At 55.9% G+C, this 225299-nt stretch carries 228 protein-coding genes, 6 tRNA genes, 4 pseudogenes and 1 riboswitch (2 of these 239 cut by a window edge); of the genes and pseudogenes, 88 read left to right on the top strand and 150 right to left on the bottom strand.

Translation table 11 applies throughout. The features are described 5' to 3' along the window. From ACQY4Z_RS22025 to ACQY4Z_RS22015, 3 genes are all read right to left on the bottom strand, one after another. On the bottom strand, nt 1-664 hold the 5' portion of the coding sequence (locus ACQY4Z_RS22025) for a DnaJ domain-containing protein (protein WP_428524854.1). It extends 41 nt beyond the left edge of the window; the window shows 664 of its 705 coding nt (coding positions 1-664); the start codon lies at nt 662-664; its stop codon lies off the left edge, out of view. Further along, nucleotides 661-1401, bottom strand: a complete 741-nt coding sequence (locus tag ACQY4Z_RS22020) for a VWA domain-containing protein (RefSeq protein WP_428524852.1) — start codon at nt 1399-1401, stop codon at nt 661-663. Before ACQY4Z_RS22020 ends, ACQY4Z_RS22025 begins: the two co-directional genes overlap by 4 nt. Nucleotides 1402-1499: 98 nt before the next feature. Beyond that, nucleotides 1500-1934 carry a DUF1489 family protein gene (locus ACQY4Z_RS22015; protein ID WP_428524850.1) on the bottom strand — a complete coding sequence of 145 codons (435 nt, stop codon included), beginning with the start codon at nt 1932-1934 and terminating at the stop codon, nt 1500-1502. A gap of 121 nt (nt 1935-2055) precedes the next feature. On the opposite strand from ACQY4Z_RS22015, the gene ACQY4Z_RS22010 reads away from it, so the two are divergent. Beyond that, a complete protein-coding gene (locus ACQY4Z_RS22010; RefSeq protein WP_428524848.1) occupies nt 2056-2940 on the top strand; it encodes an SDR family oxidoreductase in 885 nt (294 codons plus the stop codon). Nucleotides 2941-3024: 84 nt separating this feature from the next. Further along, complete coding sequence (locus ACQY4Z_RS22005) at nt 3025-3570, top strand: hypothetical protein (RefSeq protein ID WP_428524846.1); 546 nt, start codon at nt 3025-3027, stop codon at nt 3568-3570. A 100-nt stretch (nt 3571-3670) separates the two neighbouring features. Here ACQY4Z_RS22005 and ACQY4Z_RS22000 read toward each other — a convergent pair whose 3' ends face one another. After that, complete coding sequence (locus ACQY4Z_RS22000; RefSeq protein WP_286189900.1) at nt 3671-3793, bottom strand: hypothetical protein; 123 nt, start codon at nt 3791-3793, stop codon at nt 3671-3673. A gap of 420 nt (nt 3794-4213) precedes the next feature. Here ACQY4Z_RS22000 and ACQY4Z_RS21995 point away from each other — a divergent pair, with 420 nt between their 5' ends. Beyond that, nucleotides 4214-4969, top strand: a complete 756-nt coding sequence (locus ACQY4Z_RS21995; RefSeq protein WP_428524844.1) for a DUF599 domain-containing protein — start codon at nt 4214-4216, stop codon at nt 4967-4969. On the opposite strand, the gene ACQY4Z_RS21990 is transcribed toward ACQY4Z_RS21995, so the two are convergent. The 3 genes from ACQY4Z_RS21990 to ACQY4Z_RS21980 all read right to left on the bottom strand — a co-directional run bounded on the left by ACQY4Z_RS21990 (nt 4855) and on the right by ACQY4Z_RS21980 (nt 7837). Next, a complete protein-coding gene (locus ACQY4Z_RS21990) occupies nt 4855-6102 on the bottom strand; it encodes an adenylate/guanylate cyclase domain-containing protein (RefSeq protein WP_428524842.1) in 1248 nt (415 codons plus the stop codon). The two genes, ACQY4Z_RS21995 and ACQY4Z_RS21990, sit on opposite strands and share 115 nt — an antisense overlap. A 91-nt stretch (nt 6103-6193) precedes the next feature. Further along, a complete protein-coding gene (locus ACQY4Z_RS21985) occupies nt 6194-7000 on the bottom strand; it encodes a YdcF family protein (protein WP_428524840.1) in 807 nt (268 codons plus the stop codon). Between the two features lie 9 nt (nt 7001-7009). Then, on the bottom strand, nt 7010-7837 hold the full coding sequence (locus ACQY4Z_RS21980) for an aldo/keto reductase (protein ID WP_428524838.1): 828 nt from the start codon (nt 7835-7837) through the stop codon (nt 7010-7012). A gap of 107 nt (nt 7838-7944) precedes the next feature. On the opposite strand from ACQY4Z_RS21980, the gene ACQY4Z_RS21975 reads away from it, so the two are divergent. Continuing rightward, complete coding sequence (locus tag ACQY4Z_RS21975) at nt 7945-8349, top strand: Clp protease ClpP (RefSeq protein WP_428524836.1); 405 nt, start codon at nt 7945-7947, stop codon at nt 8347-8349. A 63-nt stretch (nt 8350-8412) separates the two neighbouring features. Here ACQY4Z_RS21975 and ACQY4Z_RS21970 read toward each other — a convergent pair whose 3' ends face one another. The 8 genes from ACQY4Z_RS21970 to speB form a co-directional block, all read right to left on the bottom strand. After that, the gene (locus ACQY4Z_RS21970; RefSeq protein WP_428524834.1) at nt 8413-9027 is read right to left on the bottom strand and encodes an ATP-dependent Clp protease proteolytic subunit; all 615 of its coding nucleotides are present in this window, start codon (nt 9025-9027) and stop codon (nt 8413-8415) included. A gap of 189 nt (nt 9028-9216) precedes the next feature. Beyond that, nucleotides 9217-10065 (bottom strand): adenylate/guanylate cyclase domain-containing protein, encoded by an 849-nt coding sequence (locus ACQY4Z_RS21965; RefSeq protein ID WP_428524832.1) that lies wholly within the window; start codon nt 10063-10065, stop codon nt 9217-9219. Between the two features lie 147 nt (nt 10066-10212). Continuing rightward, nucleotides 10213-10617, bottom strand: a complete 405-nt coding sequence (locus ACQY4Z_RS21960; RefSeq protein ID WP_428529638.1) for an ACT domain-containing protein — start codon at nt 10615-10617, stop codon at nt 10213-10215. Between the two features lie 30 nt (nt 10618-10647). Next, nucleotides 10648-11082, bottom strand: coding sequence for a hypothetical protein (locus tag ACQY4Z_RS21955; protein ID WP_428524830.1), 435 nt, complete (start codon nt 11080-11082; stop codon nt 10648-10650). A 35-nt stretch (nt 11083-11117) separates the two neighbouring features. Continuing rightward, nucleotides 11118-12905 (bottom strand): TRAP transporter permease, encoded by a 1788-nt coding sequence (locus ACQY4Z_RS21950; RefSeq protein WP_428524828.1) that lies wholly within the window; start codon nt 12903-12905, stop codon nt 11118-11120. 62 nt (nt 12906-12967) lie between these two features. Then, nucleotides 12968-13924, bottom strand: a complete 957-nt coding sequence (locus tag ACQY4Z_RS21945) for a TAXI family TRAP transporter solute-binding subunit (RefSeq protein WP_428524826.1) — start codon at nt 13922-13924, stop codon at nt 12968-12970. A 170-nt stretch (nt 13925-14094) separates the two neighbouring features. Continuing rightward, the gene (locus ACQY4Z_RS21940; RefSeq protein WP_428524824.1) at nt 14095-14481 is read right to left on the bottom strand and encodes a cupin domain-containing protein; all 387 of its coding nucleotides are present in this window, start codon (nt 14479-14481) and stop codon (nt 14095-14097) included. Further along, nucleotides 14478-15455, bottom strand: coding sequence for an agmatinase (gene speB / locus ACQY4Z_RS21935; RefSeq protein ID WP_428524822.1), 978 nt, complete (start codon nt 15453-15455; stop codon nt 14478-14480). Before speB ends, ACQY4Z_RS21940 begins: the two co-directional genes overlap by 4 nt. Nucleotides 15456-15514: 59 nt before the next feature. Between speB and ACQY4Z_RS21930 the strand changes: the two genes are divergently transcribed. Continuing rightward, nucleotides 15515-15922, top strand: coding sequence for a DMT family transporter (locus ACQY4Z_RS21930; protein WP_428524820.1), 408 nt, complete (start codon nt 15515-15517; stop codon nt 15920-15922). Between the two features lie 38 nt (nt 15923-15960). Here the strand turns inward: ACQY4Z_RS21930 and ACQY4Z_RS21925 are convergent, their stop codons facing one another. Further along, complete coding sequence (locus tag ACQY4Z_RS21925; protein ID WP_428524818.1) at nt 15961-16650, bottom strand: SDR family NAD(P)-dependent oxidoreductase; 690 nt, start codon at nt 16648-16650, stop codon at nt 15961-15963. 175 nt (nt 16651-16825) lie between these two features. On the opposite strand from ACQY4Z_RS21925, the gene ACQY4Z_RS21920 reads away from it, so the two are divergent. Then, entirely contained in the window at nt 16826-17725 is a 900-nt protein-coding gene (locus ACQY4Z_RS21920; RefSeq protein WP_428524816.1) for a hypothetical protein, read from the top strand. A gap of 142 nt (nt 17726-17867) precedes the next feature. Here ACQY4Z_RS21920 and ACQY4Z_RS21915 read toward each other — a convergent pair whose 3' ends face one another. From ACQY4Z_RS21915 to ACQY4Z_RS21855, 13 genes are all read right to left on the bottom strand, one after another. Further along, nucleotides 17868-18374 carry a hypothetical protein gene (locus ACQY4Z_RS21915; RefSeq protein ID WP_428524814.1) on the bottom strand — a complete coding sequence of 169 codons (507 nt, stop codon included), beginning with the start codon at nt 18372-18374 and terminating at the stop codon, nt 17868-17870. 152 nt (nt 18375-18526) lie between these two features. Further along, nucleotides 18527-19021, bottom strand: a complete 495-nt coding sequence (locus ACQY4Z_RS21910) for an SET domain-containing protein (RefSeq protein WP_428524812.1) — start codon at nt 19019-19021, stop codon at nt 18527-18529. A gap of 54 nt (nt 19022-19075) precedes the next feature. Then, complete coding sequence (locus tag ACQY4Z_RS21905; RefSeq protein ID WP_428524810.1) at nt 19076-20314, bottom strand: RNA polymerase sigma factor; 1239 nt, start codon at nt 20312-20314, stop codon at nt 19076-19078. A gap of 31 nt (nt 20315-20345) precedes the next feature. Next, nucleotides 20346-20705 carry a YciI family protein gene (locus ACQY4Z_RS21900; protein WP_428524808.1) on the bottom strand — a complete coding sequence of 120 codons (360 nt, stop codon included), beginning with the start codon at nt 20703-20705 and terminating at the stop codon, nt 20346-20348. A gap of 280 nt (nt 20706-20985) precedes the next feature. Beyond that, nucleotides 20986-22803: an SLC13 family permease gene (locus ACQY4Z_RS21895; protein WP_428524806.1), complete on the bottom strand. Its 1818-nt coding sequence runs from the start codon at nt 22801-22803 to the stop codon at nt 20986-20988. A gap of 181 nt (nt 22804-22984) precedes the next feature. Continuing rightward, complete coding sequence (locus tag ACQY4Z_RS21890; protein WP_428524804.1) at nt 22985-24157, bottom strand: isovaleryl-CoA dehydrogenase; 1173 nt, start codon at nt 24155-24157, stop codon at nt 22985-22987. Continuing rightward, nucleotides 24154-24612: an N-acetyltransferase family protein gene (locus ACQY4Z_RS21885; RefSeq protein ID WP_428524802.1), complete on the bottom strand. Its 459-nt coding sequence runs from the start codon at nt 24610-24612 to the stop codon at nt 24154-24156. The genes ACQY4Z_RS21890 and ACQY4Z_RS21885 overlap by 4 nt, the downstream gene beginning before the upstream one ends. A 2-nt stretch (nt 24613-24614) precedes the next feature. Next, nucleotides 24615-25058 carry a PaaI family thioesterase gene (locus ACQY4Z_RS21880; protein ID WP_428524800.1) on the bottom strand — a complete coding sequence of 148 codons (444 nt, stop codon included), beginning with the start codon at nt 25056-25058 and terminating at the stop codon, nt 24615-24617. Between the two features lie 2 nt (nt 25059-25060). Then, nucleotides 25061-25459: a MerR family transcriptional regulator gene (locus ACQY4Z_RS21875; RefSeq protein ID WP_428524798.1), complete on the bottom strand. Its 399-nt coding sequence runs from the start codon at nt 25457-25459 to the stop codon at nt 25061-25063. Nucleotides 25460-25538: 79 nt separating this feature from the next. After that, the gene (locus ACQY4Z_RS21870) at nt 25539-26249 is read right to left on the bottom strand and encodes a glycoside hydrolase family 25 protein (RefSeq protein WP_428524796.1); all 711 of its coding nucleotides are present in this window, start codon (nt 26247-26249) and stop codon (nt 25539-25541) included. Nucleotides 26250-26304: 55 nt separating this feature from the next. Further along, nucleotides 26305-26733, bottom strand: a complete 429-nt coding sequence (locus ACQY4Z_RS21865) for a VOC family protein (protein WP_428524794.1) — start codon at nt 26731-26733, stop codon at nt 26305-26307. 69 nt (nt 26734-26802) lie between these two features. Next, nucleotides 26803-27096, bottom strand: coding sequence for a YciI family protein (locus ACQY4Z_RS21860; RefSeq protein ID WP_428524792.1), 294 nt, complete (start codon nt 27094-27096; stop codon nt 26803-26805). A 56-nt stretch (nt 27097-27152) separates the two neighbouring features. Continuing rightward, a complete protein-coding gene (locus tag ACQY4Z_RS21855) occupies nt 27153-27578 on the bottom strand; it encodes an organic hydroperoxide resistance protein (RefSeq protein WP_428524790.1) in 426 nt (141 codons plus the stop codon). Between the two features lie 145 nt (nt 27579-27723). On the opposite strand from ACQY4Z_RS21855, the gene ACQY4Z_RS21850 reads away from it, so the two are divergent. After that, a complete protein-coding gene (locus tag ACQY4Z_RS21850; RefSeq protein WP_428524788.1) occupies nt 27724-28464 on the top strand; it encodes a MarR family winged helix-turn-helix transcriptional regulator in 741 nt (246 codons plus the stop codon). An 18-nt stretch (nt 28465-28482) separates the two neighbouring features. Here the strand turns inward: ACQY4Z_RS21850 and mgtE (ACQY4Z_RS21845) are convergent, their stop codons facing one another. From mgtE (ACQY4Z_RS21845) to ACQY4Z_RS21830, 4 genes are all read right to left on the bottom strand, one after another. Beyond that, nucleotides 28483-29898 carry a magnesium transporter gene (gene mgtE, locus ACQY4Z_RS21845; RefSeq protein ID WP_428524786.1) on the bottom strand — a complete coding sequence of 472 codons (1416 nt, stop codon included), beginning with the start codon at nt 29896-29898 and terminating at the stop codon, nt 28483-28485. Between the two features lie 548 nt (nt 29899-30446). Further along, entirely contained in the window at nt 30447-33701 is a 3255-nt protein-coding gene (locus ACQY4Z_RS21840; RefSeq protein WP_428524784.1) for an EAL domain-containing protein, read from the bottom strand. 384 nt (nt 33702-34085) lie between these two features. Then, nucleotides 34086-34526: a DUF1499 domain-containing protein gene (locus ACQY4Z_RS21835; protein WP_428529636.1), complete on the bottom strand. Its 441-nt coding sequence runs from the start codon at nt 34524-34526 to the stop codon at nt 34086-34088. Nucleotides 34527-34873: 347 nt separating this feature from the next. Further along, complete coding sequence (locus tag ACQY4Z_RS21830; protein WP_428524782.1) at nt 34874-35860, bottom strand: zinc-dependent alcohol dehydrogenase family protein; 987 nt, start codon at nt 35858-35860, stop codon at nt 34874-34876. A gap of 261 nt (nt 35861-36121) precedes the next feature. On the opposite strand from ACQY4Z_RS21830, the gene ACQY4Z_RS21825 reads away from it, so the two are divergent. Both ACQY4Z_RS21825 and ACQY4Z_RS21820 read left to right on the top strand, forming a co-directional pair. Next, nucleotides 36122-36703: an SOUL family heme-binding protein gene (locus ACQY4Z_RS21825; RefSeq protein WP_428524780.1), complete on the top strand. Its 582-nt coding sequence runs from the start codon at nt 36122-36124 to the stop codon at nt 36701-36703. Beyond that, nucleotides 36690-36974 carry a TIGR03643 family protein gene (locus tag ACQY4Z_RS21820; protein ID WP_428524779.1) on the top strand — a complete coding sequence of 95 codons (285 nt, stop codon included), beginning with the start codon at nt 36690-36692 and terminating at the stop codon, nt 36972-36974. Before ACQY4Z_RS21825 ends, ACQY4Z_RS21820 begins: the two co-directional genes overlap by 14 nt. A gap of 27 nt (nt 36975-37001) precedes the next feature. Here the strand turns inward: ACQY4Z_RS21820 and ACQY4Z_RS21815 are convergent, their stop codons facing one another. Beyond that, complete coding sequence (locus ACQY4Z_RS21815) at nt 37002-37562, bottom strand: hemerythrin domain-containing protein (protein ID WP_428524777.1); 561 nt, start codon at nt 37560-37562, stop codon at nt 37002-37004. A 237-nt stretch (nt 37563-37799) separates the two neighbouring features. Between ACQY4Z_RS21815 and ACQY4Z_RS21810 the strand changes: the two genes are divergently transcribed. From ACQY4Z_RS21810 to ACQY4Z_RS21790, 5 genes are all read left to right on the top strand, one after another. Continuing rightward, nucleotides 37800-38558: a dienelactone hydrolase family protein gene (locus ACQY4Z_RS21810; protein WP_428524775.1), complete on the top strand. Its 759-nt coding sequence runs from the start codon at nt 37800-37802 to the stop codon at nt 38556-38558. A 170-nt stretch (nt 38559-38728) separates the two neighbouring features. Further along, the gene (locus ACQY4Z_RS21805; protein ID WP_428524773.1) at nt 38729-39454 is read left to right on the top strand and encodes a formylglycine-generating enzyme family protein; all 726 of its coding nucleotides are present in this window, start codon (nt 38729-38731) and stop codon (nt 39452-39454) included. A gap of 81 nt (nt 39455-39535) precedes the next feature. After that, nucleotides 39536-40300 carry a DUF3750 domain-containing protein gene (locus tag ACQY4Z_RS21800; RefSeq protein WP_428524771.1) on the top strand — a complete coding sequence of 255 codons (765 nt, stop codon included), beginning with the start codon at nt 39536-39538 and terminating at the stop codon, nt 40298-40300. 192 nt (nt 40301-40492) lie between these two features. Next, nucleotides 40493-41143 (top strand): NAD(P)-dependent oxidoreductase, encoded by a 651-nt coding sequence (locus tag ACQY4Z_RS21795; RefSeq protein WP_428524769.1) that lies wholly within the window; start codon nt 40493-40495, stop codon nt 41141-41143. A gap of 622 nt (nt 41144-41765) precedes the next feature. Continuing rightward, entirely contained in the window at nt 41766-42053 is a 288-nt protein-coding gene (locus tag ACQY4Z_RS21790; RefSeq protein ID WP_428524767.1) for a hypothetical protein, read from the top strand. A 527-nt stretch (nt 42054-42580) separates the two neighbouring features. Here the strand turns inward: ACQY4Z_RS21790 and ACQY4Z_RS21785 are convergent. The 5 genes from ACQY4Z_RS21785 to ACQY4Z_RS21765 all read right to left on the bottom strand — a co-directional run bounded on the left by ACQY4Z_RS21785 (nt 42581) and on the right by ACQY4Z_RS21765 (nt 48894). Beyond that, nucleotides 42581-43021 (bottom strand): hypothetical protein, encoded by a 441-nt coding sequence (locus tag ACQY4Z_RS21785; RefSeq protein ID WP_428524765.1) that lies wholly within the window; start codon nt 43019-43021, stop codon nt 42581-42583. 138 nt (nt 43022-43159) lie between these two features. Beyond that, nucleotides 43160-46981 (bottom strand): putative Ig domain-containing protein, encoded by a 3822-nt coding sequence (locus ACQY4Z_RS21780; protein ID WP_428529634.1) that lies wholly within the window; start codon nt 46979-46981, stop codon nt 43160-43162. A gap of 140 nt (nt 46982-47121) precedes the next feature. Next, nucleotides 47122-47616, bottom strand: coding sequence for a hypothetical protein (locus tag ACQY4Z_RS21775; RefSeq protein ID WP_428524763.1), 495 nt, complete (start codon nt 47614-47616; stop codon nt 47122-47124). A gap of 650 nt (nt 47617-48266) precedes the next feature. Further along, nucleotides 48267-48644: a hypothetical protein gene (locus tag ACQY4Z_RS21770; protein WP_428524761.1), complete on the bottom strand. Its 378-nt coding sequence runs from the start codon at nt 48642-48644 to the stop codon at nt 48267-48269. Between the two features lie 43 nt (nt 48645-48687). Beyond that, nucleotides 48688-48894, bottom strand: a complete 207-nt coding sequence (locus tag ACQY4Z_RS21765; RefSeq protein ID WP_428524759.1) for a hypothetical protein — start codon at nt 48892-48894, stop codon at nt 48688-48690. A 293-nt stretch (nt 48895-49187) separates the two neighbouring features. On the opposite strand from ACQY4Z_RS21765, the gene ACQY4Z_RS21760 reads away from it, so the two are divergent. After that, nucleotides 49188-51230: an integrin alpha gene (locus tag ACQY4Z_RS21760; protein ID WP_428524757.1), complete on the top strand. Its 2043-nt coding sequence runs from the start codon at nt 49188-49190 to the stop codon at nt 51228-51230. A 204-nt stretch (nt 51231-51434) separates the two neighbouring features. Here ACQY4Z_RS21760 and ACQY4Z_RS21755 read toward each other — a convergent pair whose 3' ends face one another. Continuing rightward, nucleotides 51435-51827 carry a hypothetical protein gene (locus ACQY4Z_RS21755; protein ID WP_428524755.1) on the bottom strand — a complete coding sequence of 131 codons (393 nt, stop codon included), beginning with the start codon at nt 51825-51827 and terminating at the stop codon, nt 51435-51437. Between the two features lie 174 nt (nt 51828-52001). On the opposite strand from ACQY4Z_RS21755, the gene ACQY4Z_RS21750 reads away from it, so the two are divergent. Beyond that, nucleotides 52002-52199: a hypothetical protein gene (locus ACQY4Z_RS21750; protein ID WP_428524753.1), complete on the top strand. Its 198-nt coding sequence runs from the start codon at nt 52002-52004 to the stop codon at nt 52197-52199. 561 nt (nt 52200-52760) lie between these two features. Next, on the top strand, nt 52761-53282 hold the full coding sequence (locus ACQY4Z_RS21745; RefSeq protein WP_428524751.1) for a hypothetical protein: 522 nt from the start codon (nt 52761-52763) through the stop codon (nt 53280-53282). A 98-nt stretch (nt 53283-53380) separates the two neighbouring features. Here the strand turns inward: ACQY4Z_RS21745 and ACQY4Z_RS21740 are convergent, their stop codons facing one another. From ACQY4Z_RS21740 to ACQY4Z_RS21730, 3 genes are all read right to left on the bottom strand, one after another. Further along, on the bottom strand, nt 53381-53623 hold the full coding sequence (locus tag ACQY4Z_RS21740; RefSeq protein WP_428524749.1) for a hypothetical protein: 243 nt from the start codon (nt 53621-53623) through the stop codon (nt 53381-53383). A gap of 13 nt (nt 53624-53636) precedes the next feature. Next, nucleotides 53637-53873, bottom strand: a complete 237-nt coding sequence (locus tag ACQY4Z_RS21735) for a hypothetical protein (protein ID WP_428524747.1) — start codon at nt 53871-53873, stop codon at nt 53637-53639. Nucleotides 53874-54110: 237 nt separating this feature from the next. Further along, a complete protein-coding gene (locus ACQY4Z_RS21730) occupies nt 54111-54416 on the bottom strand; it encodes a hypothetical protein (RefSeq protein WP_428524745.1) in 306 nt (101 codons plus the stop codon). A 755-nt stretch (nt 54417-55171) separates the two neighbouring features. On the opposite strand from ACQY4Z_RS21730, the gene ACQY4Z_RS21725 reads away from it, so the two are divergent. After that, nucleotides 55172-59293: a hypothetical protein gene (locus ACQY4Z_RS21725; protein WP_428524743.1), complete on the top strand. Its 4122-nt coding sequence runs from the start codon at nt 55172-55174 to the stop codon at nt 59291-59293. Between the two features lie 157 nt (nt 59294-59450). On the opposite strand, the gene ACQY4Z_RS21720 is transcribed toward ACQY4Z_RS21725, so the two are convergent. The 3 genes from ACQY4Z_RS21720 to ACQY4Z_RS21710 form a co-directional block, all read right to left on the bottom strand. Next, complete coding sequence (locus ACQY4Z_RS21720; protein ID WP_428524741.1) at nt 59451-59630, bottom strand: hypothetical protein; 180 nt, start codon at nt 59628-59630, stop codon at nt 59451-59453. Between the two features lie 124 nt (nt 59631-59754). Continuing rightward, a tRNA-Leu gene (locus ACQY4Z_RS21715) sits at nt 59755-59841 on the bottom strand. Between the two features lie 120 nt (nt 59842-59961). Then, a complete protein-coding gene (locus ACQY4Z_RS21710) occupies nt 59962-60228 on the bottom strand; it encodes a FliM/FliN family flagellar motor switch protein (RefSeq protein WP_008192565.1) in 267 nt (88 codons plus the stop codon). 96 nt (nt 60229-60324) lie between these two features. Here ACQY4Z_RS21710 and lipB point away from each other — a divergent pair, with 96 nt between their 5' ends. The 4 genes from lipB to ACQY4Z_RS21690 all read left to right on the top strand — a co-directional run bounded on the left by lipB (nt 60325) and on the right by ACQY4Z_RS21690 (nt 67669). Further along, nucleotides 60325-61032 carry a lipoyl(octanoyl) transferase LipB gene (lipB, locus tag ACQY4Z_RS21705; protein WP_428524739.1) on the top strand — a complete coding sequence of 236 codons (708 nt, stop codon included), beginning with the start codon at nt 60325-60327 and terminating at the stop codon, nt 61030-61032. 211 nt (nt 61033-61243) lie between these two features. Then, nucleotides 61244-63202 (top strand): methyl-accepting chemotaxis protein, encoded by a 1959-nt coding sequence (locus ACQY4Z_RS21700; protein ID WP_428524737.1) that lies wholly within the window; start codon nt 61244-61246, stop codon nt 63200-63202. A 201-nt stretch (nt 63203-63403) separates the two neighbouring features. Further along, complete coding sequence (locus ACQY4Z_RS21695) at nt 63404-64543, top strand: efflux RND transporter periplasmic adaptor subunit (protein WP_428524735.1); 1140 nt, start codon at nt 63404-63406, stop codon at nt 64541-64543. A 6-nt stretch (nt 64544-64549) separates the two neighbouring features. Beyond that, a complete protein-coding gene (locus ACQY4Z_RS21690) occupies nt 64550-67669 on the top strand; it encodes an efflux RND transporter permease subunit (RefSeq protein ID WP_428524732.1) in 3120 nt (1039 codons plus the stop codon). Between the two features lie 18 nt (nt 67670-67687). Here the strand turns inward: ACQY4Z_RS21690 and ACQY4Z_RS21685 are convergent, their stop codons facing one another. From ACQY4Z_RS21685 to ACQY4Z_RS21670, 4 genes are all read right to left on the bottom strand, one after another. Then, a complete protein-coding gene (locus tag ACQY4Z_RS21685; protein ID WP_428524730.1) occupies nt 67688-68581 on the bottom strand; it encodes an NAD-dependent epimerase/dehydratase family protein in 894 nt (297 codons plus the stop codon). 12 nt (nt 68582-68593) lie between these two features. Next, the gene (locus ACQY4Z_RS21680) at nt 68594-69448 is read right to left on the bottom strand and encodes a glycosyltransferase (protein WP_428524728.1); all 855 of its coding nucleotides are present in this window, start codon (nt 69446-69448) and stop codon (nt 68594-68596) included. Between the two features lie 7 nt (nt 69449-69455). Further along, nucleotides 69456-70676, bottom strand: coding sequence for an NAD-dependent epimerase/dehydratase family protein (locus ACQY4Z_RS21675; RefSeq protein ID WP_428524726.1), 1221 nt, complete (start codon nt 70674-70676; stop codon nt 69456-69458). Between the two features lie 152 nt (nt 70677-70828). Then, nucleotides 70829-71116: an acylphosphatase gene (locus ACQY4Z_RS21670; RefSeq protein WP_428524724.1), complete on the bottom strand. Its 288-nt coding sequence runs from the start codon at nt 71114-71116 to the stop codon at nt 70829-70831. Between the two features lie 208 nt (nt 71117-71324). Between ACQY4Z_RS21670 and ACQY4Z_RS21665 the strand changes: the two genes are divergently transcribed. Further along, on the top strand, nt 71325-71597 hold the full coding sequence (locus ACQY4Z_RS21665; RefSeq protein ID WP_428524722.1) for a hypothetical protein: 273 nt from the start codon (nt 71325-71327) through the stop codon (nt 71595-71597). Nucleotides 71598-71618: 21 nt separating this feature from the next. Here ACQY4Z_RS21665 and ACQY4Z_RS21660 read toward each other — a convergent pair whose 3' ends face one another. Together ACQY4Z_RS21660 and ACQY4Z_RS21655 are read right to left on the bottom strand one after the other, a co-directional pair. Beyond that, a complete protein-coding gene (locus ACQY4Z_RS21660) occupies nt 71619-72551 on the bottom strand; it encodes a DMT family transporter (protein ID WP_428524720.1) in 933 nt (310 codons plus the stop codon). Nucleotides 72552-72606: 55 nt separating this feature from the next. After that, a riboswitch (FMN riboswitch) is annotated at nt 72607-72758 on the bottom strand. A 125-nt stretch (nt 72759-72883) separates the two neighbouring features. Beyond that, entirely contained in the window at nt 72884-74896 is a 2013-nt protein-coding gene (locus tag ACQY4Z_RS21655) for an acetyl-CoA carboxylase biotin carboxylase subunit (RefSeq protein WP_428524718.1), read from the bottom strand. Nucleotides 74897-75119: 223 nt separating this feature from the next. Between ACQY4Z_RS21655 and ACQY4Z_RS21650 the strand changes: the two genes are divergently transcribed. The 4 genes from ACQY4Z_RS21650 (at nt 75120) to ACQY4Z_RS21635 (ending at nt 78589) form a co-directional block, all read left to right on the top strand. Next, nucleotides 75120-75593 (top strand): hypothetical protein, encoded by a 474-nt coding sequence (locus ACQY4Z_RS21650; RefSeq protein ID WP_428524716.1) that lies wholly within the window; start codon nt 75120-75122, stop codon nt 75591-75593. Nucleotides 75594-75778: 185 nt separating this feature from the next. Beyond that, a complete protein-coding gene (locus ACQY4Z_RS21645; RefSeq protein ID WP_428524714.1) occupies nt 75779-76189 on the top strand; it encodes a hypothetical protein in 411 nt (136 codons plus the stop codon). Between the two features lie 121 nt (nt 76190-76310). Beyond that, a complete protein-coding gene (locus ACQY4Z_RS21640; protein WP_428524712.1) occupies nt 76311-76610 on the top strand; it encodes a hypothetical protein in 300 nt (99 codons plus the stop codon). Between the two features lie 290 nt (nt 76611-76900). Continuing rightward, on the top strand, nt 76901-78589 hold the full coding sequence (locus tag ACQY4Z_RS21635) for a BCCT family transporter (protein ID WP_428524710.1): 1689 nt from the start codon (nt 76901-76903) through the stop codon (nt 78587-78589). Between the two features lie 127 nt (nt 78590-78716). Here the strand turns inward: ACQY4Z_RS21635 and ACQY4Z_RS21630 are convergent, their stop codons facing one another. Then, a complete protein-coding gene (locus ACQY4Z_RS21630) occupies nt 78717-80249 on the bottom strand; it encodes an acyl-CoA carboxylase subunit beta (protein WP_209178371.1) in 1533 nt (510 codons plus the stop codon). A 255-nt stretch (nt 80250-80504) separates the two neighbouring features. Between ACQY4Z_RS21630 and ACQY4Z_RS21625 the strand changes: the two genes are divergently transcribed. From ACQY4Z_RS21625 to ACQY4Z_RS21600, 6 genes are all read left to right on the top strand, one after another. Further along, on the top strand, nt 80505-81929 hold the full coding sequence (locus ACQY4Z_RS21625) for a circularly permuted type 2 ATP-grasp protein (RefSeq protein ID WP_428524708.1): 1425 nt from the start codon (nt 80505-80507) through the stop codon (nt 81927-81929). 6 nt (nt 81930-81935) lie between these two features. Next, the gene (locus ACQY4Z_RS21620) at nt 81936-82886 is read left to right on the top strand and encodes an alpha-E domain-containing protein (RefSeq protein WP_428524706.1); all 951 of its coding nucleotides are present in this window, start codon (nt 81936-81938) and stop codon (nt 82884-82886) included. Nucleotides 82887-82915: 29 nt separating this feature from the next. Further along, nucleotides 82916-83734: a transglutaminase family protein gene (locus ACQY4Z_RS21615; protein ID WP_428524704.1), complete on the top strand. Its 819-nt coding sequence runs from the start codon at nt 82916-82918 to the stop codon at nt 83732-83734. Between the two features lie 85 nt (nt 83735-83819). Beyond that, nucleotides 83820-84551, top strand: a complete 732-nt coding sequence (locus ACQY4Z_RS21610; protein WP_428524702.1) for a peptidase — start codon at nt 83820-83822, stop codon at nt 84549-84551. An 86-nt stretch (nt 84552-84637) separates the two neighbouring features. Beyond that, nucleotides 84638-86065: a magnesium transporter gene (gene mgtE, locus ACQY4Z_RS21605; RefSeq protein WP_428524700.1), complete on the top strand. Its 1428-nt coding sequence runs from the start codon at nt 84638-84640 to the stop codon at nt 86063-86065. Nucleotides 86066-86345: 280 nt separating this feature from the next. Further along, entirely contained in the window at nt 86346-86579 is a 234-nt protein-coding gene (locus ACQY4Z_RS21600) for a GIY-YIG nuclease family protein (RefSeq protein WP_428524698.1), read from the top strand. Nucleotides 86580-86650: 71 nt separating this feature from the next. Here ACQY4Z_RS21600 and ACQY4Z_RS21595 read toward each other — a convergent pair whose 3' ends face one another. Next, nucleotides 86651-87424, bottom strand: coding sequence for an ATP12 family chaperone protein (locus ACQY4Z_RS21595; protein WP_428524696.1), 774 nt, complete (start codon nt 87422-87424; stop codon nt 86651-86653). After that, on the bottom strand, nt 87424-88104 hold the full coding sequence (locus ACQY4Z_RS21590) for an HAD-IA family hydrolase (protein WP_428524694.1): 681 nt from the start codon (nt 88102-88104) through the stop codon (nt 87424-87426). The genes ACQY4Z_RS21595 and ACQY4Z_RS21590 overlap by 1 nt, the downstream gene beginning before the upstream one ends. Before the next feature lie 398 nt (nt 88105-88502). On the opposite strand from ACQY4Z_RS21590, the gene ACQY4Z_RS21585 reads away from it, so the two are divergent. Then, complete coding sequence (locus ACQY4Z_RS21585) at nt 88503-89804, top strand: tlde1 domain-containing protein (protein ID WP_428524692.1); 1302 nt, start codon at nt 88503-88505, stop codon at nt 89802-89804. A gap of 73 nt (nt 89805-89877) precedes the next feature. After that, complete coding sequence (locus tag ACQY4Z_RS21580; RefSeq protein WP_008192193.1) at nt 89878-90048, top strand: hypothetical protein; 171 nt, start codon at nt 89878-89880, stop codon at nt 90046-90048. Here the strand turns inward: ACQY4Z_RS21580 and ACQY4Z_RS21575 are convergent. The 4 genes from ACQY4Z_RS21575 to ACQY4Z_RS21560 form a co-directional block, all read right to left on the bottom strand. Then, nucleotides 90036-90662: an inositol monophosphatase family protein gene (locus ACQY4Z_RS21575; RefSeq protein WP_428529630.1), complete on the bottom strand. Its 627-nt coding sequence runs from the start codon at nt 90660-90662 to the stop codon at nt 90036-90038. The genes ACQY4Z_RS21580 and ACQY4Z_RS21575 overlap by 13 nt on opposite strands. A 193-nt stretch (nt 90663-90855) precedes the next feature. Next, nucleotides 90856-91878 carry an RluA family pseudouridine synthase gene (locus tag ACQY4Z_RS21570; protein ID WP_428524690.1) on the bottom strand — a complete coding sequence of 341 codons (1023 nt, stop codon included), beginning with the start codon at nt 91876-91878 and terminating at the stop codon, nt 90856-90858. A 147-nt stretch (nt 91879-92025) separates the two neighbouring features. Further along, entirely contained in the window at nt 92026-92409 is a 384-nt protein-coding gene (gene crcB / locus ACQY4Z_RS21565) for a fluoride efflux transporter CrcB (protein WP_428524688.1), read from the bottom strand. Between the two features lie 124 nt (nt 92410-92533). Continuing rightward, complete coding sequence (locus tag ACQY4Z_RS21560) at nt 92534-94924, bottom strand: patatin-like protein (protein WP_428524686.1); 2391 nt, start codon at nt 94922-94924, stop codon at nt 92534-92536. Nucleotides 94925-95364: 440 nt separating this feature from the next. Here ACQY4Z_RS21560 and ACQY4Z_RS21555 point away from each other — a divergent pair. After that, nucleotides 95365-96219, top strand: a pseudogene (locus tag ACQY4Z_RS21555) (adenylate/guanylate cyclase domain-containing protein); the annotation flags it as partial. 5 nt (nt 96220-96224) lie between these two features. On the opposite strand, the gene ACQY4Z_RS21550 reads toward ACQY4Z_RS21555, so the two are convergent. The 35 genes and pseudogenes from ACQY4Z_RS21550 to ACQY4Z_RS21380 form a co-directional block, all read right to left on the bottom strand. Further along, complete coding sequence (locus ACQY4Z_RS21550; protein ID WP_428524684.1) at nt 96225-97529, bottom strand: replication-associated recombination protein A; 1305 nt, start codon at nt 97527-97529, stop codon at nt 96225-96227. A 13-nt stretch (nt 97530-97542) separates the two neighbouring features. Then, entirely contained in the window at nt 97543-99000 is a 1458-nt protein-coding gene (locus ACQY4Z_RS21545) for a DegQ family serine endoprotease (protein ID WP_428524682.1), read from the bottom strand. Nucleotides 99001-99132: 132 nt separating this feature from the next. Beyond that, nucleotides 99133-101313, bottom strand: coding sequence for a methyl-accepting chemotaxis protein (locus tag ACQY4Z_RS21540; RefSeq protein WP_428524680.1), 2181 nt, complete (start codon nt 101311-101313; stop codon nt 99133-99135). A gap of 167 nt (nt 101314-101480) precedes the next feature. Continuing rightward, nucleotides 101481-101906 carry a 50S ribosomal protein L17 gene (gene rplQ / locus ACQY4Z_RS21535; RefSeq protein ID WP_428524678.1) on the bottom strand — a complete coding sequence of 142 codons (426 nt, stop codon included), beginning with the start codon at nt 101904-101906 and terminating at the stop codon, nt 101481-101483. Between the two features lie 82 nt (nt 101907-101988). Beyond that, nucleotides 101989-103011, bottom strand: a complete 1023-nt coding sequence (locus ACQY4Z_RS21530) for a DNA-directed RNA polymerase subunit alpha (protein WP_008190287.1) — start codon at nt 103009-103011, stop codon at nt 101989-101991. A gap of 92 nt (nt 103012-103103) precedes the next feature. Beyond that, the gene (gene rpsK / locus ACQY4Z_RS21525; RefSeq protein ID WP_006936427.1) at nt 103104-103493 is read right to left on the bottom strand and encodes a 30S ribosomal protein S11; all 390 of its coding nucleotides are present in this window, start codon (nt 103491-103493) and stop codon (nt 103104-103106) included. A gap of 70 nt (nt 103494-103563) precedes the next feature. Further along, complete coding sequence (gene rpsM / locus ACQY4Z_RS21520) at nt 103564-103932, bottom strand: 30S ribosomal protein S13 (RefSeq protein WP_133946869.1); 369 nt, start codon at nt 103930-103932, stop codon at nt 103564-103566. Between the two features lie 180 nt (nt 103933-104112). After that, complete coding sequence (locus ACQY4Z_RS21515; protein ID WP_133946868.1) at nt 104113-104709, bottom strand: adenylate kinase; 597 nt, start codon at nt 104707-104709, stop codon at nt 104113-104115. Further along, nucleotides 104706-106037: a preprotein translocase subunit SecY gene (secY, locus tag ACQY4Z_RS21510; RefSeq protein WP_008193531.1), complete on the bottom strand. Its 1332-nt coding sequence runs from the start codon at nt 106035-106037 to the stop codon at nt 104706-104708. Before secY ends, ACQY4Z_RS21515 begins: the two co-directional genes overlap by 4 nt. Before the next feature lie 49 nt (nt 106038-106086). Further along, on the bottom strand, nt 106087-106554 hold the full coding sequence (gene rplO, locus ACQY4Z_RS21505; RefSeq protein ID WP_008192103.1) for a 50S ribosomal protein L15: 468 nt from the start codon (nt 106552-106554) through the stop codon (nt 106087-106089). 22 nt (nt 106555-106576) lie between these two features. Further along, entirely contained in the window at nt 106577-106771 is a 195-nt protein-coding gene (gene rpmD, locus ACQY4Z_RS21500; RefSeq protein WP_133946866.1) for a 50S ribosomal protein L30, read from the bottom strand. Between the two features lie 41 nt (nt 106772-106812). Further along, entirely contained in the window at nt 106813-107379 is a 567-nt protein-coding gene (gene rpsE / locus ACQY4Z_RS21495) for a 30S ribosomal protein S5 (RefSeq protein ID WP_008195825.1), read from the bottom strand. 41 nt (nt 107380-107420) lie between these two features. After that, nucleotides 107421-107783 carry a 50S ribosomal protein L18 gene (gene rplR, locus ACQY4Z_RS21490; RefSeq protein WP_133946865.1) on the bottom strand — a complete coding sequence of 121 codons (363 nt, stop codon included), beginning with the start codon at nt 107781-107783 and terminating at the stop codon, nt 107421-107423. 12 nt (nt 107784-107795) lie between these two features. Then, the gene (rplF, locus tag ACQY4Z_RS21485) at nt 107796-108329 is read right to left on the bottom strand and encodes a 50S ribosomal protein L6 (protein WP_409688770.1); all 534 of its coding nucleotides are present in this window, start codon (nt 108327-108329) and stop codon (nt 107796-107798) included. A 41-nt stretch (nt 108330-108370) separates the two neighbouring features. Next, on the bottom strand, nt 108371-108769 hold the full coding sequence (gene rpsH, locus ACQY4Z_RS21480; protein WP_006936438.1) for a 30S ribosomal protein S8: 399 nt from the start codon (nt 108767-108769) through the stop codon (nt 108371-108373). A 12-nt stretch (nt 108770-108781) separates the two neighbouring features. Further along, nucleotides 108782-109087: a 30S ribosomal protein S14 gene (rpsN, locus tag ACQY4Z_RS21475; RefSeq protein ID WP_141186220.1), complete on the bottom strand. Its 306-nt coding sequence runs from the start codon at nt 109085-109087 to the stop codon at nt 108782-108784. 21 nt (nt 109088-109108) lie between these two features. Next, entirely contained in the window at nt 109109-109666 is a 558-nt protein-coding gene (gene rplE / locus ACQY4Z_RS21470; protein WP_133946863.1) for a 50S ribosomal protein L5, read from the bottom strand. Beyond that, nucleotides 109659-109976, bottom strand: a complete 318-nt coding sequence (gene rplX, locus ACQY4Z_RS21465; protein ID WP_428524671.1) for a 50S ribosomal protein L24 — start codon at nt 109974-109976, stop codon at nt 109659-109661. The genes rplE and rplX overlap by 8 nt, the downstream gene beginning before the upstream one ends. Further along, the gene (rplN, locus tag ACQY4Z_RS21460; protein WP_008191626.1) at nt 109976-110344 is read right to left on the bottom strand and encodes a 50S ribosomal protein L14; all 369 of its coding nucleotides are present in this window, start codon (nt 110342-110344) and stop codon (nt 109976-109978) included. The genes rplX and rplN overlap by 1 nt, the downstream gene beginning before the upstream one ends. 70 nt (nt 110345-110414) lie before the next feature. Continuing rightward, nucleotides 110415-110648 (bottom strand): 30S ribosomal protein S17, encoded by a 234-nt coding sequence (gene rpsQ, locus ACQY4Z_RS21455; RefSeq protein WP_008195414.1) that lies wholly within the window; start codon nt 110646-110648, stop codon nt 110415-110417. A 12-nt stretch (nt 110649-110660) separates the two neighbouring features. Next, nucleotides 110661-110861, bottom strand: a complete 201-nt coding sequence (gene rpmC / locus ACQY4Z_RS21450; RefSeq protein WP_133946861.1) for a 50S ribosomal protein L29 — start codon at nt 110859-110861, stop codon at nt 110661-110663. Nucleotides 110862-110882: 21 nt separating this feature from the next. Further along, nucleotides 110883-111296, bottom strand: a complete 414-nt coding sequence (gene rplP, locus ACQY4Z_RS21445) for a 50S ribosomal protein L16 (RefSeq protein ID WP_133946860.1) — start codon at nt 111294-111296, stop codon at nt 110883-110885. A gap of 47 nt (nt 111297-111343) precedes the next feature. Next, nucleotides 111344-112072 (bottom strand): 30S ribosomal protein S3, encoded by a 729-nt coding sequence (rpsC, locus tag ACQY4Z_RS21440; RefSeq protein ID WP_040450745.1) that lies wholly within the window; start codon nt 112070-112072, stop codon nt 111344-111346. Then, a complete protein-coding gene (gene rplV, locus ACQY4Z_RS21435) occupies nt 112072-112452 on the bottom strand; it encodes a 50S ribosomal protein L22 (protein ID WP_008197234.1) in 381 nt (126 codons plus the stop codon). Before rplV ends, rpsC begins: the two co-directional genes overlap by 1 nt. Before the next feature lie 2 nt (nt 112453-112454). Beyond that, a complete protein-coding gene (gene rpsS / locus ACQY4Z_RS21430) occupies nt 112455-112733 on the bottom strand; it encodes a 30S ribosomal protein S19 (protein ID WP_133946859.1) in 279 nt (92 codons plus the stop codon). An 11-nt stretch (nt 112734-112744) separates the two neighbouring features. Next, entirely contained in the window at nt 112745-113578 is an 834-nt protein-coding gene (gene rplB, locus ACQY4Z_RS21425) for a 50S ribosomal protein L2 (RefSeq protein WP_428524666.1), read from the bottom strand. 18 nt (nt 113579-113596) lie between these two features. Then, on the bottom strand, nt 113597-113890 hold the full coding sequence (locus ACQY4Z_RS21420) for a 50S ribosomal protein L23 (RefSeq protein WP_008196252.1): 294 nt from the start codon (nt 113888-113890) through the stop codon (nt 113597-113599). Beyond that, on the bottom strand, nt 113887-114507 hold the full coding sequence (rplD, locus tag ACQY4Z_RS21415) for a 50S ribosomal protein L4 (protein ID WP_428524664.1): 621 nt from the start codon (nt 114505-114507) through the stop codon (nt 113887-113889). Before rplD ends, ACQY4Z_RS21420 begins: the two co-directional genes overlap by 4 nt. Continuing rightward, on the bottom strand, nt 114507-115217 hold the full coding sequence (gene rplC, locus ACQY4Z_RS21410; protein WP_306148348.1) for a 50S ribosomal protein L3: 711 nt from the start codon (nt 115215-115217) through the stop codon (nt 114507-114509). The genes rplD and rplC overlap by 1 nt, the downstream gene beginning before the upstream one ends. 23 nt (nt 115218-115240) lie before the next feature. After that, entirely contained in the window at nt 115241-115549 is a 309-nt protein-coding gene (gene rpsJ, locus ACQY4Z_RS21405; RefSeq protein WP_006936455.1) for a 30S ribosomal protein S10, read from the bottom strand. A gap of 72 nt (nt 115550-115621) precedes the next feature. After that, on the bottom strand, nt 115622-116812 hold the full coding sequence (gene tuf / locus ACQY4Z_RS21400; RefSeq protein ID WP_428524660.1) for an elongation factor Tu: 1191 nt from the start codon (nt 116810-116812) through the stop codon (nt 115622-115624). 47 nt (nt 116813-116859) lie between these two features. Next, nucleotides 116860-118935: an elongation factor G gene (fusA, locus tag ACQY4Z_RS21395; protein ID WP_428524658.1), complete on the bottom strand. Its 2076-nt coding sequence runs from the start codon at nt 118933-118935 to the stop codon at nt 116860-116862. 24 nt (nt 118936-118959) lie between these two features. After that, nucleotides 118960-119430: a 30S ribosomal protein S7 gene (rpsG, locus tag ACQY4Z_RS21390; RefSeq protein WP_428524656.1), complete on the bottom strand. Its 471-nt coding sequence runs from the start codon at nt 119428-119430 to the stop codon at nt 118960-118962. Nucleotides 119431-119442: 12 nt separating this feature from the next. Then, nucleotides 119443-119813, bottom strand: a pseudogene (gene rpsL, locus ACQY4Z_RS21385) (30S ribosomal protein S12). Nucleotides 119814-120400: 587 nt separating this feature from the next. Next, nucleotides 120401-120910, bottom strand: a complete 510-nt coding sequence (locus ACQY4Z_RS21380; RefSeq protein ID WP_428524654.1) for a lactoylglutathione lyase family protein — start codon at nt 120908-120910, stop codon at nt 120401-120403. A 103-nt stretch (nt 120911-121013) separates the two neighbouring features. On the opposite strand from ACQY4Z_RS21380, the pseudogene ACQY4Z_RS21375 reads away from it, so the two are divergent. Both ACQY4Z_RS21375 and ACQY4Z_RS21370 read left to right on the top strand, forming a co-directional pair. Next, nucleotides 121014-121139 (top strand): annotated as a pseudogene (locus tag ACQY4Z_RS21375) (LysR family transcriptional regulator); the annotation flags it as partial. Between the two features lie 69 nt (nt 121140-121208). Beyond that, nucleotides 121209-121913: a substrate-binding domain-containing protein gene (locus tag ACQY4Z_RS21370; RefSeq protein WP_428529627.1), complete on the top strand. Its 705-nt coding sequence runs from the start codon at nt 121209-121211 to the stop codon at nt 121911-121913. Nucleotides 121914-121995: 82 nt separating this feature from the next. Here ACQY4Z_RS21370 and ACQY4Z_RS21365 read toward each other — a convergent pair whose 3' ends face one another. The 14 genes from ACQY4Z_RS21365 to ACQY4Z_RS21300 all read right to left on the bottom strand — a co-directional run bounded on the left by ACQY4Z_RS21365 (nt 121996) and on the right by ACQY4Z_RS21300 (nt 138114). Further along, entirely contained in the window at nt 121996-123678 is a 1683-nt protein-coding gene (locus ACQY4Z_RS21365; RefSeq protein ID WP_428524652.1) for a cache domain-containing protein, read from the bottom strand. Between the two features lie 186 nt (nt 123679-123864). Further along, nucleotides 123865-124158, bottom strand: coding sequence for a transcriptional regulator (locus ACQY4Z_RS21360; RefSeq protein ID WP_209173845.1), 294 nt, complete (start codon nt 124156-124158; stop codon nt 123865-123867). 80 nt (nt 124159-124238) lie between these two features. After that, nucleotides 124239-128438, bottom strand: coding sequence for a DNA-directed RNA polymerase subunit beta' (gene rpoC / locus ACQY4Z_RS21355; protein WP_428524650.1), 4200 nt, complete (start codon nt 128436-128438; stop codon nt 124239-124241). 90 nt (nt 128439-128528) lie between these two features. Next, nucleotides 128529-132668: a DNA-directed RNA polymerase subunit beta gene (gene rpoB / locus ACQY4Z_RS21350; RefSeq protein WP_428524648.1), complete on the bottom strand. Its 4140-nt coding sequence runs from the start codon at nt 132666-132668 to the stop codon at nt 128529-128531. Nucleotides 132669-132947: 279 nt separating this feature from the next. Beyond that, the gene (gene rplL / locus ACQY4Z_RS21345; protein WP_428524646.1) at nt 132948-133322 is read right to left on the bottom strand and encodes a 50S ribosomal protein L7/L12; all 375 of its coding nucleotides are present in this window, start codon (nt 133320-133322) and stop codon (nt 132948-132950) included. A gap of 59 nt (nt 133323-133381) precedes the next feature. Continuing rightward, nucleotides 133382-133900 (bottom strand): 50S ribosomal protein L10, encoded by a 519-nt coding sequence (rplJ, locus tag ACQY4Z_RS21340; RefSeq protein ID WP_428524644.1) that lies wholly within the window; start codon nt 133898-133900, stop codon nt 133382-133384. A gap of 318 nt (nt 133901-134218) precedes the next feature. Continuing rightward, the gene (gene rplA, locus ACQY4Z_RS21335) at nt 134219-134917 is read right to left on the bottom strand and encodes a 50S ribosomal protein L1 (RefSeq protein WP_133946847.1); all 699 of its coding nucleotides are present in this window, start codon (nt 134915-134917) and stop codon (nt 134219-134221) included. Between the two features lie 4 nt (nt 134918-134921). After that, a complete protein-coding gene (gene rplK / locus ACQY4Z_RS21330; protein WP_133946846.1) occupies nt 134922-135350 on the bottom strand; it encodes a 50S ribosomal protein L11 in 429 nt (142 codons plus the stop codon). A gap of 161 nt (nt 135351-135511) precedes the next feature. Further along, nucleotides 135512-136042 (bottom strand): transcription termination/antitermination protein NusG, encoded by a 531-nt coding sequence (gene nusG / locus ACQY4Z_RS21325; RefSeq protein ID WP_133946845.1) that lies wholly within the window; start codon nt 136040-136042, stop codon nt 135512-135514. A 50-nt stretch (nt 136043-136092) separates the two neighbouring features. Continuing rightward, on the bottom strand, nt 136093-136290 hold the full coding sequence (gene secE, locus ACQY4Z_RS21320; RefSeq protein ID WP_040450750.1) for a preprotein translocase subunit SecE: 198 nt from the start codon (nt 136288-136290) through the stop codon (nt 136093-136095). Nucleotides 136291-136394: 104 nt separating this feature from the next. Continuing rightward, a tRNA-Trp gene (locus ACQY4Z_RS21315) sits at nt 136395-136470 on the bottom strand. 109 nt (nt 136471-136579) lie between these two features. Continuing rightward, nucleotides 136580-137770, bottom strand: coding sequence for an elongation factor Tu (tuf, locus tag ACQY4Z_RS21310; RefSeq protein WP_428524641.1), 1191 nt, complete (start codon nt 137768-137770; stop codon nt 136580-136582). Nucleotides 137771-137935: 165 nt separating this feature from the next. After that, a tRNA-Gly gene (locus ACQY4Z_RS21305) sits at nt 137936-138009 on the bottom strand. Between the two features lie 20 nt (nt 138010-138029). Next, nucleotides 138030-138114: transfer RNA gene (locus ACQY4Z_RS21300), tRNA-Tyr, on the bottom strand. A gap of 402 nt (nt 138115-138516) precedes the next feature. Here ACQY4Z_RS21300 and ACQY4Z_RS21295 point away from each other — a divergent pair. The 4 genes from ACQY4Z_RS21295 to ACQY4Z_RS21280 all read left to right on the top strand — a co-directional run bounded on the left by ACQY4Z_RS21295 (nt 138517) and on the right by ACQY4Z_RS21280 (nt 141160). Beyond that, a complete protein-coding gene (locus tag ACQY4Z_RS21295; protein WP_428524639.1) occupies nt 138517-139158 on the top strand; it encodes a glutathione S-transferase family protein in 642 nt (213 codons plus the stop codon). Nucleotides 139159-139247: 89 nt separating this feature from the next. Continuing rightward, a complete protein-coding gene (locus ACQY4Z_RS21290) occupies nt 139248-139748 on the top strand; it encodes a MarR family winged helix-turn-helix transcriptional regulator (RefSeq protein WP_428524637.1) in 501 nt (166 codons plus the stop codon). A gap of 39 nt (nt 139749-139787) precedes the next feature. Continuing rightward, entirely contained in the window at nt 139788-140312 is a 525-nt protein-coding gene (locus tag ACQY4Z_RS21285) for a PaaI family thioesterase (RefSeq protein ID WP_428524635.1), read from the top strand. 20 nt (nt 140313-140332) lie between these two features. Next, nucleotides 140333-141160 carry a TrmH family RNA methyltransferase gene (locus tag ACQY4Z_RS21280; protein WP_428524633.1) on the top strand — a complete coding sequence of 276 codons (828 nt, stop codon included), beginning with the start codon at nt 140333-140335 and terminating at the stop codon, nt 141158-141160. On the opposite strand, the gene ACQY4Z_RS21275 is transcribed toward ACQY4Z_RS21280, so the two are convergent. Beyond that, nucleotides 141157-141471, bottom strand: a complete 315-nt coding sequence (locus tag ACQY4Z_RS21275) for an antibiotic biosynthesis monooxygenase family protein (protein ID WP_428524631.1) — start codon at nt 141469-141471, stop codon at nt 141157-141159. The genes ACQY4Z_RS21280 and ACQY4Z_RS21275 overlap by 4 nt on opposite strands. A 435-nt stretch (nt 141472-141906) precedes the next feature. On the opposite strand from ACQY4Z_RS21275, the gene ACQY4Z_RS21270 reads away from it, so the two are divergent. Both ACQY4Z_RS21270 and ACQY4Z_RS21265 read left to right on the top strand, forming a co-directional pair. After that, a tRNA-Thr gene (locus ACQY4Z_RS21270) sits at nt 141907-141982 on the top strand. 238 nt (nt 141983-142220) lie between these two features. Further along, nucleotides 142221-142781, top strand: coding sequence for a class I SAM-dependent methyltransferase (locus tag ACQY4Z_RS21265; protein ID WP_428524629.1), 561 nt, complete (start codon nt 142221-142223; stop codon nt 142779-142781). 38 nt (nt 142782-142819) lie between these two features. Here the strand turns inward: ACQY4Z_RS21265 and ACQY4Z_RS21260 are convergent. The 3 genes and pseudogenes from ACQY4Z_RS21260 to ACQY4Z_RS21250 form a co-directional block, all read right to left on the bottom strand. Further along, nucleotides 142820-142978, bottom strand: a pseudogene (locus ACQY4Z_RS21260) (L,D-transpeptidase); the annotation flags it as partial. A 106-nt stretch (nt 142979-143084) separates the two neighbouring features. Continuing rightward, entirely contained in the window at nt 143085-144578 is a 1494-nt protein-coding gene (locus ACQY4Z_RS21255) for a P-loop ATPase, Sll1717 family (RefSeq protein ID WP_428524627.1), read from the bottom strand. A 329-nt stretch (nt 144579-144907) separates the two neighbouring features. Next, nucleotides 144908-145570 (bottom strand): L,D-transpeptidase, encoded by a 663-nt coding sequence (locus ACQY4Z_RS21250; RefSeq protein ID WP_428524625.1) that lies wholly within the window; start codon nt 145568-145570, stop codon nt 144908-144910. Between the two features lie 288 nt (nt 145571-145858). On the opposite strand from ACQY4Z_RS21250, the gene ACQY4Z_RS21245 reads away from it, so the two are divergent. The 8 genes from ACQY4Z_RS21245 to ACQY4Z_RS21210 all read left to right on the top strand — a co-directional run bounded on the left by ACQY4Z_RS21245 (nt 145859) and on the right by ACQY4Z_RS21210 (nt 153597). Next, nucleotides 145859-146488, top strand: coding sequence for a glutathione S-transferase family protein (locus ACQY4Z_RS21245; protein ID WP_428524623.1), 630 nt, complete (start codon nt 145859-145861; stop codon nt 146486-146488). A gap of 10 nt (nt 146489-146498) precedes the next feature. Further along, the gene (locus ACQY4Z_RS21240) at nt 146499-147392 is read left to right on the top strand and encodes a LysR family transcriptional regulator (protein ID WP_428524621.1); all 894 of its coding nucleotides are present in this window, start codon (nt 146499-146501) and stop codon (nt 147390-147392) included. Nucleotides 147393-147581: 189 nt separating this feature from the next. Further along, the gene (locus ACQY4Z_RS21235; RefSeq protein WP_428524619.1) at nt 147582-148769 is read left to right on the top strand and encodes a 2-aminoethylphosphonate--pyruvate transaminase; all 1188 of its coding nucleotides are present in this window, start codon (nt 147582-147584) and stop codon (nt 148767-148769) included. Nucleotides 148770-148791: 22 nt separating this feature from the next. After that, nucleotides 148792-149574 (top strand): phosphonoacetaldehyde hydrolase, encoded by a 783-nt coding sequence (gene phnX, locus ACQY4Z_RS21230; protein ID WP_428524617.1) that lies wholly within the window; start codon nt 148792-148794, stop codon nt 149572-149574. Further along, entirely contained in the window at nt 149571-151073 is a 1503-nt protein-coding gene (locus ACQY4Z_RS21225) for a sulfatase-like hydrolase/transferase (protein ID WP_428524615.1), read from the top strand. The genes phnX and ACQY4Z_RS21225 overlap by 4 nt, the downstream gene beginning before the upstream one ends. 93 nt (nt 151074-151166) lie before the next feature. Next, entirely contained in the window at nt 151167-151985 is an 819-nt protein-coding gene (locus tag ACQY4Z_RS21220) for a trypsin-like serine peptidase (RefSeq protein ID WP_428524613.1), read from the top strand. Nucleotides 151986-152139: 154 nt separating this feature from the next. After that, nucleotides 152140-152952, top strand: a complete 813-nt coding sequence (locus ACQY4Z_RS21215) for an NAD kinase (protein WP_428524611.1) — start codon at nt 152140-152142, stop codon at nt 152950-152952. Between the two features lie 117 nt (nt 152953-153069). After that, on the top strand, nt 153070-153597 hold the full coding sequence (locus ACQY4Z_RS21210; protein WP_428524609.1) for an Hpt domain-containing protein: 528 nt from the start codon (nt 153070-153072) through the stop codon (nt 153595-153597). 92 nt (nt 153598-153689) lie between these two features. On the opposite strand, the gene ACQY4Z_RS21205 is transcribed toward ACQY4Z_RS21210, so the two are convergent. From ACQY4Z_RS21205 to ACQY4Z_RS21190, 4 genes are all read right to left on the bottom strand, one after another. Continuing rightward, the gene (locus ACQY4Z_RS21205) at nt 153690-154850 is read right to left on the bottom strand and encodes a DUF2336 domain-containing protein (RefSeq protein ID WP_428524607.1); all 1161 of its coding nucleotides are present in this window, start codon (nt 154848-154850) and stop codon (nt 153690-153692) included. Between the two features lie 109 nt (nt 154851-154959). Beyond that, entirely contained in the window at nt 154960-156369 is a 1410-nt protein-coding gene (locus ACQY4Z_RS21200) for a transglycosylase SLT domain-containing protein (protein ID WP_428524605.1), read from the bottom strand. A 318-nt stretch (nt 156370-156687) separates the two neighbouring features. After that, nucleotides 156688-157290: a flavin reductase family protein gene (locus ACQY4Z_RS21195; RefSeq protein WP_133946802.1), complete on the bottom strand. Its 603-nt coding sequence runs from the start codon at nt 157288-157290 to the stop codon at nt 156688-156690. Between the two features lie 2 nt (nt 157291-157292). Next, the gene (locus ACQY4Z_RS21190) at nt 157293-157889 is read right to left on the bottom strand and encodes a nitroreductase family protein (RefSeq protein WP_428524603.1); all 597 of its coding nucleotides are present in this window, start codon (nt 157887-157889) and stop codon (nt 157293-157295) included. 180 nt (nt 157890-158069) lie between these two features. On the opposite strand from ACQY4Z_RS21190, the gene ACQY4Z_RS21185 reads away from it, so the two are divergent. Beyond that, nucleotides 158070-159164, top strand: a complete 1095-nt coding sequence (locus ACQY4Z_RS21185) for a hypothetical protein (RefSeq protein ID WP_428524601.1) — start codon at nt 158070-158072, stop codon at nt 159162-159164. A 49-nt stretch (nt 159165-159213) separates the two neighbouring features. On the opposite strand, the gene ACQY4Z_RS21180 is transcribed toward ACQY4Z_RS21185, so the two are convergent. The 4 genes from ACQY4Z_RS21180 to ACQY4Z_RS21165 all read right to left on the bottom strand — a co-directional run bounded on the left by ACQY4Z_RS21180 (nt 159214) and on the right by ACQY4Z_RS21165 (nt 163706). Beyond that, nucleotides 159214-160056, bottom strand: coding sequence for a lysophospholipid acyltransferase family protein (locus ACQY4Z_RS21180; protein ID WP_428524599.1), 843 nt, complete (start codon nt 160054-160056; stop codon nt 159214-159216). 170 nt (nt 160057-160226) lie between these two features. Beyond that, nucleotides 160227-162209: a threonine--tRNA ligase gene (thrS, locus tag ACQY4Z_RS21175; RefSeq protein WP_428524597.1), complete on the bottom strand. Its 1983-nt coding sequence runs from the start codon at nt 162207-162209 to the stop codon at nt 160227-160229. 156 nt (nt 162210-162365) lie between these two features. Then, nucleotides 162366-163079, bottom strand: a complete 714-nt coding sequence (locus ACQY4Z_RS21170) for a substrate-binding periplasmic protein (RefSeq protein WP_428524595.1) — start codon at nt 163077-163079, stop codon at nt 162366-162368. A gap of 192 nt (nt 163080-163271) precedes the next feature. Then, nucleotides 163272-163706 carry an Lrp/AsnC family transcriptional regulator gene (locus ACQY4Z_RS21165; protein ID WP_428529626.1) on the bottom strand — a complete coding sequence of 145 codons (435 nt, stop codon included), beginning with the start codon at nt 163704-163706 and terminating at the stop codon, nt 163272-163274. A gap of 134 nt (nt 163707-163840) precedes the next feature. Between ACQY4Z_RS21165 and ACQY4Z_RS21160 the strand changes: the two genes are divergently transcribed. Then, entirely contained in the window at nt 163841-164740 is a 900-nt protein-coding gene (locus ACQY4Z_RS21160; RefSeq protein WP_428524593.1) for a DMT family transporter, read from the top strand. A gap of 9 nt (nt 164741-164749) precedes the next feature. On the opposite strand, the gene ACQY4Z_RS21155 is transcribed toward ACQY4Z_RS21160, so the two are convergent. The 3 genes from ACQY4Z_RS21155 to ACQY4Z_RS21145 all read right to left on the bottom strand — a co-directional run bounded on the left by ACQY4Z_RS21155 (nt 164750) and on the right by ACQY4Z_RS21145 (nt 167476). After that, the gene (locus tag ACQY4Z_RS21155) at nt 164750-166531 is read right to left on the bottom strand and encodes a B12-binding domain-containing radical SAM protein (RefSeq protein WP_428524591.1); all 1782 of its coding nucleotides are present in this window, start codon (nt 166529-166531) and stop codon (nt 164750-164752) included. A 96-nt stretch (nt 166532-166627) separates the two neighbouring features. Continuing rightward, nucleotides 166628-166978 (bottom strand): membrane protein insertion efficiency factor YidD, encoded by a 351-nt coding sequence (gene yidD, locus ACQY4Z_RS21150; protein ID WP_428524589.1) that lies wholly within the window; start codon nt 166976-166978, stop codon nt 166628-166630. Nucleotides 166979-167023: 45 nt separating this feature from the next. Beyond that, a complete protein-coding gene (locus ACQY4Z_RS21145; protein ID WP_428524587.1) occupies nt 167024-167476 on the bottom strand; it encodes an iron-sulfur cluster assembly scaffold protein in 453 nt (150 codons plus the stop codon). A gap of 287 nt (nt 167477-167763) precedes the next feature. On the opposite strand from ACQY4Z_RS21145, the gene folE reads away from it, so the two are divergent. Together folE and hisI are read left to right on the top strand one after the other, a co-directional pair. After that, nucleotides 167764-168390, top strand: coding sequence for a GTP cyclohydrolase I FolE (folE, locus tag ACQY4Z_RS21140; RefSeq protein WP_055671275.1), 627 nt, complete (start codon nt 167764-167766; stop codon nt 168388-168390). Nucleotides 168391-168441: 51 nt separating this feature from the next. Continuing rightward, the gene (hisI, locus tag ACQY4Z_RS21135; RefSeq protein WP_428524585.1) at nt 168442-168897 is read left to right on the top strand and encodes a phosphoribosyl-AMP cyclohydrolase; all 456 of its coding nucleotides are present in this window, start codon (nt 168442-168444) and stop codon (nt 168895-168897) included. 62 nt (nt 168898-168959) lie between these two features. Here the strand turns inward: hisI and ACQY4Z_RS21130 are convergent, their stop codons facing one another. Together ACQY4Z_RS21130 and ACQY4Z_RS21125 are read right to left on the bottom strand one after the other, a co-directional pair. After that, nucleotides 168960-169391, bottom strand: coding sequence for a CBS domain-containing protein (locus ACQY4Z_RS21130; protein WP_428524583.1), 432 nt, complete (start codon nt 169389-169391; stop codon nt 168960-168962). 103 nt (nt 169392-169494) lie between these two features. Then, on the bottom strand, nt 169495-170277 hold the full coding sequence (locus tag ACQY4Z_RS21125) for a rhomboid family intramembrane serine protease (RefSeq protein WP_428524581.1): 783 nt from the start codon (nt 170275-170277) through the stop codon (nt 169495-169497). Between the two features lie 545 nt (nt 170278-170822). Here ACQY4Z_RS21125 and ACQY4Z_RS21120 point away from each other — a divergent pair. From ACQY4Z_RS21120 to ACQY4Z_RS21110, 3 genes are all read left to right on the top strand, one after another. After that, the gene (locus tag ACQY4Z_RS21120) at nt 170823-171491 is read left to right on the top strand and encodes a PAS domain-containing protein (RefSeq protein WP_428524579.1); all 669 of its coding nucleotides are present in this window, start codon (nt 170823-170825) and stop codon (nt 171489-171491) included. A gap of 157 nt (nt 171492-171648) precedes the next feature. Continuing rightward, nucleotides 171649-172287, top strand: a complete 639-nt coding sequence (locus ACQY4Z_RS21115) for a PilZ domain-containing protein (protein WP_428524577.1) — start codon at nt 171649-171651, stop codon at nt 172285-172287. 541 nt (nt 172288-172828) lie between these two features. Then, nucleotides 172829-173443: a transglutaminase-like cysteine peptidase gene (locus tag ACQY4Z_RS21110; protein WP_428524575.1), complete on the top strand. Its 615-nt coding sequence runs from the start codon at nt 172829-172831 to the stop codon at nt 173441-173443. 198 nt (nt 173444-173641) lie between these two features. Here the strand turns inward: ACQY4Z_RS21110 and ACQY4Z_RS21105 are convergent, their stop codons facing one another. Further along, on the bottom strand, nt 173642-174169 hold the full coding sequence (locus ACQY4Z_RS21105; protein WP_428524573.1) for a gamma carbonic anhydrase family protein: 528 nt from the start codon (nt 174167-174169) through the stop codon (nt 173642-173644). A 3-nt stretch (nt 174170-174172) separates the two neighbouring features. Further along, nucleotides 174173-174496 carry a DUF6949 family protein gene (locus ACQY4Z_RS21100; protein WP_428524571.1) on the bottom strand — a complete coding sequence of 108 codons (324 nt, stop codon included), beginning with the start codon at nt 174494-174496 and terminating at the stop codon, nt 174173-174175. Nucleotides 174497-174883: 387 nt separating this feature from the next. Between ACQY4Z_RS21100 and ACQY4Z_RS21095 the strand changes: the two genes are divergently transcribed. After that, nucleotides 174884-175417, top strand: coding sequence for a hypothetical protein (locus tag ACQY4Z_RS21095; RefSeq protein ID WP_428524569.1), 534 nt, complete (start codon nt 174884-174886; stop codon nt 175415-175417). Nucleotides 175418-175475: 58 nt separating this feature from the next. Here ACQY4Z_RS21095 and ACQY4Z_RS21090 read toward each other — a convergent pair whose 3' ends face one another. Together ACQY4Z_RS21090 and cysE are read right to left on the bottom strand one after the other, a co-directional pair. Then, entirely contained in the window at nt 175476-175691 is a 216-nt protein-coding gene (locus ACQY4Z_RS21090; protein WP_008189983.1) for a DUF3126 family protein, read from the bottom strand. A 120-nt stretch (nt 175692-175811) separates the two neighbouring features. After that, on the bottom strand, nt 175812-176630 hold the full coding sequence (gene cysE, locus ACQY4Z_RS21085) for a serine O-acetyltransferase (RefSeq protein ID WP_050775975.1): 819 nt from the start codon (nt 176628-176630) through the stop codon (nt 175812-175814). A 166-nt stretch (nt 176631-176796) separates the two neighbouring features. Between cysE and ACQY4Z_RS21080 the strand changes: the two genes are divergently transcribed. Continuing rightward, entirely contained in the window at nt 176797-177612 is an 816-nt protein-coding gene (locus ACQY4Z_RS21080; protein WP_428524566.1) for an enoyl-CoA hydratase-related protein, read from the top strand. Nucleotides 177613-177741: 129 nt separating this feature from the next. On the opposite strand, the gene ACQY4Z_RS21075 is transcribed toward ACQY4Z_RS21080, so the two are convergent. Both ACQY4Z_RS21075 and ACQY4Z_RS21070 read right to left on the bottom strand, forming a co-directional pair. Beyond that, nucleotides 177742-178626: an alpha/beta fold hydrolase gene (locus ACQY4Z_RS21075; RefSeq protein ID WP_428524564.1), complete on the bottom strand. Its 885-nt coding sequence runs from the start codon at nt 178624-178626 to the stop codon at nt 177742-177744. A 44-nt stretch (nt 178627-178670) separates the two neighbouring features. After that, nucleotides 178671-179426 (bottom strand): alpha/beta fold hydrolase, encoded by a 756-nt coding sequence (locus tag ACQY4Z_RS21070; protein ID WP_428524562.1) that lies wholly within the window; start codon nt 179424-179426, stop codon nt 178671-178673. Between the two features lie 209 nt (nt 179427-179635). Here ACQY4Z_RS21070 and ACQY4Z_RS21065 point away from each other — a divergent pair, with 209 nt between their 5' ends. The 5 genes from ACQY4Z_RS21065 to ACQY4Z_RS21045 all read left to right on the top strand — a co-directional run bounded on the left by ACQY4Z_RS21065 (nt 179636) and on the right by ACQY4Z_RS21045 (nt 183296). Further along, complete coding sequence (locus ACQY4Z_RS21065; protein WP_040452254.1) at nt 179636-179881, top strand: zinc-finger domain-containing protein; 246 nt, start codon at nt 179636-179638, stop codon at nt 179879-179881. A 25-nt stretch (nt 179882-179906) separates the two neighbouring features. Further along, nucleotides 179907-181121 (top strand): FAD-dependent monooxygenase, encoded by a 1215-nt coding sequence (locus ACQY4Z_RS21060; RefSeq protein ID WP_428524560.1) that lies wholly within the window; start codon nt 179907-179909, stop codon nt 181119-181121. Nucleotides 181122-181231: 110 nt separating this feature from the next. Continuing rightward, nucleotides 181232-181975: a competence/damage-inducible protein A gene (locus ACQY4Z_RS21055; RefSeq protein WP_428524558.1), complete on the top strand. Its 744-nt coding sequence runs from the start codon at nt 181232-181234 to the stop codon at nt 181973-181975. A 15-nt stretch (nt 181976-181990) separates the two neighbouring features. Further along, a complete protein-coding gene (gene gpt, locus ACQY4Z_RS21050; protein WP_428524556.1) occupies nt 181991-182500 on the top strand; it encodes a xanthine phosphoribosyltransferase in 510 nt (169 codons plus the stop codon). A 136-nt stretch (nt 182501-182636) separates the two neighbouring features. Then, a complete protein-coding gene (locus ACQY4Z_RS21045; protein ID WP_428524554.1) occupies nt 182637-183296 on the top strand; it encodes a L,D-transpeptidase in 660 nt (219 codons plus the stop codon). A gap of 22 nt (nt 183297-183318) precedes the next feature. On the opposite strand, the gene sfsA is transcribed toward ACQY4Z_RS21045, so the two are convergent. Further along, nucleotides 183319-184023 (bottom strand): DNA/RNA nuclease SfsA, encoded by a 705-nt coding sequence (gene sfsA / locus ACQY4Z_RS21040; protein ID WP_428524552.1) that lies wholly within the window; start codon nt 184021-184023, stop codon nt 183319-183321. A gap of 40 nt (nt 184024-184063) precedes the next feature. Then, nucleotides 184064-185488, bottom strand: a complete 1425-nt coding sequence (locus tag ACQY4Z_RS21035) for a TrkH family potassium uptake protein (protein ID WP_008192452.1) — start codon at nt 185486-185488, stop codon at nt 184064-184066. A 334-nt stretch (nt 185489-185822) separates the two neighbouring features. Between ACQY4Z_RS21035 and ACQY4Z_RS21030 the strand changes: the two genes are divergently transcribed. After that, nucleotides 185823-187982, top strand: coding sequence for an EAL domain-containing protein (locus tag ACQY4Z_RS21030; RefSeq protein ID WP_428524550.1), 2160 nt, complete (start codon nt 185823-185825; stop codon nt 187980-187982). A 59-nt stretch (nt 187983-188041) separates the two neighbouring features. Here ACQY4Z_RS21030 and ACQY4Z_RS21025 read toward each other — a convergent pair whose 3' ends face one another. Beyond that, nucleotides 188042-188803 (bottom strand): substrate-binding periplasmic protein, encoded by a 762-nt coding sequence (locus ACQY4Z_RS21025; RefSeq protein ID WP_428524548.1) that lies wholly within the window; start codon nt 188801-188803, stop codon nt 188042-188044. 445 nt (nt 188804-189248) lie between these two features. Further along, nucleotides 189249-189983 (bottom strand): GGDEF domain-containing protein, encoded by a 735-nt coding sequence (locus tag ACQY4Z_RS21020; RefSeq protein WP_428524546.1) that lies wholly within the window; start codon nt 189981-189983, stop codon nt 189249-189251. Between the two features lie 379 nt (nt 189984-190362). On the opposite strand from ACQY4Z_RS21020, the gene ACQY4Z_RS21015 reads away from it, so the two are divergent. Beyond that, nucleotides 190363-191202, top strand: a complete 840-nt coding sequence (locus tag ACQY4Z_RS21015) for a class I SAM-dependent methyltransferase (protein WP_428524544.1) — start codon at nt 190363-190365, stop codon at nt 191200-191202. 316 nt (nt 191203-191518) lie between these two features. Here ACQY4Z_RS21015 and ACQY4Z_RS21010 read toward each other — a convergent pair. Beyond that, a tRNA-Leu gene (locus ACQY4Z_RS21010) sits at nt 191519-191604 on the bottom strand. Nucleotides 191605-191811: 207 nt separating this feature from the next. On the opposite strand from ACQY4Z_RS21010, the gene map reads away from it, so the two are divergent. The 3 genes from map (at nt 191812) to ACQY4Z_RS20995 (ending at nt 195818) form a co-directional block, all read left to right on the top strand. Continuing rightward, nucleotides 191812-192642, top strand: a complete 831-nt coding sequence (gene map, locus ACQY4Z_RS21005; RefSeq protein WP_428524542.1) for a type I methionyl aminopeptidase — start codon at nt 191812-191814, stop codon at nt 192640-192642. Between the two features lie 8 nt (nt 192643-192650). Then, nucleotides 192651-193364 carry a RadC family protein gene (gene radC, locus ACQY4Z_RS21000; protein WP_133946770.1) on the top strand — a complete coding sequence of 238 codons (714 nt, stop codon included), beginning with the start codon at nt 192651-192653 and terminating at the stop codon, nt 193362-193364. 174 nt (nt 193365-193538) lie between these two features. Next, complete coding sequence (locus ACQY4Z_RS20995) at nt 193539-195818, top strand: EAL domain-containing protein (RefSeq protein WP_428524540.1); 2280 nt, start codon at nt 193539-193541, stop codon at nt 195816-195818. Between the two features lie 12 nt (nt 195819-195830). Here ACQY4Z_RS20995 and meaB read toward each other — a convergent pair whose 3' ends face one another. Continuing rightward, a complete protein-coding gene (meaB, locus tag ACQY4Z_RS20990; RefSeq protein WP_428524538.1) occupies nt 195831-196781 on the bottom strand; it encodes a methylmalonyl Co-A mutase-associated GTPase MeaB in 951 nt (316 codons plus the stop codon). Nucleotides 196782-196823: 42 nt separating this feature from the next. Next, nucleotides 196824-199496, bottom strand: coding sequence for a pyruvate, phosphate dikinase (gene ppdK / locus ACQY4Z_RS20985; RefSeq protein ID WP_428524536.1), 2673 nt, complete (start codon nt 199494-199496; stop codon nt 196824-196826). A 281-nt stretch (nt 199497-199777) separates the two neighbouring features. On the opposite strand from ppdK, the gene ACQY4Z_RS20980 reads away from it, so the two are divergent. Continuing rightward, nucleotides 199778-201571, top strand: coding sequence for a tetratricopeptide repeat protein (locus tag ACQY4Z_RS20980; protein WP_133946766.1), 1794 nt, complete (start codon nt 199778-199780; stop codon nt 201569-201571). A gap of 11 nt (nt 201572-201582) precedes the next feature. After that, entirely contained in the window at nt 201583-202464 is an 882-nt protein-coding gene (locus ACQY4Z_RS20975) for a 4-(cytidine 5'-diphospho)-2-C-methyl-D-erythritol kinase (protein WP_428524534.1), read from the top strand. Nucleotides 202465-202539: 75 nt separating this feature from the next. Here ACQY4Z_RS20975 and ACQY4Z_RS20970 read toward each other — a convergent pair whose 3' ends face one another. Next, nucleotides 202540-203556: a polyprenyl synthetase family protein gene (locus ACQY4Z_RS20970; protein ID WP_428524532.1), complete on the bottom strand. Its 1017-nt coding sequence runs from the start codon at nt 203554-203556 to the stop codon at nt 202540-202542. 177 nt (nt 203557-203733) lie between these two features. On the opposite strand from ACQY4Z_RS20970, the gene ACQY4Z_RS20965 reads away from it, so the two are divergent. Together ACQY4Z_RS20965 and ACQY4Z_RS20960 are read left to right on the top strand one after the other, a co-directional pair. Next, nucleotides 203734-203964 (top strand): DUF2007 domain-containing protein, encoded by a 231-nt coding sequence (locus ACQY4Z_RS20965; RefSeq protein WP_133946763.1) that lies wholly within the window; start codon nt 203734-203736, stop codon nt 203962-203964. An 8-nt stretch (nt 203965-203972) separates the two neighbouring features. Then, nucleotides 203973-204788, top strand: coding sequence for a tRNA1(Val) (adenine(37)-N6)-methyltransferase (locus ACQY4Z_RS20960; RefSeq protein WP_428524530.1), 816 nt, complete (start codon nt 203973-203975; stop codon nt 204786-204788). A gap of 11 nt (nt 204789-204799) precedes the next feature. On the opposite strand, the gene ACQY4Z_RS20955 is transcribed toward ACQY4Z_RS20960, so the two are convergent. From ACQY4Z_RS20955 to ACQY4Z_RS20945, 3 genes are all read right to left on the bottom strand, one after another. Next, complete coding sequence (locus ACQY4Z_RS20955; RefSeq protein ID WP_055671297.1) at nt 204800-205072, bottom strand: usg protein; 273 nt, start codon at nt 205070-205072, stop codon at nt 204800-204802. A gap of 148 nt (nt 205073-205220) precedes the next feature. Continuing rightward, nucleotides 205221-205523 (bottom strand): c-type cytochrome, encoded by a 303-nt coding sequence (locus ACQY4Z_RS20950; RefSeq protein ID WP_428524527.1) that lies wholly within the window; start codon nt 205521-205523, stop codon nt 205221-205223. Nucleotides 205524-205635: 112 nt separating this feature from the next. Further along, nucleotides 205636-206052: a rhodanese-like domain-containing protein gene (locus ACQY4Z_RS20945; protein WP_428524525.1), complete on the bottom strand. Its 417-nt coding sequence runs from the start codon at nt 206050-206052 to the stop codon at nt 205636-205638. Nucleotides 206053-206142: 90 nt separating this feature from the next. Between ACQY4Z_RS20945 and ftrA the strand changes: the two genes are divergently transcribed. Genes ftrA through ACQY4Z_RS20930 form a run of 3 tightly spaced genes read left to right on the top strand, consistent with a single transcriptional unit; the run spans nt 206143 to nt 209374 of the window. Further along, nucleotides 206143-207153, top strand: coding sequence for a transcriptional regulator FtrA (gene ftrA, locus ACQY4Z_RS20940; protein WP_428524523.1), 1011 nt, complete (start codon nt 206143-206145; stop codon nt 207151-207153). A gap of 58 nt (nt 207154-207211) precedes the next feature. Then, nucleotides 207212-208150, top strand: coding sequence for an AAA family ATPase (locus tag ACQY4Z_RS20935; protein ID WP_428524521.1), 939 nt, complete (start codon nt 207212-207214; stop codon nt 208148-208150). 18 nt (nt 208151-208168) lie between these two features. Next, a complete protein-coding gene (locus ACQY4Z_RS20930; RefSeq protein WP_428524519.1) occupies nt 208169-209374 on the top strand; it encodes a vWA domain-containing protein in 1206 nt (401 codons plus the stop codon). Between the two features lie 129 nt (nt 209375-209503). On the opposite strand, the gene ACQY4Z_RS20925 is transcribed toward ACQY4Z_RS20930, so the two are convergent. The 3 genes from ACQY4Z_RS20925 to ACQY4Z_RS20915 all read right to left on the bottom strand — a co-directional run bounded on the left by ACQY4Z_RS20925 (nt 209504) and on the right by ACQY4Z_RS20915 (nt 211206). Further along, nucleotides 209504-210223: an LrgB family protein gene (locus tag ACQY4Z_RS20925; protein ID WP_133946756.1), complete on the bottom strand. Its 720-nt coding sequence runs from the start codon at nt 210221-210223 to the stop codon at nt 209504-209506. Beyond that, the gene (locus ACQY4Z_RS20920) at nt 210223-210585 is read right to left on the bottom strand and encodes a CidA/LrgA family protein (protein WP_428524517.1); all 363 of its coding nucleotides are present in this window, start codon (nt 210583-210585) and stop codon (nt 210223-210225) included. Before ACQY4Z_RS20920 ends, ACQY4Z_RS20925 begins: the two co-directional genes overlap by 1 nt. Before the next feature lie 108 nt (nt 210586-210693). After that, a complete protein-coding gene (locus ACQY4Z_RS20915; protein WP_428524515.1) occupies nt 210694-211206 on the bottom strand; it encodes a L,D-transpeptidase in 513 nt (170 codons plus the stop codon). Nucleotides 211207-211376: 170 nt separating this feature from the next. On the opposite strand from ACQY4Z_RS20915, the gene ACQY4Z_RS20910 reads away from it, so the two are divergent. Continuing rightward, nucleotides 211377-212009 (top strand): YceI family protein, encoded by a 633-nt coding sequence (locus ACQY4Z_RS20910; RefSeq protein WP_428524513.1) that lies wholly within the window; start codon nt 211377-211379, stop codon nt 212007-212009. On the opposite strand, the gene ACQY4Z_RS20905 is transcribed toward ACQY4Z_RS20910, so the two are convergent. After that, complete coding sequence (locus ACQY4Z_RS20905; protein WP_428524511.1) at nt 212006-213109, bottom strand: branched-chain amino acid ABC transporter substrate-binding protein; 1104 nt, start codon at nt 213107-213109, stop codon at nt 212006-212008. The genes ACQY4Z_RS20910 and ACQY4Z_RS20905 overlap by 4 nt on opposite strands. Nucleotides 213110-213278: 169 nt before the next feature. Between ACQY4Z_RS20905 and ACQY4Z_RS20900 the strand changes: the two genes are divergently transcribed. The 4 genes from ACQY4Z_RS20900 (at nt 213279) to ACQY4Z_RS20885 (ending at nt 217052) form a co-directional block, all read left to right on the top strand. Next, a complete protein-coding gene (locus ACQY4Z_RS20900; RefSeq protein ID WP_428524509.1) occupies nt 213279-213806 on the top strand; it encodes a flavin reductase in 528 nt (175 codons plus the stop codon). Between the two features lie 59 nt (nt 213807-213865). Further along, entirely contained in the window at nt 213866-214870 is a 1005-nt protein-coding gene (locus tag ACQY4Z_RS20895; RefSeq protein WP_428524507.1) for a P1 family peptidase, read from the top strand. An 81-nt stretch (nt 214871-214951) separates the two neighbouring features. Next, nucleotides 214952-215497 (top strand): DUF3833 family protein, encoded by a 546-nt coding sequence (locus tag ACQY4Z_RS20890; RefSeq protein WP_428524505.1) that lies wholly within the window; start codon nt 214952-214954, stop codon nt 215495-215497. An 82-nt stretch (nt 215498-215579) separates the two neighbouring features. Continuing rightward, nucleotides 215580-217052: a transglycosylase SLT domain-containing protein gene (locus ACQY4Z_RS20885; RefSeq protein ID WP_428524503.1), complete on the top strand. Its 1473-nt coding sequence runs from the start codon at nt 215580-215582 to the stop codon at nt 217050-217052. Between the two features lie 281 nt (nt 217053-217333). On the opposite strand, the gene ACQY4Z_RS20880 is transcribed toward ACQY4Z_RS20885, so the two are convergent. Beyond that, complete coding sequence (locus tag ACQY4Z_RS20880) at nt 217334-217915, bottom strand: NAD(P)H-dependent oxidoreductase (protein WP_428524501.1); 582 nt, start codon at nt 217913-217915, stop codon at nt 217334-217336. A gap of 126 nt (nt 217916-218041) precedes the next feature. Between ACQY4Z_RS20880 and ACQY4Z_RS20875 the strand changes: the two genes are divergently transcribed. Continuing rightward, nucleotides 218042-218677, top strand: coding sequence for a TetR/AcrR family transcriptional regulator (locus ACQY4Z_RS20875; RefSeq protein WP_428524499.1), 636 nt, complete (start codon nt 218042-218044; stop codon nt 218675-218677). Nucleotides 218678-218683: 6 nt separating this feature from the next. On the opposite strand, the gene ACQY4Z_RS20870 is transcribed toward ACQY4Z_RS20875, so the two are convergent. Further along, entirely contained in the window at nt 218684-219172 is a 489-nt protein-coding gene (locus tag ACQY4Z_RS20870) for a YcgN family cysteine cluster protein (protein WP_209173941.1), read from the bottom strand. 308 nt (nt 219173-219480) lie between these two features. Here ACQY4Z_RS20870 and ACQY4Z_RS20865 point away from each other — a divergent pair, with 308 nt between their 5' ends. Genes ACQY4Z_RS20865 through ACQY4Z_RS20855 form a run of 3 tightly spaced genes read left to right on the top strand, consistent with a single transcriptional unit; the run spans nt 219481 to nt 222820 of the window. After that, complete coding sequence (locus ACQY4Z_RS20865; protein ID WP_428529623.1) at nt 219481-221580, top strand: transglycosylase domain-containing protein; 2100 nt, start codon at nt 219481-219483, stop codon at nt 221578-221580. Nucleotides 221581-221591: 11 nt separating this feature from the next. Next, nucleotides 221592-222263 carry a DUF1214 domain-containing protein gene (locus ACQY4Z_RS20860; RefSeq protein WP_428524497.1) on the top strand — a complete coding sequence of 224 codons (672 nt, stop codon included), beginning with the start codon at nt 221592-221594 and terminating at the stop codon, nt 222261-222263. Beyond that, a complete protein-coding gene (locus ACQY4Z_RS20855) occupies nt 222260-222820 on the top strand; it encodes a DUF1254 domain-containing protein (RefSeq protein WP_428524495.1) in 561 nt (186 codons plus the stop codon). The genes ACQY4Z_RS20860 and ACQY4Z_RS20855 overlap by 4 nt, the downstream gene beginning before the upstream one ends. A 72-nt stretch (nt 222821-222892) precedes the next feature. Here ACQY4Z_RS20855 and ACQY4Z_RS20850 read toward each other — a convergent pair whose 3' ends face one another. Together ACQY4Z_RS20850 and ACQY4Z_RS20845 are read right to left on the bottom strand one after the other, a co-directional pair. Further along, a complete protein-coding gene (locus ACQY4Z_RS20850) occupies nt 222893-223762 on the bottom strand; it encodes a hypothetical protein (RefSeq protein ID WP_428524493.1) in 870 nt (289 codons plus the stop codon). Between the two features lie 62 nt (nt 223763-223824). Next, nucleotides 223825-224034, bottom strand: coding sequence for a hypothetical protein (locus tag ACQY4Z_RS20845; protein ID WP_428524491.1), 210 nt, complete (start codon nt 224032-224034; stop codon nt 223825-223827). A gap of 278 nt (nt 224035-224312) precedes the next feature. On the opposite strand from ACQY4Z_RS20845, the gene ACQY4Z_RS20840 reads away from it, so the two are divergent. Beyond that, nucleotides 224313-225299, top strand: partial view of a DUF2336 domain-containing protein gene (locus tag ACQY4Z_RS20840; protein WP_428524489.1) — the 5' portion only. It continues 105 nt past the right edge of the window; 987 of the gene's 1092 nt are visible here — the first part of the coding sequence; its start codon is at nt 224313-224315; its stop codon lies off the right edge, out of view.

Raw genomic sequence — 225299 nt, 5'->3', positions numbered from 1 at the left:
TCGCCGCGAGGAAACCGGAGCCTCCTTGGTCGGGATGGACCCGCATCATAAGCCTGCGGTGCGCGGCTCGGATTTCCGCGTCCCCGGCATCGGGCGAAAGCCCCAGGATCTGGTAGGCCTCCTCATCTGTCATGGGGCCCGAGCTCGACGCGCCTCTCTCCCGATCTGTGGCATCCGCCTCGAAGTCTTCACGCCAACCGGCAAGCCTGCGGTCGAGATAAGCTTCGACTAACTTCAGGCTTTGATCGTCCTGATGAGCTTCCTGCCAAAAGGTCTGCAGCTCATCATCTGCCAGGTCATCCAGCCGACGGCCCTGAAAACTGCCGGCGAGGACCGTTCCCGATAAAGCACCCGTGTCATGGTCCAATTCCATTTCGACCATGGCAGACCGCACCTGAGACTGCTGCCCGGCAGTCTTTTGAGGATTGTAGCCCGACAAGTTCCGCAGTCCTGCCAACCCAAGCAGTGACAGCCCAAACCCAAACGCCGGGATTGCCAGGGCAAACCGGCCAGTCACCGCAAACACGCCCGCAAGAATCATCAAGAAAATGCCGCCATAGGTGCGGATAGACTGCGCGAGCCTGGCCGGGTTGGCCTGAACGAACTGCCGCATCATGGCAATGAAAACGACAAGCAGCACAAGGCCGAGAAGCAAATAGATCATGATGACGGCTTGAGTTGCTCCAACAACAATCGGGCGCCCTGCCCGCCTTTCTTTTCAAATGCAGTCAGCGCCTTGTGGCCGCCGCTGGCGAACACAGCAACCGCCTTCAAGAGCTCGGAGAGTTGACGCGCAGCACCGGCATCAAACGGACAGTAAGCTCCGTTCGTCAAGCGGGCGATTTCGCGAAACGCGCTCTCAGCAACCGGATCCCGGCCTTCTTGAAAAAGGAACATCGGCACACCCAGAAGGCCGAGCTGCCCCGCCTTGTCGCATAAGGTGTCGACGTTTTCTTCCATGCAGTCGCCGACATAAACAACCGCCGCAATTTTCTCTTTTTCTGCCGCGCTGATCGCAGCTGAAAGCACTTTACGGATCTGCGTGTGACCGCCTTGGCAGGTAATCCGGCTCATCACTCCGGCCAGTTCATGACCAGTTTCAAACCAACGCGAGGCTCTGCACTCGCCAAAACCGCGGAAGTAAACCAGTTTGATCTTCAGGCTGCCAATCGAAGCCGCTTCCTGAAACATCTCGCCCTGCAGCTGGCAAGCCGTGTCCCAGGTGGGTTGCCGACTCATTGTTGCATCGAGCGCGAAGATCAGCCGGCCGGAGGTACCCGGGGCTGGCCGCGGCGCTGACTTCACCTTGTCGAGAAAAGCGGACACATCAGCTTCAGTCGAACGGACAGTCTGATCCTGCCGTTTCGCCGGAGTGTTCATGCTGTCCCGTGTGTTTGCCAAGTTTGAGTGTCCCTTGTCCTGCCGTTCACATCACGAACTTGGTTGTTGAGACCGTCTACGTCAACGATTTTACCGCAATTGCCGCAGGCGGTTTGCGATCAAATGAGACAGAGTTCGGTAAGATCCCGCCGCATCCCATCCGGCATGTTCTGAACATCTCCCCCGGCCCGGATATCCTTGGGTGCATCTTCGGCCTTTAGATAGCGCCACCCTTGGAACGGCCGTTTCGGTTGATACTGTGTGAGGATCAACCGCGGTTCCAAGACCAGGTCGCAGCGCTTCACACCGGCGTCGTCCGTGAAGGGCCGGATATCCAAGAGATGCTGACGTGCCTGGATTTTTCCCTTGATGACCCAATAGAGGGACCCGCCATCCAGCAGCTCCTCACGCCGGGTCGGCACCATACGTGTGGTATGGGTGGTGTGCGCGCCAAGCCCGGCCGCCCGCGCCTGCTCGACGCGAAAGTCGATCCAAGCCTGAAGGCTCTCGACGCTATCGGCCCCCACACAGAGTTTCACAAGATGCAAGGTCATGAAACTGACCTATCAGTTAACAAAGCAAGGTCAAGAGAGCGACTGCCTGCAGCGGTGGATAGTGATTATAACAAACGCTCTCGCTCTTGCGCTTGAAGCGGCAAACCGGTCATTTCATAGAATGGATGTATTCGTTACAGGTGGCACGGGCGGGATCGGCTCGGCAGTGATCAAACAGCTCGTCGAGGAGGGCTGCCAGATCATCGGTCTTTCCAGGTCAGATCAATCTTCGGAAAAACTGCGCCACCTCGGCGCCTCGGCTTACCCCGGCGATCTGCGGGATCCCAGCACCTGGGTTGAGCGGGCAACGGCTTGCGATGCCGTCGTGCATATCGGAGCAACATTCTCGCCCGACATGGGCAGGGTTGACCGGATCGCCATGCTGGAGATGAAAAAAGCGGCTCGACATCGCAAACAACCGCTCAAGGTTGTTTATACCGGTGGGATTTGGCTGTACCCGCCCTGCAAGGGGGGAGATATGCTCAGTGAGAAGACCCCGTTTTCACCTCTGCCGGCTTTTCGCTTCATGAGCGAGAGCATCAAGACCCTCTCGACAGGGACAGATCTTGCCCTCTCGGTGATCCACCCTGCCCTCGTGTGCGGACCAGATTTTGGTCCGATCGCAGAGATGACGGCCGCCCTGAAAGCGAGCGGCCGCTTCGAAACAAGGGCTTCCACCGATACGTCATGGCCACTGGTCGAAGTTTCCGACCTTGCCCGGCTTTATGCGCTTGTACTCCGTCAGACCCGGTTCCGCATGTCCGTCATTGGAAGTGGTATTGGCGGTGTCTCCGTAGATCATCTGGCAAGCCATATCTCAGCGCGACATGGCAAGCCTCTGGAAATCATCACACAGCCCTCCCCGGAGGGTATTGATCCCGATCAGGACTGGGCGGCCGGTTACGCGCTTTCCCAATCGGCAGACAACACACACGCAAAACGGCTTCTTTCCTGGTCTCCGGAACACTCCACGATTGAAGATCTTGTGGTCACGCTCTCCAGGTAACTATGACCTCACAATGCGCGCGAAGACTTTATCAATATCCGTCCGGTAGCCTTCGGGGATCACTAACGGACCGGATGATCGACTTTGCGGCTTTTCCTCTCGCTCGTCCTGATTTGGATGCTCTCAGGTACTGTTCTGGCAGATACCACACAGCCGCTTGGGAAGTTTCATGTCATCGACACGGCCGGCTTTGTTGAGCGGGACGGCAACCGTGCGCCACTCACGTCCGATCTTGAGACAGGCGAACTGACGCTTCAAAGAAATGCGTCGGGCAATCTGGTTTTGACGGTCAATGAAACGGAAATCGAGCTTTTCGAAGTTGAGAACGGGCTCGCTGGTCTCAGTTGGAATGCAGGCAACACGTCCTTGCTGGATGCCAGGGACATTCTGGATCTGAGCCCTCACACGTCGCCAGAGCAAGTGCGTGCCTGGGGAGCGAATGTCGCATGGCCTGGTCAGGGCCAGGTCCAGCTCGTGCTTTTGCCGTTGCGCGAAAATGCTTACAGCGGCTTTTTGATCAGTCATCCCGGAAACAGCACCGTGGTGCGCCAGATGGAGCTCCGGAAAATTCTCGGACCGCCAAACCGCCCGGCACAAAAACCGACTGTCCCGGCACCCGTCTTGAATTGAACGCTTCAGAACTCGGGGATTTCACCGCCTGTTCGGACTGCCAGAAAGCAAAAAAGCCGCAGCGATCGCTCCGGCTTTTGTGTTTCGTGCGCCCTCAGGCTTATTTGGCGATGGCGACGGCTTGTTGGGCGTTGTCAACGTCGTTGAACAAAAGAACCATGGCGAGTGCGATGCCAACGGCACCTACTGTCCAGAGTGTTACGCTCCAACAAGATTTCTGCACGTTTTCGTCCATAAAATCCCTATATCGTTTTCAGCCGCTGCAAGCCGCTTCCGGCTGCAAATGTGGCGCGAGTGAGGCGAGGTGGTAAACGATCCCTTACCTGTTCGCAAGTGCAAAAATCCGGCATCAGTTCTGCAATTTTCACATTGCCGGATTTTCTTTTTATTTTTAGATGTTTAGTGGCACGTGAGGAGTTGCACATATGTTCATCAGGTTGCCGTAAACGTAAGACCCTGGCCCAAATTAAGTCCGATTCCATTGGCGCAGTGACACCAGATTTGCGGTTCTCTCTTCGCTCTCCCCCCTTATCACCACCACAGTTGCCTCTGGATTTTCTTCAGCAGCGCTTATGCTGGGCGGAGGTTCCCGATAAGATGCACAGGCTCCGCCACTATCGCTCTCCAAACCTCACGGACTTACATGCACGCCCTCTCTCAACTCGATTATGCCGCCGCCGGTCTGTTTCTGGTCGCCTGGCTCGGTTTCAACCTGCTGATTGATCTGGGCCCGCTGCGCAAGAAAACCTTGTCCTTTGCCATGGAAACGCAGCGGCGGAACTGGATGCTGACCATGGCAACCCGAGAGGTGCGCATCATGGACACCGCAATCCTGTCGGGACTCCAGCAAGGTACTGCCTTCTTTGCATCAACAGCCCTGCTGGCCATCGGTGGCAGCTTTGCCCTTCTGGATGCGACCGATCGCATTCTTCAAGTCGCTGGCGACCTCTCTATCCCGGTTTCGGACAGCCGGGCTCTCTGGGAGATCAAGGTGCTGGGGTTGATGCTGATTTTCGCTTACAGCTTCTTCAAGTTTGGCTGGGCCTATCGGCTTTTCAACTACGCCAGCATCGTCATGGGGGCTGTTCCGGAACGCAGCCAGGGCGATCCGGACGCCATTCGTGAAATTGCCGGAAAAGCGGGCGAGCTCAATGTTCTGGCAGGCCGCCACTTTAATAGAGGCCAGAGGGCGCTCTTCTTCGCCATTGGCTTTCTGGGATGGTTTGCCGGCCCGATCGCCTTCGCGATCCTGACCGTCGCCGTGTTTTTGGTGCTCCTGCGCCGTCAGTTTTCTTCCAAAGCCCGCGCGACCGTAATGTCCGGGCATTTGTCGAACGTTTCTCCAGACGTCAAATTGGGAGAATACACCGACACCGGATCATCAAACCCCTTCACGTGATAACTGCCAAACAGTCCTGAACGGCAGCCCATGAGGCCCGCAACATTGTCGGACACGAGCACCTCGCGGCCCAGGTCCTTGGCCAGTTCCGCAATGCGCGCGGCGAGATTGACGGCTGGCCCGACAACCGTGAAATCAAGACGCGTTTCGCTGCCGACATTGCCATAAAAGACATCGCCGGCATGCAAGGCGATCCCGACGCTCATGTCCGGTGTCACCATGCAGGTTTTCTGCTGATTAATCTCTCCGATCTTCTTCAGCGTGTCCCGTGCAGCCAACAAGGCATTATACGCAGCTGACTTTGCTTCCTCTTCCGTCTCATATGGGAAGATGGCCATCACCTCGTCGCCGATGAACTTCAGCACCTCACCGCCGTGAGCCTCAACGGCTTCGGTCATCGCACCGAAGTATTTGTTGAGGAACAGAACGAGTTTATCGGCAGGCAGACTGTTGGACAGACGGGTAAACCCGCGGATGTCGGCAAAGCTGATCACGGCTTTGATCCACTCGCCCTCACCGCGCCGCGTGGTTCCATCCAGAACCTTCAGGCCAGCGCGCGGACCGACATAAGTATCGAGCACCGTTTCAGCAGTGCGACGCAGCGTTTTGAGTTCGCACACCAAGGCCAACGGCCGCATGATCGAATCGAAAACACTCAGATTCGCGCCAGAAAAACCTCTGGGGGCCTTCGTCGCGAAGGTCGCAACCTTCACAGAGCCATCGGAGAAAGGCATCGGCAGAGCGATGTAATCGGTGTAGCCTTCTTCACGGAGTTCCTGGCAAACCGGAAAATCATCGTCGGTGCCGGCACAGTTTGCGATGTCGACCCGAACCGGTTGTTTTGTTTCATGAACACGCTTGATAGGGCTGCTTTCGTAGTTTGCATCGGCGTCTTCGCCAGGCACATAGCGGCGCAGCTCACGTGTGCCTTCGCTGTCCCAGATCGAGCCTTCCGCCCGGACGTTCGGATGAACGATCCAGATACCAGTTGTCGCACGATCAACCGGCACGCCACCCGCCCGCAGCCGCTGCGCAAGTTCACTAACGATTTCAAGAGTGCCGTCCAGCTGAGGTGCGTCGCTATAAAGCCATTGCACCACATCTGCCGCGACAAGCGGCGCTTCGAGGACCATCTGCCCGCCCTTACTTTTCAAATGAGATAGACCTCATGTGGGTCTCTTAACCGGAGAATAAAAGTGGTGTTTTGCAAAAACTTTAAACTGGTTAAAGAATCATCGGGCCTGGAAACAAGGCACTGCTTCGGCCGGTCAGCCAATAAACCGCCAAGCCGATCCACTCCCGAACACCAATGTCAACGCGCCGCAATCCCTTGGACGCACCATCAAACCCAAGCCCCCAATCCGCGCCACCGCGGGTTCGGTAGTCAACAGGATAGGCCGTCACACCGGTCCATCCGGCAGCTTCAAAAACACCCATGGACCGCGGCATATGGTACGCCGAGGTCACCAAAAGCCAGGTCTGTCCCGGCTTTGGATCGACCAGCTTTTTCGTGAGAACAGCGTTCTCCCAGGTATTGCGGGATTCATCTTCCAAAATGATGCGTTCTGAAGCGATTCCAAAATCGTCAAACAGGCGCGACGCCCCTTCGGATTCCGTCGCCTGGCCCGTGATGATTGTTCCTTGTCCCCCGGTGTGAATGATCAAGGCCTCAGGCAACTGCTTGGCAAGCCGGGCAGCAATCGTCAGCCGTTCCCCGGAAACGGTCAAAGCCGTCTCACCACGCGCTCCTGTGACCACCGTATCGACCGCACCGCCCAGAATGATAACGCCGTCGTAAGATCCGAGCTCTCCCGGTCTGGAAAACCTGTCTTCCAAAGGCTGGATCAACAAGTTTGCTGCCGGGGAAAACCCGCAGATGACGAGGCCAATTGCGCCAATCCAAATAAACCGCCGTCCCCACTTTTGAAGCCGTTTCCTCATCGACATCACCAAGCCGAACACGACCAGCGCGATCAGGAAGTTGGACGGCTGAATGAAAAAGGCGGCAATCTTGGAAAGATAGAAGAACATCTACTTAAATCACTCCGGATCCCAGACCGGCCCCCAGGCGGCGTTGATCAGCCGGCCCCCAGGACTGCCCAAGGCGGAAATTTGAGCCATCTCGCCGCTGTCCAACTCGAAATCGAAAATGTCGATATTGGCTTTTAGCCGATCCGGATTGCGGCTCTTCGGAATGGCGATGACATTCGGCTGCTGCACGTGCCATCGCAATGCGATCTGAACCGGCGACTTGCCGTACTTCTCAGCCAAATCGCGGAACAAGCCTTCTTGGTCCACCCGTCCTTTGACGATTGGACAATAGGCCGTCAGTGACATTCCAAGGTCTTGCGTCGTGCGCAAGAGGGTCCGTTGGCTCAAGAAAGGATGATACTCAACCTGATTGGTCACCAGCTGGCCCCCAGCAAGGTCTTGTGCCTCCCGCAACAAGTCTGACGGAAAATTGGACACACCGATCGACCTTGCGAGGCCGCGGGTCTTGGCCTCCACCAGGGCGCCGATGGTTTCCGCGAGCGGTATATCGGGATTCGGCCAATGAACGAGCAAAAGGTCGACATAATCGGTTTGAAGCTTACGGAGACTTGTCTCTGCCGACATTTTGAAGGCATCGGTGGACAGTTGATCCCACCAGACTTTGGTGGTCAGGAAGAGGTCTGACCGGTTCTTTCCGGATACGCGGATCCCCTCACCCACCTCACTTTCATTTTCATAATAAGCTGCCGTATCCACATGGCTGTAGCCGTTTTGTAAAGCAAATGACACAGTCTGCGAGCATTGTGAGCCGCGCAAATCCCAGGTTCCCAATCCAACTGCCGGGATCGATACGTCGAGAACAGATCTGAAAATCATTGTAAATTCTTCCAAGGATGAAACAGCTGTGATGACAGTCACAGCCATCATTAACGAACACGGTAAAACTGCCCGCAACGTTCGCAAAGATGGCCGGAGACAATGATATGACATTGTATATGAAAATTGGTGGCAGAAAGGCAGTCTTGGCTGCTGTTCCCGCCCTCAAAGAACGCCTGGATGCAGACCCCTGCTTTGACTTGTCTGCGCTAAGGGGAGAATTCGACACATCCGGAGACCTGTGCGAGTTCCTGGTGTTCCTGTTCGGAGGCGCCCCGTTTTATGACGGCAAACCCGTGACGGACCTTTTGTCTCCGCTCTGCGACTGCGACGATGTTTATGGCCGTTTTGTAGACCATCTCGTGGCGGTATTGCTTCGCAATGCGTTAAGTGAAGAAAACGAAGCGGAACTGCGATCCCTGATGGAAAGGCTTCGGCCGCATGTTCTGGCGCCCAGGCCCACTGCCCCGGTTCTGGTTTATTCCGTAGACAGCGACCAACTGCGTGCCTGATATGTCAAACAAAAACGCCGGTGACTTCCATCACCGGCGCTTTTCGTTCAAAGACTGAAGCAATCAGCCAAGCTCGTTGACATTCGTCACGACTTTGCCGACGAGACCATAGTCAATGCCCTCTTCCGGGCTCATCCAGTAGTCACGATCAGTGTCTTTTTCGATGCGCTCGATCGGCTGACCCGTCGCATCCGCGAAGATCTTGTTCAAACGATCGCGCATCTTGATGATTTCTTTGGCCTGGATCTCGATGTCCGTTGCCATGCCGCCAGCGCCACCAGACGGTTGGTGCAACAAAAACCGGGTGTTCGGCGTGCAAAAGCGCAATTCTTTCGGCACGGAGACGTAGATCAGCGCCCCAGCACTTGCGACCCAGCCCATGCCAAGAATCCGCACTTCCGGAGAAATGAACTTGATGGTGTCGTGGATCATGTCACCGGATTCAACATGGCCACCCGGAGACGACACGATGACGGTGATCGGATCATTGGAAACCTGTGCCAGCGCCAGAAGGCGGGCGCACACATCACGGGCCATGTCCTGGGTCACCGGACCTGTAATCAGGACGGTGCGCGCTTCGAACAGATGCTTGTCGACCTGGATCGACGGTTGGGCTTTGGACTTGTCCTCGTCGTCATCGTCGAGGCGTGCAGGCACCGTGGTCGAATAGTTTTTCATGCGCAGGATTTAGCTCCCTTGGCTGTTGTGCCGGTCACGACCGGCGGTTCTTTCCGGTCTGGTCAGCGCGCCGAGCCGAACCGGTTTGTCCCATGTGTAAGCGAAGAGCTGCGCTCTCGCAAATCTTGTCAGCGTTCTTAAGCCGAAAAGAGTTATCAGACCGGCAACATATGCTCACAAAGACGCTTTTCAATCCGGCCGGTGTGGATGAATGGGGAGTTTGTTGCCACGACGCCCCGCGATCAGATGCCAGGCCAGCATCATCCCGAATGGCAAAGACGGCCAGACAAACCACAGAGTCGACAGCCCCGACGTCAGCAAATTGAGGACGAAGAAGAAGCCGATCATGAAAACGCAGGACTGGACCCGTCTCGGCTGGGACCGTATCCACCGGCGCGCCTGTTCAAATCCGTTCGCCACCGCCTGCGTGTCTTTTTCCCAATTGCCACGACTGTTGGGTTCAGCAGAGCCCTGCAAATCGTCCTCTTTAGATCCAGCGGTCTCAGGAGAGTTCCGGCCGCCCAAGCGCACAGAGAACGTCTGCACTGGCTCGGAGACGTTCTTGACCTGCTTTGGACCAAGGGGTTCGAAACCGAGCGCCAGTTTTGTGCGGACCTGATCGTAAACCGATTGCGACAGCATGATGCCGCCCCTTGGGGCCAGTTCCTGCAGCCGCGCGGCGACGTTCACGCCATCACCATAGATGTCATCGCCCTCAATCATGATATCGCCGAGGTTCAACCCGATCCGGAACTCCATGCGGGTCGCGTCCGGCAACTCGGCGTTCTTATGAGACAGCTCGTTCTGGATTTCGACGGCGCATTGGACCGCCTCAATTACGGATGAAAACTCCACGATGACCGCATCGCCCCATGTATTGACGATGCGCCCGTTATGGCGGGCTGTGAGGGACGACATAATGCTGCGGTAGGTTTTAAGACGATTGAGCGTGCCGTCTTCATCCTGCTCCATAAGCCTGGAATAGTGTGCAACATCTGCACACATGATCGCGGCCAAACGGCGCTTCGCCCGTTCCATCCATCTACCCCTGATTGCCCGGCAGCCGATAACAAACTTGTGACTGGCACCTGAGTTAGGAATGGGAATCTTTGGCTGGAATTGCAAGGAAAAACCTTTGTCAATTGTCGCAATGCCAACCGTCAGATGAGTTCCGGTCGCAGTATCTTATTGCGTTTCAGCCAGCGTTCTCAAAGCGTTCAGCGCATCTTCGGCCCGTTCTTCAGGAACAAAAACATGGTCGTGAAAAAACGCCGCGACCACGTTTGCCGGTATGCCGTTTTCCGCCAAGGCTTTGGAAACAGCAGCCGTCAATCCAACTGCCTCGAGCGACGAATGCACCGTGAGTGTAATCCTACGGAACCATTCTGCCTCTGCCAGTCCGAGTTCCCGCGCCCGCTCCAACGGAAGTATGGCTGTCATGCCTTCCGTTTCGGAAAAAAGACCGATCGGTTCGTACTCCGCGAGTTCAACGAGGCTCTTGGTTGCGAACGTGCAGAACACATACGGCTCGGGATCAAGCATCGGCCGCATATGGGAGATCAGGTTTTGAAGATCGGTCTCACCAGTCATGATTTTCATTTCTATCAATCAACTGAATTTCTAGAATCGTGGCCATCTTCCCCGCCCCGCATGCCGGCCTGCAACATGCCAATAAACCAAACCGGCGAGCGCACCCGCGCTCATAAACGACGCAAGATCAAACAGAGAATACACTTGGCCGTCTATCACTATGGTGATCCAAAAACCTATAAGAGCACCGGACAACGTGTAAAAGATCCAATGTTGAATGTGAAACATCTCTGCTGTTATGAGAATGAGGGTGACGGGCAAAATACTCAGAGCGTAAGCAAAGAATACCAAAACAAGTGTCACCATGAAGACAACGAATATCGAACCAGCTGGCCGGTCAGTTGCCTCTGAGAAATAGCCAGATAGCAATAATAGAAAAATCAACAATAGTATTGCTGCTGTGACGCATCCACAAAAATACCCTTTCATTATCCGCCAGAGGGCAAACTCTTCATGTGCGGTCACCTGTTTCCCCTGCCACAAACTTCCAAAGCCCGAGACTAAACACCGGCTAAAAACACAACAAGCAGACCACTGCCGATGGCCAACAGCTTCTGCAGCGGTTTTGTGAACCCGATCACGCCAAAGGAAATCAGGGCGAGACCGAGCCCGATCTTGGCCGCAGCCAACATCGCGAAAGTTGGCGCTTCCGACAGGGCAATCACCGACGGGTTGGCGATCATCGCCAAGGGAATGACGTAGAGCCCGATGCCCAGCGCCATCGCCGTGAAGGCCACTTTCAACCAGTTTTCGCCGATCATCCCGGCTGCAATGAAAACCGCCCCACAGACTGGGGGCGTGATGGTAGAAATCAGCGCGAACCAGAACACAAACAAATGCGCCTGAAGCGGCTCAAGGCCTTGCTCGATGAGGGCTGGTCCAGCGACGGAGACACAGATGACGTAAGCCGCTGTCGTTGGAACTTCCATGCCCAAAACCAGACAGGCAATGCCTGTCAGCAATAGCGCCGGCCACAAATACCCCCCAGACCCGGAAAGGATCAACGAGGTGATCTTCACCCCGAGCCCGGTAATCGCGAGAACACCGATGATGATCGAGGCGCAGATGATGATCGAGGCGATGACGGAGACTTGGCGCGCTGCATTTAAAAAGGCGCTTTCCAACCGACCGAGGACCTCCTTGCCCGAAGCCACACCTTTCGCAGTAAAAAACAGAAGGACAAAGCCTGCCAGAATGGCGAGGCAGGCCGCATATTGCGGGGTGTATTTCGCACCAAACATTCCGTAAAGCAGCACCGCAAACGGCACCATGAAGAAAGCCGAGGTGATGAGCACCTGGCGGACCGGTGGCTGATCCTCCTTCGCAACGGCTTTCAGATCATGATGACGGGCATAGGCGTTGATCCCGATCCAGACCGCGAAAAAGTAGAGGATCGCTGGCAACAGCGCGGCCATCATGATCTGCGTGTACGGCACCCGGGTCAGTTCGACCATGACAAAGGCGCCTGCCCCCATCAGCGGCGGCATGATCTGGCCACCAGAAGACGCAACAGCCTCAACAGCGCCAGCCAAACGTTTGGGGTATCCCAGCCGGGTCATCGCCGGCAGAGTGATTGCGCCGGTTGAAGCGACATTCGCCGACGCCGAACCGGAGATGGACCCAAAAAGGGCCGAAGACAGCACGGACACCTTCGCCGCACCGCCCCTGAGACGGCCCGCGGCGGCCGCTGCCAGATTCATGAAGCCTTGGCCCGCTTCCCCGGCATTCAAGACCGCCCCGAAGATCACAAAGATCGCAACCACATTGACCGACACCCCGGTCAGGCTGCCCCAGATCCCACCTTCTGCGATGGTGAGGGTTCCAAGAAAGCTTGCCAAAGGTGTTCCGGAATGTCCGAATTCACCTGGAATGTGTTGCCCGAGCAAACCATAAGCCAGCGCGAGCGCTGCCACGATCGGCAGTGGCCAGCCGATCGCCCGGCGGGCACCCTCCAAAACCACGATCAAAAGAAGTGCCGCCAGCCAATACTGAAAAGAGCCTTCCAGAAAGCCGTATTGATCGGACAACATGTCCTGATTGATTGCCACCCAAAGGCATGCAGCGACACCGAGGACACAAAATAAAGCGCCGCTTGCACGCTTGAGCAGTCCGCCTTCAACGAACAGGAAAATCCACGGCAAGGCCAAAGCCAGGTGCAGCGGCCGGCTGACAAGGTTCGGCACCAGGCCGGAAAAGATAAGTCCGAGGTGAAACACCACGAGGACAACGGCAAGGCAAAGCATGAGGGATCGCCAGACAGGCGACGTCGGGGTGTCAGTGCTGATCATGGAAACTGTTCAAAAAAGAGAGATCCGGCGCCAAATGAGCGCCGGACCGGGAGACAATTGAGTTACTTTTGAGCATCCGTGAGATCGATGCCCGCTTCCTGGTAATATCGGACGGCACCTGGGTGGATTTTGCCGGTGATATTTTCCATCAGGCCCTGGTCAACGCCGTTCCACCAAGCTGCACCCTCACCCATCTTCGCCTTCTGCTCCCAGAAAGTCTTGGTCAGGGCGTAGGCCGTGTCGTCGTCCATCGCAGTCGTGGTGAAGGCGACCACCGGCAAGGATGTCGTGGTGATGTCCTCGCTCTGTCCGGCATAGGTGCCGGCTGGAATGACCAGCTTGGCCCGCTTGGATTGCGCGATCTGATCATCAGACAATGAAATGACATTCACTCCGGTCGATGCAGCTGCTTCAATGACGTTCGGCGCCGGCCAGGATCCGGCGGTTACAAATCCATCGATTTGGCCATTCTTCAGCGCTGCAACCGCGTTGGACAGTTCAACCTCGGCAAGATCGACCTTGCCTTCCAGGCCGAAGAGCTTGAGGTACTTTTCACCTTCACGCGCCCCAAAAGAGCCTTTGCCGAGCAGGATGGTTTTGCCTTCCATACCTGCAAAATCGGTCACACCGCTGTTTTCGGACATGACAAAGTGCATGGTCAGCGAAGGGATCGGAAAAAGGGCGCGGATCTCGTCAAATTTCGGATCGCCCTTGCCCTCGAACATGGCTTTGCCGCCCTGGGCAAGCCTCACGAGCACCGGTGGCGTCGTGAAGACATAGTCTCCGCCGCGCGCGCGGGCTTCCATCACGTTTTGAACAGAGCCCTGGCTTTCTTCAACGGTGACGATGATATCGCCATTGCTGCCTTCCTTGACCGCTTCTGCGATCTGAACGCCCATTTGGTAGTAGGACGAGGTGGACTTCGCCGACTTGTAAGTGATGCGCGTTTCCGCTTGTGCTTGAACAGCACCAAACGACAAAGACAGGCCAATGGCCAGTTTCAAAAGACTGGTTTTCATGCGTTCGCTCCCTATGGTTTTGATCAACGTTATTGGGAGCGCATCCAAGGCGCAATGCTATTACAAGCAGAAATGGTACGTCGGTTGTTCAAACCGGATCAGCTTGACCATAAAACGTCCAATAAACATCAGAAGCCCAAGCCGGAAATTATCCGGCAGTCCAAGGCCGTTCAGGCGATGGTCGGCTCCCAAATTCCTTTGACAGGCTCGGCTTCTGAGTCTCCCGGCCATGGCGGCATGGAGATACAAATGAATTTCAGCGGCTGTTCGCCGTCGCAGCGGTATTGAAACGCTGTCCCAACCGGAATGTCGATCGACACTCCAGCTTCCAAAACCACCGTCTCTTCACGCCCATCCCTGGCACGCCAGATTTGACCGCGTCCCTCCAGCACATGCCAGAACTCACTCACCGTTTTGTGGCGCGTTGGCTTGTTGATCTGCCCGGATGGAACAGTGCTGTGGATCATGTTGCCGGTCTCGCCATCCATGATGAAGCGGATCTCGGCACCTGCAGGCGACATGGCATCGGGCTTATCAGCCAACGTTGTGGTTTTCATTGGCCCTCCTGGCCTTTCAGGTTCAAGGCCATATTGCACAAGAGTTCGAACATGATCGACACGCCCAAGAAGGCCGTTCCGCCGCTTTGATCGAATGGTGGCGACACTTCAACAAGATCCGCTCCGACAATATTGACCCCGTCGAGCATGCGCGCGACTTGCAGCGCTTCAAATGAGTTCGGCCCGCCCACTTCCGGAGTGCCGGTGCCTGGTGCAAACGCCGGATCGACAAAATCGATGTCGTAGGAGACATAGGTCGCGCCTTGACCGGCGATCTCCTTTGCCTCCGCCAGGACATCCTGCACCCCGCGGGCGAAATACTCCTCGATGGCAATCACCCGAATGCCGACACTTTCGGCAAAGTCGCGGTCTTCAAAATCATAGGCCGTACCCCGGATTCCGATCTGCACGACCCGTTTGGAATCCAGCAGCCCCTCCTCGACCGCGCGCCGGAAGGGCGTTCCGTGGGTGTATTGCATGCCGCCGAAATAGCTCTTGAACAGATCCGTATGGCTGTCGAAATGGATCATCCCAACCGGGCCGTGCTTGTTTGCAATTGCTCGGAGTATCGGCAGGGAACACAGGTGATCACCACCCGCTGTCAGCGGTACAACACCCGCCTCCAGAACGTCATCATAGAACGCAGTCATGCGGTGAAGGCTGTCGTCAACGCTTGCCGGGTTGGGGCCGACATCACCAAGATCCGCGCAATTGACCAGTTCAAACGGCCGGACTCCGGTGTCCCCGTTTTGGGCCCGGATCATTGTCGAGGCATCCCGGAGCTGCCGCGGACCGTGGCGCGGCCCCGGCCTGTTGGTCGTGCCGCCATCCCATGGCGCCCCGATCAGCCCTATATCCACGTCTGCCAGCCGGGGACTGTCGAGTTCGACATGCGGCAGCCGCATGAATGTCGGCACACCGGCAAAGCGCGGCAGGTCAAACCCGGAAACGGGCTGAAAGAACGGATCTGACATGAACAACTCCCAAGGCGAGACGGCTGGAGCAAAAGGTGTCTGATTGAACATAACCAGACTTGAACCCGTCAAGGGACTTCTTATTTGTCGGTCACGCGGACGTCCGCGTATTCCCTAAAAAATCAATCCGGGACGACCCGAGCATGGAGACAAACATGGCTTGGGTCTTGTTGTTATTGGCCGGCCTTTTGGAAATCATATGGGCGTATGCGATGAAACAGTCGCACGGCTTCAGTCGCCTCTTGCCAACCCTCGTTATGGCGGTCGCCATGGCCGGCTCTTTCGGCCTACTTGCAGTTTCGATGCGCAGCTTGCCGCTCGGAACGGCTTACATGATCTGGACCGGGATTGGTGCGATTGGCGCTTTTGCTGTCGGTGTCTGGGTCCTTGGCGAAGCAATCACCCCGCAACGGCTGATCGCCGCACTGCTGATCGTCGCTGGCATGGTGACCATGAAACTGTCTTGATCACACCGCCAGCAACAGAAAGACCGGATCGGTGTGGGCTACCACTCGATCCGTTCACCCATGTGATCAAAATAGCCGCCGGTCTCAGCCGGTGTCAGGCCATTGATCACCGACAGCAGGCGTTCGGCGGCCTTTTCGGGCGCCTGCACCTCCAGACCCGATTTGGCAAACCCTTCGGTCAAAGGTGTCCGCACGGTTCCAGGATGCAGCGCCACACAGGCCGCTTGCGGTTTGCGCCGCGCGAGCTCAATGGACGCGGTCCGCACAAGCTGATTAAGGGCCGCTTTCGATGCCCGGTAGCCGTACCAGCCCCCCAGATTGTTGTCTGAAATGGATCCAACCCGCGCCGACAGTGTTGCAAAGACGCTTTTGCCTTCCTTGGGCAGGAGCGGAAGGAAATACTTCATCAAGAGCGCCGGACCGATGGCGTTGATGGCATAAGATTCTGCAAGCGCTTGGGGGTCCAGCTCCCGAAGGCTCTTTTCCGGCTTGCGATCGCCGAGCGTCAAAGCTCCAGTTGCATCAAAAACGAGCCGCAGATCATCCCCCTGCCCGGCAACCCATTTGGCAGCGGCTTGAATGCTGGTCTCGTCGAGCAAATCCAAACCGGGATGTGTTCTGCGGGAAAGGCCAACCACGCGGTCATAAGGCCCGGTTTCATCGAGCACCCGCACCAAAGCGGACCCGATACCGCCCGTTGCCCCAATCACAATTGCCAAAGTACCCATAGATCGTCCTGTTGCGTTTATGTCGTTACGCAACAACGGCCGATCGGGATTTGTGGCAATTACGGCAATTTCACGTGGCAAGATGATCGTTCGGAGTTGAATGAACCGCTTAACTTCAACTTAAAATATTTTTCCTAGTCAGAACCACAACCATTGCTCACAAAGTGAAATTGTCATGGAAAGATTCCTTCGTCTGATTATCAGTCTCTCGTTGGGCGGTTTGGTCACGCTAATCGGCTTTGCAATGACCGGTTATTCGGTACTTCAGATTTATGGAGCATATCGTGACTACAGCGACTTCGCGGAAAAAAGAGCCGTACTCGAACTGGCTAGTGCACTGAGTGGTCATACCGGGTATTTCGAAATAGCTGAAAAAGTCTTTTTCCTCATTGGGTTTCTGCCGCTAATATTAATCATACCGGGCGTTTTCCTTTTCGGGTTTGGCGTCAGGCTCATGATCCGAAGAATACAAATGGGCCTACCAGAAGCGGCGCAAAGACCTAAAAGTGAAGCAGAACTTTGGGGAAGCACCGCGATATATGGTTTTGGCGTTCTTATAACCGCACCGGCTCTGATTTTTGGTGTGATCGATGCCCCAGAGACATTCTCCTGGGCGTTACATTCAAAGGAAACTGACGGGAAGGCCGTCAAAGTCTGGCATAGCGAAAACACCGGGAGTAATGAACACGAACTTTCGAGAGTCCGAATTGAATACACCACCCTCGAAGGCAAAACAGAATTTGGGGAATTTGAAGCCAGAGAAGCATTTGCCCAAAATTTGACCCATCACCCGGACATAAAAATCGCATACGTGCCTGGGAGACCCAAACAAGTTTATCCAGCGAATAGAGTCCCCAGCATATACAGCGTCTTATGGGCCTTCATTTGGAGATTGGGAATGCTCTACTTGGCGATTTGCGGCCTTCTGGCAAACTTCATGCCTGAAAAAAGCCAAAGAGATCGCCGGTTTGACACTGCGGGCATTTCACCCGCTGCATCCGATCCTCAACCTCGACCAACCAATCAATTTCCCAGACAAAAGAGAAGCGGTTTTGGCCGTCGGGGGACGTCTTAAGACGTTTGGAAATTGTCTACGAAAACACCTGATATTTTGAATATGGAATGCCCCAGCAAGATTTTACTGGGGCATTAAGAACCTTGGCGTTCTGCTTCACACTATCGCAAGTAAATATCCCTATCCGATATGCCTTGAGACATCAGGTGCAGGTGATGTTCACATTGAGTTTGGCGTCACCATTTTCCTGCATGGAAAAGGTGATCTTGCCATTGGCATCTTCGAACACGCCCGATCCGCCGAGCACGTCTCGGGTCTGGTCATTGGCGATCGTGCGGGTTTCCGGTGAATGAACCGGTTTATCGACCGTGTAAGCTCCCGAGCGGGCATAGAGATTGCCGTTTTCAAAGCTCAGCACAACATCGGACGCCAGCCGGACCTGACCTGCATCATCTTCACCGAGGACCCGGGTTTCCCATTCAACTGAGCCGACCGCGTTGCCGTTGTTGTCGACAAGATCGCTGTGACCGATCCGAAGATCGCCGGGCAACGGCGTATCGGATCCGTGTTTTACCACCTTGACGATCCGGTGTTCATTCATCGGCGCTGTAACCGAAAATGGTTGGCATTGTTCAAGTGCGTGTGCACTGCCAATTCCCAATGCTGCGGTGGCGAGTGTTGCTGTGATGAGTGTTTTTTTCAGGGGCATGTCATTCCTCCATGAGTTTGTGCCGTCCAATGCACTGGAGATGCGACCACCCGTTCATATATTCAATAATTATTTCAAATGTTTAATCATTAAATTTACTACAGGAAACCATGATCTTATTGAAAGGTAATCAAACAAAATAAATCTATATTTTATGTAACTTTCCGTGCCATGTAATCCGAGAACCAACCAGCATACCGAACCTGCAGTTCCGCACGGCGCCAGTCCTGTCCGGTGATAAGTCCACGGCAGCGATCAGTGCCGCAAGCGCATTCCATTTCCCAGTCATCGTCATCGCCCGTTGCATAGTCAAAGCTGAGTTCTTCACCTTCCTTGATATCCCGCATCGCATGAAACGCAATCTGGCCCCGGATTCCGAGATTCGGCTCACAAGAATGATTGAGGTGCATCATCGAACCTTCGCGCTCCTCGGCTGAAACCGGCCCAATAAACAGGTCGTCGCCGATCTGGATCTCTGCCGGTCCCAAACTCCTTGCAAGTTCGTCGCGCCTTGCACGATCAAACACATGACCGCCTTTGACGACAACCAGCTCACCGTTGCTGATTGGCGCAATGGCAAAAAGACCGCGCCCTTCAATTCTGCTGCGTCGCTTTTCCACCTTTGGCGAAAACCAGGTCATCGTCATTTGTGCCAGAATTCCTTCAAAAATCGTTTGGCGAAACTGACCGATATCATCTGGTCATGAGCTCTCACTAACACACCGCCTTGCCCGGTGTTCCAGAAACAACCGGTCTGCTTTCGCCTGTGCCAATGCGATTGCCTTTGCATAGGCCGAGTGCGCCTTGCCGAGGTGTCCCGCGCGGTAAAGCAGTTCCGCCTTGGCGGCATAAAGAGGCTGATAGTCAGAGAGATCCGGCTCCAACGCCGCAATCAGCTCCAGTGCCTCGTCGAGGGCGCCGATCTCTGCCAATGCCACCGCACGGTTCAAGCGGACCACATCCGTCGGCTCGAAAACCAGCAACTCGTCATAAAGCAACAGGATTTGCGCCCAGTCTGGTGATGCGCCTTCACAATGGCAGGCGGCAATCGCCGCTTTGATTTGGTAAGGCCCAAGTTTTCGGCGCGCCAGGGCAGTTTCGACCAGCGAGATGCCGTCTTGCAGTTCTGCCGACTTCCAGAGCCCCCGGTCCTGATCGAGAAAGGCAACGCGCGCTCCTTCGCCGTCAAACCGTGCGCCACGTCGCGCATAGTTGAGTGTCAAAAGCGCAAGGCACCCTTCGATCTCCGGGTCACCAGGCCGAAGTTTGTTCAATATGTTGCATAGGAAGATAGCTTCGTGTGCGAGACCGCGTTGATCGTCTTCAGGTGCAGATAATCCTGTTGTGAAGATTAGATAGACCACACCCAAAACGGCATCGAGCCGTTCTGCCCATTGCTCGGGACCCGGCACTTCATACGAGATACCTGCCCCGCCTAGCTTCGCTTTCGCACGGGACAACCGCTGTCCCATGGTGGTCTCCCGGTCCAGGAAAGCGCGCGCGATTTCCCCAGTCGTCAGCCCGCCCAAAGTGCGAAGCGTCAGCGCCATTTGGGATTTGGTTTCCAGCACCGGATGACAGCAGGTGAAGATCAGGCGCAATCGCTCATCCGGGATATCATCGTTTTCCTCAAGCCCGGACACCTCATCCATCATCATGGAAAGGTCCGTCTCGGCACGATCGACTGTTTGCTTGCGCCTGATGCGATCAATTGCCTTTCGATAGGCAACGTTCAGGAGCCAGGCCTGGGGAGATTGAGGCAGACCATTGCGCCCCCAGTGAGAGACTGCGGACACCATGGCATCCTGGAGGACGTCTTCGGCGAGTTGAAAATCCCGCAATTTGCCAATGAGGATAGATAATAACCGCCCCCGCTCGTCCCGGGCGAGGCCACCCAGGACTTTGGTAACTGCGATGGCATTTGAAGCGGAGGCGGTCATGGAACCTTCCAGATGGTTTAGGACACGACCGTCAGTCAGCGTCAGGATAGTCCATCACTGGCCGTACTTCGACCGTCCCGTATTCCGCGCTCGGGATCTGAGCGGCATAATCAAGGGCCGCATCAAGATCCGGAACGTCGATGAGATAAAACCCGCCAAGGTGCTCCTTGGTCTCCGCAAACGGTCCATCCATGGTTTCCACTTTTCCGCCGCGCACACGCAGCGCTTTGGCAGTCTCGGCTTCTTTCAGCCCCTCGCCTGCCAGCATGACACCGTCTGCCGTCAGTTTTTCACTCAAGGCAAAATAGCCGGCCATCATTTTTTCAAATTCGGGAGTGCCATAAACCGGCTCGCGGGCGGGGTCTGCATAGATCAACATCATGTATTTCATACTGAAATCCTCGTTTCTTCAGTGTCAAAAACTGTCAAAATCCAAAATCGGGCCGCGAGCAGACTTGTTCTTTTCCGACCAAATCGCAAGACGCTTGCTCCCAAGGCATCCTTGAGCCGATCGGAGGAAGTGAACACGTCACACCCATCCCGATCCGTTAAAAGCTCCTCTCAAAACACCAGTTTTAGGTTTCGACACACTACTGACGTTCGACGTCTGTCTTTTTCGACATCCACTGAGAATAATTTGAATTTTTTGCTGTGCGGATCCGCAATGGCGTTCAATACGGAAACAGGAAAGGCGTTACGAGAACCGTGACCAAACCAACGACCAACGTCAGAGGGACACCAAGTTTTAGGAAATCGGAAAACGCGTAGCCGCCGGGAGTAACAACAAGTGTCACAACAGGCGTCGAAACCGGTGTCGAGAATGCAGCCGAAGCAGCGATCAGAACACTGATCGCCAAAGGGTATGGTGATACACCCATTGCTTCAGCAGCCGTGATAGCTATGGGCGCAACCAAAACCGCGGAGGCCGTATTGGACAGCACGAGCCCGAGCGCCGCCGTCAACAGAAAGAGAGCCGCCATCATGACACGAGGATTGGCCTCCCCGACGACGCCCAGAAGGTGATCGACAATCATCGCAGAGCCACCCGTTGTCTCAAGCGCATTCGCTAACGGAAGCATTCCCGCAATCAAAACAATCGTTGGCAGGCTGATCGATGCATAGGCCTGCTCCGCACTCATGGTTCGAAACAGGATCGCTGCAACTGCCGCCAAAAGCACCGCCACAGTGACCGGTACGATGTTCAGAGCACTTAAAACCACCATTCCGAGCAGAATGGCGATGGCAACGCCGAACTTAGATAGCATCGGGACCACATTTTCCCGCTCTTTCGGATAGGTCAAAAGAACAAAGTCATCCGGCATCTCCACCAGCTGCTCAAGTTCGTCCCAAGGACCGAGAACCAGCATGCGATCCCCAGCTTGTACCACTGTCGAATTGTCAACGGATATCGGTTCCCCACTACGAAGAATGCCCAAACACTCTAGCTCCGGTGTCTCGTGTGCGAGCGCTTGTGAAGGCGTCTCTCCCAGTATGGAGGCTTCGGGGTGCACCATGACATCGGCTATACCGAGACTGTCCTGCCAATCTTCGGCTCTCGCTCCGATCGCCGATCTGCGGGTAAAATCGGACCTGGAAGCGATCTCTTCGAGGACATCCTTTGGACCACGCACCAGGACGAGATCATCGCGTTGAAGCTCCATACCATCGCGGAACAGAACGGTTTCGCGCTCCCGGTCTCTGGCGCGCCTGCGCCTTGCCTCAAAGATTGCCCCTTTGGCTTTCAAGGCGCGCACGTCTTCGAGTGGCACCGGGCCTCCGACCCAGAAATCATAGACCTCGCCCTGAATATTGTAAGCTGTCCAGAGCTCAGCGGCGGCTCGGCTCTTGCGTTTGCGTTTCACAGGCGCAGCGGTTGTCTTCGCGCCCAACTGACTGCGCCCCCACACCAGCATGTACACGATTGTTACGCCCAGAATCAGAACACCAATCGGGAAAAACGAAAAAAAGCCGAGTGCCGCATAGCCCTGCGCCACCAGCTCATCGCTAACAACGAGATTTGGCGTTGTTGCAATTAGCGTGAGCATACCGCTGATCAAGGCCGCATAGGACATCGGCAATAGCAAACGCGATTTGTCTAGGCCTGTTTCAGCGGCTATGCGCAGGACAATCGGAATGAAGATTGCCACCACCGCAGTGGAACTCATCACACTGCCGAGAAATCCCGCACTGACCATAAGGAGGATCAACAACTGGGTTTCGTTGGTACCGCCATGCTTGAGGATGAGATCCCCGACGGAACGCGCAACGCCCGTTCGCTGAAGCATTTCTCCAACAATCAGAAGTCCGGCTACGAGAATGACCACTGAGCTGCCGAAGCCTGAAAGAGCTTCTCCGACAGAAAGAATGTTTCCAAGAATCAACCCCAAAACAACAATCAGGGCAACCAGATCATATCGAACCCGGTTGCTGGCCATCAGCACCGCAGCGACACCGATCAAAGCAAACACAAAACCAATGTCAGAATTCAAGCTGAACAATCCTCGGATAGATCAAATCAAGCGTAATCATAATTGCTTTATGTGCAGTCAGCCACTGGAGCTTCCCGCAAATCCCGCAGCGACACAAAAGGCTGACTTGACTGCAAAGAAAACAAAAAAGCCCCGGTAAACAATGCCGGGGCAATTTGGTGTGGTCTAAGCGATCAAACAATCACGCTGTCTTTGAAAAGATCTCACGGCCGATCAGCATGCGCCGGATTTCAGAGGTGCCCGCGCCGATTTCATAAAGCTTGGCATCGCGCAAAAGCCGTCCGGTCGGGTACTCGTTGATGTAACCGTTGCCGCCGAGAAGCTGAATGGCATCCTGCGCCATCTTGGTTGCGTTTTCTGCCGCATAAAGGATCGCGCCGGCGGCGTCTTCGCGGGTGGTTTCACCCCGGTCACAGGCCTTTGCGACCGCGTAGACATAGGCCTTGGAGGCGTTCATGGAAACATACATGTCCGCGATCTTGCCCTGGACCAGCTGGAAGGTGCCGATCGGCTTGCCGAACTGCTCGCGCTCGTGAACGTAAGGAATGACCACGTCCATGGCGGCCTGCATGATGCCGACTGCGCCGGCGGCCAGAACCGCCCGTTCGTAATCGAGGCCGGACATCAGGACATTGACGCCCTTGCCGACTTCACCGAGCACGTTTTCCTCCGGCACTTCGCAATCCTGGAAGACCAGTTCCCCGGTTTCAGATCCGCGCATACCCAGCTTGTCGAGCTTCTGGGCAACGGAGAAACCTTTGAAATCCTTCTCGACCAGGAAGGCCGTCATGCCTTTGTGGCCCGCGTCCATATCGGTCTTGGCATAAATGATCATCGTGTCCGCGGACGGACCGTTGGTGATCCACATCTTGGAGCCGTTGAGGATGTATTTGTCGCCCTTTTTATCGGCGCGCAGTTTCATCGACACTACATCAGACCCTGCCCCCGGCTCGGACATGGCCAGCGCGCCGAGATGCTCACCGGACACCAATTTGCCGAGATAGCGTTTTTTCTGATCGTCATTGCCCCAACGGCGCAGCTGGTTCACGCACAGGTTCGAATGCGCCCCATAACTCAGGCCGATCGAGGCCGAGGCCCGGCTGACCTCTTCCATGGCAATGCAGTGTTCAAGATAGCCGAGGCCGGAACCGCCCCACTCTTCTTCAACCGTGATGCCGTGCAAGCCCAGTTCACCCATTTCCGGCCACAGCTCGCGCGGGAACCAGTCGTCCCGGTCAATCTTTTCAGCCAGCGGCGCGATGCGGTCCTGAGAATAGGACCGCACGGTGTCGCGCAGCATGTCGGCGGTCTCGCCGAGGTCGAAGTTGAAGCTTGGAAAATCGTTGCGGATCATACGCTGTCCTCCCATTTGCGCTTTTCGTAGCGCACGAAATTGCTCAGGATACCGACCCGGTCATAAAGCTGCCGGGCAACGGTGTTGTGATCGTGTGTGTGCCAGTAGACATTGCTGCAGCCGCTTTGCTCAGCCGCTGCGTAGACGGCCTCAATCAACTTGCGGCCAACACCGCCGCCGCGCTGAGCGTTGTCGACATAAAGATCTTCGAGATAACAGGTCGGGGTGAGCGACCAGGTCGAGGCGTGCTCAAGAAAATGCACGAAACCAACCAGCTTGCCGTCCTGCTCAGCAACCAGCCCGTCATGAAAACCATCTGAGAGCAACCGCTCGAACTGCCCGTCGGTAACTTCGTCAGACAGGATCTGCTCGTAGAACGCCAGATAGGCCTGCCACAGCGGCAGCCATGCGGCTTTGTCCGCCCGCTCGATCGGTCTGATCGTAACTGGTGTCATGTTCAATCCTTCATGCCCGCAAGGCTCATAAGGGTGAAAAGTCCGGTTGCCACATGGACTTGTGCGTCGTCCGACAGCCCATAAACATCAGCACGGGCAATCGTTAGCGTCCGCCCCGGTTTCAAAACGCGGCCGCGGGCGACAAGCGTTGACTGGGCCGCAGGATTGAGAAGATTGATCTTGTATTCGGTGGTTAGAACGCCAGTGCCATCGGCAAAAAGGGTCAGTGCCGCATAACCGGCTGCACTGTCAGCGATCGAGGATGTGGCACCTGCATGAAAGAACCCATGCTGTTGTGTCAGTTCCGGGCGCATCGACAGTTCCAGATCAACCGCCCCAGGTGCCAAATGGACCATGCGGGCACCAAGGTGCTCCATGAAGGCTTGCGCCTCAAAACTCTTGCGGACCCGCTGTTCCCAGTCGGCTGATCGCGGTTTCAAATCCATCTTCAACGCTCCTCGCTGGTGACGGGGGATAGCTCTTCCATGCGCGCGAGCGCGCCGGCTTCCACCTCTTCCAGTTCAAGTAACGTCAATTCAATATCCCGTTGTTTTTCCAAAAGCTCTTCGCGCCGCGCAGCGATTTTCTCCATCAGGAGCCGCAGCTGGCCGGTTTCACCCGGCGCACTGCCGTACATCCCGATCAGCTCTTTGACTTCAGCCAGCGAAAAGCCCAGCCGTTTGCCACGCAAAATCAACTTTATGCGGGTTCGGTCTCCGGGCGTGTACAGCCTTTGACGGCCACGGCGCTGGGGTGTCACCAACCCTTGCGCCTCATAAAACCGAAGCGTTCTGGTGGTGATGTCGAACTCTTGCGTGAGCTGTGTAATGGTAAAATAGCGCTGCATACCCGATCCTTCGCGGGCACATTTCCGCCTTTTTACGTTAAAGTCAATAGATCTTATTTTTTCTATTTATATCAGAAACTTATTTCTGAATATTAATTACCGACAGATCGGTCTGCAGAACATTCAAATCAACGCTCCCGGAAACCCCGTCGACAGTCCCGCGCTGGTGATACTGCCAGAGCACCCAGTCTGAGGAATAGGCTGGTGCGTGCCAGATAGACCGCACCCAGAGCCTCCGATTGAGCCCGTTTCCTTTCAGGTATGTCCGGTAAAACTCTTCCGGTGCATAGAAGATCACTTGCTTGCCGGTGATGGGTTCAACAGCCGCGACAAAGGCGCTGATTTCCCGCAGCACTTCGTCAGTTGTTGGCCGCCGGGCACAGTTTCCCTCAAACTCCAGATCAACAACGGGTGCCAGCATGTCCGGCTCGTCCGGCAGAACGGCCAAAAAGTTGCGCGCCTGCGAGGCACCGTCCTTGCACAAGCTGAAGAAGTGATAGGCCCCCGTTGGCAGGCCTGCGGCCCTCGCCGCTTGCCAATTGCCAGCAAATGCCCGGTCGCGGAAATCATCACCTTCGCTCGCCTTGATGTACGCAAAGGCAACGTCGTCACGCGCAACCTTCACCCAGTCGATGTCGCCTTGATGATGCGAAACATCAATGCCGCGCACAGGAAAATCGTCCCGGTCCGGTTCCCAGTTCATGAAAAAGAAAGCCGCCCCTGCAATCGAAATCACACCACCGACGGCAATGTAGAACAAGGTCCGCAAAACCGCTTGCAAGAATTTCATACCATCCCTCGCCGTCCCCATGCAGCGGCCACCATGGCGTAAAAGTCTTTATAATTTAGGCCAGAAAATTCGGCCAAAGCGGCGCCGATGCGAGTTCAAGAATATTGCCGTCCGGATCCTTGAAATAAAGGCTTGTGCCACCCGCCGGCCAGACAACCTCGCTGATGATGTCGACGCCTTTCGATGAGAGGTAAACCCTCCAGGGATCGAGCTGATCATTCGAAATCCGGAAGGCAAAATGCCCATGCCCGCTTGTGTCATGGCCGGGAACAATTCCGCCCGGCGTTGGCACATCCTCTCCAGTGTGTCCACGGTAGAAAACAAGAAGAGTTTGCGCCGGCCCCGCATCGTAGGCGAACAGCCGATCACCAGCGACCATGCGCTTCAAGCCCAAAACACCTTCATAAAAGCCATGCGCAGCGTCCATGTCATCGACATAGACCGCAGTCTCAAGAATTCCGTCCAATTTTGGTCTGTCGCTCACGTTCACCTTTCCAATGAGACAGCTGCCGCTCAGGTCGTCACTCCAAGCCCAACAGTAAACAGTCTGCATTCAGAAAGACAGACCGTCGGCTTTCATCACCAGATTAAACTCCGTGATGCGATATTCAGCGACGCCCTCTTGCTTGAATGGGTCTTGTTCAATCAGTTTTTCAAGTTCTGCTCGGGTGTTCGCGCGGGCGATAATGACACCTCCCGTTCGTGGTTCCTTCGGTCCAGATGCTAAAAACACGCCTCGATCATAGCCGGACTTCAAGAAAGCCCGATGAGGTTCGAGCAACGCATCAATTTTGGAAAGATCGGCGATATAAGTCAGATCGACCACGAACAGGTTTCCGGCCATCATCGAGAATACCTTCAAGGAGAGGCCAGCTCACCGACTTGGGTGAGCCGGCAGACAAGTCAGACCACGGATAACTTCACGTCGATGTTTCCGCGGGTCGCATTGGAGTACGGACAGACTTCATGCGCCTTGGCGACCAGCGCTTCGGCCTCAGCCTTGTCCAAGCCCGGAACCGAAACCTCCAGAGCGACCTCCAAACCAAATCCCCCCTCGGATCTCGGGCCAATGCCGACTGTCGCGGTGATGGACGTGTCTGCTGGGACCGCGATTTTTTCCTGGCTGCCAACGAATTTCATGGCGCCGACGAAACAGGCTGCGTAACCGGACGCAAACAGCTCTTCCGGGTTGTTGCCTTCACCTCCGGCACCACCGAGTTCTTTCGGCGTCGTCAGCTTGGTCTTGAACGATCCGGTAAGGGTTTCAACCGCTCCATCGCGCCCGCCGGTTGCTTTTGCTTTCGTTTCATAAAGCACTTCAACGCTCATCTCATCATTCCCTTACAACGTGAAAACTGGATTTGCCCGAAGGCACTATTTTATATCGCGCACGATATAATTTACCCACATAAGCTGCACTGGCAAAAACGTCAACAGGTTGCGATCAAGTCGTGCGCGATTTATAAGGCGGATTATGAGCACGACGACCAATCAAATGTCTCTTCTGGATGCAATCGGCTTCAATGCGCCCGAAGATGAAAAACCCAAAAAAGACAAGAAGTCAGCTGCGCCGGAAAAGTCTTCCAAGCCGAAGAAACGGAAGGCCAAAAAAACCACTGAAACGGCAGCCTTAGCTTCGGATTTGGAAGCAGTTGAAGGCACTGATCCAGAAGATGAAACCAGTGACGTTCCGGTGAACACATCGGATGCGGCCGTAGAAGATCCAATTGAAAACGGCGAGAAATCCAACGGAATCGGCATGCTGGAGATCCGTCCTGATGGCCCGCTGCCGCTCGACAAGTATCTGTGCTTTTCGCTCTATTCAGCAAACCATGCGATGCACAGTGTCTATAAAACGCTGCTGAAAGACGTCGGTCTTACGTATCCGCAGTTTCTTGCCATGACTGTCTTGTGGGACAAGAACAACGTCCCGGTCGGGGCGATCACGCAAAAACTTCAGTTGGATACCAACACGCTCACACCGCTGTTGAAACGCCTGGAAGCCATAGGTCTCCTCACCCGCACCCGTTCCACCAAGGACGAACGGCAGGTGATCCTGAAGCTAACCCGAAAGGGCCGAAACCTTCAAAAGAAGACCGAACATTTTGCAGAGTGCATTTTCTCGTCAACAGGCCTGAGCCTTGAGGAGATTGTGGATCTTCAAACCAAGATCATGAAGTTGCGGGATAACCTCAGAAACACTGACCTCAACTGACGCAGGGTCATCGGATCCTTAAAATGGCAAGCCAAACCAGAGTGCGGCAATGCCGAGAAAGGCGAAGAAGCCTACGACGTCCGTCACGGTTGTCACGAACACACTGGATGCGATTGCCGGATCAATATTGAGCCGGTCGAGTGCGATCGGAATCAATAGGCCGGACAAACCGGCAAACAGCATATTGATCACGATGGCGCTGCCGATCACAACGCCAAGCCCGACGCTTGAAAACCACAACCAGGCGGTCACACCGATCAGGACGGCCAATGCCAGTCCGTTCAAAAAGCTGACGAGGACCTCGCGATTGAGAACCCGCATGAGGTTCCGGGCGCTGAGTTCCTGGGTCGCGATACCCCGAACGGCAACGGTCATCGTCTGGGTGCCGGCATTGCCCCCCATCGACGCCACGATCGGCATCAGGACCGCAAGCGCAACCATCGCTTCGATTGTGTCCTCGAACAGCGCGATCACGACTGACGCCAGAACCGCGGTGCCAAGATTGACAACCAGCCAGGTCAACCGGGACCTCGCAATGGTCATGACATTGTCCGAAATTTCCTCATCGCCCACCCCGGCGAGGGCACGCAGATCTTCTTCGGCTTCTTCCTGGATGACGTCAACGATATCATCGACAGTCAAAACGCCGACGAGCCGGTCATTTTCGTCAACCACCGCAGAAGATACAAGATTGTAGCGTTCGAACCGGCGGGCGACCTCTTCCTGATCTTCCGTCGCCTGGACGGCGTCCAGCCGCTCGGCCATGATCGAGGTGACTTTTTCGCGCCGCTTGGTTCTCAAGATCTTGTCGAGATGGACAGACCCCAACAATTTGAACGAGGGGTCGACAACGTAGATCTCATAAAAGTCATCCGGGAGATCCCGGGCTTCGCGCATGTAATCGATGGTCTGGCCAACGGTCCAGAACGGCGCTACCGCGATGAACTCACTCTGCATGCGGCGGCCGGCGCTGTCTTCCGGATAATCCAGCGCCTTTTTGAGCTGGGCCCTGTCCGCATAGGGCAGTTCCTCAAGGATTGCGGCCTGGTCGTCTTCGTCCAGATCTTCAAGGATGTAGACCGCGTCATCAGAATCAAGTTCGCCAAGCCCTTCCGCGATGACTTCGTTCGGCAGGTCTTCCAGAAGCTGCAGACGGACCGCCTCGTCCGTCTCCGTCAAGGCAGTGTAGTCAAAATCCTCGCCGAGAAGCCGGATGAAGGCGGCACGGTCATCGGCCGTCAGCGCTTCAAGAAGGTCGCCGGTATCTGCTTCGTGGAGATCGGCTGCAAGAGCGAACAATCCAGACTTATCGTCATTTGCAATCGCGCCTTCTACAGCGGCAATAAAATCTAGATTTAGCCGTTCTTCCTCGTCGCGGACCGGAATGAGGTCTTCGGGAGCGCGGGTCATGTCAAGCTCGGCAGCATTGCTCATATCGCCCTCCCCTTTCTCCCACGCACGTTTGCCGGAAACACGGCGCCCGGCTTGCAGATGCCTTCAGAACTAACGGGAGACGCACAAAAGCGCCACCGGAAAAGCGATGAAGGTCCACAGGCTTAAAGATTGCAGGGACCTTCAGGCGCACTTCTTCCGGGATGCTGTCTTTCGCACCGCTGCAAGATAAGCACGTGCATTCGCCGGCAAAATTCTTTCCTCATCGGAAATACACGGCTTGGCTCGTTTGAACGCGTTTTGTGCCCGCTGGCTCTTCAAGCATACGCGGCCTTCTGCCAACACTTCCTGCTCTACATACCAAAGCTGCTGGCAGGTCAAAGAACCAAGCGAAGACTTGTTTGGCGTAAACTCTTGCGAATGGACAACCGGCGGCCACAAAAGGAGCGCGACCAGAGCAATAAGGACCTTCATCCGGGATATGTGTGCTGAAAGCAATCGTTCGCAGGTGTGCTTTGCCATCTCCTAGGTATCCGCCACCCATGCTCGATTCGCAAAACCATTTCAGCCGATGAATAATCGAAACGTGCCTAAATGCTCCAGGAGCTTTCCAGGCGGTCAACCTGCTCAGCATCCAACGCTGCCTGGTACGCATTGACCAGTTTATCCGGCTTGCTGATTAGAAAACCCTGGATATCTGAACACCCGGCCTCAATTAGAAAATTTCGCTGTGCCCGGGTTTCAACACCTTCAGCCACGACCCCCATACCAAGGCTCTTTGCTAGAATAATGGTTGTCCGGACAATTGTGGCCGCGCTTTCACTCGCATCAAGGTTCTCGACGAAGGACTTGTCGATTTTCACCTTGTTGATCGGCAGTCGCAAAAGGTGTTTGAGGGATCCATAGCCGGTGCCGAAATCATCAAGCGAAATCAGCACACCAAACTCATGCAACCGAACCAAATTACGATGGATTTCCTCGAAACGCTGGTCCAGAAGCACCGTTTCCGTGATTTCAAACTCAAGCCGCCCCCGCAGGACCTTTAGGTTGTCCAACTGGCGCGCAACGCGATCCGGGAATTCCGGGTCGCACAGCTGAGACGTCGATAGATTGATTGCCAAACGGCCAGGATCAAATCCCTCATCGATTAGCTTTGCAAATTCGCGGCAAGCCGTCTTGATCACGGCGCAGCCCAAGGGAACACCGAGGCCCGCATCCTCAGCGATGGCCACGAATTCAGCGGGCGATACAGGCGTTCCGTTTTGCGCCCAGCGCGCCAAAGCTTCAAAACCAACCAAACGGCCCGTTGCCGCCTCAACCTGAGGCTGGTAGGCAACAGTAATCTGATCGTTCGCGATCGCTGCCTTCAACCCTTGCGCAAGGTCTTGGCGCCGCTCAAGGCTACGCCTGTAGAGCTCGTCGTAACATCGCCATCCGTTCCGACCGGACGCTTTGGCCTGGTAGAGCGCAAGGTCTGCACTCTTGAAGATTTCAGTAGATGTGTCTCCATCGGCCGGCACGCGCGCCAAACCCATTGAAACCGTTGAAGGGATTGTTCGCGACCCAAGCTGAACCGGTTGGCAGAGCGCGGCATGAAGGCCGGGCATATCGGAGAGCCCACCATCAAGGCCACCGAGGCCCGGAACGATAAATGCAAACTCATCGCCACCAAGACGCGCGACCGTGCCGCCACCGGCCTGGTCGACAAACCGTTCCAGACGGGCAACGGTTTCCTGCAGCAGAAGATCACCGGCATCATGCCCCAGCGTATCATTGACGGATTTGAACTGATCCAGGTCCACGATCCCGAACAGCGCGCTCTCTGATGCCGCCTTTGCTCTTTCCGCTATTTTGGAAAGCTCCCGGATCATAACGTTCCTGTTGGCAGCACCTGTCAGCGAATCCGTATCGGCAATCCGGCGGATCTCTTCTTCCGCCCTTTTCAGAGATGTTACATCCGTGCGTACACCAACGCTGACACCCCTGTCAGAAACCCGTTCACGAATTTGAACCCATCGACCATCGGTGAGTTTTTCCACCAAGATAGACTTGGGATTTCGATACGATTCCAATCGCCGCTTTAACCAGCGTTCCTGTTTTTCTGGAGTATCTCCGGCATCCGCATAGAGGCCTATGTCAAGCCCATGCATCAGCATCTCGCGGAACGTAACCCCGTCCTCAATGGCAGGCGCTGTATCGGCATAGTTGGAACGATAAGCTTGATTGCACATGATCAAACGGTCGTTGCTATCAAATGCAACAACAGCGTCTGGAATTGTTTCAATCACATCTCTCAGGAGGGTCCTCGCCTCTTCAAGCTCGCGCTTATGGTTTTCCTCAGCTGTGATGTCCACAAAACTGGCCACCACTTCTTGCTCTCCCGTCGGCGTAGATCTCGTAGGCCTGGCGTTCACCCTCAGCCATTGCACTCCACCATCGGGACGTTTGACCCCAACAATCTGGTTCATGACCGGCTCGCCGGTGCGCAGCGCAACGGTCGACGGCATTTCTTCTCCACCCATTGGACGGCCATCAGGAAATATTGTGCCCCAAGTCGGGTCCATGATTTCTTGACCGCGCATTTGCGCTTCGCTCATATGAAGAAGACGGCAAGCCTCCGGATTGGCTGCAATAATCTCGCCGTTTGGACCATGAAGGACCACACCCGCCGTGACGTTGTCGACAATCGCCTGCAATCGCTGCCGGCTCTCAACGAGAGCGGTCACATCGGCCTCTATCGCCATATACCCGGTCAAAACACCAGCATCATTTCGAAGCGGGCGGATTTCCATGTCCAGCCAATACTTTTGACCAGATTTTGATTGATTGAGTATGGTTTCACGAACCGGTTCACCGGCACGGATCGCGGCTGTAAGGCGGGCGGACGTTTCAGGATCGGTTTCGTCACAGCGCAAGAAATGGCCAGGCTTACGGCCTGCAACTTCTTCCAAGGAATATCCAGTCAGTTCTTCGAAAGCCGGGTTTACCCATTCGATGGCACCATCTGCATCTCCAACGATGACTGGTGTTCTCGTCGCATTGATAATTTGATCGGCAAATTTAAGACGTCGGGTCAAAGCTTCCCGCCGGGTCACATCGCGCGCAACGCCCCAATGGCCGAGAAAATTGCCTTTGGAATCGTAACGCGGTTCACCGTGGACCTCAAAATGGGACGCAGATCCATCGCGCCCTCGGAGCTCACAGATAAAGCCCTCAATGGCTTGCCGGTTGGTCAAGACATCATGGAATTTTGCCGGGTTGCCGTCGAGGTCCGCTTTGTCTTCTATGATTTCCCAGAGCTTGCTGCCGGTCCAGTCTGGGAATTGTTTGACCATCAAGCCATCATCGCCCTGGATACGCGTCAGTCGATGTTCTGCATCCGCTTCCCACAACCAATCCGACGATAAGGCCAAAAGAGTTTCCAGGCGCGCTTGTGCCGCAGCTTTTTGCCGTTCGGCCGCCACAAGCGCAGTCTTGTCTGTCGCGACACCAATCCCACCGACGATGCGGCCGCCAATTATAAGCGGCACCAAGGTCGTTTCAGACATGATACGGCCATGGCGGGTCTCAGTTTCGGTCATGCAATGGACCGTTTCCCCCGCCAATACGTTTTTATGCATCGTGGCCCAAAGCTCGACCTGCTCCTTGGGCATGCGTGTTTCATCAGCCCGTTTACCGATCAGGTTTCCGAAGGCTTCTCGATCAAGTTTGTTTTGGAAGACATACCGGCCAGCTCTGTCGAAAACCCAGGCCGGTTGTGGCAGGTTTTCATAAGCAGCACGCAGGAGATCGTATTCCGGAGCTTCAAAGCGGGAGTTCTCGTCAAACTGAACAGGTTGCTTCATTGGCACTCACAACAGAATAAACGCGCAAATTCCTCTAAGGCAGGACTTAACCTTCAGGGTCATACTCAAGAACAAAGACTAAAGAAAACACGAACGCAATGTTGTAAATTCGGCTGAATATGCAAAGAAACTTTCGATCCCCCGGAACACTTTACGAGGTATGCGGCGCTCTGCACCGCCTGTTGCTCAGCCTTACGCATTGAAAAACCTGCACCATCACGCTGGGCACACATGCAATGAAAGAAGCCACTCACTTTTTGTTCAGTGACGTGACTTTTGTAAAATTGCTATTGAAGTTTCAACGCAACTTCGTGGAACATAGGCTGTTTGTTATCGGGTGCGTTGGACAACTTGAATAAGATGCAACCCAAGGCTGCTTCTCAATCAAACATCGAATGCGGACAACCAGATGTCCATCCGGGCGCGGTTGACCCCCAGGTCGGAGTTGCCAAACACCAGATGGGAGTACACATGGACATGGCCGTTCTCCACCCAAACCTGAGTGACATCGGGAAAGCCCCAAATCTTCGAGCGGTGAACGAACACCATCGGCAGGTTATCCGAAGACCCTGAAATGCGCCGTGTTCGAACAGTCTGAACGATCTGGCGTTCCAGGTCGAACAGACTGACAGCCTCAAGCGAACGAACAGCGTAATGGCCGCCAGAAAGCTCTAAGTCTCCGGTAGCTGTTTGCGCGTCAATTTGCGGCACATCGGCCTCGGTCACCGGCACCAGACGGAAAAACAGGGCTGCGCCAATTCCGCAGAGCACCAAAACAAGGGCTCCGAGCCCCCAGACCCAAGAGCTTCCAAAACCAAACTGCATTCCGCTCACACCGTCCTCCAAGCCAAAACGCCAATGGGTGGCCTTTGAAAATGCGTGATGCTCAAGGCAAACAAGCGGCTGCCCCGAAAGACAGCGTCATTTAAAAATAAGAGCGATGCTTTCAAGTTGACGCGCCAGTCTATCGATCCGTTCGGCAAGCAAGGTCTCCTTGTCCAAGGTCAGAGGAAGCCTCTCAATAGGCTGGTCTGCCCCTCTACGTTCAAGACCTGCACACTGGATCTTGGGTTGGCGCTAGGTACCACCGCACTCGGCGCCAGCCTATTGGTTCTATGTTCGTATTTTCGTTCCCGCACCGTTGTTGAAGCCGCTGAAGGAGCAAAGCGTCATTACAACTCCACGACAACCTTGCCGATCGCCTGCCCGCTTGTCAGCCGGTCATAGGCCGCTCCAACTTCCGAAAGGCGAAAATTTGTTGCATCCAAAAGCGGTTTCAGCGCCCCAGCATCAACGATTTCAGCAAGTTTGGTGAGGATGACGCCGTGCTCTGTGCGCTTGAAATCATGCAGCATGGGGATCAGCATAAAGACCACATGAAGGGACAAGCCCTTAAAGTGGGCGACGCTCAAATCCAGCTCGACCAACGCCACTGTAGAAGCGACATTTGCGTTCAGCGCTGCTGCCTCGAATGAGTTTGCCATATTGGCGCCGCCCACGGAGTCAAAAACAACATCAAAACCCTGGCCATCCGTGTATCTCGCCACATAGTCGGCGACCGGCTCGGACGTATAGTTGATGGCTGTCGCGCCGTATCCATTGATCGCAGACAATTGCTCGTCTTTGGAGCCGGTCGCATAGACCTCCGCACCGAAATGCTTCGCAAGCTGGACTGCAACATGTCCAACTCCACCAGCGCCACCATGAACCAGAACCTTTTGACCTGCTTTGACGCCCGCGCGGGTGAGACCCTCAAACGCGGTGATACCAACAAGCGGAAGTGCTGCTGCCTCGCGCATGGTCAAAGACTCAGGCTTCTTGGCAATGAGCCGCGCATCAACTGCCATCAGTTCCGCCAATGCGCCCGGCAGATCGGCCAGCCCACCAGCGCAGCCATAAACCTCATCGCCCGGAGCAAAGCCGTCAACGCCCTCGCCCACGGCCTCAACCGTGCCGGCAAAGTCCATTCCCAAGAGGGCTGGTAACTCTGGAGACAGCGGAAGGTCGGTCCCCATCTGTTTGATCATCGTATCAACAGTGTTGACGCTGGTCGCGCCAATGCGCACGAGCACTTCTCCGGGCTTCACCTCAGGATCCGGCAATTGGACAGCATCAAATTCTGCAGCCTCTCCATATGCCTTTAAAACCATCGCTTTCATACATCATCTCCTTGAACAGCGTGTTGCCGCGAAGATGAGATTTTTCATTTTCCGTATAAACTGGCCAATGCAGCATTCTGTTTTCGGATTTTACGCATAAAAGCTGGACTGATCGATCCCAGTACAAATTGCTGGCCCGTTTGCCGACCCCGCAGTTCTAGAAGGGTTTGTCGAACATGCCGCATCCGGGCGAACAGACGGGACTGGCATTCGTTCGCCGATGCACCATTTGGCTCTACAGCACCTTTGATGGAGACCTTGATGGTACGCGCAAACCACGATCGGGCGACACTTCAGCAGCCCGCTTATGAGCTTTTGCAAGAACACAGGCAGTTCGAGATCCGGCACTACCCGCCAGCAACTGCGGTCCGGATTGTCGAAAGCAACGGCCGGAGCGCGGCAACCCGAAGCGGCTTCAACGCCCTTTACAGCTACATCACCGGAAACAACGAAGATCGGCATCACTACGCCATGACCGCGCCGGTTTTGCAACGGGCGTGTGGTTCAAACAGCGGACCTCCGCGATCAGGCGCGACAAGCGATCTGGTGGATGGCGACTGGGAGATGTTTTTCTTTCTACCTGACGGTGTCGACGCGGCTTCCGCAGCAGAGCCGATCAATACACGCATTGAAGCGACGACGCTTGGCGAACGAAAGGTTGCGGTTCGCAGTTTCTCCGGCCGGTGGTCGGATGAGAATTTCGCGAATGAGGCGATGCATTTGCTTGCCAGTCTGACAGAGCACGGTTTTACAACAACCGGCCCGGTCTCCTTCGCATTTTATGATGCACCGTCTGTGCTCCCGGCCAAGAGATATAACGAGGTTCAAATTGAGGTCGAGTAACGCTGAACAAGACAGGCTGCCACTGAAAACCAAGTCTTCGACCCGACGCAAAAAGCTGACGGATCCCTCCCAGCTGTCTGAGGAGCATGCAAGTGAGGTGATCGAGATGGCCCTCTCCGATCACATCAGTTTTGCCGAGATTGAACTGCAATACGGGCTCTATGAACCCCAAGTCAAAGCGCTGATGCGGGATCGCTTGAAACCATCCAGCTACCGGGCCTGGCGCAAGCGGGTCCGCAAGTTCTCCGACCGGCGCGCGCATTACAAGTGACGATGCGTGCGAGCAGCTGCTGGCAACTCACAAACCATGCGCGCCGTACTTCAGCAGGACCGGTACAACGAGCTCTTCTTCATCTATCAGATGGCGATCCAGTTTTCCGGACAGTCGCTCGACTGTTTCATGGAAAACAGAGACAGCGTCTGTTTCTTCATTCGTCTGAGACAAGACAGCGTTGGCCTGATCAACAAACCCTTGCAGATAGGCGTCCAGCAAATGGTGATCGGAGTCCAGCAACTCAAACCCTTGAGCGAGCCGATGGTCTTTCGACACAAGTACCGGAAAATAGTGATGATCTTCGATCGTGTGGTGCCCATGCAACTCAGAAACCAGCAGGGATCCGTATTGGGCAAGGTTTGATGCAAAGACCTCTGGCGCAATCACTTTGTCTAGCCGATGCTCGCACAGGGAATTCAGGCGCGCGAGAAGATCGCGGAACATCATGTGCCGTTCGAGCCAGAACTGGATCAAACCGTTGTAGCCAGCATCTTGCGTCCATCCGGTGCGTGGATAGTCCTCCAAAAGCACGCGCAAGGCATCTGGAAGCGCGGTTCGATAGTTCAGGGAGAGCTTTTCGTCCATAAGACTTCGCAGGCGATGCCACCCAACACTGCCGTTTGAGCTTTCTGTCGGAGGCTGTGGTTCAAGAATGAATTTCCGCAGTCGGGATATAGCGCTGTGGCGCCGAATTCAAAGGGCTCCACGTCTTTCCGCATACCTAGTGCGCAGTAGCACTAGTGCGAACCCGAGCGAGATTGCCATGGAGCCCACCTGTTCTATCTGACGTTTGGTCAGCGGCGGAGGCCGCAGAGCAAGTTAATGACTGGATTTGAAGTGGGATTTGATATGCGTTTCACGATACCGCTCCTGGCTGCGATAATGCTGACCGGCCCAGCCCTTGCCGAAGACGTTGCCTATAACGTCTCCGGAGAAGCCTTTACCGGATACTTTGCCAAGGCTGAAGACCCGAAAGGCCTTGTTCTGATCGTTCATGACTGGGACGGCATGACCGATTACGAACGCAAACGGGCGGATATGCTCGCAGATATGGGGTACAACGCCTTCGCCCTTGATATGTTCGGCAACGACACACCAACCGAAACAGTTGACCATCGCCGGGCTGCAACCGGTGCCCTGTATCAGGACCGCGATCGCATGAGGTCCCTGATCCAAGCAGGTGTTGATCAGGCGAAACAACTGGCAGGTGACACCCGCATGGTGGTTATGGGGTACTGCTTTGGTGGTGCGGTCGCCCTTGAAATGGCCCGCAGCGACATGTCCGGCATGGCGACCGGCTATGCCAGCTTCCATGGCGGACTGTCCACACCCGAAGGTCAATCCTGGACCGGCGATGAACCACCGCTGTTGGTTTTGCACGGTGGCGCCGACACATCAATCACTCTGGATGATGTTGCAACGCTCGCCAAAGAGCTGGAAACCTCCGGCACACCATACGCCATAGAAGTATACTCTGGCGCGCCCCATGCCTTCACAGTCTTCGGCTCGAACCGTTACCAGGAACGGGCGGACACCGCGAGCTGGGATGCCTTCTCGACCTTCTTGAGTGAACAGCTCTGAGGGCGTCATTTTACTCCTGCGCGGCCACCAAACCGCGCAGTTCCGGACGACGGCTCGATCCGAGTGAACACTCCAAAAGCGGTGCTGTACGCGGCTTCGGCGGGAAGCCCATCGCAAATAATTGCCCGTCCACCTCTCAGGGCATACCAGAGACGACAAAGGAAGTGCTCATGCGAAGTTTGACGTGTCTGTTTCTTATGCTCGCTTTCGCAGGCAACGCGAATGCTGAAGAGATGGTCAGTATCGGCAGCTTTGAAATAGACAGGACCGAGGTCACAATCGGCGCCTTCCGCGAGTTCATGGATGCCACAAACACAACGACGTCGGCGGAAATCGCGGGCGGCGGGGAAGTGTATGAATCCGGCTGGGTTCAAAAACCTGGCTGGACATGGCGAACGCCCTTCGGCCTTCCTGCGTTGGATACGGAGCCCGCCGTGCACGTGACCTTCGAGGAGGCATCAGCTTATTGCGCCTGGCGCGGAAAACGTCTTCCGACTGATGCGGAGTGGGTCGAAGCAGCCTACACGGAGCGCCGGATTTCACCGCCCGCGCCCTTCGAACCGGGTGTGACATACCCCTACCCGACCGGAAAGAGCCCGGAAGGCGCCAACTGTCTTGAGGGTTGCGGCGCCTCACCAACTATTGACGTCAGTGCTGTATTGCGCCGTGGCACCGGTCATGCTCGAGTCGGAACAACATGGCCCGGTGTCAACGGTCTCTACGATATGGGAGCAAACGTCTGGGAGTGGACCGACAATGGCGCGGGTGGTCAAAAAACCACGCGCGGCGGCTCTTGGTGGTATGGGCCGTGGCAAATGCATCGGGATCACATCGCAACAAAACCGGCTGGCACAGCGGTGGTCTATATCGGCTTTCGCTGTGCCCGGTCCTTGTAGGCGGAGTGCGTTGCCGGTGTCTCGGTCAAAAGAAAACCAAAATTGCCTCCAATCAAGAACCTCCATGACGAAAGGAACACCATGCGTCGGCTCTTGATCTGGAGTGCCTGTTTTATCCTGTTCAATTTGGCGCTGGGGCTGACCGCCTATCTGTCGGGCGTCCGGTCACCGGACACCCACTGGAGCACCGCCAACCGGGAGCCCATCGGCATTGCGCCAGATCCACTGACGGAACAGCAGGCGATCGTTCAGGTTTATGCGGCGCGGGCGTTCAGCTGGCGCGGCTATATTGGTGTTCACAGCTGGATATCCGTGAAACCGGTGAATGCCGATCATTTTACCACTTATGAAGTCACGGGGTGGCGCGTCCGCTACGGCGGCAACGCCGTCCGGGCCTCCCGTCGTGCACCGGACAGCCGCTGGTTCGGCTCCGAACCAGAGCTTCTGGCAGAACTGCGCGGCGAACCGGCAAACGAAGCGATTGTACGCCTGCAAACTGCCATTGACGCTTACGAATTCAACAGCATCTACACAGTCTGGCCCGGCCCCAACTCGAATACATTTGTCGCACATCTTGGGAGAGTGCTCCCTGAATTGCGGCTGGACCTACCCCCTACCGCTGTTGGCAAGGACTACCTGGCCTCCGGTTTGTGGGCCTCAGCACCAAGTGGCACCGGCTACCAACTGTCCTTGATGGGGCTCTTTGGGGTTTTGGTTGCCTGGGAAGAAGGATTGGAGCTCAATATTCTGGGCCTAACCTACGGCATTGATCTCAATGATTTTTCTCTGAAACTGCCGATGATCGGACGCATCGGTTTTTCATCCGGAAATGCGCCTTCGGCCTGAAGATCGGTGGGCGAAGGGCAGAGCAACTGCCCTGATCAGCGATGCTCCAACCAATCTTTGATCGGCACGCCTCTCGTTGCAAAAACGTTCCTGCGGTATTTGGCCACGCTTGCCGGTAGGCCTTCCTGGCCGATCTTCATCCGCAGACATAAGCGTTGAAACAATGCTTAACGAACAGTATTTGGAGGTCTGATGGCGAACATATTGGTGATCGGCGCCAGCCGGGGCATTGGCAAAGCAGTCTGTCTAGCAGCTGCGGAGAAAGGTCACGCCGTGCGCGCAATGTCTCGCAGTGGAACAACTCCGATGGGCAAAACCGGCGCAATTGAAGCATTCCAAGGCAATGCGCTGGATCGCGGCGACATCGATCGAGCACTCGGCGGTATCGACACAGTAGTCCTAGCTTTGGGCGTTCCGGCTTCCCTGGACATGATCACAGGCCCTGTAACCTTGTTTTCAAAGGCCACCCAGGTGCTGCTTCCGGCGATGGAGAATGCCAACATCAACCGTCTCATAGCCGTGACGGGATTTGGGGCCGGTGATAGCCGCTCAGCCATCAATCCGCTGCAACGCCTCCCGTTCAAGGCGCTTCTCGGACGCGCATATGTGGATAAAACCACGCAGGAAGCGATGATCTCGGAAAGCGGGCTTGATTATTTGATTGTCCGGCCGGGCGTTCTGACAAATCAACCCAAATCCGGGCGGTACAAGGTTCTGGAAGACCCGAAAAAATGGCGCAATGGCATCATTGCGCGCGCGGACGTGGCCGATTTCATCGCGAGCCGGCTGTCAGGCGAACCGCTTGGCTGCAAAAAACCTGTTCTGATCCGCTGGCCCTTGTGATCTCTTGACGCAGATCTCAGCTCGTCAGGCCGTGTGCAACCGGTTGGATCTCAGGATATAAGAAAACCTGTCCAGCTCTGAAAAAACGAAAATCGCAGCAAAAATTCCAGTATCTGAAAATCCATATCAAAATTGACTGCGTAACAAACTCAGATCCCGATCTTGGATCTTGTCTCAACGCAAGGCGTGCTGCGCTCCCCCTGCAGCATATTGCGTTCTCCTCCTGCTGACCCGCCAACGCCAGTTGGTGGGTCTTTTTTTGAACTGAAGGTCCGAGCACATCAGCAATGCGGTACCGAAGGGTGCGCGAACTTCAGACTTCCGAGGCCTGCAGTCGACGCGAAAAATGGGGTGAATACCCCAAAAAAAACGGTCAGAGGCCGGTTTTTTTATGATTTTAATCACTTGGTAGTGTGATTGATGGTGCGGTCGAGACGCCCAAAATGAAAATATTTGATTATATATTTCAATAACATAAAATTTTCTACAGTTCATTTTTGGGTAAAAACTGGGGTAAAGCTTCCGCACACCTGAGAGACGAAATACTCTTTTTCGTTGTATTTTCTTAAAATACATCTTTAAATGTTATTCCCCTTTCCTTCCGGCACTCAAGCGGCTCGAAATGCGCGCACTTGTTTTCTCGGCTGCAATCCTGTTGCTTCTGTCGCCGCCGGGCCTGGCTCAGCCAGTGGAGGTGCTCTTCCAGGCCGTGATCACGACCGAAGGAAAGGCCTGTCCCGCCGTTACACGAGTGAAGGTCCTTGGAAAGTCGACCAGCGGCACGAGCTTCTTCGCGGCGGCCTGTTCCGACGGCGGCCGGCATGTGATCGAGATCCTGCCGGATCTCTCCCTCAACTACATTTCCAGCTGCAGCACTTTTGAAGCCGTCAGCGGGACGTCCTGTTTTTGACCGGCACAGACCGTTGGACACTTTTTGGACCACACGACCCCGAACACCTGCGCAGGACTGGGCAACGCGCACTATTTGCCCAACCGCTTTCCATGATTGATCGCATCCGCTCACGGTCCTACTTTTCGCGTTGAGGGCGCAAAACGCAGGAGATCGGAGCTTCCTTGCTTCCAAGGGGCTGCGACAAAAACGGCCAATTGATGTGGCCAGGCTGCGATCTATTTCTGGTGTTGCAAGGCGAACCAAGGCTGCCGCCCGCGAACCAGGTCCATCGACGCCTCAGACGTGTCCCCCAACCGACGTCTCCGGCCCAGACAGGCTTGAGAAATGAGCGGCAGCCGCGGTCTCCTGCACTGGTGACACCCGGTGTCTCAGCCAAACGGATAGGCGCAAAGGCGAGGTTCCGAAAATGACTCTCAGGGTGCGCGCCGCCCCCAAGTTGCCGGACACCCTGCCCCCCAAAAAAAGCCGGCAGGAGAAATTTCCTGCCGGCTGACCGTTCTCCGCCTAGGCGCCTGTTCTCAGGATCAGGCGAACTGGAAGTCGTCCTGATGCAGACCCGTCACGGCAACATTGTTCAATGTCAGACGCATGTTTGCACCGATGTCGATCACCGTATGGCTGCCGGACTGGCTCGCCGCCGCCTGCACCTCGGCAAAGCTTGTGAAGATACCCTCAAAGCGGATGACATCCCCTGCTCCGGCACCGGCCTCAAAGTCATCGATCGTGTCCCAACCGAAGTCGGCTGCAAAGATGAAGGTGTCATTACCTTGTTCGCCATAGAGATAGTTGTCGCCGCCCATGCCACGCAGAACATCATCGCCATTGCCGCCAAACAACCAGCTCATCCCGCCATCGCCGATCAGCGTGTCGTTGTGAGCAGATCCGAAGATGGCCTCAATGTTGATGTAGGTGTCGCCACGCGCCACACCAGCGTTCTGGCTGCTGTCAGTGAGATTGACCGTCACCGCGCTTCCGGCGTTCCAATAGGCAGCGCCGTCCCAGCCTTCGCCGCCATCAAGAGTGTCACCGCCAAAACTACCCAGCAGGATGTCATCACCATCAAGCCCGGAGACCTGATCATTGCCATCGGTGCCCGCGAGAGTTTAATGTCCAGTGGTTCCTGTGATGACCGAACCGGGGACGCTCGCAAAGGAGAAATCATCTTCAACCAGCGACGCCAGATCTACATTGACAAGAAAGATCCCCCGATCGCTTCCAGCAGTGATCGACGTTCCGTCATTGGTTTGGCTGGATGCCGCAATCAGATCCGCAAAAGTGGAATAAGACCCTTCAATATGGATGACATCGCCGGCCCCAACGCCGGCCTCAAAGTCATCGATCGTATCCCAACCGAAGTCGCCCGAAAAGACGAAGGTGTCATTGCCGGTTTCGCCAATCAGGGTGTCATTGCCCCCCATCCCGTTCAGAACATCATCGCCATTGCCGCCGAACAGCCAGCCCGTGTCAGCGCCCCGGGTCAGGCTGTCGTTGTAGGCTGTTCCGAAGATCGCCTCGATGTTGGTATAGGTGTCGCCGCGGGCTGCCCCGGTGTTCTGGATGCTGTCGGTCAGGTTGACGGTCACCGCGCTTGAAGCGCTCCAGTAGGCCGCCCCGTCCCAGCCCTCACCGCCATCGAGTGTATCTGCGCCGAGGCCGCCGATCAGGATGTCATCCCCGTCAAGGCCGAAGATCTGGTCATCGCCGGCTGTCCCGTTCAGGGTTTCATTGCCGTTCGTCCCGGTGATGACGGACGCGCCCGTCTCCACAGTCAGAACAAAGCTGTCCTCGGCCGCAAGAAGACCGTCCGTGGCACTCACCGTGACCGCAACTTGTCCTGCGGATCCTTGCGGTGGCGTACCGCTGAAGGTGCGGCTGGCTGCATCAAAAGTCAGCCAGGCCGGCAGGGCGGAGCCGTCCGCGAGCGTTGCGCTGAAGGCAAGCGTGTCGCCATCGACATCCGCAAAGCTGGTCTCCGGAACGGTGAAACTCCAGGCCGTCCCTTCCGATCCGGTCTGATCTGCAATGGCCGTTGCAACAACCGGTGCATCATTCACCGGGTCGATGATGAGACTGAAGTTGCTGTCCGCGCTCGCCTGTCCATCGGACGCTGTTACTTTCAGGGTCAGCGTCCCGTTGAAGTCCTGCGGCGGCGTGCCGGCGAAGGTCTGTGTTGCTGCATTGAACGTCAGCCAGGAGGGCAGCGCCGAACCATCACTGAGCGTTGCCGTATAGCTGAGCGCATCCCCATCGGCATCGGTGAAGGTGCCAGATGGAACCGTAAAGCTCCAGGCCGTGTCTTCTGGGCTGGTTTGCTCCGTAAGACCTGTGACCACAACTGGCGCATCATTCACCGGGTTAATCACCAGATTGAAGTTGCTTTCCGCGCTCGCCTGTCCATCGGATGCAATCACTTTCAGGGTCAGCGTGCCGTTAAAGTCCTGCGGCGGCGTGCCGGCGAAGGTCTGCGTGGCTGGATTGAAAGTGAGCCAGGAGGGTAAGGCGGAGCCATTACCAAGTGTCGCTGAATAGCTGAGCACATCCCCATCTGCATCCGTGAAGCTGCCAGATGGAACGGTAAAGCTCCAAGCGGTGTCTTCAAGGTTTGATTGCAAGGCAAGAGGGTTTGACACTACGGGCGCTGAGTTGCTGGTCCCTCCGTTCGCAAGGGTTTCGATTGTTTGTGCATCCCAGCTAGCAAGCGTGACGAGATTGCCTGATTGATCCCAACTCTTCAGCTCGATGCGTTCGAGCGCAGTATTGGTTCCATTCACGTCTGCTGCAAATTGGTTCTTGACCAATACTGATTGACCGGTGGTTACTAAATCAATTTGTAAGTCTGTAAGACCTGTGCCGGCCTTCGACAAAGCAATGTCGCCTTCTGGGATGTTGAATAGTTCCAACACATCCTGCTCTGCGGCAGCACCGATATCCTCTATGACATCGTTACCATCTTGGCGAAAGTAGGCATATCTATCTGAGCCAACTCCACCTAGTAGTGTATCGTCGCCGCTTCCTCCGCCCAGATAGTCGCGACCAGTTCCACCAACCAAGGTGTCATCACCCTGGTCACCGAAAAGCATATCGTCCCCAGCGTCGCCGCGTACCATATCGTTGCCAGCGCTACCAAATACAGTGTCAGCGCCGGAACCACCTGCAAGGACATCGTTGCCCTCCCCACCGCTGACCTCGTCGTTGCCGTCGCCCGCATCGACAGTATCGTTGCCGTCTCCGCCATCTAGTTTGTCGTGAGTTGCCGTCCCGACAATAACATCATCACCGCCCTCGCCAGAGTAATTGGCACCTTCCCCGTTAGGACCTTGTTGTAGATTTGGCTGATCATCGCCTTCAGTTCCTCGTATCGGCGCCCCCGTTGTTCGGATGTTAAAGTCGCCCCAAGAGAAGTTTTCGATAACGAAAGACGCATGATATCCTGTCCAATGAGCTTGGATATCAGCGCCAAATTCAGCTCCTGTGTAGAACGTAAAACCGTAAAGCTTTCCTGTATTTTCATCCAAATACAGTAACTTACCCTGGTCTCCTACGTAATAACTCAGGCCATGCGTTGTCTGGCTTTCATAAAAACTATTGCTAAACTCTACAATGTCATGTTCTAAACGGACCGAATTTGTAAAATTATCGAAAGAATAATCTATTACTTTTGAGAAAATCGCTCCCGAGCCATCGCTGTCTGAGATAATATCTACATTTTGATAAAGCGATACATCCATCTTCTGTGGATCGCTATTGGTATCCACAGGGCTTGTTAATACAACATCGAAGAAACTGTACCCACCACTTGCGTCTCCAGGTGACCACCAATTTCGTTGATCGGAAACAACATCGAACCTCTGGAAAAAATAGTACTCGTCGGAACCGTTTCCGCCTTCCAATCGGTCCTGAATTTCATCGTCGAAGTAGGAGGCTGTGGGTTGGAAAAATGTGTCTAAGACGTTCGTTCCGCCCAGCTGACTACCGGCGACTCCGCCTAGTAATTTGTCGCTGTCAGCCCCACCAAAAAGGGAGTCTGCCTTGTCTCCGCCAATGAGTGTATCCGCTCCAGCCCCGCCGACAAAAACAAAACCATTGCCAGTTTTTTCGTGCTGCGGCAGATCGAAACTATAGAATATTGGATCTACATCCGCTGTTTCCTCGGTAACATCATGTCCACGATTGGTGATATAGCTGTTGAGGATATCTCCGCTAGACGTTCCAAAGACTACGAGCTTGTCCTCTACCAATGTTGTCGTGATGCCATCAGTGAAAAGGTCATTAAAGATTTGCTGCACACCGGAAGCGAGCAAATTCCAATTACCAATGTTTGTTTCAAAGTTGCTATAGAAATTCTCTGTTTTTGCTCGATCTTCAAGAAAATCATCATGGGAGTAGGTCTGACCAAATAACCCACCTTCTGTGAACTCTAAAAGAACTGTCCGCCCAATACCTGACGGATCGATTGCACGTTCTGAAACCGTTTGAGTGATCTCTGTAGAACCATCACTTGATTTAAAATCAAAATTTTCAGGGCGATAATTACCTTGACCTTGATTTTCACGACGAGGCTCTAAGAAAAAATTCTCCAGCCGCATCGTAAAGGGGCTGCCTAATCCTGGGTTAGGATTTCTCTCTATGACAAATTTCGCCTCGTTGTTTATTTGAAATGCAGTATTTCCCCAGATGAATACGCGTTCCGCGTAGTTTCCAGACCCATCATTCCAATCCTTTTGATCAACAAGCAATCCATAGCTCGAGAACCCAAGGAAATTTGCAGCGACACCCTTTTCTAATTCTATTTTGTTAGTACCATCGTCGGTGTAAAACGACAGGAACATTTCATTGGCGCTCGCAACATCAAGCGACATAAATGCATCGACCAACCCGATGTTTGAAGCCAATGCAAATCGACCAGGCCCTTGTTCACCAGTCATGTAATCCACTGTGTTAACAGTCTCCGAAGTGACACTATTATTACTTCTTATCAAATTTCCATTCGAAAAATCAGTTGTCACACTCTCTGATCCATACATATACAAGGATATTACTTATGAAATATTTGGAAGAGACACTTCTATCGCCCTTTCAGATCTTCTGATACTTTATAGGAGTTATCGACAACCCAGACCATGCTGGAGGGTGGTCGGCTGGTTACGGTCTGATCGTTTTTGGAATAGTGGAAATGCACGGATATCCCGACAAAACCGCACAGTCCGTCAATGTATCGCTCAGTTAGCGAAAGCGGTTTGCCGGACAAAGTACCCGGGTAGTAGCGACAACAGTCAGGATAGAATTCGAGATACTCTTCTGGGTCCGAAAATTGAACAATTGGGTAGGTTTCACGGTTACCGTTTTCACCAATGACTGATACGATTCCCTCACCTCCGTAATTTTCAAGCAGGTGAGTAACTGTTTCCCAACGAACACGATCGACATCGAGAGATGCACAAAGTGCATCAGCATGAGATATGTGCCTGTAAATCCCGACGACTGCTCCCACCACTAGCAAAGATGTCACGCTTGAGAGCAAAATGCGTCGAAATTTATTGCCGAAGATCTGATCAAACATGTCTTTTAACGCGGTATAGCTAGGAAAGGTCGCTTCTGATTTTGTCCAACCGTGCAGAGGTCACTTCAATAAGTAAGCCAGTTCGGAAAAGAGTGGTGACAGAAGATCGGCTACACTGTGGTCATGCCATTCTCCCGGTCATCAACATCTGATCAAACGTCTACCCACAAACACTACAAAAGCCTGCGCTCCTGCTGCTTGCGTGCCCGTAAGCTGATCCTGTTTCAACCTGATCTTGAGACGGTGTCCATTCCCGACATGCATTGGCCCTGCCCCACTCGGCACCATAGTCGGCGCCACCGTCGCACACCCCAAGGCTGCGCAACAAGAATGTGAAATACCAATAGCTGCGGATACACCGTCAAAATTGCCAATAAACATTGCGACCGGTCTCGTGCGCGGCGGCGGTTTCATTGGCGTCTTTGTCAGGCGGCGGGTCCTATCTTTTCCCAATGACGATGGCAGCGACCGCTTTTTACCCTTAACGCAACGCCCGCCCCTCCACGGCGCCTCCCGGAACTGCCGGACAAGGGTGAACCGCTTCCCGCCACTCCCTGCCAGCAGGCCGACAAAAGAAGACATCGGACACCGACACGGCGCGCCGCGTCAGGCTAGGGCGCTGCGCTCCGCGCCAAGCAGGATGGCTGGCCTCACTGCACCAGCCCCAGCGTTTGCGCGCAGGCCCGCTCTTCCCGGCACGTGTCAATGAAGCTGTCATAAACGCGCTGCGCATCAAAGTACCGGGTTTTGAAACGCTCGGCCCGTTCGGTGAGAACAGTGACCGTTTCGTTCAGGGCATCCACCTGCCGCAGGACCCGTGCATGCTCTTCATTGGCGGTGTAGCGGGTCTCAATCGTCTCGCGCAGCTCGACGACGGTCGTATTCACCGCATCCAGCTGGTTCTGCAGGTCCTTGTACTCAGACACCGGTACCGTGGTTTCACGGAGCTGCGCCAGCGTTTCATTGAGACCGTCCTGATGCAGCCCCTTCACGGCATTAGTGTTCAGGGTCAGGCGGCGCGACCGCACTTTTCCCAAAGCCCATGGCAACAGGAACAGGTTTATTCTCGACTCACCGCCGCTCCCCCAACAGTTCCTTCAGGAACTGCCGGACCTGATAAACCCGCTTGCGCGCGAGCGGTTCAAAGATCTTCAAATGGTCGGAGATCTCGCGATAGGCGCGGTGATGGTGAAAGCGCAGGTAATAGGAAGAGCGGAAGTGGGGCGACAGACCCGCCAGGATGTCCGCCGCGTGCTCCCGCAACCTTGCGCGGTTCAACAAGGGCTGTCGCGATGCCGGGTCGGCATTCTCGGCAAAACCCGGATGCCAGCCGGGCTTTGGGTGATTCTGTGGGCGGGATACTGGGCGGGTTCCTGGGTAACACTCTGGGCGGTTGAGCGTTGGCCTGATTGGCTTGGCCTGCGCTGCCCCGAAAAAGCCCCAAAAAACCACTGCTGTTCAACTTGACTGACCTCGCGTCAAGGTTGGTAGGGGCGCTTTCCTCACGCAAAAGCCCTAAACCCAACGAACATCCGTTTTTTTGAAGACCTCCGATAACCTTGAGATTTTTCATGTTGCCATTTGACGAAGACTATTATCTTGCCAAGAACCCGGATGTCGCCGCTGCAATTTCAGCCGGCCACCTGTCGAGTGCGCTTCAGCATTACCAGCAAAACGGCTTTCGCGAAGGCCGGGACCCGCATCCCTTCTTCGACACGTCTTACTATCTGGAGACGTACCCGGACGCGGCGGCAGCGGGTATCAATCCGCTTGATCATTTCAACGGCCACGGCGAGGCTGAAGGCCGCGCCCCGAACGCGTTTTTCGATGCCGCTTATTATCTGGAACAGAACCCGGATGTCGCAGCCGCTGGTATTGACCCACTGGAACATTACCTGGACTACGGCGGCCGCGAGGGGCGCGACCCGGGCCCGGCCTTCGACAGCGCCCATTACAATCAGCAAAACCCCGATGTCGTGGCAGCCGGTCTCAACCCGCTGGCGCATTATCTCGCCTACGGCCGGGATGAAGGCCGCGCGCCGCATGACCAGTTGGGTTTTTACCTGTCTGGCGCAAAATACAGCGACAGTGCGGGTTCTACTGTCTCAGGCGCCGGAGATATGAACCATGATGGATTTGATGATCTAATTGTAACTGCGCCAAGCGCGGGCTTTTGGGGGCAAACATACGTTTTGTATGGGAGCGACCAAGTCTTCAGTTCAACGATTGAATTGAACGCCTTCGATGGCAGCCAGGGGTTTGTAGTGAATGGTCACGCAGACGCAAAACGCATACAGGCGATTTCAGATGTCGGTGATTTTAATGGTGATGGAATATCTGATGTAATCTTCGGATCCGATACTTCATATCAAGGCCTAAATTTCGGTGCTGGTGCCGCCTATGTCCTTTTTGGAAACAATCAGGGTTTCGACGCTGCTTTTGACCTCACCAGCCTTAATGGTGCCAACGGTTTCGTCCTGCGTGGCATCGAGAAGGACAATTACACGGGGCACTCCGTCTCCGGCGCGGGTGACGTGAATGGTGATGGGCTCTCCGATGTTCTGATTGGGGCCTACAACGCTGCTCCGGGCGGACGCGTAAGCGCCGGGGAGACCTATGTTGTTTTTGGAAGTGCTCAGGGGTTTAACGCTTCCATGGACCTGAGTGCGCTTGATGGCACAAACGGCTTTGTCATCAACGGGGCTTCAGCAGAAGAAGACAGTGGACGTGCTGTGTCTGGCGCCGGTGATTTTAACGGCGACGGGATCGATGATATCCTGATCGGAGCACCCGCTGCTGATCCCAACGATATTTTGAACGCGGGAAATGCATATGTTGTCTATGGCAGTGCAATCGGCTTTGGCGCCTCCATTGAGTTGAGCAGTCTTGATGGGACAAATGGATTTGTTTTGCAGGGTTATGCGGGGATTGGATTAACTGGAAAATCTCTTTCAGTTGCCGGTGATGTGAATGGGGATGGTATCTCTGATATTGTGATTTCAGCGCACCACGCGTACACCAACGGCAATATTATGGCTGGCGAAACTTATGTGGTTTTCGGCAACCAAGAGGGTTACGGCGGTTCACTGGATCTAAGCAAGCTCGATGGGACAAACGGGTTTGTTCTGAGGGGCATCGATGCCGAGGATTGGAGCGGTTTTTCCGTTTCAGGCGCGGGAGACATCAATGGCGACGGCCTGGCAGACTTTCTTATAGGTGCACCGAACGCGGATCCGACCGATCAAGAGAATGCTGGAGAAACCTATCTTGTATTCGGCAACGCAGAGGGTTTTGGTCCAATCATCGACTTGAGCAGCCTGAATGGAGAAAATGGCTATATCCTGAATGGCAACAACGCCAATGCGAAGAATTATCCGGGACGTCCGATGTATGATGGTGCCGGGCGGTCCGTAACCGGAGCAGGTGATGTGAACGGCGATGGTATCGACGATCTAATGATTGGGGCCTTCAATTCGGAACTCGGCGCGACCTCAGCCGGCAATGGCGCTTACGTTGTTTTCGGTGGCGAGACCCTTGGCCGATTTGACGCCCTTGATGGCACCTCCGACGGCGAGATCCAGCTTGCGCTAATTGGCCACGGGTACGACCTTTAGGGCGGCCGTCACACCCGTACAAACTGAGGAAACGCCCGGACAGTCTGGCAGATCTCGGCCGACGACGTCTCCCGCGTTGAAAGGCACAGGGCTGCGGATGGCCCGCGTGCAGTCTCAGCCCACTTGGGCTGTCGTTCCGCCCCGACCCGCCTCTCCGCGCGCGAAACCACAGCACACACACCGAAAAGGGCCGGCCATCTTGCATTACCGCGCCGGGCCGGTTCCCGCCGTTGGCAAGCGCACGACATTGCCTGCCCCGTCCGGATCCGGCGGCCCGGAATCAAGCACCACCCGGATGCCCTGGCGCACCACCAGCCGCCCGCCCGGACGGGTTTTTAAAGCCGCATCAAAGACCAGCTTGATCAGCTGATAGCTCTGGGCCGCGGCCAGCAGCTCCAGGAATCCGCGCCCGTCCGGGCTCCAGACTTCCAGGCGAAAGCCGAGCCCGGCCAGATGCCGGTCCGCGCCGGATGGGGTGAGCAGCCGCCGGGCAATTTTCTCGGCCGTCTCCGGCCGCAAGGTGACCATTCGGCCGCGCGCGGCCCGGGCCCGGATCAACCGGGCCAGCTCTTCTTCCGTTGTCCAATCCGCGCTCATGTTCTTCTTATGTTCTCAAGTCGCAAAAACCGTCAAGCGCCGATCCGGAAAAGCTCACATCGCATTCAGGGCTGCCCCTGGCTCGGCCTCTTTGCCGCCGATTGCCCCTTCAAAGGTGGCACATCTTCCGGTAAAGCTGGGCGCCTGTTGCACCCCGGGAAAAGAGGCACTGGCATGTCCAGGATCAAAGAGAGTGACGATGAAACGCGGGATTTGGGGAACGCGCTTCTAGCCTTTGCCCGGGCCGTTCATCAACTGGCCCCGGACTGCCTCGACCCGGCGATTGCCGCTGCCTACGATGCGCTGGACGCGGAAAAGGCCAAACGCTCGAACACCTGCGCAGGTCCGGGCCGATCTGAGGACCGGATATGAAGCTCTGGAGCGTGCCGAGGGCTAGGGAACACCGGTGATTATACTGAAACCAAAGCTGCAATGAGGCCGGACAGCGGCTGGGGTTTGGGGCCCGTCTCAAACTGGTACGGATGGTCTGGCGGGTCAGGTTGCGATCTTCAGGTTAGGACCCAAAAACATAACCGGCGCTCAGGCCGAGGATCGCGCTCAGGCATAAAAACCCCATTACAAACAACACAACGGCCTGCCTGGCCCGCTCGTGGTTCCGCATGATCCCTCGCTGAAACGCTTGACCGATATTTTACGCTAGGGAACTTTCATGGATCAGGCGTTTCGGCGCTATTCGACTTTCGCACACAAGCCCGTGCGCGACGGGCGCCCCCAAAAGACCGCCTGCCTGCCGCAAGGGGACTGGTTTGATATCGCTTTCTAGTGCCGAAACTGCGCCCGCCTGGGCCAGTGCCGATTTGAAAAATTTCTAAACGCTCTCTTACCGCAACCGTTGAATTTTCCGATAGAACGCTACGTTTTTCTTGGGGTTTTCCTGATTAGACTTGGCCTTCGATATCAGGGGGACAAGTGGTGTCACAGGACGTTTTTATAGATCAACCGCCCGCGTTCGATGGACCGGTCGTGGATGCAGCCACGTTTTTAAGCCGGGTCCAGCGGTATCTGGACATGGCCCAGTTCCGGGATGTCGCCGTCGATCTGGCGGACGGCCGCCTGTTCCTCCTGTCCGAAAGCCGGTTTGAGGACCTGATCGTTTATGGGCATCACCCTCTTGCCTGGCTGATCGAAATCAGCAGTTATCCGGCCCACACAACGCGTTATGGCACAACGCTTGAGGATCTGGAGACCCTGATCAACCATTGGTGCGGTTCGATCACCGATCAGACCGGCCGGCCGCACATCGTTCTGGATGCCTGGATGTATGACCAGTTCCGGCAAAAACAGCCCATCGCGTGTGCCGCAGGCCCGCATTCGGCCCCGGAGGTCCGGACAGCACCGGCGAGACCTGAGCCCGCAATCTCTGCCTCGCTCATTTGCCTGGAGACATATCGCACGACCGGGGAGCGCCGTCCGCCCGGTCCCGCTGCGGGCTGATATCACCTCATGGCGGACAAGCTGGATCCCGTTTTGTTCAATAACATGCTTCTTGAAGCCACAAATGGCGGCTTTTCTGAAACGAAAACCATCGGCACCTAACCATCTTTTCCAGACTTCTTTTTCAGCCGCTCATTGCGATCCGCATCCACACGTTCGGCCCATTTTCGTGTGACCATACCGCCCCACAGCAAGGCAGACGGAACAGTTGCCATCACGATTGGACCGATCACGAGCTCACGAAGATATGCCCCTGTCCACCGTCCAACGCCCAAAAAAAAGAAAAATGTCCAGCAAAAGACAAAAAGAAGAATGACTGATTTGGGAAAATTGATGCGCACCGCGCGATGCTCCTTATTTCTCCAACCGTTTGATCCACGATCCGACCCAACCGCGGTACGTCTGACCCAAATGCCATGAGCAATAAAGGATCAGCGTGTAGAGCAGCCCATCGGCATCGGAGACGTCATACCCGGCATACCGGCCATAGGATGTGATCCCACCCGCGACGAGCATCAACGTCAAAAAGCCACATACAAAAAGGGCACCTCTGCCACGCCCGGAACTGTGAAGCATCTTCAAAAACAGCACCGCAAGTCTCCTTTATTCCACCATGCTGTGCCTCCGCGACATGTCGACAGTCGACGCCACAAGACCGGCGGAACTCGCTATCAGATTTTTTAAGAAAAATTTGCACAACGACCAAAAGCCGTCATGAGCTGCCAAATACTTTGCAATGCGCGCCATTTCAAGAAGCAGACAGATGCAACTTGATCGACAGACCTTTTGGGCAGCTGTCTGGCCCGATCCTGCGCAAGATTGCCTTTTTCAGTCATTCGGTGGATGCGTTGTTGCGGTATTTTTTTTTGATGGCAGGGCTTCGAACTTGTCGGACAGTTTGTTGGTCGCATCCAGAAGCCGCAGTTCGACTTCCCGGAGATGTTCCCGGCTGGCGTATTCCTCTGCCACCTTCAGGCGGAATTCATTAAGGTCCCGCCGGACGCCTAAGATCGCGGCAATAGCAACCACCACGCCCCGCCAAGCGCGCCGCTGATAAAGGCCAGCCCCAGTAACTGTTCCCACGTGATTAGACCTTCCATCACCTGCACCCCAGCCGTTTGCCGTTACGGTCATTGCCGGCGACGCGTTCCGCCCCGCCGCGATCGATCCTGATGAGGGCTGCAAATCCCGCCGGGCTCAAACTATTCGCTGTGAAACCCTTGCAAGACCCGGCAGTCGTCAAGGTCTCACACCCGGTGAGACCGGCGGAAATACTCAAGACACAAGTGATCGTCTTCAAGATTCTGCAAAAAGGCATCGTCAAACGCCCTTAAAATGGCTGTCGCGCAAACTGTGAGAGCTTCATCACCGCCCGTTCGACCAGACACCCCGACCAAAAGAGAAACGGCAGGAAATATTTCCTGCTGGCTGACCGTTGTCCGGTTTGGCCTCTGGCCCCAAGTCAGGCGAACTGGAAGTCGTCCTGATGCAGACCCGTCACGGCAACATTGTCGAATGTTAGGCGCATATTCGCACTGATATCCATCTCCGTACGGCTGCCGGACTGGCTCGCGACCGCCAAGACTGCGAAAAAGCTTGAGAGGATCCCATCGAAGCTGAAATGCCGGTTTCTGAAATCAGTGTTTACCTTCCGGACAGGTTGGTCCCCGATACTCTTTTACCAGCAAACAGTGATTTGGATGCGGATGGTACACTGGCGGCAAGTGAGGTTCCGTGTGTAGTTCGAGCGCAAGGACGTCAGTTTCAGAAAAGGCACCTCAAGTAGGGAAGAGCATTGGATGACGCTTATAACTGAGCGCCAGATTGGGATTTATAGCGATTTTTTTTAAAAACTTCGATGCCAACGCCGGGAAGAATTGGAGCTTATTATGACTGTGCTCAATATCAGTCTGACAGAGATACTTACAACCAAGCTCACCAATCCCGGCGCTTATGCGTATGCCGTTTACTTCGCACCAGGAACAGATGGAACAATCCAGCCCTACTGGACAACACTCATCAACAATGGGGTTGTCAATGGAGTGAGCTCTATCGACGGGCAATCAGGTTACTCTGCAACACTGGATCTCCCAGAGCCTTATAGTGGCGGCAAGGTTTATGTACTTGTCCAAAGTCAATCTCCTTCCGCAACCCAGACTGATCTCACAAGTATCATCACCAAAGAGAGCGACATTAACTGGGAGAATGCGCAAACCAATCAGTACCGCGTCGACAGTTTTGAAGTCTCCCTGCTTAACCAGACAGGGGATGCTGGAAACCTCACCTCTGTGCAGGGCTTCGGGCTGCCGATGGAGCTCTACATCCCATATGGACAGGACAGTTCCGGGGCACTGATCACGCAGAGCAGAGGGTACGATGTAGACGGCGAGACGATTTTCAAGTCAGTTTCGGATATCCACGCAAATGCGGTTGAAAAATTCACAACCGGGCCGCTGGCCGGGACCTTTCGCGCTGCGATTTCGCCTGCCGAGGCGGTCGCGCTGGCCGAGCAAAACCAGATCCCGGATGTCTTTTCCCAATCCGACTGGACCGCATATGTCGACAGCTTAAAAAAAGACACAGGCATTATGCTCTCGGGGTTCTTCAATGGAGCTGCCGATGCCAACGGGATTTATCACAATGGCGGCTTTTTCGGATACGAGCTGGAGTGGTCTGCAACAGATAACGCGTTCTGGCTCGATCCTGTCGCTGAAAGTCATATTAAGGGCTCAATAAAGATCACTGCTGAGCAACTTGCCAACAGCATCTATTCGACCCTTGGCGATGTCGAAATCTATTCAAACCGCGACGATGAAACGCCCTACACGATCCAGGGGGCTTCCAGTTCTGAGATGAACACCGGGGCCAACAATCAATGGGGTACGGTTCTCACCCAGGTATTGACCGGCTTCACCGGCGGTTATTATGGAACATCTGGCAAATCGCTCAATGCTGATGTTACTGAGAGCATTGATCTGAACAAGAACTGGAACTGGGATCCGACCTACGCCTTCGGCAAAAACCTTTCCGGTGATGCTGCAGTCTTTCAGGATCCGTACGCAGAACTCTTTTTCTTCAAGTCGAATTCATACGGATCCGGTTACTCCGACAATCTGATGAGTGCCTATGCGGAAGGCGGGCCTCTCATTCCAGTCTATTACAATGGCGCCAACGTCCAGACGATTGATCTGACCATTTACGATGATAGTGAGACGCCGTCCGGGTACACCCAGCCTGTCATTTATAATTACATCGCCCCGCCAGGACACAGCGATCTGTTTCGTGACCAGTTCGATGAGACATCCTATTCGCCTGCTGATTTGAGCAACCTAAAAGGCGCAAACATAAGTCTTAATTTTTTTAATCAGAACATCATCTTGAAGGATGATACCCCGGTTGCCCTCAAAGTGTTTGTTGGCAATGAGGACGGTATTCCGACGTTCCGCACGATTGAGTTTCAACCGGGCGCCAACGAAACGCTCTGGCAGAATTGGACGATTATAGAAAACACCACAACGGGAGCATGGGAGGCTCAATCCGGTCCGGCACAGACTGATGGAGCCATGGTCATCTCCAGCATGCCCATCGCCGAAAATGGGACGGTTTGGTATCAGCTGGTCATCGGTTCGGGAGATACCGCGAAAACAGTCAACGTCTACGCAGAGACACAGGGCAGCCTGTTTGTGAATCCTGCTGTATCCGGACAAAGCGGCAGCGTCGCAGCTGATGGTCTGGTCATGGTCTCGCCGGAAACGTCAACAGCGGACACGATTGTCAATTTTGCCTTGGACTTTCTCTACAGCGGCAGCACGACGTTGCATCCCTCCCTGTTTACCTGGAATTCCAATAAGACACATCTTTCTAACCTGGCTGAGCCGGACGCCGTTGTCGCAGGTGTCTTGGGCGAGAGTGGTTTCGAGGCCATCGCCGGACAAACCAATGTCGATACAAATGCTGTGACAACCAGTCAGGCAAACTTGGTGTTCGGCTGGACCGGAGAAAACCCGAATGCGACTTCCGGATCAAATGAGTGGCTGAAGGACTACACCAACAAGATCAGTGCGCAAAACCTGGCGCAAATTAGCTTTACGCAGACGGGTAGTCCGGACCTCGCACCGGTCTTGTCCACTGCCGATATTGACGGTCGATGGAGCACGGCGACCGGTAAGGCGCTGGGCAATGGTACCTACACGGTGCTGATGACCGAATACTTCAACACAGGCAATCAAGTGGGCGGCCAGATTGGCCGGACGTCGAAGGAACTCACGGTCACGGTTGCTCTGGATGAGTTGTCTCTCGTGCAATCGTCGACCAATGCCGGCCTGACCTTTGAAACCGCTTCAAATCCTGGCAATCTATCCAGCGGCAATTGGGTTGAGTTTACCCTTGGCGCGCAAGGTCCAGCGTCCGGCTCCGCCGTCCTGCTCTATATCGTGGATGCATCTGGCAATTATGTCGGCCGTGATGGTGCAACAGGTGGAGATGTCACCCTTGCGGAGGCCATCCGGGGTGTTCTAGGTGGCGGGCAATCGGGAGCGGCCGCAGCCCAGCAGTCTGTTTATCTGGAGGCGGGGCAAGAGATCCGTTTCGCACAGTTGTCCGGTCAAGACACGGTCGACACCACCGTGACAGCTACGTTCCAGGCCGCCGCCGGTGACGGATATGACATTACCTTAGGCGATGTCACGCTCAGTGCGGCAGTTCAAAACACTCTGGATGAAGCAGCTATCCTCGCCGACGCGCAGCGGCAAACCGACATTCCGCTTGTATATCTGGAACAGGGCACACTCCATGATATCACTGCGTCGGGTGCTAGCACTTTGCATCACATGTTTGGTTTTGTACGCGTAGATGTTGGAACCGACGGCAGCTTGAAGATTGACGGAAAAACGCTGGCAGAAGTCCGGGCATTGGGGGCCAAAGCCAAGGACCTTGTGGATGGCGGTTTTGAATATCTCTATTCAGGAACTTCGGCGACGGCGGCTTGGACGGTATCGGGTGCTACAGGTTTCTATGCCCCGATCTTCTTTTCTGACGATGGGTCGCCGTACTTCATCGGTGACAGCACTCTGGATGGTGCTGGCCAGATCCGGATCTTGGGAGAGAACACGTTCGGTCTTGAAAACGGCGCTGGAACAGGCGGGGCTGACGCGGATTATGCAGATCTTGTCCTCACGTTTGACACAGGCCGGAGCGCAACCGGAAACGATTTGGTCGCCGGCAGCGGCAATGATGATATCCTTCTTGGCAGTTCCGCCAACTACGCGCTGAATGGCGGCAACAAACTGGACACGGTTGTCTATGACCGCACGAAGGATGACGTGGGACTGACAGGCACCCGAAGCGGGGTCACTGTTACGGATGGGGATGGTACAGATACGCTGGTCGCGGTTGAACTGGTTGTATTTACTGGCGCGAACGGAACAGGTCAGGACCGGGTTATGGTCATCAATCCTGACAGTTCAACGGTAACCGGAACCTATGGATTTAACGAGGCGGCTTATCTGAGCAGCCATGCGGATGTTGCAGCAGCTGTTGCAGCTGGTGCGTTTTCAAGTGGTGCGCAACACTATGCATTACATGGCAATTCTGAGAGCCGTGCCGCGGACCTTCTGTTCGATGCAGAGTTTTATCTCGCGGACAATACGGATGTCGCAGCCGCGGTCGCGGCCGGCATTTTTGCCTCGGCCTCAGAGCACTACGAGTTGTTCGGCTCTTCCGAGAACAGGTCCGTCAATCCGCTATTTGATCCAGAGTATTATCTGGCGCAAAACACGGATGTTGCTCAAGCGATTGTCAACGGTGTGTTCGTCAGCGCTTATCAGCATTTCCTCAATCACGGCGATCAGGAAGGCAGAGCTGCGTCGATCCACTTTGACACTACCACGTATCGAAACGAGCAAGGATTGGACAGCAGCACAAGTGCGCTGGAACACTTCCTTCTTCTTGGCCTCCCACAAGGCACAACGGCTCCCACCGCAGCGGATTTTAACGCAAGTGGGCTGGTTTGAGGTACAACCTAAAGCGTTTCGAGTTTGGTTTGAGACATATCCAGCTGCTTTGACGTCGAGTTCCAGCCTTCTTGTATTTAATGTAGATCGCGGATTTCTCCGAATGCATGGAAGACGTCGGTAAAGGATCATGTGCTGGCGCGTCTGAGGTGAGCCTTTAGAGCGTGTCGGCGTCTTCCATGGCATCACGCCGGATGCGGGCAACATCCAAAGACGACGTTACAAGGGCGATTTGCAGTTTTCCGCGTGTGTCAAGATTAGAAACCGCCTTCGGCACCCGCCACACATAGCGCCAGCGCCCGCGAAACAGCTCCAGATACTTGTCGGCTTCCCGCATGACAGAACCACCTCAGAAGGTGCATGTTCTATCTTTTGTACTATCCTCTAAAGCAAAAGGCGCCAAAACAAAAAAGGCGCTCAGAAGAGCGCCTTTGTTTTCAATCACTTGGTAGTGTGATTGATGGTGCGGTCGAGAAGACTCGAACTTCCACGGGGGTTAGCCCACAGCGACCTCAACGCTGCGCGTCTACCAATTCCGCCACGACCGCTTAGTCAGTTTTCCCGGCGCTGATCGCGTCGAGGCGCCTCATGTAGCAAAAGGTTTTCGGAGGCGCAAGAGCCGAACTTGCAATAATTCACAGGCGCCTAACTTTTTTAAAGGCGCCGGATTAAAGCGGCCCTTCTGTGCGCATCGGGCGGGTTTCCGGCGGCCGCATCAGGACTTCCGTGATCGAAATACCAATCCGTTCCCCCAGCAGCACCACCTGCCCTTTTGCCACAAGCGTGTTGTTGGCGTAGATCTTGACGTCGTCATCTTCATCCACATCAAGATCGATCACCGCCCCGCGGCCCATGCGCAGCAGCTGATGCACCGGCATATGGTTTTCACCGAGCACCACGGAGATATCGACATTGATTTCATCAAAGGTGGCCATAACACGCCTGAGTCCTTAAATAGGGCGAACATCCGCCAGCGCTGATCTTACCACGGGATCGGCAGCCTGCTCAAAAAACAAAGAAGTGTCATCCACATGTCACCTGACCAACGCGACGCCCTTTCCTTGAGTTTTTTGCCGAAGGACGGCTCTGCACCGGTCAAATGGAAAATCTTCGATGATCTGTTTGACTATGAAGATGCCGCACGGGAGATGGATGAGACGGTTCAGCGAATCATCGCCGGAAAAGCCTCAGAGCAGGTTTGGCTCTTGGAGCATCCCCCGCTCTACACAGCCGGAACCAGCGCCGATGACAGCGATCTGATTTCGCCGGACCGGTTTCCCGTTTACCGGACCGGACGCGGCGGTCAGCACACCTATCACGGCCCCGGACAACGGGTTGCCTACGTCATGCTGGATCTGAAACGGCGCCAGCAGGACGTGCGCGCGTTTGTCTCTGCGCTGGAAGCCTGGCTCATCAACACGCTGTGGCACTATCACATCCGCGGAGAGCGCCGGGAAGACCGCGTCGGTGTCTGGGTACGCCGGCCGGATCGAGGCATCAATGTCGAGGACAAGATCGCCGCAATCGGCATCCGCCTGCGCAAATGGGTCACGTTCCATGGCATCAGCTTCAATGTGGAACCGGAGTTGGATCATTTCTCCGGGATCGTGCCCTGCGGCATCAGCGAACACGGCGTCACGAGCCTGGTCGATCTGGGCATCCCCGTCACGATGGCTGAAAACGACAGTGTGCTCAGGGCCGAGTTTGAGAAAATTTTTGGGCCAACGACATCTGTTTGAGTGCCCGGCGATTTCGCTGGAGACTGCTCAAATACCAAACGAAGTGAAACCAACAACAAAACCACGACAAATACATTGTCATTAATAACAATAATACTTTGAGTTACCTCAGATGAATGACGTTATTACGCGTCACACACATCGAAATTTAGTCTTTATTTATCGAAAAAAGGCAGTGTCCGACCAATTCAACACATCTGGGACATCGGTTGTGACACAAGCGTCCACAAAACATGCTGCCAAGAGCATCATCACCAAGATCCTGCTGGCTGCTGCCGCAGTGATCATCGCCATCTTCGCCGGTTTTGGCCTCTTCAATGACACATTGCAACGTTCTGCCAAGTCCGAAGAAATCCGGGACTACATGACCGGGGTCGGCTTTGCGGAAGCCAACTCGGTTCGAAACTGGTTCCAGGCCCGTTTGATGCTCATCACGTCCACGGCCGAGGGCGTTGCCCGGCAAGAGAGCCTCGGCGCTGAGTTCTTTGATTTGCCGACCCTGACGTCCAACTTCGACGGCACCTATTTCGGCGCGCAGGAAGACGGCACCTTCACGATTTGGCCGGAGACCAACTTGCCGGAAGGGTATGACCCCCGCGTCCGCCCCTGGTACAAGGATGCAGTTGCAGAAAACGGCCCGACGATCACTGCGCCTTACCAGGATGCGTCCAGCGGTCGCCTGATCGTGACTGCGGCGACACCCGTCAAATCGGGTAGCGCGCTGGCAGGCGTTGTCGGCGGTGACTTCGACATCACCGAAATCGCCAAAATGCTCTCAGAGTCCGATCTCGGCGGAAACGGGTATGTCTTTGTGACAGATTCTGAAGGGACCATCCTGATCCACCCTGAAAGTGATCTGGTATCCAAACCACTTTCAGAGTTGTTTCCGGATGACCCCGTCTCGGTCACGGGTGATACGCAATATGCGTCCACCAGGTTTGGCGATCGGATTGTCCAGTTTGTTCCAATCGAAGGTCTGCCGGTTGATTGGAAAATCGGCCTGTCCCTCGACCGGGGCGCGGCCTATGCCAGCTTGGCGAGCCTTCGCAATTCAGCATTCATTGCCACAGCGATCGCAACGGTTTTGATGCTGGTGATCCTCGGCTCACTCTTCCAGACGCTGCTTGCACGGCCATTGGCATCCGTCACCCGGGCCATGAGCGAGATTGCCGGTGGTGACCTTGATTGTCCGGTCCCAGGCGTGGAGCGCCGTGACGAAATCGGGTCGATCGCCAATGCGGTGGAGGTCTTCAAGACAAATGGCAAGGCCCAGCGGCAACTGGAAGCGGAACAGGCATCCGAGCAGCTGGCCAAGCAAAACCGCGCAGAAACCGTCGATCGCCTTTTGAACGACTTCAACCACGAAATCCGTGGAGTTTTGGAAACCGTTGAACAGGCAACAGGTGAGCTGGAAGGCACGGCCCGTGAACTGGCGGAAACCTCTGAGAAGAGCTCCAACGATGCAGCCTCAGCCGCCAAGACAACGGGCGACACAGCCGCAAACGTCCGCTCGGTTGCCGCAGCCTCAGAGGAGCTGACTTCATCAATTGCCGAGATCGCCCGCCGGGTTGAAGACCAGGCCAGCATCGCAGGCAAAGCGTCCACAGCGGCGGCCAATACGGATGAGACGGTTCAGAGCCTTGTCGCGACAACCGATCGGATCAGCCAGATTGTCAGCCTGATCAACGACATTGCGGCACAGACCAACCTCCTGGCCTTGAACGCGACAATTGAAGCTGCACGCGCCGGGGAAGCAGGTAAGGGCTTCGCTGTCGTTGCGTCCGAAGTGAAATCGCTTGCGAACCAGACCGCGCAGGCGACCGAAGAAATCGCCACACAGATCCAGGCCATGCAGTCTGTTTCCGATCAGACAGCAACAGCGATCAAAGATATTGCCAGCGTCATCGGTGAAATGACCGAGATCTCCCAAGACATCTCAGTCTCCGTCGAGCAGCAGAGCATGGCGACAACGGAGATCTCGCGAAACGTCAACGAAGTCTCATCCGGTACAGACGCGATTTCGGAAACGATGTCACAGGTCTCCAGCGGCGCGCAATCGACCGGACGTAATGCGACCGACGTCTTGTCCACTGCTGAAGCCTTGATGGCGCAATCGAAGACGCTGAGTTCGAAGGTCAACGAATTCTTCGACGGCATACGCGCGGCCTAAGCAGCCTTGCGAAAAAATTTATCCGCACGGCTCCGGCAGCCGTGCGGAGACCAAAGATATCCCCTCCGTCAACTTTTATTCCCTCGTTCGGGACCCGGCTGGCTGACTTGATCTGACTGCAAGCGGCAATATATCTATAAGTTGCAAGGACCAATGCTGACCCGGTGTCACGCTGGACCATTCCGACGAAGGCATTGGATAATGGGATTTTTCAAGCAACTGTTGGTGCTGTGTGTGCTGGCTGGGCTCGCCGGCGGCGGTTACTGGTACTACGAAACCCACATGACGAGCGCGGCCGAGGGCTCTGGCGAACGCAGCCAACGTGGTGCCCGAACGGTCAAGGTTGAGGCGGTTCCTGCCAAGGAAACAGAACTCCCTGTTTTTGCCGAAGCGGTCGGCACAACGCGCGCTTTACGCGCTGTCGATATCGTGCCGCTGGCAGAGGGACGCATTGTCGAGATCGACATCAAGTCCGGTCAGGAAGTCACCGCTGGCACTGTTCTTGCGCGGCTGGATGATGAGATTGAACGGGCAACGCTTGCAGAAGCCAAGGCGCGCGTAAATGAACGCCGCCTCGCCATGGAACGCGCGGAAGCCCTGCGCCAGACCAACACCATCAGTCAGGCAAATCTGGAACAATTGCGCTCCGAACTTGCCATCGCCAATGCTGAGCTCGACCGGGCACAGCGCCGTTTGGCGGACCGGACCATCCGGGCACCATTCACCGGAGTTTTGGGCATCAGTTCGATTGATCTTGGAGCCCGGGTGGAAACCTCCACGGTTCTCACCCATCTGGATGATCTGGCCGAGGTGGAAATCGAATTCCGCTTGCCGGAAACGGTCTACGGGCAGATTGTGCAAGGCCAGCCGGTCACAGCCACCAGTGCAGCATTTCCGGGCCGCTCGTTTACCGGAAACGTTGTTGCGATTGACAGCCGTGTCGATCAAGCCTCCCGGTCCTTCCGTGTCAGGGCCCGCCTGCCCAACCCGGATCGGGTCTTGCCGGTCGGGATGTTCATGCGGCTCGAAATTGAATTGAGCATCCGCCAAGCGATTGTTGTTCCGGAAGAGGCGCTCCAGGTGGAAGGCGGGACCATCTTCCTCTTTGTCGCTGACGGAGACACGGCTGACCGGCGCAATGTAACGACAGGCTTGCGCCGCAGCGGCTTGGTTCAAATCTCAGAGGGTGTGAAAGCCGGTGAACGCATAATTCACCGCGGGATCCAATCGCTGCGCGATGGCAGCAAGATCGAGGTGATCGAAGGGCAGCCCGAAGCCCAGGATGATGCCTCCGGAACGCCGGAAACGGCTGCGAAGGCGCAACCGCGTCAACGGAGCTGACGGTCCATGTTGTCCGATCTTGCCATCCGCCGCCCGGTTTTGGCCGCCGTTGCCAGTCTTCTGATCATCGTGTTCGGGATTGGTGTCCTGACCTCCATCCCGGTCCGCGAACTTCCGGACATCGATACGGCGGTCGTCACCGTCACGACAACTTATCGCGGTGCGGCTCCGGAAGTCATCGACACGGACCTTACGGAGATCATTGAGGGCTCCGTGGCTGGTGTGGCCGGAGTCAAAACAATCAGCTCGAGCAGCCGCCGTGGCCGCAGCCGGGTGGTCGTGGAGTTTGAAGTCGGCAACGACATTGATGCGGCGGCAAACGATGTGCGCGATGCTGTTTCCCGTGTCCGGGCAGATCTTCCGGCCGATGCGGACGAACCGCAGGTGGTCAAGAACGACGCGGATTCCGATCCCGTCATGCGCCTCGCCGTTACCTCCGACAGGTTGAGTGCGGCTGAGATCACCGATTATGTCGACCGATATGTGATCGACAGGCTCGCAACAGTACCGGGTGTCGCATCGATCGATACCTATGGCGGCAGGCCAAAAGCCGTGCGGGTCTGGCTGGATCGCCGCGCCATGGCCGCCCGAAATCTCACGGTTGTCGACATTGAACGTGCGCTCCAGCGCGCCAACCTCGAATTGCCGGCCGGCGAACTAGAGTCGGATGCACGGCAATTGTCTGTGCGCCTCAACAGCCGGCTGCCGACCGTTGATGCATTTTCAAATGTCGTGATTGAGCGGGTCGGAGGTTATCCGATCCGCTTGCGCGATATTGCAACAGTTGTTGCCGGCGTCGCGCAGGATGACACGATTGTCCGGAACAATGGCAAGACTGCCGTTGGTTTGGCGGTCATCCGGCAAAGCCAATCAAACACGCTTGCCATTTCAGAAGCCGTCCGTGAAGAAATCGATGCACTTCAGCCAAACCTGCCAGCCGACATGCAGATCGAAGTTGGCTCGGACGATGCCATTTTCGTGGGAGCTTCAATCCGGGAAGTTGTGATTGCGCTGGGTGTGTCACTCGGGCTTGTTGTCCTGGTCATCCTGTTGTTCTTGCGATCCCTGCGCGCAACCTTGATACCGGCAATCACGATCCCGATCGCTTTGATTGGAACCTTTGCGGCAATCTCCGCACTCGGGTTCTCGGTCAATGTCCTGACCCTTCTCGCCCTCCTTCTAACCATCGGGCTGGTGGTTGATGACGCGATTGTCGTTCTGGAGAATATTCAACGGCGCATCGATCTCGGAGAGAGCCCGTTGATGGCAAGCTTCCTGGGTACCCGCCAGGTCACTTTTGCCGTCCTTGCAACGTCCATGACATTGATTGCCGTGTTCGTGCCCCTCTCCTTCCTGCAAGGCCAGGTCGGGCGGCTCTTTGTCGAGTTCGGGTTCGTGATGGCGAGCGCGGTGGTAATCTCGACCTTTGTTGCACTGACCGCTTGCCCCGCACTGGCATCTCGTATTCTGACAAGATCCAAAACTCCTCAGGCCGGATCCAATGAAGATGCGCCTGCCGAGACTCTGATCCTTCGGTGGTTTCGGAAAGTGGTCACACTTGCGGTCCGCATGCCGCTCGTCATCCTGGCGCTTGCAGGCAGCATCGCCGCACTCGGCTTTGTCGTCTATGAACAGCTGCCGCGTGAACTGACCCCAAGTGAAGACCGGGGAATTGTTTTTGTGCCCCTGTCTGCCCCGCAAGGCAGCACGGTGGGGTTCACCGATCAGGCCTCCCGCCAAGTCGAAGGCATTGCAGAGCCACTCGTTGCTTCCGGCGATATCGAAACGGTCTTCACCTACACCGGCACATGGGGGCGCCAGAACCGGGCCTTTGTCGTCCTGCGCCTCGCAGACTGGGAAGACCGGGAAAAATCCCACCGCGACGTCGTTCGGGCCATGATCCCGAGCATGGGCCAGATTACCGCGGCTCGCGGCTTTCCCATCACCCCGGCCGGCCTTGGCTTGCGTGGAAGCCGCACGCCGCTGCGCATCGTTGTCAGCGGTCCGGACTTTGAAAGCGTGAAGGTGTGGGCCGCGCAGCTTCTGGAGCGCGGTCAGGAAAACCCGAACCTGCGCAATCTGGAAATGGACTACGAGGAAAACCAGCCGCAGCTTGACATTTCCGTCGATCGTGAACGCGCTGATGACCTTGGTATTTCCGTAGAGACGATTGCAACGACATTGCAAACGCTACTGGCCTCTCGCGAAGTAACCACCTATCTGGAACGCGGCCGAGAGTATCCGGTCCTCGTTCAAGCTGCGGCCAACGACCGCGCCTCTCCAACGGATATCGAGTTCATCTTCCTGCGCGCAGATGACGGCGACACGCTCGTCCCGCTCAGCGCTCTTGTGTCGCTCGATGTCAACGCTGCGGCTGCGGAACTGCGCCGCTACGACCGTTTGCCGTCCATCACGATCGAAGGCTCCATTGCGGAAGGGTATTCGCTTGGCGATGCCATCGAATACATGGAGGGTGCAGCTGCCGAGATCCTGCCCGCGGAGGCCAGGATCAGCCTTGCCGGTCAGTCGCAACAGTTCCGCGAAACATCGAGCGGTGCTGGGTTCACCTTTGCGCTGGCGCTCCTGATTGTGTTTCTGGTCCTCGCCGCCCAATTCGAGAGCTTTGTCCACCCGTTCGTGATCATGCTGACCGTGCCGCTCGGCGTTGCGGGTGCCGTCTTTTCGTTGGCAGCAGCCGGCTTGTCGCTCAACATTTACAGCCAGATCGGCATCATATTGCTTGTGGGGCTGATGGCGAAAAACGGCATTCTCATCGTCGAATTCGCAAATCAGCTCAGGGACGAAGGCAAGGACGTCACGCAAGCCGTCATCGATTCAACGGTTCTGCGCCTCCGGCCAATCGTCATGACGGTCGTGTCCACCGTTTTGGGGGCAATGCCGCTGGTGCTGGCGAGCGGTGCCGGAGCCGAGAGCCGCATTGCAATTGGTACCGTGATTGTCGGCGGGTTGCTCCTGTCCGGTATCCTGACGCTGTTCCTGACGCCAGTGCTCTACAGCTTGCTCGCGCGCTTCACCGAACCACGTTCCGCGATCGAGCGGCGGCTGAACACGGAACTTGGCAAACGCGGCCCCGCGGCAGGAACCGAAGCCCCGCCTGCAGAGTAGTCCGAACGGATTTCTGAATTAGCCCGCTGTTGCTTCAGTTTGGGCGGGCGCAGGCAATGACCGGACGAATCTCTCCAGTTTCGCCTTGCCGCCGGGAGACCAGCCGAGCCTCACCAGTTTTGCGACATCCATCACGCCCACGGGTCCCGGCGCGCGGATCGGCAAGTGCCACTCAAGACCGAATGTTTCCTTGTAGATCTTCAAAAGGTCCTGAAGATCGAGCAGCATGTCGGACGCATTGAACACATCAAATACGGCCTCGCTGTCGCCGCGCTTTTCCAGTAGAAGCGCAACCGCATCTGCCAGATCTTCGCCATGAACTTCCGTGCCGACCCGAGGGATCACGGCATCGCCTTTGGCAAAGCCATCCAGCACTTTGGTCCATTTGTGTGTTTCCAGTCCCGGAGGGCATCCATAAACGCCGGTGGCCCTGATGACAGTGCCTTTGAAGCTGGCATCGCTCAGCACCTCAAGGGCAAGCTCACCGGCATATTTGACCTTGCCGTAAAAGCTGTCCGGGTCGACAGACGCCTCTTCCGTCAAAACGCCCCATTCGCCGGCACCGGCATAGACCGCGCGGCTGGAGAGGAACACACTCTGAGCGACACCAGCAGCCTTTGCGGCCTGGAACAGGGCCTGCGATCCTTCGACGTTCCGGTCAATAAACCCATGGGGGTCATCCCCCTCCCCATCCCGGTACTTACCCGGCACATGGGACAGGGCACAGTGGATCAGCGCATCGGCTGCGGGGAGTTCAAACGCCCGATCATCCAGCCCCCATTTGACATATCTGTCTGCCGGATTGTCGGACGGCGTGCGTCCGAGGCACGTGAGCTGGTGGCCATCCTGGCGCAAACGGCTGGCAATAAACCGGCCGAGTTGCCCCGTCGCTCCGGTGATAAGAATATGCATTGATCGACTTTTCTAATTCTGTGCGGGCGGTGACGGCAGATTGGCGAGTGTTTCACCGATATCCCGTCCCTCATAGAAGGCCTGCCACAGATCAATCAGGGGGCGCAAGAGATCTGACCGAGCGTGGTCCGTTTGCCACGGCTTTTCATACTGGTAGTGCAGAATGTGGATCTGATCCCAATCCCAGAGATCCGGCAGATTGAACCAAACATATTGCAGCATGTTGCAGAACACCGGCAGACCGTGCCAGTCGGGAAAATAGCTTTCCAGGAAGGTCTGGTCCGTGCGGCGCCAAAACGCCTCCGGGGCATCCAGCTGCTTGAGCATATCCGCATAGGTTGACGCATTCGGGCGGGCTGTGAAGACACCGCTGTTCATCCGGTGAAAATCGCCCAGCGCCTCATAGACATTCGGGGCGGCACAAAACTCCGGATACCCAAACAGCTTGTCACAGTTCTTCAAAACCAGTGCATCGGCATCAATGAAAACAACGCTGTCATAGTCTTCCAGTTGCCACAGGCGCAGCTTGACGAAGTTGTCGAGCGGGGTATGAAACACCGGCTTGCCGCCCTTTGTGAACGGCGCCGCCTTGTGCAGCCGTCCCCGCTCGTGCCGTTCATTGAACGCGTCTGTTGTCGGCAGGCGGTCACACTGGCCGAAACGCGGCGAGAATTCTCTGAGCGATTCCAGATTGCCCGGATCGACACCCGGCGTATAGAGCACCACGAGGTCCGCTTGCGTCCCGCTGAGCCGCAAGGAGCGCAGCAACGCAGTTGCCCCGAGCACATAGTCGGAGTTGGTCACCAGCGTCACATAGGCGTGTCGACTATTAGCCGCTGTCTCAAAGACCGGATGATCGCTTGCCATTGGGACTTCAAGAGACCGATTTCAGACGCGGGTGCTCCGGATCGCGCTCGATGTCCACCGCAATCTCCTTCGTCCAGGCAGAGACAGCCGGAACCCGGCTGCGGTCGATCCGGTATGAGAACGCCTTGGCGACATCGACGACTTCACTCAGTAAGCCGTCTTCCAGCTTGATCGGGTTGAGGCCCAGCTCAAGAAATTGGTCATTTTTGACCACCAGATCGTTTTCCGGCGCTTCCTTTCGCGGGTTCGGAAGGTAGGCGATTTTTGCGCCGGTCAGCTTGGAAATGAGCTCGGCCAGATCGCGCACGCGGTGGGTTTCGGTCATTTGGTTGAACACCATCACCCGATCACCGCGGTCCGGCGGGTTGTTCAGGGCAAGCTCGATGCAGCGAACCGAATCCTGAATGTGAATGAAGGCCCTCGTCTGACCACCGGTGCCATGAACAGTCAGCGGATAGTCGATCGCGGCCTGGATCAGGAACCGGTTGAGCACGGTGCCATAGTCGCCGTCATAGTCGAACCGGTTGATCAGCTGCTTGTGCTTGCGGGTTTGCTCCGTGTGCGTACCCCAGACAATGCCCTGATGCAGGTCGGTCACGCGCAAGCCATCGTTCTTGGCGTAGAACTGAAACAGGAGCTGATCCAGACACTTGGTCATGTGATAGATCGAACCGGGATTGGCCGGGTACAGAATCTCCTGGCTGGCGGTTGCACCAGACAAGGTCTCCACATCAACGCTCAGGTATCCTTCCGGGATCGCTGCGCCAACGTTGGAGTAGCCGTAAACGCCCATGGTGCCGAGGTGAATGAGGTGAGCGTCCAGATCGAGCTCCACCATGGCATTCAGCAGGTGGTGCGTCGCATTGACGTTGTTGTTGACCGTGTAGTTCTTGTGCTGGTCCGATTTCATCGAATAGGGCGCAGCGCGCTGTTCGGCAAAATGAATGATCGCATCGGGGCGCTCTTCGGCGAGCCAAGCCTTGAACACCTCGTAGTTCTCGGCAATGTCGATCAGATGGAACCGGATCGTGTTGCCGGTTTCCTGTTTCCAGATCCGGGTCCGCTCCTGAATGGAATCCATCGGCGTCAGTGATTGAACACCGAGTTCAGCATCGATCCAACGGCGGCTCAGGTTGTCGATGATGTGGACTTCGTGGCCCTTGTCAGACAAATGCAGGGACGTCGGCCAGCCAACAAACCCATCACCACCAAGAATTGCAATCTTCACCTGACCACTCCTGCATTCGATCCGATGGACCTGTTCCACCGTCATGATTGTTTCATATGTGAGATCAGATGATTGCGATAATTCAATGACAGTTCAATGCATTAATTTGAAATTGATACACACGGAAAGGGATTGGACACTTCTTCCACATACTAAACCGTTTCGCGGACTGTGAAACGTCCGGTAGCAGGTTCGACAGGCTCGAGATCAGATACAGACGTGACCCGGGCGAGCGCAGGACCGTGCCAAAGCGCGTCCATCATATCGACCACCGTATCTGATGGGCCGGATATTACGGCCTCAACGGCACCATTCTTGAGGTTTCGCGCCCAGCCGGCGAGATCCCGCGCCACCGCCTCCTCGGCGCACCAGGCCCGGTATCCGACACCTTGCACCCTACCCTCGATCAGGAGATGGACGGTCAAAGGATCCTGGGTCATCGGCACTTCCTTATTCCAAAAGCGTTACCTTGGCTCTGAGCTTAGAGTAGTGCGGATCGTTTCAAACCTGCAATGGGGCTTTATGCAGCAAAAACAGCGCAGCATTTCTGAGCCGCACTGCCTTGAAATGAACATTTGCCTTTGTGCTGGACAGCCAACGACCTACATCCAGCCAAGCCCGTAATAAATGAAAGAGGATCTTATAAGCGTGACCACACAGAAAACACTCAACATCCGCGTGCCCAAAGATCCCTCAGAGGCGATAACAGCCATTGTTGCTTATGCGGGGATTGCAAAGAGGCTGCATGTGGAACTCAGCACGCATGCAGAAGCGATTGGACTGGATCTGGATCAGATTAAAACCGACCTCATCAATGAAGCCAAGAAGGCAGTTCCGCATAGCGATTTCTCAGACCATGAGATCAGAAACTACAACATCATGTTCGAAGCCATCGATACGATCTTCAAACCGATCGACTGATATGGACTGTCTCTGAACGGCTCACGCGGTCTTTGGCGCGGCATTTCCCCGCCTCTGCTCATCGAGCATCACCAGGAGCGATGCCCCCACAATGACGAGAGCACCCGGCCAAAACGCACCCGTTGGCGCAAAGCCGAAGGCAATGAAGCCAACGGCAATGTTGAGCGGCAGCTTCAGATGGTCGAACGGCTGAACAAAGGTCGCGTCCGCCTTTTGATAGGCCAGCGTCAAAAGATAGTTCGCAAGAACCGTCAAGAGGCCGGCCCCGACGAGCAAGACAAACGCCAGACCGCTTACGACGAGACCACCATCGGCGAAGGCCAGCACGGCATTCACGGGCGTCAAAAGGAGCAACAGATAAAGCGTAATGGAATCCGCGGCCTCTCGCTGTGTCAGCTTTTTTGTCACAAGGGACGTTCCGGCCCAAAACGCAGCAGCAGCGACAGGGAGCAAAGCGCCCCAGTTGAATGCCTGCGACCAGGGCTCGAGGATTACCATCCCACCGGAAAAACCGGCAATGGTCGCAAGCCATCGTGCCCAGCCAACCTGTTCCCCCAGAAAGATCCGGGCGCCAAGAATGACGAAAAACGGCGACGTCATCACAAGGGCAATCGCCTGCCAGATTTCCACGCGCGCCAGACCGGCAACCCACAGCTGAATGCCAATGACGGCCAGGAAAGCCCGCAGGAGATGCAACCCGAGTTGCTGTGTTTTCAAGGCGGTGCGCCCGCGCCTGAGCACCCAGGGAAGCGCAAAGCCAAGTCCAAGCGCATATTGCCAGAAAGCTGCCGACGTTGACGGCACACCGAGCTGCATTGTCGATGCCTGGAGGGCGCCATTTACGAGCGCAAATGAGGCGCCTGCGCCGACCATGGCAAGCGCTGCCAGCACCGGCTGCGCCTGAAGTGAGGAGGATTTGGTGTCCATCGTCTTCAAGTCCGTTCCAGTTTTCATCCAGAACAGTCTCAATAAGACCAAAAAGCTGCACCGCTTGAGAAAAGCGGCCCAGCCAAGCTCTCTATCATCCGGACTGTAACCGTCGGCTCCGGCATCTCACCGGATCTGCTGACCCTTGGTAAACATGTATTACCAAGGCGCTCGCGGGCTCCAGGTTTCCCTGATACCGCCGGTGGGGACTTTCACCCCGCCCCGAGAACTGTTCCTAATACCGTTGTTTAACGGCCTCACTGGATCGGCGCAACGGTCAATGAACGAAAAATTCAGTATGACTGAAAAGCTGCCAGATGGCCGGCAGCTGGTCTTTCAAGAACATAATCAGTCGATGATCAGGAGAATTCCATGATCACGGCGTCAACGGCAAGACTGTCGCCCGGCTCTGCCTTGATGGCGGTCACGACACAGTCCCGCTCGGCACGCAGGACGTTTTCCATCTTCATGGCTTCAACGATGGCCAGCTGTTCGCCCGCCTTGACCTCCTGGCCTTCACTGACGGCAATCGACACCACCAGACCCGGCATCGGGCACAGCAGCATCTTGGATGTGTCCGGCGGGAGCTTTTCCGGCATCAACTCATCGAGTTCGGCAACACGCGGCGTCATGATCTTGGCTGTGACAGAATAGCCCTGCCAATCGAGGCGGTAGCCTCCACGAACCGGGCGGACCTGAACTGTGATGTCCTTTTCCCCAACGCGGCCGCTCCAGAGCGCAGCACCCGGCGCCCAATCCGATTCCACATTGACGACAGGCCCGTCACCAATCGCGACATCAAGCTCAATCGGCGTTCCCGGATAACCGGCCGCAAGACGAATGGGAACATAGGTCTTGTCCAGCTTGACCACCCAGTCCTCGCGGATCGCACCGGAGTGCGGCCGCAATCGGCCAGGAAGATGGTCAAGACGTTCGCGTTCAATCGCCGCCATGGACAGCGACACCGCCGCCAAAACACCCCGCGCTTCGTCGTCCGGCTCAGCCGGGAAAAAGCCGTCCGGGTATTCGTCTGCAATGAAACTGGTCGCCAGTTCTCCGGACCGCCAACGCGGATGGTTCATCAACGCGGTGAGGAACGGCACGTTGTGCTGAATGCCGTCAACGTAGTACCCGTCCAGTGCCTTGCTCATGGCGTCGATGGCTTCTTCGCGGGTCGGGGCATGGGTGATCAGCTTGGAAATCATTGGGTCGTAAAACATGGAAATTTCCGACCCCTCGACCACACCGGTGTCATTGCGGATGGTCAGCCCATCGCTGTCCAGTTCCTCCGGCGGCACGTAGCGCACGAGCCGGCCAATGGAGGGCAGGAAGTTCCGGTAAGGATCCTCGGCATAGATCCGGCTTTCCACGGACCAGCCGTTCAGCTTCACGTCGTCCTGTGCGATTTTTAGCTTCTCGCCATAGGCAACGCGGATCATCTGCTCGACCAGATCGACCCCGGTGATCAACTCGGTAACCGGGTGCTCCACCTGAAGTCGGGTGTTCATTTCAAGGAAGAAGAAGCTCTTGTCCTGGCCAGCCACAAACTCCACGGTGCCCGCGCTGTCGTAGTCAACGGCTTTCGCCAAGGCGACCGCTTGTTCGCCCATCAGCCGGCGGGTGTCTTCATCCAGCAACGGCGATGGCGCTTCTTCAATCACCTTCTGGTTCCGGCGCTGGATCGAACACTCACGCTCACCCAGGTAAATCGCGTTTCCGTGTTTGTCGCCAAGAACCTGAATTTCAATATGGCGCGGGTTCTCGATGAACTTTTCAATAAAGACACGGTCGTCACCGAAAGAAGACGCGGCTTCTGATTTGGACCGGGTGTAGCCGTCACGTACTTCTTCAGCGTTCCAGGCGATCCGCATCCCCTTGCCGCCACCGCCGGCTGAAGCCTTGATCATCACCGGGTAGCCGATGTCCTCTGCGATCTCGACGGCTTGATCAGGTGATTCAATGACACCGAGATACCCTGGAACCGTGCTGACTTTCGCCTCGTTGGCAAACTTCTTGGATTCGATCTTGTCGCCCATCGCTTCAATGGCGCGCGGGTTCGGACCGATCCAAACGATACCTTCCTTTGCGAGCGCCTCCGGAAAGCTTGCCCGCTCAGACAAGAAGCCGTAGCCGGGATGCACAGCTTCAGCACCAGTCTCCTTACAAGCCGCGATGATCTTGTCGGCAATCAGGTAGGATTCAGCCGCCGCTGCGGGACCGATGTGAACGGCCTCGTCAGCCATCTCCACGTGCAGTGCATTCCGATCGGCATCTGAATAGACCGCAACGGTTTTGATTCCCATCTTCCGCGCCGTCTTGATAACGCGGCACGCAATCTCACCCCGGTTGGCGATCAGTATTTTCGAGAACATGCAATTCCACCCAGCTGGATCTGTTTTCTGAGTTGTAGGCCGGTCCTCCCCTCCAGTGCAACTTATCCAAAGGGTGGTCAGACGATGTGAGAACCGTACTACTTGCACGGCCCAAACAACACAGCAGGCAGTTTTCAATCACACTCTATTGCCGAAAATTACCGATTTTCCTTTTCTTAACAAATATATTGCAAATTCTACCATGTATTTGGAGGAAAATGACGTGATAAAAAAACTAATAACAACACTGATCGCCGGATTGGCTCTAACTACTGTCGTTGAGGCAAAAACGATCGAAAAGTGGAATGCCGGAGAAGTCGACGGCTTCACCCGCTATTGGACCACAAACAACATTGGTGCGAGTTTTGTCGTGTGGTGCCATCCACAGCGCCCGGTCAACGGCACCTTGTTGCATGTTGTCATCGACGGCAAAACGCCCACTCCGAATACACGCATGAAACTGATCATCGACAAAGAGATCATGGAGATCCCTGTCAATGAGCAGGGGTATGTCGATACCGGATGCGCAACCTGCGCCGACACCTTCGAATATGTTTGGCACAGACTTCGCGCCGCAACGGCGATTGCGGTCAAGTTCAAGGACGACAGCTACGCCGGCTTTTCGCTCAAAGGTGCGAAACAAATCCTTCCGGCAAATGTCTGCCCAACCGACTGGAAGAAAAAGCAATCGTCCTGAGAAACATCGAATACAAAATCATGCGATTGTCACTTGAGCCGTTTCTACTCACCGCAATTAGCTAAAATTTAAGACAACCCTCGGTATTTTCAGCAGTGCATACATTGGGGTTCCAGATGTTAACTCGCCTATTTTTAATTGCTCTTTTAATCGGCTTTTCCGTCGCCCCGGGCGTTTCGGAAACCGTGGGCAGTTGGCATAGCGAGAAGGTGAATGGCTACCAGCACTACTGGACCAAGAACAAGCTTGGATCCCGGTTTTCAATTTGGTGCCCCGACAGCAAAAAGTCTTCACTGCCACTGATCAGCATCGACATCAAGGGGCGTCTTCCAGTTCCGAAGACCTTGATCCGGGTCGAACTCGACCACCGTTTGATCAAGTTTACAGCCGACAGAGACGGATATATCCGGTCGGACTGCCCTGCTTGCGCAGACAACATGCGCTACTTCTGGCAACTTCTCCGCAATTCCGCGCGCTTCGCCGTTCTGTTTGACGAGGATCGGCGGTATGCAGGCTTTTCAACCCGTGGCGTGGGTGAGGTCATTCCCCCGACAGTGTGCGAACCTGATCCTGGCCTACAGGCCAATCACCAGTAAGTCTTCTTCCCAATAACAGGGCAATCCGTGCTGCTGGTCACATGTCTGGCGGCTTGACCGCGCTATAATCCAGCTAATCGGGCCTGCAAAGTGCAGTGTCTGAAACACGCTGGAGGTTCGCATGAAGCTGCATGTCTTACTAATCCCCGCCGCTGTTCTTTCGCTTCTGTCAGCCGTAAACGTTGCCGAGGCCCGGCCGGATCTACGCCAGATGACCTGTGCCCAGGCACAAAATATGGTGCTGAAAAACGGTGCGGTGGTCTTTACGACAGGCAAGTACACTTATTCCAGGTTCGTCGCGAACCTCAGATATTGTGAACGTGATAAAGCCCTAGCACCGCAGTATAGCGCAACGCGCGATAATCCGCAGTGTTATGTTGCCTATGAATGCAAGGACCCGGATTTGCTGTTCATCGATTGATGACACTGCCGCTCCGATTTGCGCGGCAAATCTCAGGGTGCACGCTGGAAGCATTTGGACTGTCGCATTTCTGCGGCAGTCGCCCTTCTGACATGAATACAAATCACAAGCGACGTTACGACATGGATTGTAAATGTCGCGACATCCTCAATATTTATTGCAAATAACATCGCAGCGCACAATAAAAACAAAGCATTAATTTTCGATATACGGACAAGTTATTTCCATGTAACCTTTCCTCGCCACCAATAATAAAAAGAAACATGAAACGGCGATTGAAGGGAGGAGTTATGCCTGAAAATCCGAACAAGGGCCTGGTGGCGACATCAGGCTTCTTTACAGGACTGCACCCCGGCATGGGCCTAGCCGCAAAAGGCATGGTCGCAGCCTTTGTTATTTTCACTGTCTTGAACGTAGAGTTTGCCGGAAGCGTCTATGGGGCTATTCGATCTTGGATCGAAGGCGCGCTGAGCTGGTACTACATCTCAGCTGTAACGGTCATTTTGTTCGTTTGCTTGTATCTGATGTTTTCCAAATGGGGCAAAATCAGATTGGGGGACGACGACAGCAGACCAGAGTTCTCCAATTTCAGCTGGTTCTCCATGCTGTTCTCAGCCGGGGTTGGGATCGGCATCCTGTTCTTCGGTGTTGCCGAACCGGTGTTTTACTTCGACAACTCCGGAGCCTTCGGTTACCCGAACAATCCGCATGCTGACCTGAACGGTCATGCGAACATGGATATGCAGCGTGCGGTCGATGCAATGCGCGTGACCTACTTCCATTGGGGCTTCCATGGATGGGCCGTCTACGTGATCGTGGGCCTGTGCCTGGCATATTTCGGTTTCCGGAAAAAACTGCCGCTCACCATGCGCTCGGCGCTTTACCCGTTGATCGGGCAGCGCATCTACGGACGCATTGGTCACGCAGTTGATCTTCTCGCAGTCTTTGGAACCGTCTTTGGTGTTGCAACGTCGCTTGGCCTCGGTGTCAGTCAGATGGCGACCGGGCTCAATGTCCTGTTTGGGATAGATCCTGGCATCACCACACAAATCATCCTGATCGTGGTGATCTCGATCGTCGCCACCTTGTCCGCGGTTTCCGGGGTCGGTAATGGCATCCGGATCATCTCGGAATGGAACATCTGGTTGTCGGTGATCCTGCTCGCAGCCTTCATTGCGCTTGGGCCTTTCAAATGGCTTATGAGCTTCTTTGTCACCACGCTCGGTGACTACCTCTGGAACGTCATCCCGATGGGTTTCTGGACAGCCAATGAAGCCGGCAACGTCAGCTGGCAAGGCGGCTGGACAATCTTCTACTGGGGATGGTGGATCAGCTGGGCACCGTTCGTCGGCATGTTCATCGCCCGCATATCCCGCGGCCGTACTATCCGCGAGTTCATGGTCGGCGTCATGTTCGTACCAACAACGATCGCCTTCTTCTGGCTCTGCATGTTCGGCGGCAACGCCATCTGGCAAGAGCTGAATTCCGCAGGCGGTCCTGGCGTTGCGGGTGGCGCGGGTATCATTGAGCTTGTGCGGGCATGGAACCTTCCATCTGCTCTTTACGGCACGATCGATAACCTTGGAACAATGTCCTGGGCTGGCGACATGAGCTGGATCCAATGGCCGTTGTCTGCGCTGGCAACCTTCCTGCTCGCGTCCTGGTTCATAACCTCATCGGACAGTGGCACGCTGGTGATTACGACCATGCTTTCGATGGGCGACGATGATCCCCCGAAGATGTTCCGCATCATCTGGGGCCTGGGTGAGGGTTTTGTCGCAGCCGTTCTGCTTCTTGCAGGTGGTTTGGGTGCCTTGCAGACCGCATCCATCGCGGCAGCCTTCCCGATTTCCTTCATCCTTCTGGCGATGACCTGGGGACTGGTGAAATCGCTGTCTGAAGATCCGTCCGCCAATCCGATCGAGGTCAGGGAGTATGCGCCGGACGGCACGCATGTCACCCAGGATCTACACGCCTAAAACACCATTACCAGCGAGATATTGCTTTCGCCGGTAATCAGGACCGGGTCATCCTGTCCTCTTCCACAAAAACAAAACCCGCCAGACCAAGTCTGGCGGGTTTCCTTTAGGTGTAGCTTCCGCACAATCAGAGCGGAATGTTGTCGTGTTTTTTCCAAGGCGTTTCGACTTTTTTAGCGCGCAACAAAGCCAAGGCTTTTGCAACACGGCGGCGGGTCGAATGGGGACGGATCACATCATCGATGTATCCACGCTCGGCAGCGACGAACGGGTTTGCAAACCGGTTCTCGTAGTCTTGCGTGCGCTTCTGGATCTTTTCCGGATCCCCGAGTTCAGAGCGGTAGAGGATCTCAACAGCGCCCTTTGCACCCATCACTGCAATTTCCGCCGTCGGCCAGGCATAGTTGATGTCGCCGCGAATGTGCTTGGAACTCATGACGTCATAGGCCCCACCGTACGCCTTGCGGGTGATGACCGTGACTTTTGGCACCGTCGCCTCGGTGTAGGCAAACAGAAGCTTCGCGCCGTGCTTGATCAGACCGCCGTACTCTTGAGACGTGCCCGGCAAGAACCCCGGCACATCGACGAAGGTAACAATCGGGATGTTGAAACAATCGCAGAACCGCACAAAGCGGGCTGCTTTCCGGCTTGCATCTGAGTCCAGAACACCGGCCAGAACCATCGGCTGGTTCGCAATCACACCGACGGTGCGCCCTTCCATGCGGCCGAAACCGGTGATGATGTTGCCCGCAAAGTTCTCCTGGATCTCGTAGAAGTCCCCCTCATCGAGGGTCTTCAACACAAGCTCTTTCATGTCGTAAGGCTTGTTAGGATTGTCCGGGATAAAGGAATCGAGGCTCATGTCGATCCGGTCCGGGTCGTCGTAGTTTGTGACCTCGGGCAGCTCTGCCTGATTGTTCATCGGCAGGAAGTCGATAAGACGCCGCATCTCCAACAGCGCCTCAACATCATTGTCGAATGCACCGTCGGCGATTGAGGATTTGGTTGTGTGCACCGACGCACCGCCGAGTTCTTCAGCTGTGACCGTTTCATTGGTCACGGTTTTCACGACATCCGGTCCGGTGACAAACATGTAGGACGTGTCGCGAACCATAAAAATGAAGTCGGTCATTGCCGGCGAATACACGTCACCGCCCGCACAAGGGCCCATGATCAGGGAAATCTGCGGAATGACACCCGACGCCTGAACATTGCGGGTGAACACCTCCCCATAACCGCCCAGCGCGGCAACCCCTTCCTGGATCCGCGCACCGCCCGCATCGAAAAGACCAATGATCGGTGCCCGGTTCTGCAGAGCCATGTCCTGCAGTTTGACCATCTTTTCAGCATGGGCCTCTGACAGGGACCCGCCGAAAACAGTGAAGTCCTTGGAGAACACGTAGATGGTTCGGCCGTTGACCGTGCCCCAGCCGGTGACAACGCCGTCGCCAGGAATGTGCTGCTCGTCCATGCCGAAATCGGTGCAGCGGTGCTGCTTGAACATGTCGAACTCTTCAAACGAACCTTCGTCCAAAAGGATTTCGATCCGCTCCCGAGCGGTCAGCTTGCCTTTGGAGTGCTGGGAATCGATGCGCCGCTGGCCGCCACCCATCTTGGCCGTTTCCCGCCGCTGCTCCAACTCCACCAGAACGTCTCTCATCTGGGTCTCCCAATGTCTTTGTCTTGCTTGGTCCTAGCATGCCCTCCGAACCCGGCAAAGTCAGCACAAGGGAGAATGGCAGATGTGATCCCGCAATCTGAATTCGGCGCGATTTGGTGAGCTATCCGCCTTCCTCCGCCCGCAGCCTCATCAATTCTGCATAGAAATTAGGCAGAATACGCCGTTAAAATGACCTTGGGTTGTCAGATCCGGCCTGCCATCCTAGTCTGAATTAACAAAGCAAGCGGGGAGGCAATGTCAGACAGCTCTGGGTTTTTCAATGAGATGCTCGAACAGGACGGCAGTCCACGGGCCCCATATTCAAGAATCGCCAATTGGCTTCAAGACAAGCCGAACAGTTTTCTAACCAAGAAGAGCCGCGACGCGGAAACCATCTTCCGCCGCCTTGGGATAACCTTCGCGGTTTATGGTGCCGAAGAAGCCACAGAGCGGCTTATTCCCTTTGATCCCATTCCCAGGATCATCTCAGCTTCAGAGTGGCGCCGCTTGTCGGCCGGTATCGACCAGCGCGTTCGCGCCCTCAACGCCTTCCTGCACGACATTTATCACCGCCAGGAAATTATCCGCGCCGGGCGCATTCCCGCAAATCTGATCCTTCAAAACGAGGCTTTTCTTCCCGAGATGGCCGGCTTCACTCCGGCGCGGAAAGTCTATTCCCATATCATTGGAACCGACCTCGTCCGGGTTTCGGAAAACGAGTTTTACGTGTTGGAAGACAACACGCGGACCCCGTCCGGCGTCTCCTACATGATGGAAAACCGGGAGACGATGATGCGTATCTTCCCGGAGTTGTTCCAAACCCACAATGTGGCACCCGTGGAACGCTATCCGGAAAATCTCCGCCAGACGCTCGAAAGCGTTGCACCGGATCCGGCGAAATCAGAACAGACCATCGTCGTCCTGACACCTGGTATCTACAACTCCGCTTATTTTGAGCATGCTTTCCTCGCCGACAGTATGGGCGTGGAGCTGGTTGAAGGCCGCGATCTGTTTGTCGATGCCGGCAAGGTCTTCATGCGCACAACTCGGGCACCAAAACAGGTCGACGTGATTTACCGGCGGATCGACGATGCTTTCCTCGACCCCCTGACCTTCAATCCGGACAGTATGCTGGGCGTGCCCGGACTGTTTGATGCCTATCGAGCCGGTAATGTGACGATCTGTAATGCGCCGGGCACAGGAATTGCCGATGACAAGGCGATCTACGCGTATGTGCCGGACATCATTGAGTTCTACACCGGTCAAAAACCGATCCTCAACAATGTGCCCACGTGGAACTGCTCGCGGGAAGACGATCTTGCGTATGTGCTCGACAATCTCGCCGACATCGTTGTGAAGGAGGTTCACGGATCTGGTGGTTACGGCATGTTGATCGGTCCAACAGCCTCAAAACGGGAGATCGCAGAGTTCAGGAAAATCCTGCAGAACAACCCCTCCAACTACATCGCTCAGCCGACGCTCGCCTTGTCGGCCTGTCCAACCCATGTTGCCTCCGGCATCGCGCCCCGCCACGTGGATTTGCGCCCCTTCGTCCTGATCGGCGATCAGGTGCGCATCACACCTGGCGGCTTGACCCGCGTCGCATTGAAAAAAGGCTCCCTGGTGGTCAACTCCAGCCAGGGCGGCGGCACAAAAGACACCTGGGTACTGGAGGACTGAGACGACATGCTAGGTAGAACCGCCGCCTCCTTGTTCTGGATGTCGCGCTATCAAGAGCGTGCCCAAAACATCACCCGACTGATGGAAGTCGCCTATCGCGGGGCCATCATGGCCTACGACGGGCAAGCCGAAGGCCACCATTGGCAATTTGCTCTTGCCTGTTCAGGCGCAGAAACCGGGTATAACGAGAAGCATGACGAGCTGCACTCACGGCACGTCACCAATTATATGGTCTTCTCAAAGGACAACCCGATCAGCATTCGCAATTGCCTGGAGTTATCGCGCAACAATGCCCGTGCCGTGCGCACAGGCATCACCGCCGAGCTCTGGGAAGCCATTAACACGACCTGGATCGAGTTTTGCGACACCAGCCCGCAATCAATGACACAGGAAAAACTGCCGGACTTTCTGGCCTGGATTAATCAGCGGTCACACCTCTTCCGGGGTGCGCTTTTGAACACCGTGTTGCGCGATGACGGCTATTACTTCAGCCAGATGGGCACGTTTGTTGAACGGGCCGACAACACGGCACGGATCCTCGACAACCAATACTGGGTGCTCTTGCCGGACAACGACATCATCGAAGACGGCAGTTCCGAACGGTATCAATGGTCTGCAATCCTTCGCGCCCTGTCCGGCCGCCGGAGCTACCGGTTTGCTTACCCAAATGCACAGTTGAAAGCTTTCAACATTGCCGAATTTCTAATCCTCCGGCGCGAAATGCCGAGGTCGCTTGCCTATTGCTACGACTGGCTCGCCGACACAGCCGAAGACCTCGGTCAGTTCTATGGATCGAGGGAACCTAGCCTTGATCTGGCAGCCGACATCTTCAAGGATCTGAAGGAAAAGCAGATGCGGGACATCTACCAGGAAGGCCTGCATGATTTCCTGATCGACTTTATCGGCAAGAACAACCAGTTCGCCCACCAACTATGTGAAGACTACAACTTCGCCTGACCCGTTAACCGAACAATTTCGGAACCGAGATGCGATTATTCGTCCGACATACAACACGCTATAAATACGATCAGCCGCTCGCCAACGCCATGCAGCAGCTTCGGCTCACGCCGGTCGACAATCCGGCCCAACGGATCATTGACTGGACCATCGAAGCTCCAGGCATTGAGCGTGCAACAACCTATTCCGATGCTTTTGACAACATCGTACATATGGTCTCGCGCGCGGGGCCTGTAGAAGACGTTGAAATCACCGCCACCGGCATCGTGGAAACGACGGAAACCAATGGTGTGATCGGCAAAGAAAAGGGTGCCAGCGCACCGGCACGGATCTACACCCGTGTCACGCCCCTCACCCACTCGAACCAGGCGATCCGGAAACTCGCATCGCTTGCCGACGTTCCGGATGCGATCGCCGGGTTTCATGAGCTCATGCATGCGATCCGCGACAAGGTCGACTATAAGGTTGGCGTGACCGAAACCCACGCCAGTGCGACAACCGCACTTGCAGCCGGTGAAGGTGTTTGCCAGGACCATGCCCATATTTTCATCGCCGCAGCCCGCTCAATCGGGACACCGGCACGTTACGTCTCAGGGTATTTGCTGCTGGAAGACGAACAGGCCTCTGAAGCGCATCATGCGTGGGCCGAAGTCCGGATCGAGGGGCTTGGCTGGGTTGGTTTCGATGTATCCAACGCTATTTGCCCGACAGAGCGCTATATCCGCTTGACCACGGGCCTCGACTCGCGTTCCGCTGCTCCTATCCGGGGGATCCGTTTTGGCGGGCAGGAAGAAAACCTGCATGTCGAGGTGGATGTGGCGCAAGCTGCGCTTCAGCAGCAACAATAATCGGGTCTTTTTGAATCCGCTTGCCAACGCCGGGAACTGGGACTAAACGGCGTCGGCCAAAATTCGCGGGATCGGGAAGAGCCGTATGACCTATTGCGTTGGAATTAAACTGGACCGTGGCCTTGTGTTGGCTGCCGATACGCGCACCAACGCGGGCATCGACAACATCGCGTCTTTCAAAAAGCTGCATGTTTGGGAAAAAACCGGCGAACGGGTCATCACCTTACTGTCATCCGGCAACCTGGCCGTAACGCAGGCTGTCGTGTCCCTGTTAAGCGAGCACGCCGACAACTCAACCGATGAACGCACCACCGTCATGACTGCAAAGACCATGTTCCAGGTCGCGCGTCTGGTCGGCAGCGCCATTCGCGAGGTAAAGGCAATCGACGGCGAAGCCTTGGCCGCAAATGCCGACAACTTCTATGTCAGCTTTATTCTCGGTGGCCAAATCAAGGGCGAAGAACCGCGCCTATTCCAGGTGTATGCGGCGGGCAATTTCATCGAAGTCGCCGATGACACGCCGTTCCTTCAGATCGGCGAGCACAAATACGGCAAACCGATCCTCGATCGTGTCACACGAAAGAACATGCGTCTTGGCGAGGCTGCCAAGATGATCCTCCTGTCTTTCGATTCCACTTTGCGCTCGAACTTGTCCGTTGGCATGCCGATCGACATGCTGCTCTACAACACAGACAGCTTCAACACCGACCGGCAAATTCGCATCGAGCAGGACAACCCGTATTTCCAGAAGCTTTCCCACGGTTGGTCAGAGAAACTTCGCGAAGGTTTTGCCGATCTGGAAGAGTTCGACGTCTAACCGATTTCCGGCACTGCCCGCCTTTGTTAGGGTTCCGTCACATTGAGCTTCTAAAAGCGTGCGGAGACAACCGGAGTCCTGCCTGAATGAGCAAAGCCGACACAATGGCGCCCGCACTTCCAGACTTTGTCTGGACCCGCGAACCGGCCCAGGAACACCTTGACGAGAACGATGCTACGCTGAGCGCCGTGCGCGACATGATCAAGGCCGGCAAACGGCAAGATCTCCTTGACCTATTGAAGCTGTGGGATCCGACCGACGTCATGCAGATGCTGACACGGCTCCGCCTGAAACACGCCCGAAAGCTGTTCAAATGGCTCCCGGCCAATCCCTCGATCAAGGTTGTTGCGGAGCTTAGTCCGGAGTTCCGGTCCATTTTGATGGAGGAATCCACCCTCGATCAGTTCCGGGACATCCTTGCCGGTCTTGACCCGGAAGATGCAATCGAGATCCTCAACGAGTTTCCCGAAGATGCCGCCGATGAGTTGATCACGCGCCTGCCTGATGTGGAAGATATCGCCACACGCGCGTCCTATGCCGACGACACAGCCGGGCGGGTTATGGCCCGCAAGTTTGTGGCGCTGCCGGAGGCCTGCACGGCCGGAGAGGCCGTCGAACAAATGCGCGCGGAGGCCGACCGGATCCGCAAGGTTTTCACCGTTTATGTCACCGATAAAGACGGCCGGCTAACCGGGACGGTCGAAGTCGGCAAACTCTTGCTGGCCCCAGCAGACGCGCCGTTGTCTAGCATCATGAACCGCGATGTCATCTCAGTATCGGCCGATATGGATCAGGAAGAGGTTCTGCGTCTAGCCCGAAAACGGGACATGCGAACCGTTCCCGTAGTCAGTGCGGACGGCCATTTGGTGGGGCGGATCACGCCAAAGCAGCTGACCCGGATCGCATCCGACGAGGCAAATGAAGACATGCTCTTGATGAGCGGTGTGTCTGCCGAATCCCGTTCCGACGATACGGTTTTCCGGATCGTCCGGGGCCGCCTGCCCTGGCTGCTCGCAGGACTGATCGGCGCAAGTGTTGCGGCAACTGTTGTTGGTTCCTACGAAGATCAGCTGGCCGAAGCTGCGATCCTGGCGGCTTTCATCCCCGTGACCATGTCCATGGCGGGCAATGCCGGGCTTCAGGCCTCTGCTGTTGCCGTTCAGGGGATCGCCACCGGCGCCCTTTGGTCCGGTGACATTGTGTTCCGGCTGCTCAAGGAATTCCTGGCAGCCCTTTTGAACGGCACTGTGGCGGGCCTTATCCTGGGAACGCTGGTCATGCTCGCCTCTTTCGTCGTGCCGCTTGAAGCGCCGCTTGATCTGGCATTGGCGACATCACTCTCTTTGTTGTGCGTCACCACGATCGCCGCCATGGTCGGCGCCACCATTCCAATTATTCTCGACAAGATCGGCATCGATCCGGCAATGGCCATCGGTGTCTTCATCACCTCGTCCAATGACGTCTTGGGCGTTCTGATCTTCTTCCTGATGGCAACAACATTCTATCTGGGCTGATGGATCGGCCAAGTTTCTGATCCCTAGGCGGCCCCTGCGAAGGCAGGGCCTAGTATTCCAGTTCGTCAGAGAAGTTGCAGCGAAGGTCAGAGACACAGTCAGCCTTTGACAGAAGTCACAATAAGGCCAATCATAGTGGTTACTGGGCCCCTGCGTTCGCAGGGGCGGCAAAAGTGCTTTCCAGGCCTGGAGTGAAGAAACGTCATGACACGTGCGGTCTGAGCGAGCTTATTTTGTTTATATTCTGACCAACCGCATAGGCGGAACTTTATACGTCGGGATGACGAATAATCTCATTCGCAGGATGTCCGAACATCGCGACGGCACCGGCTCCATTTTTACCCGCCAACACAAACTTCATCGACTGATATATTTCGAAATGTTTGAACGCCCGGAAGAGGCTTATCAGCGGGAACACAACATCAAGAAATGGAAAAGAAGTTGGAAGATCCGCTTAATTGAGGAGCATAATCCGCATTGGGTCGATTTGTTTCCCAGCTTGAACACACATTGACAACAGGCCGCCCCTGCGAAGGCAGGGGCCCAGTAACCACCAGAGTTTGAGACATTTCAGCTTTTCAAGTCTTATGCGTTTGCCAGAACAAGAGCGGCCGCATCGAACTCTGAGCGCTTGTATGCGCGGATCTGTTTGGCTTCCGCATCCTCGCCCCAACGCTCGAGGTTGAAGTCTTCTTCAACATGGGCGGCGGTCCAAACACTGTCCGCATCTAGGAACCCCTCGCGCAGCGCGAGCGCAAGGAGCGCTGACCCGGTCAACGTAGTGACGGTGTGAAGTCCGGCAAGCCGCAAAGGGCTGTCTTCGCCGATCCTGGTGCGGAACGCGGTCAACAGGGCTGGGTCCTGCGGCGTGTGCATGATGCCTTCGATGAGCACGAACCGTCCGCCAAGTTGATCGCCGGCCCAATCAACCACCGGGTCCCACACACGGCGCTGCGTGTCGCAGAGACTCTCCGGATCGTCGGCCCGATAGCAAAGCGCATCATTTCCGGCAAACCCGGTGATGTCATCCGCGACTTCGCCAAATCGCTTGGCGACTGCATCTTGAGCCGAATTGGCAATCCGGGTCAGCGGCATGCACGCCGGATTGATTTCCTTTTCCTGCGCCTGCCATTCGGCTGCAACGGCTGCCCCCAAGACTTCGTTTGGCAGCAAAAGTGTCGACTTGGCCGGCGTCTTGACTGGACGCCCATCCAGATGAATGGCAAAACCATCTTCTGTTTCAACGTGTTCGGCGCTCTTGTAGAATCTTTTTGGCAGCTCGCGGCGGGACAGTTCCCGGGCCCGTTGCTCCGGATCCTTCGCCGCATCTTCATGCAATGCTTCAAGGTAATCACGCATCACACTGCTTCCTCTGTAATTTTTAAGATTTCATTGATTGCTACAGCGAGCTCATCGAAAGTGTCGACGACCCGCTCCGCGCCCTCACTTACCAACTGGCTGTGATCATGGTAGCCCCAGTTCACACCGATCGCATGGACCCCGGCAGACCGAGCCATGGCCATATCAAACCCGGTATCGCCGATCATGACCGTCTTTATGGCTTCTGTACCTGTTTCCCGCAAAGCCCGTTCGATCATGTCCGGATGCGGCTTTGACGGGGATGTGTCCGCGGTCTGGATGGTGATGAAGCGTCCATGCAGATCATGAACATCCAGCATGTACCGAACCCCACGCATTGCCTTGCCTGTTGCGATGCCAAGCAATACATCGGGCCGCGCGTGTAGCCGATCGATCGCTTCACGGGCGCCCGGATACAACGGATCAAGGTCCAGCCCGGACGTCCGCCGCGCGATTTTTTCCGTCCGGTACGCGTCCGCCATTTGCGCGACCAGATGCGTGTGGTTTGGACCGACAAGATCCTGAAACGCCTCTTCCAGCGACCGCCCCACTATTGACAGGATGGTCTTTCGATCGGGAGCTGGGAGCCCGACAGCGGAAAACGCTGTTTCGAAGCCATGCACGATGGTGTTCTGGCTATCGAGAAGCGTGCCATCGACGTCAAATATGATCAGGTACATTAGGATCCATGTCCGTTGGGTCCACCAATTGGCCGCATGTGCCGGGTTTTCCAGCCAGGGTCAAGCGGTCTGGGACATATTTTGGCCCGCATTTGCAGTCAAATGGCGCGCTGCCGGATAGAGCATTTTTTCCCGCCCCTGCAGAAGTTGCCGGGTTCCTCCACAGAACCGCCCCTCCCGGGCGAGCAATTTTGGATATCGCGGAAAACAAACGGGCACTTCGGGAGCACCTCAGTCAAGGTGGTCTAAGTTTCGAGTGCGCCGCGCCCCGGCCGAAACGGCAAAAAATCGCCGTATGGTTAATAGTTTATATAAACGCCTCAGGCAAGCTTGACGGGCGAGTATCAGTAAACATCGCCGTGTGATTCGGTCCGCGGCCTCAGGGAAATACGTGCTTTATGCCAAAGACACAGCAGTCCACGCCCAAGGCGCACACTCCGGTATCCAAGCAAAGCAGCTTCGGCGGCCATCTTTTGACAATCGGTGCGGTTACGGTCCTCGCCGGAGCTCTCGCCATCAAGGCGGCACTGCCTGCCCTGCAAGGTACAGCTGAGCATAAGGCAGTCGCGCTCACTCCAATCAAGGCCACGGTACAGGTTGCCAAGGCCGAAGATGCAAACCACACGGTTCGTATCGCAACGTCGATCCAGGTACCGGACTTCCCTGCAAACGATCGCGCTTCTTTAGACGCCGTTGACAAGGCAAGGATTACCCCGGCTACGGCACAGCTTCTGCCAACACAGGACCAAAAGAACGTCGCCAAGGTTGCCCTCGCACAACGCCTTGCGTCCCTAAATCTCCGATATGCGCTTTTGGCGAGCAGGCCTGCCAAAAACGAGGACGTTTATGGTCCATCCGCCCCAGCTGTCAGCAACACTCTGACGGCTGAAGCAACCGCGCCGGCAGGACTAGCTGCCGACACAGCTGAACCGGAAACGGTCGTCGCGGGCCTTACAGAACCGGCCGATATCACGGCAGATCCGTCAACGGTCGATGCCTTGCCGATGATCGACGCGGAAACTGCGACTGTTCAGGTGGCAAGCCTGTCGCCATCAAATGTGCTGCCTGTCCCTGCCATGCGCCCGAAACCGTTGGTTCGAACCAAACCCGGCGCAATTTCAAAGCCCTCCTCTGTACCAAACACGCGCCAGACCACGCAGGCGCCTGTCTTGGCGTACGCCAAGCCGCAAGAACCGGGCGCAGAAGATTCACCGTTCAGCGGCCTCGGGAAACTGTTTAACGGCAAAGGCGGCGGCTTGCCCGGCCGCAGCAGCAAAATCGCGGTGTATGACATCAGCGCAGCTGTCGTTCATATGCCGGATGGCAGCAAGCTAAAGGCAAATTCCGGCATCGGACACCGGATGAACAAACCCAAATACGCTTATGTGAAGAATCTCGGCCCCACGCCGCCGAACGTTTACAAGCTGCGGATGCGGGAGCGGCGTTTCCATGGGGTCGAAGCGATCCGGATGCTGCCCTACGACGTTGCTGCCATGCGCGGCCGTGACGGTATGTTGGCGCACTCTCCGCTTCTTCGGCGGAGCAAGGGCTCACATGGCTGTGTTGCGTTCACCCACTACGACAAGTTCCTGAGAGCCTTCAAACAGGGCCAGGTCAAAACGATGATCGTCGTGCCTGACATGAGCAAACTGCCGAAATACATGGCGCTCTACAACGAACGGAAATACGCCTCCAGATAGCGTGCTTGTGGTCTGTCAGTTGATTGGGTATGGGTTTTAGGCATCTCCAAACGAAGCCTGCCCGGAGCCATCCTTGACCAAAATAATCGCGCTATTCTTGATCCTGGTGGCTGCAATCCAGGTGATCAAGCCGCTCGGCTGGCCTGGCCTTAAGAAGCGGTCCGATGCCTGGAAACTGGCCGCCGGCGTGGTCGCCGTCACCATCGGATCCGTTATTCTGACTGCACTGTTTCAGGGACTTTGAGTCCGCCCTGGAAGGAGATCCAATACCGTTTCATGAAGCTGCGTTGAGCCTGAGGCAACAATTGCACCTCGTGACGACAGCGATAACGGAGCGCCACTCCAATCCGTGATGCATCCCCCCGCCTCTTCAACGATTGGGACCAGCGCACAAATATCGAACGGATCAAGGTCCGGACCGTTCAGACATACGTCCACCATACCCCGCGCCAAGGCACCGTAGGCCAGGCACCCGCCATCAAACCCCGTCATGGCGCCTGTGCTGTTCAAAGCTTCAAAGCCACTCCGGCTCTCACCGCAAAACGAATTCGGATTGGCCAGCGACAGGACCGCGTGATCCAGGTCCGTATCTTTGCGGCTGGTGATGCACCGGCCGTTCAAGGTCGCTCCACCGCCGTTGATCCCACAATACCGGATATGTCCCATCGGCTGATCGATGACGCCTATGACAGGTTTCCCGTGATGGCAGAGCGCAATCAGGACACCGAAGTTGAGCAGCCGGGCACCGAACTGCCGTGTCCCGTCAATCGGGTCCAGGACCCAGACAAACTCCTTGTCGAGATCTTCTGCACCAAACTCCTCGCCGAGGACGCCGTGGTCCGGATGACGGTCAGCGATCAGATCACGGAGCCTTCAACGGCTGTATCTGCTTCAGTCAAGGCAGAACGGTCGGCCTTGTACGAAACCGCGCCCTCACTGAACCAGGCTGTCCGCACGATTTCACCTGCGGCGTCAGCTAGGTCATGAGCGGTCCTGCCAAACTCGGCCAGGTGATCAACCATCTCCAAACTCTGGCATGAAAGAAACGTCCCTAGCGCTTGATGACGTTCTCATCCGGATCATCTATTTCCGGATCATAGTCGGTCGCATCAAAGCCCAGGAGGTTCCAGGTCTGCTGCATGTGCGGTGGGAGCGGTGCAGACACATCGATTTTTCCGTGGCCGGAGGGGTGCGGAATGACGATCCGCCGCGCCAAGAGATGCAAACGGTTCTGGATACCGCCCGGCAGTTCCCAGTTTTCGATGTTGAAGTATTTGTCATCCCCGATGATCGGGTGACCGATATGAGCTGCATGCGCGCGCAACTGGTGTGTCCGGCCCGTAATCGGCTTCATCGTGACCCATGAGAGTTTCTGGCCGGATTTTTCGAAGACGGAGTAGAGCGAGACTGCGTGTTGCGCATCATCCGCGCCGCCTTGGCGAACCACCTGCATACGCTCTTCTTCTTCATCGCGAGCGAGGAAGGTTGAAATCCGTCCCTGATGAGGCTTTGGAACACCGGCGAGGATTGTCCAATACACCTTGCGCGTATTGCGATGGCGAAACGCCTTGGTCAGTTCCTGCGCCGCCTGACGGGTCCGCGCAACAAGAATGATCCCGGAGGTTTCCCGGTCAAGCCGGTGGACCAAGCGCGGCTTGTTGCCCTTCTGATCGGTGAACGCATCCAACATGCCATCCAGGTGGCGCTTCAAACCTGAACCACCCTGAACCGCAAGACCAGCCGGCTTGTTGAGGACCATGACCTGGTTGTCCTCATAGAGCAGCATGTCCTCGATTGCCTTTTTGTCGTCGGCAATCAGCTTGGTCGATTTCGGCCGGGCGTTTTTCTTGTCATCCGCCGGCAATTCAACACCGAGCGGTGGAATGCGGATAATCTGCCCTTTGGCAATCCGCGTGTTGCTTTCCGCGCGCTTGCCATCCACCCGCACCTGTCCGGTCCGCAGCAGTTTTTGCAAGCGGCTAAAACCCAATCCGGGATAATGGGCCTTGAACCAACGGTCGAGGCGCATGCCCGCCTCATCAGCGGTCACTTTTTTCTGTTCAATCGCGGACATTTTTGGACTCGTTCAGCCGCAGCTGGAATGTGCTGCGCTCGATCTGGGCCTTCGCGGCGTTGCAAAGGCAAAACAAACATTCCGCCGCGTATAGGCGGATTTGGGCCGAAAGGAAAGGAAAACGTGCAGGCAGGCAACCCGATGGCCTCAAGTTCCGCCAATGCGCATGACCGCAAGACCGGCGAACACCGCCAGAATGGAGAGCACCACCGAGCCAACCACATAGATCAAGGCCAGCATTGTGTCGCCCCGCTCCCATAAGACCGACGTATCGAGAGAAAAAGCGGAAAAGGTCGTAAAGCCGCCGAGAAAACCCGTTGCAAGGAAATATCGCAGTGGTTGCAGGTGTGCGGCCTCATGCTTGACCAACCAGCCAACAAAAAGCCCCATGGCCAGCGAACCAATCACATTCACCGCCAAGGTACCGACCGGAAATCCGGGGCCAAACAACCGGAGGGTTGCCATCGACACGAGGTGCCGTCCGCCAGCGCCAATACCGCCACCGATCATAACCAGTAGAAGGTGATACAAACCAATCCGCCCTATTCCGTTATCTGCTCTCAGTCTTTGCCGGACCGGCCCCGTAAATCAACCATGACGTCTGGTTTCTTGCACACCAAAAGGCCGTTGCAGCTCACAGGCGGCGGGAGTTGCGTCACACATTCTCCGCGACATGGGCAAAGTCAGGGTAGATAGACCGGACCAATGCATCCACGCGGTCGAGTTCGTCGGGAATGTTCGCCAATTTTTCCCGTTCTTCGTCCAGAATGGCCAGAAAAACCCGCGCGCGCGCCTGGTTCACCTGATGCTGAGGCAACGTGGTTTCGCCGACAGCTGAGAGAATGACGCTGACCAGCCGGTCGGCAGCGTTGAGCCTGCCCCACAGATAGTCATGCTCGCGCCAGGACCTGTTGAAGAATGCTCCAAACATGTTGAGCTGTTTTCCCTTGAGCTCAAACCCGTCGGTGTAGAGGCTTTCGGCATCCTTCGGACTGATCCGGTCGACAAGGATCTCCGTGACTTCCGAAAAGTCGTTCCGCTGCAGGACCGGGAATGTGATCAGGTCATAAAAGCCGAAGCCGATATAGGCTTGGAGAAGTGCCCGATGCCGGTCCTTGTCCAGCGCCCCTCCTGCTGCCTCGGCAAAGAGTTCGTCCTGCAACCGATCCAGATCAGCCAGCCCCATCATACCGCTCAACTGGTCGATGGCTCGTTCAAGCGATTGAGCACACGACGCTGAAGCGGGATCTTGCGCACAGAGCTCGTGGGCCGACTGCACAAATTGACCTCCGTAGAACCGCTCCTGCCAACGCCACGACAAATGATCAACCTGCTCGTAAAGAAGGCCCTTCAGCCGGTCCAGGGCGGCGGTGTCTGGCGGTGGCAGTTTGGACGAGCGATCGTAGTTGTAGAACTCATTCAACTTGCGAATAACAAACCGCAGGCGGCGGATCCGATAGTCGACGTCCAGCCCTTTCAGAAGTGCAATCACCGCCGGGTCGCTTCTGCCAAGCTCATCCGGACGATCAGATGGCAAGCTCAGGAAGTGATTGTAGAATTGGTTGAGCAGCCGTTCTTCCTGGCGAGTCCCATTCTGGTTTTTATCGAAGGCTGTTACCAAGGTGGCAAGCCGTTCTGCCAGTGCATGTAGTTTCAACGACTGATAGTTCAGAAAGGCAAATCCGGCCTGCTCAAATGCCTTGACCGTCGCCTGTTTCCGGCAACGCGACACGACATCGGGCGTGATGGCCCGCCAGCTTGGCAAGATCCCGGACACGGCCTGCTCCACGATCGGGTTGGCGGTGTCGATCAATTTCGCCAGCCACCGGCTGCGACGGTTGTTTTGCTCAAGTTCTTTGAGATCATCCCCGATCGGCTCATTGCGAGGGATGTGGGCTAGCGATGCCAAAATAACCCGGAAAAAGCCGGGCAGTTCAGTGACACCCCTCTCCTCGGCCGCGTATTCAAGCGGGGTTGGATCGACATACAAAAGCCGCCGAGACACCTCTCTTGCCGCAGGGCGGTCCTTGATGACATCGATCACTGGCGCGAAAGGCTTGTTCATCACCACACTGCCGTCCACAAAACAGTGACGCGAGGTCGTGTCATCATCGAGATGAAGTGCCCGGGACAAGAACCGGTCGCGATTGGCCCAGCGTTCCTTGCGGCGGGTGAGAACACGATCCATCTCAGCAATCGTTGCCGGAGGAAAGGCCCCGGGAAATGATGAGGTGGCACGAGCCGCGAACACCAATTCCGGAATGCTTTTTTCGTCGAATTGGCTGTCAATGAAATGGTTCGACCGATGCGAGGCATGGAAATTCAGAATGCGCCGGTGATCCCACTCTTCCACATAATCTGGATCATCCAGCAAAATGCGCCGTTTGATACCGTTGTAATCGGTGATCGTCACAAAGAGATCGAGGGTTTGCCCCCTTGGGATCAAGGTGCGTTCCGCGGGCCGTTTGATCTCCATCTTCTGGCTTGCATCGAGCATCCATCCGATGAACCGTTCCCCGGAAAACGGCGGGGAAAACCATCGTGACTGCATAAACTGGCGCAGCTTGTCACGGGTTTCAGGATCTTCAACCCGCCGGGAAAGCCGCGCAGACACCAACCGGTCCAGCATCGGTGACACCGACATCTTGAAATATCGGGAGAGGCCGTTCTGGGGCCTTGCAAGGCGGGTCACATCCGCATTTTTCAGCCACATCTCACTGTGACTGTCCAGCGGCAGGTCGTGGGCGATTGCGCGCCCGAGCATGATACCGTTGACACCACCCGCAGAGGCCCCGGCAATCGCGTCGACGACAACACGAATGTCCGCCTTAGGCGATAAAAGATTGAGAAGGTCTTCATAGGCAGCCTGGGACGGCGCCATGTGCTGCGCACTGTCCGGCTTGCCGCCGTTTTTGGTTTTCCGGTCTGCACGATAAGACGACGCCCGCACCAAATTCAGAATTTCACGGCTCACACCATGCATGTAGATGGCAAGGGACACACCGCCGTACAAAACAAGCGCAAGTCTGAGCTCGACTTCCTTCATGGGATTGATTCGGTCCTTCTATCCAAATGCTACCGCAGATCGGCGCCCGTATCATTCATGTTGGCATTCGCCCCGCCCCTCGTAAGAATCTATCAGGCGTTTCTTATTCAAACCTGTTCACAGATGGTTTTTCGGAGCTGGCGTACCGCTTTCCCCTTAGAAACTCGTGCAAATTGATCTGCAGCGTTTTAGATTGCTGACAGGCAAGGCCATTGGCGCCAGCAGCCATTCAACCGCGGCGAACCGCCGGTGTGGATCAAGCGTTTATGGAAGATACGAAAAGCATCAAATCGGAGGACCGCGCCAAAGCGCCCAAGAAGACGCGGTCGAAATTCGGTTCGGAATTGCAAAAGCTCCGCAAGGACAATGCTGCCCTTCGGGCAGAGCTAGACGATCTGACACTGCTTTATGAAGCAACGATTGAGCACAGTGAGGCGATCGAGGATCAGCTTGCTGGCCAGACCGCCAAGCTCGAAGTGCTCTCCGGCAAGCTTTCGAAATACCTCTCTCCGCAGGTCTACAAGTCGATTTTCGAAGGGCGGCAGGAAGTCAAAATCGCCTCGACCCGCAAGAAGCTCACCGTTTTCTTCTCCGATATCGCCGAGTTCACAGAGACCGCAGACCGGCTGGAATCTGAAGAACTTACGGCTCTTCTTAATCACTATCTGACAGAGATGTCGAACATCGCACTCAAACACGGCGCGACCATCGACAAATATGTCGGCGATGCAATCCTGATCTTCTTCGGGGACCCGGAGACAAAAGGCGTGCGCGAAGATGCCCTCGCCTGTGTTCGGATGGCGATTGAAATGCAAATCCGCATGAGCGAATTGCAGGCGGATTGGCGCAAGGCTGGCATTTCCAAACCGCTGAAATGCCGGATGGGCATCCACACGGACTACTGCACCGTTGGCAACTTCGGCAGTGAGGACCGTCTCGACTACACAATCATCGGCCGGGGGGTGAACATTGCTTCCCGCCTCGAGAGCTTGGCGGCACCCGGGGCGATCACGATTTCCTTTGAAACCTACTCACAGGTCAAAGACCATATCGTTTGCCGGGAAACCGGCGATGCCACCGTCAAGGGGATCGCCTATCCGATCACAACCTTTGAAGTGCTGCGCGAAGAGATGCAGGAAGATTTTCAGTCGGCGGACAAGCTCATGGACATGTCCAAACAGCTTGAGGATCTTGCTTTCGAACTGCCGTCGGAAATTGGCAGCAAAGAACGTGAAAGCCTTGTGTCTTCGTTGAAAAATGCCTTGGCGCGCCTCAACGAGGCGGACGACAAGTAGATCTGCTAACTGCGGTCCTTGCGCAACTTGTCCCAATACTCCAGGCGCTTCCGCAGATCCCGTTCAAAACCGCGTTGCGGCGGATCGTAATAAGTCTTGCGGCCCATATCTTCCGGGAAATAATTCTGACCGGAAAAGCCGTCTGGTGCGTCGTGGTCGTATTGATAACCGTCGCCATAACCTTCCTGCTTCATCAGCTTGGTCGGCGCATTCAAGATATGCTTGGGCGGCAACAGAGACCCACTGGTCTTGGCATCCCGCATGGCGGCCTTGTAAGCGGTGTACGCTCCGTTGGACTTTGGCGCGGTCGCCAGATAGATCACGCACTGAGCAAGTGCGAGCTCACCTTCCGGCGAGCCAAGCATCTGGTAGGCATCCCGGGCGGCATTGGCCTGAACCAGCGCACTTGGATCCGCAAGGCCGATATCTTCAACCGCCATCCGGATCAGGCGCCGAGCGAGATACATCGGATCTTCGCCGCCATCCAGCATCCGGCAAAACCAATAAAGAGACGCGTCTGGATCGGATCCGCGCACCGACTTGTGCAGGGCTGATATGAGATTGTAATGGCCGTCTGCGCTCTTGTCGTAAATCGGGGCCCGGCGCTGCACGATTTCCTGGAGGCGTTCGGCGTCGAACACCTCATCTTCGGCAGACGCCCGCCAGACATCTTCTGCCAGCGTGAGTGCGGAGCGTCCATCACCATCCGCCATGCGGATGAGGACCCCACGCGCTTCGTCATCGAGCGGCAGCTTGCGCTCCTCGACCTCCTCAGCCCGTGCCAGAAGCTGTTCGATCGCCTCCTTGTTGAGCGATTGAAACGTCATCACATGAGAGCGCGACAGGAGCGCTGCATTGAGCTCAAAAGACGGGTTTTCCGTGGTCGCTCCAACAAGCGTGATCGTTCCGTCTTCCATCACGGGCAGGAAACTGTCCTGCTGGGCCCTGTTGAAGCGGTGGATCTCATCGACGAACAAGAGAGTTGCCCGCCCGCCCATGCGCCGGGCACGGGCGGCTTCGAACACTTTCTTGAGATCCGCAACACCTGAAAAGATGGCCGAGATCTGCTCGAATGCCAGATCAGTCTCATTGGCAAGCAGCCGTGCAATCGTGGTTTTTCCGGTGCCTGGAGGTCCCCAGAAAACAAGGGAACCGAGCGTCCGGGTTTTCAGCATCCGGGACAGCGTCCCTTCAGGTCCCAGCAAGTGGTCCTGCCCGACAACGTCTTCCAACCGTGCTGGGCGCATGCGATCTGCCAGCGGACGCGGAGCAGACGCAGCCAAACCAGAAGCTTCGAACAGATCACTCACGTACTTTGCCTGACTATCTCAGAACGATTTGGGACACCTTGCCGTCCCGTTCGATATCAAGACGCCAGATACGCGGTGGTGTCTTCGTGATCGTCTCCAGCATGCGCGTGCTGTCGATCGACTGGTTGTTGATCGCACGGACGATGTCGCCCGGACGCAGGCCAACACGATCTGCCTGACCACCTCTGCGCACCTCTGCAATGATCACGCCTTCCGGCAGCCCGTCGAGCCCAAGCTCCTGAGCAACCGCGGGCGACAGGTTCATAACAGTTGCCCCCTCAAAGGGCGAAAACTCAAGCAGTTCCCGTGTGTCGCGAGGAATGGTCTCCGGGGCCGGTTGCAAGCTGATGGATACGGTCTCCTCCCGGCCGGAACGCAGCACCGTAAACTCGGCACGTTCTCCGATCATCTTGGTCGCAAAGCGATAGCCGAATGCATTCGGGTCAATCACTTCCTTGCCGTCGATCGCGACAACCAGATCACTTACACGTAGATCAGCTTCATGGGCCGGGGAGCCGTCAAAGACGGCGGTCACCAATACGCCTTTTGGCCGGTCGAGAGACAAGGCTTCTGCAATTTCCGCACTGACAAGCTGAACAGTTGCCCCAAGCCAGGGCCGCTGAACCTTTCCACCCTGGTCTGCGGCGCGGGCAACATAGCGCGCCATATGCGCCGGGATCGCAAAACCGATACCGTTCGACCCGCCAGAGCGCGAGAAAATTGCGGTATTGATCCCGACCAGCTTGCCCGTCATGTCAATCAGTGCGCCGCCGGAATTGCCCGGGTTGATCGCTGCATCGGTTTGAATGAAAAACTGGTAGTCCGTCACACCGACCTGCGTTCGCGCAAGCGCGGAGACGATCCCTTGCGTCACAGTCTGGCCAACTCCGAACGGATTGCCGATCGCTAGAACGATGTCCCCGACTTCCAGCAAGTCCGCATCCGCGAATCCGACATGCTCAAAAGGGCCGCCTTCACGGATTTTCAACACCGCCAAATCCGTCTGCTCGTCCATCAGAACGATGTCCGCATCAAATTCACGCCGGTCATTCAGCGCAACCCGGACTTCATCGGCGCCTTTGATCACGTGATGGTTGGTGATCACCGTTCCATCCGCTGAAATAATCACACCGGAGCCGAGGGAAGATTCAACCCGTTCACGCGGCTGACCAAACCCGCCGTTCGGTTGGCCGAAAAACCGACGGAAAAACGGATCGTCAAAGAACGGTGACAGCTGCTGGCGCTGAACCACCTTGCGGCTTGCATAAACGTTCACAACGGCGGGAGCGACTTTCTTCACCAGGGGCGCAAAGGACAGCTTGATTTGCGCCGCACTGTCCGGAACAAGACGCAAGTCTGAAGGCGTCGGCTGTTGCGCTTGTGCCGCAGCTGATCCAATCCAGAACAATGCCAACAGACCTGCGGTGATGGCTTTCGTGCCGGACCTAGCCCGCGTTCCCAACAGACCCATGAACACTTCCCTTTTTCCGATTCTCAAATCTTCAAGATGCTTACACGGCAGATAGGGAAAAATGGAGGCAAATACAAAAAGAAAAGCCGCGGACCCTGCCCGCGGCTTTTCAACTTGTCATGAATTCTGAGATCAGGCGGAGCGCACTTGATGCAGGAACTTGCGCACCTCTTCATCGAGATGCTCCGCCTGGCTGGCCATGGCAACAGCTTCTTCAGAGAAGGATGTTGCCGCGCCGTTGGTCTGTTCAGACAAGGACGACACGTTCTGGACATCCTGAGAGACCTGAGACGTTCCACCGGCGGCGCGCTGGGTATTCTCAGCAATGCCTTGGGTCGCGTAGCTTTGCTCCGTGACAGCTGCAGCGACTTCGCTAACGGATTGGGTGATCTCGTCGATGGTCTTCTGGATGTCGCCAATCGCACCGACCGCATCATCCGTTGCACCGCGGATCGCATCAATCTGCTGCTGGATCTCGCCGGTTGCCTTACCGGTTTGAGCTGCAAGGTCCTTAACCTCGGAGGCAACAACCGCAAAGCCCTTACCGGCTTCCCCTGCCCGCGCCGCTTCGATCGTCGCATTCAAGGCAAGAAGGTTGGTCTGATCTGCAATGTCGCTGATGAGTGTGACAACTTCGCCGATCCGGTTGGCCGCTTCGGCAAGCGACTTCACGGTGTGGTTGGTTGTCTGCGCCCGGCGGGTCGCATCTGCCGCAACGCTGGAAGACCGCTCGATCAGGGTCGAGATTTCCTGAATGGAGCTGGACAGCTGATCGGACGCCGCTGCGATGGATTCCACTTCTGTCAGGGTCTCTTTCGACATCTCCGCAGCTTTGGACGAAGTCTCGCCAGCGCTTTCCGTCATCTGGCGCATGTTATTGGCAGATTCGCGCAAGGAAGCAGCGGACTGGGCCACCTTGTCGACCACCGTACCGACGGTCGATTCAAAGTCGCCTGCAAGGCTTGCCAGCATTTCCTGCCGTTGGGCTGCTTGGCGTTCCGCCGTTTGCGCCTGATCCGCAGCGCGCTGCTCGTTTTCCTCGGCAGCATTCTGACGGATCTGCAGAACCGCGCGCCCAATGTCGCCGATTTCATCTTTCCGGCGAGCCGCGGCGATCTCGGCATTCAGATCGCCTTCAGCAATAGCGTTTAGCGCGCCGACCAGGGTGGTGAGCGGCTTGGTGATGTTGCGGGAGAAGAAGATCGCAACAACAGCTGCAATCGCGATCGCAATCAACGACCATGTCACCATGGAATTCCGCATGGCGGTGACGCTGGCGAAGGTTTCTTCAACAGTCTTTTCCGCAACAACAGCCCACTGGCTGCCCTGGAAGACCAGCGGCTTTGCAACCATCAAACGATCGACACCATCGGCTCCTGCTTCGATGCCGGCTTCTTGAACACCGTTGAGCGCAGATGCAACAATGGCGCCGCTGTTCATTTCGTTGAGAGCCGTTGTGCCGTCAGCCAGCGGCTTGTTGGACAGCGTGTAGCCCTCGGAGTTGACGACAAAAGCCTGACCCGTCGTGCCAAGATCTGCGCGCGAGGAAACGACACTATCCAAAACACCGGCATCGACACGAATCGCCACCACGCCGCCAAAGGAAATGTCACCAAACGTGTTTACATAAACAGGAGCTGCAACAAACATCGACGCGGAATTGCCGCCCGGCGCGTAGACTTCAAAATTGCTGACGGTAACGCCGCCCTCTTCTGTTTCCTTGGCCGCCTCAAACACGGTTTGCAAACCGGTGCTGCCACCACCAACTTCGGTCACCGGGTAGAGAAACTCATCCCCCTTGGCGACCGAGTAGATAACCAGCCCCTCAGGATCCATCAGATAGACGTCGCCATAACCACCATTCCTCCATATGGAAGCGAAGGAGCCATGGATTTCAGAGTGGCGCCAAGAGTACATCGACTTGTGATCATCACCCAACTTTTGAACGCGCTCTTCTGCAGTAGCACCGGCTTTGTAGTAGTCGAAGATTTCCTGGCGCTGCTTTTCGAGATTTTGCGTCGCGTTGGTCATGTTGACCATGGCTTCCCCAATACCCGCGCCGGTCGCAACATTGACAACTTCGTTCTCGATCGAAGCCAGACGCGCTTCAAGAAGAGCAGACTTGGCATTGACGACCATGCCGAGTTCACCTTCAGCTGCTTCGCGCAGACCGTCCCTGGCATTAACAAAGCCGATTACACCGACAGCAGTACAGGCACCGATCGTCAGGACTACCATGAGCGCCGGTATCAAAAATGACAAACGAATGGATGGCCATTTGCTGGCCTTGGATGAGGAAGCTGAGTGGGTCAAAGTAATTCTCCTGGTCCCCCCGCGAGACATATCGGAAAAAGTACCCAACGACCGTTAAAGTATTGATAATCCGGGGATTACAAATCCGCCGGCAACATTCATTACGTACCCAGAAACGAAAAAGGCAGACCCGAGGGCCTGCCTTTTCCGAACATATTGAGCTCGACTTACGCTGCGTTTTCAGCTGCTTCTTCAGCTTCAACACGAGCGCGGTCTTCTGCACCGCGTGCTTCCGGATCCCGGTCGACCAGCTCGATGACAGCCATCGGAGCGTTGTCGCCATAACGGAAACCAGCTTTCAGAACGCGGGAGTAACCGCCTTCACGTTCCTTGTAGCGCTCACCAAGCGTGTCAAACAGCTTCTTGACCATGGCAACATCGCGAATCTGCGAGATTGCTTGGCGGCGGGCGTGAAGATCACCGCGCTTGCCCAAGGTGATGAGCTTGTCGATGATCGGCTTCATTTCTTTAGCCTTCGGCAGGGTCGTAACGATCTGTTCGTGCTTGATCAGCGACGCTGCCATGTTTGCGAACATAGCCTTGCGGTGGCTAGCGGTCCGGTTGAGCTTGCGGCCGGATTTACCGTGGCGCATGGCCCTCTCCTTTGTCTTTCAGGCAGTCCGCTCTTTGTGTGTTGAGCGCTTGCCCGGTTGCTCCGTTAGGACGCGTACGCCCTTAATACTGATGATCTTCGTAGCGCTTGGCGAGATCGTCGATGTTCTCAGGCGGCCAGTTGGCCACTTCCATGCCAAGATGGAGACCCATCTGGGCGAGAACTTCTTTGATCTCGTTGAGCGACTTGCGGCCGAAATTCGGAGTCCGCAGCATTTCCGCTTCGGTCTTCTGAATGAGATCGCCAATATATACGATATTGTCGTTCTTCAGACAGTTTGCAGACCGGACAGACAATTCCAGCTCGTCGACTTTCTTCAAAAGCGCCGGGTTGAAAGCCAGTTCCGGGACAGTGTCCTCGGCGACTTCGCGCTGCGGCTCTTCGAAATTGACGAAGATGGAAAGCTGATCCTGCAGAATGCGTGCGGCAAATGCCACGGCATCATCCGGCTTGACGGAACCGTCGGTTTCAACAGTCAGGGTCAGCTTGTCATAGTCAAGAACCTGGCCCTCACGGGTGTTTTCCACCTTGTAAGAAACCTTCTTGACCGGAGAGTAGAGGCTGTCGACAGGGATCAGGCCAATCGGTGCGTCTTCCGGACGGTTCCGGTCAGACGAATGATAGCCCTTGCCTGTGTTGACAGTGAACTCCATGCGGATTTCAGCGCCTTCATCCAGGGTGCAAAGCACCAGATCCGGATTGAGAACTTCCACGTCGCCGACGGTCTGAATGTCGCCTGCAGTCACAACACCAGGTCCCTGCTTGCGCACAACCATGCGCTTGGGGCCTTCGCCTTCCATACGGATGGCGATTTCCTTGATGTTGAGAACGATGTCGGTGACATCTTCACGAACGCCGGGGATCGAGGAGAACTCATGAAGAACGCCGTCAATCTGTACCGCGGTCACAGCAGCACCCTGCAGAGAAGACAGCAGGATGCGGCGCAGCGCATTGCCCAAGGTCAGGCCATAGCCACGCTCGAGCGGCTCGGCAACAACGGTTGCCAAGAAGCGCGGGTCATCACCCGGCTTGATCTCGAGTTTGGTCGGCTTGATAAGTTCTTGCCAGTTTTTTTGAATGGTCACGTTTTCGTCCCTTCGGCTATCCCGCCCGGGTCAATTCAATGCCGGGCTATTCTTTGCCATTTGGAGAAACAAGTACCTAAAGCTGGAAAGCCTTAGACGCGGCGGCGCTTGCGCGGACGGCAGCCATTGTGCGGAATCGGCGTCACGTCACGGATGGACGTGATGAGGAAACCGGCAGCCTGCAGAGCACGCAGAGCAGATTCACGACCAGAACCAGGACCACGGACTTCTACTTCCAGCGTGCGCATGCCGTGTTCAGCTGCTTTCTTCGCAGCATCTTCAGCAGCAACCTGAGCGGCATACGGCGTGGACTTACGGGAGCCCTTAAAGCCGAGTGCACCAGCGGAAGACCAGGAAATCGCGTTGCCTTGAGCATCCGTGATCGTGATCATCGTGTTGTTGAATGTGGAATTCACATGCGCAACGCCAGAAGAGATGTTCTTGCGCTCGCGGCGACGCACGCGCGTCGTGTCTTTAGCCATTCTGTTGTCCTTGTATTGATCTCGTCACTGCCGTAATCCCGGCAGCTCCACCACCAATCGCAAAGCGATCTTATTTCTTCTTACCTGCGATCGGTTTCGCCGGACCCTTACGGGTACGTGCGTTCGTGTGCGTCCGTTGACCACGAACCGGGAGGCCGCGGCGGTGACGCAGGCCGCGGTAGCAGCCAAGGTCCATCAGACGCTTGATGTTCATAGCAGTCTCACGGCGAAGATCACCTTCCACGAGGTAGTCGCGGTCGATGGTTTCACGGATCTGCAGAACTTCTGCGTCGGAAAGCTCGTTTACACGGCGGGCCGCATCGATGTTGTTCTTTTCGATGATTTCCTGGGCGAATTTCGCACCAATGCCGTGAATGTACTGAAGCGCGATAACCACGCGCTTGTTCGTTGGGATGTTAACGCCAGCAATACGTGCCACGTTCGTCTCCATGTTTTGCGGGCAAAGCTTGCGCCTGACCGCGTTTCAAAAAGCCCCGCGTCCGGTGGAGTCCGGCCCTTGCAGGGTACGAAAATGCCGGGGTAGCCCCGGCACAGAGAATGCCGGTCCCATGGGCATGGAACCGGCTTAACTGTAAGGTGAGCGCGTCGTTTAGCCGCTCTAAACCTTCTCGTCAAGTCCCTGAAGTACGGATTCGATAGAAGCCGTTACGTCATCAATTGCCTGCATGCCATCAATGACGGACAGGAGACCTGTTTTCTCGTAGTAGGGAACAACAACCGCTGTATCCCGGTTGTAAGCCTCGAGCCGATCCTTGAAGACCTCTGGGTCGTCATCCTTGCGAACCGGCTGGCCGGCAGCCTTGGCTTCTTCCGCCCGGTTGATAATCCGGTCGACCAGTTTGGTCTGATCAACGCGGAGTTCAATCACGGCGTTCAGCTTCAGGCTGTTTTCACTCAGCATGTCATCGAGTGCTTCTGCTTGGGCCAATGTGCGTGGGAAGCCATCCAGGATAAATCCCTTCTTGGCGTCGTCCTCAGCAATCCGGTCCCGGATGATGCCGACAACGATTTCGTCTGACACAAGACCACCGGCGTCCATGACAGCCTTGGCCTGCAGTCCGACCGGGGTCTCCGCGGCGACAGCTGCACGCAGCATGTCTCCAGTGGAAAGTTGAGGAATACCATATTTCTCAACCAGCCTTGCGGCCTGTGTCCCCTTCCCCGCTCCTGGCGGTCCAACCAGAATGAGCCTCATCGACGTTTCCCCCTAAGTTTCGATTTCTTCACCAGCCCCTCATATTGATGCGCCAGCAAATGACCCTGGATCTGCGATACGGTATCCATTGTCACGCTCACGACAATCAACAAGGATGTTCCACCGAAATAGAACGGAACGCCAGTCGCCGAAATGAGGAATTCGGGTAATAGACAAACGATGGTGATGTAAATCGCACCAACGACCGTAATCCGGGTCAACACGAAGTCGATGTATTGGGCGGTGCGCTCTCCTGGACGAATGCCTGGAATGAAGCCACCGTGTTTCTTCAGATTGTCAGCGGTGTCGCTCGGATTGAAGACAATCGCCGTGTAGAAGAAACAGAAGAAGATGATCATGGCTGCGTAGAACACCATGAACAATGGCTGTCCATGTCCGAGCAGAGCCGTGATCGTTGTCAGCCATTCATTGCCGCCACCCGCATTGAAGCCGGAAATCGTGGCCGGAACCAAGAGCAGCGAAGATGCAAAGATCGGCGGGATAACACCAGCTGTGTTCAGCTTGAGCGGCAGGAACGAGGTGTTGCCCTCAAACATGCGGTTGCCCATCTGGCGCTTCGGATACTGGATCAGAAGACGGCGCTGTGCGCGCTCCATGAACACGATGAACGCGATAACGACAATGGCCAGGAGGATGACTGCCAGGATGATGCCGGTTGCCAGCGACCCCTGACGGCCCAGCTCGAGCGTCTGGACGATCGCGGACGGCAGTCCTGCGACAATGCCCGCAAAGATGATCAGCGAAATACCGTTACCGATGCCGCGCGAGGTGATCTGCTCACCCAGCCACATCAGGAACATGGTGCCGCCAACGAGCGTGATCACGGTCGATGCACGGAAGAACCAACCCGGATCGGTCACAACGTTGGTGGCGCCCTCAAGACCAACGGCGATGCCGTAGGCCTGGAATGCAGCCAACACAACGGTTCCGTACCGGGTGTACTGGTTGATAACCTTGCGGCCCTGCTCGCCTTCCTTTTTCAGCTGCTCAAGAGACGGTACAACCGTCGTCATGAGCTGCATGATAATGGAAGCGGAGATATACGGCATGATGCCGAGGGCGAAGATCGCCATGCGCTCGACGGCACCGCCGGCGAACATGTTGAACATGCCAATGATACCGGACTGAGCCTGGTTAAAGGCCTGCGCGAAGGCTTCCGGGTTGATGCCGGGCATCGGAATGTAAGTGCCCAGTCGATAAACCAAAAGCGCCCCCAGCGTGAACCAGATGCGCTTTTTGAGTTCTTCAGCCTTGGCGAAAGCTGAGAAATTTAGATTTGACGCCAGTTGCTCGGCGGCCGATGCCATGCCCTACTCCGGTCAGATGCTTGCTGACAAATGGGAAAAGCCCAGGCTGTTAAGCCTGAGCTCCCAGAACGGCGACCTTGCCGCCCGCTTTTTCGATCGCTGCAACAGCGCCCTTGGAGGCACCGGCAACTTCAAAGGTCACTGCCGCGGTGAGTTCACCGGAAGCAACGAGGCGTACGCCATCGCGGACCCGTTTAACTACACCAGCTGCCTTAAGCGCTTCGACGGTAACCGCCTCAGACGCGTTCAGCTTGCCGGCATCAATCGCTTGTTGAACACGGCCAATGGACACAGTGTTGAAGTCCTTGGCAAAGATGTTCGTGAAGCCGCGCTTCGGCAGGCGGCGGTGAAGCGGCATCTGACCGCCTTCAAAACCCTTGATCGCCACGCCAGAACGGGACTTCTGACCTTTTACACCACGGCCACCGGTCTTGCCCTTGCCAGACCCGATACCGCGGCCAACGCGTGTGCGCTCGGAAGAGGCACCATCGTTGTCACGAAGTTCGTTGAGCTTCATGTCTTTTCTCCTCACCCCGTCCTTACGCGTCTTCGACGACGCGAACGAGATGCTGGACCTTATTGATCATGCCGCGCACTTCAGGTGTGTCCTTCAGTGTGGAACGGCGGTGCATCTTGTTCAGGCCAAGACCGACGAGCGTCGCGCGCTGGTCCTTCGGACGGCGCAGCGGGCTGCCGATCTGTTCGACCGTAACAGTCTTTTCGGTGTTCGCCATGGAACTAACCCTCATTCAGCTGGTGGCTGGCGCCGCTAAGGTCAAGCCTCAGCGGCAGCCGGAGCCGCCTCATCGTTGTTGTCACGGCGCCGGGACTGCAACACAGAGACCTTGAGGCCACGGCGGGCAGCGACGGAGCGCGGGCTGTCTTCTTTGGTCAGCGCGTTAAAGGTCGCACGAACCATGTTGTAAGGGTTGGATGTCCCCAAAGACTTTGCCACAACGTCCTGAACGCCAAGCGTTTCAAAGACCGCACGCATCGGACCACCTGCGATGATACCGGTACCGGCCGGTGCTGCGCGCAGAAGAACCTTACCAGCGCCGTGACGGCCTTCCACATCGTGGTGGAGAGTCCGGCCTTCACGCAGCGGCACACGGATCATCGTGCGCTTTGCAGCTTCAGTTGCTTTCCGGATGGCTTCCGGCACTTCGCGTGCCTTACCATGACCGAAGCCGACACGGCCCTTTTGATCACCAACCACGACGAGGGCTGCGAAACCGAAACGGCGGCCACCCTTGACCACTTTGGCAACGCGGTTGATGTGTACGAGCTTGTCGACGAATTCGCTGTCGCGCTCTTCGCGCTCGCGATTTTCTTGTCTCGCCATATTATACGTCTTCCGTACTTAGGAGCGCCAACGGGCGCTGGTCAGAATTCAAGTCCACCTTCGCGGGCAGCATCGGCGAGCGCTTTAACACGCCCGTGATACTGGTAACCGCCCCGGTCGAACACGACCTGCTTGACACCAGCGGCAGCTGCACGCTCGGCGACAAGCTTGCCAACGGCTGCAGCAGCAGACACGTCGGCGCCCGTTTTCAGGCCGCCCTTCAGATCTTTTTCGATCGTAGAAGCGGAGACAATTGTATGTCCCTGCGCATCGTCGATGATCTGGGCGTAGATCTGTTTCGACGAGCGGAAGATAGAAAGGCGCGGACGACCGTTCGCGGCTTTCTTGACTGAACGGCGCACGCGATCGCGGCGGCGTTCGAAAGCTTGTTTGCTGTTCGCCATGATCTCGGTCCGTTACTTCTTCTTGCCTTCTTTGCGGACGATGAACTCGTCTGCATAACGAACGCCTTTGCCTTTGTACGGCTCCGGCGGGCGGAATTCGCGGATTTCAGCTGCGACCTGGCCGACACGTTGCTTGTCGGTGCCAGAAACGCTGATTTCCGTCGGTTTCGCACACTTGATCTCGATACCTTCCGGGATCGCATAGATCACATCATGTGAGAAGCCGAGTGCCAGCTGAAGGTTTTGACCCTGGACCTGTGCACGGTAACCAACACCAGTGATCGCGAGGTCTTTCTTGAAGCCATCGGTCACGCCGGTGATCAGGTTTTGAACCATGGTGCGGCTCATACCCCACATGGAGCGAGCCGGCTTGGAGTTGTTACGCGGATCGATTTTGATCCCGTCATCAGTCATTTCGGCCAGAACGAGTTCATTGAGCAAGAAAGACTTTTCGCCTTTCGGGCCCTTGATCGTCACTGTCTGACCGTCGATCGATGCCGTTACCCCGCTTGGCACGGGGACTGGCTTTTTGCCAATACGAGACATTTGACCAACCTTGTCGTTGTTTTAACAGCGAGAATGCCGCGTCAGAAGACGCGACACAGTACCTCGCCACCTACGTTTTCGTCCCGCGCCTGATGGTCGCTCATGACGCCACGCGGGGTCGAAATGATCGACACGCCCAGGCCATTAGAGACATGCGGGATGTTTTTCACCGATGAGTAAACACGGCGGCCCGGCTTGGATACCCGCTCGATTGTGCGGATGACCGGCTCACCGTCGAAATACTTCAGTTCGATTTCCAACTCGGACTTACCGCCCTCGTATTCAACCGTGGTGTAGCCACGGATGTACCCTTCTTTTGCAAGCACATCAAGTACGTGTGCACGCAATTTAGAATTTGGTGAGCTGACCTTGTTCTTGCGACGCATCTGCGCGTTGCGAATGCGGGTCAGCATATCCCCCAACGGATCAGAAATTGCCATCGGAGTTTCTCCTTACCAGCTCGACTTGACCAGGCCCGGGATCTTACCCAGGGAGCCCAGTTCACGAAGCGCGATACGCGACATCTTCAGCTTGCGGTAATAACCGCGCGGACGGCCGGACACTTCGCAACGGTTGCGAACGCGGTTCGGCGCGGAGTTCCGCGGCAGCTTGGCCAGCTTCAGGCGGGCGTTGAACTGCTCTTCAGGGCTCAAGGTTGCATCCTTGGCCATGGCTTTCAGAGCAGCACGCTTCTCGGCATACTTTTTGACAAGCTTCTCGCGACGCTTGTTCTTCTCGACTGCGCTTTTCTTCGCCATCGTGTTTCCCTTCCTTGCCCGTTACTTCGTGAACGGGAAGTTGAAAGCACGCAGAAGCTCGCGCGCCTCGTCATCGTTTGGCGCCGTGGTGCAGACGATCACGTCCATGCCCCAAATCTGGTCGACCTTGTCGTACTCGATTTCCGGGAACACGATGTGTTCTTTGATGCCCATAGCGTAGTTGCCGCGACCGTCGAAGCTTTTCGGGTTCAGACCACGGAAGTCACGAACGCGCGGCAGCGCGATGGTGATCATGCGATCCAGGAACTCGAACATTTGCTGCCGGCGCAGGGTCACCTTGACACCAAGCGGCATGCCTTCACGGACCTTAAAGGTCGCGATGGACTTCTTCGCTTTGGTGATGACCGGCTTCTGACCGGCAATCGCTGCCAGGTCTTCAGCTGCTGTACGCGCCTTTTTGGAGTCGCCTACGGCTTCGCCAACGCCAATGTTCAGGACGATCTTTTCCAGCTGCGGAACCTGCATAACGTTCTTGTACTGGAACTTTTCCTGAAGCTGCTTGCGCACGACTTCATCATAATGCGTCTTGAGACGCGGTACGTTAGTGGTCTCAGCCATCGATCAGGTCTCCCGAACGCTTGGCCACACGGACCTTGGCACCATCGTCCTGCACCTTGAAGCCGACGCGGGTCGCCTTGCCGTCCTTCGGATCGGCCAGCGCGATGTTCGACAGGTGGATCGGTGCCTCTTTGGACACGATGCCAGCTTCCTGCGACTGGGTCTGCTTCTGGTGACGGCGGACCATGTTGATGCCGCGTACCAGCGCCTTGTTGTCGGCCGGCAGAACCTGGATCACTTCACCAGACTTGCCCTTGTCACGGCCGGTCAGCACGACCACCGTGTCGCCTTTTTTAATTTTCGCAGCCATCAGAGCACCTCCGGCGCGAGCGAAATGATTTTCATATGGTTCTTAGCGCGGAGTTCACGCGGCACCGGACCAAAGATACGGGTGCCGACTGGCTCCTTGTTGTTATTCACCAGCACGGCCGCATTGCGGTCGAACCGGATCACGCTGCCATCGGGACGGCGGATATCCTTAGCCGTGCGCACGACGACAGCCTTCATCACGTCGCCCTTCTTAACGCGGCCCCGCGGAATAGCCTCTTTGACGGAGACGACGATGATGTCGCCAACCTGGGCATATTTGCGCTTGGAGCCGCCGAGCACTTTGATGCACATGACACGACGGGCGCCGGAGTTGTCGGCGACGTCGAGGTTTGTTTGCATCTGAATCATGACTGGCTGCCTTGTTCTTCTATCGGCGCACCGTTACGCGGGCGCCTGATGCTCACCTGACGGAGCGTGATCACTGAGTAGTGACCACAGTCCAACGTTTGTTTTTCGAGATCGGCGCACACTCTTCAATCTGAACTGTGTCGCCAACCTTGTATTGGTTGCTTTCATCGTGTGCGCGGTACTTCTTAGTCCGGCGCACAGTCTTTTTCAGCAGCGGGTGTGTGAAGCGGCGCTCCACATTTACCGTCACCGTCTTGTCATTGGCGTCGCTGACAACGGTGCCCTGCAGGATACGCTTTGGCATTGATCCGTCTCCTTATGCGGTCGCCGACACGCGCTTTTCGCGCATGATGGTCTGGATACGCGCGATATCACGGCGGATTTGCCGGACACGTGCAGTGTTTTCAAGCTGACCCGTGGCCTTCTGGAAGCGCAGGTTGAACTGCTCTTTCTTCAGGCCCTCAAGCTCTGTGCGGAGCTCGTCGAGGGTCTTAGCCCGTACATCGGTCGCCTTCATGGCTGTCTCTCCTGGCCTGCCTTATTCGCCGATACGCTGAACGAAACGGCACTTGATCGGCAGCTTGGCAGCGGCAAGACGCATTGCTTCACGAGCAACGTCTTCCGGCACACCGTCAATTTCGAACATGATCCGGCCCGGCTTGACACGGCAAGCCCAGTAATCCGGAGAACCCTTACCTTTACCCATGCGGACTTCAGCCGGTTTCGAAGAAACTGGCAGATCCGGGAAGATGCGGATCCAAACACGACCCGCACGCTTCATGTGACGGGTCATAGCACGACGGGCCGCTTCGATCTGACGAGCGGTAACCCGCTCCGGCTCCAGAGCCTTCAGACCGAATGCGCCGAAGTTGAGGTCAGTCCCCCCCTTCGACAAGCCGTGGATGCGGCCTTTGTGCTGCTTGCGGAACTTAGTGCGCTTCGGTTGCAGCATCGTTCTTCTCTCGTCTTTCTTATCTTACGAGCGGCAGGCAGCTTATATTAAGCTGCGCGCTCGCGGCCCCGATCCCGGCGTCCGCCGCGATCACCCTGGTTGCCTTCGGAAGCAGCCGTCGCACGGCGTTCGGACGCCATCGGGTCGTGTTCCAGAATTTCACCCTTGAAGATCCAGACCTTCACACCGCACACGCCATAGGCTGTGTGAGCGCTGGCAACACCGTAGTCGATGTCGGCACGCAGAGTGTGAAGCGGCACACGGCCTTCACGGTACCATTCGATACGCGCGATTTCCGCACCGCCGAGACGGCCGCCGCAGTTGATCCGAATGCCCTGTGCGCCCAAACGCATGGCGGACTGAACAGCCCGTTTCATGGCGCGGCGGAAAGCAACACGGCGTTCCAGCTGCTGAGCGATCGAGGCGGCAACCAATGTCGCGTCGATTTCCGGCTTGCGCACTTCAACGATGTTGAGATGCACTTCGGAGTTGGTGATTTCAGCAATCTTCTTGCGAAGACGCTCGATGTCCGCACCTTTTTTACCGATGACCACACCCGGACGACCGGAGTGAATGGACACACGGCACTTCTTGTGCGGGCGCTCGATTACCACCTTGGACACCGCCGCCTGCTTGAGTTCCTTCATCAGGTACTCACGAATGCGGAAGTCTTCGTGCAGAAGATCGCCGTACTCGTTTTTGTTGGCGTACCAGCGGGAGTCCCAGGTGCGGTTGATCCCGAGGCGCATGCCGATCGGGTTAACTTTGTGTCCCATCAGGCACTCTCCTCAACTTCGCGCACAACGATGGTCAGGTTCGAGAACGGTTTCTCGATCCGGCCAACCCGTCCGCGTGCACGGGCCTGGAAGCGTTTGATGACAAAAGCTTTGCCAACGTGAGCTTCGGCAACCACCAGGTTGTCGATGTCCAGGTCGTGATTGTTTTCCGCGTTTGCAATCGCTGACATCAAGGTTTTCTTGACGTCCTGCGCAATGCGCTTGCGGGAGAATGTCAGGTCCGCGATTGCGGAACCGACTTTTTTACCGCGGATAGCAGCAGCAACGAGATTCAGCTTGCGGGGAGAGACTCGGATCATCCGCGTCATTGCCCGAGCTTCGTTGTCAGCGAGCACCCGCTCACGCTTCGGCTTGCCCATCGTTACTTCCTCTTCGCCTTCTTGTCGGCGCCGTGTCCGTAATAGGTCCGGGACGGTGAGAACTCACCGAACTTGTGACCAATCATCTCTTCAGACACCAGCACCGGAACGTGCTTCTGACCGTTGTAGACGCCGAAGGTAAGACCAACGAACTGCGGGAGGATCGTCGAGCGGCGGCTCCAGGTCTTGATGACCTCGTTCCGGCCGGCCTCGCGGACCTTCTCCGCTTTCTTCAGCAGATACCCGTCGACAAACGGACCTTTCCAGATCGAACGTGCCACGATCCTGTCCCTTACTTCTTACGCGCGTGGCGGGAGCGGACGATAAACTTATCGGTCTGCTTGTTCTTCCGCGTGCGCTTACCTTTGGTCGGTTTACCCCAAGGAGTAACCGGATGACGACCGCCGGAGGTCCGACCTTCACCACCACCGTGCGGGTGGTCGATCGGGTTCATGGCAACACCGCGAACGTGCGGTTTGATGCCCAGCCAGCGGGAACGGCCTGCCTTGCCGAGGTTAATATTGGAGTGGTCCGGGTTGGACACAGCGCCAATGGTTGCCATGCAAGTGCCGAGGACACGGCGCTGCTCACCAGACATCAGGCGCAGCGTTGTGTAACCCTGGTCACGGCCGACGATCTGAACGAATGCACCGGCAGAGCGAGCGATCTGGGCGCCTTTGCCCGGCTTCAGCTCGATGTTGTGCACAATCGTACCAACCGGAATGCGCGACAAAGGAGCCGCATTGCCCGGTTTCACGTCAACGTTTTCACCGGCGACAACAGTGTCGCCTTCGGACAAGCGCTGCGGAGCCAGGATGTAGCTCAGCTCGCCGTCTTCGTAACGGATCAGAGCGATGAATGCGGTCCGGTTCGGATCGTATTCCAGGCGCTCTACCGTTGCCGGCACGTCCCACTTGCGGCGCTTGAAGTCAACAAGACGGTAAGTCCGCTTGTGACCGCCACTGCGGTTCGGAGACGTGATGCGTCCAGTGTTGTTCCGGCCGCCCTTTTTAGAAAGGCCTTCGGTCAAGGTCTTGACCGGCTTGCCCTTCCAAAGACCGGAGCGGTCAACTTGTACCAGCTGACGGCGGCCCGGGGACGTCGGATTGAATGTCTTAAGTGCCATTTTTCTTAAGTCCCCGTCTTAGAGCCCGGTGGCCACGTCGATTGCGTGACCTTCCTGCAGCGTTACGACGGCCTTCTTGAAGTCAGACTGGCGGCCAAGACGTCCGCGGAAGCGCTTCACCTTGCCCTTGCGGACAAGAGTGTTGACTGCCGTGACCTTGACGCCGAACAGTGCTTCGACAGCGGCCTTGATTTCCGGCTTGGTTGCATCGTTGGCAACCTTGAAGACAACCTTGTTCTCTTCAGAAGCCATCGTCGACTTTTCGGTGATTACCGGGCCAACGATTTTGTCGTAGTGAGGAAGATTGCTCATTTAAAGCGCTCCTCAAGTGCGGACACCGCTGATTTCGTCAACACCAGGGTGTTGGCGCGCAGGATGTCGTAAACATTGATGCCCTGAACCGGCAACACATCCAGGTGCGGAATGTTGCGGGACGCCAGTGCGAAGTTGTTGTCAACTTCGGCGCCGTCGATCACCAGAGCGCTTGTCAGGCCGAGCTTGTTGAGCTGGGACTTCAGAGCCTTGGTTTTCGCTTCAGCAGCTTTTGCATCTTCGACAACAACAATGCTGTCTGCCTTTGCTTTCGCGGACAGCGCATGCTTGAGGCCGAGAGCGCGGACCTTTTTCGGCAGGTCATGGCCGTGGTCGCGAACGACCGGACCGAATGCCTTACCACCGCCGCGGAACTGCGGAGCCTTCTTGTTGCCGTGACGCGCGCCGCCGGAACCCTTCTGGCGAACGAATTTCTTCGTAGAACCAGTAACTTCCGAACGACCAAGCGTCTTGTGGGTACCCGCCTGGCGCTTGGCAAGCTGCCAGCGCACAACGCGGTGGATCAAATCGGTGCGCGGCTCGAGACCAAAGATCTCGTCAGACACCGTGATCGAACCGGCCGCCCCACCTTCGAGGGTCTTGACCTGGAGTTCCATCACTCACTCTCCTTCCCGGCAGCCTCAGCCGCTTCGGACGCCTTGAAAGCACCCGGGACCGGAACGTTTTCCGGCAGCGCCTTTTTGATCGCGTCGCGGACCTGGATCCAGCCGCCCTTGGCGCCCGGTACAGAGCCTTCGACCATGATCAGGCCACGCTCAACATCAGTGCGCACAACCTTGAGGTTCTGCGTGGTCACGCGGGCATCACCCATGTGACCGGCCATCTTCTTGCCCTTAAACACGCGGCCCGGGTCTTGACATTGACCGGTAGAACCGTGTGAGCGGTGCGAGATCGAGTTACCGTGCGATGCACGGCCACCACCGAAGTTGTGACGCTTCATGACACCGGCAAAACCTTTACCGATGGAAGTTCCGGTCACGTCGACATACTGGCCTTCGACGTAATGGTCAGCGGTAATTTCCGCACCAACGTCGATCATGTTGTCCGCAGAAACGCGGAACTCGACCACGGTCCGCTTCGGCTCAACCTTTGCAACAGCAAAGTGGCCGCGCAGTGCCTTCGGCGTATTCTTTACTTTACGGGTACCGGCACCGAGCTGCAGTGCGTTGTAACCGTTCTTTTCGTCAGTCCGGTGGGCAACCACCTGGCAGTTTTCCAGCCGCAATACTGTGACCGGAACATGTTCGCCTGCATCGTTATAGATGCGGGTCATGCCCACTTTCTGAGCGATCACTCCAGAACGCATGGATGTGTCCCCTTCGCCTCGCCTCAGAGCTTGATCTCGACGTCGACACCAGCGGCTAGGTCGAGCTTCATCAGCGCGTCCACGGTCTGCGGTGTCGGGTCAACGATGTCGAGCAGGCGCTTGTGCGTGCGCATCTCGAACTGATCGCGGCTTTTCTTATCGATGTGCGGGCCACGAAGCACTGTGTACTTCTCGATCCGCGTCGGCAGCGGCACGGGACCCCGTACCTGTGCACCGGTCCGCTTGGCCGTATTGACGATTTCCTTAGTGGAAGCGTCGAGAATACGGTGGTCAAAAGCCTTCAGGCGGATCCGGATATTCTGACCGTTCATTGTTATTGTTCCCAAATTGACTGCGGGCCTGCCCGCTCAAACCTTGTTTTCGCCGGCAGGCCCGGCTGTCGATTATTCGATGATTGAGGCGACGACGCCGGCGCCGACGGTGCGGCCACCTTCGCGGATCGCGAAGCGCAGGCCGTCTTCCATGGCGATCGGCACGATCAGCTCAACGTCGACGGAGACGTTGTCACCCGGCATCACCATTTCCGTACCTTCCGGCAGGTGAACCACACCCGTCACGTCCGTCGTGCGGAAGTAGAACTGCGGGCGGTAGTTGGTGAAGAACGGCGTATGACGGCCACCCTCTTCCTTCGTCAGGATGTAGGCCTCTGCCTTGAACTTCGTGTGCGGGTTAACAGAACCCGGCTTACAAAGAACCTGGCCGCGCTCAACATCTTCACGGCCGATGCCGCGGATCAGAGCGCCGATGTTGTCGCCTGCTTCACCGCTGTCCAGCAGCTTGCGGAACATTTCAACACCGGTAACCGTGGTCTTCTGGGTGTCCTTGATGCCGACGATCTCGACTTCTTCACCCACGTTGATCACACCGCGCTCAACACGGCCGGTCACAACAGTACCGCGGCCGGAGATCGAGAACACGTCTTCGATCGGCATCAGGAACGGCTGATCCTTCGGACGCTCAGGCGTCGGGATGTAGTCGTCAACAGCTGCCATCAGCTCACGGATTGCGTCACGGCCAATGGCTGCGTCGCGGTTTTCAACGGCTGCCAGAGCAGAACCCTTGACGATCGGAATATCGTCGCCCGGGAACTCGTAGGAAGACAGCAGTTCACGGATTTCCATTTCGACGAGCTCGAGAAGCTCTTCGTCGTCGACCTGGTCAACCTTGTTCATGAACACGACAAGTGCCGGAACGCCAACCTGACGCGCAAGCAGGATGTGCTCACGGGTCTGCGGCATCGGGCCGTCAGCAGCAGAACACACCAGGATCGCGCCGTCCATCTGGGCAGCACCGGTGATCATGTTCTTCACGTAGTCGGCGTGGCCCGGGCAATCAACGTGAGCGTAGTGACGGTTTTCCGTCTCATACTCAACGTGCGCCGTGGAGATGGTGATGCCGCGTGCCTTTTCTTCAGGCGCACCGTCAATCTCATCATATGCTTTTGCAGTCGCACCACCAGCTTCAGCCAGCGTCATGGTGATTGCAGCGGTCAGCGTCGTCTTGCCGTGGTCAACGTGGCCAATCGTGCCAATGTTGACGTGCGGCTTGTTGCGCTCAAACTTTTCCTTCGCCATCGGAGTACTCCGTTTCTCTAATTCTTAATTAATTCAAGAGGTTGGGGTCAGGCGTATTTCGCCTGAACTTCTTCGGCGACAGCCTGCGGCACCTGCTCGTAGTGATCGAACACCATCGAGTACTGAGCGCGGCCTTGAGACATGGAACGCAGGTTGTTCACGTAACCAAACATGTTGGCCAGCGGAACCATTGCGGTGATGACAGTCACGATGCCCCGGTTCTCCGTACCCGCGATCTGGCCGCGGCGGGAGTTCAGGTCACCAATCACGTCACCCATGTAATCTTCAGGGGTAACAACCTCGACCTTCATGACCGGCTCAAGGAGCTTAGGTCCAGCCTTGGAAATACCTTCGCGGAAACCGGCACGGCCGGCGATCTCGAACGCAAGGACCGAGGAGTCAACATCGTGGTAGGCACCATCTGTGAGGGTTGCCTTGATATCGAGCATCGGGAAGCCGGCCAGCGGACCAGACGACATGACGCTTTCGATACCCTTGCTAACGCCCGGAATGTATTCTTTCGGAACGTTACCGCCGACAATCTTGCTCTCGAAGACGAAGCCTTCGTTCGGCTCTGCCGGTTCGATCGTGAGCTTGATGCGAGCGAACTGACCGGAACCACCAGACTGCTTCTTGTGGGTGTAGTCCACGTCTGCAGTTTTGGTAATGGTTTCGCGGTAGGCAACCTGCGGCGCACCGATGTTCGCCTCAACCTTGAACTCGCGCTTCATGCGGTCAACAAGGATGTCGAGGTGCAATTCGCCCATACCGGCAATGATGGTCTGACCAGACTCTTCGTCGGTCTTAACCCGGAAGGACGGATCCTCAGCAGCCAGACGGTTCAGGGCAAGGCCCATCTTCTCCTGGTCGCCTTTGGTCTTCGGCTCAACCGCGATCTCAATGACCGGCTCAGGGAATTCCATCCGCTCCAGGATGACCGGCTTCAGCGGATCGCAGAGCGTGTCACCTGTTGTGGTGTCCTTGAGACCTGCGATCGCAACAATGTCGCCAGCATATGCGACGTCGATGTCTTCACGCGAGTTGGAGTGCATCTGCATCATGCGACCGACGCGCTCTTTCTTATCCTTCACGGTGTTGAGCAAGGACACACCCTTGTTCAAAACGCCAGAATAGATGCGGCAGAACGTCAGAGAACCAACGAACGGATCGTTAGCGATCTTGAATGCCAGAATGCTGAGCGGCTCTTCATCAGAAGATTTACGTACCGCTTCGCCTTCGGTCTTCGGATCGATACCCTTAATGGCCGGAACTTCGACCGGGCTCGGCAGGTAATCAACAACTGCATCAAGAAGCGGCTGTACGCCTTTGTTTTTGAATGCAGAACCGCAGAATACCGGAACAAAGTCGCCGTTGATGGTGCCCTTGCGGATCAGCTGCTGGATCTTCTCGAAGGACGGCTCTTCGCCTTCAAGATAAGCTTCCATAGCTTCTTCATCGATCTCGACAGCAGTCTCGATCAGGGCATCGCGCATTTCCTGCGCACGGTCAGCAAGTTCAGCCGGAATGTCGACAACATCCCAAGCAGCACCGAGGTTCTCGGATTGCCAGATCAGCGCCTTCATTTTCAGCAGATCAACAACACCGGCAAATTCGCTTTCCGCACCGATGTTCAGCTGCATGACCAGCGGAGTTGCGCCAAGACGGGACTTGATCATCTCGCAGCAGCGATCGAAATCGGCGCCAAGCTTGTCCATCTTGTTGACGAAGATCATCCGCGGGACGTTGTACTTGTCAGCCTGACGCCAAACAGTTTCGGTCTGCGGCTCAACGCCAGCGTTGGCGTCCAGAAGAGCAACCGCACCGTCAAGAACACGCAGGGAGCGCTCAACTTCAATGGTGAAGTCAACGTGGCCCGGGGTGTCGATGATGTTCAGGCGCTTTTCATTCCAGAACGCGGTTGTTGCAGCAGAGGTGATCGTGATGCCACGCTCCTGCTCTTGCTCCATCCAGTCCATGGTGGCAGCACCGTCATGGACTTCGCCGATCTTGTGGCTCTTACCAGTGTAGTAGAGGATCCGCTCGGTGGTGGTCGTCTTACCAGCATCGATGTGAGCCATGATGCCGAAGTTACGGTAGTCCTCGATTTTATGCGTGCGCGACATAGCGTCAGCCCTTCAAAGTCGAAATTACCAGCGATAGTGCGAGAATGCGCGGTTGGCGTCTGCCATCCGGTGCGTGTCTTCGCGCTTCTTAACTGCGGTACCACGGTTGTTTGCTGCATCGAGCAATTCGCCGGACAGACGATCAACCATTGTGGTTTCGTTGCGGTTGCGCGCAGCTGCGATCAACCAACGAATTGCGAGCGCCTGGCGGCGATCGGCACGAACCTCAACCGGAACCTGGTAAGTCGCACCACCAACACGGCGGGAACGAACTTCCACTTGCGGCATAACGTTCTCAAGAGCAGCGTGGAACACTTCGATCGGGTTCTCGCGGGTCTTGTTCTCGACCACGTCGAAAGCACCGTAAACGATGCGCTCTGCAGTGGACTTCTTGCCGTCGTACATGATGGAATTCATGAACTTTGTGACGACCATATCCCCGAACTTCGGATCCGGGTTGATTTCGCGTTTTTCGGCGCGGTGACGACGGGACATCTAATGTGCTCCTTACTTCGGCCGCTTCGCGCCGTATTTCGAACGACGCTGCTTACGATCTTTGACGCCTTGGGTATCCAGAACACCACGGATGATGTGGTAGCGGACACCCGGCAAGTCTTTCACACGGCCGCCACGGATCATCACAACCGAGTGCTCTTGAAGGTTGTGACCTTCACCCGGGATGTAACCGATGACTTCGAAGCCGTTGGTCAGACGGATTTTCGCCACTTTACGCAGAGCCGAGTTCGGCTTCTTCGGAGTGGTTGTGTATACGCGGGTGCAAACACCACGCTTCTGCGGGCAGGCCTCCATGGCGGCACTTTGTTCCGCTTCGGCGGATCTTTCCGCGGCTTGCGGATCAACTGGTTGATGGTCGGCATTCTGTGCCCTTTACCTTGTCCATCCAAAAACTTTTGTGCAACTGCAGTCCCCCGCTGACGCCGCATGTGTTCAAACATGCAGAATCGCGCCCGCGCGCTCCATTTGGAGCGGCCGGCGCTGCGAAAAACCAGAGGACCACGAGTTGCCTCGCGGTCATGCAATCGACGCGTATTCGCCTATGTGACCCGGCAGCGTTTAAGAGGACTGTGTCCTGCGCTCTTCAGAAGCGCTGGAGGGTTCGCTCTTACCGCCTGCCCTTGGGATGCGCGGAACCTACTCAGATGCACCCTTTGCGTCAAGTGATTTGTTGGAAATTCCGCATTTCCGCAAAACCGCAGAAATCCGCGTCATTTTTCTCCACCAGACCGGGCTCGATTGTAAGATTGTTTCGTCAACCAAGCTTCTGTTGATCGTTTGTGATTTTGCAGGTAGATCGGCCGATTCCAAACAGTGAATCAATGGTTAAGCCAGTGATTCAAATCATGCCAATCCTGCCGGTTTCATCGAGGAGAAAGGGCTAGCACGGACTCCCGGCTACTGATTCCAACACTGGCATGGCAGCTATGCAGCAAACATGGCCCCAAAATCACTCTGCCGGTGCTGCGTAGGCGCCGGAAGAGTATGTGAGCTCATAGCTGTGGCTGTAGACTTCGAAAACATTGCCGAACGGATCTTCCACATAGACCATCCGATACGGTTTCTCACCAGGATAATATTCCCGGATCGGCATACGTTGTTTGCCGCCCGCAGCAACAATCTTCTCTACCAAACCCTCAACGTCGGGATCTTGAATACAGAAGTGAAATGTTCCATGCCTGCGGAAGTCAAGATTGTCCTCCGGCGGATGGTTCCCTTCAAACTCGAACAGCTCGATGCCAATTCTGTCTGAAGTGGCCAAATGGGCAATCCTGAGTTTGGTCCAGCCTGCTCCGAAGACATCGGCACACATGCGTCCGATTTCACTGTCGTCCTCGACCACCTCAGTGCTGGGCATGATGATGTAAAATCCCAGAACCTCGGAATAGAATTTGACTGCAGCATCGACATCCGGGACCGACAAACCGATGTGGGAGAATGAACGGGGGGTGATTTTCATGGTGTCTCTCCTTGTTGGACTACAAAGATAGGCCCCATCAGACATTTTGAATAATTATCATATATGATATTTGAAATTACTTTGTGTTATCCTCGAGGATATCGTGCTGAACTCGAACTGGCTGACGACATTCACTGTTCTTTGCGAAACTCAGAGCTTCACGAAAACAGCTCAACGTTTGAACATGACCCAGCCCGGTGTCTCACAGCACTTGAAAAAGCTGGAAGGTCAGATCGGACATGATCTGGTCATCCGGTCGGGCCGGATGTTTACGCTCACCCCCGCCGGGACGGCTGTATTGGAGTTCGGCAAAACATGGCGGACACGCGAACAGGATCTGCTCAATAACTTGAACCACGATGATCCCGGCACCGGGACGAGCACACTGGCATGTTCGGGTAGTTTCGCCCTCCTTCTTTACCCGCGTCTTTTAGCCTTGATGGGCGATCACTCCTCCCTTGCGCTTCACCTCCATTCAATGCCGCAGAACAAAATAATTGATGGACTCCTCGACAACACCATTGATCTCGGCATCGTGAGTGAAAAGCCCACACACACCCGTTTGGACGTTGAGCATCTTGGGCGCGAAGAGTTGTGCCTTCTCCTTCCCGCTGATTTCAGAGGTATGCGTCCGAAATTTGATGCTTTGCAGGAGCTGGGCTTTATTGGGCATCCGGATGGTTATGGCTATGCGGACCGCTTACTCAGCCTGAACTATCCCAACGACTATGCGGGGATCGAAAATTTGAGGTTGCGCGGAAGCGTCAATCAAATCGGCCAGATCCCGATGCCGATGACATCAGGTTTCGGATATACCGTTTTACCGCGCAGCGGGATTGATGCATTTTCCGGCCGCGATAAAGTCGCCGTCGCAGAACTTGAAAAACCACTGTTTCAAGACCTTTGGATGTGCACCCTTAGGAACAGGCCATGGCCAGCACGTCAACATCCGATCGCCGCAGCTGTTAGAGACACCGCCCTCCAGCTGGAAAAAGCGGAGTAGCAGACAACAAGACTCCAGGAAACACAAAGACCCGGGCATCGGTTTCCAGTGCCCGGGTCTTTTGCCACTGCCCCTACTCTGCTTATGCAGCAGCGACAGAATCGAGGAAGGTGTCGACTTCACCGCGAAGTTTCTCGGCGTAGTCGGCGACTTCATCAGCGCCGCGCAAAACGACGAGCGATCCGTCGTCGGTTTCCCGGGCAGATGTTACAACCATATCCATTTCGGATTTGGCCGATTTTGTCTGCTCAACGGCCTGCACGACACTTTGAGCAATCGACTCTGTTGCAGACTCTTGCTGAGAGATAGAGGCCGCAATCGCTGTGGTGAAATTGCGGACTTCCTCGACACGAGATGTGATCTCGTCAATCGCGGACACCGCTTCATTGGTGGAGCCCTGGATGTCGGCAATCTGGTTGCTGATTTCTTCCGTGGCTTTTGCGGTCTGTGTTGCGAGCTCTTTCACTTCAGCTGCAACAACGGCAAACCCCTTGCCCGCCTCGCCGGCCCGCGCAGCCTCAATGGTTGCGTTCAAGGCCAAAAGATTGGTTTGCTCGGCGATCGCCTGAATAAGCGTGACCACCTCACCGATCTTGATCGCGGCATTAGACAGGCTGGTGACCCGCTGGCTGGATTTGTTCGCAGCTTCAGTCGCCCCTTGGACGCCCTCCGTGGTTTTGGACACCTGCGAGTTGATTTCACGGATGGCAAATGTGAGCTCCTGGGCCGCGGCGGCTGTTGTCTCAATGCTGCCGTTGGCCGAGTCCGCTGATCCGCTCGCTCCGGCCGCCCGCTCTGAAGACGCGCTTGCAAGACCAGACAATTCGGTCGCCGTTGTCTTCACAGTTCCGATCCGGTCACCAACCGCGGTGAGCAAATGGGAGACATTTTCGCGAAACCGCGACACAAGACCTTCCACCAGGTGCTGGCGGCGGGTCTGAGCATCTGCTGTTTCGGCAGCTTCCCGGGCGAGCCGCTGTTGTTCAAAAATCCGATCCCGGAAAGCAGCGATCGACCGGGCCACTGTCCCGATCTCGTCCTTGCGGCCTGCATCAGTGAACTGGATCTCGGTGTCCCCGGCTGCAAGCGCTTCAGCTTCCTGGACCGTCCGTGCCAGTGGCTTTGTAATCGACTGGATCAGGAAGTGTGATGCGATTGCCAGGAGCAGAACCAACCCAAGGGCGATCCCGGCAAGCCAAACAAGGTTCTTTTGAAATGCCGCTTCAATGTCATCCACGTAGGCGCCGGTCCCGATCACCCACTCCCAAGGCTGGTACATCGTCACATATGCCGTCTTGCCTGCCGGATCGTCGGAATTCGGTCTGCGCCAAACGTAATCATGAAAACCACTGCCTTGGCTCTGCACGATGTCATAGAAAGTCGGCAAACTGGACGAGCCAAAGTCACGAATGAGGTCCTGGGAGGTCATGCCCTCCAGATCCGGCCGTGCGGGGTGCATGATCAGAGCGTCGCCGCGCAGGTTGATAAAGAGATAATTGCCATTGTCATAGCGCATGCCGCGGATCGCCTCCTTGGCGAACTCTTGCGCCTGCTCTTCAGTGAACTCTCCGGCTATGCTTCGCTTATGGTAACTCTCAATCGTGCTCGTGGCCGCATTGACAAGATGGGTCAGGCCAATCCGCCGCTCCGCATACGACCGGTCGCGATCCTGGTAAGCCGCTGCGCCGAGGATTCCGATCAAGCAAAGAACCACCAGCCCCATGAGCATGCCCAATCGCATGCCAACTGAAATTCGAGAAAACATGTACAACCTCCGATTTGCAATTCAGGGTTTAGTGTTTTCCAGTTACGTAAACGAAAAGTGGATATTTTCCGTCAGACAACTTAGATTATAAATAAAATAAGCCTCCGCTTTTGACGGCGGAGGCAAAATATAAGGACAGATGACAATACTATTTAATTGTCCTAACGGAACTACCTACTCCATGTCTTAGTCGGCAAGCGTGACAATTGCCACGTTGCCCGACAGAGCATCATGATAGGCGCCTTCATAGATCGGCTCATCCGGTTCACCGTCGATGACACCGATTTGATCCAGTTCCGCTTCCGTGAAGCCTTGCGATGATAGAGCTTCCAAGGTCTTGCGCACGGCATCGTCGTCATCTGGTGCCGTCAAAAGTGCGTGGATCGTGATCGCTGCATCCGGCGATGTATTTTCATCCTGCCAGACACGGCCGATGACGATGTAAACCACGGGGTCCAGTTCCAGGTCATTGTCATTCATGAGGGCAACCCTCCTTATCTCGTTCGATACGAGAAAGGCCGCCCGGAGGCGGCCTTTCATGATTTGACTGTTGCCGAAGCTTATTCCGCAGCGCCGGTCATGTCTTCCAGAAGGCCTTCTGCGGCACTTTCCGAAGACTGAGCCCGCTGCGCTTCCTGTATCAGGTCGTCGCGATGGGTTGCAATCTTGCGGATCCGCTTCATGACCCCGCCTGTACCGGCCGGGATCAGACGGCCAACAATGACGTTCTCCTTGAGGCCGACCAACGGGTCGGTCTTGCCGTTGACCGCCGCGTCGGTAAGAACGCGGGTCGTCTCCTGGAAGGAGGCGGCGGAGAAGAACGAGCGTGTCTGCAACGACGCCTTGGTGATCCCGAGCAGAACCGGTGTACCTTTCGCCGGATCCTTGGCATTGTCGATGGCCCGTTGATTGGCCTCTTCAAAGTCGATCCGGTCGATCTGCTCACCTGAGAAGAATTCGGTCTCACCTGGATCGGTGATCTCGACCTTCTGCAGCATCTGACGGACAATCACCTCAATGTGCTTGTCGTTAATCACAACGCCCTGCAGACGATAGACTTCCTGGATCTCGTTGACGAGGTAGGCAGCGAGTGCCTCAACGCCTTTAACGGCCAGAATGTCGTGTGGTGCCGGGTTACCGTCGAGAATGTATTCACCCTTTTCAATGGCATCGCCTTCCTGAAGGTGGAAGTGCTTGCCTTTCGGGATGAGGTATTCGACGGGCTCGGCGCCCTCCTCTGCCGGATCGATGATGACACGGCGCTTGTTCTTGTAGTCGCGGCCAAAGCGGATCGTACCATCGATTTCTGCAATGATCGCATGATCCTTCGGTCGGCGAGCCTCGAACAATTCCGCAACGCGCGGCAGACCACCTGTGATGTCCTTGGTCTTGGCGCTTTCCAGCGGAATTCGTGCAAGCACGTCACCGGCCTTGACCGATGCACCCGGCTGAACCGAGAGAACCGCGTCGACAGACAGCATCAAGCGGGCATCGGATCCACGCTGGTTTTTGGCAACGGAACCTTTGGCGTCCTTGATGACAACCGCCGGCTTGAGATCCACGCCACGCTGCGAAGAGCGCCAGTCGATGACGACACGCTTGGTGATACCGGTAGCCTCGTCGGCGGTTTCCTGAACAGAAGCCCCGTCAACCAGGTCTTCAAAGTCCACGACGCCGTCAACTTCGGCAAGCATCGGACGGGTGTACGGATCCCACTCTGCGATCCGCTGACCGCGTTTAACCGCGTCACCTTCATCGACATGCAGCTTGGAACCGTAAGCAACACGATGCACGGCACGCTCATTGCCGTCGCTGTCGATGACAACGATGGACATGTTGCGGACCATGGCAATCAGATTGCCTTCCGAGTCGCGCTGTACAGAGCGGTTCCGGATCTTGACAGTACCGTCAACGTTGGACTCGATAAACGAGCTGTCGACAACCTGCGCCGTACCACCAATGTGGAACGTACGCATGGTCAGCTGGGTGCCCGGCTCACCGATCGACTGTGCGGCGATCACGCCGACAGCCTCGCCCATGTTCACCGGAGTACCACGTGCAAGGTCACGGCCGTAGCAGGTCGCACACACGCCGGTCTCGGTTTCACAGGTCAGAACCGAGCGGATCTTGATCTGCTGAACTTTCGCCGCTTCGATCGCATCAACGTCCTTCTCGTCGATGAGACGTCCTTTCGGAACGATCACTTCGCCGGTGGCGTTGTTGATAACGTCTTCCGCCGTTGTCCGGCCGAGAACACGCATGCCGAGGGAGGCGATGACGTTACCGGCGTCAACAATCGGCGCCACAGTGATGCCGCGCTCAGAGCCACAATCCGGTTCAAGGATGATGCTGTCCTGCGCAACGTCCACGAGACGGCGGGTCAGGTAACCGGAGTTCGCAGTCTTCAACGCCGTATCGGCAAGACCCTTACGGGCACCGTGGGTGGAGTTGAAGTACTCGAGAACCGAGAGACCTTCTTTGAAGTTCGAGATGATCGGGTTCTCGATGATGGATCCGTCCGGCTTGGCCATAAGACCACGCATACCAGCCAGCTGCTTCATCTGCTGAGGCGAACCACGCGCACCGGAGTGGGACATCATGTAAACCGAGTTCATCGGCTTCTGGCGTCCGGTTTCCTCATCGATCTGGACCGCCTTAATGCGGGCCATCATCTCGTCAGCGATCTTGTCGGTACATTTCGCCCAGGCATCGACAACCTTGTTGTACTTCTCGCCCTGGGTGATCAGACCGTCATTGTACTGCTGCTCATATTCGGTTGCGAGTGCCGCGGTTTCCCCAACCAGCTTCTGCTTGGTGTCCGGGATAACCATGTCGTCCATACCGAAGGAGATGCCGGCATTACAGGCGTTCTTGAAGCCGAGCTGCATGATCCGGTCACAGAAGATAACCGTCTCCTTCTGACCGCAAGCACGGTAAACCGTGTCGATCATCTTGGAGATGTCCTTCTTGGTCATCAGCTTGTTGGCAACATCGAACGGCACTTCGTGATGCTTCGGCAGAAGTTCTGCAATCAGCATCCGGCCCGGTGTTGTCTCGAAGATATCGGAAGTCGGGTTGCCTTCGGCATCCACCGAACGGAACCGGCCCTTGATCTTCGTGTGCAGCGTGATGACCTTGTTGGCCAGCGCATGGTGGATTTCGCCGATATCGGAGAAAGCCATGCCCTCGCCCGGCTCTTTCTCTGCCATGATCGACAGATAGTAGAGACCGAGAACGATATCCTGCGACGGCACGATGATCGGGCCACCGTTTGCCGGGTGCAGAATGTTGTTCGTGGACATCATCAGCGTCCGCGCTTCCAGCTGTGCTTCGAGCGACAGCGGAACGTGAACAGCCATCTGGTCACCGTCGAAGTCAGCGTTGAACGCGGAACAAACGAGCGGGTGCAGCTGGATCGCTTTGCCTTCGATCAGGGTCGGTTCGAACGCCTGAATGCCAAGACGGTGAAGCGTCGGCGCACGGTTCAGGAGAACCGGGTGCTCGCGGATCACCTCATCCAAGATATCCCAGACTTCCGGACGCTCTTTTTCTACGAGCTTCTTCGCCTGCTTGACAGTTGAAGAGAACCCCTTGGCGTCGAGGCGCGAATAGATGAACGGCTTGAACAGCTCAAGCGCCATTTTCTTCGGCAGACCACACTGGTGCAACTTGAGTTCCGGACCCACGGTGATCACCGAACGGCCGGAATAGTCAACGCGCTTACCAAGAAGGTTCTGACGGAAGCGGCCCTGCTTGCCTTTCAGCATGTCGGACAGAGACTTCAGCGGACGCTTGTTGGCACCGGTGATGACCCGGCCGCGGCGGCCGTTGTCGAACAGGGCGTCAACAGACTCTTGAAGCATGCGCTTCTCGTTCCGGATGATAATGTCCGGAGCACGCAATTCCATCAAGCGGCGCAGACGGTTGTTCCGGTTGATCACGCGGCGGTAAAGATCATTCAGATCCGACGTTGCAAACCGGCCACCATCGAGCGGAACCAGCGGACGCAGATCCGGCGGGATGACCGGAACAACGGTCATGATCATCCACTCCGGACGGTTGCCGGATTCCATGAAGGCTTCAATGACCTTCAGGCGCTTGGCCAGTTTCTTCGGCTTCAGCTCGGTCGTTGCTTCCGCAATTTCCTGGCGGAGCTTTTCAGACTCGCGCTCAAGATCCATCGACATCAGGATCTCGCGGATCGCTTCTGCACCGATCATGGCGGTGAAGGCGTCTTCGCCGTACTCGTCCTGAGCAGCAACGTAGTCTTCTTCAGACAGAAGCTGGTGCTGCTTGAGTGGGGTCAGACCGGGCTCCAGAACGACATAGTTTTCGAAGTACAGAACGCGTTCCAGATCCTTCAGCGTCATGTCGAGCAGCAAACCAATGCGGCTTGGCAGGGACTTCAGGAACCAGATGTGCGCCACCGGAGCTGCAAGCTCGATGTGGCCCATGCGTTCACGGCGTACACGGGAAAGCGTGACTTCAACACCACACTTTTCACAGATGACGCCTTTGTATTTCATGCGCTTGTATTTGCCGCAAAGACATTCGTAGTCCTTGATCGGGCCAAAGATGCGCGCGCAGAAAAGACCATCACGCTCCGGCTTGAACGTCCGGTAGTTGATGGTTTCCGGCTTTTTGATCTCACCGAATGACCAGGACAAGATTTTCTCCGGGCTGGCCAGAGAGATCTTGATATTGTCGAAGGTCTGTGCGGGAGCCTGCTGGTTGAACAGGTTCATGACCTCATGATTCATGATCCATCTCCTTCGATGCTCGGCCGGGAGGTAAGTGCTGCTTACCTCCCCCAAACCGGCATTTCAGTCTAAAGGGGTCCGTTGGCGGGGTTATTCTGCAGCGTCTGCAGTTTCTTCCTCGCCAATCATGGGTGCGTCAGTTCGTTGAAGTTCAACGTTGAGACCCAGGGACCGCATTTCCTTCACAAGCACGTTGAAGCTTTCCGGAATACCCGCCTCGAAGGTGTCGTCACCGCGAACGATGGCCTCATAGACCTTCGTACGTCCGGCAACGTCATCCGACTTGACCGTCAGCATTTCCTGCAGCGTATAAGCTGCACCGTAAGCTTCAAGAGCCCAGACCTCCATTTCCCCGAAGCGTTGGCCGCCGAACTGCGCCTTACCCCCAAGCGGCTGCTGGGTGACGAGCGAGTACGGGCCAATCGAGCGGGCGTGGATCTTGTCGTCGACCAAATGGTGAAGCTTGAGCATATAGATATAGCCCACGGTCACCTTGCGGTCGAACTCTTCACCAGTCCGGCCGTCAAACAGAGTCGACTGACCACTGGTGTCGAAGTCCGCAATCTTCAGCGCATCAACAACGTCAGGCTCACGGGCACCGTCGAAGACCGGCGTCGCAATCGACACGCCCTTCTTCAGCTGCTCGGCCAGTTTCACGACACCTTCGTCGTCAAACTCCTTGACCGCATCACCCTTCATGTTGTCGCCGTAGATCTCGATGACCTTGCCACGAAGCTTCTCGATCTCACCGGTCTTGCGGTACTCATCGTACATTTCGCCGATGCGCAAGCCCATGCCGCGGCAGGCCCAACCCATATGGGTTTCAAGGATCTGACCAACGTTCATGCGCGACGGAACGCCGAGCGGGTTGAGAACGATGTCGACGTGTGTGCCATCTTCCAGGAACGGCATGTCTTCACACGGGTTGATCTTGGAGACCACGCCCTTGTTACCGTGACGGCCGGCCATCTTGTCGCCCGGCTGAAGCTTGCGCTTCACGGCAACGAAGACCTTGACCATCTTCATGACGCCTGGCGGCAGTTCATCACCGCGCTGCAGCTTCTCGACCTTGTCGATGAACCGCTGCTCGAGACGCTTCCGGCTATCGTCATACTGACCGCGCAGAGCTTCGATCTCCGACATGAACTTCTCGTCGTCGGTGGCAAACTGCCACCACTGAGAGCGCGGGAAATCGTTGAGAACGTCCCCGGTCAGCACAGTGTCCTTCTTGAAGCCCTTCGGACCAGCAACTGCAGTCTTGTCCATCAGCATCTCGGCCAGACGGCCATAGACGTTGCGGTCAAGGATTGCCTGCTCGTCGTCACGGTCTTTTGCAAGACGTTCGATTTCTTCCCGCTCGATCGCCATCGCGCGTTCGTCTTTTTCAACGCCGTGGCGGTTGAAAACACGAACTTCAACGACGGTGCCGGAAACACCCGGCGGCAAGCGCAGGGACGTGTCGCGGACGTCAGAGGCTTTTTCACCGAAGATCGCGCGCAGAAGCTTTTCTTCCGGCGTCATCGGGCTTTCGCCTTTCGGTGTGATCTTGCCGACAAGGATGTCACCCGGATGAAGCTCGGCACCGATGTAAACGATACCTGCCTCGTCGAGATTCTTCAGCGCTTCTTCAGAAACGTTCGGAATATCGCGGGTGATCTCTTCCGGACCAAGCTTGGTATCACGCGCCATCACCTCAAATTCTTCAAGGTGGATGGAGGTGAAGACATCGTCAGACACGATGCGCTCGGACAGAAGGATGGAATCCTCGAAGTTGTAGCCGTTCCAAGGCATGAACGCGACAAGCACGTTCCGGCCAAGCGCCAGATCACCGAGATCGGTGGACGGACCATCGGCGATGATATCGCCCTTGTGGACGCGATCACCAACCCGCACCAGCGGACGCTGGTTGATACAGGTGTTCTGGTTGGAACGCTGGTACTTCTGGAGGCGGTAGATGTCGACGCCTGACCGGCCCGGATCCAGCTCTTCAGTTGCCCGGATAACGATACGGGTCGCATCGACCTGGTCAACAACACCTGCCCGGCGGGCACCGATCGCCGCACCGGAATCCCGGGCCACAACAGACTCCATACCGGTACCAACGAACGGTGCCTCGGCGCGTACCAGCGGCACGGCCTGACGCATCATGTTCGAGCCCATGAGTGCGCGGTTCGCATCATCGTTTTCCAGGAACGGAATAAGCGATGCCGCAACCGACACGAGCTGCTTCGGCGAAACGTCCATGAGGTCGACCTTGTCGGACGGAACCATCATGTTTTCGCCGGCGTGACGGCAGGTGATCAGCTCGGTTGTGAACCGGCCTTCATCGTCATATTCGGCGTTGGACTGCGCAACGTAGTGTTTCGCTTCTTCCATGGCCGAAAGATAGACGACTTCGTCGGTGACAACGCCGTCTTTCACCTTGCGGTACGGGCTCTCGATAAAGCCGTACTTGTTCACACGGGCGAACGTTGCGAGAGAGTTGATCAGACCGATGTTCGGACCTTCCGGTGTCTCGATCGGGCAGATACGGCCGTAGTGCGTCGGGTGAACGTCGCGGACTTCAAAGCCTGCACGCTCACGGGTCAAGCCGCCCGGTCCAAGAGCCGACAGGCGGCGCTTGTGAGTGACTTCCGACAGCGGGTTCGTCTGGTCCATGAACTGCGACAGCTGTGAGGAGCCGAAGAATTCCCGAACGGCAGCTGCAGCCGGTTTCGCGTTGATCAGATCCTGTGGCATCACCGTGTCGATCTCGACAGAGCTCATCCGCTCCTTGATCGCACGTTCCATACGCAGAAGACCGACGCGGTACTGATTTTCCATCAACTCGCCAACGGAGCGAACACGACGGTTGCCCAGGTTGTCGATGTCGTCGATGTCGCCTTTGCCGTCCCGCAGCTCCAGAAGAACCCGGATCACTTCCAGGATGTCTTCCTTGCGCAGAACACGAACAGTATCTTCCGCATCCACGTCCAGACGCATGTTCATCTTCACACGGCCAACCGCCGACAGATCATAGCGCTCATCGTCAAAGAAGAGCGACTGGAACATCGCCTCAGCAGTATCGATGGTGGGCGGCTCTCCCGGACGCATCACGCGGTAGATATCGAACAGCGCGTCTTCGCGGGACTCGTTCTTGTCGACGTTCAGTGTGTTGCGGATGTACGGGCCGGTGTTGACATGGTCGATGTCAAGAATGGTCAGGTCGTGGTAGCCGCGGTCAACCAGTTCCTCCAGCAGCTTACCGGTGATTTCCTCACCTGCTTCTGCGTAGATTTCACCGGTTTTCATATCGACGATGTCCTCTGCCAGATACTGGCCATGGAGGTCTTCGTCGGTCACTTTGAGCGCAGTCACACCCTTCTCAGCCAGCTGCTTGATGGTGCGGGCGGTGATCTTGCGGCCACCTTCCACAACAACATCGCCGCTGTCGGCATCAATCAGGTCGTAGGAAGCTTTTGTCCCCTTCAGACGCCCACCGTCAAACGGCATCCGCCAGGAGCCGTCCTTCTGACGGGTGTACTCAACCTGCTTGTAGAACGTGTTCAGAATTTCTTCGCCATCCAGTCCGAGCGCCATCAACAGCGATGTCACAGGGATTTTACGGCGGCGATCGATACGCGCATGCACGATATCCTTGGCGTCGAACTCGATGTCGAGCCAGGAGCCGCGGTACGGGATCACGCGGGCGGCAAACAACAGTTTACCGGAGGAATGGGTCTTGCCTTTGTCGTGATCGAAGAACACACCCGGAGAGCGGTGCATCTGGGACACGATCACGCGTTCGGTACCGTTCACGATGAACGTACCGTTGTCGGTCATGAACGGCATATCGCCCATGTAGACATCTTGTTCCTTGATGTCTTTAACGGACTTTGCGCCGGTATCCTCATCGACATCGAACACGATGAGACGCAGGGTGACCTTCAGCGGCGCCGCAAAGGTCATGTCGCGCTGACGGCACTCGTCTACGTCGTATTTCGGAGCTTCAAATTCGTAGGAAACAAATTCCAGAAGGGAGGTGCCCGCAAAATCGGAGATCGGAAATACGGACTGGAAGACCGCTTCAAGGCCTTCATCTTTGCGGCCACCGCCCGGCATCTCGTCGACCTGAAGGAATTGGTCGTATGAGGCTTTTTGAACCTCAATGAGATTGGGCATCGCCGCGACATCGCGGATAGATCCGAAATATTTGCGGACCTTTTTGCGACCGTTGAACGTTTGGGTCATTGTCGCTCCTCGTATCGGCCGGAAAACGGCTTCCCGAAACGCCCCTTGTCCAATCGGGCCTGTGCCCGGGCGCTTCGGAAAACCGTCCACCAAACAAGATCAATCTTCTGTGCACATGAGAAGAATTGACCAGACTTTGGATCCAGGGACCTTACCTGCATTCGCGTCAGGCAAAAACAGGCCCCTAGTGGGACGTTTGCCCCGGAAACGGGTTGGACCCGCCGGGGCGAAAATCGGCCCCGGGAAATCCCGGGACCGTATAAGGCGTTTCCGCCTTAATTACTTCAGCTCGACAGAAGCACCAGCTTCTTCCAGCTTCTTCTTCAGCTCTTCAGCTTCGTCCTTGGCAACGCCTTCTTTGACCGGCTTCGGAGCGCCTTCGACGAGCTCTTTAGCTTCTTTCAGGCCAAGACCGGTGATTGCACGGACTTCTTTGATGACGTTGATTTTCTTGTCACCAGCAGAAGCCAGAACGACGTCGAATTCAGTCTTTTCTTCAGCAGCAGCAGCTTCGCCACCACCAGCAACGGCAGCAACTGCAACCGGAGCAGCAGCAGAAACGCCCCACTTCTCTTCCAGAAGCTTGGACAGTTCAGCAGCTTCCATAACGGTCAGTGCGGACAGTTCTTCTACGAGCTTTTCAAGATCAGCCATTTTTCAGTACCTTAAGTTCGAACCAGTGTTTGGGTTCATTAGACAGTGTTTGGGGCGCCTTATGCGGCCTCGTCCTTCTTGGCGTACGCGCCGAAGACGCGGGCAACCTGCCCGGCCGGTGCGTTGACAACCTGTGCGATGCGCGATGCCGGTGTCTGGATCATGCCAACCAGCTTTGCACGCAGCTCGTCGAGCGACGGCATTGTTGCCAGAGACTTGACCCCTTCCGGGCTCAGGTTTGTCGTTCCAAGAGCACCACCAAGGATTTCCAACTTTTCGTTGGCCTTGGCGAAATCGACAGCTGCTTTCGGTGCTGCAACCGGGTCGTCGGAATAGACGAGTACGGTCGGGCCCTGGAGCAGGTCGGAGATGTGCTCAAGGTCAGTGCCTTTGAGGGCGAGTTTCACAAGGCGGTTTTTTGCGACTTTTACAGAACCGCCGGCGTCACGTACGGACGACCGCAGGGCCGTCATCTGTGCAACCGAAAGACCTGCATAGTGCGCGACGACAACGACGCCGGTGTCAGCCAGCTCGGCGTTGAAGGATGTCACGAACTCTTGCTTTTCCGCTCTTTCCACTTGCCTTCTCCATTTGATGGCGAAAATCGCCACCGGTTTACCTTGCCGCCTTTACGGTGGTCCCGAACCCGGAACCGCCTTTAAAGACGACGCTCAGGGTCCTGTCCCCTCACCTGTGCTCCAAGAGCATCGGCAAGGTCTGGTTCGAACCGGTTGCCGCTTGTCGCGGGAAATTCGGTTCTCACCCATCTATGCAGGCCTTTACGGCTTAAACCGGTCTCCCGGCACCTGCAGTCTCGGACAGGGCAATCCGGCGGCGAACCGCCGGATCTATTCAGCCCAAGGGCTGAAATTCTTGTTCAATCCGGTAAGACCGGATTATTCGCCAGCAACGCTCGCGAGGTCGACTTTAACGCCCGGGCCCATCGTGGAGGACACGGCAACACGCTTCATGTAGGTGCCTTTTGCGCCAGTCGGCTTAGCCTTTTGAACAGCGTCGAGCAGAGCCTTGATGTTCTCAGAGATCTTGTCTTCAGAGAACGACACTTTGCCAACACCAGCGTGGACGATACCGGCTTTTTCAACGCGGAACTGAACAGCGCCGCCTTTTGCATCATTCACAGCCTTGGTGACGTCCGGGGTCACGGTGCCGACTTTCGGGTTCGGCATCATGCCACGGGGGCCGAGAACTTTACCGAGACGACCGACCAGCGGCATCATGTCCGGAGTTGCAATGACGGTATCGAAATCGATCTTGCCGCCCTGAACTTCCTGAACCAGCTCTTCTGCGCCAACAATGTCTGCACCAGCAGCTTTTGCTTCTTCAGCCTTGTCGCCGCGTGCAAACACTGCAACCTTGACGCTCTTACCGGTGCCGTTCGGCAGAACGCACACACCACGAACCATCTGGTCAGCGTGGCGCGGGTCAACACCGAGGTTGATCGCAACTTCAACAGTTTCGTCGAACTTGGTCTTGGAGCGACCCTTAACGAGGCTGATGGCTTCGTTCAGGGAGTACAGCTTGTTACGGTCGATGCCTTCACGTGCTGCAGAAATACGTTTTCCAACCTTCGCCATGATCTTACTCCGTTACCTCAAGGCCCATGGAGCGGGCGGAGCCTTCAACCATCAGCATTGCTGCGTCGATGTCGTTGGCGTTCAGGTCCTTCATTTTCGCTTCCGCGATTTCCTTGACCTGCGCCTTGGATACGGAACCAACCGTACCGCGGCCCGGGGTCTGGGACCCCTTCTGCAGCTTCGCAGCTTTCTTCAAGAAGAAGGAAACCGGAGCCGTCTTCACTTCGAAGGTGAAGGACTTGTCGGTGTAGTATGTGATCACAGTCGGGCACGGAGCACCCTTTTCAACATCCTGGGTCTGCGCGTTGAACGCCTTACAGAATTCCATGATGTTCAGACCACGCTGACCAAGTGCCGGCCCAATGGGCGGGGACGGGGTCGCAGAGCCTGCCGGCACCTGAAGCTTCAGGAAGCCTTCAATCTTCTTCGCCATAGTTTTCTCCAATCATGCATGGCCAAACGGCAATTTGACCATCTGGGAGTTGGTGGTGTGGCCCGTTGAAGCACCCGGCGAAGAGTGCATGAACCTGCCACCGACTTAATTCCGGACAATTCATGTCCGTCACTCACGCCGCCCCGGAGGGCGGCAAACAGTCAGAGCTTGTCGACCTGACCGAATTCCAATTCAACTGGCGTCGCGCGGCCGAAGATGGACACAGCAACCTTAAGGCGCGCCCGCTCGTCGTCGACTTCTTCGACAAGACCGGAGAAGGACGCAAACGGACCATCAGAAACACGAACCTGCTCACCAACTTCAAAGCTGACGGACGGCTTCGGCCGGTCAACGCCCTCTTGAACCTGATTGATGATCCGCAAAGCTTCTTTTTCCGGGATCGGCATCGGCTTTTGATCCGCCCCCAGGAAACCGGTTACTTTCGGCGTATCCTTGATCAGGTGAAACGCCTCATTGGTCATATCCATTTTCACAAGGACATAACCCGGGAAGAACTTGCGCTCAGCGTCGACTTTGCGGCCACGGCGCACTTCCACGACTTTTTCCATCGGAACGAGAATTTCCTCGAACAGATCGGACAACCCTTTCTGCTCGGCCTTTTCGCGAATGGACTCGGCGACCTTTTTCTCGAAATTCGAATAGGCGTGCACAATGTACCAGCGCTTGGCCATAGATCTCAGTTCCGTTTGTTGTTCTTGTCTTTAGACAGACCAGCGGCCAATCAGCCACCGACCCCGAGAATGTAACCGATACCAAGGCTCATCAGCTGATCCGCGACGAGAAAGAAAATCGACGCGATCATCACCATGATGAACACCATAACGGTGGTCACAGCTGTTTCCTTACGCGTCGGCCACGTCACCTTGGACGTTTCAGAGCGCACTTCCTGGATGAATTTAAAGGGATTGGTCTTCGCCATTCCGATTCCGGTCTGTTAAATACGAGTGGGCGCGCAGAAAACTCTGCGCGCCTCACTCGAGGAAACTCTTTAAGCCCTCGAGGCCAATTAATCAAGAGCAAAAGTGGCAGGGGCAGCAGGGTTCGAACCCGCGACCTACGGTTTTGGAGACCGTCGCTCTACCAGCTGAGCTATACCCCTTCAGTTGATCCTCTCTGAGGACCAGCTCCTGATACGCTTCAAACACATGGTAATCAAGTGATTTGAAGACAAGACTGCCGGGCCGAAGCCCGGCAATCAAAAACTCATCTTATTCGATGATTGAGGCGACGACGCCGGCGCCGACGGTGCGGCCACCTTCGCGGATCGCGAAGCGCAGGCCGTCTTCCATGGCGATCGGCACGATCAGCTCAACGTCGACGGAGACGTTGTCACCCGGCATCACCATTTCCGTACCTTCCGGCAGGTGAACCACACCCGTCACGTCCGTCGTGCGGAAGTAGAACTGCGGGCGGTAGTTGGTGAAGAACGGCGTATGACGGCCACCCTCTTCCTTCGTCAGGATGTAGGCCTCTGCCTTGAACTTCGTGTGCGGGTTAACAGAACCCGGCTTACAAAGAACCTGGCCGCGCTCAACATCTTCACGGCCGATGCCGCGGATCAGAGCGCCGATGTTGTCGCCTGCTTCACCGCTGTCCAGCAGCTTGCGGAACATTTCAACACCGGTAACCGTGGTCTTCTGGGTGTCCTTGATGCCGACGATCTCGACTTCTTCACCCACGTTGATCACACCGCGCTCAACACGGCCGGTCACAACAGTACCGCGGCCGGAGATCGAGAACACGTCTTCGATCGGCATCAGGAACGGCTGATCCTTCGGACGCTCAGGCGTCGGGATGTAGTCGTCAACAGCTGCCATCAGCTCACGGATTGCGTCACGGCCAATGGCTGCGTCGCGGTTTTCAAAGGCTGCCAGAGCAGAACCCTTGACGATCGGAATATCGTCGCCCGGGAACTCGTAGGAAGACAGCAGTTCACGGATTTCCATTTCGACGAGCTCGAGAAGCTCTTCGTCGTCGACCTGGTCAACCTTGTTCATGAACACGACAAGTGCCGGAACGCCAACCTGACGCGCAAGCAGGATGTGCTCACGGGTCTGCGGCATCGGGCCGTCAGCAGCAGAACACACCAGGATCGCGCCGTCCATCTGGGCAGCACCGGTGATCATGTTCTTCACGTAGTCGGCGTGGCCCGGGCAATCAACGTGAGCGTAGTGACGGTTTTCCGTCTCATACTCAACGTGCGCCGTGGAGATGGTGATGCCGCGTGCCTTTTCTTCAGGCGCACCGTCGATCTCATCATATGCTTTTGCAGTCGCACCGCCAGCTTCAGCCAGCGTCATGGTGATTGCAGCGGTCAGCGTCGTCTTGCCGTGGTCAACGTGGCCAATCGTGCCAATGTTGACGTGCGGCTTGTTGCGCTCAAACTTTTCCTTCGCCATCGGCGTCGCTCTCTGTCCAGTACTCGGTTCAGTCGATAAGGCTCGCGCGGGCCGCTGATTGCCGCCTTGAACAGAGCCCAAGCGGCAAACAACTTCCCATAAGAACTTTTCAGGATTTCCGGGCGAAAGAGCCTTCCGTTCCGGACACTCCGATCAGGCCCATGATGGAGCGGGTGAAGGGAATCGAACCCTCGTCGTCAGCTTGGAAGGCTGCTGCTCTACCATTGAGCTACACCCGCACAACGAGGAAACGAGACGATGGTGGAGGAGGTTGGATTCGAACCAACGTAGGCATAGCCAACGGATTTACAGTCCGTCCCCTTTAGCCACTCGGGCACTCCTCCATCTCGTCTTGCTTCACGCCGAAGCGATCAGGATGGCTTAACCGAAGAGCCCGCCCGGAAGGGGCGAGCAATCCCGTGGCGCGTGTTATGCAGATGCGGACCTGACCTGTCAACGCCGATTTTGAAAAGAAACGAACAAAATCAACCCGGGACCGAAAACCTTGGACCCAAGCGCGCCATAACCGCTTGCCATTCTGGGATCATTATGACCTCAAACAGAGCGAAATCTCCAAGGATTTCGCCGCTTTTTCGTGATCTCAGTAGCAACAAGCCCCTACCCTGTGGACAACTTTTTCCGGCCAATTCGGCTCTCCATTCTTCGCAGCGCCGTTCATTCCACGCCATATTCGACCAGCGGAATGAGAGCGCCGCTTCGGATTCTATGAAATTGGTGGCAAACGGATGCTGAAAGTGTGGGGCCGCAAAACATCGTCCAATGTTCAAGCGCTCATGTGGTGCATCGGAGAGCTCGGCGTGGAGTATGAGAGAGCCGACATCGGGCACAGGTTCGGGGGAACCGATACTGAAGACTTCAAGCGGCTAAATCCAAACCAGACGATCCCGGTTCTTCAAGACGCAGACGGCCAGCCAATCTGGGAAACCGGAGCCATCATGAGATATCTGGCCGACAGATACGGACCCGATAGCTTTTGGCCGAAACCACCGCAAGACCGCGCCCGGGTCGACATGTGGGCAGAGTGGTCCAAGATCAACATCGCAATGGCGTTTACGGCCCCGGTTTTCTGGCGGGTGGTCCGAACGCCTCCGGAAGCCCAGGACTGGAACCAGATCCGAAAGGCAATAGCGGCTTTTGAAACCAAACTCGAAATCGCAGAGCTGCAGCTGACGAACCATGCCTATCTTGCTGGTCCTGACTTCACATTGGCGGACATCCAGTTCGGCCACATTCTCTTTCGGTACTTCGACATTAATATCGACCGCGCGGATCTGCCCCGTTTGCACCGCTATTATCACCAGCTCACCGAACGCAGCGCTTTCCGCGAGCACGTCATGGTGTCGTACGAGGAACTGCGCTGCAGCTAACCCAATTTGGGGAGTGTCTAACAGAAAGTCACCCAGCGAGGCACGACAGGATCATTGCAGCTCACGTTATTATGTTGTAGCTACAACAAATGAACGACTCACTCGACGATATCGATTTTAATGAAATGGGCCGCATATGCCTTGGCCATTCGGTCCGCCGGACGGCCAATCTGCTGACCCGCCATTTCAACCGCTACCTCGCACCTCTTGGTCTGGAGATCACGCAGGCGCAGCTCATGGCAGTTATTGCCAGCAGTGACGATCTCTCCTCCTCCGAAATCGCCCGGTACCTTGGAATTGACCGCTCGACCCTTGCCCGCAACCTAAAGCCATTAGAGGCCGCCGGCTTGATTGAACGGCACAAGCCCGGCGGCCGAAAGGTAACACCACGCCTGACCCAAAGGGGCGTCACTCTGACCGCAAAAGTTCATGCTGCCTGGGAACAGGCCCAGCGCGACCTGACACACGAACTCGGCGCGGAAACTGCAGATGCCATTCGCGGTCATTTATCGAGCCTGCGGAAAACCGTCCGCACGCTCGAAACCGTTGCCAAACAGACGCCCCTGCGCCCCGACGGAAAACCCTCATAACAACCAGATCCCCAAATTCATTTATTCAAGGACACTTCCATGAGCACTCCGCAAACCGTAACGGAAAACGGCAAAACCTATCAGTTCGATGCTCTGCCCAAGGAACAGGTGGCAGGCATATCCGGAATGGATGTTTTCAAACTGATGCTCGATGGCCAACTCCCGGCCCCGCCAATCATGCTCCAGTCCAATATCCGGCTGAAGGAGTTTGATCATGGGCGCGCCGTCTTCGTCGGACAGCCGGAAAAGCAATTCCTCAACCCACTGGGTACAATTCATGGGGGTTGGATTTCAACGATTCTGGACAGTGCTCTCAGTTGCGCAGTTCACACCTGTCTGGAACCTGGCGAGTTCTACACCACCACATCCTTGAATGTGAATATGGTCCGCCCGCTCATGCCAGGCAGCGGGGAAGTCACGTGCGAAGGGCGCATTGTTCATCGCGGCTCCCGGCTGGCAACATCGGAAGGTGAGTTGAAAGATGCCCGCGGCAAGCTGATTGCCCATGCGACAGTTAGCTGCATGATCTTTCCCAATCCTGCAGCCTCTTCCCCTGGACGCTGATTGGGTCTAGAGCATGCGGCATGACCGACGATAAAAAACCTGCATGGAAAACTCAGCGCCACGGCTCCGGCAACGCCCAAGGCCGCTTTGCTAAATCCAAGGGCAAACCGGGACCACGGCGTCCCGGATTGCCACCGGAAGGCCCCGTCTTGCTTTATGGCCTCCACACGGTGGAAGCAGCCTTTGCCAATAAGGATCGCAAGCGCCTGAAACTTTACGCAACGGAGAATGCAAAGAACCGACTGCAGGAGCGGGGCGTCATTATTGATGTTCCGGTGGAGGACAAGCGCCCCAAGGAACTGGACCGTATGGTCACCAAGGACGCCGTCCACCAGGGCATGATCCTGGAGGCTGATCCCCTACCCGCCTATGGCGCAGAACACTTAAAGGGCGCCCGGTTGATTCTGGCCCTGGATCAGGTCACCGATCCGCACAATGTCGGTGCGATCCTGCGCTCTGCCGTCGCCCTGAACGCCGACGCTGTTGTGACCACGGAACGCCACGCCCCGGAGGAAGGCCCGGTGCTGGCCAAATCCGCCTCCGGCGCACTCGACATGATCAAGCATGTGCGGGTGAAGAACATGGCCCGCTTCATAACAGAGATGAAGGAGCAAGGCTTTGGCTGCATCGCGCTCGACAGCGATGGCCCGGCGAGCCTTGAAGACACCGACTTCACCGAAAAGACCGTTCTGGTTCTCGGATCGGAAGGGAAAGGCGTGCGACAAGGCGTGCGGGAAGCCTGCGGTCTCCTGGCCAGGCTCGACATGCCCGGCGAAATCCGCTCGCTGAATGTGTCCAACGCTGCCGTACTCTCACTGTATGTCGCGCGCCAGAAAATGGGGCTTTAGGCCCCACTCACCGTCTCAAAGCCTTCAAACTTTGGCGGACCCGCATATAGGTCCTTGTTACTGCCAGCGTTTTTATGCGCATCCCGGAATTGTTCCGATTTGGTCCAGGCGAGAAAGTCGTCTTTGCTGTTCCAGATCGTATGGGACGCATACAAGACGGTTTGACCGTCCTCGGCTTCCGGGCCTTTCAGCAAATGAAAGCTGTTAAAACCATCCAGCTCGTGAAGACGGGTCTCCCGGCCTTTCCATACAGCTTCAAAAGCCTCCTCCTGACCCTTTTTCACTGCAAACCGGTTCATCGCGAGATACATGGCGGCCTTCCTTTTTCGAAATTGTTCCGCCAATAATTATGAGTATTTCACTCATATTACCAGTGCTGATTTGCCAACATATTCGAATCTCTGAGGCGATAGGGCTTATGGAAAAAGGGCAGACGCACCCGCCTGCCCCGGTCATCACCTGAGATCAGACAATCGCAAAATCATCTGCACCGAGAGACCACAAAGCGACGTTTTCAAGGGTAATCGTGTTGTTCGTATCGAAAGTGATTATGGTATCCGCACCGACTTGCGCGTTTGCAAAGGTGGTCTAGTGGGCAACGACGAAGAAACCAAAATGTTTTCCACAAGGACATCGGCTTTTCGCATGCAATATCGGCGACTTAGAAACAAATTTGCTGTGAAAATCAAAAAATGTATCGCCCCCTCTGGACATCCAACCGGTTTCTGATAGAAGCCCTCTCCAGCGCCGGTATAGCTCAGTTGGTAGAGCACGTGATTTGTAATCTCGGGGTCGCGGGTTCGAATCCTGCTGCCGGCACCACTTCCCAGATTTATTGAGTTCTTTGCGGGTTCCCAGCAGCCGATGGGTCTGCTGGAAAGTGGCCCACCAGGTTAGTGCATGTTTGCGCAGACGATAAGCGCGGATTGGTCGCTTCTGGTGCGTCTGGCCGCCTGATTATATGGCTGCCGCCTTGCCCTTTTGAATTTGTCTGTACTTTGCCAGTATGAAACGCGCCGCCATGGAGCACGCATCGATTTCACAAAGCTGGCGTAATCGAATGAACACCGAAAAACTCGGCAAATCACGCCTGATGAATTTTCTAGCCCGGTTGGGCGGTATAGCGATGGAAAGCCGGTTGCGTCATCTGCTTTTTGATCCGGTCGCAACGCTTCGCGATGCCGGGCTTAAACCAGGGCAAACCGTCCTTGAGGTCGGCTGCGGCACAGGCTTTTTCACCCTTCCTGCCGCGCGCATCCTAGGCAACAGCGGGCATTTGATCGCGATGGATCCATTGACGGATTATGTCAAAAGGGTCCGTGAGAAGCTCGACGCTGCAGGACTGCAAAATGTGAACGTGATCCAGCGCGATGCGCTTCACACAGGCCTGGAGAACAACAGTCTTGACCTGGCCCTATTGCTCGGGGTCCTGCCCTACCCCGGATTGCCACTCAATCAGCTCTTGCCGGAAATGCATAGGGTGCTCAAACCCACCGGAAAAATGGGCGTTTGGCTGTTTCCGGTCACCGGTTTGGTGCCCGGCGCCATCACCCGGTCCGGATTCTTTTCTCAAGTCTCCCGGAAAAACCGGACATATGTATTTGAATCGGCCCGGCGTTAAGGCCGTGCAGGCTCCAAAAGACAAAAGCAGAAATTGGATTAGCCCAGCACAATCACCTTGGTGCCAAGCTCAACCCTTTCATAAAGATCAATGATGTCCTGACGCCACATGCGGATGCAGCCGCTGGAGGTGTTGGTGCCAATGCTGGCGGGCTGATTGGTGCTGTGAATGCGATAGAGCATGTCTTTGTTGCCCTGCTAATAATTAAAGCACTTCGAAATAGTATTGATCGACCTCGTTGAGTATATTTCTGGTCAACCCAGATTGTTTAGCGCCCGATAAAAGCTAAAGCGGTCAGTTTCGTTACTCTTTTTGAATGTTAATATCGTTATCGATTGCAAATCTGACCTTCGGATCGCGAATAGTATAAAAAAGCTCTCCCTTTTCACTGGTATCCTTTGTGATCAAACCTAAGTTTTCCATGCCAACTGTATAGTTTTGGGTAGAGCTTCCTGTACCTGCCTTCTCATTCAACTGGTTTCTTGTAAAGACAGTGTCATCCAGCTTTAACAAATGCCGAATATAAGAGTAAACATCCATTGTATTAGCGCGAGCATTTGCTTTTCTTGGATAATACTCATAGAAATTAAATGTTTTAACGAATTTAGTCATCCCTTGCTGGACCGCTTCATCGCAAATCCGAGCAGCATCGGCATTTATATTGTACTGAGCGCGCAATATGCTATTCATAAGGTGCCATAAATCTCGAGGATTTCTATTACTTAGCGCAAGTATCTTGTTTTTTGTGTCGTCGCACACATCTTCACTAAATACTTCTTCAAACGGTTTTGCACCTTGGTTAGAAAACACTTCGACCCGACGGTCGAACGCTCGCATAAGATCATCATCTTCCCACCGAACCTCAGGACTATATATTTTCTGAGTTCGGACACGCTCTCTGATAAAATTTAAAGGAACAATCCAGACAGAGATAATTATCTGGAAATTTTCGTCAAGTAGAAACTTATTATTGGTGAGAATTGGTTCAATAAAACTTGCTATTTCTTCAGCCGCATTTTCGAGTCGGCTGTCTTCGTCGACCTTATCGATCATCAACGTTATTCTTTTAAAACCCGCTTTCCTTGCGATTTTTGCAAATCGACGCAGAGCTTCAAGAGTATCTTCTGATTTTGGAAGATCTGTTTCAACACCTGCTTCAATTTCAGGGAAATATTCTGAAACTTTTGCAGAAATACCTGATGCTCCAGCTGATCTCGCCACAACATCAGCAAGGATAGATACTCCGAAATTGGTAGCAATATTCAAGGGATTTCGAATGAAGTTATAGAGTTTCCCTAGTGTTCTCTTAAACGAGCTGACTTGAATCTGAGAAGCGGTTCTTTTTACTAAGCCTCTCGTAGCATCACTCGCAAAGTTAACATAATAATATGTAAGAAGTATTTTCTCTTCTTCTGACAGATTACCGTTCGCCACTCTCAAGTCTTTAAGATTTTCAAAAAAAGAATTTACAAAAACTGAAGTAATAAATCTGTAAAAATCTGCCTCCGAATAATCTTTATCCAAATCAGAAAAATCATCTATTTGGCAAATCAACGAGTCTTCAGTTGCACGTCGAATAAAATCATAAATAATAGACGTTTTTCCTGTACCTCTATCTCCACTTAGTATAATCGTATTTCCTGCTTCAAAAGCCTCGTAAAAAGGACTGTACAGTTTAGTGGGAACGAAAAGTTCCGCCTGCCTTTCCTTCTCCATCTCAGCCGTAAATGAATTGAAGGGGTAGCTTGCAAAACCAAAATTATTGCAGAATTCATCAAAAGTAACGACTTTGTTCACGTTGCATCCAATGCTAGAAAATCGAAATAAGAATCGCCGAATAGTATGCACGTGCACCCTGGTCATCAAGTCAAATTCGGCCGGCATTATGGCAGAATTCACGCTAAAGGAATAACATATCCATATAAGGCGCTTTGGCCAATTGACCTACACAGACCTCGCGCGAGATAAGTTCAACTAGACTTTACTCTATTTCAAAAGTATTTGCTGGCATAATCCACAAAGGATAGAGATTGAATAAGCGCATAGTCGCCTATTGTTTTCTAACTTACAGACAGCCGTTTCTAGTTTTGGTAAATTGCGGCTAATCTAACTGATAACAGAACACCTTAGCCCAGCACAATCACCTTGGTGCCCAGCTCGACGCGTTCATATAGATCGATGATATCCTGATGCCACATGCGGATGCAGCCGCTTGAAGCATTGGTACCGATGCTGCGGGGCTGATTGGTGCTGTGGATCCGATAAAGCGTGTCTTTGTTGCCTTGCCACAGATAAAGACCGCGCGCGCCGATCGGATTGCTCGGCCCGCCCTCCTGGCCGTCCCGGTACCGTTCCAGGTCCGGATCGCGTTCGATCATCTCATCGGGCGGAAACCATTTCGGCCACTCGCGCTTGAAGCGGATCACCGCCTCGCCATTCCAGGCAAACCCCGCCCTGCCAACCCCGATGCCGTACCGGATCGCCCGCCCGCCAGGCTGAACCAGATAGAGGAACTTGTTGTTCGGATCGACCACGATTGTTCCAACCGGATGTGAGGTCGGATAAAAAACCGTTTGGCGCAGGTATTTCGGATCAAACGTCTGATAATCGATCGGCGGCAGATTGAAACCACCATCGCGGACAGCAGCGTATGCCAGCGCGTAATTCGGCGTCCCATCAGACAAAGGCGTCAGACCAGCCTCAACAGTTGCGCTTTTCTTGCTCTGGCAAGCTGCCAGAGCGAGCGGAAGGCCGATGACAAAACTCCGGCGGGTAAACTTCAGCGCCATGCTCTCACATCCTTTCACCGGCACATTTCCGGTTTTCTGAAATCACCCAAAGTCACGTCAGACCTGGATGCTTTTTGAAAGACCGGCCGATGGATCCAACGTTAATTACCGAACCTGTTGCAGGAATGAATGCCAACATCATTATGGTAAACAGCCCCTTAACAACAACGCAATCTGACAAACAAACCAGTGACACACACGCCAATTTGATCATCAGGGTTGAAATCACCGCTATCCTGCTTTCTTGCTGTTCCCAACACATGCGATCCAGACATCCGGAGCCGACCCATGATTGACCTTTACACTTGGACCACCCCGAACGGCCGTAAGGTGTCGATCCTTTTGGAAGAGCTTGGCGTTGATTACACGTCCCATGCAATCGACATCACCAATGGTGATCAGATGGCACCGGAGTTTCTCGAGATCAGCCCAAACAACAAAATCCCGGCGATTGTGGATCGCGAGACTGGTCTGAAGCTTATGGAATCCGGGGCAATCATGATTTACCTCGCCGAGAAATACGGCAAGTTTCTCGCCCGGTCCGGAGAAGACCGGGCCCGGACGCTGGAATGGCTGATGTGGCAAATGGGCGGGTTTGGGCCGATGCTTGGCCAGGCGCATCATTTTGTGCATTTCAATCCGGACAAGTCCGACTATGCCAAGGAGCGCTATTCCAAAGAAGCGCGCCGGCTCTACGGCGTGCTCGACAAACAACTTCAAGGGCGCGATTTTATCGCGGGCGATTATTCGATAGCCGATATGGCATGCTGGCCTTGGGCATCGCGCTATGAATGGCAGGGCGTTAGTCTCTCCGATTTTCCGAATGTCCAGGCCTGGTATCAGCGCATAGCTGCACGTCCGGCCGTCCAGCGCGGATATCAAGTGCCGAAAGACATGGGACCGATTCCAGCCGGGTGAACAAGCAGAGATGGACGTTCCAAACCGCATTAAAAATCCGCTCAGCCTCAGTCAGTTGCGCGCTCTGGAAGCTGTTGTACGCCGGGGCAGTTTTTCTGCGGCCGCAAAGGAGATCGGTGTTTCTCAGCCGTCGATTTCCAACCATGTGCATGGATTGGAAAACCGCTTCAAGACCCGGCTGATCGCCAAATCCGGGTACTCAGTCTCCGCAACACCTGCGCTTGAGGCGCTCTTGCCGAAGATACGGGCGATCCTCGCTCTCACCAGCGATCTGGAATCGGAACTGCTTCATCAAAGGGAGCTGGGCGCTGGTGAGCTCAGGATCGGCTATTCGACCTACCAGCTGGCGATCCCAAAAATTTCGGCCTTTATGGCCCGTCATCCGGAAATATCTATTGAAGCCCGCGCCTTGGCCACCAGCGACATTCTGGACCTGTTTGACAACGGGGACATCGACATCGGCTTTGTGACCGGCCGGGAAATCCCGGCAGGTCTTGAGGGCGAACTTCTAGTCCAGACGCGCATCGTCATTGCCGCACGCGCCGACCATCCGCTGGCATCCAAAGGCGTCATCAGCTGGAAAGACCTGGAAACCCTTCCGTTGTTGCAGCGGGAAAGTTCATCCGGAACCCGCAAGATGTTCGAGGCAGCTGCCACTGTTGCCGGGATCAAACCCAAAACGATTCTTGCGCTCGGGTCCTGGGGGTCGATCGCCACCCTGATCCGGTCCGGCATCGGTGTCGGCATTGCAATGGAAGCTGAGATCACAGACCGGGATGGCTGTGTCGCAATCCCGATCGACAGTCCTTCCCTCATCGCGAACCATTATGTTGTCTGGCAAAAAGACATGGCAGGCGTTGCTGCAATAGAGGCATTCCGGGCGAGCTTGAACGCTACAGCCTAACCCGCTTGCCGACAGCGCCAGCATCAAGTCTATAACTAATAATTATAGACAAGACTATTTCATTAAACTGTTACGCGAAGAGAGTGTTAAAGGCGCACAGTCTCTGGAGATCCGCTCGGTTGGCACATGGAACCGAGAGGCGTCTTCAACTTTGTCTGTAGTTCATTTCACGCCCCAAAGGGACCACTCATGACCCAACACCCGACGGCCTTGCCAAAACCGAAATACGGCGAGCCCTATCTTTTGACCCCTGGGCCGCTCACCACATCGTTCGATGTCAAGGAAGCCATGTTGCGGGATTGGGGCAGTTGGGACGGCGATTTCAAGGCGATGACCGCCGAACTCCGGAAAGGCCTCATTTCTTTGTTGGGCGACGGTGGTGATGCCTATGACTGCGTCCCGATCCAGGGCAGCGGCACCTTTGCGGTCGAAGCCATGCTGGGCAGTTTCACGCCGAAGACCAAAAAGACCCTCATCCTGTCCAACGGTGCCTACGGCAAACGCGCAGTTGAAACGATGGCTTATCTTGGCCGCCCGGCTGAAGTACTGGACAAGGGTGACTATCTTCCGCCGCGTGGACCGGAAGTCGCCGCCCTTCTGAACGCGGATCCGGAGATCAGCCACGTGCTGATCGTCCATTGTGAGACAAGCTCTGGCATCCTCAACCCTTTGCAGGAAATTTCGGACGCCGTTGCCGCCGCGGGCAGAACCCTTTTGATCGATTCCATGTCGGCCTTCGGCGCCATACCCGTCGAGCCGTCAAAGCTCCGGTTTGCAGCAATGGTGTCATCTGCAAACAAATGCATCGAAGGCGTGCCAGGGTTCGGTTTTGTGATCGCACAAAGGGCCGAGCTCGAGGCTGCCAAAAGCAACAGCCATTCCATTAGCCTCGATGTACATGCCCAATGGGCACATCTGGAGAAAACCGGTCAATGGCGATTCACACCGCCAACTCATGTCGTCGCAGCGTTCATGGAGGCCTTGCGGGCGCACAAAGCCGAAGGCGGCGTTGCTGGTCGTGGTGCACGTTATGCCAAGAACAGGGACGTCTTGGTCAATGGCATGCGAGCACTCGGCTTCGAAACCCTGCTTGAAGCCGAATGGTTGTCGCCGATTATCGTCACCTTTTTCTGTCCGGCAGACCCCGCCTTCAGCTTCCCGCGGTTCTACGAGCTCATGAAAGCGCGCGGGTTCATCCTTTATCCCGGTAAACTGACTGTCGTTGACAGCTTCCGGGTCGGCTGCATTGGTCAGATGGACGAACATGTCATGCGCAGCGTAACCGCCGCCGCTTCTGACGTTTTGAAAGAAATGGGCGTTGAAAGCGCCACCCCACCTGCAGAAGCGCTCGCAGAGCGCGCAAAACTCGCCGCGTGAGCAAACACAAGAAAGAGAACCAATGAGCAAATTCAAAGCTGTCGTTTTCGACTGGGCCGGAACCATGATCGATTTCGGATCCTTCGCACCCATGGGGGTTTTTGTGAAAGCATTCGAAAAATTCGGCATCACTGCGAGCATTGATCAGGCCCGTGGCCCAATGGGCATGCCAAAGTGGGACCACATCCGGTCTATGATGAACGATCCGGACATTGCCGCTCAATGGCAGGCCAAATACGGCAGCGCCCCAACTGATGCCGATGTCGACAAGGTCTATGAGATCTTTGTACCGATGAATGAGGAAGTGGTCGCGGATTATGCCGACCTCGTTCCAGGCGCTCTCGATACGATCGCTTACCTGCGATCGAACAACGTAAAAATCGGCTCCACCACTGGATACACCCGGTCCATTATGGAGCGCGTTCTTCCAAGAGCTTCCGAACAGGGCTATGAGCCGGACAATCTGGTGTGTTCTGATGACCTGCCTGAGGGCCGTCCGGGGCCGCTCGGCATGTATCAGTGCTTTGTTGATCTTGTCGCCTATCCGCCCAGTGCCGTCATCAAGGTCGATGATACGGAGCCCGGCATTGCAGAAGGCGTGGCAGCAGGCTGCATCACAGTGGGCCTTGCACTTTCCGGCAATTTCGCCGGCAAGACGCCTGAAGAACTGGCAGCCCTGCCTGAGGCCGAGATCAATGCGATCCGTCAAGAAGCAACCGCCAAACTCAAGGACGCTGGCGCAGACTACGTGATCGATACCGTTGCCGATCTGCCCAAGCTGATGGACCAGATGGAAGCTGCATGACATCGCGTCCGAACATCCTTCTGATAACGGCCGATCAGTGGCGGGGTGATTGCCTCGGCGCTGTCGGTCATCCGGTGGTCAAGACCCCCAACCTAGATGCCTTTGCAGAAACGGCCACCGTTTTTGAGCAGCATTATGCGACGACTGCGCCCTGTTCTCCGGCCAGGGCCTCTCTCTACACCGGCCTCTATCAGATGAACCACCGGGTGATCTGGAACGGGGCTCCGCTGGACGACCGGTTCGACAACATTGCCCGCGCAGGACGAAGAGCCGGATATGTCCCGACTTTGTTCGGTTATACGGACACCTCGCTGGATCCACGGGTACATGATCCGAACGATCCGGCCCTCTCCACTTATGAGGGGGTTCTGCCCGGATTTTCTGTTCGTCAACCGCTGCCCGAAGATGACAAACCCTGGCGCTCCTGGCTGGCCACCCGCGGCCATGATCCGGCATCCTTCGACACCCTGCACCACGTTGAGCCGGAGGATGGCGAACTTATCTCTCGCAAGGCCCCGCGCTATTCCAAGGACGAAACGCAGACGGCCTTCCTAACGGACAGTTTTTTCAATTGGCTTGGCGAACAGGACCAAGGAAAGCCCTGGATGGCGCATATTTCATTCCTGCGCCCGCATCCACCGATCACCGTGCCCGAGCCTTATAATACGATGTACGATCCGGATGACGGACCTGAGTTCAAGGGCGCCGAAAGCGCATGGCAAGAAGCAGCGTTCCATCCCCTTGTTTCCGCCTTGCAAGAGTACCAGCATCTTTCCAGCCACATTCCAGGCGCCAATGGCCACGTGCGCGACCTGACCCGACACGATTTAAAGCGCCTTCGGGCGCTCTACTACGGCATGATCACAGAGGTTGACGCGCAGCTTGGCCGCATTTTCTCCACCATCGATCAGATCGCGGACGACACACTAATCATCTTCACCTCCGATCATGCAGAGATGATGGGCGATCACTGGATGCTCGGCAAAGGCGGGTTTTACAAAGAGAGTTATCACATCCCGCTCATGATCCGGGGACCGGGCATGGCCAAAGACAACAGGGTTTCCGCTTTTACTTCGGCCGCAGACATCTTCCCCACCCTTTTGGACGTTCTAGGTCTCGAGCCCAAACACAAACCTGACGGAAACAGCCTTGCCCCGTACCTTAGAGGCCAAACACCAACCGGCTGGCGGGATGCTGCGCTTTATGAGTTTGACTTCCGGCGCTTGTTGCAATTCTTTCCCGAAGACGTCCGCAAGAGCTGCCAGTCTGGCGGAGCCTCGGCTCTGACCCGCCTTGGAACCGATTGGCAATATGTTCACTTCAGCGGATTGCCCAATCTGTTGCTCTCAACAAACGATGAAACGGGTGGGATCAAGAACAAGGCTGACAGCGAACCGGTGGCTCTTATCCAAAACATGAATGCCCTCCTCTCCAGTCGCATGCGTCACAACGACGAAACGCTCGCTCGGACCATGGTGTGGGAGTATTATTCGAACTAGCAAAGCTTTCAGCGGTTGACTTTAGGCCGCGTTAAACCCGTTCAGCGACACTGCACGTATGACTCAGTTCAGGTTCGTCGGAGGCTTTAAAACGTGGCTGTCCCCAACGGGATTACATCAAGAAATGGAACAATGTGGCTCGCGGTCGCTTATGCGGCTGTGTTCGCACTATCTTGCCTCGCCCTTTCAGACACTGCTGTAGCAACAGAACCAGCTCTTAAGGTCATCGACAGCACGGACGCGCCATGGCCTTCCATTGGCCGGGTCAATGTGGCTGGCTACCGCACCACATCCATGTGTACCGGCACACTGATTGCGCCGAATATCGTGTTGACCGCAGCCCACTGTCTTTACAATAAGGCGACGCTGAAGAAGTTTCCGGAAGACGACATGTTCTTCATCGCTGGAGTCCGCCGAGACGAGTTTTCTGCGCGCCTGGAGGTGGCCTGCGCCTTGTCTGCCAAGGGCTATGCTCCGAAGAAGCAACCGAAACTGGCTGATGTGCATACCGATGTCGGGATCTTGATTTTGAAGGAAAGCGCCAAGCTGCCTGCCGTCCCGGCTCTGTCACCTGAGGATGCTGGCGTGTTGACTCAGGACACCCGGTTCGATTCAGCCGGCTATCGCCGCAGCCGCCGTTTTCTGCCAACCGTCGTTTCAGCCTGCCAGGTGATCGGCACCGTAGAAGACAGCTGGGTTACCAACTGCTCGTCGGAAAGCGGCGCATCGGGGGGACCTTTGCTGGTAAAAACACCGGATGGGCTCAGAGTGGCTGGTGTAATGTCTGCAAAAATCGACGATATCCGATCCGCAATCGTGCCCTTTTTCGAGTGGCAGGAACTTCTGGCCTCACCGGTTTGTCCGGCAAGCGGCGATTCAGCCCAAACGGCCTTGCGTCCCACAATTGACTGATAGTTTGGCCTCACCTTCGACTGCGAACCTGTTTCCCACCACCGGCACTTGCTAATTTTTCAAGGGCATGGCCTAGTCCTTAGATAGCTGGCGCCACAGCGCCGTGGCGGCATAAAATCCGTAAGACCACTCTCGTCCAGGCCCTTGTTGATCAATGAACCGTATTGTTTCTTCCCCGAAGCCGGACGATGCCAGCCAGATCACTGACAAGAAGCTTGCCTTTGTCTCCAGTGACACGGATGAGGCGAAGCACGCGCGGGAAACACTGGCGGCGCAATATGATGAAGTTCCGATCGCTGATGCCGATATCATAGTGGCACTGGGCGGTGATGGCCTGATGCTGGAAACCCTCTATGCACAGATGGGAACGAACAAGCCGATCTACGGTATGAATCGTGGTTCGGTCGGTTTCCTCATGAACGAGTACCGGGAAGATGGCCTGCGGGAACGTCTGGCCAAAGCGGACACCACGGCGATCTACCCGCTGGAGATGACCGCCACCGATGAAAATGGTGTTGAGCATTCCGCTCTCGCCATCAACGAAGTTTCCCTGCTCCGCCAAACATCGCAGGCTGCGCGCCTGAAAATTTCCGTCGATGGCCGCGTCCGGCTGGAAGAACTGATTTGCGACGGAATCATTGTGGCAACGCCTGCCGGCAGCACGGCTTATAACCTCTCCGCTCACGGTCCGATCCTACCAATCACAGCCCAGTTGCTAGCTTTGACCCCAATCAGCGCCTTCCGCCCGCGCCGTTGGCGCGGTGCGTTGCTTCCCGATTGGGCGGCGGTCGACATCGAAATTCTGGACCCGGAAAAACGGCCGGTCAGCGCGTCCGCGGATCACCGTGAGATCCGCAGGGTTACAAAAGTGTCGGTTCGGGAGTCCACGGAACAGGAAGGCCGGATCATGTTTGATGACGATCACGGCTGGGATGAGCGGATCCTGACGGAAATGTTCAGATACTAACGATGCTGACCGGCCATCTGCGAAAGACTTGGCGGCAGGAAAGACCCTGTTAAAGTTGTTTACGCATACTGGCGACCGTGAGTGATCGCTCACCGCAACGATGAGGACCCTGCCGCAATGGCTGAAACCGCTCCGGACCAAGACTACGAAATTCTGCAGCCGCCGACGGATCTGCGGAAAAAGGTCCGTGAACTGACACCCCGCGAGGCGCGCAAGTTTGATCCGGTAAAAGCTGCAGAAGCTGCTCTGCAAAGGATCGCTCCGCATTTCGGCAACTGGATGGAAAACGAAGCCCAAACGCTCGTGGGTGCCTGGGACTCCGTCAAAGCGGACGGCATTTCCTCCGAAACGATCGATGTGCTTTATCAATCGGCGCACAACATCAAGGGCCAGGCGCTAACACTGGGCTTTCCGCTCGTCGGCGACGTTGCTTCCAGCTTTTGTCACTTGCTGGAAAACATTCCAACGCCCAACGATCTGCCTGTAGGGCTGGCGGAAGGATTTGTTGAAGCAATCCGGGCGATGGTGATTGAAGGCGCGAAGGACACCGCCAACAAGACCGGTGTCGAGCTTTTGGAAACGCTGCGCACGGCGACAGACACCTATCTTGCCCAGTTCCCGTCCAACGACACAGGCGAGAACTAAGCGGACGCGATCAGCCGCAAGCCTGAATCACTACCCATCGTATGTTGGATCAGATTCGCGCTCCGTGCACCAATGCTGCCCGCCGTTGGCAATCAGGCAGCATTGACCGAACGAAGATCTCCGGCGCTCTTTTTCAGAACTGAGCGTGCCTCAAGGCGGGCGACATCAATCGCAAACCGGCGCAGGAAAGCGTTGATATCCTCATCCGCACCAAAAGCGCCGTCTTGCATTTCAGACAGCAACGCTTCGGTCAAAGCCCGCGCTTCTTCAAGGGCAAGGTCATAGCTGAAGTCAGCCTCAGCCTTGCGGGCAATGTCGATCGCAAGCAGGAACGCCTGGTGTGACCGGATTGGCAATCCGGCCTTTCTCAAAACGGCTTGAAGTGCCGCCCGGCGGACAGTCAGCAAAACCTTGCACAGGCGTGGCAGCGGCATGTTCCCAAGGTTTGCCAGAGCTGCTGCAAAAAAGCGTAGACGGCCGCAACAAACAGCCCGCAGCAGAAGACGCGTGTTCAATCGCCCGCTGGCCCGCAAGTGTTCCACGAATTCGGGAAGATCGTCATCTTTTGCCTCAAGCGCGAGGCGAAGGACGACTTTATCAATTGCATCGGAAAGGAACACATCGCGCTGATGCTCTGGAATACGCTCCAAAACAACGGGATGGTTTTCAAGGTTCTGCGCAAGCCCCATCAACAGCTCGTAGCGTACAGGAATTGGCAGATCGCCGAGTTTCAGCAACTGATCGCAGAGATCAGGGTGTTGCTCAAAGCGTTCGGCAAGCCGCACCAGAGAGGACTTCAAAACTATCGCCCCTGGATTTTTGAGCAAGGCCATACAGGCCGCTTCATCAGCAACTTCGCACATAGCCGCGCTGACACCAGCGGGAACAATTTCGCGCTCTGCGATGGCGCACTGCACTGCTGGGCTACCCTCGGCCAGAAGATCTACCAGTTCGGTTTCGTTCAAAAGCGGGGAGGACTTCAGAACAAGGACCGCGATCTCGTCAACGTCCTGCGCGAGAAAACGGATCACGTGTCCGGGTGCATGCACGCTCGCAGCCAATACCTGCGCGACGGTTTTGCGAACCGGCCGGCTCGGATCATCCAGAAGAACTGTAAGTGCTGCCGCCATGGTCTTCCGTTCCAGGCTACCCTCGTCGGCAGCCAAATAACGCTCTGCATAGGTTCGCGCCGCCTCGATATCGAGGCCCGCCTGATCAGTGTCGGTGAGGTGCAGAATGTCGTGAACGGTCATGCTCTTAACGTCAGTCCTGAATAGTCTTTGCACTATCCTGACATCAAAGACTTAACGATCCGTTCACCATAATTTTGACATGCCCCCGCCTGTCTTCGCCCCTTGGCATTTAGGCCGGAGGCAGCAAGTCTTTCTGCTCTTCTTGAGCCTTCAATCGAAGAAACCGTGTGAGGTCTAACGGACCACCTTGATTGACAAGGGCCAATTCCTGGGCAGCCACCTGAGTAGATGCTCCGGACACAGCGCTGTAGAGCGCAGCCTCTTCAACAGCCGCGAAGGCAGATGCAAACCTTGGATTGACGCCTGCCTGATCGGAACCCGGATCATTGCGGAACAGAGCTTCAAACGGGTTCGCGGTTTGGGCCGCCTGGAATGCTGACAAAACACGGCTTGCTGTTTGATCCGGAGACTGGTTGATGCTGGCATCGCGCGGATCGTCCGGATCAGGCCGGGGTGCAGCGGCAACTTGTTGTGCCGGCACTTGAAGTTCAGCCGGATCGCTCGCGCCCGGATCCACGGCCGCAACATTCTGCGGACGCGCATCGGGGACCGGTGCCTTCGCTACTGTTTCAGGCAGATCCAGAGGCAGCTCAGGCTGGACGGGCAATGCCGCCGCCGCCATTTGCACCGGTGCATTCGGCTTGGACCGCATTGCGAATTGCGCCGCCGGATCCCCTGCCAAATGGTCAAAGTCCTTCGGCTTTGCCTCTGCCATCATGCTCGGCGGCTGCGGCTTGGAGCGCATCGCGAACGCTGCAGCCGGATCACCGGCAAGATCATCAAACGGAACCGGTGCCGTTGCCGGCACTCCAGATGCCGGCTTCGCATTGGGTAGAGCCGCAACGTTCAACAGCTCGCCAGAGGTCCTAAGGTTTTTACGTCCGCCGGCTTCAGCAATCATGTTGACTGCATCATGCTTGGACACGATTACCTGATACACTTCTTCCATTGACCGGGCCTGGCCGTTGCGATGGTAGAAGATGGGTTTGTTGGCTCGCGCTTGTGCAGAAAATACCTGATCGGCCCGCATGTCCGGATTGGCAGCCGTTTTCTCAATTAGGCGGCTTGCACCATTCGCACCAAGGAAATGAGCCATATAGAGCTCGCCGTCCGTCGGCTCACGGCCAATCCGGCGCTCAAGATACTGCGCATTCTTCTGGGTCAAAGCACCCGCCATCACTGACGAGATCTCAGGATCCTTGCGCAGGTCAAGGATTTCCCGGCGCATCTGAGGATCGCTGACATAATACTTGCCGCTTTTTGACCGCTGAATATGGTCAGCGTATTTGTCCAACCCATGCTTTGGCCCGGCCTGTTTCATTGTTTCCAGCCAGGTGGACTCGATGAATTGGAACAAGCCTGTAGCACTCGATGTTTTTGCCTTGGCCGACGGATTAAATGAAGATTCCCGTGCGGCTGTTTTCACAAGATAGTCAAATGACGTTCCTGTAGATGTACTCGCAGACTGAAACGCAAGCTCGATCCTAGACGCGACCGAGGTAGTGTCAGCTACCCGCATGACTGGCCTCCTCGACGAAACTAATTATTACTTCGTTAACTTTCGCGCCAAAAAGGTTAACAAAACCTTAACAAGCCACAGGCGGGACCGATTCATTTATTAGAGAAACGAAAACCTATCGGCTCCTACGTAACTATGCCAATGCAATCTCAGGCATTTGTGGACTTTGGCTGTTTCCTGCGATTTTTCTTGGGAAAAAATTGCCGGGTTGGTCCGGAAATATTTGGGACAAATCAGTTGCTGGACGGAAAATTCATTGTTTCATAATGAGACAAGACGCTGATCACTGCAGCGCCTTGCCGATTCTTGGTCAGATACTCAAACTTTGGGACGGCCCATCTGAAATACTTCCGTCACCACAGCATAATCCATGTAGCCGAGGCGGGAGAGCGGCTTGTAACGGGTCACGTCCACCATGCCGTTGACGATTACATCATCGGAAATATGCACCCCGACCACCTGACCGAAGATGACCCAGCTGTTCGTATCGGTTCCGTCGAGACCTTTCATACGGATGGTCTGAAGATGCTTGCACTCTAGGGCAGTTGCCGCTTTGGCAACCCGCGGCACGCTAACGAGATTGGATTGAGCCATTTCCAAACCCGTCAACTCAAATTCAGATTTCTCGTGCGGCACGGCAGCCGAGGACAGGTTCATCTCGTCTTTCAGATCGTAGCTTGCCATGTTGCAGACGAACTCACCGGTCGCATCAATGTTGGCAGCGCTGTCTTTATAGTTTGAGGACGAGAACATCACGATCGGCGGCGTATCGCAGACACAGTTGAAGAAACTGTAGGGAGCAAGATTGGTTTTCCCATCCTTGTCAACGCTGGAAATCCAACCGATCGGCCGCGGTGCGATGATCGCCTTAAAGGGATTGTGCGGTAGTCCGTGATCGTTTTTTTCTGTTTCGTAGAACATGTTCAGTCCGTTTCCGTCCAGTTGGAAGTTATTTCGGAAAGATCCGGCCGCGGACGTTCAACGGGCGGCTGCGTGGCTGTTCCGATATGAATAAAACCTGCAAACCGCTCACCGTCTTGAAGACCGAGATAACGTCCCGCCTCTTCGTCAAAGGCATACCACTCCGTCAACCATTGTGAGGCAAAGCCAGCAGCAGCGGCTGCAGAAACAAGGGTCATGCAAACGGCGCCGGCAGAAAGCTGCTGTTCCCAGATCGGTATTTTCGGGTGCTCTGCGGCCTGGCTTACGACACCGACAACCACAGGCGCGCGCGTAAACCGAGTCCGTTCCTTGTCGGTCTGGGCTTCATCAAGCGGTCCGTTCTTTCTGGCATAAAGCTCTGAAAGAAAGGCCCCGATCTTTTCGCCCTGCGATGCCTGATAAGTGATGAAGCGCCAAGGCACGAGCTTTCCGTGATCCGGAACGCGCGCGGCAATGGTCAATAGATCTATGAGCTGATCATCATCCGGGCCAGGCGCCGACATGGTGACAGATGGGTGTGACCGGCGGGTCCGCAAAAACTCCAAGGTCTGGGGTGATCCCCTGCCAAACTCGGACATTCCGTCTGCCTTTCCGCAGATAGTTTCATTTGCAACTATCTACCTAATTGATTGTTGGGATTTGTCAACTGCACTCTTCAGGTCTTGAATTCGCCAAATTTTAAGGTCCATTACAAGAAACAGGCTGGAAGGTACCGCTGACCAGATGACATCGCTTGGCCAAAACGATAATAAGTGGGCATGCAGAATCCAACGACTTTGTTGAACCGGATCAAAGACACGCGCACCAAGGTGCAGCGGTTTGTCATGACTGCGCTCTGCGCGGCGCTGATTTCAGCGCTACCTGGCACAGCACAGGCCCAAACCAGTGCGCCGATGCCGCCTGCCATGAAGCCGGATCCAAACGCACCGTCCGCGGCGTCTCAAGAACCCATTCAGAATCTTCTCGACCGCGAACCGGAACCCTTGTTTTCGGACAATACGCTGGTTCCTTACGCGCCCGCATCCGGCGGCATTCAAGGAACGGCCGACGGACTGGATGGCGGCGCACTTTATCTCATGGCAAAGCTGACACGGGACAGCCAACCGCTGAACGACAACCTCATTTGGCGCATCTACTCCGAAACGACCAACGCCGATGGCCGGCTTCAGTTGATTGCCACGTCGAAAGGCGGGGATGCCGAATTCCGTTTGGATCCGGGTGCATACATGATCCACACCTCCTACGGCTATGCGCAGGCTACCAACCGGATCGTGATCGGCAAGGAAGTCCTATCAAAGATGGTGACGTTGAACGCCGGCGGCATCAAATTCGACGCCACGCTGCCGGACGGTGCGCCATTGGAGAGCGGCCCGGTGACGTTCGACATTTACAGCCGGGAATTCGATCAGCGCGGCGAACGGGATCTGATCGCCAGCAGCGTGAAGCCTGGTTCGATCATCCGGTTGAACGCAGACACTTACCACATAGTTAGCCGATACGGGGATGCGAACGCCGAAATCCGCGCCGACATCCAGGTCCTTCCGGGCAAGCTCACCGAAGCCACAATTTTCCACAAAGCGGCCGACATCACGCTGAAGCTTGTCAATGAACGCGGCGGTGAAGCGATCGCCAACACCACCTGGTCGGTTTTGTCACCAGGCGGTGATGTGGTCGTCGAAGCCACCGGCGCGTTTCCTGACTTTGTTCTTGCGGCGGGTGAATATGAGGCAGTAGCCCGCAACAACGGAAAGACTTACCTTCATACGTTCACGGTTGAGCCGGGTGCAGACCGGGAAGTGGAAGTGGTCTCTTCGATCAGCGAATTGGTCAGCGGATCATCAAGGGCGAACTGATCGCCCTTAAAGATTTCAGTATTTTGCAAGAAAGCAAAGCAACCGCCGGTCAATGGCGGCTGAGCAGCCGTTCTTTTTGTTCGGCCGGTGCCATTTCCATCACTTTAGACTGCAGGAAGTCCATGACTTCCTTTTGGTCCTTGAAACCGGAGATGGTTTCATAAGGGATCGGCGCCCCTGCCCTGGCCCGTATTGCCTGTCCGAGTGTCCGGCGAAACTCGCGGACATAAAGCGAAAGACGAAGGGTCAGCGAGAAACGGCTGACCAGATGGAACAACCAGGAATTCTGGCCTTCAAAGTGGATCGGCAAGACGGTCGCTTTGGAGGAGCGGATCATCTTCGCCGTAAAGGTTTTCCATGGCAGTTCTTCAGCACGGCCGAACGGCTTTTGTGCCGTTGCCACACCGCCACCTGGAAATACGATAATCGTTGTGCCCGCTTCCAGAAGCTTCAGCGCCTCCTTGCGGGTCGCCATGTTGGTCTTGAGCGCTTCCTTGGTTTCCTCAAAATCGACCGGCAAGGAAAATGGCCGGATCTCAGGAACCTTGAGCAACTCGTTGTTGATCATGATCTTAAACGGACGGCCGAGCTGCTCGGCAAGGGACAGAATCGCCAGACCATCGCCAATGCCATACGGGTGGTTCGCGATCAGAACCAAAGGCCCATCCGGCACATCCTTGGGCGGCCACTCTCCGCTGTCCACCGAGACACGAATGTTGATAAGACGCAGAAGTTCGCTCCACATGTAATCTGTGGTCACGATGGACTGTTTCCAGATCTCGTAAAGATCAAGAAGCTTCCGGCGCCCTGACAGGCGTTCAATCGACCGGATCACCATACGCTTAAGCGGATGGTGATCTGGGTTGGCGTAGCTGAATTCTGCGTAATCCACGATAAGCCGACTTCGTTTGTTACATTGTTTGTACCCGCTGCCCGCGTCCGGACCAGCGGAATTGAAACGCTCTAACAGACTCTCTGTTGCAGCCTTATGACATCACACTGCCCTTAAGTAAGGGCAGTGTGCAAGCTGGCATTTTTTCCGTTAACAAAACGGAAGTTTGATCATTTCAGATCCGGCGGCGTCGCTTCTTCGACAAATGCGGCCACCGCTTCGTCCAATCCCATCGGCGTCTGGTTCTTGGAACCAAGACGGCGTATGTTGACCGTACGCTCTTCCGCTTCCCGCATGCCGCAGACCAGGATGACTGGAACCTTGGCTAGCGAGTGCTCGCGGACCTTGTAGTTGATCTTCTCGTTGCGGAAGTCGGTTTCAACCTTCAGCCCCTTGGACTTCAGAAGATCGGCCACTTCCTGACCATATGAATCTGCTTCAGACGTAATGGTCGCAACAACGATCTGCAAGGGTGCGAACCACAGCGGGAAATGCCCGGCGTAGTTCTCGATCAAGATCCCAAGGAACCGCTCCATGGAGCCACAGATGGCCCGGTGGATCATTACCGGCGTTTTCTTTTCGCCGTTGTGATCAACATAAAACGCACCAAAGCGTTCCGGCAGGTTGAAGTCTACCTGGGTTGTGCCGCACTGCCACTCCCGGCCAATTGCATCCCGAAGCGTGTATTCGAACTTAGGTCCGTAGAACGCGCCCTCGCCCGGCAAGATGTCCGTCTTCACGCGGCCGTCTGATTGCTCTTCGATCTGCTTCAGGACATCGGACATGATGCCTTCTGCATGATCCCAGTTTTCATCGGAACCAACGCGTTTTTCCGGCCGTGTCGACAGTTTGACGACGATCTCTTCAAAGCCGAAATCCTTGTAGACCGACAGAATGAGATCGTTGATCTTCAAGCATTCGTCAGCCATCTGCTCTTCGGTGCAGAAGACGTGGGCATCATCCTGGGTAAAGCCGCGCACGCGCATCAAGCCGTGCAAGGCGCCTGACGGCTCATAGCGGTGAACAACGCCGAATTCGGACAAGCGCATCGGCAGGTCGCGGTAGCTCTTCAAACCGTGCTTGAAGATCTGAACGTGGCCCGGGCAGTTCATCGGCTTAAGCGCGTAGACGCGATCGTCCTCGCTCTCCGGATCCGCGCTCTGAACGGCGAACATGTTCTCCTTGTACCAGCCCCAGTGGCCGGAGGTTTCCCAGAGCGAAGTATGCAGGACTTGCGGTGCGTTCACCTCGTCATACGTCCCGCGCAAACGGCGGCGCTTATAGGCAATCAGGTTCTGGAACATGTCCCAGCCCTTCGGATGCCAAAAAACGACGCCCGGTCCTTCTTCCTGGAAATGGAACAGGTCCATTTCGCGACCAAGTTTGCGGTGATCGCGCTTTTCCGCTTCCTCCAGCATGTGAAGGTAGCCTTTCAGCTCCTTCTCATTGTGCCAGGCTGTCGCATAGATGCGGGTCAGCATTTCATTGTTGCTGTCCCCGCGCCAATAGGCACCGGCCACCTTCATCAGCTTGAAGGCGTCGCCAATCTGCTTGGTGGAAACCATGTGCGGGCCACGGCAGAGATCCAGCCACTGGCCCTGCTTGTAGATCTTGATTTCCTGGTCTTCCGGGATCGCATCGACAAGCTCGACTTTGTAGTGCTCACCCTTGGCGGCAAAATAGGTCTTGGCTTCTTCGCGGGTCCAGATTTCCTTTGTGAATTGCGCGCCGCGCGCGATGATTTCGCGCATCTTCTTTTCGATGATCGGCAGCTCTTCCGGGTTAAACGGCCAGTCAGACCCGGCATTGGCCGATCCTTCCGGGTGAACCCGCTTGAAGTCATAGTAAAAGCCGTTTTCGATCACAGGGCCGATGGTCACCTGCGTACCCGGCCACAACTCCTGAACAGCTTCCGCCATAACATGAGCTGCATCGTGCCGGATCAACTCCAGCGCGCGCGGGTCTTCCCGGGTCACGATCTCGATATTGGCGTCCGCGTCGATGGGATCGGTGAGGTCTTTCAATTCCCCGTCAAGGGTCATCGCGACAGCCTTTTTGGCCAGCGATTTGGAAATACCGGTCGCCACGTCGAGACCGGAAGTCCCAGCTTCATAGGCGCGCACGGAATTGTCGGGGAAGGTCAATTGAATCATGTCAGTCTCCTGCTCACTCCTGCACACACAGCAGGTAAGCGATGTCTTTGGTCTTGAGATGTGTGCTGATACGGGATTCAGCCTGAAACGGCAACCTTTTCCGAAACCGACGAGATGATCGTCTGGGTCGATCCGCAGAAACGGGCTGACAGTCACCTATCCGTTCGGCGGATCAGCCTTCTTAATTGCAGCCCACTCGCCGTCGTTGATCATGGCCCGGAAAGCTGAGTTGATCATTTCGGCCTGCAGCGCGCCGCACTCCGTTTTGGCGAACAGGATCCAGACGCTGAGTTCATTGATCGGGCTGGTTTCATCGTAAACGATGTTGTCGACACCTGCTTCCGCAATTGCCCTCAGGCCGGATTGCTCTTCGATGATCGACCCGTCCAGACGACCCGCGGACAACATTCTGATATTGTCCAGATCCGAGTTTGGCTCGCGGCTGAAGTCGATTTCATCGTTGGCCGTTAGCGATTTCGGATAGGCGTATTGGGCAGTCAAGCCGATCCGGAGGCCTTCCAGATCAGAAACACTCGACGGCACCGAGCCACCCTTTCGAACAAACGCAAAGTCGCGCTTCGTTAGAATTGGCAGTGATTTGTAGGACGCGACATCCGCGCCAGCACTGGAATGGGGCATCAGCGCGTCGACCACCCCCATCTGAAACAATCCAAGCGCGCGTTTTTTCGGATAAAGCCTGATGTCCAAAGCCAAGTCCGCACGCTTTGCCGCGGACTGCAATAAAACGACGAACTCCCCTTCGCTCTCATTCTCAACAAAATGCGGAATCTCGGCGGCTGCAACGGTCATCTTGTTACAGCCATCTGCAGCAAGAGAGCCCGGCGCCAGCAGGAACGTTAGGCTCAACATTCCCGAGACTGTGAAAAACGATTTGAACCTATTCAGCAAAACACTGTGCCTTTGAGCGGCAAGCCAGCCTGGACTTGCCAGAGAGTTCCCTGATCGCGGGCGAAATCAAAAACATCTTAAGACGGCTAGCGTTCTAAAGCGTTAACGGCTCCGGTTTGGAAAACGTCACGCAGACCAACACAACGTTGACCGCTAAAACTCTAAGGGCACCCGCCGGGGCACTGGTTGAGATTTGACGATCGAGGTGCTCGTTTCAGCCTTGTCCGTGATCCGTTCAAGGATGCTGTCCAGTTCTTCGATTTCCCGGATCACCAAACGCACCACAAAACAATCGTCACCTGTGACTTTGTCGCACTCAACAACCTCTGGAATTTCCTGCAGCAACTCTCGGACGATATGGAGTTTTCCCGGCAACGGCCGGACGCGTGTAATCGCCTGAAGCGCGTAGCCGAGAGCCCGGGGATCAACATCGGCCGTAAAGCTGCGGATGACACCGGAATCTTGTAAGCGCCTGAGCCGGTCCGAAACACTTGGCGACGACAAACCGACCTTGACGGCAATGTCCTTGATCGAAGACCGGCCATCCTCGATCAGAATTTTCAATATTTCACGATCTTGGGCATCCATATCTTTCACTTTAAACTCCAAAGGGTTTTTTGCCTAATTTTATGAGGTCAATTACGTCCACTGCCTTGAATATCATATGGAGTGACTCATTCAAACAGCAGATCCTTGAAAGCGTATTGATAGGAGTTGCTCAAATGTCAGAAAGAACCACCGGCATTTTGGAAATGACCTTCGCGATGACCTTGATTGGCACCTTAGGCATTTTCGTTGTTTTCAGCGGAGAAAACCCGGTCACGGTCGCCTTCTGGCGTTGCCTGTTCGGCGCTGTCGGGCTGGCGCTCATATGTTCACTCAAAGGCGCTTTTGCATACAAGATCTCACTGAAGCAGTTTCTGCTGGCGGTCTTGGGCGGCATCGCGCTGACCACCAATTGGGTTATGCTGTTTCACGCGATCGGGCATGCGTCCATTTCACTTACGACGGCCATCTACAATACGCAGCCTTTCATGCTGGTATGTTTTGGCGTGCTCTTTTTCGGAGAACACCTGACACTCAGAAAGCTGTGTTGGTTGGCTCTCGCCTTTTGCGGTGTTGTGGTGATCGCCCAATCAAAACCGGAACTGGCTTATGCGGATGGCAACTTTACCGTCGGTGTCGCCCTGTCCATTGGCGCCGCGTTTCTTTGGGCCGTCGCAGTTGTTGTCACCAAAAAGCTGAGCGGCATACCCTCCCATATGATCGCGCTGATACAGGTCTCAGCAGGTGCCATCCTGCTTGCCCCTTTCGCGAGTGTGGCGGACCTCCCATCGCAAAGCTCTGCTTGGGGCTCCCTGCTCACCCTCGGTTTTGTGCACACTGCAATGATGTACACGATCTTGTACTCAGCAGTACAGAAGCTGCCGACAGACCTTCAGGGTGCGCTGACGTTCCTCTATCCATCTGTCGCCTACGTCACCGACTATTTGGTTCTGGGACAGAAACTTGGAACCGTGCAGATCCTCGGCGTTGCGGTGATCATGCTGGCGGCTGCGGGCATGACACTCGGATGGCGTTTGCCGTTCTTTCGGAAAGAGAAAAGCTGGCACCAGGCCTAGGCCGTTTGCTTAAGAGGCCAGCGCACGTTTTTTCGCGGCCTTGACGATTGACGCGTCCCGGGCGGATTTGGCAACAGCGTCTTTTCCGCCCCGCGTTTCCGTAATCATCGCCAGATCTTCTTCCATATCCGCGCTCATCGGTGCGATCGCCACATCGGAATATTCGCGCCGGCCGGGCGCCGCTTTTACCCTCCGGTAGATCCGGTGTACACGCCAAACTGCAGACACATAAGCCCAGTGTTTGGAGATCACCTCCCAGACATAGCGCGGGTAGAAGACAAGCGGATTTTCAATTGGCAGTCCACTGCGCCGGTCTTTGCGGAATTTGAGCCGGAAATAACCGCCCTCCAGCGGATGAACGCCCTCACACTCGATCATCAGTTTGAACCACATCATCAAGAACAGCTTGTTGCCCGGCCGTCCCTTTTTGTGGGCTGCAGCCCGGCGGAGCACCGTCTCAATGTGGCTGTCGGAATAATAACTCGACCAGGCCTCCCGATAGGCCTCCTCCCATTCATCATCGCTCATCTTCGAATGATGGGAGACCCGGTGATTGAGGTCGTACTTGTTAAGATCCGGATCCATCCAGATACCTTTTTCAAGCAGAACCTTGTGATCTTCCGAGCCTGGCAGAGGCGTGAGGAAAAAGAACTCAAGAAGGTCGAGCGGCAGCTCCTTCTTGATGATTTCGACATCCCGTAAGACCGCTTCCTTGGTGTCTCCCGGAAACCCGATGATGTATCCGGCATAAGTGGTGGCGCCGTGGTCACGCCACTTTTGCAACATCTGCCGGTATTCGGTAATCTTGTTTTGCCGTTTCTTGGCGGCGAGCAGATTGTCGGGATTGATGTTTTCAAGACCGATGAACACCCGGTTGACCCCGGCCCGGGTTGCCTTTTCGATAAAGTTATCAATCCGGTGGCAGAGCGTATCCACCTGGATGATGAACTTGATGTCGAACTTCTCCTCCTCCCGCAATTGAATGAGCCGGTCGAACAGCGGTTCCCACTCACGATTGCGGGCGAAATTGTCGTCTGTGATGAAGAACCGGTCGATGCCCTGCGCATAGTTGTCGCGAATAATCTGCTCCAGATCATCTGCGGACCTGAACCGGCTCTTGCGCCCCTGCACATTGATGATCGTGCAGAAGGAGCACTGGAACGGGCATCCCCGCCCGAGATCAAAGCTGGAATGCGATCCGGCGGTGAACTGGATGTGCTTGGTCGGCAGAATCGGCGTCGGCTCTCCTTCAAGCGACGGCAAATCCGCCATGAAATTGTAGAGTGGCTTCAGGTCATCATTAAAGGCGTCCCGGAAAACCTGATCGAGCCGCCGCTCCTCTGCCTCGCCTGCAAAATAGCAAACACCCTCTTCTTGCAGCGCCACCATTTCTTCGGGCAGGTCATCAAGCATCGAAATACAGCCTGAAACGTGAAACCCGCCAATCGCCGTCGGCAGCCCCTGGCGCATGAACTCCCGTGCAAGATCCGTTGCCCTTGGAAACTGATTGGATTGCACCCCAACCAAGGCAATCAGCGCTTTGCCGCCCGTGCGCCGGATATCCCGCGCAATCTTGTTCGGTCGGACGCGTTTGTTTGTTTCATCATAGGTGTGAAGATGAATCTGGACATTGTCACCAAGCGCGTTGCGCTCGCGCGCCGCCTCAGCGAGCCCGTTCAAGCTGGCCAACGTGTTCGATGGAATGGCGGATCGAAGCCATTGAATTGGGTAGCCGTCGTCGTCGTAGTGCGTCGGCTTGATCATCACAAAATGGAAGTCTTGCGCGTTCATCTGCCCTCTCCTGCACCAGAAGCCGGGCCAAAAGAGTTGCACTCACGCTAGGTAAGTTCAACCTTTTCTTAACGTTGCGTCATTCCTGCTTTGAAATCAATCTATTCGATGGTCGTCAGGGATATGGTCGCCCGTCCAGCGGCCATACCGCCAGGGCAAATACCAGCGCGCAGTGTCGGGAAGTGCGTCGGGAAGCGGATCAAACCCTGACGCGCCCCAAGGATTGCAGCGCAGGATCCGGGACAATCCCAGCCAGCCTCCGGCCCAAAAACCGAACCTGCGGATGGCCTGATCCGTATAGTCGGAACAGGTTGGCGCATACCGGCAGGTCCGTCCCATGAAGAGCGACAGGGTGTGGCGGTAAATCCAGACCAGTCCGATTGCCGCCCATCCGGCTATTGAAAGCTTTCGGGACTTCTCCGGTTTATAGTCGCATGATGAACACATCTGGAGGCTTAATCTGAAATCAGGCCGGTTATTGCAAGGCACAGCTTATGCGGCGGCACCGTCGGCCTTTGTATCAGCCGCAGCTTGATCAAGCGCGCCCACAACCGCATCGAACGTTAGAAGCGTTGATGCATGCCGCGCTTTGTATTCACGCACGGGCAGCAAGAACTTCAGATCCTCGAACCGGCCAACCGGCGGCTCCCCACCTTCTTTCAGCATGGCATGCATGGTTGTCTTTAAGGTCCGCAACTCTTCTTCAGTCGCGCCGACCACATGCTGCGCCAGAATGGAAGACGATGCCTGACCGAGCGCGCAGGCTTTCACATCATGCGCGAAATCCGTCACCACGCCATCCTTGACGCACAAATCGACAACCACCGTCGACCCGCACAGCTTGGAATGCGCCTTGGACGTCCCATCCGGATGCTCAAGCCTGCCAACGCAGGGAATGTTGCCGGCGAACTCCAGGATCTTTGCATTATAGATGTCGTCGAGCATTCTCGCCTCTTCGTGACAGCTAGTGAGCAGGTGCCGCATTGTCGGCACGCTTGTTTCATATATATAGATCAGACGCCACAGCAATTTCGCAAGGGGCAGAGTGGTCGCAGCCAGATGAAAAGGCGCCGGATCGGCGCTTGACGCTGGCTTAACCCGCTCAGAAACTGTGCGTTCGCTTTTCGTGCGGAGTATGCTACATCTCCGCGCCCTTTTGATCGAGAGGTCTTGATCTGAGCCAGAGCGGATGCCGTATGACGAGTGATAAGGGTAAAATCGCGAGGATCCCTATGGACGCTGTCCTAAAGCCGGTCGGAAAAACATTCGAACGTAAAACACCGGATCAACTTCAACGCCCGAGCCGTGAAGAGGCGGAGGCTGCTGTGCGGACCATCCTCGCCTGGACCGGTGATGACCCGGACCGCGAAGGATTGCTGGACACGCCCAAGCGTGTCGTGAAAGCAATCACACAGTTGTATGGCGGATATTTTGAAGATCCGGCCGAGCATCTTGAACGCACGTTCGAAGACGTCGGCGGATATCAGGACATCGTGCTGGTTCGCGGCATTCCGTTTCATTCGCATTGCGAACACCATATGCTGCCGTTCGTCGGCGAAGCACACATTGCGTATTATCCGGCAGAGGGCGTTGTCGGTCTTTCCAAGCTGGCGCGTGTTGTCGACATTTTCGCAAAACGCTTGCAGACCCAGGAAAACCTAACGTCGCAAATCGCTTCAACCATCGACGACGCTTTGGCGCCGCGTGGCCTTGCCGTGATGATGGAAGCTGAACATCAATGCATGACCATGCGCGGTGTTCAAAAACCCGGTGTATCCACGATCACCACGCAGTTCACGGGCATCTTCGAAGACGATCCGGCCGAACAAGCCAAGTTTATGACTTTGGTGCGCGGTTAAACCTACCTATAGTGGCCATCCAGCTCCCTGGGTGGCCAAAATCGAGTTTACATGTCTGATTTGATTATTTCCGCCCGCGCCGACAAAGCGACGGTCGAAGAAGGCGATCGCCTGATGCCGAAATTCGACCAGGACGGCCTGATTGCAGCTGTCGTGACGGACTTCAAAACATCTGAAGTCCTGATGGTCGGCTACATGAACGAAGAAGCCTTGAAACGCACCATCGAAACCGGAGAAGCCTGGTATTGGAGCCGGTCCCGTCAAGGGTTCTGGAAAAAGGGCGAAACATCCGGACAGATCCAGAAGGTGCAAGAAATCCTCACCGATTGCGACCAGGACGCCCTGGTCGTGAAAGTCACCGTGGAAGGCAATGGCGCGACCTGCCACGTCGGTTACCGGTCCTGCTTTTTCCGGAAGGTTTCCAACACACAAGACGGGACCGTTCGCTTGGAAAACGTAGAAAAAGAGAAAGTCTACGACCCCAAGGAAGTTTACGGAAAGAAATAGAAAAAACGGCTAACCAATTAGTCAGCCGTTTTTGATTGGCAGAGCATATTCACTACGCAGCATCAGGTCGTCGTAATGTAGCTGCGCATTTGCTCAGCTTCATGTTCGACCTGGGCAATCTTGTGTTTCACGACGTCGCCGATGGAGATAACTCCAATCAGTTTGCCCTCGTCTACCACCGGCATGTGACGGAACCGGCCCCGGTTCATGCGCCCCATGACCTCGTTTGCTGCATCCATCTCAGTGCAGGTCATCACGTCCTTGGTCATGATTGATGAAACGGGTTGAGACAACGCAGACGCCCCCTGCAGACCGACGAGGCGCACCACGTCCCGCTCCGAGACAATGCCCTCGATATGCCGGTCTCCATCACAAAGCACCACGGCGCCGATCTTGTTCTTCGCCAGAATCTCGGCGATCTCACTCACCGGTGCGGACTTATCCGCCGTGATGGTGTCGTGGCCTTTCGTCTTCATGATTGCGGCAACGGTCATGTAAGCAAACCTCCCTTTGCATCCAAGGACCGGTTGCATCCGGCTCCCTGATCACCGCATCATGGCAAAAAAATATGGCGACGCAAAGCCTTGACGTTGCCCGTTACCAACCCCGTCGCTGGGGCACTGGATCAAAGAGCGGGAACAAAGCTAATCCAGCTACAAAACCGCCAATATGAGCTTGCCAGGCAATGGACGCCGCCTGTCCACCGCTTGTCAGTCCGAAGAAAATGTTCAATCCAAACCAAACGCCGACAAAGACCAGAACCTGCTGGTTCCGGAAACATTCGCTGAGCGGCTGCGCGGGAACAAAATAAGCACCTCGATCGGAGCGGCGGAAAACGCCTAGTGGTCCGCCCATCTCAAAGACAAACCGGATTGCTGCTGCCATGTGGCCGGATATAGCGGCTGACGCGCCAATCATGGGCGCAGATTCGCCCCAGTGCGTCGCTAGATGCACAAAGGCACCGCCAACGGAGCACAGGGCAGAAAACACCAGGAACCGACCGAGTCCGAACCTGCGGACAACGGCGCTGCCGAAGATCGCCATCCAAAGTAGATTGAACGTCAGGTGCATCGCACCGCCATGCAGGAAACTATAACTTACAAAAGCCCAAATGCTGGAAGCAAGATCCATCGCCTGCAGACTGCTCAGCGCTGTGTACTTCACCGGCCAGAATGCCAAGAAGTACAGCATCATGTTGTTCCAGCCAGTCGGGAAAACAAAGGTCCGCACAACATGAATAGCGATCAGGGCAACGCTCAGCCAGATAATCGCGGCCGGCAGATTCAGCGCCGGCGGCTCGGATGGGCGTTGCTCGCGCTCGCGCTGCTTGATCTCTTCGTCGCGGCGCTTGCGCTCCTCATCAAACTGGTAAACGTTCATGGAACCTCGCATCTCACTGTTCCAAAGTTGTAGCCCGGCAACGGGACAAAACAAGGGCGGTGACCAACAATCAAATACGCTTGCTGAAACATGGTGAACGCAGACGCACTTTTGTGTCTGATCCTGCTCTTGCCCTCCATAACAAAACGCCGGCTATCGGAACGATAACCGGCGTTTGTCGAGCCCCCCACAAAAGGTCGCGTCCCCACGCGCCAAATTGAGGTGTCTTGCTGCGATCGCCACTCCGTTTGCGGGTTCTTGTGCGTCCCTTTCGAAGTTTTCGCGCCCACACGGACTGAGGTTTCGCCAACCCCAAGTCCTGAAGACAGAGTGAATGTGCCAGCCAAGGGGTGTACTGGCAAGTTTTACCAAGGATTAACCTTAACAAGGTGTTACTCGACGATTTTTTCATACTTTCAGCGACTTGGCACACCCCCTGCTTAGTAAGCGGCAAACAAAAGGACGGATGTCGGAGCGTCCCGTTTTGAAACAGTCACTGTCTTGAGACGAAACAGCGCTCCGGAGTGGGACGAAAGGCAAGTCAAATGAAACACGGCGTGACCCAAACACTGTATTCCTATTGGGACTCCCTACGCGGCGCCCGGCAAGCTCCGAACCGCAGCGAAATCGACCCCGGCGAAATCCGCGGTTTGCTCGGAGACACGTTCATACTGGAGACCAATGGCCCGACCGATGTGCGGTACAGGCTGGCCGGCACCCGTCTTTGCTCTGCGCATTGCCGCGAATTGAAAGGCCGCAACTTTCTGCGCGGCTGGAACGCCAAGGATCGCGAAGCGCTTGAAAGCCTGATAGCCGCCATCACCGAGGACGGCGCTGCTGCCGTGGTCGGCGTCAATGGACATACCGAACGCGAACAGGAACTGCAGATGGAAATGCTGCTGGTTCCCCTGAATGTGCCGGGCGAAGGCCGTATCCGCATACTTGGCAGCGCTGTACCCATGGACAAGCCTTACTGGATCGGGCTGCACCCGATCCTCAAACAGTCCATCAACAGTTTGCGCTTGGTTTGGCCAGACGAGCGCCCGTTTTTCACTGCGGCAAGCCATTCAAACATCAATCCGATCATGCCGCGATTCACTGCGGAGGATATGCCCGTCCGCACTCCGGTTTTGCCGCAAGGCGCCGCCATACTCCCGCAAGGCGCAGAACGGCAGGTGGGTCATTTGACCGTCTATTCCGGCGGCAAGTCCTGACAACCCGGTCAAAACCCTTAATATTGAGCGATGTGTAAGGTACACTCTTACACATCGTTAACCCCAATGCCCCTAAAGTGCGTATGAGAGTTATTGCGATTCTCGCCACAAACGGGGTAAGTGCGCCGCACGGCGTACAATTTTGGAAATTGCAGGCATGAGCGCCGGATTGGCAACAGCAGCACCAGAGGGAAGCAAATCGCTTCAAGTCACGGACCGCCGGCGCCATCAACGGGTTCAGGTAAATATACTTGGCCGTTTTATGCTTGAAGACCGCAGAGAGTATCCGTGCCAGGTGATCGACATGTCACCAGGTGGCATGGCAATGATCACCCCAGTTTCTGGCAAAGTCGGCGAACGCGTCGTCGCATACCTTGACCACCTCAGCCGCGTAGAGGGCCGGATTTCCCGGCTTATTGACGGCGGCTTTGCAGTCGAGCTGCGCAACACAGTGCGCAAACGGGACAAGATTGCAAACGTTCTGACTTGGCTCGCAAACCGGGATGAACTTAATCTTCCTGAAGATCGCCGCCATGACCGCTTCGTTCCGAAGAACCAGATGACGAAGATGATCCTTCCAGACGGAACGGAACATGTCTGCCGGATCTTCGATGTATCCCTCTCAGGTGCAGCAATCGCAACAGATGTGTTGCCTGAGATGGGCGATCAAATCACACTCGGCAAGATGCGGGCCCGTGTTGTCCGCCAGATCGAAGGCGGAATTGCTGTCGAATTCGCAGCTGTTCAAAGCCGCGAGCTGCTCGAACACCACATCACGACGCCAGAATCTCAGTAAAACACCCGCTTTTTGAGTTTTATCCCTCTGCTGCAAGCAGTTTATGAGGGCTGACGACACTTGGCCTCTGTAAAGACGTACAAAACCAGCGGTCAGATTTGATCAGATCATCAGCCGCGCTTAAGCTTGGGCACTTGCCTCCTTCCAAAGCAGCCAGCTGCGCCCAACTTGGCCATAACCAGGCCTTCAAAACACTGACCGAGTGGTTCCAGGCAGCCTCAACGCATTTTTTTTCAACTTTTTTCAAGCTTCGACACAGCAGAGAAACGCAGTGTTTCGGGATCAGAAAACCTACCTCAACGGGCTGAACTCACATTGATGAATTTCCCTTTCGAAGAGGAACTACCACGAAATGAGCGACTTACAGAGGATCGATAAAATTTGAGACAAATTTTCTTCAAAATAGATTCAAAACCAATTCAAGTATTACTAAAATAAAATTCAAAACAAATTCAAATAATAATATAAATTTACCACCTCAATTTCCGTGAAGTAAAAATCAGAAATGCATCGTGACGTCAGCCTTGGGGAGGGCGTTACGATGAAACATCTTGGGAAACTACTTACTACCACTGCAATCTTGCTTGGCCTCGTCGGATTGGCGCCACCAGCGCACGCCGATCCAGGCAGGTTTATGGACATGAAATCCGCAGTCAAAGCACCAATTGGCCACAGGCAGTTTTGCCGAGACAACAGTTGGGCTTGCCAGAACGAACGGTACGAACCGGTGGTCGTCAAACTGACGGAGAACCGCTGGAATGAGCTGATAGCCGTCAATGCGGAAGTCAACCGGCGCGTGCGGCCCATGACCGACGCCGACCTCTTTGGCAAAGAAGAGTTCTGGACGTATCCGGTAAATGGGTATGGCGATTGCGAGGAATATGTTCTTGAAAAGCAACGTGTGCTTATCGAAGCTGGGTGGCCCAAAAGCGCCCTTCTAATCACGGTGGCGAAAGACATTCAAAATGGCGGCCATGCCGTTCTGACAGTCCGAACGGACCACGGTGACATGATCCTGGACAATCAGATCGAGGCTGTGCTGCCTTGGTATTCGACCCCGTATCGGTACATCAAACGTCAATCAGCAAGTTCACCGGTCAAATGGACCGGGATCTCGGATACGCGCGTGACGACAGTCAGCAGTATTTCGAACTAATTCGGGAATTGGCCTGACCTCAAGGCCGATAGGACGATCCGGTCGCGTCCCCACCCTCCCCATCCCTACCACGACCGGATCCAGGGAACCGGCCCGCCCCCGCAGGCCGGTTCCTGCTTTTTGGAACAGGGGCATTGCAGCAGTTTTCATTTAACGGGAATTGGAAACGGCAAGCGGTGATGCTACCAAGGCAAGACTTCAGAGTTCAGACAAACCGTCGCTATAGTGCTGCCAGTTGGCGACATAGCCGTCAGCTGACCGCAGGATGTCAGCGACCGTACTCTCAGGTCGTTCACGCACGACCTTGCCGGGAACGCCGACCACCAATGAGTTGTCGGGAATAACCTTGCCCTCCGGGATGAGCGCATTTGCGCCAACAATACAGTTGGAACCAACAACCGCGCCATTCAGGATAGTCGCCCCCATCCCGATCAGCGAATTGTCGTTGATCGTGCAGCCATGAAGAATGACCTTGTGGCCGATCGTGCAATTGGCACCGACGGTTAGCGGGTATCCCGGATCCGCGTGAAACACGCAGCCGTCTTGAACATTCGACCGCTTGCCAATCCTGATGGGCTCCCGGTCCCCGCGCAAAACGGCGTCGAACCAAACGCTGGCGTCATATTCAAGGTGCACGTCGCCTATCAGCGTTGCAGTGGGTGCAATCCAGTAACTTCCGACCTCAGGAAGCTGCGGTCGCACACCATCAAGTGAATAGATCGGCATTGCTTACGCGTATCCGGCCACAATCAAGGCCACGTTCATGACCATCAGCCCGGAACACATGCTCCACATGCCAGCGATGGTGGACGAAGCAACCAGCCACCCCAACGGCCGGTTCTCAATACGCCGACCGCGGATAGCATTGCGCATGATGATGAAGGGACCGGCAAAAACACATACGAGGACACCGGCGACGAATCCGACGAGAGTGGTGCCGGAAAAGTTGAATTTCGGCGGTTGATTGGTCACCAGCTGGTAGAGGCTTCCAAGCAACCCTGCAGCGACAAATCCTGCGCAAGCAATGTATCCAACGATAAGTAAATCCAGCATGGCCCCCGTTAACCTTCTGTTAACCTCTTCACTGAGAAAGTGATGAAGAAATCGTAAACGGTCAAGAGCAAACAACGTGCCGTCCTGGCCACAGAATAAAAACCCCCAGTTTTTCGTATGTTACGCCGGAATGCACCAGTCCTGCGTTGGAACACTTGTCTCATTCCTGAACACTGTGTGCCAGCTTAGGTCATTAGAAAGGCACGGCACGTGATCAGGCCGACCCTGCCAGCACCAATCAATGCTAAGCCAGTTCATTTCGCGATGCTGGCAACGGCACTATGCGTGCTGACCTTCGCGCATATCACTGACCGTGGATACTATTGGTTTAAGCGCGCAGCCCCGCTTTTCCAATCAACCCCTCGACACGCTTTGGTGAGCGTCTCCATGGGCCCTGACCAGCTTCACATCCCAGCCGGATACTTCAAATCAGCCACCCATCGCATCTCAGCCTCCGGACAGAGCTCCCCGTATCAGCAGGTCAGCTTGCTGATGACGTGGCCGGACCTCAGGATGCCCGGCGAAGACGACGCCACGGCACAGCTCGGGACACCTCTGCCGCTTATCCAAGTGGATCTGGAGCATGATCCGTACCGGGAAACACTCAGAACTCAGCTGGATCCTGTCTACAAGCGCCTTGCCCGCGGCGGTGCGCGGCCAACGACAGCAGGGTTGAACATGTTGATGTTGTCTGCCCGGGCGGCGCAGAACCGGGATATCATCGTCTATGACCCCGAGGCCAAGGACGGTTTTATTGCCCGGTGTGTCAAGAAACGCAGCGGGGCAAAGGCGGTTTGCCATAGAACGGTCACGCCCGGTGGCGGCCGGCTGATCCGCTACCAGTTCGATCAAACCTTGCTTCCTAGTTGGCGCGAGCTTGATGCGGCGATCAAGGCGAAGGTTCGCGGCTTTCGCGCCTAAAGACCCATCAAAAAAGCGGCCCACCTGGGCCGCCCTTTAGAAAACTATCTGATGAGCCTTACACTTCGTCGAGATCGATCTCGAGAATGGCCATCTGGAAGTTCCAGCTCAGGTCTTCATCTTCGTCATCACGGAAGATAACACCGATGAATTCCTCACCGATATAGACCTCCGCGGAATCGTCCTTTTTCGGACGCGCCCGGACCTGCATGCTCGGAAGATCGAACTTTTTACGCAGATAGGCTTCAAGCTTGCGGATTTCTTCGGGGTTCACGTGGCTCTCTCCTTGTCGTTCGCCATATCCATCAGTCGTGGTGCGGACCCTACAAGAGAGCCGGGAAATGCCAAACCTTTTCGATCAGCTTTCCCCGTCTTCCTTCATACTGGCCACACCCTACTCACCCAGGAGCTGGTTCATGCTACGGGCTGGCTCCGGACACCCGGCCTTCCCAACGATCTTCGCCGGAACACCTGCAACTGTGGTGTTCGCCGGGACATCGGTAAGAACAACAGAGCCGGATGCAATCCGGCTGCAATGCCCGATCTCCAGATTGCCGAGCACGTTAGCGCCAGCGCCAAGCAAAACGCCGTGCCGGATCTTCGGATGCCGGTCGCCGTCTTCCTTCCCCGTGCCGCCCAGCGTCACACCTTGCAGAATGGAGACGTCGTCCTCAATCACAGCGGTGCCGCCGACAACAATGCCGGTGCCATGGTCGATAAAGATCCCGCGCCCAACCGGAACGGCCGGGTGAATGTCGATCTGGAACACTTCCGAGCAGCGGCTCTGCAGATAAAGAGCGAAGTCCTTGCGGCCTTTGCGCCAAAGCCAATTGGCCAGCCGGTGCGTTTGAAGGCCATGAAAGCCCTTGAAATAAAGAACGGGCTCAAGATAGCGGAAGCATGCCGGATCACGATCGAACACCGCGACGATGTCCACCCGGAAAATCTCGGCAAGCTCCGGCTCGTCCGCCAGCGCTTCCAGATAGGTCTGGCGAATAAGCGACGCAGAAACGATGTCCCGCCCCAGGCGGTCGCCCAAGCGGTGAACCACAGCCTCTTCCAGGCTGTCGTGATTTAGCACCGTCTCATAGACAAAGGACGACAAGGCTGGCTCTGCCGCCACCATCGCCTGGGCTTCGTCGCGCAACTGCTGCCAGACGGGATCGTGCTTCATCACGCGATCTTCGCCAGGTTGGCGTACCGGGGTCGACATGGACTGTCTCCTTTTTAAGCCCACTTCACATGGTCTTCTAAAATAGGCGCTGTGCGTGATATTCCAAACAAAACTTGCTCATATCAGATATCAATCACTCTAATGAATCGTTTTTTTACGATCAATAATCCGGCACCCGCCCTTTTGCAAAGCTCCTGAGGTTCACATGAGATCCGATCAATCCCCGTCTCAGTCCGAAGATACCAATCCATTCTTGCGTGTTTCCGGTCAGATTGCCGAATTGATCCTGAATGCTCCAGACCGCAAAAATGCCCTGCCCCTGGCAGGCTGGGCCCGCATTCCCAAATTGCTCGAACCGCTCCGCGACAACGCCGGCCTGCGCGCCCTGATCGTGCGCGGCGCCGGTGGCAAGGCCTTTTGTGCGGGCGCGGACATTGCCGAATTTGAGGCTGTCCGATCAACCGCTGACAAGGCCGCCCATTATGATACGGTCAATGTCGCGGCCTTCCGGGCCTTGAAAACCCTGCCTGTTCCGGTCGTCGCGGCCATCGAAGGCCCGTGCCTTGGTGGCGGCCTCGGGTTGGCGCTGGCCTGCGATCTTCGGATCGCATCGGACACCGCCTTTTTCTCCATTCCAGCAGCCCGCCTTGGCCTCGCCTACCCACCGGACGCGGTTGCGGACCTGATCGAGGCCGTATCCCCGTCCAATGCGAAAAAGCTGTTGTTCACGGCCGAACGCCTCTCCGCCGAGACCGCCCTGCAGATCGGCCTCATCGATGAGGTTCACGAAGCAGGCGCGCTGGATGACCGGATTGCTGAGCTGTGCCGCCACTTTGAACAAAATGCACCGCTGTCCCTGAAAGCGGCCAAGACAACCATCAATCTTCTGGCATCGGCAAGTGCAGCGGCTGACTTGAGCGCCGCCCAAACGATGGCCCGCACCTGTGTCGACAGCGCCGACTACGCCGAAGGCTGCCGCGCCTTCCTTGAGAAGCGCAAGCCTGTTTTCACGGGGCACTGAACCGGAATTTTCTCAATGGAAAGAGGCCTTTACCCCAGAAGCTTGAATCTAAAACAAAGATAGACGGGATTGTGAATCAACCGATGAAGCATTCCCGCCACCAGATTCAAATAACTGACAAATTTCCACTCAAGCAATCAGCGCTTCGGATTTCAGGTCGGTGAGAAACTCTTCCACTGCCTGGGCGAAAACGTCGTTCTTGTCGCCAGCAACCATGTGACCGGCGTCCTGAATGTCGGTGAACTTGGCATGGGGCACGCAGTCTAGGAATTCTTCCACATGCGCCATGGACACCAGCTCAGAGTTCCGACCGCGCAAGAGAAGCACGGGTACTTTGAGGTTTTCCGCCGCCTTGATCATGCCGGCCTGGACCCGTTTTGTGATCTCTGCATCTGAGTGTTCCCGCACCTTCAGAAACGCAGGGTCCCAATGCCAGCGGTACCGGCCATCGGCATGCAAGCGCAGATTTTTAGACAAGCCCGAAAGGTCCTTCGGCCTTGCGCGGTTTGGCAAATACCGGGCGATGGCATCTGCCGCCTCTTCAACCGTGCCGAAACCTTCTTCGACCTTGTCTCCCATAAAGCCAAGGATTTTGTAGACCCCATCCATATCGACACGCGGCGTGATGTCGACCAGAACAAGCGCGGCTTGATTTCCCGGCGCTTCAGCACCTTCCGCCAGCATGCCCGCAAAACCACCGAGCGACGCGCCAACCACAACCGGTTTCGCCCCATGCTTTGCGATCACCTGGCGGCAGAGCGCGACAAGATCCTTGGCAAAATCTGCGAACATGTAGTTGCCGGACGGAACCCAAGCACTTTCGCCGTGGCCCCGCTGGTCGACCGAATAAACAACATGTCCAAGCGCTGCGATCCGTTCCGCCGCCGCGGCCCACGAATGGCGCGTCTGCCCGCCGCCGTGCAGCAGGATCACCGGCTGGCCACCTGTCCCATATTGATCGGCAATCAAGGCGTTTTGTTCCGCCCCTTTGAATTCGATCCGTTTTGCGTTCATGTCTCCTCCCAATCTGCACGTACAAGCTGGCGTAAAACCGCCGGTCAAGCATCGACGTTGTTCAAAAACGCCAGGACCCCTTGCTTGTGAACCTTGTCTCCGACGGCCACCATGTGATCCCGCCCAGGGATCTCCAGCACGTCTGCATGCTGCATCAACGCAGCCAATTTGTGCGGCGAACCGGCAATGTCATCCCGGGTTCCAACAGCCACCAAAACCGGCCGTTCGATGCGTGCAATATCGTCTTCGCTGATCTTCTGACGCGAAGAGCGCATGCAAGCCGCAAGGGCCAAGCGGTCGGATTTGGTCTGTTCGGCAAACGCACGGAACGCCCGGCCTGTCCGGTCCGTGACGTCCTGCAGGCGGTCAGCCTCGAGCGCAGCGGCAATCGGCTCCGGGTCCCCCACCCCTTCGATCATGCCATAGCCAAGCCCGCTGAAAATGGCTCGTTTGACCCGCTGCGGATGATTAAGCGTCAAAAACGCACAGATCCGGGCCCCCATCGAATAGCCCATGACATCGGTCTGCTCGATCCCAAGATGGTCGAGCAGTTTCCGGGCGTCTTCCGCCATCATCGGAGCACCGTAGGCCTCCGGGTCGTGGAATTTTTGGCTGTCCCCATGGCCCCTGTTGTCGAGCGCGATCACGCGGCGGCCTTCCTTGATGAAAAGATCGACCCAGCCCGTGTTCTGCCAGTTGACCGCCTTGTTGGAGGCAAAGCCGTGGATCAACAGGATCGGATCCCCTTCGCCCTCGTCCAGATAGGCAATCTGAACACCATCCTGCTCAAAGACCGGCATAAAACTTCCTCTTACGTAAACGTAAAACCCGAATTTCAACCACTGTACTGAGAATGATCTCAATTGGCAAAGCCGGATTTCCACGGGGGTGGCAGCCACAGTTTGGTTGGTGACCGCGGCAAGGTTGCCTCTGTTCAACCGGGCATCAAATCGGTATGGTCCGGCCAAAAGAGCTTGGCGCAACCGCCACAAGAATTGAGGAAGTGATCATGGCAGATCAGGTCGTCCCGCATTTTCAAAACACCAGCGGCCACGATTCCATCGCAATCGGCGCAAAGGAATTCATGTGCATCGGCGCCCATCCGCCGTTCGATCACCCGCATGTCTTCCTCGATATGGGCAGCGAAAAAGAAGTCGTCTGCCCCTATTGCTCAACGCTTTACAAGTACGACGCCACGCTGGCTCCGAACGAATCGTCTCCTTCCGACTGCACCTGGGTGCCGGAAGCTGCGTGAAACTGCCTGATAGACCAGAGCTGTCATGAGCGAGACCGGCACGCCCCCCTCCCCGATCGTCATCGCCGGAGCAGGCATCGGCGGCTTGACCGCCGCTTTGACCTTGCGCCGGGCCGGCCATGAGATCGTGCTCATAGACAAAGCCAAGGCTCTGTCAGAAGTGGGTGCGGGCCTGCAGCTCTCCCCCAACGCGTGTTCGGTCCTCGACGGCTTCGGACTGCTTCAAGACCTCAAAGCACTTGGCCACCAGCCGGATAATCTTCGGGTCTGGTCCGGCAAGACCGGAGATCAGATCTCCAAGGTCAGGCTTGGGTCTTATTTGCTCGAACGGCATGGCCAGCCCTTCATTGTGATCCACCGGGCGGATCTTCAGGGCACGCTTTTGAAAAAGGTTGAGGCGACCGACGGCATCAAATTGATGCTCGGCACCGCCCTCACCGATGCCAAGACGGGCGATGCCGGCAACCTGATGTGTACATATCAGGCAGGCGAAACAACCGGGACACTCAACTGCAAGGCCCTCATCGGTGCGGATGGCGTCTGGTCAACGGTTCGCCGATTGATCCCGAACCACAAAAACGCGCGCTTCAGTGGTCAGGTCGCTTACAGGTCCACACTGCCAATCGACAAAATCCCTGCCAAGTGGCGCAAGGATTCCGGGCTGTGGCTGCACAAGGACAGCCATCTGGTCCATTATCCGATCCGCAGTGGTGAGCAGCTGAACATCGTTGCGCTGGCAACAGAAGACTGGCAGGACGAAACATGGTCGGCACCAGCCGGCAAGGACGAACTCCTGCACCGATTCAAGGACTGGCCAACGGACATCCGCAATCTGCTGAATGGGCCGGAGCGCTGGTTGAAGTGGGCCTTGTGCACGGTCGACGCCAGTGGTCCCTGGACGCATGGCCAGATTGCCCTCCTCGGCGACGCGGCCCATGCAATGCTCCCTTATATGGCCCAGGGCGCGGCTATGGCGATCGAAGATGCTGCCGAGCTTGCGAACCATTTTCCAGTTGAAACGGAAAACACCGCAGCGGCTCTGAGAGCCTATGAGCGGACCCGCAAACCACGCGCGGAACGCATTCAGGAAACCGGCTTTAAAAATGCGAAAACGTTTCACATGTCCGGTCTTCCGGCCACAGCCCGCGACATGGTGATGAAGTTTTCAAAACCAGAGAGCCTTGCGGCCCGCTTTGACTATGTATACGGCTGGAAACCCAACCAAGCATTGCCCTCCTGACCGCCTTCCGCCGTCTTAATCGTGGGGCGGCTCCAAGTTTCTGACGCAAAAGGTTGAGCCGGACCGCAAGCTGCGATAAAGCCAAGCATCCGGATCGAGGGAGCGCTGACATGACAGCTGATGAGGCCGATGACGTTGTAACCGCTGCATTTCTTGTCATCGGCGACGAAATCCTGTCCGGACGCACCAAAGACAAGAATATCGGCTTTCTCGCTGACTATCTGACCGCTCTTGGCATTGACCTCAGCGAAGTTCGGATCGTGCCGGACGTTCAGGCCGAAATCGTCGGCGCTGTGAATGCCCTCCGGGCGAAATACACCTATGTCTTTACGTCAGGCGGCATAGGGCCGACCCATGATGACATCACCGCCGAGGCCGTCGCTGCTGCATTCGACGTGCCGCTGAATCTTGACCCCCGAGCCGTTGCGATCATGGAAAAGCACTATCCGCCGGGTCAGTTCACCCCTGCCCGCCAACGCATGGCGCGGATCCCGGAAGGGGCGGATCTCATTGAAAACAAGGTGTCCAAGGCTCCCGGATTTCGGATTGGCAACGTCCATGTCATGGCCGGTGTACCCGCGATCATGCAAGCCATGATGGATGCGGTGGCGCCGACGCTGCAAACGGGCAAGAAGATGTTGTCTGAAACGGTTGCGGCAAACATGCCGGAGAGCCGGATTGCCGAACGCCTGGCCGCCATTCAGGACGCCCATCCTGAAACTCTGATTGGGTCCTATCCGAAAGCAACGGACGGAAAATTCACCACACAGATCGTAATTCGATCCAGAGACGAAACCATTCTCGCAGCCGCCACACAGGATGTGGCCCGCGCTGTTGACGATCTCTCTGGATGACTTGAAGGAAAAGAAATGGAAAACCCAGCACAAAACAAAGCTTTCCCGGTCTCCTGGGACATGTTCCACCGGGATTCGCGTGCCCTTGCCTGGCGCCTATCGAGCGAAGGGGAATGGAAGGCCATCGTCTGCATTACCCGCGGCGGTCTGGTCCCGGCCGGTATCGTGGCCCGCGAACTTGGCATCCGCACCATCGAGACCGTCTGCATCGCATCCTATCACGACTATGACAGCCAGGGTCGTCTGGAAGTTATCAAACCCGTTGATCCGAAGGTAATCGATCTGGAGGACGGCGAAGGCAGCGGTGTTCTTGTCATCGACGATCTCGTCGACACCGGCAAGACCATGAAAGTGGTCCGGGAGATGCTGCCGAAAGCACATTTTGCAACTGTCTACGCCAAGCCGGTTGGCGTTCCGATGGTCGACACCTTCATCACCGAAGTCTCCCAGGATACCTGGATCTATTTCCCGTGGGATATGGGCTGGCAATTCCAGCCGCCGCTTTCCAAAGACACGGCAGGCTGATTTCAGGCAGTCCGCATCACAATTCGCGGATTATCCTGAGATCCATTCGACGGCTGGTTGACCGAGAGGTTCAACCGGCCGTTTATGTTTTTGGAAGCCTCACGATGATTCTCGCAAAAGCCAAACGGAATCCGGCATGCTGGACAGACGCACATTCTTGATTTCGGCAGCAGCTGCGATCGCAACCGGCTGTTCGGGAAACTCGACTGCCAAACTGCCACCCAAGCCGAGCCTGACCAAGCCGGTCTCGACAGATTATGTGCAGATGTATGCGGCCAGACCGCAGGAGCGTTTTCCTATTCCAGCCGTCGACATTTCCAAGATCGATCCGAAATTTTACAGGCAGGTCGTCGACTACAACTCCTCCGCGCAACCAGGCTCCATCGTTGTGGAGACCCATGAGCGCTTCTTGTACCTGGCGATGGGGGACGGAAAGGCAATGCGTTATGGGGTCGGCATCGGGCGTGACGGCTTTGCCTGGGGCGGGCGGGCGCGGATCGCCCGGAAAAAAGCCTGGCCAACCTGGACCCCGCCCGCCGACATGATCAAACGCCAGCCGAAACTTGCCAAATACAAGAACGGGATGGACCCGGGGTTGGACAATCCCCTTGGCGCGCGGGCGCTTTACATCTTTGAAGGCAACAAGGATACGCTTTACAGGATCCACGGCACATCGGAAACCTGGTCAATCGGCAAAGCCGCCTCGTCCGGCTGCGTCCGTATGCTTCAGCAGGACGTGATTGACCTTTACAACCGCGTGCCGGAGGGAACTCCGATCACGGTCTATCAGGTTTAAGGGCCCAGGCGGAGGGTTTCGGTCAATCGTTGATCGCGACATCCTTCACAGCATCTATCCCGTCGAGGCGGACATCGCAGCCGATGGCATAGGCTTCAACACCCGCGGCCTTGGCAGTTTTGAAAGCCTCGGCATAGTTTGGATCAATGTCAGAGGCGAGTGAAAGCGTATCGCAGTCAGGACGCTGAACCAGAAACACCATCGCCGACCGGTGACCTTCCGCAACCATATCTCCAAGCTCGACCAGATGCTTCGCTCCGCGGGCTGTCACGCTGTCCGGAAACTCGGCAAGACCGGGTTCCCGCATCAGGTGCACGTTCTTCACTTCAACGTAAATCTTGGAGCCATCCGCCTGCTCCAACAGAATGTCGATCCGGGAATTCTTGCCGTATTTCACTTCCCGGCGCAGGGTTTCAAAACCCGCCAACCCCTGAATGCGGCCCGCCACCAGGGCTTCTTCTACCAACTTGTTCGGATGGGCGGTGTTGATGCCGACCAACGCACCATCGGCTTCAATCACTTCCCAAGAATATTTCAGTTTCCGCTTCGGATTGTCGGACGGCGACAACCAGACCCGGGATCCAGGTTCCTTCAGGCCCAACATCGACCCCGGATTGGCACAGTGGGCCGTAACCTCTTCGCCGGTTTCATCGAGAACGACATCCGCCAGAAACCGCTTATAGCGCTTGACGAGGCGGCCGCTGACAAGGGGGACAGAAAACTGCATGAATGACTTCCTGAAGTGATACGCAAACGATCAGAGTGGGTTACTTCGACCAGAAATCCGGGTCGAGCAGAACCAAAACCGTGAACAGCTCCAAACGGCCAACAAGCATGGCAAAGGACAGGAGCCATTTGGCCCCATCCGGCAATGGCGCGAAATGCCCCGCCGGCCCGATCATCGGCCCGAGTCCCGGACCCACGTTGCCGACAGACGTCGCAGCAGCCGAAATCGCTGTCACCAAGTCAAGATCGAAGAACGACAAGGCTACGGTGATCACACCGACAGACCCCAGATAGACCACCAGAAACGCCAAGACCGAGAAGGACAGCTCCGGGGTCAGCCGGGTCCCCGCATATTCTTCCGACATGATCCGGTGTGGCCGAACCATCCGGCGCAAGTGGGCGCGGACCGTGCCGAAAAACACCAGAAACCGGAAAATCTTGATGCCGCCGGTCGTCGACCCGGTACATCCGCCAACAAACATAAGTAGGAAGCAGGTCCCGACAACCGGAGCACCCCATTGTTCGAAATCGCCCAGTGCGTAGCCGGTTCCGGTCACAATGGAGACCACCGTGAAAGTTGCCTTGACCAAGGCCTCGTCGAAATCAAAATCCATCTTGACGCCAAGATGAACCGTGAGGGCCAGGGAAACGATCGCAAGAAATCCGAGGAGTACTCGGACCTGCGGATCCCGCCACAAAAGAAGCGGTTGCCCGCGGAGCGCCTGAATGATCAACACAAACGGCATCGCGCCGATGATCATGAAAACAATGGCGACCCAAGCAGACGAATGGTTCTGGAAATACCCGAAGGACAGGTCATGGGTCGAGTACCCGCCCGTCGCGATCGTTGTCAAAGCATGGTTGAACGCATCGAAGAGCCCCATGCCCGTTGCCAAATAAGCGGCGATACACAAGACGGTAAGGAACAGGTAGGCCAGCCCTAACAGCCGGATCAGTTCAACAGAGCGGCTGACGATCTTTTCTGACCGGTCGGAGCTCTCGCTTTGAAACAGCTGCATCCCGCCAATGCGCAGGAACGGCAGCAAGACGATCGCCATAACGATAATGCCGACGCCGCCCATCCATTGCATGATCGACCGCCAGACCAGCAATCCGGGCGGCAAACCATCCAGACCGGTCAATACAGTGGAGCCGGTCGTGGTAAAACCTGAGACCGCTTCAAACACGGCGTCTGCGTAGCCGATCCCAAGCCAAAGAAAAGGCAAGGCTCCAAAGGCCGGTAGTGTTGCCCAGGCAAGTGTCGTCAAAATGAAGGTCTGCCGAGTGTCGAGACCCTCCTTAAGCGATCCGCCCATGGACAGCGACAACAGCATGCCAAACATGCCGGTTAGCAAGGCAGAAAAGACGAACGCCTGCCAATCTGCATTCTTCTGCGCGACGTCGATGATGGCTGGGACGAGCATGGCGGTCGCAAGACCGACATACAAAAACCCAAGAACGTTCAAAACTGGTCTGAGTGAAATCAAGCGGAACGCACCCCAAAGCCCATATTGCGCGCGCTCCGCAGAGACACACAGTTCAATGTCCTACCGTTATTGCCGACAATTTCCAATGCTTTGCAGCCCTCTTCCCCCGGTTGATCTGTGTAACTCCGAGTTCACATTACGGAATTCGCTAGGGTTGTCCGACACCTACGCCGTTTAGTTTAAAATTGGACCAATCGATTCAGATTTCCGTAGCGTTTGAAGTTTACCCTTGCGTGTTGTCTGCACCGCGGGCTCGCTGCGCGCGAATTTGACAAGGATAGCTGCCATAACACGTTTTGGAATGCACTCGTTGGTGGTCCGAATCAGCCTGATCCTGGGCGTTGCTGTTTTGCTTAGCATCGGCCTTGTTTCCGGTATCAGTTATTTTGAAATAGCAAGGACGACCGAAGAAAATTCGACCATTCGTATTGACCGCGCGGCCAAGACCGCAGCGGCAGTGATCCGGTATGGCACAGACCGCGCAATCGACCCCACAAGCGACGAAAACGGCACGCCGCAAGTCCTGACCTTGACCGCACTCTACAACGGTCCGGCAGACCTGCATCCAAATGCATTGTTTGATGAACTTGTTCTGGCCATTGGCAAGAGCAACCAGGGTGCGGCTAACATCTTCAGCTACTCAGAAAAGACTGGTTTGTTCGACCGGATTGCAACGACTTTCCGCAAGCCGGACGGCAGCATGCCACCACCTTTTGCCATCAAACCTGGCCACCCTGCGTATTCAAACCTCTTAAACGGCGCTCCATTCATTGGGAACGTCCCTGTTCAAGGTCGGCTACGCCTTGCTTATTTAATGCCGATCGTCGATGGCGATCGTGCCCTGAAGGGAGCAGCAGCCGTTGATGTTGGCTGGGCCGATGATCTGACGGTGGCGCAAAACCGGCTCAGCAGGCGCCTTTTCACAGCAGCCGCAGTGGTTCTCTTTGCCGTCATGCTCGTGGGCGGGATCTTGCTGCGCAACCAGATGATGCCTTTGCGCCGTCTCGCCGCCGCCGCCCATAGGCTTGCCTCCGGTCAGCCTCAGGCCTCTTTTCCCTGTGCGGACCGTCCAGATGAAATAGGCGACCTTGCGCACGGCCTAGCCAGGGTAACCGAGCTTCAGGAACGCCTCCATAAGCTGGCCTATGTCGATCCGGTCACAACAGGCGGCAACCGTACGAAGTACTTTGCAGATCTCGCTGACGCTCTGGAAAGCGCAGCCGTTGACAACAGGAAAACGGCCCTGATCCAGCTGGACTTTATCGGCTTTGCAAAAATCAATGATACCTTCGGACAGAAGGCAGGCAACCGTGTCCTGATGCAGACCTATACCCGCCTCCGCCGCCTTTTTGGGGAAAGCGCCAAGGTCTCCAGAATTTCAGCCGATGACTTTTGTATTCTTCTCCCGCTCGAGGAAAGCGGCGAACTTTCCGCTGACTTCGCAGGCCGTATTATTGACGTCCTGTCTAATCCGTTCCAACTGGACGAAGGCGAGATCCGGGTCGATCCGCTCATTGGCATCGCATTGCTGCCTCAAGATGCCCACGATGTCGAAACCGCCCATCGGGTTGCCGGCATTGCCCTGAGGGCCGCCAAGGAAGCCGCCCACCAACAGCATATGTTCTTCTCCGAACCGCTCAATGACCGGGTTCAAAGCGAAATGCTTCTGGAAACCCGCCTCAGAACGGCGCTCGCTACAGGACAATTGGAACTCCACTATCAGCCGCAAGTAAATCCTGCCAACGGCAGTCTGGTCGGTCTGGAATCGCTGATCCGATGGCGGGACGGCCAAGGCAACTGGATACCGCCCTGTGACTTCATTCCCCTTGCAGAAAAGACCGGCCTGATCATCGATCTTGGTCATTACGTGCTCGACGAAGCCTGCCGGCAGGCGGCACATTGGCTCACATCCGGGTTTGAATTCGGGCACATCTCGGTCAATGTGTCTCCGATAGAGTTTCAGCAACCAAACTTTGCAAGCAACGTCAGGAAAATCCTCCAACGGTACCAGCTGCCGCCAAACACGCTGTGCCTTGAAGTCACCGAGAACGTATTTGTCGATACCAGCGAACGGCTAGTTCTCGATCTCCTCTTTGAACTTCAAGCAACTGGGGTTTTGTTGTCGCTGGACGATTTCGGATCAGGATACTCGTCCTTGAGCTACCTGCATAAGCTGCCGTTTCAGGAACTCAAGATTGATCGCGCTTTTCTTCAGGATGCGGACCTCTACCCGCAAAAGAAGCAGCTGTATCAAGCAATTGTCGGGCTCGGCAAAAGCCTTGGCCTCAGGGTCGTTGCGGAAGGTGCGGAGACTGAAGGCGAATACCTGCTAACGGTGGGTTTGGAATGCGACAGCCTGCAGGGTTATTTCTGCGCCCGCCCGCATCCGGCGAAAGACATTCCGGACTGCTGCATATCCATTGGTGAAGCACTGAATTCCGACCGTCTGCAATCTATCCGCAAACGCGCTTAAATCCCCGCGATGGAAGCGCATTGGCGCTACCTGGCCTCGGACTCCTATTTATGACGACATCAGTTGTCGGTCTCTGTCATGGACAGAAGGAAATCGGCTCTCGCCTGATCAAGACGCGGCAAATTCTGCTGGAGCCGGTTCCACGCTTCAGTTTTCGTACTGTTTTTCGAAAACGCGAGATAGATATCTGACACGCCAACCGGCTGGGCAAAGGGAGCGACTGTGTCCAGATCGATCCGATGTGCTTCCTCAATCGTCATGAGATGCGGCGCAACGAAACCATCGAGCCTTTCAAGATGCACCGCAGTCAGCAATTCCTCCAGGCTGTCCCGTGACGCGATCCGGGTCTTGCCACTCTCTTCAAGCGCCCGGAAATTTGGATGCATGCGCCCGCTTGCAATTTTTCCAATGGACAGACCGTGCAATTGGGTTACGTCACCGGTGAAATCGTAGGACGGGTTTTTCCTCGCGAAAATCATCATTTCAAATTGGGTGATTGGATTGGTTGGATAGTTGAGCCAATCCTCCCGTTCCGGTGTGTAAACCACCGGAAAAATAAGGTCCGCCGCGCCCTTGCGCACCTCGAGCTGAGCGCGGGGCCAGCTGGTTACTTCAAAATGGACCTGAACGTCCGATTCCGCTGCAGCTGTTTTGACCAGATCAACAAGCAGTCCGCGCGGCTCGTCATCCGGGCCGATTGAAAGATATGGCGGGGTTGAAAAGCCAACGATCAGCAATCTGTTCTCGTCGGCAAGGCTTAAGCCGCCAAACACCAAGGACAGCCACATTCCGGAAAGACATGCCAAGATCCGAAAAGCCAAATAACTGCTCCGCAACCGAGGGCTGAACATCACCGATATCTACCGTAACGGAAATTTCGTTAATGCAAAACTGACAAGAGGTTAAAAACAGGAGCAGACTTTTCCGCAACTCTGGCAGGTCAACACACCTTTAAAGTGCATTACCTCGAAAACTCGTCTAAATATGTGCAATAAGTTCCCTCCCCGTCCCTATGAGGATTGAGTTGCGGGCGTTTTTTCCTTCGGCTGCAGCGCTTCCGCTCTTGTCACCCCATTTCCCTGCCCAGCCGTTGGAGGTGCTTGTCCGGACAGCGATCACCTATGACGGAAAAGCCTGTCCCGCTGTCACCAGTGGGAGTTTTGGTAAGTTCGCCCAGAGGCGTTGGCATCGTTGCGCCGGCCGGTTCCGGTTTTGCTTTTGCGATAGGCTGGAAGTGCCAAATGTGTAGGGACCAGGTTCGTTTTGTCAGGCAGTTACCCGGGCATCATGAACGTCTGTATTCGTGCTGCGAACCACCCTGTTACGCCCGGTTTCTTTCGCTTTGTACAAAGCTTCATCCGCAGATTGCAGGACCTCAACCAATGGCCGTGAGCCGTCGAAAACTTCCAGACCGACGGACACGGTGCAGTTCAGTTCCCTGCCGGAAACCAGAACGTCCTGCCTTTCAACAGCGCAGCGAATGGCCTCGGCCCGCATTTCAGCATGCTGAATGCTCGTATCAGGATAGAACGTCACGAACTCTTCCCCGCCAAAACGCGCCGCAGAACCGTCAGGACGGGTGTTGTCCTTGAGGATATTTGCAACCTCGCGAATGATGAGATCGCCTGCAAGGTGCCCGTGTGTGTCGTTGATCTCCTTGAACCTGTCGATATCGAGCACCATGACAAAGCCCGTATTCGTCTGGCCGGATTGTTCAAATTCCTCTAGGAAGGCAACTCTTGTCAGCAGGCCGGTCATTTGATCATGTCGCACAAGATGGGCGAGCTGTTCGTTGAGCTTGTGAATGCGCAACATCAGTTTCCCGACCCAGAGAGTTGTGACAGGTGCAACCAGCAACGGCACTGTTACGGCCGGAATGAGCGCGGCTGTCTCCAAGCCGTTCGGCGCGAAGATCCAAGTCAACAGCAAAGAGGCGGCAACGGAAACAAAAGTCACCAGCAAAACGAAAATCAACATTTCCGTTTCGTTTTTGACCGTCATCTCGCCTCCTGACCGCATTGCAGACGGACGCCGCCTGCAATTGTTGTGGGTACCAAGCTGGCCTCATCCATAAACGGTATTGGTTGCAACTTGGTTAGACGCCCAGCGAAACCGGCCCGCCGTCTCCAGTTATATGTGGTTTCAGACATCAACGGAGCTATTGTGATGCAAATAGCGTGTTCAGAACGGAACCGCCATCACCACCACCGAACACCGCCAGTGTTCCGGTTTGGACAACGCCGATCCAAGCCACAGCAGCTTCTAGTCACTCTGTTGACTGCCAGGGTTGAGCCTGGTTTTTCTAAATAGCCGCCTGTGAACTAGGATCGCAGCCGTTTATGGCTCGGAAGCAGTGGTATGGCCGAGGGGGCAAATTCGAGTGTTCGGTGAACTTCAGGAAATTTACAAACGGCCTGATCCCTTCAGCGTCTATACCGCTGAAGAACTCTGGACAAATGAGCACCGCTCAAAAAACATGCTGCGGTTTCATCTTGACGGCGCAATAGACGTTTCTTCACGCAATTCCGGGTTTCTGGAACAATCGTCCAGGTGGATTGCGAACCACTTCAACCTCCGCAAGGGAAAATCGGTGTGCGACTTTGGATGCGGACCAGGTCTCTACACCTCCCGCTTTGCACGATCGGGCGCACAGGTCACCGGCATCGATTTTTCATTGAATTCTATCAGGCATGCGCGTGCGCAAGCGCAGCACACAGGAACACCTATCAACTACATGCATGGCAATTACCTCGATTTCCGGACAGATGAGCAGTTTGATCTCATCACGATGATCATGTGCGATTACTGCGCATTGAGCCCGGCACAGCGCCAGCAACTGCTCACCATATGGCGTGACAGCCTTGCCAATAGCGGCGCTGTTCTCCTGGACGTGTACTCCATGACCGCCTACAGGGGCCGGAAAGAGGCAAAGTTCTGCGAAAAAAATCAACTCGGCCACTTCTGGCACACGGACGATTACTACGCCTTTGTCAACACATTCAAATATGACGATGAAGCCGTGATACTGGACAAGTACTCCATCTTTCCGGAACACAGCAAGGCTGAAACGGTCTATAACTGGCTCCAATACTTCTCCCCTGAAAGCCTGGCTGACGAAGTGTCTGGGGCTGGTCTAAAGCTCGAACAGATTTTCGGAAATGTTGCGGGCACAGAATTCTGCGACCGGGACGATGAATTCGCAGTTGTTCTGACCAAATAGGGATAACACCCCCGCATTGGGACGCAGAGACGACGGTGTGAAGTTGGCGGGATAATTTAAACTTTGGCAAAAGAAAACACGGAACAACAGATAGGCCCCTTCCATGACTTTGCGGCGCAGACGCGCCACGTCCAGGAGCTGTGTTTTGAGTGAGATTTCAAGGGATGACCGGCCGACCAGGTGCATTTCAAGAACCGGTCGTTGTTACCTCCCCCCCTCCAGTCATGCAGTTGGGGTAAATTGTGGAGTGGATACCGTGATTTCAGAAACAAAAAGCCGGCTAGAGGCCGATTTGAATCTCTTCGGGATATAGTATTGGTGCGGGCGACGGGACTCGAACCCGTACAGCCTAGGGCCGAGGGATTTTAAGTCCCTTGTGTCTACCAGTTCCACCACGCCCGCAGTACCTACAGCAAATCCCCTAGAGACTTTGCACCGTTTCTGCAAGCCAGCAGCGCGGTTTTCAAATGTTGTTTCTTTCCCGCCCGACACTTCGAGGACTGGAAATTGCCACCTACGGACTGTATGTGGACTAAAAGATCATGGTACGCTCCAATGTGATGCAGCCGACTGGCTGCGCTGGGAGCCCAGAAGCGAGAACACAACTTTATGGTCACCTACATCGATGCCGCCGATGCTCCAATGAAGAACACGGGTCAGGTGCGCCTTTACGGGCCGGAAGACTTTGACGGCATGTTGAAGGCCGGGCAGCTGACGGCATCTTGCCTCGACGCGCTGGCCGATATGGTCAAACCGGGTGTAACCACGCAAGAAATCGACGATTTCGTCTACCAGTACGGAATGGACCACAACGCGATCCCAGCCACGCTAAACTATCGCGGGTATACAAAATCATCTTGCACATCGATCAACCATGTAGTGTGTCACGGCATACCGAACGATAAGGCTTTGCGGGAAGGTGATATCGTCAACATCGACGTGACGTATATCCTTGACGGCTGGCACGGCGATTCCAGCAGGATGTATCCGGTTGGGCAACTAAAACGCGCTGCAGAGCGTTTGATCGACGTAACCTATGAATCCCTGATGCGCGGCATTGAGGCGGCCAAACCGGGCAACACGACCGGTGATATCGGCGCGGCCATCCAGACTTATGTCGAGGCGCAACGCTGCTCCGTTGTCCGCGATTTCTGCGGTCATGGTCTTGGGCGGCTGTTCCACGATACGCCAAACATCCTGCACTACGGACGGCCCGGCGAAGGCGTGGAACTGAAACCCGGCATGATTTTCACAATCGAACCTATGGTCAATCTCGGACGGCCAAACGTGAAGGTCTTGAGCGATGGCTGGACGGCGGTCACGCGCGACCGCTCATTATCTGCCCAGTTTGAACATTCCATCGGCATTACGCCAGACGGGTGTCAGAGTTTCACAACGTCCCCCAAAGGCATCCACAAGCCGGGACTGCCCAACGCCTAAGGAGGCTCATGAGCGAACCGGACGCCGGTTTCTCCGAAAAACCATCGGCAGATACCGGCACAAAAGGACACCGCCAAAGGCTGCGGGAACGGTTTCGTAAAAGCGGTGAGAACAGTCTCGCCGACTATGAGCTTCTGGAGTTTCTTTTATTCTCTGCCCTGCCCCGTCAGGACACCAAACCGATCGCCAAGGCCCTGTTGAAACGCTTTGGCTCGTTTTCTGCCGTTTTATCTGCGCCGCGTCCGAGACTAAAGGAAATCAAGGGCTTGTCGGACAACAGCATCGACACTCTGCACGCCATTCACGCCGCCATCGCCAGATTTCATACCGCAGAACTGAGGGAACGGGAGCTGCTCGATTCCTGGTCCAAGGTGATGGACTATCTGCAAGCTCGAATGGCTATGTCCGAAGTTGAACAATTCCGTGTTCTCTTTCTCGACAAAAAGAACGGGCTGATTGCCGATGAATTGCAGCAAACCGGCACCGTTGACCATACGCCCGTTTATCCGCGAGAGGTGGTACGCAGAGCTTTGGAACACGGGGCAACGGCGATCATTCTGGTCCACAACCATCCCTCAGGAGACCCCACGCCCTCGCGGGCGGATATCCAAATGACGCGGCAATTGGTCGACATCGCCAAACCCCTTGGCATTGAGATCCATGATCACATAATCGTCGGCCTCAGATCACAGGTGAGTTTCAAGGGACTACAACTGATATAGCGTTTGGTTCGCGCCAAAGCCTGAATCGATAGCTTCAAGAATGGATACAAAGCCTTCTGCCCCAAACGTTTTTGGGCATCGCTGAATTTTTTACTAAATGTATTTTTAACCAACAATGTCGGTCAATCCTTAACTGTCGTCACCAATAATGCACCTGTCAAACAGGGCTAGTTAATGCAGACCAAGCTGAAGAACTCAGGTGGGCGGATCGCCAATGTCATCATCATACCGTTGGTGACACTGGTCTTTCTGTCCGTTGTCGGGATCTTCTTCCTGATGCACTGGTCCGCACGCATCTCCGATGAAAGTGCCGAGCAATCACAGCTGCAATTGATTTCCGGAGCACTGCAACTGGTTTCCGATGACCTGGCACGCCAGCAATCCGGTGTTGCGACCTGGGATGCCGCTTTTCACATCACGAACGCGCCCAATCTGGATCAGGAGTGGGTGTTCGACAACATGACCCATTGGCTCTACGCCAACCACGGATTTACAAAATCAGCCGTGGTTGGAAAGGACTATGCCGTCAAGGCGCTGTTTGCACACGACCACAACAACGGTTGGCTCACCCCGGACCTTCTTTCCCGATTGACGCCCGCTATTGCGAAGGTACGGGCCCGTTACATCATATCGTTCCGCAAACTGCCCTCCGGCCTCTTCAGTTATGAACCCAGCCAGTGGAACCAGCGCTATTCCATCTATGAGACCGGCGTCGTTTCAGTGAAGGGTGAACCACATCTTTTCTCCGTTGCAGCAATAGCTCGGCAGATACAGTCGGTTACCCCCTTGAGAACCCCGCCGACCGTGGTTGTGAGCCTCGCCCCGCTTCGGGGTGAAAAAATGTCCGAAATCATGCACATGACCCGACTGGATGGCTTCATCCTTGCGCAAAAACAGACCGATCGTGACGGCATCGGACAGCTAAAACTGCGCGGCCCCACCGGAGGACCGGTCGGCGTCATTGCCTGGCAAGTGGACCAGCCAGGCACGCAGATGCTAAACCGCATCAACCCGTTCCTTGGCATGGCCGCCTTCATGATTACGGCGGTGGTTATCGCCGTTGCCATATTCACCCGTCATATGACCAGGCGCCTTTCGAAAAGTGAAGCGCAGGCCGTGCACACCTCGCGCCATGACGCACTGTCAGGCTTGCCCAACCGCGCCCATTTCCACCGGTTGTTGACGGATATGCTTCAGGACAGCAACAGCCGCGGGATGGAAACCGCAGTCGTCTACATCGACCTCGATCATTTCAAGGACATCAACGACACGCTGGGCCATTCGGCCGGAGACATGGTCATCGTCGCCGTTGCCAAGCGCCTCACCCACGTCTTGAGTGACAACGGCATTGTTGCGCGGATCAGTGGCGACGAATTTGCCATGGTGATTCCCAACTCCAAAAGCGACGAGTGGCTGGAATACATTCTCGATCAAATCCAGGACGAAATCTCCCAACCGATCAAAATCGGTGCCCGCGAACTGCATGCAAGCTTGTCCATAGGCGCGGCCGTTGCGCCCCGCGATGGCATTGACCCGGACGAGTTGCTGCGCAAAGCGGATATTGCCCTTTACGATGCGAAAGCCAACGGCCGGAACAGACGTTCCTTCTTCGAAGCCAACATGGAGCACCATGTTCAGTCGAAGGACAAGCTATCGCGCGAATTGCGGATGGCGCTGAAGAACGACGAGCTCAGCCTCGCCTATCAGCCGCAATCCGATACCGCCGCCCAGCGTATTGTATCCGTCGAAGCTCTCGCCCGCTGGACCAAGGAAGACGGTACCGTCGTTTCTCCGGCACAGTTCATTCCGGTGGCCGAAGAAACCGGTCTGATCAACGAACTCGGTCTTTGGGTCTTGAACAAAGCCTGCGCCAAGGCCCACGACTGGCCGGACGTCGTCATGTCGGTCAACGTCTCGCCCAACCAGTTCAAGCACCCACGCTTCGTCGAAAAGGTCATGGCGATCCTGGCCACGAACAACCTGGCACCTCAGCGCCTGGAAATCGAAGTCACGGAAAGCGTTTTTGCCGGCCGGAACGACACGGTTTTGAAGTCTCTGCGGCGTTTGAAGAACCTCGGGATCAAGGTTGCTCTGGATGACTTTGGGTCTGGATACTCAAGCCTCAGCTACCTGCGTCGATTTCCATTTGACACCTTGAAAGTGGATCGTGATTTCCTGTCTGACATGGACGGCAATCCAGAGGCAGAGGCAATCATCGTATCCATCATTCAACTCGGCAAGGCTCTAGGAATGACGATCGTTGCCGAGGGCATTGAGACCATCGAGCAGATCCGGTTCCTCCAGGCCCACGGCTGTCATCGCATGCAGGGCTATTTCATTTCTCAACCGCTCAATGAGGCGGACCTTGCGCAGTTCCTTGAGGACTTCAAGAAGGAACATGGCGGCGATTTCGGACGCGAATTTGCGTTCAAGATGCGCGCAGCAGAAGTCTGACCGTCTGTTGCTTCAAGTTGCCGTCGGCAGGCACGCGTCCATTTTTTCCGAAAACTCGGTGAAACAGGAAAACGGCGCATGGCGTGCCTGTCCCTCAGCAAGGTCTTGGCAGATCCTAAGACCCGATTGTCCATATTCAGACAGCACGCGGTCACGAAACCAGGCACTGTGCTGGGCGGCCCGGCGTGTCTCCAACCGGCCATCGCTTTGCAGGAATTCGAGATGCGCCTTTACCTGCTCGATCAGCGCCGTCATCCCCTCTCCTGTTTGCGAGGAGACAAGCCCGACAGGGACGGTCCAATTCTTTGAACCCGAAGGTGACAGCGTCAGCGCACCTTTGACGTCTGCAGCTGCACGCCGTGCTGCAGCCCCCATATCAGCCTTGGTCACAGCGACCACATCCGGTAGTTCCATGATGCCGGCCTTCATGAATTGAAGGCTGTCACCTGATCCTGGCTGGATGCACAGGAGAACAGTGTCGGCGGCCTGCTTGAGATCCCCTTCAGACTGGCCGATACCGACAGTTTCCACGATCACATGATCGAACGCGGCCCTCAGAACCGCGATGGCAGCAACCGAATGATCCGACAGCCCGCCAAGCCGATCGCGCGCAGCCATGGAGCGCACAAAAATCCGATCGTCATTGGGGTCGGTTTTCAGTCGGGTCCGGTCTCCTAGCAGCGCACCGCCGGTGATTGCAGATGATGGGTCGACCGCAAGAACAGCAACACTGCCGCCAGCATTCCGGAACGCACGAATGAGCGCATCGGTCAGCGTTGACTTGCCAACGCCCGGCGGGCCGGTCAGTCCAAGGACATGGCCTTTGCCCTGAGCGGCAATCCGATCCAGAAATGCTGCCGTCTCCGGTTTATCGGCGTCCGTTTCGATCCGGGTGAGAACACGGGATAAAACCCGTTTCCCACCGGATCTCAAGGCATCGAGGTCCGGAAAAGGCTCAGGCATGACGCCAGCCTCTTTCACCAATGCGCTGCAAAGGCCTGCTCATCAGTTCGCGGACGCCTTGCGCAGGGCAGCTTGTGCCGCGGCCAAACGCGCAATCGGCACCCGGTAAGGCGAACAGGACACATAGTCCAGATCGACGCTCTCACAGAAAGTGATTGAAGAGGGATCACCCCCATGTTCACCGCAGATGCCGAGCTTTATGTCCGGACGGGTGGACCGGCCCCGCTCGACACCGATCTTGATCAGTTCTCCAACCCCTTCCGGATCCAGCGACACGAATGGATCCTGCTCAAGGATGCCTTTCGTCTGATACGTTCCAAGGAAGGACGCCGCATCATCACGAGAAATCCCAAACGTTGTCTGCGTCAGATCGTTCGTGCCGAAGGAGAAGAACTCAGCGCTTTCAGCAATCTCAGCCGCCTTGAGCGCAGCGCGCGGCAACTCGACCATTGTGCCCACCTGATAGGTCAGCTCTGCACCGGTTTCTTCCGTGACGGCCTTGGCCATTGCCTCAATGCTGGACCGGACGAGATCCAGCTCGCCCTTTAGCCCGACGAGCGGCACCATAATCTCTGGAACCACCGGCGCCCCCGTAGCCTTCGCCGCAGCGACGGCAGCTTCGAAGATTGCCCTTGCCTGCATTTCCGCGATTTCCGGATAGGACACCAGCAACCGGCAGCCACGATGGCCGAGCATCGGGTTGAATTCTTCGAGCGACAACGCACGATCACGCAAAAGTTCTGGATCCGCGCCCATCGCCGTCGCAACGTCCTTCAGTTCCTCATCCGTCTTCGGCAGGAACTCGTGAAGCGGCGGATCGAGAAGACGGATCGTAACCGGCAGGCCGTGCATAATCTCAAAGAGATCCGTGAAATCCTGACGCTGCATTGGGAGCAGCTTAGCGAGTGCCGCGCGGCGGCCTTCCTGGGTTTCAGCAAGGATCATTTCACGAACCGCAAGGATGCGATCACCCTCAAAGAACATATGCTCAGTCCGGCACAGACCAATGCCTTCGGCGCCGAATTCACGCGCGACCTTGGCGTCCTGCGGCGTTTCCGCATTGGTCCGGACAGTCATTCGGCGGCCGCGATCCGCCCAGCCCATCAACGTCCCGAAATCACCGGAGAGTGTCGGCTGCAGCATCGCCACTTCACCGGCCAGTATCTGACCAGTGGCCCCGTCGATCGTGATGATATCGCCTTCTTTGAGCTGCCGTCCGCCGACGTTGATTGTTTGATTGCGATAGTCAATCCGCAGCCCACCGGCTCCGGCTACACAGGGTTTGCCCATGCCGCGCGCAACAACGGCTGCGTGGCTGGTCATGCCGCCGCGGCTGGTCAGAATGCCTTCAGCGGCATGCATGCCGTGGATGTCTTCCGGGCTGGTCTCAACACGAACAAGGATGACCTTCTTGCCATCGCCCTTGGCTTGTTCTGCAGCATCCGATGTGAACACGATTGCACCCGATGCCGCACCGGGAGAGGCCGGCAGCCCGGTCGACAGGATGTCACGCTCAGCCTTCGGATCGATGGTCGGGTGCAACAGCTGATCAAGTGCGCCAGGCTCGACACGGAACACAGCTTCTTCTTCTTCCAGCATGCCTTCTGCGACCATATCTACCGCGATCTTAAGCGCCGCCTTGGCGGTCCGCTTGCCCGCGCGGGTCTGCAGCATCCAGAGCTTGCCTTGCTCAATTGTGAATTCCAGATCCTGCATGTCTTTGTAGTGGCGTTCCAGCTTGTCGCAGTAAGTCTGGAACTCCGCGAAAGCCTCCGGCATTAAAGCTTCGAGCGACGGATTGGAAGACCCGGCCTCAATGCGAGCCTTTTCGGTAATGTCTTGCGGTGTCCGGATACCGGCTACAACGTCTTCGCCCTGCGCGTTGACTAGGAACTCACCATAAAGGCTGTTCTCGCCGGTGGACGGATTACGGGTGAAGGCAACGCCAGTGGCGGAATTCTCGCCCATGTTGCCGAAAACCATGGCCTGAACGTTCACAGCTGTGCCCCATGAGGCCGGCAAATCGTGCAAACGCCGGTAGGTGACCGCACGCGGTGTCATCCAGGAGCTGAAAACGGCACCAATTGCGCCCCAGAGCTGCTCTTGCGGGTCCTGCGGAAACGGTTTGCCCAGCTCTGCTTCGACCAGTGCCTTGAACTTCTCGATGATGCCCTGCCAGGCCTCTGCGGTGATTTCTGTATCCAGAGTGAGGTCGTTGCGTTCCTTGTATTCCTCAAGGATGTCTTCGAACTCGTGATTGTCGACGCCGAGAACCACATCGGAATACATCTGAATGAAGCGACGGTAGCTGTCGTAAGCAAACCGAGCGTCTCCGGATTCGCGGGCAATCGCTTCCACGGTGCCGTCGCTGAGGCCCAGGTTGAGGACCGTGTCCATCATTCCAGGCATGGACGCACGGGCACCGGAGCGAACAGACACCAGAAGCGGCCGGTCAGGATCGCCGAACTTCCGGCCAGTTACTTCACCAACCTTGTCCATTGCCGCGGCCACCTCAGCTTCGAGCGCTGGCGGATAGGACTTCTCGTTGTCGTAATAATAGGTGCAGACTTCGGTGGTGATCGTGAATCCGGGGGGCACCGGCAGACCGAGGCTGCTCATCTCGGCAAGGTTCGCCCCCTTGCCACCGAGCAGGTTGCGCATGTCTGCTGCGCCTTCTGCAGAACCATTGCCGAACCCATAGACCCACTTGGTCATATTCCAATTCCTCCGCATGGTGCCGGGAGTACTTTCGCCCCCGCCTGATATTGCACCGCACATACCTGCTACGGTGTTGAAAGAGCATCAAGTCCTTTTTACCGGAAACCCGCCCTTTTAAGTCGTTAGTCTATGTTTTTCCAACGCAGGGCAAAGGCGAAAGGATTTAAACCCTCAGAAAGTTATCCCCCTCACCTTGCCGCTCAGCCTTAATAGCGCCATTGTCGGTTTTCATACAGATGCGTCCCCCCAAACGGGAGCAATCAATTCTGCGAGGACCAATGACACAGTTGACCGGCGCCATTTCGAAGTCGATCCGAAAGCCGCTCAAATTGAAACTTCTGGCTCTTGCGAGCGCTGCTGCTCTGCTTCCGGCGACTGTTCTAGCAGACACAAATGCACAAGACGGCATTCCAAGAACGCTTGGAACTCCTGCCGAACTTCCCTTTACGCTGTCTGGCAGCTATCTTTCCGGTCGCCTCGCAGGCTTTCAAAAAGATTTTGCCCAAGCTGCTGCTTTTTATGAAGAAACCCTTGCCGCAGACCCATCAAATCCGATGTTGCTGGAGCGAACTTTTCTACTGAAGCTCGCAAACGGTGATGTGGACGATGCGATCCGCTATGCCGCCGATCTCGACCGAGGCGTTCAGCGGAATTTCCTGGCGCAGCTTGTCTTGGGCGCAAAGGACGTACGCGACGGTAATTATGGCGCCGCGATCGAGCTGCTGAAGGAGGGCCGGAATGGTCCACTGGCTCAGTTATCCGTCGGTATCGCACGCGCTTGGGCTTATTACGGCGCCGGCCAAATCGACGAAGCGGCCAAGACCATCGACAACCTACGCGGGCCCGAGTGGTTCGATGTCTTCAAGGAAACCCACAAGGCGCATCTTCTATTTACAGCCGGCCGGAACGAAGCAGCCCTTGAGGCCATCGAAAAAGCCTATGAGATGGATCAAGGGGCCATCCGCGTCGTTGACGCCCACGCCCGCCTCCTCGCGGCCAATGGTCGCCAGCAAGATGCGCTGAAGGCGCTGGATCAGTTCGACCGGCAATACCGCGGCCATCCACAATTGGACCGGACCCGTGAGATGATCGTGTCAGGCGCTGTCATCCCGCCGACTGTTAGCGACCCAGCTGTCGGCATGGCGGAGATCCTATACGGCCTCGGCGCCGTGATCGGTCGTGACGGCGGAGAGGAACTGTCGACCTCCTACCTTCAGCTGGCACTGTACCTTGATCCGGCTGCAGAATATGCAGCGGTCGCGCTCGGCAACGTCTTTGAGCGGATGGATCAGCCTGACCGTGCCATCGAAGCCCTCATGATGGTGCCTGACGACAGTGCCTTGAAGCGGGAAGCCGAAATTCAAGTTGGGCTGAATTTCAATGCTCTTGATCAGGTGGACGAGGCCCGCGCTCATTTGGCGGCGCTCATCGAAAACGACCCGGGTGATTTGGAAGCCGGGATTGCTCTGGGCAATGTTCTGCGGTCCCACGAACTCTATGAGGAAGCTGAGAAGGTTTACTCAGCGTCCATCGACACAATCGAAACGCTTGAGCAACCGCACTGGCTGATCCTCTACTTCCGCGGCATCAGCCGGGAGCGCTTGGGTAAGTGGGACGAGGCCGAAGCCGATTTCCGCAAAGCGCTTGAGTTGGAAGAAGATCAGCCTCTGGTCCTGAACTACCTCGGATATTCTCTTGTGGATCAGGGCCTGAAGCTTGATGAAGCACTGGAGATGATCAAGACGGCCGTAGAGCTGCGGCCAACCGATGGTTACATCGTCGACAGTCTGGGCTGGGTCTATTACCGGTTGGGCCGCTATGAGGAAGCTGTTACGGAACTGGAACGGGCCATTGAGCTGCGGCCGGCCGATCCCGTGATCAACGACCATTTGGGCGATGCCTATTGGAAAGTTGGACGGCGCAACGAGGCGCGCTTCCAGTGGAACCATGCCCGAGATCTTGACCCCGAAGAGGATGAACTTCCCAAAATCCTCGACAAGATAGAGAACGGTTTGCCGGACCCAGCGAACACGGACGCCGCGAACGCTGCAAGTGACAACAACGGCGGCTGACCGGACGGATCATGCCAGACCACAAGCAAACGGCTGTCAGGGCAGAACTCGCCCGGGCTAAAGTGAACCTTGCACTTCACATCACCGGTCAACGCAATGACGGCTATCATTTGCTGGAGTCGCTCGTTGCTTTTCCGCAGATAGGTGACCGGATTGCTCTTGAGCCGTCCGAGAAACTGGAGCTGGTCATCGACGGCCCGTTTGCCCGGGAACTGGGTCTAGCTGGAGACAACAACCTGGTCTTACGCGCAGTCCGGGGATTTGCCGAAAGGGCAAAGATCGACGCCCCGTCGGTCAAAATCACCTTGACCAAGCGGCTGCCGGTCGCCTCCGGCATCGGCGGCGGGTCCAGCGATGCTGCCACCACGCTCCGCCTTCTGGAGGACGTGACCGGCATTTATTTGAGCGATGAAGATCTTCATGAACTCGCCGCATCGCTCGGCGCGGATGTTCCAGTTTGCCTCAGCCCCGAACCGCAAGTGATGCGGGGGATCGGCGACGACCTCGCCGCAGCCCCTCTCCTCCCTGATTGCGGCATCATTCTCGTCAATCCGAAGGTCACCCTCGAAACGCCGGATGTCTTCAAAGCCTTGGACAAGAAGAACAATCCGCAGCTGGCAACAATGCCGGATGCGTTTGATGATATTGCCGCGCTGTTTGCCTATTTGACGAACAGCCGCAATGATTTGCAAACGCCTGCCATGTCGGTCTGTGGCGCCATCGGTGAGGTCTTGAATTTCCTGCAAGGGGACAGCCGGATCCTTTTTTCACGAATGTCCGGATCCGGGGCGACTTGTTTCGGCCTGTGTGCCCCAACCGAAATGCGCGCAATTGAAACCGATCTACGCACCGCGCATCCCGACTGGTGGATCGCCTCTGGACCGTTGAGCTGAGAAAAGCACCACTTAAAATCAAAACGGCGCCCCAAAAGGACGCCGGATTGAGTCAGCAACTAGCCTCTAGAGCAATCAACTAACACGCGCGATGCAGAACGCCACAGCATCTGCAAGCGCATCCGTGTGAGCACCCGCTGGCAATTGATCCAACGCTTTGAGGGCATTGTCGCCATAGGTCCGGGCCCGCTGAACGGTTTCTGAAATCGCATCGTATTTCTTCAAGAGCTCGATGGCCTCGGCGAGATCAGCATCCGTGACATTGTCGCCTTCCATACAGCGCTTCCAGAACGCCCGATCCTGATCGGTGCCGCGCGCAACAGCAAGCACCACCGGTAGGGTAATCTTGCCTTCACGGAAATCGTCTCCAACATCCTTGCCGAGATCCGCAGACGATCCGCCGTAATCGAGCGCATCGTCCACCATCTGAAATGCGTATCCGAGCTCCAAGCCGTAGGTCCGTGCTGCCTTGCGCATAACGTCGTTTTGGCCGGCGATTTCCGGACCGACCTCCGCTGCGGCAGCAAACAAAGCTGCGGTTTTCGCCTCGATGACCCGCAGATACTCGGCTTCTGTCGTCTCGATGTTTTTCGACGCACCGAGCTGAAGAACTTCACCTTCAGCAATGATGGCCGATGCTTCGGAGAGAATGCGCAGTGCTTCCAAAGAGCCAGTGTCGACCATCATCTTGAACGCCTGGCCCAGGAGATAATCCCCAACCAGAACACTCGCCTGGTTGCCCCAAAGCTTGCGGGCTGCCAGTTTGCCTCGGCGCATGTCGCTTTCATCGACTACATCGTCATGCAGCAGCGTTGCTGTGTGCATGAACTCCACACTGGCTGCGAGAATCACATGTCCGTTGCCCTGGTATCCAAACATGTCTGCGCAGGCGAGCGTCAGCATCGGGCGCAGGCGTTTGCCGCCGGATGAAATCAAATGCTTTGCGATTTCCGGGATCAGATCCACATTGGACCCGGCCTTGGAAAGGATCAGTTCATTCACGTCTGCCATGCCAGGCGCCACCAGATCCACAAGGGGTTGGATGCTTGCGCGAGGCGTTGCGTTGTCAGACAAGGTTGCGACCACGGCCACTGACGGCACTCCTGTTACGATTTGTGCGGACAATATGGCGCGAATGTCTCCGGGGCAAGCCGCCAATCCGTTGACAAACTGTTGAAATGCCACAATCAGCATATTTTGCTGTAAAGCAATTCCTTAGAGAGCGTCCAGCAGCAGCGCGGGGCAAAACCGGCAAGGGTCAGATTTATAATGGAAGAACTTGTAAGAACAAACGATCCTGTCCTGATCTCGTTTCTGGAATCGCTGCTTGGCGAGGCTGATATCAAGCATTTTGTCGCAGACGGCAACATGAGCATTCTGGAAGGCTCACTCGCCATGATTCCACGCAGGATCCTCGTCGACAGCGATCAGATTGAAAAAGCGCGCATGCTCGTGCGCGAAGCGGGTTTGGAACACGAGCTGCGCCTTGAAAGCGAATGACAGCGGATATGACGGACCAGCTCCAACCATCCGAGACCGACGGCAAACTTGATACCACTCGAGACGCCTTTTTGGGCGGCAAGGTCTATGTGCACCAGCCCAAACATGGCCGCCACCGCGCGGGACTTGATGCGGTTTACCTCGCTGCGGCTTTGCCCGATGGATTGAGCGGTCACATTGTGGACCTCGGCGCAGGTGTCGGAACCGCAGGGTTTTGTGCAGCTGCCCGCTTGCCGAAGATTACAGTGACAGCAGTAGAGCTCGATCAGACTGTTCTCGAACTCGCGCGGGAAGGACTAAACGATCCTGCAAATGCCTCATTTGCAGATCGCGTCCATCTCTTGGAAGCTGATATCACGGCTAAGGGAAGTGTGCGCCATGCAGCGGGACTTAGGTCCGGCATGGCTGATCACGTCATCATGAACCCGCCTTACTATGAGGCGAACCGGTTCCGTGCCTCGCCCAAGACGGCCCGCGCGGGAGCACACATGCTCGATGAACGGGGCCTGGAGCCCTGGGTGAAAACAGCAACGGACATCGTGAAAGTTGGCGGCACACTGACCATCATCTTTCGCGCAGATGGCTTAAGTGAAATTCTGAACGTCCTCTCTGGCCGGTTTGGCGCGATTGACGTTCTCCCCTTGCGGCCACGTCCTGACGCAGCCGCAACACGTGTTCTGGTTCGGGCAGTGCGGGCGAGCAAAGCTCCGCTCACACTGCTGCCGGGCTTCGTTCTTCACGACGGACCGGAAAACGAATTCACACCGGAGGCGAAATCCATCTTACGGGATGGTCAGGGGCTCGGCATTCCGCTCCGCCGCTGACAGCTGACGCTCTAGTGCATCACGAATTCACCGTCGGCATAGCGAAATTCCGCTGGTTCGATCAGGTTCTGATGTGCAACGCGGACCGCATGGATCCGTCCCTCGATCTCGCGTTCCCAGAACGTTAAAAAACGGGTCAGCTCAGGAAATTTCGGCGCCAAATCCTCTGTCTGCCACAAGAAGGACTGCAACAACCTGGGATGATCCGGCATGCGGTAGAGTATTTCCGCGGTCAGCAAACCGTATCCGAGCAATCGTTTTTCGAAGTCTGAGCCAACTGTCATGCCACGTATTCCTTTCCCTTTAAGAAAAGTGTCGCTGCAAACAGGTTAACCAATTCTATGAACGAGTGACAATTAGACGAATTCTTGATCTTTGGCAGCAAACCCCATCGAGTGCTAGCAATTCAAGATATTTAGCACTTCAAAACTGTCATTTTGCTTGGATGGAGGTCAGATAGCCCAAAAAGGCATCAATGTCACCCGGCTCGAAGGCAATTTCTGGCATGTTTTCGTGCGCGGTGACGATGCCTTCAGCGAGGCTTTCTTCAAGACTTTCTAGTGGATAAAGGCTGGAGAGGTCCCTGAATGCCGGCGCACCTTCCTGGGCGCTTTTATCATCAACGGCCACAGCATGGCAGGCGGCACAATGGATCTCCGCTATTTCGCGGCCGCTCGCAAGACTGGCCGGATCCGTTGGATAGGTGCTACTGGCTGCAAGAGCTGGTCCGCTCAAGATACAAGCAAACAAGCCTGTCCAAAAAAGCGCATTGGTTCGCAAAACGAGTCTCCCTTCCCTCACTTGCGTTTCTTATACGCCGCAGGCCAGGCTTGCGCCATACGCAGCTTTACTCTGCTGCCGCGGTAACTTCCGATCCTGAAAAGGCAAAGCCCTCGTCTTCCCAACCGGTTAGACCGCCAATCATGATTTTTACAGGGCGGCCAAGCTCAGCGAGCTTCACCGCCGCCCGATCTGCTCCGTTGCAGTGTGGCCCAGCGCAATATGTCACAAAAACCGTGTCCTCCGGCCAGTCTGCCATGCGCTCTTCCGTGATGTCCCGATGCGGCAAATGCAGCGCCCCCGGAATATGCTTTTTTGCAAAGGTCTCTGACGATCCGACAACGTGAAGAAGCACAAAATCCACGCATCCAGTAGCAAATGCGTCTGCAACATCTGCGCAGTCCGTTTCAAGGCTGAGGCGTGCGGAAAAATGCCGGAAAGTATCTTCGGAAGAAGCTGGCGGGATATCAGTTACAAAACTCATGGCGGGTCTCCTATCTCGGTTGATTGACCGAACCATAGGCGAAGGTCGATGGGCTGGCGTTTGGCACGAAAGACAATTATCATAAATATCATGCCAAATACGGACGTTGCCTCTCAGTCTTCGGACAGTGCGCCCAACAAGCGCGTAGTCGCCCTTGCTTATGACGGCTTATGCCTGTTCGAATTTGGCATTTGCTGTGAGATCTTCGGCCTCAAGCGCCCGGAGATGGGAGAGGATTGGTACCGTTTTGAAGTGGCCAGCCTCGACCCGGGAAAACCAATGCGGGCGTCCAACGGTGTTCGGGTGGAAGTGGACGGCGGCCTTGATCTCTTGAAAGCGGCCGGAACAATTCTCATTCCCGGCTGGTCCGGCATAAATGATCCGGTGCCCGAGGCTTTGAGAGATGCCCTCCGCGAGGCGCATGCCAACGGTGCGCGTTTGCTGTCGATTTGTTCGGGCGTCTTTGTGCTCGCGGCAGCCGACCTTCTTAATGGCAAGCGGGTTACGACACATTGGCGGTATAGCGAAGCCTTGTCGGCGCAGTATCCGGAACTCGTGACCGTCCCCAATGTCCTTTACACAGACAACGGCCAAATTCTAACCTCGGCCGGAAGTGCTGCCGGAATTGACCTTTGCCTTCATCTCATCCGCCGTGACTTTGGCCCGTCAGCTGCGAATAGCGTGGCGCGGCGGCTCGTCGTTCCGCCCCACCGGGAAGGTGGACAGGCCCAATTCGTCGATACCAGCGTTCAGTTGCCCACAGAAGCAAACCGCTTCGGACCGCTGTTCGACTACCTGCGCGCCAATCTTTCCGGAAATCATACGATCAAGAGCCTCGCCGCACGGTCCGGGATGAGCGAGCGGACATTCCTTCGCCGGTTTGAGAGCGCAACCGGAACAACCCCTGCCCGCTGGGTTACGGGTTTGCGGCTTCAAAGGGCAAAAGACTTGCTGGAAGAAAGTGCTCTCTCTATCGACCAGGTCGCAGATCAGACCGGGTTTGGGACGGCCGCCACGATGCGCCACCATTTCCGGGAAATGCTTGGCACTTCGCCGACCCGCCACAGGCGCCTGTTCCAAAGTACCAGCAAACAGACCTAGGCTCCGCTCCCTGTTCGTTTATATATAGTCCAAAACCAATCACTCCCGGGAGCAGTTCATGCCGCAATCTGCCATTCCAGCGACGATCGACGAAACGCTCCAGCTGATGGACGAGGCCGGATATGTCGCCGACCGGTCCCTTGCAACTGTTCTGCATCTTGCGCTGAAGATGAAACGTCCCCTCTTTCTGGAAGGCGAAGCCGGTGTCGGCAAGACCGAGATTGCAAAGGTGTTGTCGTCAACGCTCGGCCGCGACCTCATTCGCCTGCAGTGTTACGAAGGGCTCGACATCGCGTCAGCCGTATATGAATGGAACTACCCGGCACAGATGGTTGAAATCCGGGTCGCGGAAGCCTCCGGCGATACCGAACACTCCGAGCTTTCGAAGTCGATCTTCGATGAGAAATTCCTGATCAAGCGCCCAGTCCTTCAGGCACTTGAACCGTCTCTGAACGGCGCACCGGTGTTCCTCATTGACGAACTGGACAGGGCGGACGAAGCCTTTGAAGCCTTCCTCTTGGAAGTACTCGCCGACAATCAGGTCTCAATTCCGGAGCTCGGCACCGTCAAGGCCGAGGAACCGCCGATCGTCATCATCACGACCAACCGAACCCGGGAAATCCACGACGCGCTGAAGCGCCGTTGTCTCTATCATTGGGTCGACTATCCCGACGCCGAGCGCGAATTGGAAATCGTCCGCCGGAAGGTTCCCGGCGCCTCAGAACGCCTGGCCGATGAAGTTGTTGCCTTTGTTCAAAAACTGCGCACGGAAGAAGACCTCTTCAAGCAGCCAGGCGTCGCAGAAACACTGGATTGGGCCACCGCCCTCTCGGAACTCAATGAAATCGCGCTTGATCCGGACATGGCCTCCGATACGCTTGGCGTTCTTCTGAAATATCAGGACGACATCGAGCGGGTTCGTGGTTCAAAGGTCCGGCAGATGATCGACGACATTCGCAAGGACGAACCGCGTCCCCAGACCATGCCGGCCCTTTAGAGCAGACCAAACGCGCCCATGACCGCTGTCCGCTCCCGCATCACAGACAACATCGTCTATTTTGCCCGCACGCTGCGCAAGGCCGGGGTGCCGGTTGGGCCGGCCTCTGTGGTCGATGCGGTTCAGGCCGTCGAAGTTTCGGGCATCAGCAACCGCGACGATCTCTACTGGACCCTGCACGCAGTCTTTGTGCGCAAGCGGGAACATCGCATCCTGTTTGACGAAGCGTTCCGGGTCTACTGGCAAAGCCGGGGTTTGATCGAAAAGATGCTGGCGATCCTGTCACCTGTTGCCCCGCCGAGAGGTGCACCCGAAAAGCCCAAGGCGGGGCAGACACGGGTTGCCCAGGCGTTTCAAGCCAACAAGGAACGGGTCGCGGAAGAAACTCGGCCGGAAATCGAAGTCGATGCCAAATTCACGGTGTCGGGCAAGGAACTCCTCCAGAGCAAGGACTTTGCCCAGATGACTGCCGAGGAGATCAATGACGCGAAAAAGGCACTCGCCTCGATGGCGCTCACCATGGACAAGATCCGGCTCCGCAGGCTGGTTCCCGCACACTCGGGAAAGGTGGACCCGCGCCGCACCTTGCGGGCGTCGATGCGGGCCGGCGGGGATATCATTGACCTGAAGTTCCGCCAACCGGCTGAAAAGCGCCCGCCTCTGGTCGCGATCTGCGATATTTCCGGTTCCATGAGCCAGTATTCGCGCCTGCTGCTGCATTTCCTCCATGCGGTCACCGCCGAACGCCGGGACGTGCACACATTCTTGTTCGGAACACGGCTGAGCAATGTGACGCGTCAACTTCGGATGAAGGATCCGGACGAAGCGCTCGAAGCGTGTTCTGAAGGAGTGCAAGACTGGTCCGGCGGCACGCGCATTGCTTCGGCCCTGCATGACTTCAATCGGCATTGGTCGCGCCGGGTCCTGTCCGGCAAACCGACCGTGTTGTTGATCACCGATGGTCTTGAGCGCGATTCCGATGAGGATCTGGCACGTGAGATGGACCGCCTGCACCGGTCCTGCCGCCGCCTGCTCTGGCTTAATCCGCTCCTGCGGTTCGAAGGCTTTGAAGCCAAGGCCAAGGGCATCCGGGCCATGCTCCCGCATGTCGACGAATTCCGGGCGGTGCACAGCCTTGAGGCGGTTGCAGATCTTGTCAGCGCGCTAACTGGCAAACAGTCGGACAGCAAATCCTCAAATCCCAGATCCTGGATCAAAAGCTAAAAAACCGCTGGTTCCGGTTGGGGCACACGAAACCAGCGGCATTTCGAGGAGGATCGTGCCGATCCGTGCATCACTATAATTTCATAGTTTCGAAAATATATGCGACACGCTGTCCCAAGGCCGCCCTGATCAGAAAAATAACTTCCAAACCAATGGAAGCAGGATCGCTGTGGCGAGGGCGTTGAGCCCCATGGCGAGACCGGAAAACGCACCCGCCAATTCGCTGACTTGCAAGGCACGGGCTGTCCCAATGCCGTGTGACGCAGTACCAATGGCCAACCCGCGAGCGGCCATGTCCTTTACGCCCATGAGGTTTAACAAGAGCGGCCCAAGGGCTGCTCCGGTAATCCCGGTCAGGATCACCAGAACAGCCGTTAACGACGGCAACCCGCCCAGCTGTTCACTGATCCCCATCGCAACCGGTGCAGTCACCGACTTTGGCGCAAGGGACACCAGTGTTTCCTTGCTGGCCCCAAACAGAGCGGCAATGCCGACGGCACTGATCGCCGCTGTGAGAGACCCTGCCAACAAACTGGCGAGAATCGCAATCGAGGAGCGGCGGACCCGTTCAAGCTGCCGATAAAGCGGCAAGGCCAACGCCACCGTTGCCGGCCCCAACATGAAATGAACGAACTGAGCGCCTTCGAAATAGACAGAATACTGGGTGTCGGTGACGAGCAGCAAGCTAACCAACAACACAACGGCGATCAGCACCGGATTAAGAAGCGGGTTAAACCCAGCACGCCGATAGATCCAGAAACCGACCTGATAGGCGACAAGGGTCAGCGTCAGCGCCAGGAGCGGACTGGCAGAGAGATAAACCCAGATTTCCCGAAGTTCGCCCTCCATTATTCGGCCTCGCTGTCAGCAGCATCGGCAGACCGGGACAAGAGGCGCATCACCACTGCTGTGACAGCAATTGTTGCAAGCGTGCTGCCGATCAGTGCCAGGGTTATGGAAAGCCCTTCTTCACCGATCAGCGCAATATGCAGCATGACGCCGACGCCGGCAGGGACGAACAAGAGGGAGAGGTTGGTCAAAAACGCATCACCAACCGTTGCAAGCTCATCCGGAATACCGCCCTTGATCAACAAGCCTGCCAGCAACAGAACCATACCGATCACTGGGCCCGGGATTGGCAGTCCGCTCGCGACCGTGATCAGCTCACCGATGAGCTGACACGCCAAAATCACAGTCAGATAAAAAAGCATATGCGCCCCCAATGCCTTGCACTAAGGCACTACAGTGGCTTGGCGCCGGGGACCTGGCAAGAGCATCTTCCGAGGAGGATAACTTGCCCCCCGAGAACGAAGTGCCGATTACGGCAACGCGATTACCGGCGTGCGGACCTGCACACGGCGGAACAGATCCTGGATATCGTGATTGGCCATCCGGATGCAGCCATAGGAAACCGCCCGCCCAATCGAGCCTGGCCGGTTTGTGCCATGAATTGCGTAGTTGCCGTTTGACAGCGTCATGGCGGCGATACCCATTGGATTGTTCGGAGCCCCCCCGCGGATCACGGCAGGAAGATGCGGGAAGTCCCGGCGCACTTCCGGCGACGGTGACCAGTCCGGCTTGATGTATTTCGCCGTGATCTGCGCCTGTCCCGTCCAGGATTTCTGACGCTTTCCGACGGCCACCTTGTAACGGATCGCCTGACGTCCATTGAGCACGAAATAGAGCCGGCGCTCAGAGTTTTTGATCACGATTGTACCCGGCCGAAATTGATGACCGGAAAAACCAACTACTTCTGCAGCTCGCGCTTTTCCAGCCGCCAAACCGACTGCCACGAGCAAAACAGAGGCAAACAGCAAAGAAATAATACGCATCACACACCCAATCCTTAACGCTTGTTAAGAGTTTATGCATGAGCGCGGATGCGGCAAGTGGCACTTCAGAATACTTCAAACCATGGTGAACGGCGTTGTTCGTAAAATAAACAAGCCAATCTGCTGTCCCATATCCACCGTAATGGTTTTGGTCTTGGGAGGAGGCATTGATGAGAGGAACCACTGCGCGGCACATGTGGCGCTCACAGTCCTGCTGGCAACGTTTTCTTGCGCCGGTCCACCTCAGTTTTCTGGTTGGGCTTTCCCTTCTTGTGATGATCACCGGTGACAGCCGGGCAGATATCTTGTCGGGCCGTTACATCCTGCCACCTCAAGCCGTGGATACTCAGTTCTCCGTCAGGGTATTGGGCGGCCAACCAGTCAAAGGCCGTTTTGGTACAGTCAACGGCGAGATGGTTTTAAACGCGCAACGGCCGGAAACCAGCCGTGTTCGCGTCACAGTCGACCTCCGAAGTGTTGAGACCAACAATGACCGGGTCACTGGTTTCCTCAAAAGCTCTGCAATGTTTAATGTGTCGGAGTTTCCAACAGCAGAGTTCGAGAGCTATTCAGTGCGTTTGACCGGCGAGACAACTGCACAGGTTGAAGGGTTTCTCACTCTGCGAGGAACCCGGCAACGTACCTCTTTGGAGGTCGAACTCCAACCGGCCGGGAACAGTCAGAACATCGCAATTGAGGCCAATGGCGTTTTTTTCCGGAGCCTTTACGGCATGGACGCTGGGCTTCCGATCTATGCCGACAAAGTGCGCTTACAGATCAAGGGCACGGGGAAAAGAGGCTAGCGCTTAACCGGTTTGCCGGACTTCCATTCATAGATGACAAACTGAGGAACGCTGCTGTCGCCTTTTTCGTCAAAGCTGATGTCACCCAGGATTGTCGGGAAAGCCTGTTCAGCCATTGCTTTTGTCACCGCTGTAAAGTCCGGTGCGCCGGCCGCTTCAACGGCTTTGGCCCAGGCTTCGACCGCGGCATAAGCAGCAAGTGCATAGCGCTCAGCAATTTCTTCGCGGCTTTCCAGTGCCTCGATGACCTCGGTAACCGTTTGCAGGCTGCGAGGATCTAGCGGGTAGGAGAACGTTGTGCCCTCACCTGCCTCGCCCGTGACATCCCAGAAGGCCTGCGTCATCAGGGTATCGCCTCCGATCAGAACAGCTTCGACCCCAAGCCGCTGCATCTCGAGTTTGATCAAGCCTGCTTCCGGATGATAGCCGCCGATGAAAACAACGTCAGCGCCTTCCAAAGCCAAACGAGAAACGAGAATGCGATAATCATTCAGCCCCGCGTCGAACCCCTCATAGAGCGTTTCGGTGACGCCATTTTGGTTGAGAACAATCCGAACAGCATCGGTCAGCCCCTTGCCATAGGCAGTCTTGTCGTGAAGCAGAGCAATGTCTTGCCCAGCAAAAGCATCTGCCAGGTATTGGCCAAGAACACGTGCCTGTTCATCATCTCGTGGCGCCAATCGGTAGATGCCGGGTCCAGGCCGTTCATCAGTGAACTTCGGCAGTGTTGTGGCCGGAGAGATCTGCACAATCCCGGCGTCCGAATAGATCTCGCTTGCCGGTATGGACGCGCTGAAACAAACGTGCCCCACCACCATCGACACTTCGCGGCCGATCAACTGGTTGGCGACCGCTTTGGCCTGGGTTTCGTCACAGCCATCATCGACGATGTCCAGCACCAAGGGTTCGCCCAGGACACCGCCTGACATATTAATATCGACGACTGCTTGTTCGGCCCCTGCCCTGATTTGCTGACCCAAGTCCTCAAACTGCCCTTTCATGGGGCCGGCCACCGCAATATGGATCTCGGCAGCAGCGCTTAATGGCCAGCTCAAGAGGGTTGCTGCCATCATGCCCGCCAAGCCACGGATAATCTTCATTCTATTCTCCAGATCCATCCCTTGAGCGGCGCCGTAGGAACCATGGTCCTATGAAATCAATCGAAAGTTCCGAAAATTGCAAGGCTCGATTGGGTTTGATAGGCACACGCAACGACATATAACAAGATCACGACCGGATGCCACGTCCGGACCATGGAGCATTGACCGCATGGCGCCTTCAACCGGGATAGATCCCGCCGCCCAAAGCTTGACACTCGACAGCCAGACGTTTCGCGAAGCGATGAGCCGCATCGCCGCCGCTGTTCATATCGTCACCACCGATGGTGACGCTGGCCGGGCGGGCGGAACAGTGTCAGCCGCCTGCTCGGTCAGCGATGACCCCGCCAGCATCCTGATTTGCCTCAATCGGCAATCCCGCCTTCACGCCGCCGTTCTGAAAAACCGCTGCTTCTGCCTCAACACGCTCTCAGACGATCATCAGGAAATGTCTGATGTATTTGCCGGCCGCGAAAGCGCGGATATGAGCGGACGATTTGCGCATGGCTCCTGGACAAACCTGGCGACCGGCTGCCCTGCCCTCGACACGGCACGGCTGAGCATCGATTGCGAAATTTTTTCTGTTTCCGAAGTCGGCACCCACTCGATTGTCGTTGGCACCGTCACGGATTTGCGGATGACGGACCCTGGAAAGTCTTTGATCTATGTGCGCAGGGGTTACAAAAGCCTCGACACCTGAGCCCGGCCGGCGCAAACTCAAAGTCCTACCTTTATTGAGTTTTCGCTGAAAGATAATTGATGACCGGTCCCAGAAACCTGATCACCGATGTGCCCGGCCTGAAGGTCGGCAATGCGTCCGACCCGGACCTGAAATCCGGCGCAACCGTGCTTGTGCCGGATGAGCCAGCGGTGGCTTCCGTGGCGATCCAGGGCGGCGCACCGGGAACCCGGGAAATTGCGCTTCTGGAGCCCGAGCAAACCGTCGAAAAAATTGATGCGATTGTCCTCGCTGGGGGATCGGCTTTTGGTCTTGATGCCGGTGCGGGTGTGCAAGGGCGTCTTGCAGAACTGGGCTATGGCTATCAAGTGGGCCCTGTCCGCGTGCCGATCGTGCCGACCGCGATCCTCTTTGACCTCCTGAACGGTGGCAACAAGAGCTGGGGTCAAATGGCGCCGTATCGAGATCTTGGCCGCGCGGCGCTCGATTCCATCGGTCATGATTTTGTCCTTGGGTCCAACGGGGCCGGTATGGGCGCCACAACCGCAAACCTCAAAGGCGGCCTGGGATCAGCATCTGTGGTCCTGGAAAATGGTGTCACTATTGGCGCGATTGTTGCCGTCAATGCGCTTGGCCGCGCAACCATGGGCGAAACTCCGCACTTCTGGGCGGCCCCCTTCGAGGTCGGTGACGAATTTGGCGGACGCGGCATAACGCCAACACTGCCCGCTGATTGCACCACAGTCCGCACGAAATTGGACGCGCTTGAAGCGGGAGCCAATACCACCATCGCAGCCGTTGCCACCGATGCGATTTTGACGAAGGGCGAAGCCAAACGCCTTGCCGTGATGGCACACGACGGCCTGGCCCGGGCGCTTTGGCCGGCTCACACACCGCTCGACGGCGATCTCGTGTTTGCGCTGTCAACGGGGCAGCGTAAGCTGGAAAACGGCCTGGAGGACATGGTGCAAATGGGCGCTGCCGCCGCATCGTGCCTCGCAAGGGCAATTGCGCGTGGAATCTATCATGCTACACCAGCGGATGGCGACACACTGCCAACGTGGCAAGAGCGCTTCGGAGGTTAAGACTGCCGCCCGGTTTTGAAAATCTGAGATGGCCGTTCACACGTAGGCAAAGCATGTGAAACACATCATAGGCTTTGCAGTATGTCCCTGTCTTTTTCCAACCTTAGAACCAAGACAGTCTTCTTGGTTGCGCTCACGTTTCTTGTGTTTGCCGGTTTTGCAGTGCCACCAGCGCAGGCTGCAAAACCGCTGGTGCTTGAGGAGTTTTTCCGCGGCAAGACCGTTGGCAAAGGCGTGTTTGAGAGCAAGTTTGCGGGCGTATACCGGCCATTCACGGTGTATCTGACCGGGACTTGGAACCCGAAGACCCAAATGTTCCGTCTGCGCGAAGACTTCGTCTATGACGATGGCGAGCGGGACACCAAGACCTGGTTCTTCGAAAAGGTTGGCGACGGCCGGTATGTCGGCCAAAGATCTGATGTGGTCGCGCCAACCCTTGTTGAAACGGGTGCGGATGGAGCCCTGCGGTTTTCCTACATCGCCGATGTTCCGCTGGAAAACGGCTCTATCCTGCTGCGCTTTACAGATACCCTTACCCAGACTGATCGGCGGACTGTTCGCAACACTGCCGATGTCACGAAAGGTGGTTTCAAGGTCGGAACAGTCGATCTGACATTCAAACGGTGAGGCCGGATTATCGCCCACCTCTGTCTTGAAAGCTCCACGCAAGTTTGATTGAGTTCCCTAACGGTACATCTGGGGGAGCGCTATGATAAACTGTTTCAGCTTGCGGCATTTGGGGTCGCAGATTGCATTAGCGGTCCTGGCACTTTTTCTCGCGCCAGTATCGCCCAACGCGATGGAGACCCGGCTTTCAGATGAACTCGAGCAAATCCTGCGCGAGCCTTTTACCGGTGACTTTGATGCGATTGCAGAACGCGGTTATCTCCGCGTTCTGGTGCCCTTTTCCAAGACCTTCTATTTCATTGACAACGGCGTTCAACGTGGCACCGCCGTCGATATGACAACCGAACTCGGCAAGTTTCTGGAGAAGAAACACGGCAAGAAGGTTCGGGAAGGTCAAATTGTAATGATGCCAACTCCGCGGGAAACACTCTTCACCGATCTGGCTGCCGGCCGCGGTGATATTGCTCTTGGCAATCTCACAATCACTCCAGAGCGGCAGAAACTCGTCGACTTTTCCTCGCCGTTGTTTACGGGCGTGCGGGAAGTGCCACTGACGGCAGCTGGTATCGACGACCTGACCTCACCTGAAGCCCTTTCCGGAAAAGAAATCTACGTCCGATCCTCATCGAGTTATCACGACAGCCTTCTTGCCTTGAACAAGAAGCTGTACGCCGATGGAAAAGCCCCGGTCAAGATTGTTCCAGCAGATGAAAAACTAGAGGACGAAGACCTGATCGATCTGGTGAAAGCTGGTGGCGTTCCAATGATCATCATTGACGAACATAAGGCAGACTTCTGGATGCAGATCGTCGACGGACTGAAAATCCATCCGGACGCAGCCGTGCGCACAGATGCGCAAGTTGCGTTTGCCGTCCGCCCGAAAGCTCCTGATTTGCTCAAAGAGATGAACGCCTTTGCCAAGACTGTCGAAAAGGGAACGCTCCTTGGAAACATCATCCTGAAACGGTACCTCAAGGAAACGGATTATCTCAAAGATCTCAATGATGAGAAACGCCGGGAGCAATTCGACAAACTGGCCGCAGTGTTTGAAAAATATGGCCAGCAGTTCGATATCGATTGGCTTCTGATCGCTGCGCAGGCCTATCAGGAAAGCCAGTTCAAACAGACCGCTCGAAGCAACGCCGGCGCTGTCGGTGTCATGCAGATCAAGCCGACGACCGCAGCAGGATCCCCCATCAACATCAAAGGGGTTGAGAAGGATGCTGATACGAACGTGCATGCCGGTGTGAAGTACCTGCGGTATCTGGCCGACCAATACTTCGCAGACCTGGAGCATGATCCGGCAAACCAGACTTTCTTCGCCCTCGCCGCCTACAATGCAGGTCCGAGCCGCTTCAAAAAGCTGCGGGCGGAGGCAGAAAAACAAGGCTATGACCCGAATTTATGGTTCGGAAATGTCGAGTGGATCGTCGGTAGACGCATCAGCCAAGAACCGGTTCGGTATGTCGGCAACATCTACAAGTATTATGTGGTGTTTGCCCAAGAGCAGAAGCGGTATCAGAACTCTCCTGAGGCCCAGAAAAAGGGCGACTAGACTCGTTTTGTGACTAACGTTTAGAAGAAAATCCCCCTGTGCCGCACCGGCCCTGAGCCGGTGCCTGTCAGCAAAGACGCGTGCATTTCTAAATGGAAAAGCGGCCTCCAGATCCCAGATCTTTGCTTAGCTGCGTCCGGGAAAGCCGGTGCGACGGTGTCTCGACAGTCTTCTAAGTCTGAGTTTTAGAGGCTAAAGAAAGACCGGTGCGCACGCAGCGCCGCCGGTCTTGTCGTTTAGCAGACGTTTGAGCAGCCACCGCAACGGCTGCGGACAATGCTTCAGATTGCTGCCCCGAGCTGCGCGGCTCTACGGATCATCTTGGCCCGTGCTTCGTCCGTTGATCCCTGGATTTGGGCGAACCAGGAGTAGTTCTTCATTTTAAGCCCGCAGAAATCCAGGATTTGCATCTTGGTCTGCTTCTTGATGCCCTGACCATACACGAGCCTGAAAAACCAGCCCGGTGTATCAGAGGTGACCAATACCTCAGAGGTCCGGCCAGCCATGAGTTTTTCCGGCAGAGCCTTGCCCGAAACGTATCGAAACGCTTTGCCTGGCAAGAAAACCCGATCGATCAGCCCTTTCAGTTTGGCTGGCATTCCTCCCCACCAAAGCGGATGGGCCAGAACAAAATGGTCGCACCATTCCAGGCTGGCCCAGAAATTTTCAAGATCGGCCTCCAGTGGTTTGACTGTCTTGAAGGACGCTGACCCCAGATCCGGGTCAAAAGACAAGTCTGCCAGACGCACAATGCGCACGTCATGCCCGGACTTCTTGGCAGCATCGGCATAGGTTTGGGCAAGCGCACCGCAAAAACTGCCCTTCGCCGGATGGCCATCCAGCACGAGTATTTTCTTCGACATAATTGAAACTCCAAAACCGGTCGGTAAAACGCACCAGCTCTTAAAAATTGACCACGGTCATTAATTGCCGCAAGTATGGTACGAGGTCAAGCAATAAATTGACCGCGGTCATTTTTAGAAGATGTCATGGCGATAGAAACCAAACCACGGAAGCCCCAAGCACGCACCGCCCTCACCCGCGCCCGGATCCTGGAGGCGGCAGCGCACCTATCCAAAAAGAAATCCTTGGAAGAGATGACCGCAGAGGCGATCGCTCGAGAGGCAGGCGTCGCCAAAGGCACAATATTCGCTCATTTCGGCGATATGGACGGCCTTCTCTCCTATCTGCTATTGGGCGAGTTACAGAAACTCCGGGAAGCCGCCGACAAAAACGAAAAGCTTTCGGCTCAAGACTTTGCAGATCCGGTTGGGGGACTGGTGAGCCGAATGATGGCGCTTATAGCGGTCATCACCGAGAGCCAGACCATGCTGCGTGTGTTTCTGGAAAACATTGGTGCAACCAAGGGCCACTGCGCTCCCGAATTTATCGAACAGCTCAATGCACTTGATGAGAAGTTGCTGCAATTTCTAGGGTTTTGGCAATCGTCCGACGAAATCACCCCAAAGCTCCGATCAGATCGTTCACCTCAAGAAATGCTCGACGGTTTGGTCGCCTTCGTCATTCACGGAGCAATCATTTTCCGGTCGCATCAGCTGACGGATCTAAAAGAATTGCAATCCCGCCTCGAACGCCATGTAGAAGCTTTTCTGGTAAGGCCTTAAAGGGTCTTACTCAGCCTCCGGCATTTCTCCAGGCCATGTCACGACGTGATTTTCGTACTCTTCCAGCTCCATTCCATCTTCTGGCACGGTGCGGTTTTGGACGGATACCCCCGCTTGGTGCACGGTTTCTGGATCGCCGGACACGAGCGGATGCCACCAGTAAAGATCTGCGCCTTCGCGCACGAGCCGGTATCCGCAAGTCGGCGGAAGCCAAGTCAGCGTGTTTACTTCAGACGGTGTGAGTTGGATGCAATCCGGAACGGTCGCAGCGCGGTTTTCGTAATCTTTGCAGCGGCAAGACGTACCATCCAGAAGGGTGCAGGCAACATCGGTCCAGACAATATCGCCTGTATCCCAGTCTTCCAGTTTGTTGAGGCAACACCGGGCACAACCGTCGCAGAGGGATTCCCATTCAGCGTTGGTCATCTCTTCGAGCGACTTTGTTTTCCAGAACGGAAGCTCACCGTCCTTATTCACCGAATTGCCAGACCCCATTGGGTTGCTCTCTCCTGCGCGCCCTTGATTTGATCCGTGCGCCTATCACGCATACGGGCGGCCAGCAACAATGATAGGTTTGAAGCGCACCGACGATGCCAAATCAAATAAGATTTATCCCATTCCCGAAGCATTTCCGCCGTTGTCTTCAGTTTTCACTGTAGTAAAAACGGGTTACGTTGAAGAAGCTTTTGATGCGCGGAGATTCTGCAAGCTTGGCATCCGATCCAGACACAAATGAAGGCAATGCCCAGCCGCGACCCGGTATCGGACAACGGATCCGGCGGTTTTTGCTTTCGATCGACTCCATGGTCGATACAGGTCTCTGGCGATCTTGGTCGATCATCCGCCGAAGCTGGGAAGCCTATGACGGGTTTTTGCGCAGGTTTCGCGCAAAAGGGATCTGGCGCGGGCTCTCTGAGGTCACATCCGATGGCCTGACTTACGGAACAATCGGTTTTGTTGTCGTTCTGGCCTTCGCGCAGCCGGCCATCGAAGCAACCCGCTACGCGGACTGGAAGACGACCGACGACTTTGCCGTCACTTTCCTCGACCGCTTTGGCCAGGAAATCGGCCGGCGCGGTATCGTTTTGAACGACAGCGTCCCTTTGGAGGAAATCCCGGATTCCCTTGTGAAGGCGACACTTGCAACGGAAGACCGCCGCTTCTTCATGCATTTTGGCATCGATTTTGTCGGAACGTTCCGGGCGATGGTGGAAAACGCGCGTGCTGGCGGGGTTGTCCAGGGCGGCTCAACGCTGACCCAGCAGCTTGCCAAAAACCTGTTCCTGTCCAACGAGCGCAGTCTCAGCCGCAAGATCAAGGAAGCCTATCTCGCGCTTTGGCTAGAGGCGAACCTGTCGAAACAGGAAATCCTGAAGCTTTATCTCGACCGTGCCTATATGGGCGGCGGTGTTTTTGGGGTGACCGCAGCGGCTGAGTTCTATTTCAACAAGAACGTTCGCGAGCTGACACTGGCCGAAAGCGCCATGCTTGCCGGGCTCTACAAGGCCCCGACCAAATACGCGCCGCACATCAATTTGCCGGCTGCGCGTGCCCGGGCAAATGAAGTCCTGACCAACATGGTGCAGGCCGACCTTCTAACGGAAGGCCAGGTGATCGGCGCGAGGCGCAATCCGGCTCTTGCTGTCGACCGCTCTCAAGAACAGTTGCCTGAATACTTCCTCGACTGGGCGCTGGATGAGGTCAAGAAACTGGCACGGCGGAAACCGGCCATGGCCCGCGACCGGATCGTCACGGTCCGAACCACATTGGACCCGGCTCTTCAGCGCCAGGCTGACCAGGCGGTCGAATCAGTCCTCAGGGAGAATGCCAAGCTGCGGGACGCCAACTCAGCTGCATTGGTGGCAATGGTCCCGGATGGCGCGGTCGTGGCGATGGTTGGCGGCCGGTCTTATGGCGAAAGCCAATTCAACAGGGCTGTCAACGCACTGCGCCAACCCGGCTCCTCGTTCAAGCCGTTCGTTTACATGACCGCATTCATGAACGGCTTTTCATCGAGCTCGATTGTTCCAGACCGGCCGTTTTGTCTCGGCAACTGGTGCCCGCGCAACTATACCCGCAGCTACCGAGGTGCTGTGACCTTGAAGCTGGCACTGACGAAATCCATCAACACCATTCCGATCAGGCTCGCGCAGAATTTCGGCCGCGAAAAAATCATCGAAACCGCCTACGCAATGGGCCTGACGCACGAATTGGAAAACTCTGTTTCCCTGCCGATCGGCTCATCAGAGGTCACGGTCATCGACATGGCCTCATCCTATTCGGTCTTTGCAAATGGCGGATACAAAGCCAAGGGCTACGCGATCCTGGAAGTCACCAACAGCGACGGCGAAGTCCTCTATCAGCGGGAAGTTGATGAGCCAGAACCCCAGAGGATATTCCCGGAAGAAAAAGTCCACGAGATGAACGACATCCTGGTCAACGTGGTCGAGGCTGGAACTGGCCGCCGGGCCCGGATTGACGGCGTCGTCGCGGCCGGAAAAACCGGTACCACAAACGCTTATCGCGACGCCTGGTTCGTCGGCTACACGGGCAACTTCACAGGCGCTGTCTGGTTTGGAAACGACGATTTCACATCCACCCGGCGCGTTACCGGTGGCAGTCTCCCTGCTATGGCATGGCAACGGTTCATGGCATATGCCCACAACGGGATTGAGCTTGTGGCCATGCCCGGCGTTGAAGCCGACACCTTGCCTCGGCTTGCCCAACCGGCCCGTCCGCTGGTCGCCGCAGCCGACGCAGTGGCCGTCCAGCCAAGGGTCCTTAGCCGACGGACACAGCGGCTTCTGCTTGATATCGGATCGGATCTGCGGGAACTCACCCAGTCCCGCGACCAGGCGGCAGTGCCCGACGATGGCGACACCGAATATGCGGCTGCGCAATGAAGCAGCAGACCATGCGACACGCTTCAGGCCATGTTGAAAGCGGCTGGCACAAGGAAGTCCTTCCGCGCGCCATTCGGCCAGAGCGGCCGCACCCGCTCAGAACCCTGGTCTTTCTCACCTCAATCATCATTCTCAGCGCACTGATCGGGGTCAGTTCGGCTTACATTCTGATCGAACGCGAAGAACCGCTTGATTCAATTTCGGTCGGTGCGTGGAAAGCGTATCCCACAGCAGGCACTCCGGAGGCCGACCCCTATTCCGTCGCTATCTACACCCGTGGCGGCTACATCCCGCTCGCTTCCGGGGAAGGCTTGTCACTGACTGCCCGCACAGACAGCAGCGGACAAGCGCTCGACCCGGCCTGCAGCTACCGCATTGCCGGGCGCACCCCGACAGCCCGGCTTTGGACCCTGACGGCTGTTGACGGACATGGCCGGCTTCAGCAAACGATGCCGGGACGCAATCATCTGGACAGCCAAAACCTTTTGCGACGCGGCGATGGCTCGTTTGACATCACCGCAAGTGCACAGATCAAATCGGGCAACTGGCTCCCCTTGCCCACCAACCCAGCGCCGGGCAGCGGGCTTCGTTTCGTCCTGCGGCTTTATGATGCTCCAGTAACGACAGGGGCAGCACTCGACGGTGTGAGCGTTCCGGACATCGACAGGATCAGCTGCCCATGACACTGTCGCCTCGCTTTACTCTGACTGCCGGTGCGCTGGCTGTGCTTTGCCTCGCTGCGGTCATTCATATCCTTGTTGTGCTCACCATCCCGCAGAATGTGCAGCACAGCGCTTATGATGACGCCCTGACGTACGGCCCTGACAGGCAGTTCAACCTGTTGCCGGATCTCAGACCCGGGGAAGAAGCCCTACCCGGTCTTGATCCGGCCATGAAACATGCGATTTGCCGGTTTCAGCTATCGGCCGGCCCGGTCTTTTTCGATGCTGGAATTCCAGCATCATTCTGGTCTATTGGGGTGTTCAATCAGGCTGGCGAAACGGTCTACAGCCTCAACAACCGCACCGCTGGCGCTGACAGGCTCTCCATGCTTCTGATCACATCAGAACAGCTGTCCATCCTGCGCCAGAACCCGCCAGCCAACTTGGAAGACCTGATCGTCATTGAAACAGAAACGATCAGCGGAATAGCCCTTCTGCGCGCCTATGTTTCCCATCCCACACAAGCCGAAACGATCGAAAACGCCATGAGCATCGCAAGCTGCGACGTTCTCGGTTGATCTGATTGGAGCGGTCAAAAGCTAAAGTCACAGTCGACGGCGAACGGCACCGGCAATACAGGCCAAGCTGCGTTATTTTTGCGGTGGCGGGCGCTCATTGCCCCAACCCTTGTAAATCCGTGAGCGGCGAACCGGCTCTTCAGTGCCATACCGGTTTTCAGTCTGGCATTCGGATTCAGCCAGCAGCACCTGTCCTTGAAGTTCCCGGATTGCGGTATTCACCTTCCACTGGCGGTCCCGGCTGGGCGTTTCGATTTCAAGAGCGTCCAGAGCGTTTTTATAGGCCGTGATACGGTAACGCAGGGCCTGGCCCACCCACTTGATCATGACCCTGTTTTCCCAAACCCGGGCCTTTGCACCTTCATACATCTCTTCCGTTGTGAGCGGCTTGTTCTGAAGGACACGCAAGCGCTCATCATCGGCCTCCCGTACTCTCAGAGCGACCTCGCAAAACGGCATCACCAGATCGGCATCACCGGTGGCATCAGACGCGATCTTGTCAAACCTGGCATCTGAGGACCGGAATTTGTCTGACCGGAGATAATGATAATAAAGATCAGGCGGGATGCGCCCGTCCGTTTCGGGCAGAACGCGGGTTCTTGCAAGTTCTGCCATGGTGCCGCCGATCCAGTCTTTCGTCCATGGCGGACGGATGAGGGTCCAGCCACGGTCCCGCAGCAGCTTCTCATCGTTTGTGTAATTGAATTTGGAGACAGGGTCCTCGCGCATGCGCGCCGCGCCTTCGCCGATCGCCGGCATGACACTGTCGTGAATGACCGACGGTTTTGCACGGTCGAAATCACCTGTTGGCCGAACACACCCGGCCAGCACCAACGCCAGTATGGAAACAGTTACGCCTGACCGAGCCAGAACGGAAACAGAGGCGCGACAGCTCCCTTGTGCATGCACATGCCTTTTTCCAACCGCGTTGCTCGTGCCCATGGGGCGTTTCTCCAAACCGCATGCGTGATGCTTGTTGCCTGCAGCTGGAGTGGCTCGAACCGTCAGTCCTTGTCGGACCCAGCAGGTCCAGCAGCTTTTCCGATGGTCGCGATTCGTGCGGCAAGATCAAGGTCGTGGTGCTCGTAACGGACACCTGGGAAGAGGATAACTTGCCCAAACTCTTCCGGGTTCGTCGAACGTTGCGGTGTTGAACGAGGGTCAACGCGCGCTGTCGGGCGAGATGCGGAAGCGAAATCTAACAAAGTGCCCATCGTCTCCTCCTTCGGTTCTGGTTCCCGCTGGAGCGATGGGCAGCGGAAACGATCAACGGGCGACGCAATACTACCTGCAACTCAATTAAGACGGCGTTCAGGTTAACAAGATGCTAACGGTTTTGGTCCAATTTGAAGGAACGGTCGTGGACTTATCCGCCGTTAATTAGTGTTTTTAGTCAGGTGGGCTGCCCACCAGAAAACGGTTCGAACAAGCTGTGCAGACCTTCAATTCAACGATTAGAAAGCCCTCCTCTCAGCCATCGGACAGCGGGATCTTGCTCTCCGCGGTCGAACTTTTCACAGGTAGAGCCGGACATAACGCTGAAGAAAAACGTGTTTTTCTGGAGCTGGCGAAAAACCTGTTACCGGCGACATCCGTTCGTGACCGGCGCCAGATCGCCAACATGCTGGTGACTTGTCCGGAAGCACCGGATGCGCTCATCGACCTTCTCGCCAAAGACAAAGATGATCTTACCGCCTTCCCCATTTTGCGGCACAGCACCAAGGTTTCTGTGGACGTGCTTGTGGAGATCGCCAAAGGAGGGTCCGAAGCTGCCCGCAAAGCACTCGCCGGACGATCCCATTTACCGCGCCCGATTCTGGCCGCACTGTGTGAGACGGCCGATGCGCAGACCATTCGGCTACTGATCGATCGGAAAGACCTGACGCTGGACCAACACCTGAATGAACGCTTGAGCAAGCGAACCGACCTGATTGCAGAACTTGGTGAAGAGCTTTCCAAGCGTCAGGCGTTGAACACGGAAAATCTGATCAGTCAGTTTCTTGTATTGCCTGCTTCCTTGCGTGCAAAGGCGATCGCCGCAGCTGAAACGATGAGCGTGATCAGATCCGCACAGGCGCCTGCGCATCCAAACATTCCTGCAATAGACACCGCCCGCCTCCGCCTTCATGGCGCACTTTTGAAAGCTGCACTGCTTCAAAAGCGAAACCGCTTTACCGATAGCCTTGGCCAAGGGCTGGGTTTTCCAAGCTCGGTCAGTGACATGCTTTCGCATGAGGGCCAGGGCGAGGCACTTGTCATTTCTCTCAAATCCCTGGGCCTCGATCGGCCAAAGACAACAACGATTCTTGTCCGGTTACTGGGTGAGCACTTGGGCATTGAAGAAATCCGGAAGCTCTTGTTCCTGCATCGAAATCTCAGCACAGGTGCCGCAAATGTGCTAACCAGCGCTTGGACTCTTTTGGGCACCTCTACGAATTCGGCGGAATTCGTCGGCACCGGCGAAAAAACTCCGCGGCAC

Source organism: Roseibium sp. (genome assembly GCF_965276855.1).
In the GTDB taxonomy this organism is placed as follows: Bacteria; Pseudomonadota; Alphaproteobacteria; order Rhizobiales; family Stappiaceae; genus Roseibium.
The sequence above is the reverse complement of the archived record's forward strand: the minus strand, read 5'-3'. Positions and strand labels throughout refer to the sequence as shown.

What these genes read in the sequence shown, in the direction of transcription:
- ACQY4Z_RS22015 (WP_428524850.1), bottom strand. Translation starts at nt 1,934, where the DNA reads ATGACCTTGCATCTTGTGAAACTCTGTGTGGGGGCCGATAGCGTCGAG.
- ACQY4Z_RS22010 (WP_428524848.1), top strand. Translation starts at nt 2,056, where the DNA reads ATGGATGTATTCGTTACAGGTGGCACGGGCGGGATCGGCTCGGCAGTG.
- ACQY4Z_RS21995 (WP_428524844.1), top strand. Translation starts at nt 4,214, where the DNA reads ATGCACGCCCTCTCTCAACTCGATTATGCCGCCGCCGGTCTGTTTCTG.
- ACQY4Z_RS21990 (WP_428524842.1), bottom strand. Translation starts at nt 6,102, where the DNA reads ATGGTCCTCGAAGCGCCGCTTGTCGCGGCAGATGTGGTGCAATGGCTT.
- ACQY4Z_RS21985 (WP_428524840.1), bottom strand. Translation starts at nt 7,000, where the DNA reads ATGTTCTTCTATCTTTCCAAGATTGCCGCCTTTTTCATTCAGCCGTCC.
- ACQY4Z_RS21980 (WP_428524838.1), bottom strand. Translation starts at nt 7,837, where the DNA reads ATGATTTTCAGATCTGTTCTCGACGTATCGATCCCGGCAGTTGGATTG.
- ACQY4Z_RS21975 (WP_428524836.1), top strand. Translation starts at nt 7,945, where the DNA reads ATGACATTGTATATGAAAATTGGTGGCAGAAAGGCAGTCTTGGCTGCT.
- ACQY4Z_RS21970 (WP_428524834.1), bottom strand. Translation starts at nt 9,027, where the DNA reads ATGAAAAACTATTCGACCACGGTGCCTGCACGCCTCGACGATGACGAC.
- ACQY4Z_RS21965 (WP_428524832.1), bottom strand. Translation starts at nt 10,065, where the DNA reads ATGGAACGGGCGAAGCGCCGTTTGGCCGCGATCATGTGTGCAGATGTT.
- ACQY4Z_RS21960 (WP_428529638.1), bottom strand. Translation starts at nt 10,617, where the DNA reads ATGACTGGTGAGACCGATCTTCAAAACCTGATCTCCCATATGCGGCCG.
- ACQY4Z_RS21950 (WP_428524828.1), bottom strand. Translation starts at nt 12,905, where the DNA reads ATGATCAGCACTGACACCCCGACGTCGCCTGTCTGGCGATCCCTCATG.
- ACQY4Z_RS21945 (WP_428524826.1), bottom strand. Translation starts at nt 13,924, where the DNA reads ATGAAAACCAGTCTTTTGAAACTGGCCATTGGCCTGTCTTTGTCGTTT.
- ACQY4Z_RS21940 (WP_428524824.1), bottom strand. Translation starts at nt 14,481, where the DNA reads ATGAAAACCACAACGTTGGCTGATAAGCCCGATGCCATGTCGCCTGCA.
- speB (WP_428524822.1), bottom strand. Translation starts at nt 15,455, where the DNA reads ATGTCAGATCCGTTCTTTCAGCCCGTTTCCGGGTTTGACCTGCCGCGC.
- ACQY4Z_RS21925 (WP_428524818.1), bottom strand. Translation starts at nt 16,650, where the DNA reads ATGGGTACTTTGGCAATTGTGATTGGGGCAACGGGCGGTATCGGGTCC.
- ACQY4Z_RS21920 (WP_428524816.1), top strand. Translation starts at nt 16,826, where the DNA reads ATGGAAAGATTCCTTCGTCTGATTATCAGTCTCTCGTTGGGCGGTTTG.
- ACQY4Z_RS21915 (WP_428524814.1), bottom strand. Translation starts at nt 18,374, where the DNA reads ATGCCCCTGAAAAAAACACTCATCACAGCAACACTCGCCACCGCAGCA.
- ACQY4Z_RS21910 (WP_428524812.1), bottom strand. Translation starts at nt 19,021, where the DNA reads ATGACGATGACCTGGTTTTCGCCAAAGGTGGAAAAGCGACGCAGCAGA.
- ACQY4Z_RS21905 (WP_428524810.1), bottom strand. Translation starts at nt 20,314, where the DNA reads ATGACCGCCTCCGCTTCAAATGCCATCGCAGTTACCAAAGTCCTGGGT.
- ACQY4Z_RS21900 (WP_428524808.1), bottom strand. Translation starts at nt 20,705, where the DNA reads ATGAAATACATGATGTTGATCTATGCAGACCCCGCCCGCGAGCCGGTT.
- ACQY4Z_RS21890 (WP_428524804.1), bottom strand. Translation starts at nt 24,157, where the DNA reads ATGATCCGCAACGATTTTCCAAGCTTCAACTTCGACCTCGGCGAGACC.
- ACQY4Z_RS21885 (WP_428524802.1), bottom strand. Translation starts at nt 24,612, where the DNA reads ATGACACCAGTTACGATCAGACCGATCGAGCGGGCGGACAAAGCCGCA.
- ACQY4Z_RS21880 (WP_428524800.1), bottom strand. Translation starts at nt 25,058, where the DNA reads ATGGATTTGAAACCGCGATCAGCCGACTGGGAACAGCGGGTCCGCAAG.
- ACQY4Z_RS21875 (WP_428524798.1), bottom strand. Translation starts at nt 25,459, where the DNA reads ATGCAGCGCTATTTTACCATTACACAGCTCACGCAAGAGTTCGACATC.
- ACQY4Z_RS21870 (WP_428524796.1), bottom strand. Translation starts at nt 26,249, where the DNA reads ATGAAATTCTTGCAAGCGGTTTTGCGGACCTTGTTCTACATTGCCGTC.
- ACQY4Z_RS21860 (WP_428524792.1), bottom strand. Translation starts at nt 27,096, where the DNA reads ATGATGGCCGGAAACCTGTTCGTGGTCGATCTGACTTATATCGCCGAT.
- ACQY4Z_RS21855 (WP_428524790.1), bottom strand. Translation starts at nt 27,578, where the DNA reads ATGAGCGTTGAAGTGCTTTATGAAACGAAAGCAAAAGCAACCGGCGGG.
- ACQY4Z_RS21850 (WP_428524788.1), top strand. Translation starts at nt 27,724, where the DNA reads ATGAGCACGACGACCAATCAAATGTCTCTTCTGGATGCAATCGGCTTC.
- mgtE (WP_428524786.1), bottom strand. Translation starts at nt 29,898, where the DNA reads ATGAGCAATGCTGCCGAGCTTGACATGACCCGCGCTCCCGAAGACCTC.
- ACQY4Z_RS21840 (WP_428524784.1), bottom strand. Translation starts at nt 33,701, where the DNA reads ATGAAGCAACCTGTTCAGTTTGACGAGAACTCCCGCTTTGAAGCTCCG.
- ACQY4Z_RS21835 (WP_428529636.1), bottom strand. Translation starts at nt 34,526, where the DNA reads ATGCAGTTTGGTTTTGGAAGCTCTTGGGTCTGGGGGCTCGGAGCCCTT.
- ACQY4Z_RS21830 (WP_428524782.1), bottom strand. Translation starts at nt 35,860, where the DNA reads ATGAAAGCGATGGTTTTAAAGGCATATGGAGAGGCTGCAGAATTTGAT.
- ACQY4Z_RS21825 (WP_428524780.1), top strand. Translation starts at nt 36,122, where the DNA reads ATGGTACGCGCAAACCACGATCGGGCGACACTTCAGCAGCCCGCTTAT.
- ACQY4Z_RS21815 (WP_428524777.1), bottom strand. Translation starts at nt 37,562, where the DNA reads ATGGACGAAAAGCTCTCCCTGAACTATCGAACCGCGCTTCCAGATGCC.
- ACQY4Z_RS21810 (WP_428524775.1), top strand. Translation starts at nt 37,800, where the DNA reads ATGACTGGATTTGAAGTGGGATTTGATATGCGTTTCACGATACCGCTC.
- ACQY4Z_RS21805 (WP_428524773.1), top strand. Translation starts at nt 38,729, where the DNA reads ATGCGAAGTTTGACGTGTCTGTTTCTTATGCTCGCTTTCGCAGGCAAC.
- ACQY4Z_RS21800 (WP_428524771.1), top strand. Translation starts at nt 39,536, where the DNA reads ATGCGTCGGCTCTTGATCTGGAGTGCCTGTTTTATCCTGTTCAATTTG.
- ACQY4Z_RS21795 (WP_428524769.1), top strand. Translation starts at nt 40,493, where the DNA reads ATGGCGAACATATTGGTGATCGGCGCCAGCCGGGGCATTGGCAAAGCA.
- ACQY4Z_RS21790 (WP_428524767.1), top strand. Translation starts at nt 41,766, where the DNA reads ATGCGCGCACTTGTTTTCTCGGCTGCAATCCTGTTGCTTCTGTCGCCG.
- ACQY4Z_RS21780 (WP_428529634.1), bottom strand. Translation starts at nt 46,981, where the DNA reads ATGACTGGTGAACAAGGGCCTGGTCGATTTGCATTGGCTTCAAACATC.
- ACQY4Z_RS21775 (WP_428524763.1), bottom strand. Translation starts at nt 47,616, where the DNA reads ATGTTTGATCAGATCTTCGGCAATAAATTTCGACGCATTTTGCTCTCA.
- ACQY4Z_RS21760 (WP_428524757.1), top strand. Translation starts at nt 49,188, where the DNA reads ATGTTGCCATTTGACGAAGACTATTATCTTGCCAAGAACCCGGATGTC.
- ACQY4Z_RS21755 (WP_428524755.1), bottom strand. Translation starts at nt 51,827, where the DNA reads ATGAGCGCGGATTGGACAACGGAAGAAGAGCTGGCCCGGTTGATCCGG.
- ACQY4Z_RS21750 (WP_428524753.1), top strand. Translation starts at nt 52,002, where the DNA reads ATGTCCAGGATCAAAGAGAGTGACGATGAAACGCGGGATTTGGGGAAC.
- ACQY4Z_RS21730 (WP_428524745.1), bottom strand. Translation starts at nt 54,416, where the DNA reads ATGACCGTAACGGCAAACGGCTGGGGTGCAGGTGATGGAAGGTCTAAT.
- ACQY4Z_RS21725 (WP_428524743.1), top strand. Translation starts at nt 55,172, where the DNA reads ATGACTGTGCTCAATATCAGTCTGACAGAGATACTTACAACCAAGCTC.
- ACQY4Z_RS21720 (WP_428524741.1), bottom strand. Translation starts at nt 59,630, where the DNA reads ATGCGGGAAGCCGACAAGTATCTGGAGCTGTTTCGCGGGCGCTGGCGC.
- ACQY4Z_RS21710 (WP_008192565.1), bottom strand. Translation starts at nt 60,228, where the DNA reads ATGGCCACCTTTGATGAAATCAATGTCGATATCTCCGTGGTGCTCGGT.
- lipB (WP_428524739.1), top strand. Translation starts at nt 60,325, where the DNA reads ATGTCACCTGACCAACGCGACGCCCTTTCCTTGAGTTTTTTGCCGAAG.
- ACQY4Z_RS21695 (WP_428524735.1), top strand. Translation starts at nt 63,404, where the DNA reads ATGGGATTTTTCAAGCAACTGTTGGTGCTGTGTGTGCTGGCTGGGCTC.
- ACQY4Z_RS21690 (WP_428524732.1), top strand. Translation starts at nt 64,550, where the DNA reads ATGTTGTCCGATCTTGCCATCCGCCGCCCGGTTTTGGCCGCCGTTGCC.
- ACQY4Z_RS21685 (WP_428524730.1), bottom strand. Translation starts at nt 68,581, where the DNA reads ATGCATATTCTTATCACCGGAGCGACGGGGCAACTCGGCCGGTTTATT.
- ACQY4Z_RS21680 (WP_428524728.1), bottom strand. Translation starts at nt 69,448, where the DNA reads ATGGCAAGCGATCATCCGGTCTTTGAGACAGCGGCTAATAGTCGACAC.
- ACQY4Z_RS21670 (WP_428524724.1), bottom strand. Translation starts at nt 71,116, where the DNA reads ATGACCCAGGATCCTTTGACCGTCCATCTCCTGATCGAGGGTAGGGTG.
- ACQY4Z_RS21660 (WP_428524720.1), bottom strand. Translation starts at nt 72,551, where the DNA reads ATGAAAACTGGAACGGACTTGAAGACGATGGACACCAAATCCTCCTCA.
- ACQY4Z_RS21655 (WP_428524718.1), bottom strand. Translation starts at nt 74,896, where the DNA reads ATGTTCTCGAAAATACTGATCGCCAACCGGGGTGAGATTGCGTGCCGC.
- ACQY4Z_RS21640 (WP_428524712.1), top strand. Translation starts at nt 76,311, where the DNA reads ATGAAGCTGCATGTCTTACTAATCCCCGCCGCTGTTCTTTCGCTTCTG.
- ACQY4Z_RS21635 (WP_428524710.1), top strand. Translation starts at nt 76,901, where the DNA reads ATGCCTGAAAATCCGAACAAGGGCCTGGTGGCGACATCAGGCTTCTTT.
- ACQY4Z_RS21630 (WP_209178371.1), bottom strand. Translation starts at nt 80,249, where the DNA reads ATGAGAGACGTTCTGGTGGAGTTGGAGCAGCGGCGGGAAACGGCCAAG.
- ACQY4Z_RS21625 (WP_428524708.1), top strand. Translation starts at nt 80,505, where the DNA reads ATGTCAGACAGCTCTGGGTTTTTCAATGAGATGCTCGAACAGGACGGC.
- ACQY4Z_RS21620 (WP_428524706.1), top strand. Translation starts at nt 81,936, where the DNA reads ATGCTAGGTAGAACCGCCGCCTCCTTGTTCTGGATGTCGCGCTATCAA.
- ACQY4Z_RS21615 (WP_428524704.1), top strand. Translation starts at nt 82,916, where the DNA reads ATGCGATTATTCGTCCGACATACAACACGCTATAAATACGATCAGCCG.
- ACQY4Z_RS21610 (WP_428524702.1), top strand. Translation starts at nt 83,820, where the DNA reads ATGACCTATTGCGTTGGAATTAAACTGGACCGTGGCCTTGTGTTGGCT.
- mgtE (WP_428524700.1), top strand. Translation starts at nt 84,638, where the DNA reads ATGAGCAAAGCCGACACAATGGCGCCCGCACTTCCAGACTTTGTCTGG.
- ACQY4Z_RS21600 (WP_428524698.1), top strand. Translation starts at nt 86,346, where the DNA reads ATGACGAATAATCTCATTCGCAGGATGTCCGAACATCGCGACGGCACC.
- ACQY4Z_RS21595 (WP_428524696.1), bottom strand. Translation starts at nt 87,424, where the DNA reads ATGCGTGATTACCTTGAAGCATTGCATGAAGATGCGGCGAAGGATCCG.
- ACQY4Z_RS21590 (WP_428524694.1), bottom strand. Translation starts at nt 88,104, where the DNA reads ATGTACCTGATCATATTTGACGTCGATGGCACGCTTCTCGATAGCCAG.
- ACQY4Z_RS21585 (WP_428524692.1), top strand. Translation starts at nt 88,503, where the DNA reads ATGCCAAAGACACAGCAGTCCACGCCCAAGGCGCACACTCCGGTATCC.
- ACQY4Z_RS21570 (WP_428524690.1), bottom strand. Translation starts at nt 91,878, where the DNA reads ATGTCCGCGATTGAACAGAAAAAAGTGACCGCTGATGAGGCGGGCATG.
- ACQY4Z_RS21560 (WP_428524686.1), bottom strand. Translation starts at nt 94,924, where the DNA reads ATGAAGGAAGTCGAGCTCAGACTTGCGCTTGTTTTGTACGGCGGTGTG.
- ACQY4Z_RS21545 (WP_428524682.1), bottom strand. Translation starts at nt 99,000, where the DNA reads ATGGGTCTGTTGGGAACGCGGGCTAGGTCCGGCACGAAAGCCATCACC.
- rplQ (WP_428524678.1), bottom strand. Translation starts at nt 101,906, where the DNA reads ATGCGCCACGGTAAATCCGGCCGCAAGCTCAACCGGACCGCTAGCCAC.
- rpsK (WP_006936427.1), bottom strand. Translation starts at nt 103,493, where the DNA reads ATGGCTAAAGACACGACGCGCGTGCGTCGCCGCGAGCGCAAGAACATC.
- ACQY4Z_RS21515 (WP_133946868.1), bottom strand. Translation starts at nt 104,709, where the DNA reads ATGAGGCTCATTCTGGTTGGACCGCCAGGAGCGGGGAAGGGGACACAG.
- secY (WP_008193531.1), bottom strand. Translation starts at nt 106,037, where the DNA reads ATGGCATCGGCCGCCGAGCAACTGGCGTCAAATCTAAATTTCTCAGCT.
- rplO (WP_008192103.1), bottom strand. Translation starts at nt 106,554, where the DNA reads ATGAAGCTCAACGAACTTCGTGACAACGATGGTGCCTCTTCCGAGCGC.
- rpmD (WP_133946866.1), bottom strand. Translation starts at nt 106,771, where the DNA reads ATGGCGAACACCGAAAAGACTGTTACGGTCGAACAGATCGGCAGCCCG.
- rpsE (WP_008195825.1), bottom strand. Translation starts at nt 107,379, where the DNA reads ATGGCGAGACAAGAAAATCGCGAGCGCGAAGAGCGCGACAGCGAATTC.
- rplR (WP_133946865.1), bottom strand. Translation starts at nt 107,783, where the DNA reads ATGGCGAACAGCAAACAAGCTTTCGAACGCCGCCGCGATCGCGTGCGC.
- rplF (WP_409688770.1), bottom strand. Translation starts at nt 108,329, where the DNA reads ATGTCTCGTATTGGCAAAAAGCCAGTCCCCGTGCCAAGCGGGGTAACG.
- rpsH (WP_006936438.1), bottom strand. Translation starts at nt 108,769, where the DNA reads ATGGCAATTTCTGATCCGTTGGGGGATATGCTGACCCGCATTCGCAAC.
- rpsN (WP_141186220.1), bottom strand. Translation starts at nt 109,087, where the DNA reads ATGGCGAAGAAAAGCGCAGTCGAGAAGAACAAGCGTCGCGAGAAGCTT.
- rplE (WP_133946863.1), bottom strand. Translation starts at nt 109,666, where the DNA reads ATGGCTGAGACCACTAACGTACCGCGTCTCAAGACGCATTATGATGAA.
- rplX (WP_428524671.1), bottom strand. Translation starts at nt 109,976, where the DNA reads ATGGCTGCGAAAATTAAAAAAGGCGACACGGTGGTCGTGCTGACCGGC.
- rplN (WP_008191626.1), bottom strand. Translation starts at nt 110,344, where the DNA reads ATGATTCAGATGCAAACAAACCTCGACGTCGCCGACAACTCCGGCGCC.
- rpsQ (WP_008195414.1), bottom strand. Translation starts at nt 110,648, where the DNA reads ATGCCAAAGCGTATCCTGCAGGGCACCGTTGTCAGCGACGCCAATGAC.
- rpmC (WP_133946861.1), bottom strand. Translation starts at nt 110,861, where the DNA reads ATGAAGGCGACCGATGTACGGGCTAAGACCCTCGACGAGCTCCGCACA.
- rplP (WP_133946860.1), bottom strand. Translation starts at nt 111,296, where the DNA reads ATGCTGCAACCGAAGCGCACTAAGTTCCGCAAGCAGCACAAAGGCCGC.
- rpsC (WP_040450745.1), bottom strand. Translation starts at nt 112,072, where the DNA reads ATGGGACACAAAGTTAACCCGATCGGCATGCGCCTCGGGATCAACCGC.
- rplV (WP_008197234.1), bottom strand. Translation starts at nt 112,452, where the DNA reads ATGGGCAAGCCGAAGCGTGAGCGGGTGCTCGCTGACAACGAAGCTCGG.
- rplB (WP_428524666.1), bottom strand. Translation starts at nt 113,578, where the DNA reads ATGGCACTTAAGACATTCAATCCGACGTCCCCGGGCCGCCGTCAGCTG.
- ACQY4Z_RS21420 (WP_008196252.1), bottom strand. Translation starts at nt 113,890, where the DNA reads ATGAGCAATCTTCCTCACTACGACAAAATCGTTGGCCCGGTAATCACC.
- rplD (WP_428524664.1), bottom strand. Translation starts at nt 114,507, where the DNA reads ATGGAACTCCAGGTCAAGACCCTCGAAGGTGGGGCGGCCGGTTCGATC.
- rplC (WP_306148348.1), bottom strand. Translation starts at nt 115,217, where the DNA reads ATGCGTTCTGGAGTGATCGCTCAGAAAGTGGGCATGACCCGCATCTAT.
- rpsJ (WP_006936455.1), bottom strand. Translation starts at nt 115,549, where the DNA reads ATGAACGGTCAGAATATCCGGATCCGCCTGAAGGCTTTTGACCACCGT.
- tuf (WP_428524660.1), bottom strand. Translation starts at nt 116,812, where the DNA reads ATGGCGAAGGAAAAGTTTGAGCGCAACAAGCCGCACGTCAACATTGGC.
- fusA (WP_428524658.1), bottom strand. Translation starts at nt 118,935, where the DNA reads ATGTCGCGCACGCATAAAATCGAGGACTACCGTAACTTCGGCATCATG.
- rpsG (WP_428524656.1), bottom strand. Translation starts at nt 119,430, where the DNA reads ATGTCCCGTCGTCACCGCGCCGAAAAACGCGAAATCAACCCGGATCCG.
- ACQY4Z_RS21380 (WP_428524654.1), bottom strand. Translation starts at nt 120,910, where the DNA reads ATGAAAATCACCCCCCGTTCATTCTCCCACATCGGTTTGTCGGTCCCG.
- ACQY4Z_RS21365 (WP_428524652.1), bottom strand. Translation starts at nt 123,678, where the DNA reads ATGTTTTCTCGAATTTCAGTTGGCATGCGATTGGGCATGCTCATGGGG.
- ACQY4Z_RS21360 (WP_209173845.1), bottom strand. Translation starts at nt 124,158, where the DNA reads ATGAATGACAATGACCTGGAACTGGACCCCGTGGTTTACATCGTCATC.
- rpoC (WP_428524650.1), bottom strand. Translation starts at nt 128,438, where the DNA reads ATGAATCATGAGGTCATGAACCTGTTCAACCAGCAGGCTCCCGCACAG.
- rpoB (WP_428524648.1), bottom strand. Translation starts at nt 132,668, where the DNA reads ATGACCCAAACGTTCAACGGTCGCAAAAAGGTCCGCAAATATTTCGGA.
- rplL (WP_428524646.1), bottom strand. Translation starts at nt 133,322, where the DNA reads ATGGCTGATCTTGAAAAGCTCGTAGAAGAACTGTCCGCACTGACCGTT.
- rplA (WP_133946847.1), bottom strand. Translation starts at nt 134,917, where the DNA reads ATGGCGAAGGTTGGAAAACGTATTTCTGCAGCACGTGAAGGCATCGAC.
- rplK (WP_133946846.1), bottom strand. Translation starts at nt 135,350, where the DNA reads ATGGCGAAGAAGATTGAAGGCTTCCTGAAGCTTCAGGTGCCGGCAGGC.
- nusG (WP_133946845.1), bottom strand. Translation starts at nt 136,042, where the DNA reads ATGGCCAAGCGCTGGTACATTGTGCACGCCTATTCGAATTTCGAGAAA.
- secE (WP_040450750.1), bottom strand. Translation starts at nt 136,290, where the DNA reads ATGGCGAAGACCAATCCCTTTAAATTCATCCAGGAAGTGCGCTCTGAA.
- tuf (WP_428524641.1), bottom strand. Translation starts at nt 137,770, where the DNA reads ATGGCGAAGGAAAAGTTTGAGCGCAACAAGCCGCACGTCAACATTGGC.
- ACQY4Z_RS21295 (WP_428524639.1), top strand. Translation starts at nt 138,517, where the DNA reads ATGCTGAAAGTGTGGGGCCGCAAAACATCGTCCAATGTTCAAGCGCTC.
- ACQY4Z_RS21290 (WP_428524637.1), top strand. Translation starts at nt 139,248, where the DNA reads ATGAACGACTCACTCGACGATATCGATTTTAATGAAATGGGCCGCATA.
- ACQY4Z_RS21285 (WP_428524635.1), top strand. Translation starts at nt 139,788, where the DNA reads ATGAGCACTCCGCAAACCGTAACGGAAAACGGCAAAACCTATCAGTTC.
- ACQY4Z_RS21280 (WP_428524633.1), top strand. Translation starts at nt 140,333, where the DNA reads ATGACCGACGATAAAAAACCTGCATGGAAAACTCAGCGCCACGGCTCC.
- ACQY4Z_RS21275 (WP_428524631.1), bottom strand. Translation starts at nt 141,471, where the DNA reads ATGTATCTCGCGATGAACCGGTTTGCAGTGAAAAAGGGTCAGGAGGAG.
- ACQY4Z_RS21265 (WP_428524629.1), top strand. Translation starts at nt 142,221, where the DNA reads ATGAACACCGAAAAACTCGGCAAATCACGCCTGATGAATTTTCTAGCC.
- ACQY4Z_RS21250 (WP_428524625.1), bottom strand. Translation starts at nt 145,570, where the DNA reads ATGGCGCTGAAGTTTACCCGCCGGAGTTTTGTCATCGGCCTTCCGCTC.
- ACQY4Z_RS21245 (WP_428524623.1), top strand. Translation starts at nt 145,859, where the DNA reads ATGATTGACCTTTACACTTGGACCACCCCGAACGGCCGTAAGGTGTCG.
- ACQY4Z_RS21240 (WP_428524621.1), top strand. Translation starts at nt 146,499, where the DNA reads ATGGACGTTCCAAACCGCATTAAAAATCCGCTCAGCCTCAGTCAGTTG.
- ACQY4Z_RS21235 (WP_428524619.1), top strand. Translation starts at nt 147,582, where the DNA reads ATGACCCAACACCCGACGGCCTTGCCAAAACCGAAATACGGCGAGCCC.
- phnX (WP_428524617.1), top strand. Translation starts at nt 148,792, where the DNA reads ATGAGCAAATTCAAAGCTGTCGTTTTCGACTGGGCCGGAACCATGATC.
- ACQY4Z_RS21225 (WP_428524615.1), top strand. Translation starts at nt 149,571, where the DNA reads ATGACATCGCGTCCGAACATCCTTCTGATAACGGCCGATCAGTGGCGG.
- ACQY4Z_RS21215 (WP_428524611.1), top strand. Translation starts at nt 152,140, where the DNA reads ATGAACCGTATTGTTTCTTCCCCGAAGCCGGACGATGCCAGCCAGATC.
- ACQY4Z_RS21210 (WP_428524609.1), top strand. Translation starts at nt 153,070, where the DNA reads ATGGCTGAAACCGCTCCGGACCAAGACTACGAAATTCTGCAGCCGCCG.
- ACQY4Z_RS21205 (WP_428524607.1), bottom strand. Translation starts at nt 154,850, where the DNA reads ATGACCGTTCACGACATTCTGCACCTCACCGACACTGATCAGGCGGGC.
- ACQY4Z_RS21200 (WP_428524605.1), bottom strand. Translation starts at nt 156,369, where the DNA reads ATGCGGGTAGCTGACACTACCTCGGTCGCGTCTAGGATCGAGCTTGCG.
- ACQY4Z_RS21195 (WP_133946802.1), bottom strand. Translation starts at nt 157,290, where the DNA reads ATGTTCTACGAAACAGAAAAAAACGATCACGGACTACCGCACAATCCC.
- ACQY4Z_RS21190 (WP_428524603.1), bottom strand. Translation starts at nt 157,889, where the DNA reads ATGTCCGAGTTTGGCAGGGGATCACCCCAGACCTTGGAGTTTTTGCGG.
- ACQY4Z_RS21185 (WP_428524601.1), top strand. Translation starts at nt 158,070, where the DNA reads ATGCAGAATCCAACGACTTTGTTGAACCGGATCAAAGACACGCGCACC.
- thrS (WP_428524597.1), bottom strand. Translation starts at nt 162,209, where the DNA reads ATGATTCAATTGACCTTCCCCGACAATTCCGTGCGCGCCTATGAAGCT.
- ACQY4Z_RS21170 (WP_428524595.1), bottom strand. Translation starts at nt 163,079, where the DNA reads ATGTTGAGCCTAACGTTCCTGCTGGCGCCGGGCTCTCTTGCTGCAGAT.
- ACQY4Z_RS21165 (WP_428529626.1), bottom strand. Translation starts at nt 163,706, where the DNA reads ATGGATGCCCAAGATCGTGAAATATTGAAAATTCTGATCGAGGATGGC.
- ACQY4Z_RS21160 (WP_428524593.1), top strand. Translation starts at nt 163,841, where the DNA reads ATGTCAGAAAGAACCACCGGCATTTTGGAAATGACCTTCGCGATGACC.
- ACQY4Z_RS21155 (WP_428524591.1), bottom strand. Translation starts at nt 166,531, where the DNA reads ATGAACGCGCAAGACTTCCATTTTGTGATGATCAAGCCGACGCACTAC.
- yidD (WP_428524589.1), bottom strand. Translation starts at nt 166,978, where the DNA reads ATGTGTTCATCATGCGACTATAAACCGGAGAAGTCCCGAAAGCTTTCA.
- ACQY4Z_RS21145 (WP_428524587.1), bottom strand. Translation starts at nt 167,476, where the DNA reads ATGCTCGACGACATCTATAATGCAAAGATCCTGGAGTTCGCCGGCAAC.
- folE (WP_055671275.1), top strand. Translation starts at nt 167,764, where the DNA reads ATGGACGCTGTCCTAAAGCCGGTCGGAAAAACATTCGAACGTAAAACA.
- hisI (WP_428524585.1), top strand. Translation starts at nt 168,442, where the DNA reads ATGTCTGATTTGATTATTTCCGCCCGCGCCGACAAAGCGACGGTCGAA.
- ACQY4Z_RS21130 (WP_428524583.1), bottom strand. Translation starts at nt 169,391, where the DNA reads ATGACCGTTGCCGCAATCATGAAGACGAAAGGCCACGACACCATCACG.
- ACQY4Z_RS21125 (WP_428524581.1), bottom strand. Translation starts at nt 170,277, where the DNA reads ATGAACGTTTACCAGTTTGATGAGGAGCGCAAGCGCCGCGACGAAGAG.
- ACQY4Z_RS21120 (WP_428524579.1), top strand. Translation starts at nt 170,823, where the DNA reads ATGAAACACGGCGTGACCCAAACACTGTATTCCTATTGGGACTCCCTA.
- ACQY4Z_RS21115 (WP_428524577.1), top strand. Translation starts at nt 171,649, where the DNA reads ATGAGCGCCGGATTGGCAACAGCAGCACCAGAGGGAAGCAAATCGCTT.
- ACQY4Z_RS21110 (WP_428524575.1), top strand. Translation starts at nt 172,829, where the DNA reads ATGAAACATCTTGGGAAACTACTTACTACCACTGCAATCTTGCTTGGC.
- ACQY4Z_RS21105 (WP_428524573.1), bottom strand. Translation starts at nt 174,169, where the DNA reads ATGCCGATCTATTCACTTGATGGTGTGCGACCGCAGCTTCCTGAGGTC.
- ACQY4Z_RS21100 (WP_428524571.1), bottom strand. Translation starts at nt 174,496, where the DNA reads ATGCTGGATTTACTTATCGTTGGATACATTGCTTGCGCAGGATTTGTC.
- ACQY4Z_RS21095 (WP_428524569.1), top strand. Translation starts at nt 174,884, where the DNA reads ATGGGCCCTGACCAGCTTCACATCCCAGCCGGATACTTCAAATCAGCC.
- cysE (WP_050775975.1), bottom strand. Translation starts at nt 176,630, where the DNA reads ATGTCGACCCCGGTACGCCAACCTGGCGAAGATCGCGTGATGAAGCAC.
- ACQY4Z_RS21080 (WP_428524566.1), top strand. Translation starts at nt 176,797, where the DNA reads ATGAGATCCGATCAATCCCCGTCTCAGTCCGAAGATACCAATCCATTC.
- ACQY4Z_RS21075 (WP_428524564.1), bottom strand. Translation starts at nt 178,626, where the DNA reads ATGAACGCAAAACGGATCGAATTCAAAGGGGCGGAACAAAACGCCTTG.
- ACQY4Z_RS21070 (WP_428524562.1), bottom strand. Translation starts at nt 179,426, where the DNA reads ATGCCGGTCTTTGAGCAGGATGGTGTTCAGATTGCCTATCTGGACGAG.
- ACQY4Z_RS21065 (WP_040452254.1), top strand. Translation starts at nt 179,636, where the DNA reads ATGGCAGATCAGGTCGTCCCGCATTTTCAAAACACCAGCGGCCACGAT.
- ACQY4Z_RS21060 (WP_428524560.1), top strand. Translation starts at nt 179,907, where the DNA reads ATGAGCGAGACCGGCACGCCCCCCTCCCCGATCGTCATCGCCGGAGCA.
- ACQY4Z_RS21055 (WP_428524558.1), top strand. Translation starts at nt 181,232, where the DNA reads ATGACAGCTGATGAGGCCGATGACGTTGTAACCGCTGCATTTCTTGTC.
- gpt (WP_428524556.1), top strand. Translation starts at nt 181,991, where the DNA reads ATGGAAAACCCAGCACAAAACAAAGCTTTCCCGGTCTCCTGGGACATG.
- ACQY4Z_RS21045 (WP_428524554.1), top strand. Translation starts at nt 182,637, where the DNA reads ATGCTGGACAGACGCACATTCTTGATTTCGGCAGCAGCTGCGATCGCA.
- sfsA (WP_428524552.1), bottom strand. Translation starts at nt 184,023, where the DNA reads ATGCAGTTTTCTGTCCCCCTTGTCAGCGGCCGCCTCGTCAAGCGCTAT.
- ACQY4Z_RS21020 (WP_428524546.1), bottom strand. Translation starts at nt 189,983, where the DNA reads ATGACGGTCAAAAACGAAACGGAAATGTTGATTTTCGTTTTGCTGGTG.
- map (WP_428524542.1), top strand. Translation starts at nt 191,812, where the DNA reads ATGGTCACCTACATCGATGCCGCCGATGCTCCAATGAAGAACACGGGT.
- radC (WP_133946770.1), top strand. Translation starts at nt 192,651, where the DNA reads ATGAGCGAACCGGACGCCGGTTTCTCCGAAAAACCATCGGCAGATACC.
- ACQY4Z_RS20995 (WP_428524540.1), top strand. Translation starts at nt 193,539, where the DNA reads ATGCAGACCAAGCTGAAGAACTCAGGTGGGCGGATCGCCAATGTCATC.
- meaB (WP_428524538.1), bottom strand. Translation starts at nt 196,781, where the DNA reads ATGCCTGAGCCTTTTCCGGACCTCGATGCCTTGAGATCCGGTGGGAAA.
- ppdK (WP_428524536.1), bottom strand. Translation starts at nt 199,496, where the DNA reads ATGACCAAGTGGGTCTATGGGTTCGGCAATGGTTCTGCAGAAGGCGCA.
- ACQY4Z_RS20980 (WP_133946766.1), top strand. Translation starts at nt 199,778, where the DNA reads ATGACACAGTTGACCGGCGCCATTTCGAAGTCGATCCGAAAGCCGCTC.
- ACQY4Z_RS20975 (WP_428524534.1), top strand. Translation starts at nt 201,583, where the DNA reads ATGCCAGACCACAAGCAAACGGCTGTCAGGGCAGAACTCGCCCGGGCT.
- ACQY4Z_RS20965 (WP_133946763.1), top strand. Translation starts at nt 203,734, where the DNA reads ATGGAAGAACTTGTAAGAACAAACGATCCTGTCCTGATCTCGTTTCTG.
- ACQY4Z_RS20960 (WP_428524530.1), top strand. Translation starts at nt 203,973, where the DNA reads ATGACGGACCAGCTCCAACCATCCGAGACCGACGGCAAACTTGATACC.
- ACQY4Z_RS20955 (WP_055671297.1), bottom strand. Translation starts at nt 205,072, where the DNA reads ATGACAGTTGGCTCAGACTTCGAAAAACGATTGCTCGGATACGGTTTG.
- ACQY4Z_RS20945 (WP_428524525.1), bottom strand. Translation starts at nt 206,052, where the DNA reads ATGAGTTTTGTAACTGATATCCCGCCAGCTTCTTCCGAAGATACTTTC.
- ftrA (WP_428524523.1), top strand. Translation starts at nt 206,143, where the DNA reads ATGCCAAATACGGACGTTGCCTCTCAGTCTTCGGACAGTGCGCCCAAC.
- ACQY4Z_RS20935 (WP_428524521.1), top strand. Translation starts at nt 207,212, where the DNA reads ATGCCGCAATCTGCCATTCCAGCGACGATCGACGAAACGCTCCAGCTG.
- ACQY4Z_RS20930 (WP_428524519.1), top strand. Translation starts at nt 208,169, where the DNA reads ATGACCGCTGTCCGCTCCCGCATCACAGACAACATCGTCTATTTTGCC.
- ACQY4Z_RS20925 (WP_133946756.1), bottom strand. Translation starts at nt 210,223, where the DNA reads ATGGAGGGCGAACTTCGGGAAATCTGGGTTTATCTCTCTGCCAGTCCG.
- ACQY4Z_RS20920 (WP_428524517.1), bottom strand. Translation starts at nt 210,585, where the DNA reads ATGCTTTTTTATCTGACTGTGATTTTGGCGTGTCAGCTCATCGGTGAG.
- ACQY4Z_RS20915 (WP_428524515.1), bottom strand. Translation starts at nt 211,206, where the DNA reads ATGCGTATTATTTCTTTGCTGTTTGCCTCTGTTTTGCTCGTGGCAGTC.
- ACQY4Z_RS20910 (WP_428524513.1), top strand. Translation starts at nt 211,377, where the DNA reads ATGAGAGGAACCACTGCGCGGCACATGTGGCGCTCACAGTCCTGCTGG.
- ACQY4Z_RS20905 (WP_428524511.1), bottom strand. Translation starts at nt 213,109, where the DNA reads ATGAAGATTATCCGTGGCTTGGCGGGCATGATGGCAGCAACCCTCTTG.
- ACQY4Z_RS20900 (WP_428524509.1), top strand. Translation starts at nt 213,279, where the DNA reads ATGGCGCCTTCAACCGGGATAGATCCCGCCGCCCAAAGCTTGACACTC.
- ACQY4Z_RS20895 (WP_428524507.1), top strand. Translation starts at nt 213,866, where the DNA reads ATGACCGGTCCCAGAAACCTGATCACCGATGTGCCCGGCCTGAAGGTC.
- ACQY4Z_RS20890 (WP_428524505.1), top strand. Translation starts at nt 214,952, where the DNA reads ATGTCCCTGTCTTTTTCCAACCTTAGAACCAAGACAGTCTTCTTGGTT.
- ACQY4Z_RS20885 (WP_428524503.1), top strand. Translation starts at nt 215,580, where the DNA reads ATGATAAACTGTTTCAGCTTGCGGCATTTGGGGTCGCAGATTGCATTA.
- ACQY4Z_RS20880 (WP_428524501.1), bottom strand. Translation starts at nt 217,915, where the DNA reads ATGTCGAAGAAAATACTCGTGCTGGATGGCCATCCGGCGAAGGGCAGT.
- ACQY4Z_RS20875 (WP_428524499.1), top strand. Translation starts at nt 218,042, where the DNA reads ATGGCGATAGAAACCAAACCACGGAAGCCCCAAGCACGCACCGCCCTC.
- ACQY4Z_RS20870 (WP_209173941.1), bottom strand. Translation starts at nt 219,172, where the DNA reads ATGGGGTCTGGCAATTCGGTGAATAAGGACGGTGAGCTTCCGTTCTGG.
- ACQY4Z_RS20865 (WP_428529623.1), top strand. Translation starts at nt 219,481, where the DNA reads ATGGTCGATACAGGTCTCTGGCGATCTTGGTCGATCATCCGCCGAAGC.
- ACQY4Z_RS20860 (WP_428524497.1), top strand. Translation starts at nt 221,592, where the DNA reads ATGCGACACGCTTCAGGCCATGTTGAAAGCGGCTGGCACAAGGAAGTC.
- ACQY4Z_RS20855 (WP_428524495.1), top strand. Translation starts at nt 222,260, where the DNA reads ATGACACTGTCGCCTCGCTTTACTCTGACTGCCGGTGCGCTGGCTGTG.
- ACQY4Z_RS20850 (WP_428524493.1), bottom strand. Translation starts at nt 223,762, where the DNA reads ATGGGCACGAGCAACGCGGTTGGAAAAAGGCATGTGCATGCACAAGGG.
- ACQY4Z_RS20845 (WP_428524491.1), bottom strand. Translation starts at nt 224,034, where the DNA reads ATGGGCACTTTGTTAGATTTCGCTTCCGCATCTCGCCCGACAGCGCGC.